Source organism: Amycolatopsis saalfeldensis (assembly GCF_900110575.1).
GTDB classification, from domain to species: Bacteria; Actinomycetota; Actinomycetes; order Mycobacteriales; family Pseudonocardiaceae; genus Amycolatopsis; species Amycolatopsis saalfeldensis.
Window position 1 is genome coordinate 1 of record NZ_FOEF01000011.1, and the last position, 223,874, is coordinate 223,874.

The following is a 223,874-nucleotide window of genomic DNA, read 5'->3' on the forward strand; positions in this document are numbered from 1 at the left end:
CCTCGCCGTCATCGAATGGCAAGCCGAACGCATCCTCACCTTCCACCGCAGTAAGCGGTTCACCCACTTCGACAACCTCGACACCCTTCGGGACTGGGCAGACTTCTACATCGCCTACGACCGCGCCTGCCAAGAAGGCTGCACCCTCGGCTCACTCGCCAGCGAAATCATCAAAACCGACCTCAACGTCCGCACACAACTCACCACCGCGTTCACACAATGGCGAGACATCTTCCGCGACGGACTCGAACGAATGCAGAACCTCGGCCACATCAACACCCAAGCGGAACCCACCCAACTCGCCCACCTCCTGCTCGCCGCCTTCCAAGGCGGCATGCTCCTCGCCCAAGTCACCCACAACATCACCCCACTGCGAGACGCCCTCCACACAGCCATCGACCACGTCGAGACCTTCGCGCTGCCGAACGGCCAAGCTGCGACGAGCCGGTAACGTTCACCGATCTCGGCGATATATCCCGTTATGTGACGACTAAGGGTAATTTCAGAACTCGCGGCCTCGTGGCCTCCTCCGTCGCCGTGCTCGCTGCGGTGACTGTGCTGACCGGGGTCCTCGGCCCGGCGGTGGCTAGTGCCGCGCCGGGCGAGAACCCGGCCGCTGTGGCGCAGACGCCGGATGAGCTGCGCACCAATGCCGCCGCTGTGGTCGGGCTCGCGATCACGCCGGAACTGCTGCGGCTGAGCGAAAACGCCTTCGTTTACGAGATCTACCAGGCCGCGGTGCGGCAGGGCGACGTGGCGCGGGAGGTCCAGTACGAGGCGAGTGACGCCTACCTCAACGGGAGGACGTCGTACTTCCTCGCGACCGGGATCTACGAGGCGCACCAGCGGGATCTGGACCGTGAAGCGCTGTACCAGGCCCGGCGTGCGGAGCGGCAGCCCGCCGCCACGCTGCTCGGTTTCGAGCTGACGTCGGTACTGCTCGGCCAGGAGGACAAGGACTTCGTCTTCTCGTTGTGGGAGCGGGCCGCCAAGGGGTCGTTCGTGAAGGCCGCCGCGGGCGCCGTTTACAGCGGAACGCCGGCGGAGCAGGAGGACTTCATCGTTCGCGGGATCTTCGTCGAGTACCAGCGCGACGTGGACGCGGCGAAGGAAGCGGCCGAGAAGGAAGCCGCGGAGAAGAAGCTTCGTGACGCGCGGGTGAAGGCGGGCGCCGTCGTCGGCATGGACCCGGCATTGGCCGCGCAGCTGACGGACAAGGACTTCGTGGAGGCCATCTGGTTCCGCGACCTGGCCCCTCGCGATTCCGAGGTGTACTACCAGGCGTACGCGAGCCGGACGCCGGAGCAGCAGCGAGCGTTCATCGACACCGGCATCTTCGAGGCCGCGGCCAAGGACAAGGTCGACGCCATCAAGATCCGCGCCGCGGCCGTCGTCGGCATCGACGCCGGGTACGCCCGGTACCTCCAGGAAGGCCCGCTGGTCCGCGAAATCTGGACCAGGTCGACGGCCGGCACCCAGGTCCAGGCCGCCGCCTATCGCGCCATGCAGAGCGAATCCCCCGCCGAGTGGCGGGCCTTCCTGGAGACCGGCATCTTCACCGCGGCGGCCGCGGACCAGCACTGAGGCAGCCGGGCTGCTACCGCAGCACCTCGTTCACCCGGGCGAGGTCGGCGCCGGTGAGACCGAGCAACGGCCGCGGGAGATTCGGCGCGGACACCAGGCCCTCGCGTTCGGCGATCGCGGCGACCACGCGCAAGCTGCCGTAACGGGCGAACAACGTCCAGACCGCGGCCAGCTCGTCGGAAAGGCGGCGGGCTTCGTCGGCGTCGCCCCGTTTCGCGGCGCGCGCCAGGGCGAGGCACGGTTCGGGCCACACCCCGGCGAGCACGCTGTACCAGAGGTCGGCGCCGGCGAGCAGCCCGCCGGCCGCGGCGGCGTCCCCGCTGACCCCGATCGCGACCGTGTCCGGGATGAGCCGGCGCAGGCGGTCCACGCGCTCGCGCGCCGCGGCCGGGTCCGCGGGGGTCGGCGGGATCTTGATCGAGGCCACGTTCGGGAGCGCGGCGATCCGGCCGTGGAGTTCGTCGCTGAACGAGAAGTGCGTGGTGCCGGGATTGTCGTAAACGCAGAGTGGGACCGAGAGCTCCGCGGTCACGTCGGCGTAGAGCTGGTGCACCTCGTCGTCGGTGAGCGGTTGGTACGACATGGGCGGGAGGAGTACCGCGCTCGCGCCGGCGTTTTGGGCGTTCTCGGCGTGGCGTAACACTTCCACGGTGCGCAGCGCGCCGATGCCGATGATCACCGGGGTGCCGTCGGCGGCCTGGACCGCCAGCTCCGCGACCCGCCGGCGTTCGGCGGTGGTGAGATACGCGTAGCTGCCGGTTGACCCGAGTGCGCCGATCGAGTCCACATCGGACTGATGCAGCCGCGCGACGAGTCCCGTGAAAGCAGCCTCGTCGATCCGCTGCTCGGTCATCGGGGTGAGCGGGAAGGCGCTGAGCCCGGTGAACAGGCCGGTCATCCGTGGTCCAGCCCGAGGGCGACCATGCGGGCCGCGGTCTCCCGCTCCGGGCCGGTGCCCTGCGCCAGCCCGCGGATGACCCCGGAGCGGTCGGCGTCGCTGCGGTTCTGGTTCAGCTTCGCCTTCGCCACCACGCGGGTGATCGACAGCTGGATCCCGACGATCCCCTTGAGCTGCGACGCGATGAACCGGTCCGGGGCGTGGGAGACCTGCCACGGGGCCGGACGGCCGCTCTCGTGGTTGTCGGTCAGCCGGGTGACGTGCTCGCGCAGCCAGTCGCGGTCGTCGTGCGCGTGCAGCCGGCCGTGGACGTAGAGGGCTTCGTAGTTCCAGGTCGGGACGGCCTTCTGGGTCTCCTGTTTGCTCGGGTAGTAGGACGGTGTCACGTACGCGTCCACGCCCGGGATGATCACCACCGAGTCGGCCTCGGCGGTATAGCGCCACTGCGGATTCGGCCGCGCCAGATGGCCGACGAGTGAGTGGCTCTCGGCGTCGTAGAGCAGCGGCATCGAGGTCACCTCCAGCGAGCCGTCCGGGGCGGGGGTGACCAGGTGGCCGAATCCGCCCTTGCTCAGCAGGGCCGCGGTGTCCTCTTCGGACACCTCGAACTGCTTGGGCAGGTGCATGGCTTCTCCCTCGGATTTTTGTCACGTGACAAACACCGTACGCGCCGAAGCCGGTTCTGTCACGTGCCATACTGGGCCGGTGACGAACCAGGCCGCGGAGCGCGCACCGATCAGCGGGACCACGGCGGGAGAGATCTCCGAGAGCGTGCGCAACCTGGTCGGCACCGGCCGGCTGCGGCCGGGTGACGCGGTCCCGCCGATCCGCGAGCTGGCCACGGAACTCGGAGTGCACCGCAACACCGTGGCCGCGGCCTACCGGATGCTCGTCGCCGCCGGCGTGGCCGAAACCCGGGGCCGCCGCGGCACGGTCGTCGCCTCACTCCCCCGGCTGGACGGCGAGGCGGCCGCGAACACCGAGCTGGTCGACCTCTCCAGCGGCAACCCCGACCCGGCGCTGCTGCCGGACATCGCGGCCGCGCTGGCCAAGCTCGACTACCACCCGCAGATGTACGGGAGCCTGGCCGTCGAGCCCCGCCTGGCCGCGTGGGCCCGCACGACGTTCACGCCGGAGGTCGACGCGCCGTTCGAGGTGTCCGTGACCCACGGCGCGGTCGATGCCGTCGAACGGCTGCTCGTCGCGCACCTCACCCGGGGCGACCTCGTCGCGCTGGAGGACCCGTGTTTTTACGCCAGCTCGGGCACCGTGCGGCTCAACGGTTTCCGCGCCGCGCCCGTGCCGGTGGACGCCGAGGGTCTGGACCCGCGCACCCTGCGGTCCACATTGGACGCCGGAGCCCGCGCCGTGGTCATCACGCCGCGGGTGCACAGCCCCACCGGCGTCAGCCTCACCGCCGAGCGCGCGCGGGAGATCCGTTCGGTGCTGGCGAAATACCCGCACGTGCTGGTGATCGAGGACGACCACTTCTCCGCGATCTCCCGTCACCCCTACCACCGGGCGACGCCGGACGCGGCGGGACGGTGGGCGCTGGTGCGGTCGGTGGCCAAGTTCCTCGGCCCGGACCTGCGCGTCGCCGTCGTGGCGTCCGATCAGGACACGAGCGAGCGGCTCGGGACCCGGCTGCGCCCCGGCGCGACCTGGGTGAGCCGGCTGCTGCAACAGCTCGTCGTCGAGCTGCTCGAATCCGACGCGGCGGCCGAGCAGTTCGACCGGGCCCGCCGTGCGTACGCCGAGCGCGTGGACACACTCCGCGACGAGCTGGCGGCGGAAGGCGTGGAAACCCCTTTTCCCACCGACGGCTTCAACGTCTGGGTCCCGACGCCGCGGGGTTCGGCCGCCCCGGTGGCCGCGCTGCGCGAGGCCGGCTGGTCGGTTCGGGACGGTGGCATGTTCCTGGCCCCGGCGAGCACGGCGTCGCCGGGAATTCGCATCACCGCGGCGAGACTGGCCCGGCCGCAGGCGCGCGAATTCGCTCAACGGCTGGGCGCGGTGCTGCGCTCGACGTCCGGCTGAGCCCGGGCTTTGCCGTCAAGGTAACGAAATCGCCCCGGTGACGCGCGCCGGTTCGGTACGCTGCCCGCATGCCTGCTTACACCTACCTCATTCAGGTGCTCCCCCGGGGAGGCGGCAGCTGGGCCACGCTGCGGGAGCCCCGCACCGGCGCGCCGCTGAGTGGCACCTTCGGCGTGCTGGAGGCGGCCGAAGACGGCCTTCCGGAGGCGGCGATGGCCGCCATGGCGGGCTTCCGGAGCATGGGCCTCAAACTCAGGATCGCTTTCTGGGCGGGTAGCAGGATAAACGAACGCCTCTACAGCAACGAAATCTCGTGCATGGTGCACAGCGACGGCTCCGTCGTGACCGCGGAGGAGATCCAGCAAGAGGCACGGAATCAAGCCGAAGGAAAACCCCGGGTCCGGCCGGATTGCCCGCATGCGCCACACGACGCCGCGTGCGGGCATGCCGGATCGTGTGGGCAGGCGCATCGGGGCGCTGAATGCGAAGCAGTCCGACCGGCCTGCCCGGCTTGTTTCCAGGAAGTGCGCCCGACGGCGATTCCCGCTCTCGTCGAGGAGATCCGTCGCACCGGAGACCTGGTCCTGCGGTGCTCGTCGTGTGAAGCGCTGGCCTTCGAATTCGACACCGATCTGGTGTGCGGCACCTGTCACTGGCTGGTGCCGGGCGTCAACGAGGAGCTGGAAGACCAGTACTTCGCCAACGGCGGGGAGTTCGAACCGCCGCCTGGTTCCTGCCCCGGTTGCAGCGGGCAGATGCCCGGCCTCGATCGGGCGTTCTCCCTCGATTGCCCCAAATGCGGATGCAATGTGTTCCTGACGCTGGACAAAGCCACTCCCGGCGGCACGATCACCACGATGTGCCCCGACTCCGCCTGCGGCGAGTTCATCAGCCTGCCGGCGACCATCTGGTGCCAGGAATGCGGGCAGAACCTGCGTTCACCGGAGGTGGTCAGGAAACTGACGCTGGCGGCGAACGCACTGCGGTTGCCCGATTCGGTCGATTCCCGTGAAAGCGAGGACGTCCGGCTCGCCCGACGGCTGGCCAACGCGGCGGAATCGCTGAACCGGCGTTATTCGCACCTCACCCAGGAGCAGAAGAACCTCCTGCTGGACAGGGGTTTCCTGGACTCCCTGATCTCCTCGCCCAGCCCGCTGGCGGACTGGGTTCGGGACGCCGTCGAAATGCGGGCGATCGGCCACGAGCGCTACCGCGAGGGCGGCATGCGCGCACTGCGGGAAACGCATCAGCGGATCATGGAACTGGGGCTGGACCACCGGGTCGCGGCCCGGACGGTCGAACAGTACTGGGGCGGCATCGGCGACTGGATGAGCTGACCGGCTCAGCCGGGGAAGTCCTTTTTCCGCAGTTGAGCGGAGATCTCTTCGCCGATCCTCGTCGTCAGACGGTCCGGGCACGGCACCTTCAGCTGCTCGGCCAGCGCCGGGCCGTACAGGTCGCAGGCCGACTCCACCAGTTCGCACAGGTTCGCGGTCGCCTGCCGGGCCCTCAGGACGCCGATCGCCGCGAGGCAGAGCGCGATGAGCAGCGCCGGGCCCCAGAAAAGCCCGGCTAAACCGTAGAGAATCGCCCAGGCGACCGTGACACTCGATTTCTGGTAGGCGGTCTGCGCGACGGCGAAATCGTTTCTCGCCGATTCCGGCGCGACCAGCCACAGCCTCGGCCAGACGACGGTCAGATCCAGGCCGTACGCCCGGTGGATCCGGAGCCCGGCGGCGAACCAGCGATCCGCGATCCAGGTCGGCCGCTCCGGCGGCTCGAGGCCGATCGAGTCTCGCCGGGCCATCGCGTCGCGGTACTCCGGCCCGGCCGTAGTGGCCGAATCCTCGACCGAGTTCAGCACGTCGATCCGGTGTCGCACGGCCTTGCGGTCGGCTGCGTTCCACCTGCGGGCGCGCCACTGCCGAAGCCAGTTGACCGGAACCCGCTTGCCCGGCCACGACCAGACGCGCCGCACCGCGGTCGCCAAGCCGACGGCGGTCAGCGCGGCGACCGCGCTACCGAAGAGGGCCCCCGCCACCAGCAGCAGGGCCTGCCCGGCCGAACGCGGGCCGGCCAGCTCCCGCACCAGGGACTCCGCCGCCCCGAGGTCAAGCGCGTGCGCCCAGCCCAGCCGAACGGCCAGCACCGCGCAGCACAGCCACAGCAGACCGGGGACCAGCAGGTTCGCCAGCCACCGGTCGACGATCTTGACGCTGAGCTGCTCGAGGAAGCCGGTCACCGGCTGTCCACCGAAATCCAGGTCAGCGCGTCGCCGGTGACCGCGCACCGGGGGGAGCCGGCCAGCTCCACGCGCCCGCAGCGGTGTGGCAGCGGGCAGCGCCAGCCGGTGACCGCCCGGACTACCGGCGCCGAGCCGTTCGGCAGCGGCCGGAACTCGCGCGTCGGGTCCGTGACCCCGTCCAGATCGGCTTCTCCGGCGGCTTCTTCGATCGCGTCGAGCAGCGTCGTCAGCTCGCGCGGTGAACCGGCGCGGATCGCGTCGGCCAATTCCGCCCAGCCGCGGCCGGGGAATCCCCCGCGTTCGATTTCGGCTCGCAGTTCGTCATCCGACTCGAGGCTCGCGCAAAGCCGGCCGACACGGCGCAGCTGGGGCGTAAGATCCGGCATGCCGTGATCCTCGCACGATTCTGGGACTGATGGACGAAACCGAAGAGACGCTGCGGACGCGCGTCATGTACCTCCGGTGGCAGCTCGAGGGCATGGCCCAGGCCCATCCGGATCGGGCGGAACGGCTGGCCGAGCTGGCCACGGCGTTGCTGCGGTTGTTCACGCGGACAGGGGAAATCACGGCGTTGCGCGAAGCCGTCGCGACCTGCCGGGCCGCGATCGCGCTCACTGCCGAGGATCACGGCCGTTACGTGGGGGAACTCCGGCTGCTCCTGCAGCGGCTGTTCGAGACGACCACGGATCTCGACCCGCGAAGTCTCGAGCAGGCGCTGCGCTGGTCGCGTCCCCTGCCGGGCGAGCCGGCCGCCGGCGAGGACGCTGCTGCCGGGCTGGCCGAATTGGCGGCCGCCCTGCGAAGGGAATTCGAACAAACAGACGACCTGCCCACGTTGCGCGACGCGGTCGCCACCGCCCGGCGAGTCGTCGCGGCGGTCCGGCCGGACGATCCACGCCGCGATTCGTACCGGGCCGATCTCGCGTCGCTCCTGTGGCTTCTGTCCGGGCGTGACGGTGAGCCGGCGGCGCTGGACGAAGCCGTGGGCATCATGCGGGAGCCGGCGGAGGAGCGAGACGATCGGCTGCATCTGCTGTCCCTTGTCCTGAAACGGAAATACGAGCTGACGGGGGATGTTCGGGCGCTGCGGGAGGCGGTCGAAGTCGCTCGTTCCGCCGTCGCGTCAGGCGCGCGGGACAAGGCGAACTTGGCCGACGCGCTGAGGATGCTGTCGGAAAGGACGAGCGATCTGGCGATGGCGCGTGAGGCAGTGAGCCTCGCGCGGGCGGCCGTGGAAGAGGTTCGGGACACCGATCCGGAATGGGCGGAGATCCAGTCCGTGCTGGCCGGCTCGATGACGAATCTGGCCGGGCGGACCGGCGATGACCGGACGATCGGCGAGGCCGTCCGAGAGGCGGGGAGAGCGGTGACCGCGACCTCGGCGTTCCATCCGGACTACCTCGCGCGGCTGAACGTCCTGCACCGCGCGTTGACCGTTCAGTACGAGAAGTCGGCGGAGCCCGCGCTGCTGGACCGGATCGTGGCGGTCGCCCGCGATCTGGCCGGGACCGCGCCCGCGGACCACCCGGACCGGGGCCGGTACCTGTCGTATCTGAGCGGTGCCTTGCGCGAGGTCTTCCTGAGCGAGCGCGAAAACAGAGTCGAAGACCTGCGGGAGTCGGTCGAGTTCGCGAGACAGGCCGTGGCGAGCACCCCGCCGAATCACCCCGACCGCGCCGTCATCCTGTTCGGCTTCGGCGACGTGCTCAGCCTGTTTTACGCTCGGACCCGGGACAACGCCGCGCTGCGCGATTACACCCGGGTGAATTCCGCGCTGGCGAAGATGGCCGGCACGTCCGCGGGCCGGCGCATCGCGGCGGCCCAGCGAGCCGCGAGTGCGGATCTTCGGCTCGGCCGGGTCCGGCACGCGGTGGAGATGGTCGGGCTCGCCACGGAATTGCTGCCACAGCTGGGTTTCCGGGACGTGGACCGCGCCGATCGGGAGCACCGGGTCAGTGCCGCGCACCGGCTGCCCGCGACCGCCGCCGCGGTCGCCATCGCGGCCGGCCGTCCGGGATACGCGGTCGAACTGCTCGAGCAGACGCGCGGGATCGTGTTCTCCGGGACCTTGGACACGCGCGAGGACGCTGCCGAACTGAAGCGCGTCGCGCCCGGCCTCCTGCGTGAGTTCGAGGAACTGCGCGACCGGATCAACGACGCCGATCACGAGATCGCGGCGGCCTCGTTCGGCGAGCATTCGCGCGAACTCGCCACGCGACGCGAGGCACTCAGCCGGCAGTGGGACGGGCTTCTGGAACGGATCCGTCAGCACCGCAGCCTGGCCGGTTTCCAGCGGCCGACGCCGATCACCGAGCTCTGCCGGCACGCAAGCAGCGGCCCCATCGTCTCGGTGGTGGCCGACGAGTCACGCGCGTTCGCCTTGATCGTCCGGGACGATCCCGCGGACCCGGTTCACGTCGAGAAGCTTCCCGAAGCGGTCACGAGGGATTCCGTCCTCGAACAGGCGGAAGCCTTTCGCCGGGCGCGTTGTGTCGCGCTCGATCTGGACCAGCCCTCGCGCGCGCGGCGCGAAGCTCAACCGAGAATGCTCGAAGTCCTCGCCTGGATCTGGGAAAACATCACCGAGCCCGTGCTGCGGCGTCTCGGCCGCACCGAACCGCCGGCCCCGGGCGAGCCCTGGCCCCGGGTGTGGTGGTGCCCGGTCGGCGTGGTCACCCTGCTCCCCCTCCACGCCGCGGGCCGCCACGGTTCGGCCGAGCGCGCCGCTTCGCTGCTCGATCGGGTCGTGAGTTCCTATACGCCCAGCATTCGCGCGCTGGCCTACGCCCGCCGGGCCGGCCCGGAAGCGACCTCCGCGCTGGTCGTCAGCGTGCCGGAGGCGCCGAAGAGCCCGCCGCTCGCCGGGGCGGCCGAGGAAGTCGATCTCGTCCGCGAGTTCATCCCCACGGCGACGATCCGGCCGGCCGCCGACGCTCCGGTGCGCCGCGACACCGTGGTCGAGTTGTTGCGCGAGCACGGGATCGTCCATTTCGCCTGTCACGGCTACGCCGACCTGAACAACCCGTCCGCCAGCCGGCTGCTGCTGCCGGACCACACCACCGACCCGTTGACACTGCACGCCATCACCCGCCTGAAGCTGGACGGTGCCCGATTGGCGTATCTGTCCGCCTGCAGCACAACCGAGACGAACCAGGAACAAGCGGACGAGGCCACGCATCTGACCGCGGCCTTCCAGCTGGCCGGCTATCGCAACGTCGTCGGCACGCTCTGGCCCATCAACGATCAGGCGGCGCTGAAAGCGGCCCGGGCGTTCTACGAGGCGCTGACCTCAGCCGGCGCCGGGCCACCCGATCCGGACCGCGCGGCGCTGGCGTTGCACCACGCGGTGCGCACGATGCGAGCCTGGAAACCCGCGCTGCCCAGCCGTTGGGCGGCCTATCTCCATTCGGGCGCCTGAGCGGTACCGCCTTTCGGGTTGTGCTCACGGAATCGTTCGGTGGCGTGGTCGTGCCCACGAACGGTATCCTCCGGCGATGGGCTTTTTCAGGCGGACCGCGCGGAATACCCCAGTCGCCAAGCAAACCGCGGCGCCGGTGAAACCGCCCAGCCCGGCGACTCCCGCCACGCCGAGGCCGACGCCGGACGGGCGCTCGGTCACCTTCTCCGACAACGCGGCGATGGAGTCCTGGAAGCAGAAAGTGGCCGAGTTCGGGCTCACGGTCGGTGGGGTGGAATTCAACGGGCAGGCCAGCTACCTGACGCTGAACGGGCCCGATGCCGAGCGCGCGAAGGAATTCCTGCAGGGCGAATTCGTCGACCGCGAGCTGTACTACGTCGTGGTGGAAACCCCGGACGGGGTTTGGGGCGTCGACATCGAGGGGCTTTATCTGGAAAACCTGCGTCCCTGGCAGCTGGAGACCGATTCCGCGGATTGCGGGGTGCCCGCGGGCTCCATCGCCGGCCCGACGAGCGCGGTCCAGTCGGCCATGCGGGGCAGCCACAACAACTTCCTGGTCTGGGTGGGCTGCGGACGCTGCGAGCACCGGTGGATCGACGGAGTGCGCTACCAGGACAAGACCCTGGCCCGCTGCCCGAAATGCCGGGCGCGGAATCTGGTCGATTCTTCGAATATCACCATGTACGTGGTCGAGGATTCACCCCAGGCCACCAGTCCACTGTCCACCAGCGGCAGCGGCAGCGGCAGCGAGGACCATTCGGCGGATGAAGAGCGGCGGGCAGAGGTCTCGGCTCGCTTCGCCTCGCTGATGGACGCCAACCAGCGGCACTTCGGCGGCCTCACCGACGAGCAGAAGGCGCTGGCGACCGACTGGCGGCAACTCGACGCGATCATCGCCGGCGCGGTGACCGGCTGGGAATCCCCGCCGGACTGGCTCGCCCGCGTCCTCGAAATCCGGAAGATCGGCCATCAGCTCAATCGCGAGGGCGGCGTCCGGCTGATGACGGAAACGATCGCGCAGGCCGAGCGGGTGAGCGAGTTCCGGTTGATCGAGGCCACCATCCCCCTGTTCTGGCAGGGCATCGGCGACTGGAAGGGCTGAGGTCCGCGGTTTGGCCCGCTTCCCGCACCCCACCTCCGTGGTCCGGCTGGCGGGCGCCAGCACCGAGGAGGTGCTCGGCGCGCTGAACGGGCATGCGGTTCAGCTGACGGCCCGCGACGCGACCGACGACGAGATCGCCTCCCTGCGGGAATGCGCCGAAAAGCTGGCGGTGATCGACAACACCGACCGCACGATCGAGGATCTCAGAACGTTCATGCGGCGGGTCGTCGGAGGCCTGCACGCGGAGCGGCTCGCCGTCGTCGAAGGCATCGAAAGTCGCTCGGCGGAGCGAGCGGCCGAGGCTGTCGACGCGCTCTCCGCGCGTACAGCCGAACTGGTCCGGTCGACGTCGCGAGCGAAGACGCTTCTGCGTTCGGACCCCGGCTACGCGCATCTGCTGATCGAAATGCTCAACGCCCGGCTCGGCTCGGTCGCGGGCTGAACGCAAGGGAGGACAAACGTGACCCGGGTTCAGCTCGAACAAGGCGTCCTCGAAGGCAATCAGGAAGACGGTGTGTTCCGTTTCGCCGGCCTGCCTTATGCCGCGCCGCCCGTCGGCGACCTGAGGTGGGCCGCGCCTCGGCCGCCGGCTGCCTGGGCCGGCGTCCGCGACGCTACGAACTTCGGCAACGCGGCGATCCAGACCGCGAACGATCCCCGCGCGGAACTCGGGGCGCCGCAGAGCGAAGACTGTCTCTACCTCAACGTCTGGTCCACGAGCCTGGATCCGAGGGCCCGCCGGCCGGTCATGGTGTGGATCCACGGCGGTGGCTTCCTCGGCGGGGCCGGGTCCATGATGGACTACCACGGCGCGGCCCTTGCCCGGCGCGGCGTCACCTCGGTGTCGTTCAACTACCGGCTCGGCGCGTTCGGCTTCCTGGACCATCCGCGAGCGGGCGGGAACTTCGCCGTCCAGGACTGGGTCGCGGCACTGAACTGGGTGGCTCGCAACATCCTCGCGTTCGGCGGGGACCCGGACAACGTCACGGTCTTCGGTCAGTCCGCGGGCGCGACCGCGGGCCGGACCCTGCTCGCCACCCCCTCCGCGCAAGGGCTGTTCCACCGCGTCATCCTGCAAAGCGCGGGCTTCGAACCGGCAGCGGCCCTGCCGGACACCGCCCGTGAACGGCTCACCGAGGCCAGCGCCCGGTTGTCCGAGCTGCTGGGCGGCGGCGACCTCGAGCGCCTCCGGCAGGCGCCGGTGGAGCAGGTTCGCCAGGCGTCGTTCCAGCTGTCGGGCACGATTCCCTCGCCTGGTCAGGTGCACACGCCGGCGAACCTGGTCTGGTGCCCGGCCGAGGACGGCGCCGTCGTGGGCACGGACCTCTCCTGCTGGCCGGCGGACATCCCGGTGCTGTTCGGCCACACCGCGGACGAGGCCCGCTACTTCATCACGCCCACCGGCCCCTTCGGCGCGCCACCGGGAACGGTGGACCCGGCCCAGCTCTACACACCCGCGACGCTGGCCAGGATGGCCACTGTCCTAAGTGGACAGAGCGCCGAGCGGATCGTGGGCTCACTGACCGGCAGCCCGTATGAGCAGCTGGCGGAACTGTTCACCACCGCCATCTGGACCGAACCGGCGCTGGCCTCCTACCGGCGGTTCGCCGAGCTGGGCCGCCGCGCCTACGCCTACCGTTTCCGGCGCGTCTCCCCCGGCAACCGCCGGACGGGCAAGCTCGCGTTCCACTGCTCGGAGATCCCCTACGTGTTCGGCCGGCTCGCCCCGGCCGAGGCCTACGACGAGGTGGATGCCCAGGTGAGCGACACCGTCGCCCACGCTTGGACGGAGTTCGCCCGCACCGGCGTGCCGAGCAGCCCCGACGGTGCCCGGTGGCCGGCCGCCACCACGGCAGCACCCCAGGTGACGGTTGTCGACGACCGGGCCCGGACCGGTCCGCTGGACGTCAGCCCGGTGACCGAACTGATCAACTCCCTCCGGTGACCGGGCGCTCGACGGTGGCGCCCGCCGAGCACCGTTCCCTGGCGGAATGAACAAGATGGTCGGCCACGACCAAAAGCGCACCGAGGCCGAGCAGCGCCTGCTGGTCGGCGTCCTGCTCGACGCGCAGCCCCGCGGCTGAGCAACCGCCGGTCCTCAGCCGCCCAGCGGACCCGTGAACTGCGTGTCCGAGGTGACCTGGAGAGTGCAGACAGCGGCGGCTTTCCCGGCGGCCCAGGCCGCCGAGTCCGGGTAGAACACGGCGAGCTCGGCCGCGACCGGCGGGGTGTAATTCGCCCCGAACCTGGCCGCGCGCTTCGCCTCGCACCCGCTCTTCGCCTGCGGTTCGAGGGTGTCCTCACCCGGGTACTCGCCCTTGAGGTAGCCCTTCAGCGGCACGGTGTCGAAGACCTCGCCGTCGTGCGGGGCGGTGCAGGCGACCTTCGTCGCGTCCTCGCCGTAGCCCGGGGGCGTGTTGTAACACTCTCCGACCTTGAGTCCCACGATCGTGGGAGTCGTCCCGGTCGTCTTGGCCTTGTCGGCGATGTAGATGACGCCGATGGCCAGCCCGCCCGCCCACACCAGGCTGAGCACGATGCCGGTGATGGCCAGGCCGCGTCCCGACTGCCCGGTCCGGCCGATCTGGACCAGCGCGACGATCCCCAGGATCAGGCCGAGGATCAGCGAGAAGCCGCAGATCCCGAGAATGCCGAGGATCAGCGACGCGACCGCGAGCCCGTTCCGGCCGGTCGGCTGGACCGGGGCCTGAGCGCCGGGCATCCACTGCGGCGGGTTCGGCGGGTGCGGGTTGGACACGGTTCCCCCTGCGAGTCGGCGTCGAGCGGTCGCCATTATGGACAAGTCAGGGGGAAAGTGTCACATCCGGTCGGGTCATAAGGCACAATGAGGCACCATTACGGCAGGTTGAGCACCGGAGGGGCCGTGCAGGGGCAGAACGTGGTGTTGGCCGGGCGGACGACCGAGATGTGGGAGCGGCTCTTCCAGCCGGTCGAGCGGTGGGGCTGGGAGTTCGTCAAGCCCGTGCCGGCGACGGTCAGCCCGGAGGCGAACAACCCGCCCATCGCGGAGCAGGTGTACGCGCCGCGGGACTACCAGCTGCGGGAGAAGCGCAGCAAACGGGCCTGGATCGGGCTGATCGGCTATCTCGTGCTGGCCTTCGTGGTCGCCGTGATGGTCGCCGGGATGGCGGAGTCGGTCGCCAAGCAGGTCCCCATGGCCGTGGAGCTGTCCGGCGACATCATCCTGGGCCTCGGCGTGGTGCTGGCGATCTGGAACCTCGTCCGCACGCGGCGCCGGTTCAGCGTGATGAAACGCGACTACACCGCCCGGTACAACACCGCCGTCGAACGCTACAACCAGGCGTACACGTCGTGGCAGCAGCGCGTCGCCGAGCACGACCGGCGTGAGGCGCAGCGGGTGGCCGAGGCGATGCGCTGGTACCCGGTGCAGCTCACCACGCGCCCGGCCCGGGTCGACGTCTTCGGCGGCACCGAGGACGGCTGGGCGAGCTTGATCGTGACCATCGGCTCGCCGCTGCTCGCCGCCGGCTCCTCGGTGTTCCTGCTGGACTTCACCGACCTCGCGGTGGGCGACAACCTCGCCGTCGCGGCCGCGGCCAAGGGCCACGGCGTCGCCGTCCAGGAGCTGCCCCGCGACCTCGCGGAGCTCGGCATCATCGCCGACCTCGACGCGACGGAGCTGGCCGAGGTGGTCGCCGAGACCATGCACACGATGAACCGCACGCAGTTCGGCGCCGACCTGCGCGGCCTGCACACCGACCTGCTCACCGCCGTCGGCGAGCGGCTGAGCGGCCCGCCCACCTTCGCCAAGCTCGTCGCCGGGCTGCAGGTGTTCCGCCGGGTCTACGACGCGGCCTCGGACGAGACCCTCTCGGCCGAGGAGGTGCGCAAGCTCAACTCCTATGTGGACACCGTCGGCAGCACGGACCAGACGCAAAACGAGCTTCAGGCGCTCGAAGGCGAGCTGCGCGGCCTGGCCAGGGCGGAGCGCTCGTCGGAGAAGCAGACGACGGCGGGCTTCCGGGCGTTGTGGCCCGTGCGCGGGTTCTCCGTGGTCGCGACCCGGGCCAGGACCGGCCGGCACCGCCGGTTCGTCGAGCACCTCGTCTTCCACCGCACGCTGCAGGAGCTGCACACCCGCGAAGCGACCGGCCGCGAGACGCTGATCATCGCCGGCGCCGATCAGATCGGGCTGGAATCGCTCGAAGCCATGGCACGCCAGGCGCGCCGGGCGGGGGTCCGGCTCGTCTACCTGGTCCAGCACCTGCGTGATGACATGCAGAAGCTGCTCGGCGCCGCGGGCACCGTCACGCTGCTGATGCAGATCGGCAACGGCGACGAGGCCGCGAACGCCGCGGAGTTCATCGGCCGCGGGTACAAGTTCGAGCTGTCGCAGCTCACCCTCCAGGTCGGGCGGACGCTGACCCACGGCACGTCGTCGAGCGAGGGCGGGTCCGCGGGCTTCCAGCAGTCCCGTGGCTACACCTACGGCGGCTCGTCCGGGAGCTCGACGGGGCCCAACGGCGGGAGTTCGAACTCGGGCAGCTCGTGGAGCACCACCAACACCACGACCCAGAGCCGGGAGCGGAACTGGTCGAACACGGTCTCCGAATCCGAGGCCGACTCCCAGAACCGCGGCATGACCGCGGCCCGGGTGTACGAGTTCGAGATCGAGCCGACCGCCTTGCAGGGGCTCGCGCCCACGGCGTTCGTCATGGTCGAGAACGGGCTTTCGGGCCGGCGAGTGGTGACCGGCGACTGCAATCCGGGCACCGTGCTGCTCGACCGGGTCGCCGAACGCCCGCGCCTCGGCTGAGGCGCCCGCCGTGCTGGAGGGGTTCGCGTTCCACGACCTGCTGGCCGTCCCGCGCGGCGACGACCTCGCGGCCGGCGCCGACCGGCCCGACGAAACCGGCGGGCGCTCGCCGGCCCAGCTGTTCGCCGCGCTCACCGCCGCGCACGCCGACCTGCGGTTCCGCGGTCCGGACGCGGCGTTCGCCGTGGCCTGGGAGCGCCCGGCCGGCCGCCGCTCGCTGCGGGTCCTGGTCGGTGGCCGGCCACACTCGCCGGTCGCGCGCGCGACCTCGGACGGGATGGTCCCGGTGCTGTACCCGCCGGGCGGGCTCGGCCGGGCGGCGGACACCGCGGAGATCGCGGCCCGGTGGGCGGCGCTGCCGTCCTGGACGCGCTGCACCGGCGGCTCTGATCCACTGTGGACACCGCAGTCGGCCGAGGAGGCACCGGGCCGGGGCGGGTTCGACGACTACGTCGCCCACATGCCCGGCGCGTTCGCCTGGCTGGTCGTGGCCGAGCCCGTGGCCGGCGACGCGATCGACCGCGAGCTGCTCGGGCTGGAAACCACGATGCCCCGGCTGCGTCAGCGGGAGAACTCGGAGCCGGACCGGATCGCCTTGCTGCGCGCGGAAGGCCGTTACCGGGAGCTGTCACGCGCGCAGCCGGCCGGCTTGTGGACGGTGCACGTCCTGGTCGGCGGCCCGGACGAGGCTGCGACGCGCGCGGCGGCGGCGTTGCTGTGCAGCGCCAGCGATCTCGACGCCCTGCCGTACGTGCTGACACCGGGCGCCGACTGCGCCGGGTTCGCCGCCGTGTGGGACAAGCCCGTCGAGAACGGTGCGCTGAGTTCGCCGTTCCGGGCGACCGGCGAACTGGTCGCGGCCATCGCCCGGCCGCCGCGCCGGGAGCTGCCGGGGATCCGGATGACCGAGCCGCCGCTGTTCGACGTCACGCCGGAATTCGACGGCGACATCCCCCTGGGCACGGTGCTCGACGACGCCGATCAGCCGGTCGGGGAGTTCGGCGTCGCGCTGGACACGCTCAACCGGCACACCTTCGTCGCCGGGGCCACCGGCTCGGGCAAGTCCCAGACCGTGCGGCACCTCCTGGAAGGACTGCACCACGCCGGGGTGCCGTGGCTGGTGATCGAACCGGCGAAGGCCGAGTACGCCGCGATGGCCGGGCGGCTCGGCCCGGACGGCCCGGTGACCGTGATCCGGCCGGGCGACCCCACGGCGTACCCCGCGGGGCTGAACCCGCTGGAGCCCGCCGCCGGTTTCCCGTTGCAGACGCATCTGGATCTCGTCCGCGCGCTGTTCCTGGCCGCCTTTGACGCCGACGAGCCGTTTCCGCAGGTCCTGGCCCAGGCGTTGACCCGCTGCTACACCGAGCAGGGCTGGGACCCGGTGACCGGGCAGGTGCGCGGGCGGGCCGGCCCGGTGAAGTACCCGAGTCTCGGCGACCTCCAGGCGAGCGCGATCGAGGTGGTGAAGGGCATCGGCTACGGCAAGGAGGTCTCCGACAACGTCCGCGGTTTCGTCGACGTCCGGATCGGCTCGCTGCGGCTCGGCACCCCCGGCCGGTTCTTCGAGGGCGGGCACCCGCTGGACGTCGCGGAGCTGTTGCGCGGCAACGTCGTGCTGGAGATCGAGGACATCGGGTCCGACGCCGACAAGGCGTTTTTCATCGGCGCGGTGCTGATCCGGCTGTTCGAGCACCTGCGCGTCCACCATCAGCCCGGCTCGCGCGGGCTGAAGCACGTGCTGGTGCTGGAGGAGGCGCACCGGCTCCTGAAGCGCGCCGAGCCGGGCAGCCCGGCCGAGCACGCGGTGGAGCTGTTCACGTCGATGCTGGCGGAGATCCGCGCGTACGGCGAGGGAATCATTGTCGCCGAACAGATTCCCGGCAAAATCGTGCCGGACGTCATCAAGAACACCGCGTGCAAGATCCTGCACCGGCTGCCCGCCGAAGACGACCGGCTCGCCGTCGGCGCCACGATGAACCTGAGCGAGGCGCAGTCGCGACACGTCGTGACGCTGCCGCCGGGCCGGGCCGCGGTGTTCACCGATGGCATGGACCGGCCGTTGCGGCTCCTGATGCCGTTGAACGAAGGTGCCGAGGATGCTGCCTCGGTCTCGAAGGCGCCGGCCGTGGTGGCGCGGCGAAGTGTCGCTTGTGGACCGTTGTGCGGCGCTTCGCCCTGCACGCTGGGGCAGCTGAGTGAGGCCGTCCACCGTGCCGATGAGAACCCTCGGCTGGTGCTGTGGCTGGAATTGCTGACGGTCGCCCACATCACCGGCCGCCGGGCGCCCGATCCGGACCCGGCGTGGATCTCCTCGCTTCGTCGTGCTTTTGAAGACCAGACGTTGGAATGTGCGGTGGCGCACCGTATCCAGGCGGCTGTTGACGCACGGTACGCGGGCATCGCCGAGTACAACGCGCCTGGGGAGTTCATCGCGCATCTGGCCGCGAGCGCGTGGCGGACGCTCCGAGGGGAACCGCATGGTTGTGACGTCCCCGAAGTCCGTTGGCAGGCAGGCACTTACCGCTGGTTCGACGTCAAACGCGCGTTGAAGACCCCCGGCGACGGACCGCATCCCGACACCGCCGCGTGGGCCGAGCGCGGGTTGATCCTGGACGGGCACACGCGGGCCGAGCAGCTGGTCGAGCTGGCCGACCGTCCGGACTACTGGCGCGACGACAACGCGACGGTGCTGGGCACGGCTCGTCCGGCGTTGATCGAGGTCGCCGTCCGGAAGCTCAGTGGGACAAGGGATCCCGGCACGCAGCTGCCGCGCGATCCCGGCGCCCGTCTGATGCACGCCGCCCGTTTCCTCAACCTGCCGAACAAGTGGGCGGTCGCGGTCCTGAAAGTGGGGAAATCGTGAACGAAACCGGCGATCTCGAATCCCCGGCCGGTGACGGCTCCTCGGACGAGGTCGACCACGCCCCGGGCCCGCAGGAAGCCGAGGACGAGCCCGCCTCGGGTGAGGAACATGCGGCCCGGCAGGAAGTCCGGGCTGGGCTGATCGGCGAGACAGCGAGCACCGTCGGGGGCGACGTGGTCGGCGCCGTCATGCCGGCCGTGCTGGATGCCTACAAGAACCGGGAGCACCTCAAGATCCAGGGCGAGGCCCTGTTCGAGAGGGTGAAGCGGAAGCTGGGCGGGAAGAGCGGCGAATGAGCGAGACGAACGACGGACCGACGGAAAGCGACGAGCCGGAAACCCCCGAGGACGACAGCCGGAGCGACGAGCCGGAGCCTTCGGATGGCGACGGCCCCCAGGAAGCGGACGACGAAGACGACTCCCCGGACGACGGCGATGCTCCGCCGGCGTCGGATCAGCCGTCGGACGAGGCCCCACCCGGCGACGGCCCCCAGGAGGCGGACGACGAGTCCGGAGATCAAGGTGACGATCGGCCGGATGACGAGGCTTCGGCCGAGGGCCCGCGCGAAGCGGACGACAAGCCCCCGGACGAGGACCGGCCCGAGGCCGACGATTCCGCGGAGGACACTGAGGACACTGGGGACCGCGCCGAGGCTGACGATCGAGCCGACGACGCCGATGCTCCCGCCGACGAAGGCGAGGCCGCCGACGATCGGGCCGACGAAGAGGATCGTGCGGATACCGAGACCGACGACAATGATCGCGCCGAGGCTGACGATCAGCCCGACGAAGAGGACGCAGCGCAAGACGAAGCCGACACCGAAGCCGAGGACGCCGACCGACAGGCCGACGAGGACGACCGCGCCGACGCCGAAGCCGAGGACGCTGATCGAGCCGAGGCCGAGGACCGCGAGACCGACGACGCACAGGACGACGCCGACCGCCGCTCCGACGACGAGCAAGCCGACGACGCTGAGCGAGCCGAAGACGCCGAAGCTGACGACGCCGACGAACGAGCCAACGACGCCGAGCGAACTGACGACGCCGACGATGCTGAGGCTGACGACGCCGACGAACGAGGCGAGGAGAACGCGGATCCGGACGACCCGAACAACCCGCCGCCCCCGGACAACCCACCGCCACCAGACGATCCGCCGCCGCCAGAGGACCCACCGCCACCGGATGACACGGAGAGCGATCGGAAACCGCCCGAGGATGAGGGGCTTGAGCGGGAGTTGAGGCCGCGGGGCCGGATGTGGGAGGGCTCCTGGAACTCCGCGGAGGCGCAGCCCCGCATTGAGCAGCTCGCCGCGCAGCAGGAAGCCATCGTCATCGTGTCGACGGCCGGGGGGACCGAGTCGGCGGTGCGGACGCAACCGGCCGAGCAGCTGCGGGCCGGGTCCGGAGGCACCCAGTCAGCCGAGCATCAACGAACCAGCACCGACCAAGCCCGGCCCGAGCAAACCCAACCAGCCGAACAACAGCGAACCAGCACCGAGCAAACCCAGCCCGAGCAACGCCAACCGGCCGAACAACAGCGGACCCGGCTCGAGCAGACCCAACCGGCCGATCAGCAGGGGGCCAGGCCCGAACGCACCCAACCGGCCGATCAGCAGCGGGCCAGGCCGGAACAGACCCAGCCGGCCGAGCAGCGGCAGGCCCAAGCGGTGGCCGAGCGGCGACCCGGCAACGAAGGCGCCGGGCGGCAGCCGACCGAAACGGTCGCCCAAGGCAGGCAACCCGACGAAGCCGGGCAGCGGGAGGCCCCCGGTCCGTTTGACGGGGGGTTCAGCTCCAGGACCGGGGAACTCAGCCTGGACCGGGACGCGCCGAACGAGAGCAACGTGCCACAACGTGAACACGACGCCGGGGACGTGACCGTCGGGCCCTGGAACACCGACATGGACGCATACCAGGACTACGCCAAGAACGAGAAGACCGGCGACTGGGAACCCGCCCGGCCGGAGACCGACCTGGAGAGCGAGAAACGCAACGAGAAGGCGCTCGAAACGTTCAAGGGTGAGGAGACCGGCGGGGAGATCCTCGCCAAGGATGGTCAGGATCTCGTCGAGGCCGGGATGAAGCACGTTGAGGCCGCGGAGGCCAGAAACGAGCACAAGGAACAGCAGCAGCACCCGACCGAGCAGACGAAGACCAGTCAGGAACAGCCACGCTACGAGCCGGCCGACTCCCAGCTGCCGTCCACTCCGGAGATGGTGGGCTCCCTGGCCATGACCGTGGTGGCGGTGGCGGCCTTGGTGAGGCAGTGGATCGCCGAGCGGCGCGGGTGATCGGGGCCGGCGCGGCGGGGAAGCCGCCGGCAGCACGAGAGAAGCTCTGCGGATGAGCGGATCGGCTTGATGGCCGCGTCGGCGGTCCGTGCGTTCGCGAGATAATCACGGCCATGGTGACGACATGCTGCCAGGCTCGGCCCGGTCCAGCAGGGCGCGCGAGGCCCGGTCCGGCGCGGCGCAGCGCGCAAGGCCGGGGCCGGCGCGGCGCGCGAGGCCGACTCCGGCACAGCGCGCAAGGCTGGATCCGAGGCGGCGCGCAAGGCCCGGTCCGGCACAGCGCGCGAGGCCGACTCCGGCACAGCGCGCAAGGCTGGATCCGAGGCGGCGCGCAAGGCCCGGTCCGGCACAGCGCGCGAGGCCGACTCCGGCACAGCGCGCAAGGCTGGATCCGAGGCGGCGCGCAAGGCCCGGTCCGGCACAGCGCGCGAGGCCGACTCCGGCACAGCGCGCAAGGCTGGATCCGAGGCGGCGCGCGAGGCCCGGTCCGGCACAGCGCGCGAGGCCGACTCCGGCACAGCGCGCAAGGCTGGATCCGAGGCGGCGCGCGAGGCCCGGTCCGGCGCAGCGAGCGAGGCCCGGCGCGGCTCGGCGCGAGAGGCCGGCTCCGGCGCGGCGCGCGAGCGGTCGCGGGTGGTGTCTCGGCGGTGCTGGGCTTGTGCCTGCTGGCCGGCTGCTCGGACAGCCCACCGGATCCGCCGACAGCGCCGACAGCGCCGACAGCGCAACCGACCAGCACCGGTCCGGTGTTCACGCCACCGGACGAGGCTTGCCGCGGTGGCAAGCCGTTCGAGTCGGCCAGCCCGGCCTACGCGGGGGCGGGCCCGCACAAGCTCATCGGGTTCCAGGCGCGTGATTACGATCAGGCCGTCCGGTATTTTCCGCCGGACGAGCCGGCGCTCCCGGCCGAGTGGGCGGGTTCGCCAGGGGCGTCCCCGGACACCGGGGTGTTCCTCCCGCTGAAAACCGGTGAGGCGTACTCGCAGGCCCAGCTGGCATTGTGCATGTCCGACCCGCACATCACCGGACGGCCGGTCGGCGTCTGCTCCTACACCGGCGAGGACACGCCGAACCAGCCCGGCTCGCCGACCGAGGTGATCTCGGCCTATTACGACTTCGTCGTGTACGAGCTGAAAACCGGGCGGCGCGTGACTTCGTTCCGCATCGACGGTCAAGGCGCGGACCACTGCCCGAAGCAGATCAGCGGTGGCATCCAGCACGTCGCCCAGGGCTTCGACGACGCCGCCCTGGCCGATCGGCTGCGTGGTCTGGTGGAAGGACCGGCCCCCACCCGATAGGGGACGGCCGCCGCTCAGCTCGGCGAGTCAGCGTCACCGACTCCGACCACCGCCACGGCCGCCTGCCGCCGCTCGACCAGGGAACGCAGAACGGCCATGGTAGTTCCGGTGGTGACGTCGACGGCGGTCGTCAGGCCCAGCACCACGGTCCGCGTCCGATCGACGAGTCCGCCGTCGTCGGAAGGGATCCACCAGCGAGCGAGCGGGGCGCCGCCGGCCTCGTAGGAGACGGTCAGCGTTCCCTGGCCGAGCACCGCGGTGAAACCCGAGGGCATGGGGAGCGGATCGAGGCTGCCGGTCCGCATCCCCGCCCGCAGGAACACGTCCAGGCTCCCCAGCCGCCAGCCGGTCCCGGTCGCGGCCAGCAAGGCCGCCTCGCAGGTCGGGTTGACCAGGAAGACCAGCGCTCCGGTGCCGGGGACCGCGAAACCGCCGGACCGCCAGCTCGGCGAGCCGGCGAACCGCGGCAACTGCTCCACTGCCTCCCAGCGAGAATCCTGGCACCCGGCGTGGTGCAGCGTGGCTTCGGCGACCCCGGCGCACTCGGCGATCACCAGCGCCGGGCGCCGCGGGCCCAGCGCTCGGCCGCAGGTCTGGCAGTCGACAATCCACAGGTTCGCCGTCAGCTCGGCCAGAAACTCGTCGTCCAGCCGCGCACGGATCACTTTGTCGATCTTCAGCCGCTGCGCCCGGCGAAGCCCTCGAGCCACTGTGCACCACCTCCGCGGCTATCGAACCACAGCTCCCGGGTCTCGCCGCGCCGTCAGGCAGCCGAACGCGAGGACGGCGGCCACGGTGCGCACCGCGTGGGCGAGTTGCCAGCGGTCGCGGATGGCCGCCCAGTCCGGCGGTGGCGTCGCCCAGCTGTGCTGCGCGGCGTTGATCGGCAGGTTGACGGCGAAGGTCAGGACGAACACCGACACCAGCAGCAGCAAGGCGAACACCGGCAGCCAGCGGGCGGCGCCGCCGAGCGGGAACCTCGCTGCCGCCACGATCGCGGTGGCGACGGCGGCGGGGATCAGCAGGACGGTGGCCAGAACGTCCAACCCGATCAGCTCGACGTGCCGCACCTCGGTGTACACGGCCCCGTCGGCCGTGCGCATCGAAAGCTCCAGCACCAGCACGGTGACGAGGAACCCGGCGAAGAGACCGGCGAACGTCAGGCTCACGAAGCGGGCCACCGCGAGCAACACCCCTCCGCGCGACCGTGGCCGGGGCTGGGACTGGGCGACGGCCGGCGCGTCGATGCGTGCGGTCACGCGGGATCAACGCGGAACACCGCGATCCGCTGGGCCGCGGCGGCGACACCGTCCGGCGTGGGCTCCTCGGCCAGCCCGGTCGTCACGAAGCGGTTGCCGACGCTGGCCGGGCTGCCGGTCACGAGTTCGCGCAGCAACGGGCCGCGCTCGTCGACCGGCACCTCGGTCAGCCGGGCCGTCGAAGCCTTCCGGCCGCGGGTCAGCGTGACGGTGTCCGCCGCCCGGGCGTTGGCGACCCACGCGGCCTTCGGGAACGCCTGGAAGATGTACCGGCCGCCGTGCAGCTTGTTCACCGCGATGGGGAAGGTGAGCATCCTCCCGCTGCGGCGCCCCTTCACGGTCAGCAGCTGCATCGGGCCGAAGGCGATGCCGACCCGTTGCAGGCCGACGACGACCTTGTTGAAGGTGTTGGTCCGGTTCCGGTAGGTGTTCTCGTCCACGAGCTTTCTCCCGTCCTCGAAGCCGGGCGGCCTCTCACGGGATCAATGTTATATGACTTTCATAGTTTCTGTAAGTCATACTATGTGAGCCGCGTCGCTCCGCTGATCCAGCGATCCACGTTGGCCTCGACCGCGGTCAACGGCAGCGCGCCGGCGCCGAGCACGAGTTCGTGGAAGTCTCGGACGTCGAAGGCGGCACCCAGCGCGCGCTCGGCCCGCTCGCGCAGCAACCACAGCTTGCGCCAGCCGAGCCGGTAGCCGAGGGCCTGGCCGGGCAGATCGGTCGAATAACGCAGGATCTCGGTGCGGACCTGCCGCGGGGACTCCATGGTCGCGCCGGTCATGTACTCGGCGGCCCGCTCCAACGACCAGCCGTACAGGTTCAGCCCGGTGTCCACCACCAGCCGCTGGGCGACCATCCGCTGGTGCTGATACGCCCCGTAACGGTCCCAAGGGTCGGCGTACACCCCCATCTCGAAGCCGAGCGACGCCGCGTATTCGCCCCAGCCTTCGGTGTAAGCCCCGAGGGCCATCGGCGCGACCTGACCGCGGAGCGGGTGCAGGCTGGTGTCCTCGGCCTGGCGGGCGAGGTGGAAATGGTGTCCTGGCACGAGTTCGTGCAGGATCAGGGCCGCGGCGTTGATCTGCGAACGGGTGTCCAAACCGGACCCGTTGTACCGGTACCGGCCGACCGGCGTCTGCTGGTTCGGCGGTTCGTAGTAGCCGAAGGACATCCCGGCTTCGAGGGCCGGATCGAGCCGTTCGACCTCGTACGGCGCCTTCGGCAGCACGCGGAACCACTGGTCGACAACCGGTTCCACCACCCGGAGATGCCGCCGGTAGGTGGCTTCGACGTCGCCGGGTGCCGCGGCGTGGAAGCGGGCGTCCGCTTCGAGGACACGCCGGTACGCAAGCTCGTCACCGTCGAATCCCGCTTCCGCGCGTACCTCGGCCATCTGCTCGCCGAGCTGTGCCACCTGTTCGAGCCCGAGCTGGTGTACTTCCTCAGGCGTGATGGCGAACGTCGCGTTGCTGGCGACCAGGTGCCGGTAGGCCTCCTCCCCACCGGGGTACTGGGCCAGGCCGGTTCGGCCGGTCGTCTCCAAGGGCCCGCTCAAGTAGCCGAGGAGCGCGTCGAACTCGGGGAGGATCTCGCCGGCGAGGATCTTTTCGGCCCCGTCGGCCAGCTTTCCCCGATCGGCCGGGCCGAGCCGGCGCGGATCCGGCCGGAGCCAGGACCCGGCGCTGTCCCGATGCCCGCGTACGGTGGCGATGAAGCCGTCGAGAGCCGCGTGCGGAATACCCCAGCCGCGCTTGCCTTGCGCGGCAAGCTTTTCCCGCGCGACGCGGGCCCAGGCGGCGATGTCGGAAGCCAGCGAGAGATAGCGGTCGACGTCGGCCGGGCCGGCCGGGGAGAAGGACTGCAGCACCTGATTTCCGTACAGCGCCAGCTCGTACGACTGGTAGGGCGCCACCGGGAACCGCCACCACCAGCTCTCCTCGGCCATGCTCCAATCCCCGCTGAGATGCTCCAGCAGCGCGAAGGTGTTCCGGTCGTCCGCGGTCAACCCGGCCGGGTCGACGGCGTCCAGCCGCGCCCGGATCGACCGTCCCACGGCCGCGTCCCGTTGCGCCTCCTCGATCGACCCGTGCGGCAGCCGCTCGACCGGAAGCCCGCTGCGAAACGTGTAGTACGGCTGGGTCGCCACCACATGGGCCCAGGCTTCGTCCGCGGCGAGCACCAATGCGGTCATCGGATTCCCTCCTGAAGGTGCGCGCGGAAGAAACCCGCGACTTTGCGCCAGAAATAGGCGTCGTGGACCTCGTCGTAACCATGCATCTGCTCCGGCAGCACCACGAACTCGTGGTCCTTCCCGGCCCGGATCAACGCCTCGGACATCTTCATCGCGTCGGTCCAGGTGGCGTGGTCGATGCTCCCGCAGACGAGCATGAATTCCGCCTTCAGTTGTGCCGCGAGGGGATAGACCTCGGCCTTCCGATACGCAGCACGGTCGGTCTGCGGGAAGCCGAGATAACATTCGTAGAGCACCGATGAATAGGGGTCGAATCCCGGCGCGGAGGACACCGCGGCGGTGTACACGTCGGGGCGTTCGGCGGCCAGCCGGAACGCGGAGTACCCACCCCAGCTGTGCCCGACGACCCCGACCTTCGCCGCCGAAAGAAACGGGTGGCGTTCCTTCAGCTGTTGCACGACAGCGGCGTGGTCCGGCACCAGACCACGGGCCCAATCGTGGTATACGACGTCGTGGAAGGCCTTCGATCGTTCCGGCGTACCCCGGCCGTCGACCACAAAAGTGACGTAGCCGAGCTGCGCCAGCGCGTGGGCCGGGTTGCCGAAATGGCCGCCGAAAGCATGGGGTGCCACCGCGATCTGCGGGCCGCCGTAAACGTACTCGATCAACGGGTACTGCTTCGTCTCGTCGAAATCCGCCGGGAAGAACAGTACGCCCCACAGCTCGGTTTCACCGTCGACGGCAGTGGCCGTGAACTGTCGTGGCGGCGTCCATTCCAGTTCCGAGGTGTCCGCGGCCGAAAGCTCGCAGATCACCGTGCCGCCCGCCCGCCGTAATACGCTGCGCGGCGCTTCGGCGGGCGTCGACCACGTGTCGATCAACGATTCGCCGTTCGCCGCGAACATCACTCCGTGCACGCCGGGTTGTTCCGACAGGAACTCGACCGCGCCACCGGCGAGCGGCACCCGCGCCAGGTGCAGGTCATAGGGCCGGTCCTGGTCGGAATGCGCGGTGAAATAGGCATAATCGTCGTCGACGCGCTGCACGTAGTCGACCGGCCACTCCCCTTCGGTCAGCTGCCGGAGGAGATTGCCTTCGAGGTCGTAGAGGTACAGGTGCTTCCAGCCGGAGCGCTCGGACAGCCAGATCAGCCGGGTGCCGTCGGGGGTGAGGAAGAGGCCGATCTTCTTGCCGTAGTACACATCGTGGTGAATCCGCAGGAAGGTTTCGCTCTCCTCGCCGAACAACGTCCGGGTCTGCCCCGTCGTCGCGTCGGCCAGCAGCACCTCGGCCCGGCGGCAGTCGCGGCTCAGCACGAAGACCACCAGAGACGCGCCGTCAGGCAGCCACGCCGCGTGCACCGGGTAGGTGTCGGCAGGGTCGCCGAGGTCGAGCCGCACCGGCGCCCGGCCGTGGACGTCGAGCACGTGCAGTGTGGTGCGTTCGAGCGGTCGGCCGGCTTGGGCGAAGTACCGATGGACCACCTCGTCCTCCCGCTTGAGGTGGTGGACCTGGGGGATCTCGTACACCCCGCGGTTGTCCGCCCGGTACACGGCCAGCCGCGAGCCGTCCGGGGACCAGTTGCACACGTCGAACGCCATCCCCAACACGGCCAGCTGCGGGTCGACCAGGTCGAAGCGGTAGTCCTGCTCGGGACAGCCGTCGTCGGTCAGCGGCACCGTCCGGCCGTCGGCCACCGAGCGCAGTACGACGTTGCCCCCGGCGATGGAGACGAACGCGTCGCCGTCCGGCGAGGCGAGTTCGCGCGCCTTCTGCGGATCGATCAAAGGCGTGCTGCGCAAGAACTCCCGCGGTGTCCGGCGAACGCTGCCGGCGATTCCGAGGTGGACGTCCAGCGCACGTTCTTCGGGCACCTTGCCGACCGCGCCGCTGTCGAGGTCGACGGTCACCTGGGCCGAGCCGACCACCGCGGCCAGCGACCGCGGACCGGTGAAGCCGACGTGGTCGAACGGCAGCCCCCGCCCCGCCGGGGTCCGGCCGGTGGCCGTCCGGACCGCTTCCCGCAGGGCCGCGACGTCGGCGACCAGCGGGCGGCTCTCCCCGGACTCCAGGTCGATCAGCCGGCCGCCGCGCTCTTCCGGTGTGCCGTCCAGGAAAGCCAATGACTTGCCGTCCGGGGACCAGGCGGGAATGATCGCGCCGCCGGTGACGAAGGCGCCGAGGCCGTTGATGAACCGGTCGAATCCGGCGTGGCCAGTAGTCATCGAACTGTTCTCCTCCATAGTGAGTCCATAGTGGATACGGGCTTCAGCGAAGCAGGTTCGCGCCTCTTGTCTCGGGAATCCGCAGCAGCAGCGGCAACGCGAGCACGGCCACCACACCGGCGTAGACCGCCGGGGACAGCAGGCTTCCGGTCCCGTCGACCAGCGCCTGGCTGACCAACGGGGCGGTGCCGCCGAAGATCGCGTACGCGAAGTTGTACGGCAGGGCCATTCCGCTGAACCGGACGTTGGTCGGATACAGCTCCAGCACCGAAATCGCGCCCGCGCTCAGCAGGCTGACCGCCAGCAGGAGCACCAGCAGGGCGAGCACCACCGCGGCGATGTTGCCGGTCCCGATGAGCAGGTAGGCCGGGACCACGAGCACGATGGCCGCGACCGCGCCGAGGCGCAGCTGGATCCGGCGCCCGTGCCGGTCGGCCAGCACCGCCAGCGCCAGTCCGACCGGGATGGTCAGGATGTTCGCTGCCGTCACCAGCCACAGCACCGTGGACGCGGAGAAGCCGGCGGCCTCCGCGAGGTACGTCGGCATGTAGCCGAGGAAGCTGTGCGTGAACAGGCCGAGCACCGCGAAGTAGGCGAACAGGATCAGCAACGTCCGCCAGTGGCCCCGCACCAGGTCGCGGAACGGCCGGGCCGGCGGGCCGTCCGGCCGGTCGGCCTGCATCGCCTTGAACACCGGGGTTTCGTCCACCCGCAACCGCAGGACCAGGCCGATCACCGCGATCACGCCGCCGATCAGGAACGGGCCCCGCCAGCCGCCGTTGACGAAGCCGTCGCCGGTGATCGATTGGAACAGCAGCACAACGCCGGTCGCGCCGATCGCGCCCAGCCAAGTCGACGAGCCGACCAGCGCCAGGTACCAGGCCCGCCGGTCGTCCGGCGCGTGCTCGATGCTGAACGCCATCGCGCCGGTGTACTCGCCACCGGCCGAAAACCCTTGCAGCAGACGGCAGATCAGCAGCAGGATCGGCGCGGCCACGCCGAGCTGCGACCAGCCGGGCAGCAGTCCGATCGCGGCGGTCGCCGCCCCCATCAGGACGATCGAGACGCCCAGCGAGGTGCGCCGCCCCCGCCGGTCCCCGATCCGCCCGAACACGAAGGCGCCCAGCGGCCGGGCCACGAACGCGACGCCGTACACCGCGAACGCGCCGACCAGCCCGCTGATCTTGTTGCCGGTGGGGAAAAACGCCGCGGCGATCGCCGTGGCGGTGTAGCCGTACAGGGTGAAGTCGAACCATTCGACGAAGTTTCCGACCGAGGAAGCGAGCACTACGGTCCGGCGCGACGTTCTCGCCGCCGTGACCGTGGCCGTCGGTAGTGGTGCGGGCTGGTTCATGACACCTCCGCGACATCGTGGATCGTTCGATTCTGGGCACCCGGCCCGCGGGGATCCACCGTTGGATGTCGCGCTTGCCCGGCCGCGGCCGCGACATGTGTCACCCGGTACGGGTCAGGCGCCGAACTGGTCGCGGTACGCGGTGGTGATGGTGCGGAGTTTGAGGCCGAGGTGCAGCATCAGCCGGTCGTCGCCGTTGTCGAAGCTGCAGCCGGTGATCTGCTCGACGCGTTTGAGCCGCTGGTACAGCGTGGCGCGGTGGATGCGCAGGGAGTCCGCGGTGCGCTGGATGTTGCCGCCGTGGTCGAAGAAGTCGGTGAGGGTGTCGAGCAGGACGTGGTGGTTGTCCTCCTGCTCCAGCGCCACCAGCGCGGGCACCGGGGAGGTGTCGAGCAGGTCGTCCAGCGGGAGCTTCAACAGCAGTTCGTACGGGCCCAGCTCACCCCAGCGGGCGAGCTCCCCGATGCTGGGCAGCAGCAGCGCGGCGCGGGCGGCCAGCCCGGCCTGCTGGTAGGAGGTGACGACGGCGTCCAGCCGGGTGACCGTGCCGCCGAGCCCGAACACGAGCCGCGCGCTGTCGTCGGTGAGGCCGCGGAACCGGGCGGTGATCCGCTCGGCCACGCACTCGACGAGCGCCCTCGACGGCGGCTGGTGCTGGACCAGCAGGAGCCAGGCGCGCGACCGGTTCGCCACCATCAGCGCGACATCGTCGGCGACCGCGCGGACGCCGTCCTCGATCGCGGCCTCGAAGGCGACCTGGTGCGGGGCCGAGGTCGGGTGGGTGGTCCGGCAGTGCGCGGCGAGCACGGTGAACTGGGTGCAGTCGTCGCCGAAGAGCTGCTCGGCCAGCAGATCCTCGATCGCCTGCGTGCGCACGGCGGTGTCGGGCGAGACCAGTTCGCGCAGGATGCCTTCCTGCCGGGCCTTCGACCGCTCGTGGAGCAACAGCCGCCGGTACAGCATGGTGCCCGCCGCGGCGGCCGCTTCCCCGGCGGCGGCCATCTCGGCCTCGGTGAACGCGCCGTCCTTGTCGATCAGCCACAGGTAGCCCAGCAGCATGCCGTTGCAGCGGATCGGCGCGCACAGCCGCGGCCGCGCCCCCTCGACGTCGACGACGCCGGGCGCGGTCCACCGGGCGATGCCCAGCGCGAAGATCCGGTCGGTGACCGCGGACTCGACCGCCCGGTTGATCACCGAGCTGACCCGCAGCGCGTCCTCGTCGCCGAAGTGCCGGCTGGCCGCGAGCAGCCGGATCGACGGGTCGTCGATCGCGACCGAACGCCGCAGGCGCTCCGCGAGTTCATCCACTATGGACTGGAGATCGCCGTCGGACATGGCACCCCTTCCCGCTCGGCCACCGCCTGCGGTCCACGGTAGACCGCTCAGCCCATCACCGTGCCGGAGCTGCCGGCGTTGCGCTCGCGCTTGCGGGAGAAGGCGCCGAGGTCGACGGCCAAGCCGGTGTGGACACCCTTGTACTGAACGGGCTCGGCGTCGTGGTCGGCGCCCGCCTCGACCTGGTCGATCAGGGCCGCCATCAGCCGCCCGACCACGGGGGCGTTCTTGAACTGGTTGCCGCTGGTGCCCATCGCGACGTAGAAGCCCGCCAGCGCGGTGCGGTCGTAGATCGGGGTCCAGTCGTCGGCGGCGTCGTAAACGCCCACCACGCCCCGGGCGCGGTTCGGCACCCGCAGCCCGGGCAGCCGCCGCGCCGCCCGCGTCACCTGCGCTTCGAACACCGCCATGGTGGGGTTGGGGTTCGCGTCGTCGGGGTCGTCGAGCCACTGCAGCGGGTCGCACTCCGGCTCGGTGCCGCCGATCAGCAGCCCGCCGCCGACCTCGCCGCGGAAGTACGTGCCCAGGTCGACGTCGGCGACCGAGGGCCCGACTCCGCCGGCCGGGTGGTAACCCTCCGGCGCGAGCACGTGCGCGACCTCCTGCCGCAGCGGCCGTACCCCGACGGTGAAGTCCGAGCCGACCCCGGCCAGCGCGTTCAGCTTGCCCGACCACGGGCCCGCGGCGTTCACCACCACCGGCGCGGAGATCCTCGAACCGTCGGCGAGCACGACCGTGCCGACTCGGCCGCCGGTGGACTCAATCGCCGTCACCGTGCTGCGGAACCGGAACTCCGCGCCCTCCGCATCCGCGGCGGCGGCCAGGTTCTGCGCCGCCAGCTGCGGATCGGTGACGTAACCGGCATCGGGGGTGTAGACCCCGCCGAGTGTGCCGGGCGCATCCGCCCAGAACCGGTCGTCGTCGATCCGGCGAGGCGGCCAGTAGCGGCCCGGGTCCAGGCCCGGCACCCGCTCGACGAGCGTCGCGCTGTCCCATTCCTCGTACGGCACGCCGACCTGGTCGAACAGCGGCAGCCAGCCGGTCCGCGGGGCCGCGTCGACGTCGAGCATGACCAGGCCGCTGCGTTCGAACCGGGCCAGGTCGCCGACGTCGTGGCCGAGGTGCTCGCGCCACGAAGCCCAGCAGAAGTGCGCCTCCCACGCGGCCGTCACCCCGGCGAGCGTGGAGAAGTTGTACCGCACCACGGCACTGGACGCGCTCGTCGAACCCAGCCCCGCCCCGCCCGCGCGGTCCAGCACGACCACCCGCCGGCCGGCCCTGGCCAGTTCCAGCGCGATCGCCGAACCGATCACCCCCGCGCCCACCACCACGGCATCCGCGCTCATGGCCACCGTCCTCCCTGCGATCCCCGTGTGCTCACGGACCGCTCCAGTGTCGTTCGGCGACGCCGGGGGAACAGCCTGCAACCGTCAAATCCGCGACCGGCCGGACGCGACATCTGTAGCCGGTTCAGCGTTCGAGGACGTCGTGGATCGCCTGCAGCACGGCGTCCGGCCGGACCCAGGCCAGGCCGGAGTGCCCGGCATCGGTGATCCGGCGGTTTTCGCCCTGTGGCAAGGCGGCGACGAAATCGTCGTACAGGCGGTTCTTGCGCTCGTTCCGCTCGGCCATCCCCGGCGGCGTCAGCTCCTCGGCGAACGCGTCGACACCCATCGCGGTCAGGACGATCAGCGGCACGTCGGGATCCGGCCCGGCTTCGCGGACCTCGGCGAACAGCGCCCAGAGATTCGACGCTTCCAGCAGCCCGCGGCGGAAGCCGTCCGGGCTCAGGTTCCGGTCCAGCAGCGCGTCGCGGAGCCCGGCCGGCCAGCCGGCGAACGCGCGCCCGAAGGCCTTCCGGTACAGCTCCCGCATCGCGTCGACCCGGTCGGCCGGGAACAGGTCGGCGGGGTTCTGCTCCTCGAGCCGCCGGGCCTCTTCCTCGGGCAGGTAGGCGGGCAGGTTCTCGTGGGTGGGGTCGAGCAGCACCAGACCGGCCACCGCCTCGGGAAACCGTTTGGCGTAATGGCGCGCGTACAGCCCGCCCAGCGAGTGCCCGACCAGGACGAAGGGGCCGTTCACGTCGGCGGCCCGCAGCAGTTCCCGCAGGTCGTCGGTGACCTGGGTGCCGGTGCGCGGCAGCGGCACCGGGTCGCTCCAGCCGGTGCCGAGCCGGTCGTACCGCACACTCGTGGTGAATTCGGCGACCCGCTCGTGCAAGCTCCAGTAGTGCAGGCCGTACATGCCGCCGCCGGCCAGGAACACCACCGCCGGGCCGCCCGCGCCGGCGCGGTGCAGCACCAGCTGCCCGTCCGGCACCGGATAACGGTCCCCCTCGAACACGGTCACTCCTCTCGTCGGGAGCCTCAGTCTTGACGATCGTCGATACGGCCGCAGTCAATTCGCGACAGTCACCCACAGACCGCGGCCCCGGCCGGGCGAAGACTGGAGGCCGTCCGTCATTCGCCGCACCGAGGAGGAACATGACCGGCACCACTGCATCCCGCCCGGGCCGGGTCGGGCCGAAGGAAACCGTGACCGGCAAGCGGGCCGTGGCCTCCAGCCAGCACCGGATCGTCACCGACACCATGCTGGACACGATGCGCGCGGGCGGTAACGCGGTCGACGCGGCCATCGCCGGCTGTCTCGTCCAGGCGGTCGTCCAGCAGGACATGACCAACCACACCGGCACCGTCACCGCGCTCGTGCACGACGCGAAGACCGGGGAAGTCGCCGAGCTGAACAGCATGGGCCGGATCGTGCCCGGGCTCGCGCCGTTCGCGCCGGTCCCGGCCGGCAAGGGGCTGTACGCGGCCGTGCCCGGCAGCCCGCGCGCGGTCACGCCCGGGTTCATGCCCGGGATGAAAGCCCTCTACGAGCGGTACGCCACGCTGCCGTGGGCGCGGCTGTGCGAACCGGCCGTGCACTGGGCCGAGGAGGGGCACGAGGTCACCTCGTTCGAGCACCTCGTGCTGGCGCAGACCGTGGACTTCTTCCTCTACACCGAATCCGGCCGCAAGCACTTCACCCCGGGCGGGCACCTGCCGCAGGCCGGCGACCGCTGGGCGCAGCCGGAACTGGCCGAAACCATGCGGAACCTCGCCGCCGACGGGCCCGACTACTTCCTCACCGGGAAGTGGGCCCAGGACTTCGTCGCCCGCGGCAACGAACTCGGCTGGCCGGTGAAGCCGGAGCACCTGACCGCGATCCCGCCGCGGTGGACCTCCGGACATCGCTGGGAGCACAAGGGCGCGACGATCGTGCAGCAGGCCGCGCCGGAACGCCAGGGCATCTACTGCCAGATCGTGCTGGGCATCCTCGACGAGCTCGGCATCACCTCGATCGGGCACTGGTCGGAGAACGCGGAGGCGCTGTACTACCTCGCGCACGCCCTGCGCCGCGCCGCCCACGAGACCGGGCTGCTCAACGATCCCGACCTCTTCGGCGACACGACCGGCCCACTCACCTCGCCCGCGTTGATCAAGGGCTTCGCGGACATTCTGCGCAACGCGCGCGCCCGCGTCGACCTCACCGAGCACGTCAAGCTGACCCGCGGCGTCCCGGCGATGGCCGCGACGGGCGCGTCGAAGCAGCCGGCCGGCAGCTGCGAGCTGGCGATCGTCGACGAGCAGGGCAACTGGGTGCAGATGATGAACACCCTGCAGAGCGGCGGCATCCCCGGCGAGGTCGTCGGCGGCGTGCCGATGGTCGGCAGCCACTGGATGAACAGCCTCGCCTCGCCGATCGAGGGCTGGGTGGCCGGCGGCGGGCGGATGCGCTCCATCCTGTCCAACACGATGGTCCTGCGGGACGGCAAACCGTGGCTTTCGCTGGGCTCGCCGGGCAACGTGCACTGCACCGTGCCGCAGGTGCTGTCGAACATCCTCGACTTCGGCATGGACCCGTACTCGGCCGACGACGCCCCGCGCTGCCTGCCGTACGAGGACGACCACACGATCTCCGTCGAATCCCGGGTCGCCGCCGAGGTGCCGGCGGACCTGGCCAAGCTGGGCGTGCTCACCAACCCGCTGCCCGAGTACGACTACCACATGGGCACCTACCAGATGGCCTGGCGAGCCGAGGACGGCAGCCTCAGCACCTGCACCGGGCCACGCCGGGAAGGCGTCGCCGACGGGCTCTGAACGGGACGGCCGGCCGCGGGGAACCTTCGCAGCCGGCCGCTCTCCCTTATCCGGCAAGCCCTTATCCGGCAAGAAGATACCTGTCGAACCACTGGAGCACCCGCGTGAGGAAGTCGATCTGTGCGGGAAACGCGCGCACGCCGTGGCCTTCCTCCGGGTAGATCACCAGCGCCGAGGGCACGCCGTGGGCGAGCAGGGCCCGGTGGAATTCCCGGGCCTGGCCCGGCGGCGTGCAGCGGTCGAGCGCGCCCGCCACGTTCAGGCAAGGGGTGCGGGCCTTGCTCGCGTGCAGTACCGGGCTGCGGGTGTGCGCCCGGCTGCCCGTGGCTTCCGGATCGGCGTCGAGGAAACGGTTGCCCCAGGCCGAAATGTTGCTCGTGAAGCTCTGGCTGTACCAGTCGGTGACCGGCGAGATCGGGACCGCGGCGGCGAACCGGGAATCCTGCGTGACCAGCCAGGACGACATGAACCCGCCGTAACTGCCGCCGATCAGCCCGACCCGCGCGCCGTCCACGACACCGCGCTCGACCAGCGCGTCGATGCCGGAGAGGTAGTCGTGGGTGTCGGCGCCGCCCATGTCGCCGACGACGAGGCCGGCGAACTCCTGGCCGCGGCCGCTGCTGCCGCGGGGATTGGGGCTCAGCACGGCGTAACCCTGCGCGACCAGCAGCGGCACCCAGGCGTAGCGCATCGACCAGGAGTTCTGGAACGACCAGATCGGCCCGCCGTGGATGTTGACCACCAGCGGGAACGGCCCGTCGCCGGCCGGGCGGCACAGGATGCCGTCGATCTCCAGCCCGTCCGGCGCGGTCCAGGTGACCGCCCCGGCCGTGCCGGCGACCGAAGTCAGGTAGTCGGTGCCCGGATTGGCCACCGACGCGAGCACCTCGCGACTTTCGCCGTCGAGCACCAGCTGCGGCGGCAGTTCGTAGGAATCCTGCACGGTGAGCACCCGGCCGTCCGAAGTGAACGCACCGTGCGCGCAGAAGCCGCCGCCGCTGCAGGACCGTTCGGTGGTGAACACCTCGCGGGCCTTGCCGTCCGCCTCGACGATCCCGGCGACCGAGTCCAGCCGCCGCTGCCCGAGGTAGCCGAGCCGATCCGCGTCGAGCCATTCGACCTGGGTGACGTCGGTGCCGGCGGTGTCGAGCCGCTGCACCGCGCCGGTGGCCGGGTCGATCAGCAGCAGGTCGCCGGCCACCAGCCAGCGGTCACTGCACACCGCTTCCACCACCGCCACCTGGGCGCCGTCCGGCGAGCCCGCCGGCAGGCCCAGCTGAACCGGGCTGCCCAGCAGCTCGCGCACCCCGCCGTCGAAACCGATCAGGCGCAGGCTCGCGGTGTACCAGGCGTCCTCCCCCGGCTCATCGGACGAGATCGCGACGACCTGCTCCGGCCCGCACCAGCCGGCCTCCCAGCAGTTCAGGCCCGCCGGCGAAAGGCGGGCCAGCGCGTCGGTGGCCGGCGTGTAAACCCAGAGGCTGCGCCAGGCCCCGTCGTCGGTGCCGTTCTCGACTTCCGGGAACCACGAAGGCTTTTCCGGCTTCTGCCTGGTGTTCGTGCCCGAGCCCTGGCCGCCCGACAGCTCGGCGCCGAGCCCGGCGACGCCCAGCAGGATCGCGGCGCCGTCCGGCGACCAGTGCGCGTACTCGACGGTCCCGGGCACCTCGGGCGCGGGCCGCGCCTCGCCGAGCCCGCCGTCCGCGAGCAGGTGCAGCTGGAACACACCGGCCTCGCGGCGGTCGGAGAGGAACGCGAGCCGGCTGCCGTCCGGGGAGAACCGGGCCCCTCGTGCCGATCCGCGTCCGGCGGACACCGCACGGAGTTCGCCGTCCACCGCGGTGTACAGCACCGTTCTGGGCAGTCCGGTCAATTCGTCAAGCACCGCGCCGGTGACCACCACGCGCTCGCCGTCGCGGGTCACGTGCGGCTCCCGCAACGCGTGCGGCCGGCCGAACGCCGGCTCGTGCAACGCCCGCAGGTGGGCCGTGACCTTCTGGTATGCCGCCGTTTCTTCCACGCTGTCCTCTTTCCGCCGGGGCCGGTCAGACGGGGAAGGTGGCGGGGGTGGTCGCCACCTTCCGGGCGACGGCGAACTGTTCGCCCACCGCCGCCATGAAGAATTCGAAGTCGCCCTCGGGGGTCAGCACGTTGTCGTCGCTGTCGCTCTCTTCACGGCCGCGGCTTTCGGCCATGGACGTCAACGCGGCGCGCCAGTCACCGCGGAGCCGCAGATCCGCGTGCGGGGCGGGGGTGAGCGCGAACTCCGTGCCTCCGGGGCCGAGCCGCAGCTGCCAGTACACGGTCGCGCCGTCCACCGGGCCGTCGGTCAGCTCGTACGCGAGCACGTACTCGCGCGGCAATTCCTTCGCCGCGGCGGCCACCTCCTCGGAACCGGCCAGCAACCCGTTCATCGCGGCGACGTGCTCCTCGGACATGAACTCCACCGTTACCTCCGGATTTGCCTGGGGACACCGGAATTCTCGCCGTCGGCGCGGCCCGGCACAGCCGACGATTGCCGACTGTGCGACCGCGGCGGGGCGACAACTGTCGTCCGGCCGTGCTGTTCAGCCTTCGGCGTCGATCGCGCGGATCACCCGGTGCCCGATGGCGGCGAGCTGCTGCACCTGGGTCTTGGAGAGCGGGTCGAAGATCAGCCGCCGCACCTCCTCGACGTGGCCGGGGGCCGTGGCCACGACCTTCTCGAGGCCTTCTTCGGTGAGGTTCGCGAAGGTGTAGCGGCCGTCGGCGGGATCGGGCGCGCGCCGCACCCAGTTCCTTTTCTCCAGGCGGGCGACGGCCTGCGACAGGCGCGGGAGGGAGCCGTGCGCGAGCACGGCCAGCTCACTCATCCGCAGCTTGTGCCCGGACGCCTCGGACAAGGACGCGAGCACCGTGTACTCGAAGTGGCCGATGCCGGCGTCGCGGCGCAGCTGGGTGTCGAGGGCCACGTCCAGCTTCATCACCAGGCTGCTCAGGGCCAGCCAGGCGCCCCGTTCCTCGGCGCTGAGCCACCGCGGCTCCTCGATGCTCGTCATCACCGGACGGTACCACGGTCGATGACTTGCACCATTAAGTCATACCGGGGTAGGTTGAGTTAAACAGTTAAGTCATAACCGAGGAGCTCCCATGCCCAACGATCGCCTGACCGTGGTCTTCAACGATCTGCAGCAAGCCGTCGCCGACGTGGTCACCAAACACGCGGTGACCCCCGCCGAGTTCGACGCGGCCGTCGAATGGATCGAGGAATCCGTGCGGGCCAAGGAGTTCTCGCTCGCGGCCCTGCTGCTGTTCAGCTTCCCGGTGCAGAACGCCACCTTCGGGCAGGCCTACGCGAACCCCGAGAAGGACGGCGCCACCGCCTGGGTGATGCCCGGCCCGGCCTACGTCCCCGGCGCCCCGCCGCTGCCGAACCCGGCCGTCCTGCCGATGCGGCCCGACGAGCCCGGCGAGCCGCTGGTCGTCTCGGGGACCGTCCGGTCGACCTCCGGCGAGCCCGTGGCGGGGGCGCTGCTGGACGTCTGGCAGGCCACCGCAGAGGGCAGCTACTCCGATCTGACGCCGGAAATGGTGGCACCGCTGGAACTTCCCGACTGGAACCTGCCCGAGCACCTGCTCCGCGGCAAGATCCGCGCCGACGAGCAGGGCCGCTACGAGTACCGCACGATCGTGCCGGGCCTGGAGCGGGTGGCCGCCCCCGGCAGCAGGCTCGCCGACCTGCTGGCGACGCTCGACCGCGCCGACGAGCGCCCGCTGCACATCCACGCGATCGTCAGCGGCGACGGCTTCCACACCCTCACCCACCAGGTCCACTTCGCGGGTGACCCGCGGATCGCCCGGGTCACCGAGGGCGCGGTCCCGGCGGACTCGGTGCACCGCATCAACCACGACGGCGACCTCAGGACGCTGAACTGCGACTACGTGCTGCGGCCCGTCGCGTAAGCAGGGCCCGCGGATGGCCGTCAGCACGGAGAACCACGAATTCCGCCTCACCGCGGGTGTTCAGCCCTCGAAGTAGCGGACGATCGCCGGGTCGGGCGGCGGCACCTCGATCGCGCCGCCGCCCGAGCGCAGTGACGTCGTGGCGGCGACTCCGGCGGCGACCGCTTCCCGGGCCGCGACCGGTGACGTCTCGATCGAACCGCCCTCGGCCACGAACCTCAGGAACTCCGTGACCAGCGCCGCGTCCGCGCCGCCGTGGAGGCCGCCCGGCTCGGGCGGGACCGCGATGTTCAGGTCGCCTTCGGCCCGGTAGCCCGATCTTCCGCGGTTCCAGACCCGGATCACCGCGTCGTCGCCGGAGATTCCGTCGCCGAAGTTCTCCATTCGGCCCGCGTCGCCGATCACGGTGTAGTTGCGCCAGTAATCGGGGGTGTAGTGGCACTGCTGGTAGCCGGCGAGCACACCGTTGTCCATTTCGGACAGCATCAGGCTCAGGTCTTCCACGTCGATCACGGGATTGAGGTCACGCAGCTCGGACGGCGGCCAGACGCCCGCGTCGAACCAGTCCTTCATCCGCTGCCCGGCCGTGCCGCCGGGCCGGCGCGGGTTCGAACCGTAGACGGTGAGCGCGCCCATCGCCGTGACCCGGCGGGAGAAACCGCCGGCCAGCCAATGCATCACGTCGAGGTCGTGCGCGCCCTTCTGCAGCAGCAGACCGGTGGTGCCGGCCCGTTCGGCGTGCCAGTCCTTGAAGTAGTAATCGCCGCCGTGCCCGACGAAATGCCGGCACCACACCGATTTGACCGCGCCGATCGCACCCTGGTCGATCAGGGCGCGCATCCGGCGCAGCACCGGCAGGTGCCGCAGATTGTGGCCGACGAACAGCCGCGTCCCGGTCTTCGCCGCGGCCGCCAGTATCGCGTCGCAGTCCTCGATCCGGATCGCGAGCGGCTTCTCGGCGAACACGGCGATCCCGGCTTCCAGGAACGTCAGCACGGGCTCGGTGTGCACGTAATCGGGAGTCAGCACGAACACCGCGTCGAGCCGGTCCTCGAGCATCGCCTCGTAACGATCACGGATCGCGACCTCGGCACCGAACCGGTTCCGGGCATCGGCCCGGCCCCGCGGATCCGCGTCCGCGCACGACACCACCCTCGCCGTGCCCGGCCGGTTCGCCAGCTCGGCCACGCCCGCGCGTTGCCCGACGCCGACGACTCCGATCCGCAGTTCAGTCATGGGCTCGATTCTGCTTGATCCACCGGGTTCCGGCACCCAGCCGTGCCGCCGGGCGCCGGCGGCACGACTCCCCCGTGAGGTCAGGGCTGGATGTTCTCCAGGTCCTCCAGCAGGCTGGGGTGCTTCGGCTCCCAGCCGAGCGCCTGCCGGGTGTGGGCGCTGGACGCGGGCTGGTCGGCCGAGAAGATCGCGCCGAGCGGGCCGTAGGTCTCCGCCGGCACCGGCTTGACCGGCAGGCCCAGCCGCCGGCCGATGACCGTCGCGATGTCCAGCACCCGGTCCCCCTCGTCGGCCACGGCCTGCCAGGCGGTGCCGGCCTCCGCCTTTTCCAGCGCGTGCCGGAAGAGGACGGCCGCGTCACGCGCGTGCACGGCCGGCCAGCGCTGCGTGCCGTCGCCCGGGTAGCCGGAAACCCCGCTCTGGCGGGCGATGGTGGTCAGCATCCCGGCGAACCCGCCCGTGCCCTCGTTGTGCACCGTGCGCGGCAGGCGGACGGCCGAGGCCCGGACCCCGCGCGAGGCCAGGCCGAGCGCCGCGGTGACCGTGCGCCCACGGCCGCCGACCGGCCCGTCGGTCGAGGCCGGGTCGGCCTCGGTGGAAGCGCGGCCCGGCACCCAGGGCGTGCCCGAGACGACGACGAACGGGCGGTCGCTGCCGACGAGTTCCTCGCCGAGCGCCGTGATGGCGGCCGTTTCCTCGGCGACCGACTTGGCCACGGCGCCGGGGCTGCTGAAGTCGTTGCCGAAGGCCAGGTGGATCACGCCTTCGGCCTGGGCCGCGCCGGTACGCAGGACGTCCAGCTCACCGAGCGCACCCCGCAACGGCTCCGCGCCGGCCGCCTCGACGGCCTGCGCCGAGGCGTCGGAACGGGCGAGGACAACGGCAGTGTGACCGTTGCCGAGCAGTTCGGCGACGACGGTGGACCCGACCACGCCGGTGCCGCCAGTGACGAAAACACGCATGGAACTCTCCCGCAAGTGATGGGACTCTTGTCCCGTCACACGCTACCAGAGTCACGGGACAAGAGTCCCGTCACGTAGAGTGGAATCATGAGCCGGTGGGAACCAGGGGCGCGCGAACGCCTTGTCGTGGCGGCCGTCGACCTGTTCACCGAGCAGGGCTACGACGCCACCACGGTCGCGCAGATCGCCGAGCGCGCCGGCGTCACCAAAAGCACCTTCTTCCGGCATTTCCCGGACAAGCGCGAGCTGCTGGTGGCCGGGCAGGAGACGTTGAGCCAACTGCTGAGCGAGGGCATCACCGAGGCGCCCGGTGACGCCAGCCCGCTCGAAGCCGTCGCCGCCGGTCTCGAGCGCGCCTCGTCCGCGATGGGCCCGATGAACCGCGAGATCGCCCCGCGGCTGAAGGCGGCCGTCGCGGCCAGCGCCGAGCTTCAGGAGCGCGACGCCCTCAAGTCCGTCAGCCTCGCCGCCGCCATGACCGCCGCACTGGTCGCCCGCGGCGTGCCCGATCCGACCGCGGCCCTCGCGAGCGAACTGGGCGTGCTCGCGTTCAAACGCGGGTTCGCCGAATGGTCCGAGGGCGAACGCGACGCCGAGGACAAACTCGCCCGTTACACCCTCGCCGCCCTGGACGAGCTGCGGGCGGCGAGCGCGACCCTGGGCTGACGGGTTTCGCGCCCCGAGCCGGCGGCGCTTCCGAATGCCCGCAGTGGTTTAGACCAACAGGCTTCACGAGCTTGACAAGCCTGTGGTCCAGTCCAATTGTGGGTGAATCCGACCGGTCCCCACCGTTGCCGCTGGAGTGATCATGCGTCTCAGACCCGCCTTGACCTTCCTGTCCCTCACCGCGACGGCCGTCGCCGCCGCCGGGCTCGTCGTCGCCGGCGCCGGTACCGCCCAGGCCGCGACCGCGCTCCCGGCCCATGTTTTCGCCCCCTATTTCGAGGCTTACAACGGCGACGACCCCGCCGCCCTCGCCCAGCAGTCGGGCGCGAAGTACCTGACGATGGCGTTTGTCCAGGCCGCCGCGAAGGGCTCGTGCACCGTCTACTGGGACGGTGACACGAGCACGCCGATCTCGCAGTCCACCTACGGCAGCTCGTTCGCGACCATCCGCGCCAACGGCGGCGACGTCATCCCGTCCTTCGGCGGGTATGCCGCGGACAACGGCGGCACGGAGATCGCCGACAGCTGCACGGACGTCAACCAGATCGCGGCCGCCTACGAAAACATGATCACCACTTACGACGTCAGCCGGCTCGATTTCGACGTCGAGGACAACTCCCTCACCAACACCGCGGGCATCGACCGCCGCAACAAGGCCATGAAACAGGTCGAGGACTGGGCCGCGGCCAACGGCCGGACCGTCCAGTTCTCCTACACCCTGCCGACCACTACCGGCGGGCTCGCCGACAGCGGCATGGCGGTGCTGCGCAACGCGGTCAGCAACGGCGCCCGGGTCGACGTCGTGAACATGATGACCTTCGACTACTACGACGGCGCGAGCCACGAGATGGCCAACGACACCGAGTCCTCGGCGAACGGCCTGATCAGCGAGCTGGCCGGGCTGTATCCGGGCAAGACCCAAGCCCAGCTGTGGGCGATGGTCGGCATCACCGAGATGGTGGGCGTCGACGACTACGGCCCCGCGGAGACCTTCACCACCGCGGACGCCACCACCGTCTACAACTGGGCGGTGTCGAAGGGCATCAACACCCTTTCGTTCTGGGCGCTGCAACGCGACAACGGCAGCTGCCCCGGCAGCGCCGCGTCCGACACCTGCTCGGGGATCTCGCAGAGCACCTGGCAGTTCAGCCACACCTTCGCGCCGTTCAGCAGCGGTGGCAGCACACCGGCCAACGACTTCTCGGTCTCGCTGAGCCCGGCGTCGGGCTCGGTCAACGCCGGGGCTTCGCTCACCTCCAGCGTGCACACTGCGGTCACGGCCGGCTCGGCGCAGAGCGTGAGCCTGTCGGTCTCCGGCGCTCCGGCCGGCGTGACCGCGTCGGTGAGCCCGGCGTCCGTCACGGCGGGCGGCAACGCGACGCTCACCGTGTCGGCCGCCTCGTCCGCGGTCTCCGGCAGCTACCCGCTGACTGTCACGGGCACCGGCGCTTCGGGCAGCCACAGCGCGACGTACACGGTGACCGTGAACGGCACGGCGCCTTCCACCGGCATCACCAACGGCGACTTCGAGACCGGCGCGCTCACCCCGTGGACCGGCGATTCCGGTGACGCGGTGGTGTCAAGCCCGGCCCACGGCGGTTCGCACGCACTGAAGGTGAACGCGACGAGCAGCCAGACCGGTCAGGCATCGCAGACCATTACGCTTTCGCCGAACCACGCGTACACCCTCAAGGCGTGGGTGCAGGGCAACTTCGCGTACATCGGCGTGACCGGCGGCGCGAGCGCGACCACGTGGACGTCTTCGAGCGGGTGGACGCAGCAGTCCCTGCCGTTCACCACCGGATCCTCGGGCACGGTGACCGTGTCGGTGCACGGCTGGTACGCGCAGGGAACCGTTTACGCGGACGACTTTTCGATCTCCTGAGCACGATCACGCCGGCCGCGTAGCCGGCGCGGGCCCGGCCGAGAAGACTCGGCCGGGCCCTTCGTGTACCGGTGGCCTCAGTCGAGGGAGTCCGGGTCGATCGCGCGCATGATGCGGCCGCCGATCTCACGCAGCTGCCGGGCCTGGGTTCTGGTCAGCGGGTCGAAGACCAGGCGGCGGACCTCCTCGACATGGCCGGGCGCGGCCTCGGCCCCCTTGGCCCGGCCCGCGTCGGTGAGCGTCGCCAGGGTGGCGCGGCCGTCGTCCGGATCGGGAGTGCGCTGCACCCAGCCGCGCTGCTCGAGCCGGGCGACCACCTGGGACAGGCGCGGCAGCGAGCCCTCGGTCAGCGTCGCCAGCACGCTCATGCGCAAGGTGCCGTCCGGGACCTGGGACAGCTTGGCCAGCACCTGGTACTCGAAGTGGCTGATCCCGGCGTCGCGGCGCAGTTGCGCGTCGAGCGCGGCCGGCAGCCTGATCAGCGTGCCGGCCAGGGCGATCCAGGCCTGCTCTTCCTCGGCGTCGAGCCAGCGCGGCTCCGGTGGCACGTCCATGTGTCCAAGATAGCTTAAAAGCTGAACCAAATCATCAGCTCGATTTACTTGCACCTTGAAGCAACTTCGGGTTATGGTCTGTTAAGGCTTTAACCAATGCACTGTCCATTCAGGACCCATCGACAGGAGAGGCACCGCACATGGACCAGCAAGGTATGTCGCGGCGGACAATGCTCCGCACCGGAGCCGTGGCCGGGGCGGTCACAGTGGCGGCTCTCGGCGCCACCGGAATGTTCACCGCCGGAACAGCGCGGGCGGCCACCACCACCGGCGGGACGCTCCCGTACCCATCCGGTGTCACGGACACCTCGCACTGCACGCCCGAAGTCGCCGCGATCTTCCGTGACGTCTTCAGCGCCAAGAGCCGGCACGACGCCGCTGGCTTCCTTTCGCACTTCTCCACGGCGAAGACCGTCTACATCGACGCCAGCCTGGGCGTCGCCATGTCCAGCTGGCAGGACCTGAGCACCTTCTTCACTCCCTTCTTCGCGACCCTGCCCGCCGCCGCGCTCTCCTACCCGCTGCGCATCGTCGGCGACGCGTGCAGCGCCGCGATCGAGTTCATGGACACGCCCGAGTTCTTCCAGCAGGAGATCCGCGCCCTGTCCACCGTCACCTTCGACCGTGACCACAAAATCGTCCGCTGGGTCGACTTCTGGGACGGCCGCGGCTCGCTCAAGCCGAACACCATCGGCAGCGCTTATCCCCCCGACTTCAGCGATTCGGTCACCAACGCGAGCCCCGCCGTCGTCAAGGCCGCCCGGGCGCTCCAGGCCGCGTTCGCGGCAGGCAACGCCGCCGCGGCCGTCTCCCTCATGTCCGACGAGGTGGTCCACGAGGACCTGGCCACGCACACCCGTCTCCGCGGCAAACCCCAGGCCCAGCGCTACTACACGCGGGCGCTCGGCAAGCTCCCGTACGGCCCGGGTGCCGCGGTGGTCCACGTCGTGGGCAGCGGCCAGGGCGGCGGTTACGAGTGGTCGGCGGCGCCCGTCGCCGCCCCGATGCGCCGCGGCCACACCGCCATCGAACTCGACCAAGCCGGAAAGATCAGCCGCCTTTCCGCCATCTACGACGCGAGCCTCTTCAGCGACGCCGCCTACCAGTCGCTCGTCGGCCTCGCCGCCGAAGCACCCCTGACCACCGCCTGACCGAGAACGGGAAACGAACGATGACCGAGCACTTCGCCCTGGACAAGACCGCGCAGGATCTCCTGTTCCGCGACGCCCGCACCTCGAACGCCTTCACCGACGAGCCGGTGAGCGACGAGCAAGTGAGCGCGATCTACGACCTGATCAAGTACGCCCCGACCGCGTTCAACTCCCAGCCGCTGCGCATACTGCTGGTGCGTTCGCCCGAGGCCCGCGCGCGCTTGGTCAAGCATCTGTGGGACGGCAACAAGGAGAAGACCGCCAGTGCTCCGCTGGTCGCGGTGCTCGCCTACGACCCGGAGTTCCACGAGCACCTGCCCGCCCAGCTGCCGCACTTCCCCGGCGCGCAGGATCTGTTCAAGGGCAAGGAAAGCCGCTTCGCCGAAGCATCCATCAGCGCCGGCCTGCAGATCGGCTACTTCATCCTCGGCGTGCGCGCCGCCGGCCTGGCCGCCGGGCCGATGACCGGTTTGCTGGCCGAGGCCGTCGACCAGGAGTTCTTCGCGGAGAGCGGTTACCAGACGCTCGTGGTGGTCAACATCGGCAAACCCGGTGCGGACGCCTGGTTCCCGCGCGGCCCGCGCCTCGAGCAGGACCTCGTCGTCGCCACGGTCTGATCAAGGGCGTCAGAAGCGCACAGCCAAGCTGTCCAGGTGGTGGCCGAGCGGCATGACCGGGCGCCAGTCCGGCGTCTCGTAATCGGCCCGGAGGTCGGGGTGGCGCTCCAGCACCGTGCGAAGGCATTCGTCGGTCTCCACGCGGGCCAGCGCCGCGCCGAGGCAGTACGTCGCGCCCATGCTGAAACCCATGTGGTGATTGGGTTTGCGGGTGATGTCGAACCGGTCCGGCTCGGCGAACACCTCGGGGTCGCGGTTGCTCGCGCTCAACCCGAGGTAGAAGCGATCCCCGGCCGGGAAGGTGTGCCCGGCGATCTCCACCGGCTCCGCGCTGACGCGGGAGATCACGCCGGCCGGGCCGTCGCAGCGCATCATCTCCTCGACGGCCGACGGCATCAGCTCGGGGCGGGACTTCAGCAGCGCCAGCTGATCCGGGTTCTCGAACAGCAGCACCAGGCCGTTGGCGATCAGGTTCGCCGTGGTCTCGTGCCCGGCGAACAGCAGCAGCAGGCAGTTCGCGACGATCTCGTCCTCGGTGACCTTGCCGTCCCGCTCGGCCTCGACGAACATCGTCAGCAGGTCGTCGCGGGGCTCCGCGCGCCGATCGGCCACCAGCACCCGCAGGTAGTCCTGCATCTCCAGCACACTGCGCTGGCTCGCCCGGAGCTTGTCGGCGTCCGCGATGAGGAAGATCGACAGGATGTCCCGCGACCAGGCCTGCAACCGCTCGCGGTCGGTGATGGGCATGCCGAGCATCTCGGCGATGATGTTGGCGGGCAACGGATAGGCCAGGTCTTCGACCACGTCCATCTTCCCGGCGGCCGCCACGTTGTCGAGCAGCTCGTCGGTGAACTCGCGCACGCGCGGGCGCAGGCCGTTCACCATCGCCGGGGTGAAGTACCGCTTCAGCAGGTGCTGGAACCGGACGTGGTCCGCTTCGTTGGTGTGGCCCATCCAGAGCTCGACCGATTTGCGCATCGGCATCAGCTCCGCCTGCTCGGCCGGGGTCAGCTGGTCGAGGCCCTGCGTCAGGTTGCCGGAGACGAGCCGCGGGTCCCGCAGCGCCGCGACGACGTCGGCGTGCCGGGTGAGGAGGTACGCGCCGAGTTCCGGGACCCAGCAAACCGGGCTCTCCGCCCGGATCCGGTGCAGCAACGGCGTCGGATCGCTCTGCGCCTCCGCGCTGAACAGGTCATAGGACGGGAGCGTCACGGCCGGCGTCGTCATATCCCCGAGTCTGCCAGAAAACCAAGGCGAGGCTACGGGGCCGGACTCGGCACCAGTTCGAGCTCCCCGTCCTCGGACATCCGCCAAGTCATCTTGACCGGCTCTGCCTTCTTTTCGTCTTCCGGTTCCCTTTCTTCCCGCTGTGGCAAGGCCGCCGGCTTCGGTTCGACCGGCGCCGGACGGCGAGGCGGCACGATCTCGTCGACGTCGTCCTCGGGGTCCAGTGGCGTGTCGATCACCGCGGGCAGCACCGGTTCGTCGGGATCGAACAGGCCCTCCGTCCCTCGCAACCAGGCCGGGCTCGTGTGTTCCTTGTCTTCGGCTCGCTTACCGCCGGCGCCCAGCTGGCCGCCGATCATCCCGCCGCCGGTCGCCCCGCTCGCGGACGTCTTGGCCGCGCTGGTGCCGCCCGTCGAACGGCCGCTGTTGCCGGGCAGGCCGACGATCGGACCACGGCCGGTGATGCCGGAAGGCGTTTGGTCACCGGCGAGGGACGGCACCAGCCCGCTCGACTTCGGGACGGCCACGGGCGCCGAAGAGACGGAAGTGCTGCCCGGGCTTGCTGTGACCGGGAAACTGGCTGGGGAACTGGAAGTGCCGACGCCCAGCCCGGTCCCTGCGGACGTGTGGGCCGCCGACCCGGTGGACCCGCTCTTCGTGGCCTGGCCGGCCGCTGTCTGGTCGGATGCTGTCTGGTCACCCGTGGTCTGGCCGGACGAGGTCTGGTCGGCCGAAGTCTGCGCCGAAGTGCTCGCCGTGGCATCGGCCGAGCCGGTTCCGGAGGACCCGCCGGTGCCCGGATCGGAGGTCTGCTGCTTGCCGTCCGGGGCGGGCCCGTCGGCCCGGGAGCGCAGGGCCCGCTCGACCGCCTCGATCGCCGACACCACCTTGTCGACGAGCCCCTTGAGGTTCTGCCCGCTGGACAGCAGCGCCCGCATCCGCGCGAGGATCCGCTGCGCGTACGACTCGGCGATCCGCACGCACTGGGGGATCGCCGCCGCCATGCTGGCGCCGTGGGTCGCTCCGGCCTGTGCCCGGGCCGTGGTCAGGATCGGCAGCATTTCCGCGACCGCGTCGGTGATGTCCTGGCGAACCCCGCGCGCCGTTCGCGCCACTGCTCCGCCCGCACCGGAAATCGCGCTGCCCACTGCGGCGGCCGCCTGGCCGATGGCCGCGATCCCGTCCGCGTAGTCCGCGCCGGCCGTCCGGTACGCGTCGGCGGCGTCACCGGACCAGTCGGTGGTCTCCCCGCGGACGGCCGCCCGGTACGACCCGGCCAGCGTCGCCAGTTCGTCCCCGGTCCCGCTCGAGTCCCGCGCCGCCGAGGTCACCGAACCCGAGTTGCCGGCCAGCTGGTTCAGCGGATCCTCGAGGAACGACACCAGCTGCCGGACGGCGCCGAAGCCGGCGGCGGAGAGAGCGGACAGCGGGCTGTCCGTCGCGTCGAGCCGGCCCAGATCACCGCTCCAGGACCCCAGGTCGCCCACGGCCCAGCCCGGTCCCCGTGCCGCGGCGCCGATCGACGTCAGCTCGGCGAGCAGTCCCCCGGCCGCACTGTCCGAGGTCGTTTCCGCGGCGGTCATCGCACGTCCTCCCGTCAGCCCTTGCCGGGTATCGGGCTCGTCGGAGTCCAGAACTCCGAGGAGCCCATCTTCGAACCGGGCGCGGCGATGGCCGAGAACAACGCGGCCTGGCCGATGAAACTCATGGCGCTCTGCTTGTACTGCCCGTACTGGGCGACCGATTGGCTGATCAGCGTCTCGACCCCGCTGACGAAGCTGTTGAGCGCGTTCCACAACTCGTCGACCACGGCGACGTCCAGCACCTCACCCACGACGGGAATCCAGCTGAGACCCGCGCCGGCGGCGGCTTTCACCAATGCGTTCGCGCAGTCCTTCATGTCGTTGATCGCGTTCGCGTAGGTCGTGTAGACCTGCCCGGCGCAGGTCGCGAGCGCGACGCCCATCTGCGTCATCACGCCCTGGTCTTTTCCCAGCACCGTGAGCACATTGCCGTTGAACGTGTCGAACTGGGTTTTCGCGTCTCCGGTCCAGTCGCCGGACAGGTTGTTCGTGGCTTCCTGGATGGTGTAGATCTCGTTGCCCAGCGTCGTGTACGCCGACCAGGTCTTCCCCAGTGCCCACACCTTGTCGGCGTCGCCGAACAACTGGTTCTTGATCAGGTTGAGGGTGTCGATCGCATTCTGGTCACCGATCAGCGGAAGCCCGGCCCAGTCCCGGATCGTCTTGTCGTTCTCATCGGGATAAGCCGGTTTTCCCGGCGGTGCGCCGACAGGGGATGTCATCGGGGAATTTCCTCGCAGTCGAACGGGAATCGGGTCAGTGGGCCATCTTGTTCAGGCCGTCGGTCGAAGCGTCTTCGATGCTCTGGTAATGCTCGGCCGCGGCGTCCAGCCCCTTGCTGGCTGCCTGCAGATTCGTCACGCTGGTCTGCACCTTGCCGATGATGGTCTGCACCGCGGTGTTGTAATCGCCGATCACGTTGGCCTGCCTGCCGATGACCCCGAGATCGCCGTTGCCGAGGTGCCAGCCCTCCAGGTCCTTCAGCAGCCGGACCCACTGGTCCGAGGCGTCCTGGTAGGCCTTCGCGACCTTCCCCAGCGCCTGCACGTCGACCGAAAATCCGTTGGTCATCGAGTACTCCCGTTCCCGGCGGCCGACGCGAGCCGGCTCGCTCTGGCTTGCTGTTCGGCCTGCCGGATGGCCCGGGTGATCTCGGCGGCCAGCTTCTCGGCGCCGACCATCCAAGGGGCCTTCGCGCTGACGTCCACGGACACCAGCGCGCCGGCCCCGGTCACCGTCACGGTGCCGAGGCCGGTGCCGATCGGCACCGTCAACCGCGCTTGGATCGCTTCCCTGACGGCGGCCTTCGTGCGGTGCAGGTCCGCCTCGATCTCCTGGACGTGGGCGTACAACTGGTCATTGGCCTTCACCGCCCGCCTCCCGCGGTCTCCGGGTCGCTCAGCTCGGCCATCCGCTCCGCCGCCGCGGTGCTCGCCTTGGCCCGCGCGGCGGCCAGCGCCGTGACGATGCCCGGCCCGATCCGCTCGGGGTGGGCGCCGCGCAGCGCCGCGTCCTCGATGCGCACCTCGATCAGCCGGCCTTTGCCGTCCACCACGGCGGACACGCTGCTTTCGGCCGGCCGCTCGGTGAACCGGGCGGCGATCAGTTCGGTCTCCAGCTCGGCCAGCCGCTGCCGCACTTCGGCCCGCTCGGGGGTCAGCGCCATCCCTCAGCCTCCTGTTCTCGGCTGATTCCTACGGGACGCCCATGAAATCCCGATGAAACACCAGGCTTCACGATCGACGAAGCCCCGCCGGCGGACGTCGGGTCCACCGGCGGGGCCGGGTCGTTCAGGGGTCGGCTCAGAGGTACCGGGCGGAGTTCTTCTCCAGCTTCGTCAGGCCCGGGTTCTTCGGCTGCGGCTTGACGAAGTCCGACGTGCCGCCGATGCCGGAGTCGAACGCCGCGGTGATGATCCGGTCCCGCTCCTGGGCCGAGATCACCCCGTTGTCGACCAGTTCCTGTGCCACCGCACGGACATAAGCGACGAACTGGCTGTTCGACGCGTATTCCGACTCGTCGTCGATGGTGTCGTTGATCGTGCACCCGGTGCCGACGTCGCGGTTCTCGACCTGGCTGTCGGCCGCCCCGAGGACCACGGTGTCCCGCACGTCCGAGTCGGGACACAGGTCCGGCCCCGGCGGGGCGGCGGCGATGAGGAACGACCCGCCCTTCTCCCCCGAGACGTTGCCCGCCTTGTCGGAGGCCCGGTACCACACCGAATGCGCGCCGAGCCCGGTCACCTCGAACGGCTCGGTGTAGGTGGTCCACGCCCCGTCGTCGAGCTTGTACTCGATCTTGTCCACCCCGGACCCGCCGGCGTTGTCCTCCGCGGTCAGGGTGACGGTCGCGGTCTCGATGTAGCGCCAGTCGGCATCAAGGTTGCCGCTGACCACAATGGACGTTGCCGGCGAGACGGTGTCGCCGCCCGCGACGATCGTGAACGACGAGGTGGCCTCGGCCGAGGCGTTCCCCGCCTTGTCGGTCGCCCGGTAAGCCACGGTGTGCGCGCCGACCGCCGTGATCGCGACGGGTTCGGTGTACCCGAGCCAATCGCCACCGTCCAGTTTGTACTCGACCTTGTCCACACCGGAGCCGGCGTCGGCAGCCGCCAGGGTGACGGTCGCCTTGCCGACGTAGTTGCCGTCCGCGTCCTTGGTGCCCGCGACAGTCGCGGTCACCGTCGGCGCGGTGGTGTCGCTGCTGACGACCGTCAGGTGCTCCATGCCCTCCGCCGAGGAGTTTCCCGCCTTGTCGGAAGCGCGGTAGTGGAACATGTGCATCCCCGGCGCGGTCACCGGAACCGGTGCGGTGTAGGCGATCCAGGCACCTTCGTCGAGTTTGTACTCGACCTTGTCGATGCCGGAGCCACCGTCGTTGTCCGCCGCGGTCAGCGTCACCGTGGCGGTGTCGAGGTAGTTGCCCGCCGCGTCCTTGTCGCCCGCGACGGAGGCGGTGACCGTCGGCGGTGTCGTGTCACCCGGTTTGGGGTTGACGACGGCGAACGACGCCATTTCTTCCGGCGAGACGTTCCCGGCCGTGTCGGTCGCCTTGTAGTGGACCATGTGCGAGCCGACGGCATTGACCACCACAGGCGCTGTGTACGTCGTCCACGCGCCGCCGTCCAGCTGGTACTCGATCTTGTCCACTTCGGACTGCGTGTCCGTGGCGGTGAGGTTCACCGTCGCGGAGCCGACGTAGTTGCCCGCCGTGTCCTTGTTCCCGGTGACATTCGCGACCACCGTCGGCGGCGTGGTGTCGACCGGCGGCTCACCGGTGACGACCAGCTCGCCGACCATCTTCTCGTGGCCCTGCACCACGCAGTGGAACCGGTACTTGCCGGGCGTGAGCGTGATGGTCGCCTGGTGCTCGCCGTTCTGGTCGTCGTAGGGGTTGGCGGAGATGCTGAGGTCGACGTCGTGGTTGTAGCCCGGGGTCGTCGTGTCGAACGTCAGGGTGTGCGTCATCGTCGAGCCGAGGGCTTCGGTGTTCTTGAACAGGACCAGCGTCTCCCCGGCCACGGCGGTGGCCGGCGCGCTGAGGTAGTGGTCGGTGCTGTTGCCCGCCGTCCAGGTCAGGGTCTGGACCGGGGCGGCCGGCGCGGGCACGGCCGAGGACGGCCAGGCCAGCCCCAGCAGGGCGAGCGCCGCGACCAGCACGGTCACCACGAGTTTTCTTGGGGACATCGCGGGAGAACCTTCCTTACAGGGAACCGGCCGGGCGCGGGAGATGACCGCGCCCGGCCGGCTCCGCGTTACAGCTGCCGCACCCGGATGTTGCGGAACTCCATCAGGTCGTTGTCACTGTGGTTCTGCAGGCCGATGAACCCGTTGACGAACTGCCGCAGATCCGTCGGCGGATCGCCCTCACGGGAGGAGACCTGGCCGGGGGTGTTGTCGAACTCGTTGATCACCGCGCCGTTGCGGATGATCGTGTAGTGCTGCCCGACGACCTTGATCTCGTAATCGTTCCAGGTTCCCTTCGGGGTCACGCCGGCGTGGTCGATCGTCTGCGGGTCGAAGTTGTACACCGACCCGGTCTTCTGCGGCTCGCCGGTGGCGCCGTCGTAGATCTGGATCTCGTGTCCACAGTAGATCGCCACCCAGGCCTGCGAGGTCCGGGCCGAGCCGGTGGTGCCGCAGCTGCCCGGCGGGCGTTGCTCCAGCGGGGTCCGCGGATCCGGGAACCGGACGAAGACGCCGCTGTTCGCGCTGCCCGTGGGCGCGACGTCCTTGAACTGGAGCTTCACCGAGAAGTTCCCGTACTGCTTCGCCGAGTACCACAGCATGCCCAGCCCGCCCGAGGGTTTCAGCGAGCCGTCCGGCTGAATCGTGAACTCACCCGAAGGGGCCTGTGACCAATTCCGGAACGATTCGGCCGTGCCGTCGTAAATCGCGTCGTAACCGGTGACGCCCTTGTTGCCGATCGGCGAGGCGGCGGCCACGGCCTTGATCTTGTCCGCCTCGGCATCGTTCACCACCCCCCGGTCCGCCAGCGCGTCGACGGCCTGCTGCACGTGGTTCACGAAACCGGCGTGACTGGTCCACGTGCTCTCGTCGTCGATCAGGTCGTCGGCCGTGCAGCCACCGCCCGCGTTGCGGTTGGGGACCGCCGTGTCCGTGTCGCCGATCGTCACCGTCGGACTCGGATCAGCCAGGAAACAGCCGACGTTCACCGGTGTTTTGGTGGTCGCCGTCTCGCCGTTGGCGTACGTCGTGGTCAGCTTCGCGGTGAAGAGACCGGTCGTCGGGTACGTGTGCCGCGGGTTGGCCTGAGTGGACACCGCACCGTCGCCGAACTCCCACTTGTAGGAGACGCCGCCGGACTTCGACCCGGTGAACGCGGTCGTGAGCGGCTTGTTCTGCACCTGGGTCGACGAAGCGGCCACGGCGGGCGTGGCGTCGCCGCCGATGTAGCTGATCTTCAGCAGCTTCTGGTTGTTGTCCAGGGTGAAGAAGCCGCTGCCGTAGTCGAGCATGTACAGCGCGCCGTCCGGGCCGAACTTGGCGTCCATCCAGCTCTGCAGCTTCTGGTCCCCGCCACCCGAGGGCAGGATCTGCCGCAGCGTTTCGGCGAACAGAGGCGGGTCCTGCTTGGGCACCCCGTTCGGGTCGACGGTGACCGCGATCCGGTTCTGCCCGTTGCTCTCGTCGCCGATGAACCACTTGTCGTTCCAGTACGCCGGCCACGCCGAACCGCTGTTGGTGTTGACCAGGTCGCGGTGGTAGGTCGGCCCGTCCATCACGGCCTGGCCGCCGCCCTTGAGGTAGGGCTCGGTGTAGGTCGCGTCGGCCGCGTTGTACGTCGGGATGGCGCTGTTCGGCCGGTTCGGGAACACCGGGCCGCCGCCGTCCGGCGCGTACCAGATCATGTTCTTGTTGACCGGCGGCAGGTTCACCAGGCCGGTGTTGCGCGGCGAGGTGTTGACCGGGTTGTCGCAGTCGTACCAGCCGGTCAGCTCCGCGGCGTTGGTGCTGCTGCGGTCGCGGTAGGGCTGCTTGTTGCCCATGCAGTACGGCCAGCCCTGGTTGCCCGCCTGGGAGATGATCGTGGCGGTCTCGTACTTGGCCGGGCCGAGCTCCGGGCTCGGCGAGGACGCGTCCGGGCCCACCCACGCCGCGTGCAGCAGGTTGGTCTTCTTGTCGATGTGCAGCCGGGAGATGTTGCGCACGCCCATCACGTAGATCTCCGGGCGCGTCTTGTCGGCAGGGTACTGGCCCACCGGGAACAGGTTGCCCGCCGGGATCGTGTACGTGCCGTCGGGCTCCGGGTGGATCCGCAGGATCTTGCCGCCCAGGTTGTTGGTGTTGCCCGCGGTGCGGCGCGCGTCCTGGAACGAAAGGCCCTGGTACTCCTCGGTCCAGTTGTTGCCCGAGTAGCCGTTGGAGCCCTGTGACGAGTTGTTGTCACCGGAGCCGATGTAGAGGTTGCCGTCCTTGTCGAAGTCCATGCCACCGCCGGCGTGGCAGCAGCTGTGGATCTGGACCTCCCAGGACAGCAGGTCCTTGCGGGTGGCCTGGTCCAGCGTCTGGTTCTTCAGGTCGTAGGTGAACCGCGAGATGGTGCGCTTGCCGACCTGCTTGACCCGGTCGATCGAGTCGTGCGGCATCCAGTACGCGTACATGAAGCCGTTCTCGCTGAACTTCGGGTCCAGCGTGAGGCCGACCAGGCCCTCCTCGTTCTTGACCAGCTCGTCACCGGAGCCGCGGTTGCCCATCACCGCCAGCGTGGTGAGCAGCTTCGGCTTCTTGGTGACCGGGTCCCACTGGTGGATCGTGCCGCAGCCGAGGCCGACGTTCGGGTCGTCCCAGCTGACCACCGGGCCGGTCGGGCAGGCCGCCTTGCCGATGTAGAAGACCTTGCCGTCGGGCGCGATGGTGAGCCCGTGCGGCTCGCCGATCTGGTCCAGCTGGCCGGGCTGGTTCTTCGCGGTCAGGCGTTCGACCTTGTAGTTCGCCGCGATGCCGGCCTTGCAGTCCCCGCGGACCATGCCGGTGGTCCACTTCAGCGCGCCGAGCAGGTGCGCGCGGAACTCGGCCTCGCCGTAACTGGCCTCGGTCCGGCCCATGCCGGTGTAGAAGGAGCGGCCGCCGTCGTAGTCACGGCACCAGGAGATCGGGTGGAACGGGCCGTTCGCGCCCGGGCCGGGGGTGTAGCCCGCCTCCTCGACCTGCGCGACCGTGTGCACGGTGCCCACCGGGTTGACCTCCCAGTTGGGCCACCGGTCGGTGCGCTCCCACTTCTGTGGCAGGTCGGCGGTCGCCGGGTTCAGCTTGTCGAGCACGTCGACGGTGGCCTTCGCCGGAGCGGGGTCCGGGGGCGGCGGGGTCGACGGGTCGGCGGCCAGCTTGAAGTCGGCCAGCTGGACGAGCGGCTCGCCGCCGTTCGCGGTGATGTTCAGCCGGTAGTTCGAGTAGGCCGTGGTGTTGGTGAAGGTGAACGTGCGGCTCTGGAGGCGCTCGGTGAACTTCTCGTTCGTCCGGGTGTCCAGATCCGTCCACGTCTTCCCGTCGTTGGAGCCCTGCAGGGTCCAGTTCTTCGGGTCGCGGCCCTCGAAGTCGTTGGCCGACACCAGGTCGTAGCTGCTGACCGCGGTCGGGGCGGTCAGCTGGTAGGCGACCCAGCCGGTCGGGGTGAACGCCAGCCACTTGGTGTCGGGGTTGTTGTCGGCCAGGTTCTCCTTGCCCTCGCCCGGCGGGTTCTCACCGCTCGCGGTGACCGTCACCGTGGCCCGCGAGCCGGCCGGGCGCGCGCCGATCAGCCCGGAGAACCACTGTGAGCCGTCCTGCGCGCGAGCCGCGTCGGACAGGCCGAGGAAACCGCCGCCGGCCTTCATGTAGTCCTGCAGCGAGGCTTCCTGGTCGTGGTTGAGCGTGACGCCTTGGGCGGACAGGAAAACGACACCGCGGTACTTCGCCAGGCCCGCCGGGCTGAACACCGCCGGGTCCGAAGTGGACGACACGGTGATCCCGTTCGCCTGGCCGAGGCTGGTGATCGCGTCCGTGGCGCGCAGGACCGGGTCCTTCTGGTCCGCGGCGGCGCCGTGGAACACCAGGACGTCGATCGGCACGTTCGTCGCGGCCTGGGCCACGGGCGTGATCGTCAACGGCAGCCCCGCCGCGACGACCGCCCCGACCGCCAATGCGGCCAACGGCCGTCTGCGGAACCAGCGTTGCGAGACGTTTCGTCTCATTCTCTCGCTCCTTTCGTGATGGTCGGGGAACTAGTGCTGGTGCCCGGTCATGTCCATGTCGGACATGTCCATGCCCGGCATGTCGGCCATGCCCGGCATCGAGGCCTTGGCCGTTTTGGCCGAAGCGTCGGTGGCCACCGTGGGCGGCGGTCCGGTGGGCGGCTCGGCCGCCGCGGTCCCGTGGTGGTGCCCCTTGAACCGGTCGATCGCGTCCTGCGCGCCGGCGGGCATGCCCCCGTCGGCGCCCCGCACCAGGAACACCCCGGACATGCCGTCGTCCGAATGCTGCTGGACGTGGCAGTGGTACATCCACGCGCCCGGGCCGACGACGTCGCCGGCGATCACCTGGAACCCGAACGAACAGCCGGGGTCCAGGGTCTTGTTGTCGATCACCGGCGCGTTGTCGGTGGCGCTGGTGAGCATGCCGGTGCGGGTGTCCGCCCAGCGGTGCGCGTGCAGGTGGAACGTGTGCATCAGGCTGCCGTGCCCGATGCAGAGGAACTCCACGCGCTGGCCCAGGTTCGCCTCGAAGATCGGGGTGTCCGGGGCGGTCTGGTGGTTGATCCACATCTCGGTGAACACCACGGTGAACGTCTTGCTCGGCAGCAGGTCCCCGCGTTTGCGCACGATCAGGCCGCCGTAGAGGCCCTTCAGCAGGCCGACGGTGCCGTGGTCGCCGCCGAACGCGTGGTCGTGGTAGTGCCAGTAGCCCGCGCTGCCGGGCATCCACAGCCCGTTCGCCGCCTGGTACGCGGCGCGGGTCTTCCAGGTGTAGGTCTTGGTCTCCCCCGGGTTGTTGAAGGAGTTGTTGAACGGCGACCCGTCGGACTCGGTGTCGTAGAGCACGCCGTGCGGATGGATCGACAGGCGCTGGTCGGTGTTGTTGACCAGCTCGATCTCGAAGGTGTCGCCCTCGTACATTTCCAGCAGCGGCCCGGGAATCGTCGGCTTGCCGGGCTCGAGCCCGTAGCCGACCCGGGTGGTGCCGGGCACGTAGTCGGCGTAGAGCGTGAGCTGCCGGGTGAGCCCGGCCGCGGCGGCCAGCGAAGACCCGGCGGCGCTGGCGACGGCGACCGGCGCCACCACGCCGGCCGCGGCCCCCGCCAGCACCGCTCTGCGGGACAGCCCGCCCTTGGCTTTCTTGTCCATAGTGGATTCCCCAGTCAGAAGCGGAGGTGGCGGAGGTACTCGAAGCCGTTCCGCGCGGTGCTCAGCGGGTCGGCTGGCTGGTCGTGCTCGACGATGTACTCGGCCAGGTTCGGCCGGGTGGCCCGGAAGATGCGCGGGAAGTCGATGACCCCCTGGCCCGGGTCGACCATCTGGCCGTCGGCGGTCCGGTCCTTCACGTGGTACTGCGTGGTCCTCGGGAAGTTCTTGCGGTACACCTCGATCGGGTCCGCCCCGCCGTCCACCGCCCAGAACAGGTCGATCTCCAGGTGCACGAGCCGCTTGTTGGTGTTCGCCCGCAGCACGTCGTAGGGCAGCACGCCGTCGATCGCGGCGAATTCGTGGGCGTGGTTGTGGTAGCCGAGCGGGATCCCGGCCTTGAGGAACGCCCGCGCGGCCGCGTCCATCCGGCCGCCGAAGTCCTTCCAGCCCTGGATCGTGTCGAAGGCCGCGAACGGCACGTTCGCCCGGGTGTTCCCGAGCACCTTGGCGTCCGCGATGGTCTGGTCGAGGTCGCCGTCGATGCCGACGTGCGTGGACGAGGCCTGGATGTGGTTCTTGTCCAGCAGCCCGCGGAACTCCTGGGCGCTACGGCCGTAGGTCCCGGCCAGCTCGACCTTCCGGTAGCCGATGTCCGCCAGCGCGGACAGCGTGCCCTCGAGGTCGGCTTCCAGCGCGGTGCGCAGGGAGTAGAGCTGGATGCTGATCTTGTCGACCGGGATCCGGTGCCGCCCGTGGCCGGAGCTTTCGGACTCCTGGGCGCTCTGGGCACTCGCCGCGCCCGCGACACCGGGCAACGCGACCGCGGCGCCGACCGCGACCGCCGCCGTCGCCGCGCCACGCAGCACCGAGCGCCGGGAGTGGAACTTTTCGGCTTCTTCACCGCACATGGGGACCGCCCTCACTTCTGGTTGCTGAAAGCCGCGTCGAAGGCCGCCGACGGCTTGTCGAACAGGAGATTCCGCAGGTAGGTCACGGCTTCCGCCGCTCCCCGCAGCCGGTCCATGCCGGCGTCTTCCCACTCCACCGAGATCGGACCGGTGTAGCCGATCGAATTCAGCGCGCGGAAGCAGTCCTCCCACGGCACGTCGCCGTGGCCGGTCGAAACGAAGTCCCAGCCCCGCCGGGGATCGCCCCACGGCAGGTGCGAGCCGAGCCTGCCGTTGCGGCCGTCGAACCGCCTCCTGGTGTCCTTGCAGTCCACGTGGTAGATCCGGTCGGCGAAGTCGAGGATGAACCCGACCGGGTCGAGGTCCTGCCAGATGAAGTGCGAGGGATCCCAATTGAGCCCGAACGCCGGCCGGTTGCCGACGGCTTCGAGCGCGCGCCTGGTGGTCCAGTAGTCGTAGGCGATTTCCGACGGGTGCACCTCGTGCGCGAACCGGACGCCGACCTCGTCGAAGACGTCGAGGATCGGGTTCCACCGGTCCGCGAAGTCCTGGTAGCCCTCGTCGATCACGGCTTGCGAGACCGGCGGGAACATCGCCACGTACTTCCAGGTCTTCGAGCCGGTGAAGCCGATCACCGTGTCCACGCCGAGTTTCGCCGCCGCGCGGGCGGTGTCGGCCATCTCCTTCGCCGCCCGTTGGCGAACGCCTTCAGGTTCACCGTCACCCCACACCCTCGACGGGATGATGGCCTGGTGGCGCTCGTCGATCGGATCGTCACAGATCGCTTGTCCGACAAGGTGATTCGAGATGGCCCAGACCTTGAGGCCGTGCTCGGCGAGCAGGCGCAGGCGTCCGGGCACATAGTCCTCTTCGGACAGTGCGCGGTCGACCTCGAAGTGGTCGCCGGAGCAGGCGATCTCGAGGCCGTCGTAGCCCCATTCGCCGGCGAGCTTGCACACCTCGGTGAACGGCAGGTCCGCCCACTGGCCGGTGAACAGGGTGGTCGGACGGCTCATGAGGTCTCCTCGAAGGTGATCGCGTCCAGGTCGTACAGTCCGCCGGAATCGGTGCCGCGGAACACGAGGAACAGCGGGCCGGTGCCACCGGGGTCGGTGATCGCCGTGGGCGGGAGGTCGGCGTAGGTGTCCCAGCCGCCGGTGTTCGCGACGGTGACGGTCTGCACCAGCGGGCCGTCGACCGCGCCCGAGTGGACTTCGATCGTGCCGCCGGCGCCGCCGGACGAAACCCGGTAGCCGATGCCGCTGACACCGACGAGGTTCACCGGGTCGAACTCGATCCAGTCGCCGTTCTCGATGTGGCCGACGCGCTTGCCACCGCTCGCGGCCTCGTTCGCGACGACCTCGATCCCGCTGGACCGGTTGTAGAACTCCGCCTGCTTGAGCTTGGGCTGCAACACCGATTCCGCCTCACCGGACAGCGCGGGGACGCCGCTCGCGCCCTCGTCGGTGTAAGTCGCGTTGATGACGCCGAACACGTTGGCGTCCAGGCCGTGCCCCTCGTCGGCCGGAGTGGCGATCGTGCCCTCACAGCCGGTGGCGCGGCTCAGCGGATGGCCGTGGCCCTCGTGCCCGAGGATGTACTCGACCGTCACCTTGGCGCAGTCGATCGGGTTGTCCTCCGCGTCGGTCACCTCGACCTTGAACGGCACCGTGTCGCCGAAGCTGAACACGCTCCCGTTGACCGGGGTCTTGAGCGTGACCACCGGCGCGGTGTTGCCGACGGTGACGACCACGCTCGCCGCGCCGGTCAGCCCGGTGGCGTCGGTGACCGAGAGCTTCGCCGTGTACTGGCCGTTTGCCGCGTAGGTGTGGGAAACCGGGTTCTGCTCGGTGGAGTCGGTAGTCCCGTCACCGTCGAAGTCCCAGGCGTAGGTGAGGGCGTCCTGATCGGGGTCCTGGGTCCCGGCCGGGTCGAACTTCACGGTCAACGGCGCCTGGCCGGACGTCCGGTCCGCGGCCACCTTGACCTCCGGCGTGCGCCGGCCCTTGGTGTAGTCGATGCGGTAGACCGCGGATTCCGCGGAGCCGCCGAAGTAGCCGGTGCCGTAGTCGAGGATGTACAGCGCGCCGTCCGGGCCGAACTCGATGTTCATCGGGCGGGTCAGCGTCATCGAGTCGAAGAACGGCTTGATGGCGCCGCGCTCGCCGTTCGCGCCGACGGCGATCTCCTTGATCCAGCCGCGTTCCCACTCGTAGGCGAAGGTCTTGGCATCGAAGTACTCGGGGAACTTCGTGGTGGACGGGTTCGCCGCGTCGTAGTGGTAGACCGGGCCGCCCATCGGCGATTCGGAGCCGTTGCCGAACTCCGGCACCGAGCCGCCGTCGTACGGGATCCAGGCCTTTTCGACCGGCGGCAGATCCGTCAGGCCGGTGTTGTGCGGGCTGGTGTTCTTCGGGGCGGCGCAGTCGAAGGCCGCGCCGGACTGGCCGGTGGCGAAGTCGTAGTCGACAAACGGCTGGTTGTCGCCGATGCAGTACGGCCAGCCGTAGTTGCCCGGCTTCTTGACCAGGTTGAACTCGACGGTGCCGCCCGGGCCCCGGGCCGGGTTGGCCGCGCCGGCGTCGGGACCGTAGTCGCCGAGGTGGAGCCAGCCGGTCTTGCGGTCGACCGCGAACCGGAACGGGTTGCGGAAGCCCATCGCGTAGATCTCCGGCCGAGTCTTGTCGGTGCCCGCCGCGAAGAGGTTGCCGTCGGGCACGGTGTACGCGCCGTCCTCGCCGACCTTGATCCGCAGCACCTTGCCCCGCAGGTCGTTGGTGTTGCCCGCACTGCGCTGGGCGTCGAACACCGGGTTGCGGTCGGCCCGCTCGTCGATCGGGGTGAAGCCGTCGGAGGCGAACGGGTTGGAGTCGTCCCCTGTGGACAGATAGAGATTGCCCTGCGCGTCGAAGTCGATCTCACCGCCGGCGTGACAGCAGATGCCGCGCTCGGTGTTGACCTGCAAGACCTTCTGCTCGCTGGTCAGGTCGAGGGTGTTGTCCTCGGCCAGCTTGAACCGGGAAAGCTGGTTGTAACCCTTGAACGGCTCGAAGTCCGCCGGCGTGCCGGTCTCCGGCGCGTCACCGGCCGGGGTGTTCAGCTTCGGCGCGTAGTACAGGTAGACCCAGCGGTTGTTCGCGAAGTCCGGGTCGATGGCGACGCCCTGGAGGCCGTCTTCGTCGTGGTTGTAGACGGGGATCTGCCCGGCCAGCTTGGTGGTCGCGCTGGAGCTGGTGTACCAGACGCGGCCGTCACGCGAGGTGTGCAGCACGTCGCGGTTGGGCAGCACCGAGAGCGCGATCGGCTCGCCGAGGTTCTCCTCGCCCTTGGCCAGGGTGATCTGGTCGAAGTCCGCGTCGACCGGGTCCGCCTCGGTCGGTTTGCCGCAACCGGCCTCACTCAGCTTGGTGGCGTAGCGAATTCCGCCCGCGAGGTGGGCGCGGAAGGCCGGGTCGGCGTAGGACTCCTTGGTGTGGCCGCCGCCGGTGTACCAGGACCGGCCGCCGGAGTTCTCGTGGCACCAGGCGATCGGGTGATCGCCCATCGCGTCCGCGCCGGGCTGGTAGCTCTTCTCGTCCAGGCTGGCCAGCACATGGACGTTACTGCGCGGATTGTCGCGGTAGTTGTACCACTCGTCGGTGCGTGGCCAGGTCTCCGGAAGATCCTTTGTGGACACGTGGCCGCGGTCCTCGACCTTGACGTCCGCCTGCTGGATGGCCGGATGCGATTTGAAGTACGCCCCGACCAGTTCGCCGTACCAGGGCCAGTCGTATTCGGTGTCGGAGGCGGCGTGCACGCCCACGTACCCGCCGCCGGCCTTCACGTATCGCTCGAACGCAGCCTGCTGGTCTGCGTCCAGGACGTCACCAGTAGTGGAAAGCCAGACGACCGCGCTGAACCGCTGGAGGTTCGCGTCGGTGAATGCCGCCGCGTCCTCGGTGGCCTCCACGCCGAAATGGTTTTCCGCACCCAGTTCCTGGATCGCCTTGATCCCGTCCGGAATCGAATCGTGGCGGAAACCCGCGGTTTTGGAGAAGACGAGCACCGTCGCCTCTTCGTGCTCCGGTTCGGCCTCCACCGGTAGCGCGATGCCGGTCAGGGCCGTGATCATGGACGCGACGAGCACGCCGAGCCGTCGTTTCAGAGACATAGCTGTAGCGATCCTTCCAATGAGCGGCAGCGATCAATGAACCGGATTGCGGTGGAGCTTCTTCTCCTATTTCAAGCCTTGTAGGGACAACAACAATGGGTGAACGCCGGTGGCGCCGATGCGGCCGGATGGCTGAAAGGCGGGATCCGAACACAGCAGCAGCGGACCGTCTTCGGCGGAATCCGGAAGCCGCCCGTGTGAACCGCGCACCCAGCGCGGATCGGTCGGGACGACGTCCATCGCGTACCGCAGCCCGGCGAACTTCTTCGCCAGGTTCAGCCCGGCCCGCGCCTTCGCGAACTTGTCCTCGGGGTCGAAGAACAGCTCGGCCGGGTCGTACCCGGGTTTGCGGTGGATCTCGACGCCACGCGCGAAATCGGGTTTGCGGGCGTCATCGAGCCAGTAGTAGTAGGTGAACCACGAGTCCGGCTCAGCCACCGCGACCAGCTCGCCCGCGCGTTCGTGGTCGATGCCGTACTTCGCCTGCGCCTCCCGGTCGAGGACCTCGTCGACCCCGGCCAGCTCCCCGACGATCGACCGGACGCGGTCCACATCGGACTCATCGCGGACGTACACGTGCGCGACCTGGTGATCGGCGACGGCGAACGCCCGTGAGGCCCAGGGGTCGAGGTATTCCATGCCCGCCTGGGTGTAGACCTCCAGCAACCCTTCGCGACGCAGCGCGCGGTTGATGTCGACCGGCCGGTTCGTCGGAGTGATCCCGTACTCGCTCAAAGCGACCACGGTCGCCCCGGCATTGCGGGCGTCATCGAGCAGCGGGGCCAGCGCGTTGTCCAGCTCCCTAGCCGCGTTGGCCGCTTCGGGTCCGTCAGGGCCGAAGCGCTGGAGGTCGTAGTCCAGGTGCGGGACGTAGGCCAGCAGCAGGTCCGGCCGCCGCTCGCGCAGGATCTGCCGCGTCGCGCCGATCACCCACTGGCTCGACTTGAGCGACGCCGTCGGGCCCCAGTACTGGAACAGCGGGAATTCGCCCAGCTCACTCGTCAGCCGGTCGTGCAGCTCGGGCGGGCGCACGTACGCGTCCGGCGACTTGCGGCCGTCGGCGTGGTAGATCGGCCGCGGGGTCACGGTGACGTCGGTGGACATCCCCATCGCGTACCACCAGCAGACGTTCGCCGAGGTGTACCCGGGATGCGCCGCCCGCGCGGTCTCCCACAGCTTCTCCCCGCCGACGAGCCGGTTGTGCTGGCGCCACAGGAAGATCTCGCCCAGCTCGCGGAAGTACCAGCCGTTGCCGACGATCCCGTGCTGGGCCGGCATCAGCCCGGTCAGGAAGGTCGACTGCGCACTACAGGTGACTGCCGGCAGCACCGTGCCCAGCTCCGCCTGCCAGCCCTCGCGCGCCACCGCGGACAGCTTCGGCATGTCCCGCAACACCTTCGGGGTCAGCCCGACGACGTCGATCACCACCAGCGGCTTCATGCGGAAACCCCTTCCCGGACGAGGTTGTCCCGAGCCCATTCGAGTTCGGCCGCGATCCCGCCGACCAGGTCCCCGGCGTCCGGCAGCACGCTCCAGGTGTAGGTCTCCACCTCGACGTGCGGCTCACCGGGCAGGCCGGCGGCCACCGCGCTCAGCACGTCCGTCGTCGTGCTGAGCGGCGCCGCCGGTTCCTGGTGCAGCGGCATGTGGAAGTGCACCCGCCACGGCCCCTCCCCCGGCAGGTCCGCCCACGCCTCCGGCAGGTCGTCGGACTGGTGCACCACCCCGTCGGCGCCGAGTTCGCGCACCTGGTGCAGGTACCGGGGTTCGGCGAAAGCGGCCAGCGCCTCACGTGCCTCGGCCGGCTTCTCCACGTGCAGCGCCGCGGAGGCCTGCACCTTGACGACGTCCACTCCGGACTTCGCGATCGCCGCCAGGGTTTCCGCCGGATCGGCGAACGAAACCGCCAGGTGACAGGTGTCCAGGCACAGCCCGACGTACTCCGGGTCGACGCGGCCCGCCAGCCAGCCCAGCGCGTCCGCCACCGTGTCCAGCACACAGCCCGGCTCGGGCTCGACGGCCAGCCGGATCGGCCGTTCGCCGGTGCTCCGGATCGCCTGCACGACCTGGTCGAACGCCTCGGCCGCCCGGCGGTCGTCGTGTTCGGTCCACGGCTCACGCCAAGCGAGCGGGAGCGTGGAGATGCTGCCGTACGACGCGTCGGCGGCAAGCAGGTCCGCGAGCACGGTCACGCAGTCGATCGTGTAAGCCGCCCGCTCCTTGCTGGTCCACGTTGGACGGTAGACGGCCTGCTTGACCACCTCGTCGTGGAAACCGCCGTACGGGAAGGCATTGAGCGTGTACACGGCCAGCCCGCGGGCGTCCAGCTCCGCGCGGAAGCGCTTACGTGCGGTGGCGTCGTCGGCGAGCCCGCGCGCGACCGGAGCGGACAGCCAGAGCCCGACGCCGAGCCGGTCGGCGCCCAGCCGCTCGCGGACGGGCAGCGCGTACCGCTCCAGTTGCGCGACGATGCCGTCGACGTCCTCGGCGGGGTGCACGTTGGTGCAGTAGGAGATCATTTGCGCGCACCCCGCAGCACCGAGTTGCCCGCGAACTCACTCGCCTCGCCGGTGAAGCCGGGCAGCGGGTCGAGGGTGAGCCGGCCGCTCTGGCCGTAGAAGGCGACCGGGTTTTCCCACAGCACCCGGTCCACGTCCGCCTCGGTGAACCCGGCTTCGAGCATCGCCTCACCGGTCTTCGCGGTCTTCAGCGGATCGGAGCGACCCCAATCGGCGGCCGAGTTGACGATCATCTTCTCCAGCCCGTACCGGCGCAGGATCTCGACCATCCGGTGTTCGTCCATTTTGGTGTCCGGGTAGATGGAGAACCCCATCCAGGCGCCGGAATCCTTGACCAGCTCGACCGTGACCTCGTTGAGGTGATCGACCACCACCCGCTCGGGCGCGAGCCCGGACTCGCCGACCACGTCGAGCGTGCGCTTGGTCCCTTCCAGCTTGTCGCGATGCGGGGTGTGCACCAGTACCGGGAGTTCGTGCTCGACGGCGAGCTGCAGCTGGCGCGCGAAGACCTCGTCCTCCTCCTTGGTCATCGAGTCGTAGCCGACCTCGCCGACCGCGACCACCCCGTCCTTGGCCAGGTAACGCGGCAGCACGTCGAGCACCTCGACGCACCGGGGATCGTTGACCTCCTTGGGGTTCAGCGCGATCGTGCAGTGGTGCCGGATGCCGAACTGGGCCGCGCGGAAGCGCTCCCAGCCGATGAGCGCGTCGAAGTAGTCGGTGAAGGAGCCGACGCTGGTGCGCGGCTGGCCGAGCCAGAACGCCGGCTCGACGAGCGCGCGGACGCCGGCCGCGTACATCGCCTCGTAGTCGTTGGTGGTCCGGGAGGTCATGTGGATGTGGGGATCGAAGATGCGCACGGGCTATCGACCTTCCTCGAGCAGCTTCAGGGCGTCGGTGGGCACGTCGCGTCCGGCCGCCCGGCGTTCGTCGGCGAAGTCGGCGAGCATCCTTCGCAGCTCCTCGTCGGCGCGCGTTTCGAGACTCGCGACAGCGGCGAGCGGCACACCCACGAAGACGCACTTCAGCACCCCGTGCCGCCACGCGTGCGGCTCCAGGTGACGCGCCGCGAAGGCGCCCATGGCCGCGGCGACCAGCCGAGTATCGTTGGCGCGCAACGCCTCCTCGACGATCCGTTGCCCGGCAGCGCTGAGCTTTCCTTCGATCACCCCGTCCTCGACGAGCTGGTTCAGCCCGCGCAGGACCCCGCGCCGCTCAGCGTCGTCGCCGTACCGGTACAGCTCGCCCAGCTCCGCCGCCAGCTCGTCGGCCGACACCTGACGCGCCAGCACGGTGATCAGCCGGGAGCGGGCCCGATCGTCGACGGTGCCGTCGACCAGCCCTTGCGGATCGGTCTCGGGATGCAACGGCGCGCGGCCGACCTCACGTCCGACGGCCGGGAACAGCGAGCCGATCACCGACGGCCGCTCCTGGATCTGCAGTTCGGCTTGACCCAGCCAGGTGTCGGGCGGGGTTTCGACCGGCCGCGCCGCCCGCAGTGCCTCGATCGACCGCCGCGCGACATCCGGCGCGGCATGGCTGTGGCGGGGCAGCTCGACCGCGGCCAGCCCGGTGTAACCGATCTCGTCGAGCGCGGCGAGGGTCGCGGGCAGGTCCAGCTGCCCGTCGCCGAACTCCAGGTGCTCGTGGACGTCCGGGACCATGTCGTCGAGCTGCACGTTCCACAGCAGCGGCCCGGCGAGGCGGATGCAGTCGGCCGCGTCGGCCGGTTCCACGGCCACACAGTGCCCGACGTCGAGCGTGACGCCGAACAGCTCCGGCTCGCCGAGTTCCGCACGCAGGTCCAGCACCTGGCTCAAGTGCTGCACCAGGTGGCCGGGCTCGGGCTCCATGGCCAGCCGGACGTTCAGCCGTTCCGCGTGCTCCAGCACCGCGGCGAGCCCGGCCCGCAGCCGCACCCAGGCGACATCGACGTCCACTGTGGACACCCCGGACCAGAACGAGACGCAGTCCGCGCCGAGGTCCGCCGCGATCCGCAGGGCGCGCGCCAGGAAGTCGATCCGCGGCTCGGGTGCGTGCGAGAGCAGCGTCGGCGAGTGCTTGTGCCACGGGTCGAGCAGGTACCGCGCGCCGGTTTCGATCACCACGCGGTTCAGGCCGAGGGCCGAAAGCCGGGCGGCGACGTGGTCGACCCGCTGGGCCAGATCGTCGGCGAACGGGTCGAGGTGGTCGTGGTCCAGCGTCAGCGCCACACCGGTGTAACCGAGGTCGGCGATCACCGCGAGCGCGTCGTCGAGCCGGTGGTTGGCGAAGCCGTTGGTGCCGTAGCCGAGGTGGAAGGTCATGTCGGGCTCACCTTCCGCGACAGTCTGCGCGCGATCGGCAGGGCGGCCGCGACCAGCGCCGCGCCGAGTACCGAGCGCTTGGCCGCGAGCGAGGCCTGCAACGGGACCATGCCGTGGATGCCGGTTTTGGTGGCGTGGCGGACCGCCTTGGCCGAGGGGGCGCGGACGGCGTCCGCCTGCGCCCGGCCGACGAAGCCCGCGTAACCCGAGCCCGCGGCCACCGACACGAGCCGGTTCCACCGGGTGCAAGCCGGACCCGAAGCTGCCAACGTTGTCGCCACGCTGGTGGTGACGAGCGCGGCACGGGCGGTATTCGGGTTCGCGCCGTGCACCTCGCCGGTCGACAACGCGGTGACGCCGAGCGTGTGCACGCCCACCGCCGCCGCGGCCGTCGCCGCCCGCCGGGTTTCTCCGCCCGCGCCCAGCAGAACGTCGAGGGTGCGGCAGACCGCCATCGCGAACGGGCCGGCCGGGGTCGGCTTGAACACGGTGTCGTAGGCCCACACCGAAGCCGCGAGCGGGACCGCCACTGTCATCGCCCGGCGGCCGCCGCCTAGCGCGGCCAGGCCCAGCCCGGCCGCGGTCAGCGCGGCCCCGGTGCCGAGCGCCGCTCCGGAGCTGACCCGCCCGGACGGGATCGGCCGCTCGGGCCGTTCCACGGCGTCGAGCTTCCGGTCCGCCCAGTCGTTGAGCGCCATCCCGGCCCAGTAGAAAGCGACCGACGAGAACGGGAGCAGCAACCGCCGCCCGGTCATCCGCAGTCCCGCGGCAGCGGACCCGGCGACGGTGTCACCGAGGACGGTCAGCGCGGCCGGGGCGCGGACCAGCTGCACGTAATCCTTGAGCGCAGGACCTTTCACCGCTGGAACCGGCACGGGGACCTCAAGAGTCTTCACAGGGTCGCCGCCCAGTCCGTCAGCCGACGGGTCTGTTCGGCGAACCGGTGCTCGTCGCTGCCCAGCGGGTCCTTGAAGAAGAACCCGAGTTCGGTCAGCGCCCCGGTCTGCCCGGCCGCGTGCGCCGCGCCCACCAGCCGGGCGAGATCGAGGACCAACGGCGCCGCGAGCGCCGAGTCGTAACCGGTCCAGGTGAACTGCAAGCTCATCCGCGCGCCGAGGAAACCCTCGAAAGACACGTGATCCCAGGCCGTTTTGACCTCGCCGAGGTCCGGCACGTTGTCGATGTGCAGCGGCGCGGTGACCTCGTCGCCGAGCAGCGCCGCCAGCCCGCGGGCCTTGGATTCGAGCTTGCTGCCGACGGTCACCGGGTCGGCCAGCGTCTCGCCGTCACCGCCGCCCAGCAGGTTGGTGCCGGACCACGAGCGGACCTTCAGCGCCCGGGCGGAGAACATCGGCGCGAGAACGGTGCGCAGCAAGGTCTCGCCGGTCTTGCCGTCACAACCCGCGTACGGAAGTCCCTCTCGCGCCGCGAGTTGCTGCAACGCCGGCAGGGTGATCCCGGCGGATGGCGTGAATCCGACGTACGGGCTGCCCGCCTTCAGCGCCGCGTACGCCGAAAGCGAGCTGGGCGGAAGCACGGCGCGGGCCGGGTCGGCCAGCGCCTGTTCGAGCGCGCCGAGGTCGTCGTGCTCAGGCAGGTGCGGACACGGGGCCTCGGTGGAGGAAATGTCGATCACCACGACCCGGGCGAGGTCGTGCCGGACGGCGAAGTCCCGGATGTCGGCGGAAAGCCGTTCGGCCGCGTCGGCCTGCGCGCCCGTGTGCGTCGCCGGGTGATAACCGTCGCGAATCTCGGCGTCCACCTCGGCCAGCCCGGCGCGGACCGCCGCGAACACCGCGTGGCCGAGCACCCCGGCGCCGGCCAGCTGCTCGGCGCGCTTCTCCAGCGGGGTGGCCACGATGTCGTGGCCGCCGATGACCAGGTCGTCCCAGCCGGGCAACGGCACGCCGGCGAACGCGGGCAGCTCGGTGACACAGCCGGTCGGCCCGGCCACCCGCGCGCGCAGGGCGAGCAGCCCGGCGGTCGCGGTCGTGGCGACCGAGCCCCTCGCTCCTACCAGCCAAAGGCCGGTGCGCTCCTGAGCAGGCATAACCTCCACCTTTCCCCCAGCCGCCGCCCGACCTTCGGTGATCGGGCGCTTCGGCTCGAACCAGTCGTTGTGCTGTCTCCACTACGACTTCGGCTGGATCGACTTGTCAGTTACTCCCTTGTGCGGATTTGTGCGGCCACGGCGGTCCATCGCGCCTCTTCGGCCGCACTTCGCTCGACCGCGTCGAGCACCCGCTGGACTCCCAGCCCGTCCTCGAACGACGGCTCCGGGTCCGTGCCTTCGCCGATCGCGGTGAGCAGATCGGCGACCTCGTTGGTGAACGTGTGCTCGTACCCGAGGAGGTGGCCCGGCGGCCACCACACCCCGACGTACGGGTGCTCGGGCTCGGTGACCAGGATCCGGCGGAACCCGGCCTCGGTCGACGGCCCGGTGCCGTCGTACCAGGACAGCTCGTTCATCGATTCGAAGTCGAACGCGAGGCTCGCCTTCGACCCGTTGACCTCCAGGCGCATCGCGTTCTTGCGGCCCAGCGCGTACCGGGTCACCTCGAAGCCCGCCACCGCCCCGCCGGACAGCCGCCCGAAGAACAGCGCGGTGTCGTCGACCGTGACCTGCCCTCGGCCGCCGTCGCCGTCGGGCCGTTCCGGCACGAAGGTGTTCGTCAACGCGGAGACCCCGGTGATCCGCTCGCCGGTGACGAACTGGGCGGCGTCGACGATGTGCGCGCCGAGGTCGCCCAACGCCCCCGAACCCGCCTTTTCCTTACGCAGCCGCCAAGTCATCGGCGACTGCGGATCGGACAGCCAGTCCTGCAGGTACACCGACCGCACGTGGCGGATCTCGCCGAGCGCCCCGCCGGCGACCAGCTGACGGGCGTGCGCGAGCGCCGGCACCCGGCGGTAGTTGAAGGCGACCATCGACCGGACGCCGCGCTCGCGGGCCTTCGCCGCCGCTTCGGCCATCGCCTCGGCCTCGGCCAGGGTGTTGGCCAGCGGCTTCTCGCACAGCACGTGTTTTCCCGCTTCGAGCGCGGCGATCGCGATCTCGGCGTGGCTGTCGCCGGGGGTGCAGATGTCGACCAGGTCGACGTCGTCGCGGGTGATCAGCGCCCGCCAGTCCGTCTCGACGTCCGCCCAGCCGAACTTCGCCGCGGCGGCCTTCGCCCGGCCTTCGTCGCGGCCGCCGAGCACGGCGAGTCTCGGGATCAGCGGCGTTTCGAAGAACCGGTGGACGTTGCGCCAGGCGTGCGAGTGCACCGCGCCCATGAACGCGTGGCCCACCACGCCGATCCCGATCGTTTCCCTGGCCGTGCTCATGCCCCTCCTCAAATCCGCTGGCCTGCCTGCGATTCCCGCCTCAGGAGTCGAAACCGACGTCCAGGTACTGGTCGACGTTCTCCTTGGTGACCACCGCGGAGTACGTGGTGATCTCGGACGGGATCTCGTGCTCGGCGAAGTCGCCGACCCCCTTGTTCTGGCCGAGCAGCCGCGCCAGCACGATCGCCGACGAGGCCATCGACGGGCTGTAGAGCACCGTCGCCTTCAGCGGCCCGGAGTCGGCCTTGATCAGGTTCATCGCGTTTTTCGAGCCGGCGCCGCCGACCATGATGAACTCGCTGCGGTTGGCGTTGCTGAGCGCCGCGACCACGCCGACGCCCTGGTCGTCGTCGTGGTTCCACAGCGCGTCCAGCTTGGGCGCCGACTGGAGCAGGTTCGACGTCTGCTGCTCGCCCGACTCCGGCGTGAACTGCGCGGAGACCCGCGGCCCGACCTTGAAACCCTGACGCGCCAAGGCATCCTTGAAGCCCCGGCTGCGGTCCTGGGTCAACGGCAGCGAGTCGATGCCCGCGACCTCGCCGATGATCGGGTTCGTGATGTTCTTCGCCTTCATCTGCTGGGCGACGTAACTCCCGGCGTTGACGCCCATCCGGTAGTTGTCGCCGCCGATCCAGGTGCGGTAGGCGAGCGGGGTGTCGAACACGCGATCCAGGTTGATCACCGGGATGCCGGCGTCCATCGCCTGCTGGCCGGCGGCGGTGAGCGCCTTGCCGTCGAACGGCAGGATCACCAGGACGTTGACCTTCGCGTTGATCAGCGTCTCCACCTGGGAGATCTGCTGGTTGACGTCGTTGGTGCCCTCGGTCGCGTTGAGCGTGACCTCGCTGAACTTCCCGGCCTGCGCGCGGGCGTTCTTGGTCATCGCCGCCATCCAGCCGTGGTCGGCGGCGGGCGCGGAGAACCCGATGGTGACCGGGGTGCCCGGCTTGCTGTTGTCACCGGCGTTCGCGACGTTGGCGCCGGCGTTCTCCTGCGCCGGTGCCTGGTTCGAGGTGCAGGCCGTGAGCAGCGCGCCGGCTCCGACGGCCGCACCACCGAGCAGGAATCTGCGGCGGTGCAAGGATTGTTCGGTCATGACGGCTCTCCATCCACGGTGACTACGGGCTCGTCTTGTTCTTACGAGAACGGAACTGCAGCAGCGCGGCCAGGACGATGATCACGCCCTTGGCGATGTTCTGGATGTCGGTGTCCAGGTTGTTGAGGGTGAAGATGTTGGACAGCACGGTGAAGATCAGCACGCCGATCAGGGTGCCGATGAGCGAGCCGCGGCCGCCGGTCAGCAGCGTGCCGCCGATGACCACCGCGGCGATCGCGTCGAGCTCGTAGAGCATGCCGTTGGTGGAGGCGCCCGCGGTGGTGCGAGCGACGACCATCAGCGCCGCGATGCCGCAGCACAGCCCGGCCACGCCGTACACGAGCGCGGTGTGCCGCTTGACGTTGATGCCGGCCAGCCGCGACGCCTCCGCGTTGCCGCCGACCGCGTACGTGCGGCGGCCGAAGGTGGTGCGGTTCAGCACGACCCAGCCGACGGCGAACACCAGCGCGAACATCCAGATCAGCACCGGGATGCCGAGCAGGCTGCCGCGGAAGAAGTCGAGGAAGCCGGCGTCCGCGACCACCTGCGTCCGGCGGCCGCTGATGCGCTCGGCCAGCCCGCGGGCCGCGACGTACATCGCCAGCGTCGCGATGAACGGCACGATCTTCCCGTAGGACACCAGAATCCCGTTGACCAGCCCGCAGCCGAGCCCGACCAGAACGCCGCACAGGATCATCACGCCCGGGCCGTAGGACTGGGTGGCCAGTGTGGTCAGCCAGACGCTGGAGAGCGCGACGATGGACCCGACGGACAGGTCGATCCCGCCGCTGATGATCACGAACGTCATCCCGACGCTGACCACGCCGATGGCCGCGGCCAGCCGCAGGATCGTCGAGATGTTGCCGTCGGTGAAGAACTGGTCGGGCCGGGTCAGCTGGCCGACCAGGCACAGCACCACCAGTACCCCGGTGAGCCCGAGCAGCCGGGGATCGGCCCGCCAGGCGAAGCGCTTCCGCTTGGGGGACAAGGGCTTCCCCGGGTCGGTGACCCGGACCGACTCGGCTTGATCCGTCATGCCGCACTCCCCTCGAGAATCACGTCGAGCACGTCCGCCTCGGTCAGCTCCGCGGACGGCCTCGTCGCCAGGACACGTCCTTCACGCAGCACCAGCACCCGGTCGGACAGTCCGAGTACCTCGGGGATCTCGCTGGAGACCAGCACGATCGCCACGCCCGTCGCGGCCAGCTCGCTGATCAGCCGGTACAGCTCGGCCCGCGCGCCGACATCGACGCCGCGGGTCGGCTCGTCCAGCAGCAGCACCCGGCAGCCGCGGACCAGCCACCGCGCGAGCACCGCCTTCTGCTGGTTGCCGCCCGAGAGCGTGCGGATGATCCGCTTCGGGTCGGCGGGCCGGAGGTCGAGGCGCCGCAGGCTTTCCCCGGCGTCGTCGAGTTCCCTGGACCGGTCGGTGAACCCGAGCTTCGCGTACCGGCTGAGGCTCGCGAGCGTGACGTTGTACACGACGGGCAGGTCCAGCAGCAGGCCCTGGCTCTTGCGTTCCTCGGGCGCCAGGCCGATCCCGGCCTTGACGGCGGCGGAGACGCTGCCCGGCCGGACCGTTTTCCCGTCCACGGTCACGGATCCCGCGTCCGGCTTGCGCGCGCCGAAGATCGTCTCGAGCAGCTCACTGCGGCCGGAGCCGACCAGTCCGGCGATGCCGACGACCTCACCCGCGTGGACGGTCAGGCCGATGTCCTCGAACTCGCCCTTGATGGTCAGGTGCTCGACTTTCAGGACTTCGGTGTCCCGGTCGATGTGGGCTTCGTGGCGCGGACCGAACACGGTCTCGACCTTGTGCCCCGCCATCAGCCGGACGAGCTCGGAAGTCGGCGTCTGCTTCGCGTCGAGGTCGGTGGCCACGGTCTTGCCGTCCTTGAGCACGGTGACCCGGTGCCCGATCCGCCGCAGCTCCTCGAGCCGGTGGGAGATGTAGACGATCGCGACGCCCTCCGCGGTCAGCTCCCCGACGATGCGGAACAGGTTGTCGACCTCTTCGCCCGCCAGCGCCGCGGTGGGCTCGTCCATCACCAGCAGCTTGGCGTCGTAGGCCAGCGCACGGGCCATCGAGACCAGCTGCTGGCCGGCGGCGGACAGCGTGCCCACCTCGGTCGACGGGGTGATCTCCGGGTGCCCGAGCCGGGCGAGCAGTTTCGCGGCCAGGCCACGGGACTCGCTGATCTTGGTGAAGCCGAAGCTGGCGCGTTCGCGGCCGAGGAAGATGTTGTCGGCCACGGAAAGCCCGGGCACCAGGTCGAGTTCCTGGTACATCGTGGCGATGCCGATCTTCAGCGCGGCGACCGGCGAGGCCAGCGCGACGGGCTCGCCGCGCCAGGTGATCTCACCCTCGTCCGGGGTGTGCGCCCCGGCCAGCACCTTGATCAGCGTCGACTTGCCCGCGCCGTTCTGGCCCAGCAGGCAGTGCACCTCGCCGGGTTCGACGTCGAAGTCGACCCCGTCGAGCGCGCGTACCCCCGGGAAGGTCTTCACGATCCCCCGGACGGATAGCAACGTCATGCCGGCGCCTCCTCGGTGCTGCTGGTGGGCGAAGAACCCGGGGCGAAGCCGACCAGCGTCGGGTCGGCGAAAAGCCGTTCCGTGGCCAGGTGCGCGGCGCCCCGCAGTGCGGCGCTGGTGCCGAGCGGGGACGGCTCGACCCGGCAGGACGGCTCGTGGCCGAGCGGGCGCGCGGACAGTTCCCGGCGCACCGGCTCGACCAGCCATCGGCCCAGCGCGGCGAAGTAACCGCCGAGCACCACCACGTCGGGATCGAGCACGTCGACCACCGTGACGACGGCAACCCCAAGCGCCACACCGAGTTCCGACACCGCGGCGACCGCGCGCTGGTCACCGTGCTGCACCCGGTGCTTGAGCAGCCCGACCCGGCCGTCCACGCCCAAAGCGGGATCGTGCAGCGGATCCCCGGGCGCGGCCGCGGCCCGCAGCACGGCGTTCAGCCCGGCCTTGGTCTCGAGGCAGCCGACGCGGCCGCACGGGCACTGCTCACCGGACGGGTCCACGGTGATGTGCCCGACCTCGCCGGCGAAACCCCTTGCCCCGCGCAGGATCGAGCCGCCGGACACGAGCCCGCCGCCGACCCCCATCCCGCCGCTGAGGTAAAAGAGTTCGGCCACGCCGGCGCCGACACCCGCGACCGCTTCGCCGACCGCGCCGAGGTTCGCTTCGTTGTCCACCACGATGGCGTCGGCGGTCAGGCCGAGCCGGGCGGCCATCAGATCGGCGATTTCGGCGTCGCGCCACCGCAAAGTGGGCGCGAACCGCAGCACGGCCGCGGCCGAATCGACCAGCCCCGGCACCGAGACGGTGACCCCGACCGGCTGTTCGCCGGCCAGCACCTCGCCGGCGAGGAAGGCGAGTTCGTCCATGCTGCGGTGGAGGCCGAGCGCGGCGACGTCGGCGGTCTCGGTGCGCTCCGCGATGACGCGGCCTTCGAGGTTCGTGACGACCGCGGAGAACCGATCGGCCTCGACACTCAGCGCCAGCCCGTACGCGCTTTCGGCGTTCAGCTCGACCAGCTGGCTCGGCCGGCCGTTGCCTCCGGCGAGCAGCCCCGCCGCGCGGACCAGCCCGCGTCCGGACAGCTCGGTGACCAGCCCCGAGACCGCGGCCTTGGTGATCCCGCACCGGGCGGCGAGCTGGGTGCGGGACAGCGGGCCCGCGCGCAGCGCCCGCAGCAGCGCCGCCAGGTTCGCCGTGCGTGGGCTGACCGGCGCGTCCTGCTGCCCGGGATCGGTCGCGGCCACACTGCCCTCACTTACGACTCAGCCGTAACAAACTTTGTTACTTAGCAAGCGAAAGTAGGGTGAGCGCTGTCACCCGTCAAGGTGACAACAGGACAGAAACCACCCCATTCACCCGAATAGCCGTCCGATTTGTGGCGAACTTTCGGCCCTGGAGTGCAAAAGTGTGTACGAAGTTGACGTTACTGACAGGATTCAGATCGCTGCTCAGGGTGCCGCAGACGGCCCCTAACTACTGAGCGTGAAGGCTCGATCGGTAGCGGACCAGGCCGCCCCGATGACGCCGGCGGTGTCGCCGAGTTCGGACAGCACGATCGGCAGGTTGCCGGTCGCCAGCGGCAGTGAGCGCCGGTAGACCGAGCTGCGGATCTCGGCCAGCAACTGGTGCCCGAGCTGCGCCACCCCGCCGCCGATCACGACCATGCCCGGGTTCACGAAGCTCACCAGCGACGCCACCACCTGGCCCAGCCGCCGCCCGCCGTCGCGGATCAGGTTGACCGCGCCGAAGTCCCCCGCGGCGGCCGCGAGCCCGACGTCCCGCGCGGTCACCACACCACGGTCTGCGACCACGTCGGCGAGATAGGCCGAACGGCCGCTGCGGGCGAGCGTCAGCCCGTCGCGGGCCAGCGCGGCGCCGCCGAAGAACGCTTCGAGACAGCCGACCTCGCCGCACGCGCAGGTCGGCCCATAGTCGTCGAGCCGGATGTGCCCGATGTCCCCGGCGGTGCCCGCGACCCCGCGGTACACCTTGCCTTCCAGCACGATCCCGCAGCCGATCCCGGTGCCGATCTTGACGAACACCAGATCGTCGATCGACCGCGCGACCCCGGCGTGCCGCTCCCCGAGCGCCATCGAGTTGACGTCGTTGTCCACCGCGACCGGGCAGCCCAGCAGGCCGCCGAGGTGATCGCGCACGGAAAACCGGTCCCAGCCCGGCATTATCGGCGGGGCGACGGCCATGCCCTCGGCGAAGCTCACCGGCCCCGGCAGCCCGATCCCCGCGGCGATCAGCTTGCCCGGCGTGTCCTCGCGGATCTTCGCCGCCAGCTCGCCCACGCGCTGGAGCACCACGTGCGGCCCCTGCCGGACGTCGCAGTCCTCGACGGTGTGCGCCAGCACTTCACACGACGCGTCGGTCATCGCGACCCCGACCGAGGTGGCGCCGACGTCCACCGCGAGCACCCGCAGCTCCCCGGCCAGCCGCACCAGCGTCGAGCGGCGCCCGCCCCGGCTCGCCGACGGCCCGGCCGTCTCGACGAGCCCGACCTCACCCAGCCGCGTGACCTCGGCCCCCACCCGCGCCCGCGGCAGCTCCAGCCGCTCCCCCAGCTCGACGCGGGACATCGGCCCCTCGTCGCGCAACAGGGTGAGCAGCTGGGTCTGGTGCCGGGTTTCGACCATCGGATGCTCCGTGGTGGATGCCGTGCTCATTCAGCCGAGCCTACGGCGTTCCCGGGCGGGCAGCCGTGGCGAGTGCTGGGCCCGCCGGCGAGGGCGAGGCCAAGGTGGGAGTGGCAGGGCTACCCGGTTCCCGGTGATCCTGCCTGCCGTGAAGGCGTGGGAGGTGAAGTGATGACGGACCGGAGTCCGGCGCCCCGGCTCGGGGAGTTCCTGCGGGCCCGGCGGGCGCTGGTCCGGCCCGAGGACCACGGGCTGACCGCGGGGACCCGCCGCACCCCCGGCCTTCGGCGGGAAGAAGTCGCGATGCTGGACGCCTGGCCCCATACCCCGGCCCTGCCTTACGGGCGGTACATGGACCTGCTCGCGGCCAACCCGCTGGGCGAGGCGCGCGCCTTCTACCGGGACTGGGCCATGATCGGCGAGGGGTGCATCGCGGCGCTGCGGCGGCTGGTCGAGCTGAACCATCCGATGGTGGGCGAGCTGGCGCTGCGCTTCGAAAACCTGTCCGTCACCAGCGCTCTCCGGCCGGATCGACGTGCTGGTCAACAACGCGGGTTACGGGTTGTTCGCCGGGGTCGAGGAGATCTCCGACGCCGAGGCGCGAAAGTTGTTCGACACCAACGTGTTCGGCCTGCTGAACGTGACCAGGACGGCCCTCCCGACGCTGCGTGCCCAAGGCGCGGGCCGGGGCCTCTACGGCGCGTCCAAGTTCGCCGTCGAGGCGATCACCGAGGCACTGCACGCCGAAGTGGCTCCGCTCGGCATCCACGCCACTGTGGTGGAGCCCGGTTCATTCCGCACCGAGTTCCTCAGTGCGGAAAGCAGACGGCGGCCGGTGGCGTGAGCTGGCGCTGTCCACCGACTTCGCGGCGGTGACCCGGTAAGGTCGCCTCACCGCAGGTGAGACCGGCCGGAAGGAGAACCGCGATGGCGTCGGGCAGCACGTCGTTCCCCGCCCGGCGGGCGGCGGCCGAGCGCAACCGCGACAAGATCCTCGACGCCGCCCGGGACGCCTTCGCCGACCCCGGCGCGGAGATCTCGATGGCCGAGATCGCGCGGCGCGCCGACGTCGGCATGGCCACCCTCTACCGCAACTTCCCCGGGCGTCAGGAACTGCTCGAAGCGCTCTACGTCAACGAGGTCGACGCGCTCTGCGAAGCGGCGGGCGAGGACGCGTCGAGCCCGGGCGCAGCGCTCGTCAACTGGTTGCGCCGGCTCTTCGCGTTCGTGCCCGGCAAACGCCTGATCGTCTCGGAGCTGCTGGAGCACACCGATCCCGGCAGCCCGGTCATCCACGGCAACCGCGCCCGCGCGCTCGCCGCCGGCCGCCCGCTGCTGACCGCGGCGCAGGACGCCCACGAGGTCCGCGGCGACCTGACCCTCGAGCAGGTCTTCGACCTGATCGCCGCCATCGCCAAGATCCACGGCGGCCCGGACTACCTCGAGCCGATCTTCCAGACCATGCTCGACGGGCTCCGGCTTCGCTGACCGAGCCGGCACCGGCGTATCAGAGCCGTATCAGCCGGCTGTCAGGCCCCTCGGTGATGGTGGTCGCAGCACACCACCACGAGAGGAACACCGATGAGTCAGCCGGTTCGCATCCCGCAGGGCCTCCCGATGGAGCGCGACGCGGGCCCGTTCGACCCGCCCCGCGAGATCACCGGGCTGCGCGCGGCCCGCCCGGTCTCCCCCATGGCTTTCCCCGACGGTCACCAAGGCTGGCTCGTCACCGGCTACGACGCGGTCCGGCAGCTGCTGGCCGACACCCGGTTCAGCTCCCGCCAGGACCTCGGCATCATCCACGTGCCCTTCGAAACGCCCGGCATGCCCGCCCAGACCGAGCCGTCCCCGCAGACGCCGGGCCTGTTCATCAGCATGGACCCGCCCGACCACGGCCGGCTGCGGCGCAAGCTCACCGGCGCGTTCACGGTCAAGCGCATGAAGCAGCTCGAAGACCAGATCATCGAGATCGTCGAGCGGCAGCTGGCGGAGATGACCGAGCTGGCGCCGCCGGTCGACCTGGTCAAGGAGTTCGCGCTGCCGGTGCCCTCGCTGGTGATCTGCGCGCTGCTCGGCGTCCCGTACGCCGACCGCGGGAACTTCCAGGCCAACTCCACCAAGTTCCTGGAGAAGGACGTGACGCTCGAGGACAAGATGGCCGCGTACGGCGCGATGACGACGTACCTGGCCGAGCTGGTCACGAGCAAGCGCGCCGAGCCCGGCGAGGACCTGCTGTCCGATCTGGCCCGCGATGCGGACCTCAGCATCGAGGAACTGGTCGGCATGGCCTTCCTGCTGCTGCTGGCGGGCCACGAAACCACCGCGAACATGCTGTCGCTGGGCACTTTCGCGTTGCTGGAGCACCCGGAGCAGCTGGCCGAGCTGCGGGCGGACCGGGAGCTGTTCCCCGACGCCGTCGAGGAGCTGATGCGCTATCTGTCCGTTGTGGACGTCAACTACCGCTACGCCACCGAAGACCTCGAACTCGGCGGCGAAACCATCCCCCAGGGCTCCACTGTGGTCGTCTCGATGCTGGCCGCCGACCACGACCCCGAGCGCTTCGACAACGCCGACACCCTCGACATCCACCGCAAGGCCCGCGGCCACCTGGCTTTCGGCCACGGCGTCCACCAATGCCTGGGCCAGCAGCTGGCCCGCATCGAAATGCGCGCCGGCTTCGAAGGCCTGCTACGCCGCTTCCCGACCCTCGCGCTCGCCGTCCCCGCCGTCGACGTGCGGCTCAAGACCGACATGAACATCTACGGGGTGCACGAGCTGCCGGTCACCTGGACGGAAACGGCCGAGTAGGACCGGCGCCCGATCAGCTCCCCAGCCGGGCGACGCGATGGTCCGGCGGTACACCGGGACGGCGGCGGTCGGCCTGCGGGTGAGCGAAGGATCGGTCCGGGCGTCCACTGTGTACAGACCGAAGCGCGGTCGGTAGCTGCCCCACTCGTAGTTGTCCGTGATGCTCCAGTAGTTGTAGCCGATCACGTCCATCCCGTCGGCTTTGGCGCGCTGGAGCCAGAAAACCGAGTCCTGCAACGCGGCTTCGCGGGTGTAGCCGTCCGCGCGCGGCTTGCCGTCGTCGGTGGGCATCCCGTTTTCCACCACGTACAGCGGCAGGTTCGGGTACCGGCCGGCGTAGTACCGCAGCGCGTCGTAGATGCCCTCGGGCTGCATCTTGACGCTCCAGACGGCCCCGGAGGCGGCGGTGCGCCTGCACGACGTCGTTGATCCAGACGGGTGCGAGCAGCGGGCTGAGCGCGCCGATCTTGATCTCCTGACTGAGGAAGGTGACCGGCTCGTTGAAGGTCACCCACAGCACGCCGAGGTCGCGGTAGCGCGGCACGATCTTGCCGACGAAATCGGTGAAGTCGCCGATCACGCGCGCCTCGGCGAACCCGCCGCGGTCGGCGACCCAGCCCGGGTAGACCCAATGGCCGAGCGTGATCATCGGCGTCATGCCCGCGGCCCGCACGAGCCGGACGACGTCGTCGTAATAGGCCAGTCCCGTTCGTCCCACTCCCCCGGCCGCGGCTCGACGCGCGCCCATTCGACGCTGAACCGGAACGTGTTCACCCCGAGCCCGGCGGCGAGCCGGATGTCTTCGGGATAGCGGTGGCGGAAGTCGTCGGCGTTGCCGTACGGATCAACGCCGCCGGACGCCGCGACGTACCGCGACCAGTTGCTGTCGGGCGCGCCGCCCTCCGACTGGAACCCGGCGGTGGCCACCCCGTTCTTGGTGACGGCGGGTCAATGCTCGACCTCGGCGCGACACTTAGCCCTTGCGCTAAGTGTTGTCCGGCGTTAATACTTAGCCTCATGGCTCAGTATTCAGCGGTCCTCGACGGGGTCTTCGTCGCGCTCGCCGACCCGACGCGGCGCGCGGTCCTCCGGCGGCTCGGCCGCGGGCCGGCGAGCGTCGGCGACCTGGCCGGGGAAGCCCCGATGACGTTGCCCTCGTTCATGAAGCACGTCCGGGTGCTCGAGTCGAACGGCCTGATCCGCACGGCGAAATCCGGCCGTGTGCGCACCTGCGAGCTGAACCGCGAGCGGTTCGCGCTCGTCGAAGACTGGCTGGCCGAGCAGCGGGCCATCTGGGCCGGCCGCACCGACCGCCTGGAGCGGTTCGTCACCACCACCCCCGAGGAGAAGCAGTGAACCCCGACCTCGATCTCGGCCTCGACCGGATCATCCGCGCACCCCGCAAGCAGGTCTGGAACGCCTGGACCGAGCCGGCCAACCTGGCGCAGTGGTGGATTCCGGCGCCGATGCAGTGCCGCGTCGAGCGGCTCGAAGTCCGGCCCGGCGGCGCGTTCGTCACGCTGATGAGCGACGACGGCAGCACGTTCGTCCCCCACCTCGACGCCTGTTTCCTCGTGGTGGACGAATACGAGCGGATCGTGTTCACCAACGCGATCACCAGCGACTGGCGGCCGGCGAGCCCGGCCCCGGTCCCGATGACCGCCGAGATCGTCCTGCTCGATCACCCGGACGGCACCGACTACCGGGTCACCGTCCGCCACGGCGACCCCGCCGCCCGCGAGCGGCACGCCGACCTGGGCTTCGCCGACGGCTGGGGCACCACCACCGGCCAGCTCGCCCGGCTGGCCCAAGGACTCGTGAGTGTTCAGAACGGTTAGAACCGTCCGGAACACTCACGAGCGCGCCCTACGCAGCTGGAGTCCGGGATGGACACCCGGCAGCAGTTCGGCGTGCACGGCGACCCGGTGCAGCATCCCGATGAGCTGTCGCCGTTCCGGCTCGCTCAGCGGCGCGAGAACGCTGTCCTCCAGAGCGTCCGCGGAGGCTTCGGCCTCGCGCAGGACGGCGCGGGCCCGCCCGGTCAGCCGCACGGCGTAAGCGCGGCGGTCGTCCGGATGGCGGGTGCGGCGGACCAGCTCGTGCGCTTCGAGCCCGAAATGCGCCGGCTGGAGCCCCAGCGGCATGAGGCTCGCGGCCATCCGCTCCGCGACGTGGCGACCGAGCTGCGACAACAGGAACACGCCGCGTTCATCAAGCGGCACCGCCGCCGGCGTAAGCACGCCGGTCACCCTGATCAACGCCTTCCCGGTGCCGACGACCCAGCAGCACCGCTTCCTCAGCCGATGGAAGGACAACGCCCGCCTGATGGCGTCCGCCCCCGGCTTCATCCAGGCGCGCATGCTCCGCGCGATGAGCGACCAGGCCGAGCTGACCTTCATCAACGTCGCCGAATGGGAATCGGGCGCCGCCGTCGACGAGGCCCGGCGCAACCCGGAGTGGCCGGCCTCGATCCAGCGGCTGGTCAACGACCCCGAACTCGACGCCAAGGCCCGCCCGATGGTCTACCAGTCCGTCATCGACGTGACTCCCGGCGACCAGTTGCCGTGAACCTCACCGGTCGCGGCCCGTGAACCGGGGCCGCGACCGGCGGTGGTCACGGGTCGCAGCCGGGCGCAGGGCCCTGGTAGCCCTGCTCGGAGGACTTGTCGATGCCGACCTCGCACTTGATGGACGGGTCGAGCTTGTTGTCCTTGACGTGCGCGTCGGTCGAGTGGTTCTGCAGGCCGATGGCGTGGTCCGGGCCCGCCACCCAGGTGTTGCCGGTGACGGTGAGGTGCTGGACGTCGTCGACCATCAGCGTCTGGGACGCTTGACGGGTCTGGCAGTAGTTGTTGCTGAACGTCCAGTCCTCCGAAACGCCCTTGCCGCTGCCGTCGCCGGCCTCGGAGTTCGGGCCCTCCGCCATCAGGCACATGTTGTCGACCTGCTCGCACCGGTTGCTGTCGATGACCAGGTGGCTGCTGGCCACGTCGTCCTCGTCGGTGGCGAAGGTCTGCATGCAGTCGGCGTGGGCGCCGGTGCTGTTGTCGGTCTTGCTGACGGTGTTGTGCCGGATGGCGATGTTGTCGCCGAAGAAGCGCAACCCGTCCCCGTCGCCGCCCTTCGGCGCGGTGACCGTGTTGTTCTGCACCGTCACACCGTTTCCGTGGACCTCGATGCCGGGCGCCGACGGCTGGTCCATTGTGTACCCGTCGACCACGACGTAGTCGGCGTCGACGTCGATCCCGCCGACTTGCTGGCCCGCGCCGGAATAGGTGACGGGCGCCTGGGCCGTGCCGCCCTTGGTGATCTTCAGCCGTTGGGTCTTGGCCGTGCTGTCGAAGCAGACGACGTCGCCGGGACGCACGGTGTCGGCGGCCCCGGTGTCGGCGAGGTGCCGGGTGCAGGCCGGCCCGGCGCCGGCGTATGCCCCGGCCGCGCTGCTCGCGGGAGCGGCCGCGGCCGTCCCGGCGAACGGCAACACCAACGCGGCGCAGGTCGCAACGATTCTCATAGTGGACAACGTTTTCACCCTCCGGTATTCCCTCACTGGTCCTGGTGGGCGACGGTCAGCCCGTACACCACCGTCTCGCCGTAGTTCTCCGTGCTGCACGGCGAAGATTTGTCGCAGTTGGCCTGGGTGTAGACCCCCGCCTTGAAGTAGTCGCCCGAGGAATCCGCGGCGAAGTCGGCGACCTTGGTCCCGTTGTAGAAGGCCGAAATCCGGCCGCCCCCGGCCACGAACTTGACGGTGAACCTGGTGCCGAGCCGGTAGTTGCCGTCGGCGAGCTGGTAGTGCGTGTCGTTGCCCTTGGTGACGTAGAGCTTGCTGCCCTCGAGCCGGAAGACGGTCACGTCGTCCTCGCTGTCATGAATCTGGGCGACGACGACCTGGGGCTTGTCCGCGGGCAGATGGGTGACCGAGGTGTCGACCGTCAGCGTGCTGGTGCCCTGGGTGGTGGACCAGCTCGCCGCGTCACCGCCGGCCATCTCGCGCAGCTCCGACCGCGGGTAGCCGCTGCCGCTGGTGGTCACCCCGTTCACCGCCGCCCGGAACTGGACCCCGGTGCACCCCGCGGCAGTGGTGAACCACGGATCGGCGCTGAAGGTCTTCAGCTCCGGCTGGGTGACCTCGGTCGGTTTGCCCGCCGAGCCGGTGGGGAGGGTTTCCTTCCAGTTCGCCAGGTCCAGCACGTCTGCCGGATGACTGCAGGCCGGTGTCGCCGCCGTTGCCGCCGCAGTCGCGGTCGCGGTCGCGGTCGCCGAAATCGCCACCGCCGTCGTCGCCATTGCCACGAGAAGGATCCGCTGGGTCCGTTTCATGATCAGCAAGCTAGCCACACCCGCCGGGACCGGTCCCCGATCCCCCGGGGTCTTTGCGTAACCGATCGGTCACAGTATTGTACTCATCGGGCACGTTCCGTTATCTCGACGGAACTTGGAGTAGGGGGAAAGAATGGTGAACACTGTGATGCGGTCATGACCGGGCCCCGCCGTGGTGACCGGTCAGGGAAAGCTAGTGGACCTGCGGATCGAGGATCGTGCACTGCATGGTCCAGCCGGGCAGAAGCTGGGGCTCGTGATCGTCCAGACGATCAAAAACACCCGCGACACCACACGAGCGTCCTCGCTGCTGAAACTGAACGCGCTGTTCGGCAAGGAGCCGCTGCGGGCAGAACCCCAGCCGGAGTGGGCGCCGACGCCCACCAGGTCGCCGCCCCGGCCGGACGAACCGGACACCGGACGGGGGCACTGGTGAACACCGAGGAAGAGCTGTACAACCTCGCCAAGGAGATCGACGCCCGCGTCGCCGCGGTGGAGCAAGCCGCGGCTGACGGGGAAGCCCTGCCGCTGGTCCTGGACATCGGCGCGAACCTGGGCCAGCTCATCGTGGACGGCTCAGGTGCCTTGATCTCGGTCGAGCTGGACCAGGAAGCCGTCGCCGTCCAAACAGGCGCCAGCCTGGCAGGCCACGTCCTACGCGCGGTGAACAACGCGGAATCCGCGGCCACGACCCGTCGCAAGCTGATGGTCGACGAAGCCGCCCGAGAGGCAGGACCCCGATGAGCGGCCTAGACCCCATGACCAACGACTCGTCCGGCGCCGGCTTCGAGGTCTACCCCCAAGCCCTACGACAGGCGACAGAACACATCTTCGCCGCCCGCGACAAGGTGATGAAATTCGCCAACGACGATCTGTCTTCGATGGTCCTCCACGACGAAGACGTCGGTTTGCTCGGCGTTCAATCGCACATCGTGGAAGTCTTCAACAACGTGATCGCCAGCATGCAGAACAAGAGCAGACGCGGTGCCGAAAAGCTGGACAGTTTCGCCGCGGCGGTCGACAAAGCCGCGGACTACTACGAAACCCAGGACGAAGAGGACTATCGACGCCTGCGGGACAAGGAAAAGGGGATGAACTGACCATGACCGGCACGCCAGTTCACATACCGGACCCAACGGCACCCCCAGGGCCTTATCCCGACGAGACCGACGCAAGGATTCGCCAGGTGGCGAACATCTTCGGCCGTGACGACATCATTCGCCTCCTCGACAACATCCGGCACAAGTTGCTGGGCGACTCCCTCGCAGTGCAGAAGATGGCCCTCGCCTTCGCCGAAAACGACATTCTGGGCGCGACGAACGCGAACGACATCAGCGCGGCAACCAACGTGGTGAGCGGTACCTGGACAGGCCGCGCGGCCGACCAGTTCAACGCCTATGCCGGCCGCGTCGGCAACGCTCTCAATAGCCCGCAAGGCGCTGTCGCCAGCATGTCCGTGATCCTCGTCGAGATCGCCAACTGCGTGATCAACACCTACAAGAGTGCCATCGAGTTTGTCGGCGCCTGCGGGACCGAGCTGAGCAAAATCGGCATCAAAGGAGTACTCGCGGCGCTGACCGTGGAAGTGCCCATCGTAGACCTCTTCACAGCCAAAGACGTAATCGACACAGTGATCGACGCGTTCAGCACACTAATAGACAAGGTCGCCGTACTGTTCGGTGAATCACTCACAGACCTGGGTAAATTCGCGGGTGGTGCAATCAGCTTGCAGCAGGCTGATACCAATTTTCCGGAGATACCGGAGATGGCGGGGAACTCCGGCATTAACAACGAGAAGCAATGGCGCGTCAATCCGACGGCTTTTCCAGAATGAGCCCGATGACCTCGACGAAACCTGCGGTCGCCCTATACACCCTGGTGACCTGTGCCGCTTTGCTCACCGCTTGCGGCCCGAAGCAGCCCACACCGACCTTGGACCAGCCGCCCACCCCAGTAAAGCCAGGTGTCGCCATACCGTTCACTCCAGTCAAGCAGCCGCTGAACCTCACGCCGTTCGAGAAGGCGCCCTGCGAGATTCTCACCAAAGAACAAGTCGCCGCCGTAGTGGCAGATCCGCCCAGTGACGTCCAGCCGTCCGCGAGTAACGACTCCGCATTGTTCCGCTGCATCTGGACCTCGCCACGTGGACCGCTCGTCACCATCCTGGAACCTCTGGTGAAGCCACAGAACCTCAACGAGCTCGCCGCCTCTCGATCGTCTGCGGCGCATAGCCTCGATCCCTGGTCTGAAGTTTCCCTCGACGGCTACCCAGCCGTCATCTACCACGAACTCAGCGGGACCAATGACTGTGACGTCGCAGTCGGGATAAGCGACACCAGGATGCTGCACTTCAGCTACCGAGGACAGATCTCACCGTCACAGTATTGGGCCAAAGACCATTGCGGCGGCGTACTCAAAACCGCCGAATTCGTCCTCGACAACCTCCGCCACACCTGAGCACAATGACCTCCACGAAGCTCTTAGCCGCCCTGTGCACAGCCATCCTCGCTACCGCGGCCCTCACCGCGTGCGACCCCAAAGAGCCCGCACCAGTCCTCGACCAGCCACCCACTCCGGTACAGCCCGGACCCATCCTCCCCTTCACCCCGGTAAAGCAGCCACTGGATCTCACACCGTTCGAGAGCGCTCCCTGTCAGATTCTCACCAAGGACCAGGTCGCCGCCGTGGTGGACGACCCACCAGACGGCGTCCGTCCGACTGCGAGTAAAGACCCCGCAACGTTTCGCTGTACCTGGGTCACGACGCACGGACTGCTCGTCACCATTTCGGAACCACAAGTGAAACCGGTGAACCTCACCGAACTCGCCGCAACTCGGGCGAGCCGGGCGCGTGGTCTCGAACCCTGGTCCGAGATCTCCCTCGACGGCTACCCGGCCGCCATCTTCCACGAAACGCCCGGACCAGATGACTGCGACGTCGCCGTCGGAGTGAACGACACCAAAATGCTGCACTTCAGCTACGGCGGAGAAGGCTCTCCCTCACGTTATTGGGACAAAAACCGCTGCGGCGGCGTACTCAAAACCGCCGAATTCGTCCTCGACAATCTCCGCCACACCTGAGCCCGATGACCTCGACCAAGTACGCAGCCCTCCTGTGCGCGGCGATCATCACCACGGCAGCGCTCACCGCCTGCGGGCCGAAACAGCCCACACCGACGCTGACCCAACCACCCACCCCAGTACAACCCGGCGCCGCCATCCCGTTCACCCCGGTAAAGCAGCCACTGGATCTCACATCGTTCGAAAAGGCCCCCTGCCAAATTCTCACCAAGGAACAAGTCGCCGCCGTGGTGGCCGATCCACCCAGTGATGTCCGGCCAACTCTGGGGGACAACAGTGCTGCGGTAGGTTGCAATTGGATCTCACGAAGTGGACCGCTCGTCATAATTTCAGAACCGCTGGCGGGACCGGTCAACCTCGCCGAACTCGCAGCTTCTCGGCCGACATCCACACACAATCTGGAGCCCTGGTCCGAAGTTTCCCTCGACGGCTATCCCACCGTTGTCTATCACCAAGGGAGCGGGCCAGACGACTGTGACGTCGCGGTCGGGGTGAGTGACACCAAGATGCTGCACGTCAGCTACGGCGGAGACGGTACCCCCTCACGTTATTGGGACAAAAACCGCTGCGGCGGAGTACTCAAAACCGCCGACTTCGTCCTCAACAACCTCCGCCACCACTGAACCCCTCAAGCCCGATGCCGCAAAGACGCTCCCGCCGGCACCTCGAGCACCCGTCCCACGATCCACGCCAGACTGTCCGCCGTTCGGGCCGGGGTGTCGGAAGGCTGCATGACGTGGCTCAGGACGGTGCGGACGATCAGGTCGATCACCGCCGCGAGCTGGTCGGGGTCCAGCGGCGGACGGTAGGACTCGACGCGCCGGATAAGCATCGTCCGGGCCTCGGTGAGCAGGGAGCCCGCCTGGGTGGTCAGCAGGGGCAGCAGTTCGGTGTCGGCGCCGTGCGTGGCTGAGGCGATGGCGCGGAGCAGGGTGTTGTCGTCGGCCAGTTCGAGGACCGCGCGGACCGCGTCGTAAACCGCCTCGACCAGGTCGTCCGGGCGGCGGTCGAAGGCGGCGCGGACGACGGAGAGGAAGCGGTCCAGCTCGTGCGCGACCATCGCCTCCGCCAGCGCCGGCTTGGAGCCGATCTCGTTGTACACGGTCTGACGGCTGACGCCCACGATCTCGGCCAGCCGGACCATCGTGACCGCCGACCAGCCCGACCGCGCGGTCAGCTCGATCGCCGCGACGACGATCGGCTGCCGATACTGGCCGCCCCCGGGCGGCGCGGCCGGAGGTGACCCGCTCATGATCGTCATTCTAAGCCGCCCCGGGAGCCGTCAGTCCCGCAGCTTCAAGGCCAGCACCGGACAGGAGACGACGGCCGCCTCGAGGTCCTGTCGATGCTCCTCGCCCGGCTGCTCCTCGAGCACCAGCACGGTGCCTTCCTCGTCCACCTCGAAGAAGTCCGGCGCCATGGCCTCGCACATGCCCAGCCCGGCGCACTTGTCGCGGTCCGCTTCGATCCGCATCACGCACCCACCCGTCCCGGCGCGACGAAGTCGACCTTCTCGCGCACGCCGCAGTCCGGGCAGCACCAGCCGTCCGGGATCGCCGACCACGGCGTGCCCGCCGGGAAGCCCTCGCGCGGGTCGCCGAGCTTCTCGTCGTACACGTAGCCACAGCCCGGGCACATGCCGCCCTCGGACGCGTCGCCGTGGGTGTCCGAAACGGTCACGGACGGGGCCGAACCGGAAATTCCGTACCGGGCAAGGATCTTGGCCCGCTTGCTCGGCTGGAGGTTGGCCCGGCTGAGGTCGCCGTCGAAGTGCGCGAGCACGCGCGGGTCCATCACCCGGCGCCACACCGGAGGCACCAGCGCGAGCACGATCATCCCGGCGTACCCCGTCGGCAGCACCGGGGATTCGGCGAAATCACGCAACGTCTGGTAGCGCCGGGTCGGGTTGGCGTGGTGATCGCTGTGCCGCTGCAGGTGGTACAGGAGGACGTTGGTGGCGATGTTGTTGGAGTTCCAGCTGTGGCTGGGGTCCACGCGTTCGTACCGCCGCCGCCCCGGCGCGCCCACCCGCTGCCGCCGCATGCCGTAGTGCTCCATGTAGTTGACGACCTCCAGCAGCGAGAAGCCGATCACGGCCTGGATCACCAGGTACGGCAGCACGCCGACGCCCAGCCACACGATCATCGCCGCCCACAGCACCGCCGACATCAGCCAGGCGTTGAGCACGTCGTTGCCGATGCGGTACGGGTGCCGGTCGCGCCGCGCGTAACGCTTGCGCTCCAGCCGCCACGCGGACTTCAGCGAGCCGAACACCGTCCGCGGCCAGAACCGGTAGAAGCTCTCGCCGACGCGGCTGCTCGCCGGGTCCTCCGGCGTCGCCACGCGCACGTGGTGGCCGCGGTTGTGCTCGATGTAGAAGTGACCGTAGAAGCTCTGCGCCAGCGCGATCTTCGACAGCCAGCGCTCGTGGCTCTCCTTCTTGTGCCCCAGCTCGTGCGCGGTGTTGATGCCGATCCCGCCGATGCAGCCGATCGAGACGGCCAGGCCGATCTTGTCCACAATGGACAGGTCGCCGCGGGCGATCAGCCAGAACGCCACCACGAAACCGAGGTACTGGACGGGCAGGAAGATGAACGTGATCCACCGGTAGTAGCGGTCGTTCTCCAGTCGTTCGATCACGTCGTCCGGCGGGTTGCCGCGGTCCAGCCCTGCGAGCAGGTCGATCAGCGGCACGACCACGAGGATCACGATCGGCCCGATCCAGAACCACACGCCCCACCCGGTCGCCGCGTGCAGCCCGATCGCGAGGAAGGCCAGCGAGGGCACGACAAGCCCGATCAGCCACAGGTATCGCTTGCGGTCGCGCCACTGCTCGGTCGAACCGGCCGGCACGGTCCCGATCGTCTCGCTCATCAGATCCCTCCTCCGTTGGCTGGATTTACACAAATGTAGCTGATGTACATCGCGCTTTACAAGTACTCGATTCATGTACATCCAGCCGTCGTCTGCCGGATGGCGGGTGATCCCCGCCATCCGGCAGGCCGATCGCGCCTAGCCTGGCGGTCCGATCTCGTTGCCGAGACGAAAAGGACGGTCGACGATGAAGTTCGAAGTCACCTCGGACGTGCGGGTGCCGATGCGGGACGGGACCACGCTGTCGACCAGCATCTGGCGGCCGGACACCGACGAGCCGGTGCCGGCCCTGCTCATGCGCACGCCCTACGGCAAGGAGATGCTCGGGGCGCTGGGGGCCAGCTCGCCGAATTTCTTCAAGCTGCTGCGCCACGGATACGCCGTGGTGTTCCAGGACTGCCGAGGGACTTTCGACTCCGCCGGGGTGTTCGAGCCGCACGCGGCCGACCGCGACGATGGGGCCGACACCGTTTCCTGGCTGGCCGAACAGCACTGGTGCAGCGGCAGCGTGGGCATGTGGGGACCTTCGTATCTCGGCATGGTGCAGTGGCGGGCCGCCGCCTCCGCGACGCCGGCGCTCAAGGCGATCGCCCCGGGTGTCGGATCGGCCGACCTCTACCGGGCGCCTTGGCACTCCCCCGGCGGCGCCCTGTCCCTGGACTGCTCACTCGGCTGGGCGACGATGATGTCGCTGAACGAGGCGCTTCGAGCCCGTGACCAGGGTGCCGACGTCGCGGAAGACCTCCCGGAGCTGATGGCGCGGCTCGCCGACCGCAGGCTGCTGAACGAGGTCACCCCGGTCGCCGACCAGCCGCTGATCGCCAAGTACCTGCCCTGGATGGTCGACGTCGCGATCGGGCACCCGGACCGGGACGAGTACTGGCAGGAGCTGGCCGCGGTCGACCAGGCGCCGTCGATCACCACGCCGGCCTTGCACATCGGCGGCTGGTACGACCTGTTCATCGGCGAGACCCTGCACGCGTACAACGAGATGAAGGCACGGGCGGGCTCGGCCGAGGCCCGGCAGGGCCAGCGGCTGATCATCGGCCCGTGGAGCCACAACCCCACCGGATTCCTCGGGTACTACCCCGACCGCTCGTTCGGGGCGGCGGCGAGTATGGACGCCGCGATGCTCACCGAACCCCAGATCGCGTTCTTCGACCGCTGGCTGAAGGGGCAGGAAGACGCGCTGGACGGCCGGGCGCCGGTCCGGCTGTTCGTGATGGGCATCGACCGGTGGCGCGACGAGCCGGATTGGCCGTTGCCCGGCACCCGGTACAAGCCCTACTACCTGGACGGCGACGGCCCGGCGAACACCGCGGCCGGCTCGGGGCGGCTCTCGGCCGGCGAGCCGACCGGCGAGTTCACCGACACCTACCTCTACGACCCGCGCCGCCCGGTGCCCTCGCTCGGCGGCACGATGATGAACATGGGCGGGTACGACGGCGCCGCGGATCAGCGCCCCGTGCACGGCCGCGACGACGTGCTGGTCTTCGTGACGGACGTGCTGGACGAGCCGGTCGAGGTGACCGGTCCGGTCTCGGCGACGCTGTTCGTCAGCTCGTCCGTTGTGGACACGGACTTCACCGCGAAGCTGGTGGACGTCCACCCCGACGGCCGGGCGATCATCCTGTGCGCCGGCATCCAGCGGATGCGCTACCGGAACTCACTGTCCACTCCGGAGCCGATGACCCCCGGCGAGGTGTACGAGATCGAGATCGACCTGATCGCCACGGCCGACGTTTTCCTGCCAGGGCACCGGATCATGGTGGAGATCTCCAGTAGCAACTTCCCCCGTTACGACCGCAACTCCAACACCGGCGGCGTCATCGCCCGCGAGCACCTGGCCGACATGGCGACCGCGGTCAACCACCTCCACCGCGGCGCCGAATACCCCAGCCGCGTCGTGCTGCCCGTCGTCCGCCGCTAATCGGCGGCGGCCGGGTGCAGCAGCAGTCGCCGAAGGGCGAGCGCCAGCTGCGCCCGCAGCCGCCCCGGGGGATCGCCCACCGTGAAGCCGAGGTCGTGCTCGATGGCGGTGATCCGGTCCTTGAGCGTCGAGTGGTGGAGGTACAGGGCGGCGGCCGCGAGGCGGAGGCTGGCGTGCGAGGTGAACTCGACCAGCGTTCGCAGCACCCAGGGACCGGAACGGGCCGCCTTCTCGAGCGCTCGGACGTCGGCCGGCGGGCCGGCCGGGTCGAGGGCGTCGGCGAGCAGCATCAGCGAACCCAGCTCGTCGGCGAACACGACGGACGGGCCCGGGTCGTCGTCGGTTCCGGCAGCGGCGAAGCGCAGCGCGGTGCGCGCCTGCGACCAGGATTTCGGCAGGTCCAGCACGGGCACGGCGGGGCCGACGCCGATCCGACCCGCCCCGTCCCAGCGATCCGCGAGGGTCCGGCCGACCACGATCTGCCTGGCGCCGTCCGCCGTGGCCACGGCCCGCACGTCGGCCTGCTCGGGCAGGTGCAGCAATCGCGCGGCGAACAGCCGGTCGGCTTCGTCGGCGCCGCCGTCGAGCAGGACCTCGACCGCGGCCGGGTCGTTCGCCGGCGAGCCGGGGCCGGTCCGGGTGGAGCTTCGAGTCCGGTGCAGCACCTCGCGGGCGGCGAAGGCGGCGCGGTCCAGGACCATCGCGTCGACCAGGGTGTGCCCGCCGAGGCGTTCCAGCCAGAAGGCCGGTCGACCGCCTGGTTCGAGCGGGCCGTGGGGCCACCGCGGATCGGCGGGACCGGTGTTGCGCCGGACCTGTCCCCCGACGTCGGCGCGCAGGTCGATGGCGAACCGGGCGTCGACGAGCCGCGCGGGCGAGCCGGTCAGCACGGCGACCGCGGCGAGGATGGGCTCGAGGCCGGCGCGGCCCTCGAGGAGCTCGTCGAATCGCCTGATGACCCGGACGGCGGCGCCCGCCTCGGGATCGAGGGCGTCCAGTCTGGCCACTACCTGGTGCATGACGACATCCTTCCAACGCGTCGCGCGCAGTGCCACCCACCGGACAACGCCGGTCAGACTTGGGATTCCCCGCCGTCGACGAACAATTCGGTGCCGGTGATGAACTTCGCCTGCGGCGAGGCCAGGAAAAGCACCGCGTCGGCGATCTCGGCGGGCTGCCCGAGCCGGCCGAGCGGGACGCGGCGGGCTTCCGCGTCCAGCAACGCCCGGGCCTCGACCGGATCGGCCGCCAGACCGGCGAGTCCGGGGGTCTCGGTCGGCCCTGGCGTGATCGTGTTGACCCGGACACCGCGCTCGGCGAGCTCGATCGCCCAGACCCGGCTGAACTGGCGGAGCGCCGCCTTGCTCGCCGAGTAGACGCCGAACGCCGCGGTCGCCCTCGAGGCCGAGGTCGATCCCGTGATCACCACCGACGCGTCGGGATTGAGCAGGGGCAACGCTTTCTGCACCGTGAAGACGGTTCCGCGGACGTTGGTCCCGAAGGTGTGGTCGAAGTCCCCGGGTTTGAGCTCCGCCAGCTTCGCGAACGTGCCGCCGCCGGCATTCGCCACCACGATGTCGAGACCGGCGCCGCGTTCGCCGATCGCGGCGTAGACCCGGTCGAGGTCGTCGAGGTCCGAGACGTCGCCGCGGATGCCGGTGACCTTGTCGCCGAGTTCGTCGACGAGCGCCTCGAGCTGAGGTCGTTGACGCCCGGTCACGAAGACATGCGCGCCCTCGCCCGCCAGCCGGGTGGCGATCGCGCGCCCGATCCCGGACGTTCCGCCGGTGACGAGGGCGGTCTTGGAGTCCAGCTGTGCCATTTCGGCTCCTAGGTTTTTGACTACATGGTCCACAATACGGTTATGGACGAGAAAGTCAAAAACGATGTAGGGTCCTTGCCATGGCCAGACCGAGGAAGTTCGCCGAGGACGCGGTCGTCGCCTCGGCCGGCGAAACCTTCGCGCGCAACGGCTACGGCGGGACCACGATCGACGACTTGACGAAGGCGACCGGGCTCGGCAAGCAGAGCCTGTACAACGCTTTCGGCGGCAAGCGCGGACTGTTCATGAAGGCGCTGCTGGCGAGCACCGCCGACGCCATCGAGGCAGTCGACGAAGCGTTGTCCGGCCCCGATTCCACGCCGCTGGAGCGGATCAAGGCGCAGATGCTGAAGGTCGCCATCGTGCTGGGCGACGACGACCGGCAGGGCTCGCTGTTCACCAAGGCCACCGTCGAGCTGGGGCACCGGGACACCGACGTCGCCGCGTCCGCGCTCGACGGATTCACCCGGCTCGAAGGGATTTACCGCCACTGCATCATCGACGCCCAGCGCAGCGGCGAGATCGCCTCCGACGCCGACCCGCGCGCGCTCGCGGCGTACTTCGTCGCCGTCACCCGCGGGATGGAGGTGGTCGCCACCGCGGGCGTCGGCCGCGCCGAGCTGACCGCGATCGCCACGACCTCGCTGGCGGCGCTCCCCCTTGCCGATCGCACCGGATCGACGTGATCAGAAGCGACGTACTCGGCGGCAAAGGTGCCGGGCCACCCGAGCCGGTCGGCGACCCGCCAGGCGGCGGCCTGAAGAACGCGGTCTCCGAGCGGCCGAATCCGCCGCCTGCGCAGGTAGCCGAGCCGCCGCTCGACATCCGGGTCAGTTCACCGCGGTGTACTGGTCACGGGAACCCCGATCAGGCCGGGCCCGCCGCCGCGGCGAGCAGGCGGGCGAGTTCGGCCGGTTTGGTGTGCATGGGCCAGTGGCCGGAGTCGATGTCGATGAAGTCGAGGTGCTCGGCCTTGGCGAGCTCGGGGATGTCGCCGGCGTCGACCCAGGTTTTGGCCTCGGCCGCGGTGAACTCGGGGCAGACGAGGGCGACCGGGACCTCGAAGCGCCGCTCGTCGGTCAGCCGCACGATGCCGGTGGACACGCCCTGGGGAACGGGGATCGCGGCGGCGGTGAAGGCGCGCTTGGCTTCCTCGTCCAGGTCGGCCGAGTCCGGTCCTTCGAACGGGTCCCAGCCGGGGAACGGCATGAAGCCGTCCCGCGCCTCGAAGAAATCGGCGTAAGGCTTCCCGTCGGAAGCCGGGAAGCCGCCGACGAGGACCACCTTGGCCACCTTGTCCGGACGCGCGTCCGCAGCCAGCCAGGCCAGGGTGCAGGCAGCCGAGTGCCCGACCACCACGGGCTTGCCGGAGGCGGCGTCCACGGCGGCGAGCACGGCCGCCACCTGGTCGTCGAATGTGGCGGAGGCCGATCCGTCACCCTGGCCGGGCAGGGTCAGCGGCACGGGGCGGTGGCCGAGCGACCGGAGCGAGGACGCGACGTCGGCCCAGGCGGATCCGTCGAGCCACAGGCCGGCGATGAGCAGGACGTCCATGATCAATTCTCCCTTTTTTCCGCGCGGCCAGATCACCGCGGTGCGTCATCACGTCACGCTAGAGGCAATTCCGGACAATCGGCTTCCGGTTCAACGGGCGATCGCCTAGCCTGCCCGGGTGCCGAGTGATCTCAGCCCCACCGCCCGGGCACTGCGCGCCCTGGAGATCCTCCAGGCGCGCCCCGGCGCGACGGCCGACCAGCTCGCCGAGAGACTGGGTGTCACGGAGCGTGCCGCCCGCCGCTACATCGGGATCCTCCGCGAGGCCGGCATCCAGGTCGAGTCGAACCGGGGCCCGCACGGCGGGTACCGGCTCCGGCGCGGGACGAGGCTGCCGCCGATCGTGTTCACCCAGGCCGAGGCGCTGGGCCTGGTCATGGCGGTGCTCGACGGCCAGCCGGCCGCCACCGAAGCCGACGACCCGGTCGGCGCGGCCCTCGGCAAGGTCGTCCAGGCGCTGCCCGAGAACGTCGGCCGGCAGGCGGCCGCCCTGCGCGAGCACGCCAAGGCCACGCCCGACCGGCACTCGGCCCGCCCGGATCCCGCCACCACCAGCGCACTCGTCGCCGCCGTCGCGGCCAGGCATCGGGTGCTGATCGAGTACCGGAGCGAGGCCGGCAACGCGTGGACGGCCGAAGTGGACCCGTGGGCGGTCGTGGTCCGCCACGGGCGCTGGTACCTGCTGTGTCATTCCCATCGGGCGGACGCGATCCGCACCTACCGGGTCGACCGGATCCACTCGGTCGGGCAAACCGCGCATGAGTTCGAGCCGCCCGGCGACCTCGACCCGGTCGCGGCGCTGGAGGAGAACCTGGGCACGGGCTGGGAGTTCCCCACCCGCGTCGTGTTCGATGCCCCGCCGGCCGAGGTGGCGCCGTGGATCCGGCCTCCCATGGGACGGCTTCAGCCATCGGGGGACGGGTGCGTGCTCGTCGGCAGCACCGGCAATCCGGCGATGTACGCGCAGGAGTGGCTGGCAGCCGTGCCGTTCGACTTCCGCGTCGAAGGCGGAGACGAGCTGCGGGCCGCGGTCGCGGCGGTCGCGACGCGCTTTGCCGCGGCCTTGGCGCCGCGGGACGGGTAGTTGCGAGCAGGCCGGCCACGTCACGCGCGAAGCAGGCGAACCGGTCAGACCGCCCGGAGGTCAGCCAGCGGTTCCTGCAGTTCGGTGACCCAGTGGGCGGGGTCCGCCGGACAGTCCAGGTAGAGCTCACGGGCCGGTCCGGTCGAGTGGCGGCCGTGGGCGTCGGCCCAGTGCGCCAGCGCTTGCCAGGCGGGCAGCACGGCGTCCATCGGGCCGCGGTGGACGAGGGTGGCGTGGTCGCCGGCGGGCAGGTCGATGATCGACAGGCCGTTGCGCGCGGGGCCGTGTTCGGTGGCGACGGGGACCGCGGCGTGCACGGTCACCGCGCCACCGCCGTCTTCGACGTAGTAGCAGGTGAGCCGGCCGACGGGGGTGACCTCGGCCGTGGCCAGCCGGCGGCCGAGTTCGGCGCAGAGCGGGTGGACCACCGGGCCGATGTCGTCCGGGTGGAAGCTGCCCGCGCTCGTCGACAGCTCCGCCAGCCGGACCGCGGGCAGGTGCTTGACCACCACTTCGTGGTCGGGCAGCCGGCCGTCGAGTTCGATCGCCTGGAGCCTGGCCTCGACCTGGGCCAGCCGCTGCGCGGTCGCGGCGACGGCGGCTTCGAGGTCGGCGCGGCGCAGGGCGAGCAGGTCCCGCACCTGCTCGACACCGACCTGCTCGGCGAGCATGGCCCGCACCTGCTCGAGGGTGAAGCCGAGATCCTTGAGCGCGACGATCCGGTTGAGCTCGGTCAGCTGCGCGGCCTGGTAGGAGCGGTAACCGGTGGCCGGGTCGACGTGGGCGGGCCTCAGCAGTCCGATGGCGTCGTAGTGACGCAGCATGCGCACCGACACCCGGCCATGCCGGGCGAACTCACCGATGGCGAACATGGCTCATCCTGACACGGGCGGCGCGGTGAACCCGCCGACGACCTCGGCGGCCAGCTCGGCGAAGGTGATCACGGTGTCGTCCTCGTGCCGGGGGCCGACGATCTGCACGCCGACCGGCAGCCCGCCCGGGGTGCGCCCGGCCGGGGCGCTGAGCGCCGGCAGACCGGCCAGGGAAGCGGGCGCGATCCAGAACCCCAGCTCGTGGTACGGCCGCTCGTCGTCCGGACCGAGGTGGGGCAACGCCGCGGTGCAGGTGGCCGGGCAGAGCAGCACGTCGACCTCCGAGAAGTACCGGTCCCAGGCCGTGCGGGCCGCCATCCGGAGCCGGTGCTGCTCGACCATCGCCGCCGCGGTGGCGAAGTCCGGGTCACCACCGTGGAAGGCGAGGAACTGCCGCACCTGGAACCCGAACGAGTCCGCCTGCCGGACCGGATCGACGCCGTCCGGCCAGCCCGTCACGATCTTCGCCCCCGCCGCGTCCAAGGCGTCCACGGCGTTCGACAACGCGGCACCGACCTCGGCGGTGACAGCGGCGGCCGGGTGGTCCAGCACCACGCCGACCCGGAAGTCCGCCAGCCGCGTCCGCCGTGACGGCGCCAGCTGCCAGCGGTACGCCTTGGCGTCCTGGCCATCGGGGCCGGCGGTGACGCTCAGCGCGGTGCGCAGGTCGGCGGCCGAGCGGGCCAACGGGCCGACCGCGGACAAGTAGGCCAGGTCGCTCGGACCGGCGGGCGGGCCGGGTGGCTGGAATCCGCCCAACGGGACCGTGCCCGCAGTGGGTTTGAGGCCGTACACCCCGCAGAAGGCGGCCGGGATCCGGATCGAGCCCGCCAGATCGGAGCCGTACTCCAGGAAGGTCAGCCCGGCGGCCAGCGCTGCGGCGCCGCCTCCGGTCGAGCCACCGGGCGAGCGCGTGCTGTCCCACGGGTTGACGGTCCGGCCGTACAACGGGTTGGCGCACTCCACGACGTCGGCGAGCATCTGCGCGACGTTGGTCGTGCCGAACAGCACGGCCCCCGCCGAGCGCAGCCGCGAAACGACCACCGCGTCGCGGTCGGCGACAAACCCGGAGAACTCGGGATCACCCCAGGTGGAGTGCATCCCCGACGCCTGGAAGCTCTCTTTGATGGTCATGGGCACGCCGTGCAACGGCCCCACGCGCTCGCACCGGGCCAGCGCCACGTCGGCATCGTCGGCGGCCCGGAGTGCGGCTTCGCGGTGGATCTCCACCACGGCGTTCAGCGCCGGGTTGACCGCGTCGACGCGGTCGAGCACCAGCCCCGCCAGCTCACGCGCGGACAGCCGGCCCGCGCGCAGCAGCGCCGCGATTTCGGTAGCGGATTCGAACAGTGTCTCGGTCATGGCTCCGGTCTACGGCCTGACACGGTGTCAGGGTCAACACACCCGTCGGGGCGGGCCGATTCGCTACAGCCAGCCCCGCTCGTCCGCCGTCCGCAGGGCCTCCATCCGGTTGCGGGTCCCCGTTTTCGCGATGGCCGCCGACAGGTAGTTGCGGACCGTGCCCTCCGACAGGTAGAGGTTCGCCGCGATCTCGGCGACCGAGACGCCGGAGCGGGCGGCGATGAGCACGTCGCGTTCACGGGCGGTCAGCGGGGATTCCCCGGCGGCCAGGGTGGCGACGGCCAGCGCCGGGTCGACCACGCGCTCGCCCTTCATCACCCGGCGGATGGCGTCGGCGAGCACCTCGGCCGGCGCGTCCTTCACGACGAAGCCCACGGCGCCCGCGTCCATCGCGCGGCGCAGGTAGCCCGCGCGGCCGAACGTGGTGAGCATGACCACGCGGCAGCCGGGCACCTGCGCGGCGAGCACCGCGGCGGCCGCGAGCCCGTCGAGGCCGGGCATCTCGATGTCCAGCAGGGCGACGTCGGGCCGTCCCGCGAGCGCGGCGTCGGCCACCAGGTCGCCGCGGCCGACGGAGCCGACGACCTCGAAGTCGTCCTCCAGCTCCAGCAACGCGCACAGGGCCTGGCGGACCAGCTCCTGGTCGTCGGCGAGCAGCAGTCGGATCGTCATGCGGGCGCTCCCATCACCACGGCCAGCCGCCAGCCCTTCGGGTCCAGCGGCCCGGCCTCCATTCGGCCGCCGGCCTCGGCGACGCGCTCGCGCAGCCCGGTCAGGCCGTTGCCCGCGGACGTCCGCGCGCCCACGCCGTCGTCGAGAACTTCCAGCGCTGAAGCGGAAAGGACGACTGTGCACCGGGTCGCGCGGGCGTGCCGGGCGACGTTGGTGAGCCCCTCGCGCACGACCCAGCCGAACAGCTCCTGGTGCGCGCCGTCGACGACGTCCGCGGCCGTGGGCAGGTCGGCGATGACCCCGGACGCGCGCAGCAGCTCCCGGCCCCGCGCCAGCTCGCCCGCGAGGGTGACGTCGCGATATCCCGAAACGGCGGCGCGCACGTCGGCGAGTGCCTGCCGGGAGAGCGTTTCGACCTCGGTGATCTCGTCCACCGACCGCTCGACCCCGTTGGCCGCGAGCCGCCGGGCGAGGTTGCTCTTGACCGTGATGGCGGTGAGCGAATGGCCGAGCAGGTCGTGCAGGTCCCGCGCGATCCGGGCCCGCTCGGCCTCCGACGCGAGCCGCACGACCTCGGCGCGCGCCTCCACCAGCGCGTGGTTGGCGCGGATCGCCTCCGCGAACGCGTAGACCATCAGCACCGTGAACACCAGCGCCACGGTCTGCGTCCAGCCCGGCCCGCTCTGCCACGGCCGGACCGCCCACGGCACCAGCAGCGCGGCGAGCGCCGACCCGGCCACGAGCGGAATGGCGAAGCGAGGCAGCCGCGGCGCGGCGAGCGAGACGATCACCGTCGCCAGGAAGAACGCGTTGGCGCGCGCGAACGGCAGCGCGGCAAGGAAAAGCAGGGTGAGGACCCCGACCAGCGCCCAGAACCAGCGTGACCGCGACCGCGCCGCCAGCCAGGCGGACAGCGCGTAGACGGCGCAGAACGCCACCACGATCACCCAGCCGGCGAACAGGCCCGCGCCGCTGGCGTACTGCGCCATCCCGGCCCCGGCCACCAGTGGGTAGACGAGCAGCCCGGCGTCCAGGAGAAAACGCCGCCAGCCCAGCAGCCACCGGTCCGCCCCCACGCTGCTCTGGTCCATTTCTCGCACGCTACCGCCTCGCGCCCGCTCAGTTCCGGGCGAAAAGCGACCGCAGGTGCCGACCGTTGACGATCAGGACGACCCCCAGCAGCGCGAGGCCGCAGACGCCCTGCTCGATCCGCAGCCACACCGGAAACGCCCCCGGCAACGCGACGATCACCACGATCGCGACCAGCATCACCCCGGAAACGATCCGCAACCGCAGAAACGCCCGCTGAGACCCACGCGACGCGCGGACGGTGAGCGAAAGCGTCAGCAACGCGCTGGCCACCACGATGGTCGCCCGCACCCAGACGGAGTCGGTGACCATTGTCTTGTTGTCCCGCAAGAGGAAGATCGCCACGAGCGTGAGCACGCTGAGGCCGAGGTACCCACTGACGAGCCCCCGCACGGTACGGAAGGCCGACCGGCTGCGCGGGTGCTGCAGTTCCTGAGCGGGGATCGTGGTCATGACTGTCCTTTCCGGACGTGGAGGGTTCTGGTCACCTCTTCATGCTGGTTGGTGGGGGCGGCGCGGTGTAGTGAGGCTGCGCATGGGTCGGGCGTGACATTTGTCAGTGGTCCGAGCGGCGGGTATCACCCGTTCGGGAGGATCGTTACTGGCCGCGTGACCGTCGCGCAAGTCCTGCTGTGCTAGGGCGGCGAAGGGCGCTGGATCCGGCATATCCACGCCAGAGCCGGCTGACGAGCGATGTTCCCGCCCTGCCGAGCCAGTCTTCCCCGGCCGGTCCGGCTTGGCACTACTCGATCGAGGCCAGTAATCAGGCGGAGTTTCACCGATATCAGGCACGTCTAAAACGTAGAACTCGGCGCTCGTTCCGGTGATTTCAATCGAGGAGCATCGCCCCCTTCGGCAATGGGATCGACTCCCCATTAGGCCCTGACACTGAGCCGATCGAGCAGGTGGTGTTATGAACTGAGAGACACCGGTAACCCCATTGCGTTCGGCGGTGGGCTGGCCGTCGTGGCGTTCCCGCTGGTCTTGCTCGATGTCAGGGCGGCGTGGGGACGTGTCTGTCCCGGGTCGGGGTCGGTGGTGGTCGTCGCCGCTGGCTGCGTGCTGAACCTGCCGGGTACGGGTCCCGGCAGTGTGGTAGCTCCAGGACGTCCGGTACGGCGCGGAGCCGCCGAGCGCGGCGGCGTTCGGGGCGACGCCGCAATCGGCTTTGCCGGGTCGGCGTCGGGGCCCTAGGGCCTGCGCCTGGGGGGTTGTCATCCGTTTCGGACACGAGTTTCCCTTGGCACGCCACCCTTCTGCGGGCTCGTGGTCGTGGCGACCGCACCGGTCGACGAGTCGTACTCGGTGCTGACGAGACCGGTCTCGAACGCCGGGATGGTGTAGCTGGTTCCGGTGGCGTGACCGGCAACTGCGGTGGCGTAGGCGCGTCCGTCTACGTGGTGAGTCGAGCCGGAGGGCTGACCGGGCATGACAGAGTCGTAGGTCCACTCGGTCGGTGCTGGTGGCGAGCCGATCGGCGTCGTCGTAGGCGTAGCTGGTGGTCCAGGTGTTCTTGCCGGTCGCATCGGTCCCTCGGCACTGCCCCGACCACCCGCCGGTACGATCGCGCAGCGGTCGCAGGCCGCGTGACGAAGCAGCCTGACCTGGCCGGCGAGGGAGATTCGATGAGCACCGTGGCGAGTGAGACGCTGCCCGCGAGACCCGGGGCCGACCTGCCGCGACCCGGGTGGACGCGGGCGCGGGCGTGGAACTGGGCGGTGCTCGGGCTGACCGTCGCCGGGTTCGCGGTGCTGGCGTGGAACCGCCGGTGGATGAGCGACGACGGCATGATCGTGCTGCGGACCGTCCGCCAGATCCTGGCCGGCAACGGGCCGGTGTTCAACGCGGGCGAACGCGTCGAGTCCAACACCAGCACCCTGTGGACGTTCCTGCTCCTGGCGTTCGCCTGGATCCCCGGGCTGCGGCTGGAGTGGCTGGCCGTGGTGACCGGCCTCCTCTGCTCCGTTGGCGGGCTGCTGCTCGCGCTCGACGGCGCGCGCCGGCTGGCCGGGGCCACCCGCTCGGTGTTCGTGGTGCCACTGGGGGCGCTGGTCGTGGTGGCGCTGCCGCCGTTCCGGGACTTCGCGACGTCCGGGCTCGAGACCGGCCTGATCACGTTGTGGCTGGGCGGCACCTGGTGGCTGCTGGTTCGCCGCGCGCGGCACCAGAGCGCCGGGCCCGTGTGGCTGACGGCGGTGGTGATCGGCCTCGGTTACCTCGTGCGGCCGGACCTGGCGCTGTTCAGCGCCGTCGCGGGGGTGGGGCTGCTGGTGCTCGCGTGGCGCGGCTGGCGCGCGGGGCTGCTGTGGATCGTCGCCGCGGCCGCGCTGCCGGCCGCGTACCAGGTGTTCCGCATGGGTTACTACGGGCTGCTCACGCCGAACACCGCACTCGTCAAGGAAGCGTCGAACGCCTTGTGGCACAAGGGGTTCGGTTACCTCGCCGACTTCGCGGGGCCGTACTGGCTCTGGGTTCCGGTGCTGCTGTGCGCGCTGATCGCCGTGGCGCTGCTGTGGGGCAAGCGCGTGAACCGCGAGATCGCGGTCGTGGTGGCCGTGCCGGTGCTCGCCGCGCTCGGGCTGGCGCTGTACGTGATCCGCGTCGGCGGTGACTTCATGCACGCGCGGATGCTGCTGCCCGCTCTCTTCTGCCTGCTGCTGCCCGTGATGGCGATCCGGCTGACCCGGCTGACGGTGGTCCCGGCGATCGCGCTGGGCGCGTGGGCATTGCTGGCCGTCGGCTGGCTGCGCACCCCGTACACACACCTGCCGCACCCGATCGACGAGGCGCGCGGGATCGCCGACGAGCGCGCCAACTATGTCGCCGACAGCCACCACGAGCACCCGATCCTGGCCGAGGACTTCGACGAGTTCACCGCGATCGCGACCCCGATCCGCACCCTGCTCGACACCGAACCCGAGCCGGTCGTCCTGGTCCAGACGCCGCAGGGCCAATGGCACGCCTACCCGACCGCGTCGGGCCACGACACCATCACGTTCTTCAACATCGGCGGCCCCGGCCTGCTGCTGCCGCTGGACACCTGGGTGCACGACCCGATCGGGCTGTCGAACCCGATCGCCGCGCACACCACGCCGTACCCCGACCGCCGGACCGGCCACAACAAGTACGCCGGCATCGACTGGGACCTCGCCGACGGCGGCCGCGGCACCACGGCCGAACTCGCCGCCCAGGGCGACTTCACCGCCGCCCGGCTGGACGACATCCGCCGCACCCTGGCCTGCCCGCACAACCGGGAGATGCTCGACTCCGTCCGGGCCCCGCTGACCTTCGGCCGGTTCTGGGACAACCTGGTGCACGCCGTCGGCCGGACTTCCCTGCGCTACGACCACGATCCGGCGAAGAACCAGACCTGCGGCTAGGCGGACGGCCCGGGCCAGCGCGAAGCGCCCAGCTCACGCGAGATCGTCCGGGCCGTCTCCGCGACGGCCACCCGCACGGCATCGGCCACCGGCCAGTCCGCGAGGGGGACCACCACGCCGATCGCGCCCGCGACGGCGTCGGCGGCGTCGAATACCGGCGACGCCAGGCCGCACTCCCCCAGCACGGCCTCCTCCTGCTCCACGGCGACGGCGTCGCGTCGGACGTCGTCGAGTTCGGCCCGCAGCAGGGCCGGATCCGTCACCGTCTCGCCGGTCATGCTGCGCAGCTCACCCGGGTCGGCGCCGGGCGCGAAGGCGAGCACGGCCTTGCCGAGCGCCGTCGCGTGCGCGGGCACGACCAGGCCGACCTCCGACATCTGCCGTGACCCGTCCGGGCGCGGTTCGTGGTGCACGATCATCACCTCGCCGGGCAGCGGGACGCCGGCGCGCACCGCGTAACCCGTGCGTTTGGCCAGCTCCGCGGACCAGGCGAACGCCCGCGAGCGCAGTTCCAGGCTGCCCAGGTAGGCGTTGCCGAGCCGCAGCACCACCGGGCCGAGCCGGTACCGCGTGGACCCCGCCTCCTGCACGACCATTCCGTTGGCCTGCAACGTTTTGACGATCCCGTGCACTGTGGACGGTGCGAGGCCGAGCCGCGCGGCGATGTCGGAGAGCGGCACGCTGCGCGCGCCCTGCAGGACCCCGAGGACGCGAACGGCCCGGTCGACGGCCTGGATCATCGCGGCACCTCTTCTGCGGGGACGCGGTGCACTTTACAACAGCGGACCGGCCTCGTATGGTTGCTCGAACATTCGACTATGTCGAATACAAGTCGACGATGACGAACAACTGGGGTGAGCACAATGGCCGTGCGACAGCTGGTGAACGATCCCGACGACCTGGTGGCCGAGGCCTTACGCGGCTTGGAGCAGGCGCACCCGGACCTCGTCCGCTGTCACGCGGACCCGGCGTACGTGGTCCGCGCGGAAGCTGCCTGGCCGAAGGTCGCGCTGGTCTCCGGCGGCGGCTCCGGCCACGAGCCCCTGCACACCGGCTTCGTCGGCCCGGGCATGCTCGACGCCGCGGTGCCCGGCGCGGTGTTCGCGAGCCCGACCGCGTTCCAAGTCCGCGCCGCCGTTGTGGCCGCCGACCACGGGCGCGGAGTGCTGCTGATCATCAAGAACTACACCGGCGACGTCCTGAACTTCACCATCGCCGCGGAGCTGGCGGCCGAGGACGGCGTCGAGGTCCGCACCGTGCTGGTGGACGACGATCTGGCCACCGAAAGCACCGAGGGCCCCGGCCGCCGCGGGACGGCCGCGGTCGTCGCCGTCGAGAAGATCTGCGGTGCGGCAGCCGAGCGCGGCGCCTCACTGGACGAGCTGGCGGCGCTGGCCGAGCGCGTCACCTCGTCCGCCCGGACGCTGGCGCTCGCCCTCTCCTCGTGCACGCACCCCGGTGAGTCGCGGCCGTCGTTCGAGCTGGCCGACGACGAGATCGAGTTCGGCGTCGGCATCCACGGCGAGCACGGCATCGAGCGCCGCCCGTTCGCGCCGGCGCGGAAGCTGGTCGCGGACCTGGCCGACCCGATCGTCACGGCGCTCGGGCTCACGCCGGGCGAGCAGGTGATCGCCATCGTCAACGGCCTCGGCGCCACCCACGGACTGGAGCTTTCGGCCGCGCACCAAGACTTGCGCGCCCACCTGTCGGGCCTCGGCATCGAGGCGGCGCGGTCGCTGGTCGGCTCGTACGTGACCGCGCTCGACATGCGCGGCTGCTCGATCACTCTGCTGCGCGCCGACGCCGAACTGCTGGAGCTGTGGGACGCCCCCGTCCGCACCCCGGCCCTGACCTGGTGAGGAGAAACCCATGGAGACCATCAACGCCCGGAGCTGGGTCGAGCGGTTCATCAAGACGGTCGTCGACCAGGCCGGTGAGCTGACCGAGCTGGACCGCCGCGCCGGCGACGGCGACTACGGCACGAACCTGCGCTCGGCCCTGCGCCGCGTGGAGGCCAACCTGGCCGGCGTCGCCTCCGACGCGCCGGACGCCGTGTTCACCGCCGTCTCCGACGGATTCCTGAACACCGGCGGCACCAGCGGCCCCCTGTTCGGCATGTGGTTCCGCGAGTTCACGCGCTCGCCGGAGCTGACCACGGCGGCGCTGGCCGAGGCGGCGGCCGGCGGCGTGGCCGTGGTCCAGCGCCTCGGCAAGGCGGAGGTGGGCCACAAGACGATGGTCGACGCCATGGTCCCCGCCGCCGAGGCCCTCACCGCGGCCGCCGGGCGTGACGAGCCGCTGGCCGAAGCCGTGCGCGCGGCGGCATCCGCGGCCCACACCGGCGCCGCGTCGACGGAAAGCCTGCTGGCGAAGCGCGGCCGGGCCAGCTACGTCGGGGAAAACGCCCGCGGCGTGGTGGATCCGGGCGCGCTGACCGTGGCGCTGTTCTTCGACGCCGCTTCCTGACGATCCCCTATCAAAGTGTAGTCAATACACTTTGATAGTCAGACAACCAATGGAGTACGCTGGCCTGGTGAGTGAGACGACGCAACCCCTCGGCCGGCGCGAACGGAAGAAGGCCGCGACCCGGCAATCGCTGGCCGACGCGGCGTTGGCGCTGTTCCTGCAGCACGGCTACGACCAGGTCAGCATCAAGGACGTGGCCGAGGCCGCCGACGTTTCCACCACCACGGTCTTCAAGCACTTCCCCGGCAAGGAAGCGCTGGTCTTCGACGAGGAAGACGAACACGAGGCGATGCTGGTCGCGGTGGTGCGGGATCGCCCCGAGGGCCAGAGCGTGGTCACGGCATTGCGTGAGCACGTACTGCGCTCGTACTTCAGGACGTCGGACAACGCGGGCTTCGCGGCGTTCCGCAAGCTGATCGCGGAGACGCCGGCCCTGCGCGACTACTCGCACCGCATGTGGATGCGGCACGAAACCGCGGTGGCGCAAGCCATCGCGGAGGAGGCCGGGCTGCCGGGGGACGACCTCTCGGCCGCCGCGCTCGCCCACTTCGCCCTCGAATCCACGGCGCTCACCCACAACCGCGAAGACCCGCGCGCGGCCGTCGAAGCCGCCTTCGACCTGCTCGAAAACGGCTGGGTTCCGATCCCCGGTCAGTCTCGCCCGGAGAAGGCGCCCGGCGCGTAACCGGTGGGCAGGAAGTCGTCGGTCTCCGCGAGCTCGGCCTCGGCGACCAGCTCGTTGCGGCAGCCGGCCAGTCCGAACACGTGCGGAGTGCGGCGCTCGCCCCCGTATTCCGCGCAGCTGCAGAATCCCCGCAGCGCACCGGTGGGCGGGTCGTATGGGCTGGCCAACTGCTGCCTCCTGACGGTTCGGGCGGACCTGGTTGACGGAACTGGTTCCCACGGTGCCGGGTGCCGGCCGGAGGGTCCAGACCCCAGGAGGCCAACAGTCGGTGCCGGGAGCCGAACGGCTCCGCGTACTTCGCCGGGCCTGAAGTCCGGCCGTCCGGTCAGTGGGGCATCTCGGTTCCCTTGCGCGGGCCGATCGCGGCCCCTGCAACCACCAGGAGCGCGCCGCCGACCAGCAGATACGGCCCCAGCCCCAGCAGCGAGAAGTTGCGCGCGAAGATCAACACGACCCCGCCGGCGTGCAGGAGCAGCATCAACGTCGCCCGGCCCGCGAAAACCGTGCGGTACCACCAGAAGTTGGTGTGCGTCAGCGGCTTGCGCCGGATGCTGCTGAGCAGGAACGCCGAACGCTTGGTGCGCAACGCGCCCAGCGTCCACGGCAGCACGGCCGCCATCGTCAGCGCGGTGAGCAGGAAGCCGAACCACTGCACGTACGACGTGGCCAGGTCGGACGAGAACTTCACCCGGTCCGACTGCTGCAGCAGATCCAGGAAGGTGAACGAAACCGACAGCGTCCCCGAGCTGAACGTCACCCACGGCACGGCGAACAGCGCCACCAGTTCCAGCACGATCCCGAGCCCGGCCGGGATCACGCCGAGCCCCACCGTCGTGAGTGGCCCGGGCCGTTGTGGCTGCCCCTGGCCCCAGGCCCCTTGCGGCTGCGGGGCCCACTGTTGCGGATACGGGTTTCCCGGCTGCGCCCACTGCTGTTGCCCGGGCGGCTGCGGCTGTCCGGGCTGAGGCGGCCCGGACCACGGCTGTCCAGGCTGCTGTGGCACAGGCTGTTGTTGCGGCACAGGCTGTTGTTGCGGCACAGGCTGTTGTTGCGGCACAGGCTGTTGCGACGGCCACGGCTGCTGTTGCCCCGGCCACGGCTGCTGTCCCGGCGGACCCCCTGGGTGGCTCATGACCGGAGAGCCTAGCCGTCCGAGGGCGTCCGCACGGGGATCTCGCTATCCCAGCGGCTTGTCCAGCACGGCCTTGAGGTTGCTGAACGTGTCGATGGAGTATTTCCCGTGGTAGCGCCCCATTCCGCTCTCCCCGACGCCGCCGAACGGCAGATCGGAGGCGGTGAGATGCGCCACCGGCAGGCCGAATCCCACGGCGCCCGAGGAGGTTTCGTCGAGAATGCGCTGTTTCGTCTCCGGCGAGCCGACGAACGCGTACAGCGCCAGCGGCTTGTCCCGCCCGGTGATGAAGGTGATCGCCTCGTCGAGCGACGCCACCGTGAGCACCGGCAGGATCGGCCCGAAGATCTCCTCGCCCATCACCGGCGAGTCCGGGGCGACGTCGGCGAGCACGGTCGGCGCGATGAACTTGCGGTCCCGGTCCGTCCGGCCGCCGGTGACCACGCGGCCGCTGCCGAGCAGCTTCGACAGCCGGTCGAAGTGCCGGGTGTTCACGATCCGGCCGTAGTCGGGGCTGGCGGCCGGGTCGTCACCGAACTTGGCGCGCAGCACCTCAGCGAGCAGCGGCTCCAGCTTCTCCGCGGTGTCGCCGATCGCGAGCACGTAGTCCGGCGCCACACAGGTCTGGCCCGCGTTCATGAACTTGCCGTAGACGATCCGCTCGGCGGCCAGCCGCAGGTCGACGTCGGTGTCGACGATGACCGGGCTCTTGCCGCCCAGCTCCAGCGCGACCGGCGTGAGGTGCTTGGCCGCGGCGGTCATCACGATCCGGCCCACGACGCCGTTGCCGGTGTAGAAGATGTGGTCGAAGTGCTGCTCCAGCAGCTCCGTCGTCTCCGGGATCGCGCCCTCGACCACGGCGACGGCCTCGGGGTCGAGGTACGCCGGCACGTGCCGGGCGATCGCGGCGGACACCGTCGGCGAGAGTTCGCTGGGCTTCACCACCGCCGCGTTGCCCGCGGCCAGCACGCCGACCAGCGGCGCCAGCACGAGGTGCAGCGGGTAGTTCCACGGCCCGATGATCAGCCCGACCCCGAGCGGCTCGCGCACGACCGTGCCACGGCCGGGCAGCAGCCGCTCCGGCAGCGGCGCGGCCTCCGGCGCCACCCACGCGTCGAGGTGCTCCAGCGTGTGGTCGACCTCGTTGGCCACGAACGTGATCTCGGCGCTGCGGGCCTCGGCCGCGTTCTTCCCGAGGTCGGCGTGCAGGGCGGCGAAGAAGTCGTCCGCCTGCTCCAGCAGCATGGCCTTCAAGGCGGTCAGCTGCGCCTTCCGCCATTCGAGCGGCTTGGTCCGACCGGCCTGGAACGCGGCACGCAGACGGGACACGACTTCGGGGATCTCGCTCATGATCAAACCCTAACGTGGGAGCCACTCGGCGCGACCCGAACCGCGGGGCACCAGGATCGTCGAGAATTCGCCCGGTGTCCCGGACATCCGGACCTGGTCGGTGACGCCCTGGTAGTGCCCGAGCGGCGTCTCGGCGGTGAACGTGTCCGGGTCGAGGTAGGCGTGCCGCTCGCCGGTGCCCGCGATCGCGTGCGCGTAGTTCTTGTCGAACACGCCGAGGCTGATGATCCACAGCGCGATGCGCGTGAGCGAGATGTGCACGCGGTAGCTGCCGCCCTCGGTGGCGCGGCGCATCAGCGCGGCACAGATGCCGGTGGTGGCCAGCCACGGGACCAGGTAATCGTTGACGACAGTGATGTGCGGCAGCTTCGGCTGGTCCGGCGTGCCCTCGAGGGTCATCATGCCGGTGACGCAGCCGGCGGTCTGGTCGAAGCCGACCCGCCCGGCCCACGGCCCGCGTTCGCCGTGCAGCGAGACGGTGGTGTGGATGATGCCCGGCCGGATCTCCGCGGCGCACTCGGCCGAGAGCCCGAGGCCGGACACCAGCCCGGGGCGGCGGTTGGCGTAGAACACGTCGGCGCCGCGCAACAGCTCGTGCACGCGGGCCATGGCCGCGGGGTCCCGTGCGAAGTCCACAGTGGACGATCGGACGCCGACGTTCGCGGTCAGGTAGACCACGTCGTTCTCCCACTCGGTGGGGCGCCAGAGGTTCAGGGCGTCGGCGCCGTGCTGCGCCAGCGCGCGGCCGATGCCCGCGCCCGCGATCACGTGGCCCATGCCCAGCGCGCGGATGCCGTCGAGCGGCTGCTTCGCGCCCTCAGGCAGCGGCTCCGGGGCCGAGTCGCCGATCTTCTCGATCTCGATCAACGGCAGGTCGGCGAGCACGTCCTGGTACTGCCGGGTGGCCAGGAACTCCTCGGTGCTGCGGACCATCGGCATCACCAGGCCCGCGTCCGAGCCCGCCTCTTCCAGCTCGGCGGCGCTCCAGCGCGCGACGGCGTTCGCGATCGCCGTGCTGTCGTCGTACGTGCGCAACAGCTTGAGGGTCTTGGACTTCAGCTTCGGGTAGATGTTGAGCGGCATCACCCAGCGACCGTCGCCCGCGCGGTAGAAGCTGAGCGAAAGCGGGCTGCCCGGGTCGCCGGTGTTGGTCGGCGGCAGGCCGTTCAGCAGCTCCCACTTCTTGTCGTAGAACGGGCACAGCCGATGCGGGGCCTGGCGCAGGTCCATGCTGATGTCCTGGCCGGGACCGCCGCGGTGACGCCACAGCGCGGCCAGCGCGACCGACTTCGCGACGAGCCCGATCGCGGGCGCCGCACCGAGCCGTACCGCGCTCGGCACGACCGGGTCGGCGCCGACGAACTCGACCTTCCCGCCACTGTCCTTTTCGGACATCCCGGCGGCCGCGAGGACCTCCGCGAGCGCGGCGTGGATGTCGAACTCGTCCTCGGCCTCGGAGCGGATCGGGTTCGCCAGTGCGGCCTCGATCTTTTCGGTGACCGACATCAGGACTCCTGTCCGGGAGTGGTGCCCAGCGCCTTCATCACGGCGATCTGCGCGGTGTCACGGGCCTTCGCCAGCTCGTCGACCGTCCCGCCGAACCCGGCCGCCTGCTCGCTCAGCAGCGCGACGGTGGGCTCGTCGAGATCCGGGGTGCCGAGCTGGCCCCAGCGTTTGCGCAGGCCCGGGCCGAGGTGTTCGAGGAAGTGCGGCAGCCCGCCCGCGCCGCCGCCGAGGTGGAAGCTCAGGAACGGCCCGCTCACCGCCCACCGCTGCCCCAGCGAGGACGTGACGACGTCGTCCAGCTGCTGCTCGGTCACCACCCCGTCGGCGACCAGGTGCACGCACTCGCGGAAGATCGCGGCCTGCAGCCGGTTCGCGACGAACCCCGGCACCTCCTTGCCCAGCACGATCGGCTTCTTGCCCAGGCTCCGGTAGAACTCGACGGCCCGTTCGACGGTCTCCGCCGACGTCCGCTCCCCCGGCACCACCTCGACCAGCGGGATCAGGTGCGGCGGGTTGAACGGGTGACCGACGATCAGCCGCTCCGGCCGCTGGAGCGCGGTGGCGATCTCGGTGGCGGGGATGCCCGAGGTCGAGGTCAGAAAGAGCGCGTGCGCCGGCGCGGCCGCCTCGATCGTCGACCAGATCTTGTGCTTGAGGTCGAGCCGCTCGGGCCCGTTCTCCTGCACGACATCGGTGTCCGCGACGGCGGTGGCGAGGTCGGCCTCGAAGCTCAGCCGCGCGTCGAGGCCTTCGGCGGGCAGGCCCAGCTCACGCAGCGCCGGGACCAGCTCGGCGAGACCCGCGCGCACCTGCGCCTCGATGTCCGGCGCCGGGTCGCTGACCGTCACCTCGAGCCCGCGCGAGGCCATCAGCCCGGCCCACGAGACGCCGATGACCCCGGCTCCGACGATGGTGGCCTTCATGTGGTTGCTCCTCAGGCGAGGTAGTCGTGCACCGCGGCCGCACGGCCCAGTGTCAGATCGGTGAGCAGGTGGCTCGCGGCGACGACCTCCAGCACCGGCAGGTCGGCCAGCGGCGCGAGCGCGTGCGCGACCAGGTGCAGCCGGGCGGGGCCGGTCCAGGCGCCCTTGACCGTCAGGTCGCTGATCTGGCTGCGCGCCAGCTCGCAGATCCGCGGTTTCCCGTCGTAGCCCGGCACGATCTTGAGCATGTACGTCGGCGCGGTCAGCTCTTGCCGGGCAACGTCTTCGTCCAGCTTGCGGTGCTTGTAGCCCATGGTGGCGAGCGCGACGCGGATCGAGCCGTAGTCGAGCGTGCCCACGAGCGTGTCGGAGTCGACAAAGAGCTTCGGCGCGCCGAGTTTCTTCGGATACGCAGCCACCTCGCGCCCGCTCGCGATGGCGGGCAGGCTGTCGACGTACATGCCGAGGGTGAACTCGCCGGGCTCCCCGTCGTAGGTGACCATCGCGACCTGCCCGGACTCGGTGTAGTCGCCCAGCCCGGTCACGTCGGGCATCCGCATCACCTCGAACCGCACCAGCGGCTCGGCGACCCGCAACGGCTCGGGCACCAGCGCCCGCAACGCGTCCGGATCCGTCCGGTAGGTGATGTTCAGGTACTCCCGGTCGGTGAACCGGTACGGCCCCCGCGGAAACGCCGGCGCGGCCAGCGGCGTGGTGAGCTGGGCGCGGACCTCGTCCTCACGCATGGACTGCCTCCGTCAAGGTCACGACCGCGAATCTACCTGCGGTTATAGCGGATCGCATCTCGCGCCGGAGCCGGGTCGACCAAGGCCGACCACCACCCGGCGGCTAAAGTTTGCCGACCGGTCGGGGACCGCAGCTGGAGCGAGGAAACGCGCATGACCGTCACCGAGGCGGAGACCCTTCAAGAGGACAGTCCGACGAGCCGCCGGACACGGCGCACGCCTGTTGTCGTCGTCGGTGCGGTGCTGCTCGTGGTATTCCTCGCCGGCTCGTGGGCCGCCTGGTTCTTCACGATCGACGACGCCTTCATCAGCTTCCGGTATGCCGCCAACCTCGCTGCCGGGCACGGGCCCGTCTGGAACGTGACCGGACCTCGAGTGGAGGGCTTCACCGACTTCGGCTGGGTGATGTGGGCCGGCCTCGGCGCGTGGCTGGGGGTCGCGCTGCCGCTGTTCATGAAGCTCACCTCGCTGGTGTTCGGTCTGCTCACCCTCCTGATGCTGGTCAACACGGCCCACCGGCGCGGCGGCATCGGCGGCGCGCTCGTGGCCGGCGGCGCGTACGTGGTGTTCCTGCCGACGTACTTCCACATCACCAGCGGACTGGAGACGGCCGCCTTCGCCGCCGTGCTCCTGCGAATCGTGCTGCTCGGCCTGCGAGTGCTCGACGGTGAACGGGTGCGCGCATACGAACCTCCCGCCCTGCTCCTCGTGCTCGGCATGCTCAGGCCCGAAGGCGTGCTCGCGGCCCTGCCGACGGTCGCGGTCTGGCTCTGGCGGGAACGGCGCAGCCGGGCGGCTTGGAGCTGGACGGCGGGGGCGGTCCTGGTCGGCGGCGGCTACTTCGTGTGGCGCTGGCACTACTACGGCCAGCTGCTGCCGAACACCTTCTACGTCAAGTTCGGCAACCTGGCCTCCGGTCGCATGTGGACAGAGCACACCACCTGGCTGCTGCTCCCGCTGCTCCTGCTCACCTTCTCGCTCGTGATCCGCCGGGCGACTCGGCGAGCCGGGGCGCTGCTGGTCGTCACGGTGCTGCTCACCTATGTGACGTATGCCGTCTCCGGTCCGTCGATGGACTACCTCGACCGGTTCGCCGACCACGCCGTTCCCGTGCTGTGCCTGGGCACCGGCCTCGCCGCCGCCACGCTCGGCGGCCGCTGGGCGGCGACGCTGACCGGGCTGGTCGCGATCGTCTGGTCGGCCGTCGTCGGCGCCACCGCGCCGGACCTGGGCACAATCGCGAACTACGGCCCGGACCTGCAACGCGCACACGTCGCGATCGGCAAGGGGCTCGCGGCGGCAGACGTACCGGAGCAAGCCCGCACGCTCGCGGTCAGCGACGCCGGCGCCATGCCGTACTACAGCGGCTGGCACTCCATCGACTTCATCGGCCTCAACGACCCCCGGATCTCCAGGGGCGCAGACCCGACACAGGTCGTCGTCCAGGCCCGCCCGACGGTCATCGTGCTGACCGCGGGCAGCCCCACCCCGGGCTCGACCAGCTACGGCCTGGACGTCGCCAAGGCCACGGCCGGCTACCAAGAGGTAGCAGCTGTCCAGATGCGCGATGCCTACTACCAAACGGTGTGGGCACTCCCGGAGTGGGCGGGCACCGTCCGCGAGCACGTGCAGACCGCCGTCGCCACGGCCGCGCCGCTCAACGACCCGGGCCGGTACGACGAAACTGTCGGCCGCTGGCTCGACCGGTTGAAGCGCCAGCTGCCGGGCTTCTGACCCGGAGACCGCCACGCCCGGACGCCGCGCTCGGCGCGTCAACCCCGGAGATCGGCGACAACGGCGTCGAAACGGTCGGTCTCGCCCGCCGCGACTGGGCGGGACGGGTCCGGCAGCACCGCGGTCAGGCCCCAGGCCCGGCCGCGCGCCCAGGTGGCGTCGTCGACCGCGAGGGCTTCGCGGAGGACTCCGCGGGCGTCTTCGTCCAGGAGGGACCACGCGACGATGAGATCGCAGGCCGGGTCGCCGACGGCGAGGGTGCCGAAGTCGATCACCGCCGACAAGCGGCCGTTGCGGGACAAGAGGTTGCCCGGCGCCGGGTCTCCGTGCACCCAGAGTGGCGGGCGGTCCCAGGCCGGTGCCGCCAGCGCCGTCTCGAACACCTCCGTGGCCGCGTCGGTGTTGATGCGCCCCTCCAGCGCGGCGATCCAGCCGCGCAGCCGCGATTCCACCACCGCCGAATCGCGCGGATCCCCCATCGGGACGCCGCGGAAACCGTTGCTCCACTCCGGCGGCGGCCCGTCGGTGGTGTCGATCCCTTGCAGCGCAAGGAAGAAGTCGGCCAGATCGAGGGCTGCGCGCCGCAGGTCCGTGAGCCGCTCCGGCTCGGCCCGCTCGCCTTCGAGCCACCGGTAGACCGACCACGGGAACGGGTACTCGGCCGTCGGCGCGCCCACCGCGAGCGGAACCGGCACGGCCAGCGGCAGGTGCGGCGCGAGGCGTGGCAGCCAACGCTGCTCCCGCGTCACCTGCCCCTCCCACCGCGAGAACCGCGGCAGCCGCACCGACATCGTTTCGCCGAGCCAGTAGGTGGCGTTGTCCACCCCCGGCGCGGGCACCGGCACCACCGGCAGCCCGACCCACTCCGGGAACTGCCCGGCCACGAGCCGCCGCACCACAGCCACGGTGATGGTCACCTCGTCGGACGACATGTCCCCAGTGGACACTCGGCCTCCCCCGCCTCGAACGTCTCCCGATCACACCGGCTCCCCTGGGCGCTGTCCACTCATTTCCGCTGCGCCGCGGTGACGAGCGGGACGAAGCGGGTGCCCAGGTTGCGTACCGTCATGCCGGCCCGGGTGGCGGGGATGAGCAGAGCCGCCGCGACGGGCACGTTGCGCTGCTTCGGCCCCGTCAGCTTCCGGTGCGTGGCCTCGTATCGGCGGAACGCGGTGGCGTGGTCTCCGGGCGACTCGGCCAGCGCGGTGGCGAGCGTGTGCGCGCCGGCCATCGCCAGGGTCGAGCCGTCGCCGAACAACGAGACACACGAGGCCGCGTCACCGGCCAGCGCGATCCGGCCCGCGGACCAGGCCGGCAACCGGACCCGGCTGACGGAGTCGAGGTACAGGTCGTCGGCCTGCCGGACCTGCTCTAGCAGCTCCGGCACCCGCCAGCCGGCCCCGGTGTAGGCGGCGGCCAGCATGCGGCGGTGCTGCGCGGTGTCGCGGTGGTCGAAATCGGGCACGGCCTTACCGCGGTACATGAACGCCGCGATGCCCCGCCCATGCCCCGGGTGCACGGCGACCGCCCGGCCCGGCGAGTTGTACATGACCACCTCGTGGGGGTCCGCCACCGGACCGTCGAGCGGCAGGGTCGCCACGTACACGCCCATGTGTTTCACGAACGCCGCCTCCGCGCCGAACGCCAGCTCGCGCACGGCCGAGTGCAGCCCGTCGGCGCCGACGACGAGGTCGAACCGACGGGGAGCGCCTTTCTCGAACGTCACCTCGACGCCGCCCTCGTCCTGCTCCAGCGTCTTGACCGAGTCGTGGAAGGCGAACTCGGCCTCGTCCCGGCTCGCCTCGTAAAGAATGCGCGCCAGCTCGGTGCGGCTCAGCTCGACGTCTTCTCCCCCGGCGCTGCCCAGCTTCACACGGCCGACGCGTTTTCCCCTGTCGTTCACGAACTTCAGCCCTGTGACGCCGGTGGCCGCCGCCCGCAGCCGCGGCAGCAGGCCCATCTTCCGCGCCACCTCGGCGGCGGGTCCGCGCACGTCCACCGGGCTCCCGCTCGACCGCAGCCCGGCCGCCCGCTCCACAACGGTGGGCCGGAAACCGGCGCGGGCCAGCCAGTAGGCGAGCGTCGGCCCGGCGACCCCCGCGCCGGAGATCAGCACTGTCTTCGCCTTCATGTCCTCGTCCCCCCGGAGATCCCTGCCGAACGGCCTCCTGACCGTTGGTCAGGAACCACGTTACGCTCCTGACCCCCGGTCAGGCAAGTGGTCTATGCTCGGGTCGTGAGTGAAGAGGTTCCCCCGGGCACCCGGGCCCGCATCCTGCGCGCCGCCATGGACGAGTTCTCCGCGCGCGGGTACCACGCGACGTCGGTGCGGGAGATCGCCGAGCGCGTCGGCGTCACCAAAACCGCTGTGCTGTACCACTTCCCCGGTAAGGCGGACATCATCACGGCACTGGCCGAGCCGCTGCTGGAAGACCTCGAGCAGTGCCTCAAGGTCGCCGAACTGGTTGGCCCGGACGACGCCCGGTGGATCGTCTTCGAAGGGCTCCTCGACGTCTGGCTCAAGCACCGCTACCTGCTGCGGCTCAACCTGCGCGACCTCGGACTGGCCGCGTCACCGGCGGCGTTCGACCGGTTCCGCGACGGCATGTTGCAGGCAAACGCGCTGGTCGCGGGCCCGGACGCGGACTTCGCGCACCAAGTGCGCGCCGCGCAGGCCATCGCCATGCTGAGCGACCCTGTGGTCCTTTTCGCGGACAGCCCGCTGCCCGAGCTCCGAGACGCCGTCCTCGACGGGGTGCACAGCCTGTTCGCCGGACCGAAGAGTCCTCGCCCCACCCGCGGCCGGCCCCCCAAGATGACGGACCAGGTGTTCCTCACGTGCCAGCAACTCCACGATCGGGGGTTTTCGGCCAGCGAAATCGCTGCGACAGTGGGAGTTTCCCGCGCGACGGTCTACCGGCACCTGGCGGCCTTGCATTAATGAGACGGTTTATGATACTTTTGAGACGGAGAGAGGAGGGGTGAAGACGGACGAAGGTCAGGGCAGCAGGGAGCGCACCGATTCCTCATCGCGCGCAACGAGGGTGGTGCCGTCGTCGGCGGTGATGATCGGGCGCTGGATCAGCACGGGATTGGCGGCGAGGGCGTCGATCCAGCGGGTTCGCGCGTCGGGAGTCCGGGGCCAGGACTTCAGGCCCAGTTCGGCCGCCGCCTTCTCGCCGGTACGGGTGATGTCCCACGGATCCAGGCCGAGGCGTTTCAAGACGGCGTCGAGTTCGGCGGGCGTCGGCGGCTCGTCGAGGTAACGGCGCACGGTGTAGGCGACGCCGGCCTCGTCGAGCAGCGAGACGGCGGAGCGGCACTTCGAACAACGCGGGTTGACCCAGATCTCCACGCGCCAGAGGCTACTTCGAGAACGCCCGCATCCGACAGTGGCCGGTGGGCTGTCGTTCGCCCGTTTCGGCTTCGCGTTCACGGCGCCGCCCGAGCGGGTGGGCACTGTGCCAACGGCGCCGCCCGAGCAAGTCGACACCGTGCCAACGGCGCCGCCCGAGCAAGTCGACACCGTGCCAACGGCGCCGCCCGAGCAAGTCGACACCCACCGTGCCAACGGCGCCGCGACAACGGCGAGGGTGCCGCTCGTCACCTGCCGCTGGGGTACTGGTCCGGCGTACCGTTCAAGCATGGAAATGCCCTTGGCCACCGACCGTCTCGTGATCCGTGACTGGTCGGCCGAAGACGCCGAAGCCGCGTACGAGGTTTACGGCACGGCGCAGGTCACCCATTGGCTGACGCCGGCGATGGACCGGGTCACCGACGTCGCCGCGATGCGCTCGGTTCTGCAGGCGTGGCTCGAGGCGCAGCCGAACATGATCCCGCCGCGCGGGCGGTGGGCCATCGAGCGGAAGTCGGACGGTGCCGTGGTCGGCGGGCTCGGGATCCGCCTGCTGCCACCGTTCCGCGAGGACCTGGAGCTGAGCTGGCAGCTGCACCCGGACGCCTGGGGCCAGGGCTACGCGACGGAGGCCTCGCGCGCGCTGATCGACTGGGCGTTCACCCAGGACACCGACGAACTGTTCGCCGTCGCGCGGCCGAACAACACCCGCGCGGTTGCCACGGCGAAGCGGCTGGGCATGGAGTGGGTCGGCGAGACGACCAAGTACTACGACCTCAGCCTGCAGGTCTACCGGATCCGGCACAGCGACATCGCCGAGCAGCGCTGAGGCCCGGCGCTCACGGGCTCTGGTAACGAAGCCCGTCGACGAGCAGGTTCAAGAGCCGGCTCGCCAAGGCCTCCTGGCCGGGTTCGCCGGCGATGAGGGTGACGCCGCCGAGTCCCATGAGGACGTCGTTCGCGTCGACGTCGCGGCGCAGGACGCCCTTGGCAATGCCGGCCGACAGCAGCGTTTCCAGCGCGTCGGTGAGCAGGTCGCGGGTGCGCATGCGGAGGTCACCGTCGGCGGTCAAGACGGCTTTGAGCGTGTCGGCCATTCCGTGTTTGGCCGCCATGAACGCGACGAAGCGGTCCATCCAGATCCGCAGGGCGTCGGCGGGGTCCGTGGTCTCCAGCAGGTCCGGGACGGAGCCGCAGAGGCGCGCGACCTCGTTGCGATAGGTGGCCTCGACCAGCGTCTCCCGGGTCGGGAATCGCCGGTACAACGTGCCGATCCCGACGCCGGCGTCCTTGGCCACCGCTTTCAGCGACGCGCCGACGCCCTCCCGCGCGAACGCCCTAGCGGCCGCCTCCAGCAACCGGTCCTGGTTGAGCCGTGCGTCCGCCCGCAGCGGTTTCCCCTCTTCGGCCACGACCACCTCACCCCGGCTGAACGGACCCGACTCCGGTCGGCCAGTGTACGAGGGCGCGGCATCAGCTGCGGTGATGGCCGCGGCAGCCCGCCACCGAACGTCCACTGTGGAGCAGGCGGGGCACCGCGGCGCCTCCCCCGGCCGCGATGCCCCTGGCTGCGTCGGCGTGGCCTCAGGCGTTGGCCGGAACCCAGAGCGCGTCGATCTCGCGCTCGGCCGCGGCGAGGCTTTCGGCGGCGAGGCCGCGCAGGTCGGCCATCTCCGGGTTGGACTCGGCGAGGGTCAGCTCGGCCGCGATGAAGCGCGGCTCGAGGCCGGTCAGGGTGAGGGCGTGGGGCAGCCAGGCGGTGGCGTGGTCCCAGCCGGCGCGGGGCGTGCCCTCGCCGTACCCGCCGCCGCGGCTGGCCAGCACCAGCAGCTCACGGCCCTCGAGCAGGCCCGCGCGGGTGGCCGGGTCGAAGGACAGCCCGGGCGCGATCAGGTGGTCGACCCAGGACTTGATGACGCTCGGCGGGCCGAAGTTGTACAGCGGCAGGCCGAGCAGGACCGTCGTCGCCTCGCGCAGTTCCCCGACCAGTTCCTCGGTCAGCTGCCAGGACGCTTCCTGCGCGGGCGTGCGCTGTCCGGCGGGAATCATGCGGGCCAGGCCGTTTTCGGCATCCAGGTGCGGCAGCGGGTGCTGCCCCAGGTCGCGGTAGGTGACGGTGCCTTCGGGGTGCGCGGCACGCCACGCGGCGGCGGCGCGGGCGGTGAGCTTGCGGCTGACCGAGCGGTCGCCATTGATGCTCGAGTCGATGTGCAGCAGGTGAGCCATCTCGTTAGCCATCCGTAGATCGTTGGTGTTAGGCAAACCATTTATAGCATGCCTACGATCGCCGTTGTCTCGTATGCTGGGCACATGACCTCGCTCCCGGTCGTCAACCAGCCGCCGCACCGCTGCGGCGCGCTGCTCGACCACCTCTCGCGCCGGATGCGGCTGCGGGCGGAGTCCGTGCTGGCCCCCCTCGGGCTGCGGCCGCGGCATCTGCTCGCGCTCACCGTGCTGCGCGACCAGGGCGGCAGCACCCAGCGGGCGCTGGCGAGCACGCTGGACATGGACGGCACCACCATCGTCGGCCTGCTGAACGACCTGGAAGCCGACAACCTCGCCGAGCGCCGCCGCTCCCCCGAAGACCGCCGCCGGCACGTCGTCGAGCTGACCGACGTCGGCGCGAAGAAGCTGGCCAAGGCGGAATTCGCGCTGGCCGCCGTCGAGGACGAGGTACTGGCCGGCCTCGACCACGACGAGCGCGAACAGCTCTACGGCCTGCTCCAACAGGCGACCACGACCACGGAGATCGCCGCGTGCGCGGGCGCGGCCGACGAGTCGCCGGAACCGCCCGCCTGCTGAACGCGGCCGCGGCCGAGCTGCCTGCCCCGCTGACCACGGGCGCTGCTGGCAGGGCCTGACCAAGCCACCTGCCGAGCGCGGACGCTCCCTGGCAGAACCGCCTCCCGCTGACCACGAACGCAGCCGCCCAGGCCTGGCAAAACAGCCCGCCGAGCGTGGACGCGGACCGGCCCCGGCAGAACCCATCCCGCTATACGCAGGCTCGGCTGGCCGGCCGAGCTGCCTGCCGACCGCGGGCATCGCCGACCGCCGAGGGGAGGTGGACCAGTCCCCGACCGAACCGCCTCCTGCTGAACGCGGCCGCGGCCGACCGGCCGATCCGCCGCCCGCCGAGGCGGAGATGCGGACCTGACCGAGCCACCGACCGGGGGCGAAGACGAGGCCGAAACCGGTCCGTTGTCCTACCCTGGGCCGAGGAGGGCGGGGAACCATGGATGAGGCGGCCGAGCGGCTCGCGAAGTACCGCGCGATGCGGAATTTCGAGCGCACGGCCGAGCCCGCGGGTGGGGAGGCCGCGCCCGGCAACCGGTTTGTCGTGCAGCGGCATCGGGCGCGCAGGCGTCATTACGACCTGCGGCTGGAGCTGGGCGGGGTGCTGGTCAGCTGGGCCGTGCCGAAAGGGCCGACGCTGGATCCCAAGGCACGGCGGATGGCCGTGCACGTCGAGGATCATCCGCTGGAGTACGCCGACTTCGAGGGGGTGATCCCGCACGGCGAGTACGGCGGCGGGGACGTGATCGTGTGGGATCGCGGGACCTGGGAGGCCGTCGACACCGATGACGCGGAGCAGGCGCTCGCCGACGGGAACCTGCACTTCGACCTGTTCGGCGACAAGCTGGCCGGACGGTTCGTGCTCATCCACCCGAAACGCGACGGCGACGGCAAGCAGTGGCTGCTGCTGCACAAACAGGACGACCACGCCTCAGCCGGCTGGGACGCCGAGGACCATCCGAAGTCCGTCAAGAGCGGGCTGACCAACGACGAGGTCGCGGCGGCCCCCGCGGCGCTGTGGCACGGCGACCGGCCCGCGGCCGAGGCGGAGGAGCCCGTTTTCGTCGGTCCCACCGACGAAGAGCTGGCCACCTTGGACTCGCTCGGCGCCCGCGGCAGCTGGAGCGTCGGCGGCCGGAAGCTGGTCCTCACCAACCTCGACAAGGTGCTGATCCCCGGCCGCGACGGCGAGCCCCCGATCACCAAACGCGAGCTGATCCGGTACTACGCCTCGATCGCGCCGACGATGCTGCCCTACCTCGCCGGGCGGCCGCTCAACACCCAGCGGTTCCCCGGCGGCATCGGGAAACCCGGGTTCTGGCACAAGGAAGTGCCCGACCACGCGCCGGAATGGCTGCACCGCTGGCACAACGAGGCCGCCGCGGCCGACGAGGTGCAGCAGTACCTCGTGCCCGGCGCGGCCGCGGATCTGGCGTGGCTGGCCAACTTCGGCTCGCTCGAGTTGCACGCGTGGACGTCACGGATCCCCGACGTCGGGCGTCCGACGTGGACACTCTTCGACATCGACCCCGGCCCGGAGACGTCGTTCGAAGACGTGCTGGTCCTCGCTCGCCTGCACCGCACGGCGCTGGCGCACCTCGGCCTCGCCGGACGGCCGAAAGTGACCGGGCAGCGTGGAATCCAGGTGTGGGTGCCCGTCGAACCGCGCTACACCTTCGCCGAGACGCGTGCATGGGCCGAGACCGTGTCGAAGATGATCGGGAAAACCGTGCCGGAGCTGGTGAGCTGGGCGTGGCACAAGGACCGCCGCGGCGGGCGCGCGCGGCTGGACTACACGCAGAACGTGCACAACAAAACCCTGGTGGCGCCCTACAGCGTGCGGCCGCGGCCCGGCGCGCCGGTGTCGGTTCCGCTGGAGTGGGACGAACTCGACGACCCGGACCTGACACCGGAGCGCTGGACCGTGCGGACCGTGCTGGACCGCGTCAAGACCACCGGTGACCCGTTCGCCGCGTTGCTCGGAGTCGACCAGCGGCTGCCGAAACTGTGAGTTCGACGGGTTCGCGCCGCAGGTGGAGCGACTCCAGGCTTAGGGTCGGGGCCATGCGATTCGGACTCTTCGTGCCACAGGGCTGGCGCCACGACCTCGTCGGCATCGACCCCGCGGACCACTGGACCACCATGCTCGACCTCGCCCGCTACGCCGACGCCGGGCCGTACGAGTCGATCTGGGTCTACGACCACTTCCACACCGTTCCCGTCCCCAGCGACGAAGCCACGCACGAGGCGTGGAGCCTGATGGCGGCGTACGGCGCCGCGACGACCCGCGTGCGCCTCGGCCAGATGTGCAGCTGCATGGGCTACCGCAACCCCGCGTACCTCGCGAAGGTCGCCGCCACCATCGACGTGATCTCCGGCGGGCGCGTGGAGATGGGCATCGGCGGCGGCTGGTACGAGCACGAGTGGCGCGCCTACGGTTACGGCTTCCCCAGCGCGGGCGAGCGGCTCGGCCAGCTCGACGAGGGCGTGCAGATCATGCGCCGGCTCTGGACCGAGGGCAAGGCCACCTTCGCCGGCAAGCACTACCAGGTGGACGGCGCGATCTCCCGTCCGCTTCCGCTGCAGGACGGCGGCATCCCGCTGTGGATCGCCGGCGGCGGCGAGAAGAAAACCCTGCGCACGGCGGCGAAGTACGCGTCGTACACGAACTTCGTCGGCGACACCGAGGGGTTCCGGCACAAGTCCTCCGTGCTGGAAGCGCACTGCAAGGACGTCGGCACGGACTACGGCAAGATCGTGCGCTCGGCCAACTACAACGTCGTCATCGGCGAGACCGAGAAGGACGTGCAGGACCGCCTGGCGTGGATCCGTTCGCACTACGAGCCGCTGCTGCCGGCCGACGTGCTGGAGGGCGCCTACCAGAACTTCGCCTCGGGCCCGCTGGTCGGCACGCCGGAGCAGATCATCCCGAAGCTGAAGGAACTCGAAGGCCTCGGCATGACGTACGCGATCACGTACTTCGCCGAAGCGGCCTACGACCGTTCGGGCATCGAGCTGTTCACCTCGAAGGTCGTGCCGGAGCTTTCCTGACTCAGCGCTTGGTGAGCACGACCAGATAGCGGCAGGGCTCGGCCGTCGGGTTCGCGTACGCGCAGGGCTGCGGACGGCCGAGCTGCAGGCAGTCGCCCGCGTCGAGTTCGTGGACGGCCGAGCCCTCGTGGAAGCGCAAATGCCCGTCCAGTACCCAAATCTGATGATCGGCGAACGCGTAGGAGTCGGCCGGGAAGGCGACCCGTGCGCCCGCCGGCAGGGTGACCTCGACGAGTTCCGTCGCGCCGCGGCCCGGGGGCGAGACGGACCGGCGGAGGTAACCGGTCACGGGATCGGTCCACCTCGGCTGGTCCGCGACGCGCGCGACCTGGCGGTCGTGGTCCTCCGCGTGGGCCACCAGTTCCGACAGGCTCATGCCGAGGGCGGACGCCAGCCGGCTCAGCAGCACCGCCGTCGGCTGGGCTTCACCACGCTCGATTTTGCCGACCATGGCCCGGGAAACGCCCGCGCGCTCGGCGAGGGCGCCGGCCGAGATGTCGTGGGCCTGGCGCGCCGCGCGCAGTGTCGCGGCGATCGACTCGGAGAGGGGATCCGTCACAGCTGTCGACTATAGCAGCGGCTCATGTCTACTATAGTGGCCATGTTGATTCGAGACGCCTCGGCGAGCGACGCCGAAGCCTGCGCGGCGATCTACGCGCCGTACGTCACGGACACCGCGATCACGTTCGAGATCGAGCCGCCCACCGTCGAGGAAATGACGGACCGCATCACGAAAGCCCTGAAGACCCACGCATGGCTCGTCATCGAGGACGAAGGCCGCGTTGTCGGCTACGCGTACGGCGGCCCGTACAAGGAGCGCGCGGCGTACCGGTTCTCGTGCGAAGTGAGCGTGTACCTGGAGCTTGGCCGACGGCGTACGGGCAGCGGCCGCGCGCTGTACGAAGCGCTCTTCGCCCGGCTCGCCGAGCGCGGCTTCCGTACGGCCGTCGCGGGCATGACTCTGCCGAACGACGCGAGCGCCGGCTTGCACCGCGCGCTCGGCTTCGAGCCCATCGGGACCTACCGCCACATCGGCTGGAAGCTCGGCGCCTGGCGTGACGTCGCCTGGGCGCAGCGTGATCTGCACTGAGGATTCAGACGCCGCTGTCGTCCAGGTCTTCGATGTCCTGTTCCAGCCGGGCGCGCCAGGACCACTGCGGCTGCGTCCAATCCGTGTCGGCTGCCGGGGGCTCGCCCAGTGGCAGGGCCTGATCGGTGACACCGTGCGTCACGCGGTAGGCCAGCACCGACGAAGCCGCGCGGATCCACCGGTCGCTCGCCGCGCCCGAGGGCGGGGCGACCCCGAAGGCGTGCGTGAACCACACCGGCAGTAGCGCACTCGACCCGAGCGCGCCGGTGATCCGCTCGCGCAGGCGGGCGTGCAGTTCTTCCCAGTCACGCTCGGCTTTCTCGATCTGTGGGAGGACGCGGGTGCGCGTCCGGTCGTCGGCGTCCAGCGCCTGCTGGGCCGCTTCGGCGTCCTTCACCGCGGCGGGGAGCTGACGGTCCAGCACCCCTCGACGGCGGGCGGCCACTTCGGACAGCCGAGCCTCGGCGTCGCCGCGACGCTCGTCCGTGCGCTGGGTCGTCGCCAGCACCCCGAGCACCGCGATCAACGACTTTTCGCTGTCCGCCAACGCTTCCCACGCCTTCGGCAGCAGCGCGATGTCCTCTTCGTAGGGCTGGCGCTGGTTCGCGGTCATGAGCTGCGCGGTGAGCGCGTGCCGCCGCTCGGCTTCGGCCGCGAGCCGGCGCAGCTCCGGGCCGACGTCGTCGAGGTTGACCACCGGCACCTTCTCCGACACCCGGACGGCGCGTTCCAGCACCAGCAGCCGCTGCTTGAGCCGTTCCAGCTGCCGGGTCGCGAGGTCCAGCCGGGACTCGTGGCGCTCCTGCGCTTCGCGGTAGGAGTCCACGGACTCACGCAGGTCGGTCAGCTCCCGCCCAGTGCGCGACTCGAGGTCGTCGACGGTCTCCTGCATGCCGTCGACCGTGTCGGACAGGACGGCGAACTCGTCCTCACGCTCGGCGTCCGGCTCGTCGAACGGTTCGGCGTCCGGGTAGTACCCGGTGTCGGCGTAGTACTCGGAGTGGGTCACCGGACCTCCTGCACCAGGAACAGCACCGTGGCCACGGCGGCGAGCGCGGCCAGCGGGATCAGCACCGCCCCGGCGACGCCGGACAAGTCGAGCAGCGCCGCCGCCGTCAACACGCCGGCCGCCGCGCCCGTGTACGCCGCGCGCAGCCGGCGGTCGACCATCAGCGGGGTCGGGCCCACCGGACCCAGCGCGATGCGCAGCCCGGCGACGAGCAACGGCAGGACCAGCAGCACCCACACCGCGCTGATCCCGCCGAACAGCATCAGCGCGCCGGCCACCAGCCCCACCCCGACCGGCAGCGTCGCGAGGTACAGCGCCATTCGCTGCGTGCCCACGCGCCGGGCTTCCAACCGGGCCAGACGAACCTGCTCGGCGGCGGCCTCGACCTCGCGTTCGGTGGTCAGCAGATCGCCGGCCTGGTCGACCAGCCGGTCCAAGGCCGCGGTGCGCTCCTGGTCATCCGCGAGCGCGGGCAGGCCGGCCAGCCCCGCGCGCAGGCCCTCCTGGAGCCGGGCGACGCGCGCGGTCGCCTGGTCGCGCTTGTGCTGTGCGGGCGTAGTCACCCGGCCACTGTAGGTACGAAGCGCGCCGGAAGACGGGAACGACGCGACTTCGGGTCACCGTCTCTTCCCTGGCGACGCGCTCGTCGTCGTCCGGCCCGGCGGGCACCTGGCAGCGGAACGGCCGCCGCCGCGACGGCATCGGGCCGCTCCCCCGCGACGACGTGCCGGCCGATCTCGGCGTACACCAGGTTGTGCACCCATCCGATCCGGGCGGCGACCAGCCCGGGCACGCGGTCGTCCGGGCCGAACCCCTCGGTCAGGCCGACCGTGCGCCGCGGAGACCCCCAGCCCCCGCGCCCGCACCATCTCCGCGAGCCGCCCCGCCGAAGCCTCTTCCGGCGGCAGGACCAGGTCGTCCTTTATCGGAGCCGGCCTCAGCGGACGGCGACCGCCCGGATCTCCAGGCGCAGGTTCAGGTACCGCGCGGCCATCCCGCGCATGGTGGTCACGCCGAACGCGTAACGGTCGACGCGGGCCGTAGCCACCGCGAGGAAACCGCCGGCGGACGGGGCGCACGCGGTGACGGCGAGCGTGACCGGCTCGCGGTGGCCGCGAATGGTGAGGACACCGGCCACCGACCACCCCTCGCCCGCGGGCTCGATGCCCGTGGAGGCGAACACGAACTCCGGGTGGTGCTCGGCGTCCAGGTACTGCTTCGACCGGACGGCGGTGTCCCGCACCGGATTCCGGGTGTCCACACTGGACGCTTCGATCACCGCCCTGACCGCCGAGGACGGCAGTGGGTCGGCGACGTCCACGTGTCCCGAGCGGAGCCGGAAGAAGCCCCGCACCGGGGCTAGGCCGAAGAGGTGGCGGGTGCTGAACGTGACGGCGGTGCGGTCCGGGTCCAGGCGGTAGGCGCCGGGCGCGGGCAGCTGAAGGGTTTCGGTGACGGTCATGGCGCCAGCGTCGGGCACCGCGGCCGGGGCCCGCATCGGTCACCCGACCAGCGTGAGGTCGACTTTGGTCGCTGTGGGCGGAGGGGGCGCGGTCGTACGCTCAGGACGTGCCCATCTTCTACGACCGACGCATCGCGTTCGTCCTCGCCGTGGTCGCCGTGTGCGTGGCCGCGACGGCGTGGGGCGAGTACGCGTCCGGCACGCTCGTGGTCACCGACCTCGTGCTCGGCGCCGTCGGCTGCGCGCTGCTGCCGCTGTTGCGGACGCGACCGGTCGCGGCGGCGTACGTGCTCGCCGCGCTGGCGCTGTTCGCTCCGACGGCGACGCCGCCGCTGAGCGTCGGCCTGATGACGGTGGCGAACCGGCGGCCGCTGGTCGTCACCGCGGGGGTCGCCGCGGCCGGGCTCGCCGCGCACACGCTGCGCTGGCTGTGGCGGCCGATGCCCGGGCTGAACTTCGCCTGGTGGGTGGTGCTGGTGGTGCTCGGCCATGCCGTGCTCGTGGCGTCGGGCCAGCTCGCGCGGGCCCGGCGCCAGCTGATCTGCTCGCTCCAGGAGCGGGCGGAACGCGCCGAGGCCGAGCAAGGCCGCCGGGTCGCCGAGGCACGGGCTGCGGAGCGGACGAACATCGCCCGCGAGATGCACGACGTCCTCGCCCACCGGCTCTCGCTGCTGGCCACGTACGCGGGCGCGCTGGAGTACCGGCCGGACGCCGCGCCGGAGCGGCTTTCCCAGGCCGCGGGCGTCATCCGGGACACCACCCACCAGGCGCTGAACGAGCTGCGTGACGTGATCACCCTGCTTCGCGACGACGAGCCGGACCACCCCGTCCCGTCGCTCGCGGACCTGACGGCGCTCGTCGAGGAGTCCCGCGCCACCGGCACCCCGGTCGAGGTCACCGACACCCGCGCGGACCCCGGCACGCTGCCCGGCAGCACCGGCCGCACGGTCTACCGCGTGGTCCAGGAGGCGCTCACCAACGCCCGCAAACACGCGCCCGGCCGTCCGGTCCGCATCGCGCTCGAGGGCTCGCCCGGCACCCGGCTCGAGATCGAGGTCCGCAACCCGCTCGCCGACGCCGGCGCGCCGCCGGTGCCCGGCTCCGGCACCGGGCTGGTCGGGCTGACCGAGCGCGTCCGGCTGGCCGGCGGGCAGCTCGACCACCGGGCCACGGCGAGCGAGTTCCGCCTGCACGCGAAGCTGCCGTGGCCGGCATGACCGTGCGAGTGGTCGTGGTGGACGACGACGCGCTCGTCCGCGCCGGGCTCGCCCTGATGCTCGACGGCGCGGAAGACCTCGCGGTAGTCGGCGAAGCGGGCGACGGCGATCAGGTGCCCGCGCTGCTCGACGCGCACGCGGCCGACGTCGTCCTGATGGACGTCCGGATGCCGCGGGTCAACGGCATCGCCGCCACCGCCCGGGTCCGCGCCCGGCTGCGGCCGCCGGAGGTGATCGTGCTGACCACGTTCGACACCGACGAGAACGTGCTCCGAGCCCTTCGCGCGGGCGCCAGCGGCTTCCTGCTGAAGGACTCGCCGCCCGAGCGGATCGTCGACGCCGTCCGCCGCGTCGCGGCCGGTGACCCGATCCTGTCCCCGTCCATCACGCGCCGGCTGATGGACCGCGCGGCCACCGACGCGAGCGCGTACGACACCGCGCGCCGGGCCCTCGCGGCGCTGAGCCCGCGTGAGCACGAGGTCGCCACCGCCGTCGGCGAGGGCCGCACGAACGCCGAGATCGCGGCGTCGCTGCACGTTTCCGTGGCGACGGTGAAGGCGAACGTCACGCGCATCCTGGCCAAGCTCGACGTGGGCAACCGCACCCAGGTCGCCTTGCTGATGCACGACGCCGGGCTCTGCTGACGACGCTGACGACGCCGACGACGCCGAAATCCGGGCGATCCCCGAGGTATCGGCGGCCCCGGCAGGGCAGAATCGAGCGGTGCGGATCAGTTTGCTGGGGCCCTTGGACGTCCGGACCGAAGACGGCGCCGCCGTCGAGGTGGCGGGCGCCCGTCTGCGCGCGCTGTTGACCGCGCTGGCGCTGGAACCGGGCCGGGTCGTCGCGTCGGCGCGGCTGGTGGACGCCGTCTGGGGCGAGCACCCGCCGGGCACGGCGAACGCGCTGCAGGCGCTGGTCTCCCGGCTGCGGAAGGCGGGCATCGCGCCGGATTCGACGCCCACCGGCTACCGGCTGGCGGCCGAGACCGACGTGGCCCGGTTCGAAGAACTCCTCACCGGGGCCCGCGGGAGCAGCGACGCCGACACCGCCCGGCTGCTGCGCGAGGCGCTGAACTTGTGGCGCGGCCCGGTGCCCGCGGACGGCGAGTACTTCCAGGCCCCGCTCGCGCGGCTGGCGGAGCTGCGGCTGACCGCCGTCGAGGAGCACGCCGAGGCGTCGCTGCGGCTGGGTGCCGGGGCCGCGCTGACCGGTGAGCTGGCCGAGCTGCTGGCCGAACACCCGTTACGCGAACGGCTGGCCTCGGCGCTGATGCGCGCGCTGTGCGCGGCCGCCCGCCCGGCGGAGGCGCTGACCGTTTACGAGCGGACCCGCCGGGTGCTGGCCGAAGAGCTGGGCGCCGATCCGTCCGGTGAGCTGGCGGAGCTGCACGCGTCCATCCTGCGTGGCTCCACCGCGTTTAGTTCGGCCGCGTTTGATTCCGCCGCGTTTGATTCCACAGTGGACGAATCGCGGACGAACCTGCGTGCCGGGCTGACCAGTTTCGTCGGCCGGGACGCCGACGTCACCGTGGTCGCGAAGCTGGTCGGCGAGTACCGGCTCACGACGTTGATCGGGCCGGGCGGCGCCGGGAAGACCCGGCTGGCCACCGAGACCGCCCGCACGCTGCTGGACGAGGCGGACGGCGTCTGGCTGGTCGAGCTGGCGCCGGTCACCGACGGCGCGGACGTCGCGCAAGCCGTGCTGACCGCGCTCGGCCTGCGTGGCCAGGGCTACCTCGGGCCGGCGGCCGGGACGCCGCGGGACCGGGCGGTCGCGGCGCTGCGCACCCGGAATGCCGTGCTGGTACTGGACAACTGCGAGCACGTGATCGACGCCGCGGCGGAGCTGGCGGACGCGTTGCTCGGCGAATGCCCGCGGCTGCGGATCCTCGCGACGAGCCGGGAAGCGCTCGCCGTCACGGGCGAAGCGCTGTGGCCGGTGGAGCCGCTCGCGCTGCCGTCGGAGGACAGCGGCGTCACGGAGGCGATGTCGTGCGCGTCAGTCCGGCTGTTCGCCGACCGCGCGGCGGCGGTGCGCCCCGGGTTCACCGTGGACGCCACGACGGTCGGCGCCGTCGCCGGAGTCTGCCGCGCGCTGGACGGGATGCCGCTCGCCGTCGAGCTGGCGGCGGCCCGGCTGCGCGCGCTCACCGCCGACCAGCTGGCCGCCCGCCTCGACGACCGGTTCCGGCTCTTCACCGGCGGCAGCCGCACCGCGCTGCCGCGGCACCGCACCCTGCGCGCGGTCGTCGACTGGAGCTGGGAACTGCTTTCGGACGCCGAACGCACGCTGCTGCGCCGTCTCGCGGTGTTCTCCGGCGGCGCGACGGCCGAGGCGGCCGCCGCGGTCTGCGGCGACCCGGACGCGTTCGAACTGCTCACCGCGCTGACCGACAAGTCGCTGCTGGTGGTCGCGCCGGACGAGGGCGAGCCGCGGTACCGGATGCTCGAGACGATCAAGGCGTACGGGCTGGAGCGGCTGGACGAGGCCGGCGAGCGCGAGCAGACGCGCCGGGCGCACGCGGACTGGTTCGCCCGGCTCGCCGAGACGGCCGACCCGCACCTGCGCCGCGCCGAGCAGCTCGAGTGGCTGGCGCTGCTGGCCGCGGACCACGACAACCTCACGTCCGCGGTGCGCGGCGCCATCGCTGCCGGCGACGCCGCCTTGTGCGTGCGGCTGGTCGTCGCGGCCGGCTGGTACTGGCTGCTGGGCGGGCACCGGAGCGAAGGGCTGAACCTGATCACGCAGGTACTGGCTGTGCCCGGCGAGGTCGACGAGGCGCGAGCGACGGCGTACGCGCTGTACGCCATGTTCGTCACGGCGGGCATCGGCGACGACCGCGAGATCGATTCGTGGGTGAAGACCGCGCTGGAGTTCGCCCACCGGGAGACTTCCGCGCACCCGATGCTGCGGTTCCTCATCCCGTTGCAGGAGCTGATGGGCGGCCTGCGCGACGGCGCGGAGCCTCGACTGGACACTTTGGACGGTCTGCTCACCGACGAGGACCCCTGGCTGCGCGGCCACGCCCGGCTGACCCGGGTGCGGATGCTGGTGAGCTTCGGCGATCGGCTCGACGAAGCGGAGGCCGACGCCCGGCAGTCGCTGCGGGACCTCCGGGCGTCCGGGGAGCGGTGGGGACTCTCGCTCGCGCTGGGCACCCTGGCGGAGCTGGAGAGCCGCCGCGGCGACCTGGCGGCCGCGGTCGGCCACAACGAGGAGGCGATCGCCGTCGTCTCCGAAATGGGCACCCTGGAAGACGTCCTGCACCTGCGCAGCCGCCAGGCCCAGCTGCTCTGGCTGCTCGGCGACAGCGAAGCCGCCGCCACCACGCTGGCCGCGGCCGACCACGACGCGCGGACCGTCGTGTTTCCCGACGCCCTCGCCGGGCTGGCCCAGGCGAAGGCGGAGCTGGCGCGCTGGCGCGGCGACCCGGCCACAGCCCGCGCGGAACTGGGCCACGCCGAAGCGCTGATGGGGTCCTCGCCGGTGCACCCGGTGTTCCGCGCCATGCTGCTGTACACCCAGGCCTTTCTCGACGCCGACGCCGGCGACCTGCCGGCGGCCGCGGCTTCCCGTCGTGAGGCCTTCGGCCTGGCCCGGAATTCCGGCGACGCGCTGTACCTGGCCCAGATGCTGGTCGGCGTCGCGGACCAGGCGCTGCGCCAGGGCCGCCCCGCCGACGCGGCCCGGACGCTGGCCGTCGCCGCCACCGTGCGCGGCGGCCGCGACCTGACCCAGCCGGACTCCGCCCGGATCGAGGAGGCTGCCCGCGCAGTGCTCGGCGAGGCCGCGTACGAGGAGGCCTTCCAGGACGGCGAGAACGTGACCACCGCGGAGGTTCCCGCGCTGGTCACGTCCATTGTGGACTAACGGACCAGGTTCCGGTTGTACAGCCGCAGCGCCCACCCGTAGCCGCCGACGGTGATCAGCAGGCACCAGCCCACGGCCAGCAGCGCGGTGCCGCCCACCGGCGTGCCGTGCAGCAGGCCGCGGACCGTCTCCATCACCGGGGTGAACGGCTGGTACTCGGCGAACCAGCGCACGCCGGCGGGCATCGAGTCCGTCGGGACGAAACCGCTGCCCAGGAACGGCAGCAGGACCAACGGCATCGGCAGGTTGCTGGCGGTCTCCACGCTTTTGCTCACCAGCCCGAGCGCCACCGTCAGCCAGGTCAGCGCGAAGGACAGCAGCACCAGCATCCCGAGCGCGCCGAGCCACTGCAGCGGGCCCGCGTCCGGGCGGAACCCGATGGCCAGCGCGAGGCCGATGATCACCGCGACGCTGAGCATCGCCTGGATCACGCTGCCCAGCACGTGCCCGGTCAGCACCGAGGCGCGGCTGATCGCCATGGTGCGGAACCGCGCGATGATGCCCTGGGTCATGTCCATCGACACGGCCACCGCGGTGCCCTGGACGGCGCCGGCGATCGCCATCAGGATGATGCCCGGCGTCACGTAGTCGACGTACGCGCCGCGCCCGCCGCCGAGGCCGGCCCCGAGCGTGCCGCCGAGGACGTAGACGAACAGCAGCAGGAAGATCACCGGCATGCCGACCAGCAGCACCGTCATCGACGGGTACCGGATCATGTGCTTGATGTTGCGCCGCACCATGGTCGAGGAGTCTCGCAAGGCGTAGCCGCTCATCGGGCCGAGGTCCTTTCCGTCAGTGCGAGGAAAACGTCGTCGAGGTCGGGCAGGTGCACGGACAGCTCGCCGACCTCCACCGACGCCGCGTCCAGCCGGTCGAGCAGGGCGCGCAGCGAGTGGACGCCGCCGTCGCTGGGGACCTGCAAGGACAGCGCGTCGTCGTCGCGGGTGGAGCCGTCGAAGAGGCGCTCGGCGGCGGCCAGCGAGGCGACGTCGGCGAAGCGCAGCTGGATGTGACCACCGGGCACCAGCCGTTTCAGCTCCTCGGCGGAGCCCTGCGCGACGAGCCGGCCGTGGTCGAGCACCGCGATCCGGTCGGCGAGCTGGTCGGCCTCTTCGAGGTATTGCGTGGTGAGGAAAACGGTGACGCCGCCCGCGACCAGCTCGCGGATGATGCCCCACATCGTGCGGCGGCTGCGCGGGTCGAGGCCCGTGGTCGGCTCGTCGAGGAAGATGATCCGCGGCACGCCGACCAGGCTCATCGCCAGGTCGAGGCGCCGGCGCATGCCGCCGGAGTACGTCGAGGCGAGCTTGCCCGCGGCGTCGGAGAGGTCGAACCGGCCGAGCAGGTCGGCCACCCGGTGCCGGCCCTCGGCGCGGCCGAGGTGGTGCAGATCGGCCATCAGCTGCATGTTCTCGGCGCCGGTGAGCAGGTCGTCGACGGCCGAGAACTGGCCGGTGACCCCGATCGCGCCGCGCACCGCGTCCGGCTCGCGCACCAGGTCGTGGTCCGCGACGCGCACCTCGCCGCCGTCGGCCTCCAGCAGGGTCGAAAGGATCTGGACGGTGGTGGTCTTGCCGGCGCCGTTGGGGCCGAGCAACGCGAAGATCGAGCCCTCGGCGACGTTCAGGTCGATGCCGTCGAGCACCGTGTGGTCCCCGTAGGCCTTCCGCAGCCCGGTCGCGGTGATCGCGGTGGTGGTCCTAGTGGTGGTCAAGGCTCCCCCTTTCTCCGTGGTCGGCCCAGCGTGCGCCGGGGCGCTGACACGGCGTGGCGATGGCGCTGACACCGCGCTGACACCACGGCCGGACGCTCGTTTGTGGCAACATGCGCGGGTGAGCGTTGAGTGGAGCAACCCCCGCTCGGTGAGCGAGGAGTTCTTCACCGACCACGAGTCGTGGACCGCGCGCGCCGCGCTGGCGGTGCTGGTCGACGACGCGCTCGAGGACTACGAAATCTCGAAGGCCCTGCGTGCGGAGGAGCTGCGCGCCGCGGACGCGCGAACCGCGTTGCTCGGCGACGAAGCGCTGCTCGCGAAGATCCGGATGATCCAGGACCGAGCGGAGGCTGCTGGACCGACGCGGCGGCCCCGGATTGTGGAAGCGCCGGAAGTCGCCTGGCTGGTGTTCGCGGTGCTGCTCGGCGTCGGCTACCTCGCCCTGTTCCGCGCTGCCTGGCCGAGCCTGCCGGTGTTCCTCCGGATCTTCACCACGGCCGGGCTGTTGTGCGTGCTGGTGCTGTCCGCCTGGCTGGTGATCCGGCGGGCTCCCGTGCTGCTGGCCGGTTCCGAGCCCGGCAAGTTCGGTGAGGCCCGGTTCGGCGTCGAGATGCTCCGGTTGGGGGACCGGTGGGATTTCGCGCTCCGCGAAGTCGTGCTGCCGGAGCTGCGGGCCTACCTCACCGCGCATCGGAAGTGTTGCTACGGAACAAAACTCGCCTTCGACGATCAGCAGGGCCTCTACGACGAAGAGGACCTGCTGATCGTCCCCACGGCTTCGGCCAAGCGGCTGCGGCGGATCATCGAGCGGGCGGACACCGGGGCGGTCGCGCTCGGGGGGCAGCGCGGAGTCGGCAAGACGACCGCGATCCAGTCCATGCGGCGGGGGCTCATCCACGGCAGCGAGGCGCCCGCGCCACTGGTTGTCGTCGCGTCCGCGCCGGCCAACTACGACGCGCGGGACTTCGTTCTGCACCTGCACGCGTTGCTGTGCAAGGCCGTGCTCGATCTGGTCAGCGAAGAGGTCGGCGAACCCACGCGAAGCCGGCGGGCCGCGGTTCGCACCGGGCTTCGCGGGCTGGCCAACGTGGTCATCTCGGTCGCGATCGGCTGGGGTGCCGGAGGCTGGCTGTGGGGCGGCTCGCTGCTCGCGTTCCCCGGTGAGCTGTGGCAGCTGCTCACGCGCGATTGGCGAACACCGTTACTGCTGTGGACGAGCCAGCCGACCGATCGCCGCATCGCGCTGATCATCGTGGGGCTCCTCGCGCTGTGGCTGGTGGCCGACGCGCTCACCGTGGCCGGGCGCTGGCTGGCGCGGGCGTACGGCCGGGGACGCCACGCCGAGCTGCGGGAGCTGCTCGCCGAGTCGCGGGAGCCGCTCGACCGGATCCGGTTCCTGCAAACGCACACCAGCGGCTGGTCGGGCAAGCTCACCCTGCCGGCCGGCGGCGACCTCGGCCGCACCCGCAGCACCCAGCGGGCCGAGCAGCAGCTGACGCACCCCGAGGTGGTGGCGAGCTTCCGGGAGTTCGCCCGGCGCAGCGCGGCGACGATGCGGGACACGGGCGTCACCGATCGGCTCGTGGTCGCCATCGACGAACTGGACAAGATCGGCGAGCAGGAGAAGGCGCACCAGCTCGTGAACGACGTCAAGGGCATCTTCGGCGTGCCGGGCTGCCTGTTCTTCGTCGCGGTGTCCGACGACGCGGTGGTCAGCTTCGAAAAGCGCGGGCTGGCCGTGCGCGACGCGTTCGACAGCGCGTTCTCCGAGCTGGTCCGCCTCGAGCCGTTCACGATGGACGAGAGCCGGCTGTGGATCGCGAAGCGGCTGCCGGGGATCCAGGAGCAGTTCTCCTGCCTGTGCCACTGCCTGTCCGGCGGCCTCCCCCGCGACCTGCGGCGCACCACGATCGACATGGTGGACGTGACCACCGAGCGGTACCAGCCGGCGCTTTCGGTCGTCGCGGGCATCCTGGTGCGCACCGAGCTGGCCGCCAAGTCCGGCGCGTTCACCGGCCAGGCGCGCGGCCTGGAACACAGCGACGCGCTGGCCGAGCTGTGGTCGAAACTGTTGCGTATCCCCGAATCCGGCAACGCCGTCGAGCTGGCCGCCCTCGCCGCCGAGCTGAACCAGGGCGCCACCCAGGACATCACCGACGAGGTCAACCGGCTTCGCTGGCACAGCAGCGCGTTCGTGCTCTTCAGCGCGACGCTGCTGGAGGTCTTCACCGAAGCGCTCACCGAGGCGCGGCTCACCGATGACCTCCACCAGTTGGCCGTCGCGCGGCGTCACCTCGCCCTGGACCCGCACCTGGCCTGGCTGACCCTGGTGGACTTCCGCAAGGCCCGCGATCTGGCGCTCCCCGGCACGGATTGAGTTTTTTCGGTCACGTCACCTGGCGGCAAACCCGGCGTGCTCTCTACCGCTTCACGCCGCACGCCGAGCCTGGTGGACACGCTGGTGCACCTCCACACATAATCGTGGAAGGAGAGAGAGAGGGCCCTGCGACTTGAACGTAAGTGAAGATTTCAGAGAGAAACTGCTTGAGAGCGTTGGCACTGAAAAGAGCCTTCGCGAGATCAGGCCACTACTCCTCAAACAGCTGGAATTGGGCGTTTCACGAAGTGATCTGTATCGAGAACTACTGGATGTAATCCTCTTCCTTCGTTCGCAAGAAATGACGGAAGAGGAGGACAGGGTGGCTGACATTGCCGACCTCTTGACAGACTCTGTTATTCCAGAACTGCGGGTTTGATCGAGCTCCGGCAGATGCGGCGCATCACCGGACCGCGGGGCCCGGTGATGCGCGCGGGGGTCAGGCGGCGTCGAGGGCGGCGACCTCGGCCGCGGTCAGTGTCAGGTCGACGGCCAGGGCCGAGTCGCGGATGGTCTCCGGGCGGGACGAGCCCGGGATCGGGATCACGACGGGGGCCTTCGCGAGCATCCACGCCAGCGTCACCTGCTGCGGGCTGACGCCGTGGGCCTTCGCCACGTCCGCGAACGGCGCGAAGCGCGAGCCCAGCTCGCTCGCCTTGGTGATGCCGCCCAGCGGGCTCCACGGCAGGAACGCGATGCCGAGTTCCGCGCACAGCTCCAGTTCGGGCTCACTGGAGCGGAACGCCGGCGAGAACTGGTTCTGCACGCTCACCAAGCGGCCGCCGAGGATGTCGTTGGCCTGCTTGATCTGCTCCGGGTCGGCGTTCGAGATGCCGGCGAAGCGGATCTTGCCCTCGTCGAGCAGGTCGCGGATCGCGCCGACCGATTCGCCGTACGGCACCTTCGGGTCCGGCCGGTGGAACTGGTACAGCCCGATCGCCTCGACACCGAGGCGCTTGAGCGAGGCCTCGGCCGCCTGCTTGAGGTACTCGGGCGAGCCGTTGAGCGTCCACGAGCCGTCGCCGGGACGCAGGTGGCCGCCCTTGGTCGCGACGAGCACGCCCGAGGTGTCGCCGCCGTAGCTCGCGATCGCGCGGGCGATCAGGGACTCGTTGTGGCCGACCTCACCGGCGTCGCGGTGATAGGCGTCCGCGGTGTCGAAGAAGGTGATGCCCGCTTCGAGCGCGGCGTGGATGGTGGCCACCGAACGCGCTTCGTCCGGCCGGCCTTCGATGGACATCGGCATGCCGCCGAGCCCGATGGAGCTGACATCAACATCGCCGAGGCGGCGCGTCTGCATGGACTTCCTCCTGGTGGTAACCGTTTACTCCACCACTGTCCGCCGGTGGCATTAAGCTGTCCAACAGAAGAAACCGATCCGGTTGAGCAGTCAGGGTGATGAATCGTGGAGCTTCGGCAGCTCGAGTACTTCGTCGCGGTCGCCGAGGAGTCGCACTTCACCCGCGCGGCGTCGCGGATGCACGTCGCGCAGTCCGGTTTGTCGGCGTCGATCCGGGCACTGGAGAAGGAACTGGGCGCGGTGCTGTTCCGGCGCAGCACCCGCCAGGTCCAGCTGACCGCCGAGGGCGAGGCCTTCCTCGGCGAGGCTCGGCGGGCGCTCTCGGCCACCAGTGCGGGCCGCGACGCCGTGGCCGCGGTGCAGGGGCTGATGCGCGGGAGCCTCGCGATCGGGTCGTTGCAGTGCCTGTACTCGCTGCACCTGCCCGCGGCGCTGAGCGGGTTCCTGGCCGTCCACCCCGGACTGGACGTGCGGCTCCAGCACGGCGGCTCCACCGAGCTGGTGGAGCAGGTGCGGGCCGGGCGCCTCGACGTCGCGTTCGTCTCGCGGCCCGCGCGCTTCCCGGACGACGTGAACGTCGCGCCGCTGGGCAGCGAAGCGCTGGTCCTGGCGTGCTCGCTCGAACACCCCTTCGCCGCGCGACGCTCCGTCAAGCCACTGGAGCTCGCCGACGAGCGCTTCGTCGACTTCCAGGCGGGCTGGGGCACCCGCGACCTGGCCGACGCCGTCCTCGCCGAGGCCGGAGCGCAGCGCAAGGTGGCGCTGGAGATCACCGACGTGCACTCCCTGCTCGACCTGGTCGTCGCCGGGCTTGGCGTGGCGCTCGTCCCGGAAACCTTCTACCACAAGACAAATCGCGCCGCCTTCGTGCCGCTGGACGGCCACGTGCCCGCCTGGGAGACGGTGTCGGTCACCACGAACCCGACGAGCGCGGCGGCCACGGCGTTCCTGGAACACGTGCGGCGCCCGCCGAAATAGTCGTACCCCCGTGCTGGGATGGGGGCATGGAGTTGAGGGAGATGCGGGCCTTCGTCGCGGTTGTCGAGGAGGGCGGGCTGTCGGCGGCGGCCCGGCGGCTGCACGTGAGCCAACCGGCCGTGTCGCAGACCATGCAGGCGCTGGAGCGGCAGCTGGGCGTGCAGCTGGTGGTCCGCAGCAGTGCCGGGGTACGGCCGACCGAAGCCGGGGCGACGCTGCTCACCGAGGCCCGCGCGGTGCTGGCACGTTGCTAATCCGACCGGAAGTAGGCGGACACGGGCTGCAGCCGATCTGCTCACAGGAACCCGTTTCCGCCGTGGCTGTAGTCGGATTAGCAACGAACGGCACAGTACGACCAGGCGCTGGCCGCCGTGGCGCGGCACACCACCGCGGGCGGGAGCCTGCTGCGCGTCGGGCTGCCGCTGGAGCTGCCGCCCGAGCTGATCTCCCGCGCCGTCGCGGACCTCGCCCGCACCTGCCCGGACACCCGGGTGCAGGTGGTGCACGCCTCCACCGCGGGGCAGGCCGCCCTGCTGCGCCGGGGCGAGCTGGACGTCGGGCTGTTGCGCGAGCACCCCGTCGGCCCGGAGCTGGACGCGGTGCCGGTGCTCGCGGAGAACCTCGGGGTGCTGCTCTCGAAGGAGCACGCCGAGAAGATCGGCGGCCCGGACGGCGTCCGGCTCGACGCGCTCGCCGGGCTGGACTGGATCGGTTTCCCCCGCGAAGGCAGTCCCGCCTGGTACGACGAGATCACCGCTGTCTTCCGCACCCACGGGCTGGAAATCGGCCCGGCCGCGGCCGGTTCCCTTCTGCCGGAGCTGAAGTTCGCCGCCGTCAGCGCGGGTGGCGCGTTCGCGCTGGCGCCGCCGGACTGGGGGCAGCCGGTGCCGGAGAACCTGGCCTGGTGCGCGCTCAAGGGAAACCCGCTGGTGCGCCGCACCTGGGCGGCCTGGCCGGCGTCCTCCCACCGCCGCGACCTCGGCCACCTGGTCGCGGCGCTGGAGGCCGGGTGAAGGGCTTATGGCAGCCATAAGACGCCGGTATCGGCGCCCCGGAAGGCTTCGCCGGCCCGGCGTGCTTGAACGAGACGACCGCGGGGACACCGCGGACGGACTCGGAAGAAGTGATCATGACGAACGAACTGTCCGGAACCACCGCACTGGTCACCGGCGCCACCAGCGGCATCGGCCGGGCCACGGCGGTGAAGCTGGCGAAGCTGGGCGCGCACGTGCTGGTCGGCGGCCGTGACGCGGACCGCGGGGACCAGGTGGTCAAGGAGATCCGGGCCGACGGCGGTCAGGCCGACTTCCTGGCCGCCGACCTCGCCGACGAGGCGAGCGCCCGTGACCTGGCCGCCCGCGCGGAGGCGATCACCGGCCACGTCGACGTGCTGGTGAACAGTGCCGGCGTATTCCCGTTCGGGCCCACCGAAACGACGACGGAGCAGGACTTCGACGGGGTGTTCGCGCTGAACGTCAAGGCGCCGTTTTTCCTCGTCGCCGCGCTCGCGCCGAAGATGGCGGACCGGGGTTCGGGCGCGATCGTGAACGTGTCCACCATGGTCGCCGGGTTCGGCGCGGCCGGGATGGCCCTGTACGGGGCCAGCAAGGCCGCGGTGGAGCTGCTGACCAAGGCGTGGGCCGCGGAGTTCGGCCCGCGCGGCGTGCGGGTGAACACCGTGAGCCCCGGCCCCACCCGCACCGAGGGCACCGCGGTGATGGGCGAGAGCCTCGACCAGCTGGCCTCGCTCGCCCCCGCCGGCCGCCCCGCGGACGCGGACGAGATCGCCGCGGCCATCGTCTTCCTGGCCACCGGCGGAGCCGCCTTCGTGCACGGCGCCATCCTGCCCGTCGACGGCGGACGCGCTGCGGTGTAAGGGTTTCCTCCCGGCTACCCCGCCAGGCTCGGCACCCGCTCCCCCGCGGGCGGCGGGCCGGGCGGGGTGCCGTCGCCGAACGGGCGGCCGCCCAGTTCCTCGCGGCCGTGCGCGGTGAGCCAGCCCGACGGGTCGGGGCCGAGCGGCACGATCCCGGTCGGGTTCAGCGAGCGGTGCACCACGTAGTAGTGCTCCTTGATCTGGCCGAAGTCGATCGTGTCGCCGAAGCCGGGCGTCTGGAACAGGTCCCGCGCGTACGCCCAGAGCACCGGCAGCTCGGTCAGCTTCTGCCGGTTGCACTTGAAGTGGCCGTGGTACACGGAATCGAACCGCACCAGCGTGGTGAACAGGCGGACGTCGGCCTCGGTGATCGTGTCGCCCACCAGGTACCGCTGCGTCGCGAGCCGCTCGGAAAGCCAGTCCAGCCGGGCGAAGAGCGCGCGATAGGCCTCCTCGTAGGCCTCCTGCGTCGTGGCGAAGCCGGCCTTGTAGACGCCGTTGTTGACGTCGCGGAACACCTTCTCCGCGACGTCGTCGATCTCGTCGCGCAAGGGCTCCGGGTACAGCTCGGGCGCGCCTTCGCGGTGGAACTTCCGCCACTCGCCGGAGAAGTCGAGCGTCATCTGCTTGAAGTCGTTGGTCACCACCTGGCCGGTGGGCACGTCCACGATCGCGGGCACGGTGATGCCGCGCGGGTATTCGGGATCGCGCCGGAAAAACGCCTCCTGCAGCCGTTCGATGCCCAGCACCGGGTCGCGGCCGCCGGGGTCGAGGTCGAAGGTCCAGCTCCGCTCGTCGTGCGTCGGGCCGCAGAGCCCGAGCGAAAGCGCGTCTTCCAGGCCCAGCAGGCGGCGGACGATGGCCGCGCGGTTGGCCCACGGACAGGCGCGCGCGATCACCAGCCGGTAGCGGCCCGCCGCCACGGGCCAGCCGTCGCGGCCGTCCGCGGTGATGCGGTCGGGCAGGTAGTTCTGGTCACGCTTGAACTCGCCGGTCATGACTCAGCTTTCGTCGATGCTTTCGTCGATTCTTCGGTCGGTTCCGGTGGGACGGGGGCCATCCGTTCGGCCCCGTTCGGCTCCGGGGGCTCGAGCGCCGCGGCGAGCCGCGCGAGGATCGGGCCCGCAGCGGCGACCTCGCCGGGGGTCAGGTGGTCGAACAGGTACGCCCGCACCCGCGCGAGATGGCCCGGATACGCCGCGACCAGCTTGCGGTGGCCCAGCTCGGTGAGGGTGGCGTTGGCGGCCCGGCGGTCGCTCGGGCACCGGGACTTCCCGACCAGCCCGCGCTTGACCAGGCCGTCGACCACCCGGCTGATCCGGCTCAGCGACAGGGCCGTGACCTTCGCCAGGTCGGTGAGGCGCAGCCAGCCGCCGGGGGCTTCGGACAGCGAGACGAGCACGGTGTAGTCGGTCATCGACACCCCGGTGTCGTTCACGAACTGGTCATCCAGCGCCCGCGGCAGCACGGTGATGATCCGGGTCAGCGGCCGCCACACCGCCTGTTCCTCGCTGGTCAGAGGGTCGACGTCCACCATCCGGGCAGTTTACCCGATGCTTGCTCGCGCAATCAGTTATTGTGGGCTACAGTACTTGTTGAGCCCTCAACCACCTGGGGGCCGATCCCCGGAGGAAGAAGAAGTTCATGACCAGCGCGACCACCTTCACCCAGCACACCGGCGAGTACACGATCGACGGCGCCCACTCCCGCATCGGCTTCGTCGCGCGCCACGCGATGGTGACGAAGGTGCGCGGCTCGTTCAACGAGTTCAACGGCTCCTTCACCGTCGACGGTGACGAGCCGTCGAAGTCGACCGCGCAGATCACCATCGAGACCAAGAGCATCGACACCCGCAACGCCGACCGCGACGGCCACCTGCGCACCAACGACTTCCTCGCGATCGAGCAGTACCCGCAAATCACCTTCACCTCCACCGAGATCGCCCACACCGGCGACTCCGGCTTCGACGTGACCGGCGACCTGACCATCAAGGACGTGACCAAGTCCGTCACCATCCCGTTCGAGTTCGAGGGCTCCGCCAAGGACCCGTACGGCAACGAGCGCGTCGGCTTCGAGGGCTCGACCTCGATCCAGCGCAGCGACTACGGCATCAGCTTCAACGCCGCGCTCGAGACCGGCGGCGTGCTGGTCTCCGACAAGATCACCCTCGAGTTCGAGATCTCGGCGATCAAGAACGCCTGAGTCTCGCCTTCAGACCCCGGGTGACCGGGTCGCGCAGGGCCGGCTCGCCGCCTTCGGACGGTGGGCCGGCCCGTCGCGTTTCGTGAGCCCTTACCCCCGCAGGTTTTCGATCCCCACGTCGAGCGCCGCTTCCAGGTAGCCGGGGTCGCCCGTCGACAGCAGCATCAGGACCCCGCCCTGCAGCCCGGCCAGCAGCGCCGTCGCGGCCCGCGACGGATCCTTCGACGACGGGATCTCACCGGCCGACTGCAAGTGCCGGATACCCGCGGTCAGCTCCGCCTGCCACCGGTCCATCAGCTGGGTCACCACGGCCTGCGCGCCCGGGGTGTTGCGGCCGATCTGCGACATCACCACGTTCAGCGGGCAGTGCTGCCCCCGTTCCGTGTAGTGCCTGAGCACGGTGTCGCGCCAAGCCTGCCAGTCGGCCCAGGTGTGCAGCCGGCCCAGCTGCGGCTGCTGCGCGGTGATCACCCGTTCGGCCTCGAAGCGGGCGACGGCGAGCAGCAGCTGCTCCTTGCCGTCCGGGAAGTAGTGGAACAGCTGGCTCTTGCTGGTGCCGGTGTGCTCACGCACGTCGTCCAGCGTCGTGGCGAGCACCCCGCGCTGCTGGATCACCGCGGCGGCGCCCTCGACGATGCGCTGCCGCGTCGCGGCGCCCTTGCGGGTGAGCGTGCCGGTCATCGGGGCCTCCTCCAGGCTTGGACCTGCTGGTCCATTTTACGCGCCCCGGAGATCAGTACGCCGTGCCGCCGTCCGACCAGTTCGTGTCGCCGAAGTCCTCCTCGTCCACGGCCTCGCGGCGCGGACGAGGTTTCGCGACCGGCTCGACGTCCACGACCACCGGCGGCTCAGGCTCAAGCGCAGGCGCGGGCGGCTCCCCGTCCGGCCAGACGCACGGCGAGGTCGCCCCGAGGTAGAGCTTGCCGAGGTCGTTCGCCTGGATCGACAGGTCGAAGCCGTCGGAATCGTTGCGCGCGAACACATACTGGTCCGCGGGCCGCTTGTCGGCGAGCACGGTGAAGCCGTGTCCCTGCCACCACGCGACGACGGCGTCGAAACACTCGCCGAAGACCGCCGGGTCCAGCCCGGTCACCTCGTAGGTCGCCGAGATCTCGTAGCGCCCGGCCGGGCCGTCGTCGGTCGGGTCGGCGCATTCGGACCGGTTGCGCGAGAACAGCTTCCGCCCGGCCGTGGCCGGAAGGGCCGCGAAAGCCCGGTCGAGGTGCGCCTCGACCAGGTCCTGGGCCTGGTGTTCGGTGATCGTGGGGTTCATGGCTCCACCTCCGGGGAGCGGGCCGCCGCTCACGCCGGCTTCCCCGCGATGATGCGGCCGAAGCTGCGTAACGAAGGATTGTTGTCCTCCCAGTATTGACTGTGCGCGGCGCCGCTCAGCCCGCCCTCGTACCAGGGCCCCTTCGTGCCGGGCGCCGAAGCGAACACCTGCCCGCCGAAATCGGCATCGGCCGGCGACGGGCCGAGTGCGACGTCGTGGCCAGGGATGCCGATGTTGGTCAGCTTGATCATGTCGTGCTCGGCGACGGTGGAGTGCACGTGCTGCCCGACGTCGGCCTGGCTGATGCCGTCGAGGTGCAGCTGGTTCGCGTGGTCGACGCCGACGCCGGGGCTGGCGACGAAGATGAGGTCGTCCGCGTTCAGCCCGCCGTCGCGCGCGGCGTGGCCGACCACCGTGGTCCCGTAGCTGTGGCCCACCACGGTGTTGTGCGAAGGCGGCCCGTCGTGCGAGGCGCGCAGGCCGTCTTCGAACCCGGACAACGCCGCCTTCCCGTCGTCCGCGTACTTCTCGCTGGCCGCGTCCCACAGCTCGTTCGGCGCGTCGTAGCCGACCCAGGTGATCACCGAGGTCGACGGCGAGCCCGCCGTGGTCGCCGACTGCCACATCTTGTCCGAGCGGTCGAGGTCGCCGCCGATCTTGGCCAGCTCGCTGCCGGTGCCGGGCACCGAGGTGGCGACGTTGACCGAGGTGTCCGGGTTGCCGGCCGCGACGATCGCCTTGCCGTCGCCGCTGGTGTCGAGGCCGACGAGGTAGGCCTGCGGATGTCCGGGCCCCGTCCCGTCGAGCCGGGTCCGGATGGCCTCGAGGCCACGCAGCTTCGCCTTCGCGTCCTCACTCGGATCACCCTGTAGCCGGGCCATTTCCCGTTGCAGGACACCACGATTCGCCGCGTCACGGTCGGTCACCGGGATGCCGTCGAGGTTGCGCACGAGGTCCGGGTCGTCCCGCAGGATCGTGGCCTGCGTGGTGTCCGGCAGGCTGTCCCACCACGCGCGGTTGTCACCCGGTGTGCCGCCCGGCGGCGGTCCCTGCGTCGAAAGCCCGCTCTGCGCCGAACCCGCGTCCGCGGCCTGCGCGAGCGAAGTCGCGCCCTGGTCGGTGATCTCCCCGTTCGCGGCGCGGGTGAGGATCGCCGCGAAATCCGCGTCGACGTCCGTGGCCTGGCGCAGGATCTGCTCGACCCGGTCGGTCAGCTCGGTCTGCGCGCGCTGCCGGGCCGCGGCGGCGTCGGACGGCACCGGCGGACCGGGCACGGCGGTGAGCCGGCCGCCGTCGTCGAGGGTGAAACCGTTGTGGGCGGCCAGGTCGTCGGTGTCCCGGACGTACACGCTGAGCCGCTCGACCGCCGCCTGCACCTCGTGCGCGCCGCGCCGCACAGCCGAAGCCTCGGCGACCCGCTGCTCCAGCGCCGTGGTCAGTGCCGTGCCGCGCGCGGTGGCCGCCGTGGCGGCGTCGCCCGTCCAGCCGTCGAACTCGGCCATGCCCTCGACGTCGTCGTTGACCGCGACGAGGCGGGCGCACCGATCGTTCAGCGCGTCCGCCACTCCGCCGAGCGCGGCGGCGTCCCAGCGCCGCACGTCTCCCCAGGTGATCATCGGGCCGCGGCCTTGACGTCGGCGCCGGCGCGGTCTTCGGCACCGCGGTAGCCGCGGGCGGCGTCGTCGAGTTGGCTCCCGTACGCCTCGGCGTCCGAAGCCCACTTCGGCACGGCCTCGCCCCAGACGTCGGACAACCGCGCCGCCGCCGCGACGCTCGTGCCCCCGGACAGCCCCGCGGCCACCTCGGCCAGCGCCCCCGCGAGGTCCACCGGCCGCACCGCCGCGGCGGCCCGGTGCGCCCGGCCCGCCGACTCGCCCACCGAAGCGGGAACCACCTCGAAACCGGCGCTCATGACGCTCCTCCCCCAGCCAGACCGCAAGACGCCCGTACGACGGCGGCACAGCAATCGCGGTTCCCGGAAAGCCGGATTGTCCGTTAACCACCGCTGACCTGGGAAATCTCGCCGTTACCTCATACACATATGTGAACGATAGTCACGTGACTGAATAGTTATCAGCCGGTGTATTGCCCGCCGGTAGGCCGCGTGTGACTGTGTACGGCGAAGTTCGTCGGATCGCGCCGACGGGTACGCGGCTGCACAGCCCGTGACGAGGAAAGGCGTTACGGGCGGGGGAAACAGCCGTCTCGCAGCCCTGCGCTGCGGGTGCCCCGGCACGCGCCGGCGCCCGGAACACCGGCCATCAGTCCCACCCGCCCGATCCCGCTCCGCTGGCCGCCTCCAGCCGAACCGGACCGGCCGGCCAGCCCCAGAAAAGAGACGGCTCGGTTATGACACAGACAGCCGCGGCGCGGCGGCCCATCAACAGGACCACGTTGTACTTCTTCGGTGCCCTCGGCGGCATCCTGTTCGGCTACGACCTCGGGGTCATTTCGGGGGTGCTGCCGTTCATCGGCAAGGCCTGGAGCCTGACCGGGTGGGACAAGGGCGTGATCACCGCCAGCCTGTCGGTCGGCGCGATCGTCGGCGCGCTCTTCTCCTCGCGGTTGAACGAGAAGCTCGGCCGCCGCCGCACGATCATGGTGGCCGCGGTCATCGTCATCGTCGGCACGGTGGCCGCGAGCGTTTCGCCGACCTTCGCCCTGCTCATCATTTCCCGGCTGGTGATCGGCGTCGGCATCGGATTCTCCTCGTCCACCGTGCCGACCTACCTGTCGGAGCTGGCGCCGGCCCGCCTGCGCGGCGCGATGGGCGCGCTGAACCAGATCTTCATCGTGCTCGGCATCCTGATCGCGTTCCTGGTCAGCTACGGCCTCGGCCCGTCCGGCAACTGGCGGCTGATGTTCGCCGGCGCCGTCGTGCCCGCCGTGATCCTGCTGGTGGGTTTGATCTTCCTGCCCGAGACGCCGCGCTGGCTGCTCGCCAAGGGCCAGGAGGACGCGGCCCGGTCCGTGCTGATCAGCTCCCACGGCAGCTCGGTGAACGTGGACGAGGAGATCGGCACCATCCGCGAGGTCATCCGGCTCGACACGGAGAGCGCGAAGACCCGGTTCCGCGACCTGGTCACGCCGATGGTCCGGCCGATGCTCGTGGTCGGCCTGCTGCTCGCCATCGGCCAGCAGTTCAGCGGCGTCAACGCGGTGAACGCGTACTTCCCGACCATGCTGATCGGCCTCGGCTTCGCCACGCAGGCGGCGCTGCTGTCCGGCGTGCTGCTGGGCGTGACCAAGTTCCTGTTCACCGCGTGGGTGGTCTTCGTCGTCGACCGCTGGGGCCGCAAGCCCCTGCTGCTGATCGGCAACGTCATCATGGTGATCACGCTGATCGCGGCCGGGCTGGTCGTCTACCTGGTCCACGACACCAGCACGAAGGGCATCCTGATGCTCGTCGCGATGGTGCTCTACCTGGTGGGCTACGAGCTGGGCTGGGGCGCCGTGGTCTGGGTGATGATGGCCGAGGTGTTCCCGCTCAAGGTCCGCGCCGCGGGCATGGGCATCAGCAGCGTGGTGCTGTGGGCCGCGACCGGCATCATCAGCGCGATCTTCCCGATCATCGCCGACCCGGGCGCGCTCGGCATCGGCGGCTCGATGTTCCTCTTCGCGGGCATCAACGTCGTGCTGTTCGGCCTCACCAAGTGGCTGGTCCCGGAGACCAAGGGCCGCACGCTGGAGCAGATCGAGCTGGACCTGCGCGGCGGCCACAAGGGGGCCGTGAAAACCGCCTGACCGCTTCGACTTGACGCCGACCACACGCGGCCGGGCACGGACGGGACTCTTCCCGTTCGTCCCGGCCGCGGGTGTTTTCGGGTCCACTTCGGACAGATTTCGCGATCGTGCTTGGCACGGGCGCGAGCGCGGTGCTGTACTGCCTGCCTGAGCCCGAGGAGGTGGCGCCGTGACCGAGGTCCCCGGCCGTTCGCCGTCGGGCCGGCACCGGCTGCCCGACCGCGGCGAAGCGCCGTCGGTGCGCCCCTATGCGCGCGACCGCATCCCGCCGCGGACCGCGCACCAGCTCCCGCTGGAGACATTGGTCTCGACCACTGAGCTCGGCCGCCGGCTGCGGCGGCTGCTGTGGGAGCAGTACGCGCGGGTGTGCGAGCTGTGCGCGTCCACGACGTCGGTGGTGGAGCTGTCCGCCCATCTGGGCCTGCCGCTCGGCACCACCCGCAGGCTGGTCGAGGACCTGCTGGCGGAGGGGCTGCTGCGCGCGCACCAGCCGGTCGCCGCGTACGACTCGGAAGCCCGCACGGAGGTACTGGACCGCGTGCTCGACGGGCTGGACCGGCTGTAGGACTCGGTTAAAGTCGGCCGGGTGACGGCAGTGACAGCGGTGGACCGGCTCGACCGGTGGATCAGGACCGAATTCGTCGAGTACAACACCGCGCTCGAGGAGGCGTACTTCGCCGAACGGCGGGAGATCGTCTGCGATCGGCCCGAATTGGAGAAAATCAAACAGGCCGTGGTGATCGAGGGCGGCCGTCTGATCGGCGCGGTTTCGGGGCCGTTGCCGATTTCGCCTCGGGAAAAATACCAGCTGCTGGGCATGGTGGGCTTTTACCTGGCAGCCTGCCGCCGGCACGAGTCCGCGGAGCCGGTCGATCCGTCCGCCTGGTCGCTGGCCCAGCAGCTGGGCTCGGCACTCGGTGTGGCGCCGCGATTCGTTTTCGCGCACCAGGCGCTGTACAACCCGGCCGTGCGGGACCGTTACCAGACTTTCACCTCATTGGCGGACGAGGCCGTTTTCCTGACCGGCAACGGACTCGCCGTGCTCGCCTACCAACGGGCCGCCGACGCGCTGCGCCGCGTTCCGCCCATGGGCGTCTCCAACCCCTTGACCACCTATCTGCTGGAAACCGCGCTTTCCGCGTTGGACGACGTGCTGCGGTTCAACCGGGACCTCGGCAAGACGCTGGACGTCGACCGGTTCTTCTTCAACATCCGGCCGTACTTCAAATCGCACCGCGTCGGCGCGGTCGAGTACCGCGGCGCCAACGCCGGCGACTTCTCCGCGATCAACGAGATCGACCTGCTGCTCGGCCTCTGCGACGCGCGGGATCCCTTCTACCAGAACGTGATCGCGGAGAAGTACGCCTACGTCGCGCCCGAAGACCAGGTGCTGCTGCGCGCCGTCGTCGACGAGGAGCCGCTGCTGGCCAAGTTCCTGCGCGAAGCCGAATCGGGGGCCGGCCCGCGGTTGCGGCAGAACGCCGAGCTGTTCCTCGCCGTCTGCCGCGCGCACGGTGCCGCCTACACCTATCACCACCACCGGCTCGTCAAGCCGTTCCTCGTGGCCCCGGCGGAAAAAGCGCCCGCGGACCGGCTGACCGGGATCACCGCGAGCGGGCCGCCGCTGGACGTGGTCGTCGCCGGGCTTTCGCGGCTGAGCGACCTCCGCTCGGCGCGGGACCGGCCGGGGGTGCCGACCGCCCGTCCATCGCTGGATCGCTTGCGGTCACTGGTTTCCACTACCTCGGCGCAGTAGCCTCAGCAGTGCAGCAGCAGGCTGGTGATGGCACTGCAGGAGCGCGAAGCCTTGTCGTTGACGGCGTTCGAGTCGGCCGGTGAGCTCTGCTGGCGCTGGGCCGTGGTGGTGAAGGTCCCGATGGTGAGCAGCCCGGCGGTGACGGTGAAGCTCGCATTGGCCGAGGACCCGGACGGGATCGAGGCGACGGCACAGGTCACCGTGCGCCCGGAAGCCGTACAGGACGAGGATTTCGAGAACACCAGGCCCGAGGGCAGGTTCGCCTGGAGCTTGACGCCGGTCGCCGCGTCCGGGCCGTGGTTGGCGGCGGTGATCGTGTAGGTGATCTGCGAGGTCAGCACCCCGGCCGGCGAGGCGGCGAGCGCCACGCTGACGTCGGCCGAGCCGGCCGCCTGTCCGATGGTGAGCGCGGCGCCGTCGAGGATGTCGAACGCGTAGTTGTCGCCGACGAATTGGTCCTGCAGCGTCAAAGTACCGAGCGGCGCGGTGTCCTTGACCTTGAGCGTGAAGGTGACGGTGGCGCTCTGCAGCGGGGCGAGGTCCCCGACCACGGCGCGGTAACTGCTGCCCAGCGCGCCGCAGGCGACGGTGCAGGAGACGATGTCGGCGACGTCGGTGATCGCCGCTTCCTTGCCGTAGAGCGCGGGCTTGGCGCCGGTGACGGTGAAGTTCTCGGGGTTGTAGATCGTCTCGGTGACGGTGAAGGTCGCACCACGCTGCAGCGCCGTCTGGCTCACGGTGATCGCGCTGGTCGGCGTGTCGGCCAGCGCCGCACCGGGCGTCACGAGCACCATCGCGACGGCGGCCGCCACCATGGACACAATGGCGATACTTCGCCGGCGTCTTCGCAGGTTCATGTCTTCCCTATTTCTTCCGGGGGATACCGCTCTGACATTTCGGAAGGCAGGTGGAAAAGGACAACTGCCCATCCGTCGTCGGAGATCGCCGGTTCGTTACAGCGTGTTCCGACGGTGTCACCCGGACCACGGCGGCGCGGCCCGGTGTGGGTCCGGCCGAGCCCCCAGACCCGGCCGGACCCCGGCCGTGCGCCCGGCTCACCAGCCGGACCGTTTCCCCCGCGGATTGTCACCATTTCTTGCCGGCGCCCCGAATCGGGAATCGCCGAGCGCGACCCCTCGCCGCCACCGTCCGAAGAAGGGCTCCCCCTCCGCGACCGGGCCCGGACCACCGCACTCCCGACTGGCAGCACCTCGACTGCCAAGATCGCCATCCCGTTCCGCCGAGTGTGGACAGCCCGCTGCCTGCTTCAGACAGCCCGGCCTCGAGACTCGGCTCGACCCCCAGCCCCAGAGCGGGCAGCAAGCGCTCAACCCGGCCGCCGACCGGTAGCAAGCCCCAGCCCAGCCCCGTGCCTCAGCCCGGCCGCAACGCACTCGGCCCGGCGCCAAGCCCCAACCCGGCAGCAAGCGCTCAGCCCAGCCCGATGCCCCAACCCGGCAGCAAGCGCTCAGCCCGGGCCGGTGCCTCAGCCCGGCAGCAAAGCGCTCAGCCCAGCCCCAAGCCCCAACCCGGCAGCAAAGCGCGGCCCGATTCCTCAGCCCGGCAGCAAAGCGCGGCCCGGCTCGATGACTCAGCCCGGCAGCAAGCGCTCAGCCCGGCCCGATTCCGCAGCCCAGCAGCAAAGCGCTCAGCCCAGCCCGATGACCCAACCAGGCAGCAGAAGCACCAGCCCGGCACCGAACTCAGTCCGGCAACAACGGCACCTCCATCCCCGCCTCGGCTCCCAGCAGCGCCGCACGGGTGACCGCTCCGGCGCCGAAGCGGTTCCGCACGCCGTCCAAGGTGAGGTCGAGGGCGTCACTGTCGGCGGCTTCGAATGGCAGCACCAGCTGGACCGCGCCGTCACCGTCCAAATTGGACAACGAGACCCCGATCAGCGTCAGCCCCCGGTCGTACACCAGTGACTGTGACTCGGTCAGCAGGCGGCGGACCGCGGCCAGGATCGTCTCCGTGTGGTCCGTCGCCTCCGTCAACGTCCGCGAACGGGTGGCGCGGCCGAAGTCCGTGAAGCGCATGCGCAGGACCACCGTGCGGCAGACGCGCTTCGCCGCGCGCAGGCGGCGGGCGAGGCGATCCACGATGCCCACCAGGATCTCGTCCAGCTCCGCCATGGTGCGGCGACGGCGGCCGAGCGCGCGCTGGGAGCCCATCGAACGACGGCGCCGGCCCGGCTGGACCGGGCGGGGATCGCGGTTGTGGGCCAGCGCGTGCAGGTGCAGGCCCGGTCCCCGGCCCAGCAACGACACCAGGTCCACCTCCGGCATCGCCGCCACCTGCCGCACCGTCTGGATGCCCCGGTCCCGCAGCTTCGCCGACGTCACCTTCCCCACGCCCCACAACCGCTCCACCGGCAGCGGGTGCAGGAACTCCAGCTCACGGTCGTGCGGCACCACCAGCAGCCCGTCCGGCTTCGCGACGCCGCTCGCGACCTTCGCCAGGAACTTCGTCCGCGCGACACCCACCGTGATCGGCAGGCCGACCGCGCCGAGCACCTCCGCGCGCAGCCGCGCCGCGATGCGCGACGGAGTGCCCGAGATCCGCAGCAGCCCGCCGACATCAAGGAACGCCTCGTCGATCGACAACCCCTCCACCATCGGCGTGGTGTCCCGGAAGACCTCGAACACCGCCTTGCTCGCCGCGCTGTACACCGACATCCGCGGCGGCACCACCACGGCCTGCGGGCACAGCCGACGGGCCAGCGCGCCGCCCATCGCGGTGCGCACGCCGCAAGCTTTCGCCTCATAACTCGCCGCCAGCACCACGCCGCCGCCGACGATCACCGGGCGGCCGCGGAGCCGGGGATCGTCGCGCTGCTCCACCGACGCGTAGAACGCGTCGAGGTCGGCGTGGAGGATGGGGCCTTCGCTCGTCATGAACATATGTTCGCATCGAACCCCGACAAAAACCGGGATCCCGTCACCCCAATGGAGCAATCGATGCCGAAATCGCGGACGTCCCCCTGCGCCGGCCGGGTCGTTCCCCGCTGGTCAGCGTGCAGGTCAGGCGCGGGGCGGCCTAGGGTTCTCACGTGCGGCTGGTGCTGTTCGACCTCGACAACACCCTCGTCGACCGGGCTGAGGGCGTTCGCCGGTGGGCTTGGGAGTTCTGCGCGGAACACCGGCTCGGCGAGGAGGACGCCGACTGGCTGGTAGCCGCCGACCGCGACGGCCTCGAGCCACGGGAAGCGTTCTTCACGGCGGTCCGCGAACGGTTCGCGCTGCACGAAACCGTGCCGCAGCTCCTCGAAGACTTCCACGAACGGCATCCCGCGCTGATCCCTGTGGCGCCAGGAGTGCGCGGCGGCCTGCCCCGGCTGCGCGCCGCGGGCTGGCGGATCGGCATCGTCACCAACGGCGACGCCGAGCAACAGCTCGCCACCCTCGTGTGCACGGGTCTCGCGGGACTGGTCGACGGCTGGGCGATCTCCGCGCACGAAGGCGTCGGCAAGCCCGACCGGCGGCTGTTCGAGATCGCGGCCGGCCGCTGCGAGGCCCCGCTCAAGGGCGGGTGGATGGTCGACTCCGCCGCGGCGGACATCACCGGCGGCCGCGCCGCGGGCCTGCACACGGTGTGGGTCGACCGAGGCCGCCGCTGGCCCGAGGACGACGGCGCCCCGGACCACGTCGTCGGCGACGCGGCCGGGGCGATCGAACTGCTGCTGCGCTGAGGCTCAGGACTCGGTGTCGATCTTCCAGACGCCGTTCTCCTGCACCATCCGGTAGCTGTGGTGGTTGGTCACGCTGCTGCCGCCGGGCTTGACGTAGGTGACGTCCGCGGTCAGCGTGTCGGGCCCGGTCGTCTTCACGTTCGCCACCGAGACGTCGCTGTATCCCTTCCAGTAGTTCGTGTAACTCTGCAAGGTCTGCTTCCGTTTGGCGAGGAAAGCCTTTGACAGCAACGCGAACCCGGCGTCGGTGTTTCCCGGGAGCAGGCCGAAGTAGTTCTCCAGTGCCTGCGCGGTGGTCTGCGCCGGAGCCACGCTGGACGAGGCCGGCGCGCTGGAGGACGTCGGGGGCGCCGAAGGCGAGCTGGGCGACGCGGGGGCGCTCGGCGAAGGGGAAGGAGCAAGCGACGGGGAGCTTGACGGCGAGCCGCCGGCGGTGTTTCCGGTGGTGCTGTTGCGGTTGACGAGCACGATCACCACGACCAGGACCACCACGAGCAGCGCGCCGATCCCGGCGAGGAGCATCGAGCGCCGTCTTCGGTCCACCGCCGGATCCTCCGGTGGCGCCGGCGCGGCCGAAGCCGAGGAAGCCGAAGCGGCCGCAGCAACAGGCGCGGCGGCCGGAACCTCGACGGGCTTGGTCCGGGGCAGCGTCAACGGCTCGGGAATCGTCGCGACCGGGGTAACGCCGCCGTCGAGGCTGCGCAGCTCGACGAGCACCTCCGCCATCGTCGGCCGGTCCTCCGGCTTGAGCTCCAGCAGCTTCAGCAGCAGCGGCTCGAGCCGTCCGGCCTGCTTCGGCGGGTCGATCTCGCCGCTGGACACGCGGTACAGCAACGCGATCGCGTTGTCGGCCGTGCCGAACGGCGGCACGCCCTCCACCGCCATGTACAGCGTGGCGCCGAGCGCGAAGACGTCGGAGGGGAACGTGGCCTCTTCGCCGCGCGCCGCCTCGGGCGCGAGGAACGCGGGCGTGCCGGAGATCTCGCCGGTGGCCGTCAGCGTCACGTCGCCGACCGCGCGGGAGATGCCGAAGTCGGTGACCTTCACCGTGCCGTCTTCGCCGAGCAAGATGTTGCCGGGCTTGACGTCGCGGTGCACGATGCCCGCCCGGTGCGCGGCGGCCAGCACGCCGGCCAGCTGCACGGCGACCGGGATGACCTCGTCGACGGTCATCGAGCCGTCTTCGTGCAGCTTCGCCGAAAGGCTGCGTGAAGGCAGGTATTCCATGATCAGCCACGGCCGGTCCTCGTGTTCGACCACGTTGAACACGGAAATGGCGTTCGGGTGCTGCAGCCGGGCGGCGATCCGGGCCTCGCGCATCGCGCGGTTCTTGGCCTCCTCGACCTTCTCCTCGCCCTGGTTCACGGGCATGAGGAGTTCCTTCACCGCGACCACGCGGCCGAGGATCTTGTCCTCCCCGCGCCAGACCATGCCCATGGCGCCGCTGCCGATGAGCTCGACGAGCTGGTAGCGACCGGCGACTTGCCGGCTCTCCTCGGTCAACGGACTAACCCCTCGGTGCGGCGTTCACGGACGGCGACCACCAAGTTTTTCACGCCCCGGAAGAGGCGGTCCAGACGACCCACCCGAGCTGCCGGGGGTTGCTCCACGTGGCCGAACCAGGACACTCTGATCATATGAGCCCGGCTGCCCCCACGTTCCGGAATGTGTTCGGTGTGACCGAATTCCGGGCGCTGTGGCTGGCCCACGTGCTGTCCGTCGCGGGTGACCAGCTGGCCCGCGTGGCGCTGACGGTGCTCGTGTTCGACCGTACGGCATCGGCGGGCTGGGCCGCGCTGACGTACGCGCTCACCTATCTGCCGGATCTGCTCGGCGGCGCGCTCGGCGGGCTCGCCGACCGTTACCCGCGACGGTCGGTGATGGTGGTGGCGGACGTGCTGCGGGCCGCGCTCGTCGCGGTGATGGCGATCCCCGGGCTGCCGTGGCCGTTCGCCGCGGCGCTGCTCGTGGTGGTCCAGCTGGCGGCGGGCCCGTTCCAGGCGGCGCGCCAGGCCGTGCTGCCGGACCTGCTGGGCGAGGACCGGCTGCCGGTCGGCCAGGCGATCCTGTCCTCGACCTACCAGGCCGCGCTCGTGATCGGCTTCGGCGCGGGCGCGGCGGTGGTCGCTTGGCTCGGGGTGGCGGGCGCGCTGTGGGTGGACGCGCTGACGTTCGCCGTCTCGGCGCTCGCGCTGCGCTGGGGGCTGCGGCCCCACCCGGTCGAACGGGTGATTTCGCCCACGCCGCAACGATTGTCCCAGTGGGCGGCACTCGTCGCCGGCTGCCGGCGGGTGGCGCGGGACCGGAAACTGCGGTCGCTGCTGGCGATCGCCTGCTGCTGCGGGTTCTACGTGATCCCGGAGGGGCTGGCGGTGCCGATCTCCGCCCAGCTCGGCGGGACGGCGGTGCTGGGCTGGCTGCTCGTCGCGAACCCCGTCGGCACGGTGCTGGGCGCGTTGCTGATCAGCCGGCTCCCGCGGGCGCGGCAGGTGCGGCTGCTGGGCCCGCTCGCGGTGCTGACCAGCCTCCTGCTGCTGCCGACGGGCTGGTCGCCGGGGCTCGTCCCGATCGTCGTGCTGTGGACGCTGTCGGGCATGTGCTCCTCGCACGACCTCATCACGCAGGTGCAGTACAGCCTCGCCGCGCCGGCGGAGCAGCGCGGCCAGGTGATCGGCGTGGCGATCGCCGCGCTGCGGGCCTCGCAGGGAGTGGGCATCGCCGCCGCGGGCGCGCTCACGCAGGTCCTCGCGCCGACCGCCGTGGTCGGCGTGGCGGCGGCCGCCGGGGCGACGGCCGCCGCGCTCGCCGCCACGGCCTGGGCACGCGCGGTGCGGTCCCGCCGAAGTCCCGTCGGCGGAACCACACCACCCGCGGCCGGTTGACCGGTCCGCGCGCCCGGGTGTCGTCTCGTTCACCTCCCCGGACCGGATCGGGTGCTCGGCTGATGGCTCGTCCTCATCGGGTCCAGTTGTTGTCACGCCGGGTCCAGTTGTTGTCACGCACGCCTTTCACCTCCTCGCCACGGTTTCCTGCGCCGGATGGCGGGCTTCAGCGGGTCCAGTTGTTGTCACGGCGGGTCCAGTTGTTGTCGCGCACGGGCTTGCCTCCTCTCGATTCGTGCCATCACGGCCGGTAGCGGCGATTACGTCCAGTTGTTGTCGCGCATGATCGGCACCTCCTTTCCCACTCAGTGGATGCCCAGGTCGACCGGGGGTTTACCACCGATCGTCGTCACGCACAGTCGTCACCTCCCCTTCGCGACGCCCGGGCGCTGGGCTGTCCGGGCGAAATTGCCCGGGCTGCTCCCATAGTCCGGGCCACGAGCGTCACATGAAGCCCCTCGTCGTTTACGGTAGAAAGCCAACCGGGTGAGGTGAAGAGTGCGCCGAGGAACAGACCGGCCGGACAGCTGGTTCACGGGCTGGCGGCTTTGGCGGTTGCCTCACCGCGTACGCGCGTACGTACTGACGGTGAACGTCGTCGCGGTGGCCGTGTCGGTGGGCACCGCGTGGCTCGCGCCGGTGCGCCACCAGGATCTCGTCCGGTTCGGCGTGCTCGCCGTGTGCGCGGTCGCCGCGATCGAGGCGACCCGGCGCATCGAGCGCCAGCGCGAGTACAACCGGGCGCCCACGGTCGCGTACGTCGACACCAAGGCCGTGTGGAGCATCGCGGCCGTCATCGCGCTGCCCGCCGTGCTCGCGTCGGCGATGGTCGTGCTGACGTACGCGGTGGCGTGGTGGCGGATCTGGCCGCGCGAACGGCCCGTGCTCCCCCACCGCTGGATCTTCTCCGCCGCGACCGTGCTGTGCGGCACGCAGGCCGCCGTGCTCGTGCTCAGCCTGGGCCTGCACCACTACCCCGGCATCCCGGCCTCCGGTTTCGGGCCCGGCCTCGGCGACCTCGCCGTGATCGCGCTGGCCGCCGTGCTGCGCTGGGCGATCAACACGGTGCTGGTGATGGTCGCGATCGGGCTGTCGAGCAGCCCGCGGTCGATCAGCGAGCTGTTCTCCGGCTTCGGCGACCAGATCCTGGAGGCGGGCGCGATCGGCCTCGGCCTGGTCACCGCCACACTGCTGGTGCTGGCCAACCCGCTGGTGCTGGTGGGTGTGGTCGTCGCGCTCGTGGCGCTGCACCGCGGCCTGCTGCTCACCCAGTTCCAGCGCGACGCGCGCACCGACGTCACCACTGGCCTGGCCACCAAGCGCTGGTGGCGCACCATCGCCGAGCAGTACCTCGAGCGCGCCCGGGCGGGCCACGGCACCGTCGGCGTGCTGCTGCTCGACCTCGACCACTTCAAGGCGATCAACGACACGTACGGCCATCCGACCGGCGACCTGGTGCTGCGCGAGATCGCCATCGCGCTGCGCGACGAGGTGCGCGAGCAGGACGTGTGCGGCCGGTGGGGTGGCGAGGAGTTCGCCATCGTGGTGCCGAACGTGCCCAGCATGGAGCACCTCGGACTGCTCGCGGACCGCATCCGCCGCCGGGTCCCGCGGGTCGCGGTGGTCCTGCCCGACCGCGACACGGTGATCAGCGAGGTCACCGTGTCCATCGGCTGTGCCGTCTACCCCGCAGAGCACCTCACCGGCGTCGACGACGTGCTGGTGGCCACCGACACCGCGCTCTACCGGGCCAAGCAGGCCGGCCGCAACCGCGTGGAGCTAGCCACGGGCTGACGGGCCGAGCCAGGTCTCCAGCGCCTCGGCCAGGCCGTCGCCGGGCCCGGCCCAGGCGACGTACCCGTCGGGCCGCACGAAGGCCGAAAGCACCACGTCCGCGAAGGCCGCCGCACGAGCCTCGATCACCGTCAGCCGGTCCGCCCACCGCGCGGCCACCTCGCCGCCGAAGCCGCCGTCGAGGAACACCGCCCGGCCGGACGCGAAGTGGGAAGCGAGGGTGCTGCCGTCGGTCAGCGGCAGGTCCGGCACGCGGTGGCCGACCAGCGGGTGCCCGCCCGGCAGGTCGTAGTGCTGCCAGACTCCGGCGATCCGCTTGACCACGAACGTCGCCCCGTCACGGGTGTCCAACAGCTGGCCGACGACGGTGCGCAGGGCGTCCGCGCGCGGACCCCGCTCCAGGCTGAGCGCGGTCTGCGCCATGCTCCACTCCTGCACCCACCGGCCGATCGGGTGCCGCTCGGCGACGTAGCTGTCGAGCAGGTCCGCCGGCGCGTCGCCGCGGACCACGGCGGCCAGCCGCCAGCCGAGCCCGAACGCGTCGCCGAGGCCCAGGTTCAGCCCCTGCCCGCCCGCGGGCGAGTGGACGTGCGCGGCATCGCCGGCCAGCAGCACGCGCCCGCGCCGGTAGGTCTCCGCCTGGCGCGTCACGTCGGTGTAGCGGGTGGCCGTGTGGACGGCCGTGACGGTCACGTCGAGTCCGCTGACCCGCCGCAGGCTCGCCTCGATCTCCTCGGCCGTCACGTCGCCGTCCGGGACCGGGCTGATGGGCTCAACGGTGTGCACTCGGGTGTCGCCGCCACCCCAGCCGCCGACGATGTACGAGCCGCCGGGTCCGTGCCGCCAGTCGTCGGCCTCGCCGAGGCCTTGAACGTCCACAGTGGCCTGTCGACCGAGGAAAACCGCTTCCACGCCAGGGAATCCGATGCCGGCGATCTTGCGAACGGTACTGCGTCCACCGTCGCAGCCGACCAGCCAGCCGGCGCGCACCGAGGTCCCGGACTCCACCGTCACGCCGGTTTCGTCCGCCTCGAAACCTGTGACGGCGGCCCCGCGCCGGATCTCCGCGCCCAGCTCCTCCGCGCGTGCGGCGAGGACGTCCTCCAAGTCCTGCTGGGCAATGACACCGGCGCCGTACAGCTCGGCCGTCATCTCCGGGTCCTCGAAGTCGAGCCGGTCGGCCCGCACCCCGATGCCCGCGAAGTGCCCGGCGAACGCGGGTCCGAACGGCGTCGGCGAGCCGTCGCGCGGCGGGGCCTCCGGCCGGATCTCCTTGGGGTCGAACCAGGACAGCGCCGCCGCGCTCACGGCGGGCAGCAGCCCACGCAGGTGCAGGGCCGCGGCCGTCGGCGTGTTCACCGACCGCGCCCCCATCGACCCGACCCGCCAGGGCCGCACCACCTCGGCGTCGCGCTCCAGCACCAGCACACGGGCCCCGCCCAGCCGCAGTTCCGCGGCCAGCAGCAGCCCGGCCGGACCCGCGCCGGCCACCACCACGTCGTAGGCCACGACCCCACCCCCAGGAAACAAGGAACACCGTTCGCAGTAACTTCGACATTACCCGATGCGGGAGAATCGCTGCCATGGATCAGCCCGCCCCCGTGATCTGGATGAGGCCCGAGCAGGGCGCCCGCGGCCCGAAGGCGACCTACCGCCGCGACGACGTCGCCGCGGTGGCCGTGCGGGTTGCCGACGCCGAAGGCATCGACGCCGTCTCGATGCGGCGGATCGCCACGGAGCTGGGCGTCGGCGTCGCGTCGCTGTACCGCTACGTGCTGCGCAAGGACGAGGTCCACGAGCTGATGACCGACGCCGTGATGGCCGAGCTGGCCGGCGCCCGCACCACCGGCGACTGGCGCGCCGACCTGCGCCGCTTCGCCCACCTCCTGCGCGAGGTCTCGCTGCGCCACCCCTGGCTGCCCGCGCTGGCGGCGGGCCGGCTGACCCACGGCCCGTACAGCCTGCGCTGGACGGAGCTGACCCTGGCCGCGTTCGACGGCACCGGCCTCGGCACCGACGACATGCTGCTGGCGCTCGGCACGCTGTTCTCATTCGTCCGCGGGCACGTGCAGGCGGAGCTGGCCGAGCAGGAGGCGATCCGCCGCTCCGGGCTCAGCAACGACGAGTGGCTGACGCAGCAGGGCGAGTACGGCCCGGCGATCATGAACAACGGCGCGTACCCGCGATTCACCCGCGTGATGATCGAAGCCGAGACGCCGCACGCGGCCGACCGGCTGCAGCAGGCCTTCGAATCCGGCCTCGATCGTGTCCTCACTGGACTGTCGGCCACGATTCCGGAGGATGTTCCGGACAAAAAGCCCTGATCGCCGCTTCCCGGCGCCGACCGGCGCCCCGGTCGTGCCACGATGGTCGGTGAGGGCCCGCCGCCACGGGCCGCGAGGAGGTCCGAGTGCCCGACTGGGATGGCCGTGGGCTGCCGCCGGTCGCGCAAGCGCGCGTCGACCGGTTCGCCTCCTCGGGCCTGCACACTTCGCTGCTGAGCGTGCCGGCCGCGGTCGGCGCCGAGGTCGCGGGCTTCACCGCCGTCGGCGAGGTGATGGGCTGCATCGTCGAACGGCTCGGCTGGACCCCGGTGTACGGCATGACCCCGAACCAGCAGATCGGCCTGTACGCCGACGCGCTGCGGCAGGGCTACGGCGTCGCTCTCGACCGGCTCCGGCTGGAGGCGCAGGCGATCGGCGCGGACGGCGTGCTCGGCATCAACCTCTCCGTGACCCCGCTCGACGAGACCATGCAGGAGTTCGTCGCGCTCGGCACGGCCGTGCGCGCGGACTCGAAGCAGCGTCCGGGCCGGGTGTTCACCACCGAGCTGCCGGGGCAGGACGTCGGCAAGCTGATGCAGGCCGGCTGGGTGCCCGCGGACATCGTGACCGGCATCGCCGCGCACACCACGTTCGACTACAACATGCAGTACCAGACCACGATGTGGGCCGGGAACACGGAAGTCGACGCGCACACCCGGCTCGTCACGCACGTGCGGTCCGACGCCAGGAGCCAGTTCCGCCGCGCCGTGCAGGCCACCGGCGCCGACGGCGCGATCGTCTCGCGGATGACGCTCAACACCTGGCAGCTGGGCGAGATCGGCGTCGCCGGGGTGTCGAGCGTTTTCGGCACCGCGATCGGCCGCTTCCACCAGGGGGCCGCCGCGCCGACGTCCGCGCTCACCATGCTGCCGCTGAACCGAGCCTGACAAGGAGGCCCTGTGACCACTGTGGACCCCGCCGCGCAGCACATCCCCGAGGATGCGATGCGCCGGCTCGCCGAGATGCGGCCGGGACAGGCGACCAGCCTGTTCACTTCGGACCTGAGCGTGAACGAGTTCCTGCTCGTGCGCGAGGCCGGGTTCCGCCCGCTCGGGCTGGTGCTGGGCTCGAGCATCTACCACGTCGGCTTCCAGATGGGCCGGTGGAGCAAGAACCAGGAGATGGACCGGCTTTCCGCCGCCATGTACCACGCGCGCGAGCTGGCGATGTCGCGCATGGAGGCCGAGGCGGACCTGCTCGGCGCCGACGGGATCGTGGCCGTGCGGCTGGAGATCGAGTTCAAGGAGTTCGGCAACGACCTGGCCGAGTTCGTCGCCGTCGGCACCGCGGTGAAGGCCGACGAGCCCGGGGAATGGCGCAACAACACCGGAAAGCCGTTCACCTCCGACCTGTCCGGCCAGGATTTCTGGACGCTCGTGCAGGCCGGTTACGCGCCGCTCGGCATGGTGATGGGCTCGTGCGTCTACCACATCGCGCACCAGCGGTTCCGCCAGGCGATGGGCAACATCGGGCAGAACGTCGAGATCCCGCAGTACACCGAGGCGCTTTACGACGCCCGTGAGCTGGCGATGTCGCGCATGCAGGCGGAGGCCGAGCAGCTGCGCGCCGAGGGCATCGTGGGCGTCCAGCTGCTCTCGCTGCCGCACCGCTGGGGCGGGCACACCACGGAGTTCTTCGCGATCGGCACCGCGGTGAAACCGCTGCGTGCCGATCACCACATCACCAAGCCGCAGCTCGTGCTGCCCCTGACCGACTGATGGCCGGTTCGGAGCTGGACTTCCACCTGCTGGTCGCGACCCTGCGCACCGACCGCGCCGACGTCGAGTCCTACAGCCGCGTGCTGTCCGACACCCTCGGCGCGGCCCTCCCGCCGGGCATGGTGGAGGTAGACCGCCGCCGCACGTTCGCCGACCGAGTCGCCGGCCGCGCCGGCCAGCCGGTGGAAGTGCGCGTGACCACGCCGGACCAGCTGCTGGTACTCACCGCCGGCCGTAGCGGCGGCATCGCAGCCGAGGTCCGCCAAGTGGTCCGCGGCGTGGTGATCAGCCGGCGGGACACCGAGCTGGACGAGTGGCTGACCGTGCTCGCTTCGGAACTGCAAGCCTTGGCTTCACGGGACGAACGGGCTCGTACGGCGCTGGCCCGGCTGCTGGGGGGCTGACCGGGGTCCAGTGTCCTATGTGGACTGTTCGGGCGCCGGGACCGGCCCCTGCCGCGCTCTGTGCGGCGGAGGAGGCCTTCACGGCCGTGGCAGGCCCATCGGGTTCGGCACCGGCACCACGCCGGTGTCGACGACCACGCGGCTCAACGTCGTGGCCAGTTCGATCACGCGCTCGGCGTCCGCCGTGCCGAGCGCCTCCAGCGGTGCGGCGGCGAGGCGGTCGGTGGTGGCCTCGACCTCGTGGCGGACGGCGGCGCCGGTCTCGGTCAGCCGGCCGGAGCCGTCGAGCAGGCCGCGCCCCAGCAGGCGCGAGCGCGACTCCTCCCACTCGTCGTCGGTCCAGCCGCGGGCGCGTTGCAGCAGCTCACGGGTCGTCGCGCCGGTCGCGATGTGGGTCAGGCCCGCTTCGAGCCCACTCAGCCCGGCGGCCACGGACGCGAGCACGTGCCCGTCACCGCGATGTTCACGGAGCACGCAGGTCGCCAGCCACAACCGCGCGAGCAACCGCGGCGGCCGCGGAACGGCAGCCCACGCCGCAGCCAGCGGACGGCCGTCGAACCGGCAACCCGCGACCGCCCGTTCCAGCAGACCGGTCAGTTCGGCCAATCCCGCCTCGGGCAGCACCCGCGCAAGCACGGCCTCCACCGCTTCCACCCGGGTGCGCAGCACGTCCTGCGGGCTCGCGAACTTCCACGCGTCCGGCAGCGCGCGGGCCACCATCCCGGGCGCGAAGCCGAAGAACATCGACGTCACCGGGGCCGGTCCGATCGGGCCCAGCGGCGCCGCGCGGCCGGCGAAGTAGCCCATCCACCAGCCTCGCAGCCCGACGTCCTTCGCGGCCGCCGCGGGCTCAGGTGCGAAGTAGACGACGGCGTGCAACGGCTCCAGCGCCACCCAGAACCGCCTGGCCAGGCTCGAATTCGACTCCATGAGCAGCCAGCGTAATAGCCCGAAACGCGAGGAAGCCCCCTCCACCAGGCGGTGGAGGGGGCCTTCTCGGAACAGCTTTACCGGAGGATCAGGCCAGTGCGAGGCCGTAGGACTGAAGCTCCAGGGTCAGCGGGTAGAAGTAGCTGGTCACGGTGTCGCCGCCGGACAGGGTGCCCAGGCCCTTCGAACCGTCGTACGCCGGGCCGCCCGAGTCGCCGTGGTCGGTGTGGGCCGTGGTGCCGAACTCGTGATTGAGGACACCGACGTCGAAGTTGACCGACTCGTCGACCGAGGTGACCTGGCCACTGCCGCCACCGGTGGTCGAGCCCTGCTTCTCCATCTGCTCGCCGACGGTCGGCGAGCCCGCGCTGGTGATGGCCTGGCCGGTGTTGATCTCGCCGGGGCCGGAGCCGTTCGGGCGGGTCAGCAGGCCGGAGTCCGCCCCGGGGCAGTCGCTCTCGACGACCGTGGCGCCGGAGACGTCGCCGCCGGACCAGGTGCCGCCGAGGTTGGTGCAGTGGCCCGCGGTGAGCAGGAACGGCGAGCCGCCCCGGGTCACGTTGAAGCCGAGCGAGCAGCGGCCCTGGTCGTTCTGGATCGCGTCGCCGTCGGAGATGTAGAGCGACAGCTTGCCGGTCAGGTGCTCGATGCGGGCCGAGTCGCCCAGCTGGGCGGCGGCCGCGGTCACCTTGTCCGCGGTGGCCTTCGAGGCCGAGTCGTAGATCTTGACGACGACCTGGTTGTTCTTCGTGTCGATGCCCCAGGCGGTCTGCGGCACGTTCTTGACCGCGTCGAGGGAGTTCTTCGCCGACGTCAACGCCGCGAAGCTGTGCTTGACCATCTTCGTGGCGAAGCCGGCGGCTTTGGCCTTCTCCTGCGAAGCGGCATCGGTGACGTTGACGACGGCCTTGCCGTTGTCAAGGAAGATGCCGCCGCTCGCCGCGCCGAGGCTGTCGGCGACCTGCGTGGCCTGGCTGATGGCCTGCGCCTGCATCTGCGCGAAGGCCACCGGGCTCGCCGACGCGGCCGACGAGCAGATGCCCGCCGTCAGCGCCGCGGCCGAAAACAGGGTGAAGCTCGCGACGACCGTTTTCCGGGAAGTCATGGAATCTTCCTCCAGTTGTGCTGCTGGACGGATCCTGCGTGAGCGAGTCACGCACCACGGGGGGACGCTGCACACTTTTGTTGCCCAGAAACCGATGCACCACCGACGAAGGTTGGTTATTAACCAAGGTATCGGACAAAACGGACCTGGAGCCGCCGTTCGGCGCAGTTCAGCACGACCGAACGGCCCTGCCCAGAACGGGGCTATCCGGTCATGCGGGCAGCTTCGGTGAAAAGCCCGCGCGCCGGCCTGCCCCGAACGGCCCAACCGCCCGCGCGGCCGAAACCGGGCTCCTGGCTACGCCCAGGTGTGCCCGACGCCGAACTTCGCCACAGATTCACCGTGGCGGCCGTCCCCGCCGCCATTTCAGCGCACCTGGGCTGCGCTTCGCCGCATCCTCACCGGACGGCTCGAGAGTCAGTCCACAGAGGACCAATCATTCGGCAGGAGTGCCCTCCGGCCAACGGACATGGTCGCCGTAGCCGGGATTCTTCCGGAGGTACCCGGCGATGAACGGGCACACCGGCACGATCACGCGGCCGCGCTCCACCACGTCGTCCAGCGCCGCCTTCGCGAGCACCTTGCCGAGGCCGCGCCCGCCGAACGCGTCGTCGATCTCGGTGTGGGTGAACACCGTCAGCGTCCCGCGGTCGGTGTACGCGGCGAAGCCGGCCAGCTTGCCGTCGGCGAACACCTCGTAGCGGCTCTCGTCTTCATTGCGGACCACACCGGTCTCGTCGCTCATCGTCACTCCTCGCAGTCGGGGCATCCGGGTGAACACCGCAGGCCCCTCAACACTTCCCGATCCGGACCGGGCGGCAGCTCGGCCGCCGCACGGCGCGAGCGGCCCTCTCGCGCGCAGCAGTGCCGATGATCTTCACCTTAGAGCGACGAAACAGCACCCGGAACCGACCGCGCGGTGATCCGCGCTGGGCTGCCCGGGCGACGGCGCCTGCCCATTCGTGTGGTCGCGCACCGCGGGGCTTCCTGGGCGCGGGCGGTTTTGGTTGCCTCACGGGGTCCGGACCCAGCGACAGGGAAGGCCAGGGAAGCCGAAGTGCAGCCGTTTGCTCTGCCCGAGTTCTACATGCCGTATCCGGCCCGGCTGAACCCGAACCTGGAGGGGGCGCGGGCGCACAGCAAGGGCTGGGCGCACACGATGGACATGATCGACGTGCCCCAGCACGGCACGGTGATCTGGGACGAGGGCGACTTCGACTCCCACGACTACGCGCTGCTCTGCGCGTACACCCACCCGGACGCCGGCGCACCCGAGCTGGACCTGGTCACCGACTGGTACGTCTGGGTCTTCTACTTCGACGACCACTTCCTCGAGCTGTTCAAGCGCACCGGCGACATCGACAGCGCCCGCGCGTACCTGGACCGGGTGGCGCTGTTCATGCCGGTGACCGGCGAGATCACCGAGACCCCGGAGAACCCGGTCGAACGCGGGCTCGAAGACCTGTGGAACCGCACCGTGCCGCTCCGGTCGGCGGGCTGGCGGCGGCGATTCGTGGAGAGCACCCGCAATCTGCTCGACGAGTCGCTGTGGGAGCTGGCGAACATCAACGAGGGCCGCGTTTCCAACCCGGTCGAGTACATCGAGATGCGCCGCAAGGTCGGCGGCGCGCCGTGGTCGGCGAACCTCATCGAGCACTCCGTGCACGCGGAGGTGCCGGACTCGATCGCCGCGAAGCGCCCGATGGAGGTGCTGCGCGACTGTTTCGCCGACGCCGTCCACCTGCGCAACGACCTGTTCTCCTACCAGCGCGAGGTGGAGGACGAGGGCGAGCTGTCCAACGGCGTGCTGGTGTTCGAGAAGTTCCTCGGCTGCTCCACGCAGGAGGCCGCGGACGCCGTCAACGACCTGCTCACCTCACGGCTGCACCAGTTCGAGCACACCGCGTTCACCGAGGTGCCGGGGCTGTTCGAGGAGCACGGCGTGGATCCGGCCGGGCGGGCCGGGACTTTCGCCTACGTCAAGGGTTTGCAGGACTGGCAGGCCGGTGGGCACGAGTGGCACCTGCGCTCCAGCCGGTACATGAACGAGGGCGCGCTGGAGCGGCGCGACGGGCCGGAGCCGCTGGGCGGGCCGTCGGGCCTCGGCACGTCCGCGGCGCGGATCTTCTCCTCGCTGGCCGCCACGGCGCCGCAACGGATGCGCAGCTTCCGGCACCAGCCGTTCGAACCGGTCGGGCCGATCGAGCGGCCCGGATTCACCCTGCCGTTCCCGCTCACGCTGAGCCCGCACCTGGACCAGGCGCGCGAGAACCTCGTCGGCTGGTCGCGGGCCATGGGCATCCTCGACGGCGTGGTGTGGGACGAGCACAAGCTGCGCGCCACCGACGTCTCGCTCTGCGCTGCGGGCATCCACCCGGACGCGACGCCGGAGCAGCTGGACCTCACCAACGGCTGGCTGGCCTGGGGCACGTACGCGGATGACTACTACTCCGACGTCTTCGGCCTGACCGGCAACGTCGCGGGTGCGAAGGCGACGACGGAGCGGTTCAAGCTCTTCCTGCCGGTCGACGACGAGCCCATGCCGCCCCCGGTGAACGCGCTCGAAACGGCGCTGGCCGACCTCTGGTCCCGCACCACCGCGCCGATGGCCCGGGATTTCCGGCAGGGCTTCCGCAAGACGATCGTGGACATGACCGAAAGCTGGGTCTGGGAACTGGCCAACCGGGTCCAGAACCGCATCCCGGACCCGATCGACTACGTCGAGATGCGCCGCAAGACCTTCGGCTCGGAGCTGACCATGAGCCTGTGCCGCATCGGCCACGGCCGCACCGTGCCGCCCGGGATCTACCGCACCCGGGCGATCCAGGCGGTCGAGCGTTCGGCGATGGACTACGCCTGCCTGCTCAACGACGTTTTCTCCTACCGCAAGGAGATCCAGTACGAGGGGGACCTGCACAACGCCGTGCTGGTGGTCCGGAACTTCCTGGACGTCGGCGAACAAGAGGCCTTCGAAGTCGTCGCCGACCTCATGGCCGCGCGCCTGCAGGAATTCCAGCACGCCGTCGACGTCGGCCTCCCGACGCTCTTCACCGACTACAACCTCGACGACGCCGCGCGCAAGACCCTGCTCGCCTACGCCGGCGAGCTGAAGAACTGGCTCGCCGGCATCCTCAACTGGCACGAAGGCTGTCACCGCTACACCGAGCCGGAACTCGGCTACCGGCCCGCCGCCGCGGCCGCCCCGGTCACCCACCCGTTCACCGGGCCGACCGGACTCGGCACCAGCTCGCTCAGGATCTCCGCCCTCCTGCCCACTCACTGAAGCCCGGGCCCGGCGGGGAACCCGACAAGGTGCGACCGACCACTCCGCCGGGCAATTCCGTCCCAACCAGGTGATACTCGAAACCGTGACCGGCCTCAACCTGCACTTCCTCGGCCACGCGACCACGCGGGTCGAACTCGGCGGGCGCGTGGTCCTCACCGATCCCGTGCTCACCTCCCGGGTCGGCCCGCTCACCCGCGTGGCCCCGCTGCCCGACGCGTCCGCGTGGTCCGACGTGGACCTGGTGCTGATCTCGCACCTGCACGGCGATCACCTCCACCTGCCGTCGCTGCGGCTGGTGGGCCGCCGGACGCGGATCGTGGTCCCGCGGGGCGCCGGGCACTGGCTCGCGAAGCGGGGTTTCCCGAACGTCGAGGAGCTGTCCCCCGGCGAGAGGCTCACCGACGGCGACCTCCGGGTCACCGCGACCGAGGCAGTGCACTCCGGTCACCGGTGGGGACCGCGGCTCACGCACGGGCCGCAGAGCCCGGCGCTGGGGCACCTGCTCGAAGCCGAGGGCGTGCGCGTCTATTCGGCCGGCGACACCGACCTGTTCGACGGCATGGCGGAGTTCGCGCCGCTCGACGTGGCGTTGCTGCCGGTCTGGGGCTGGGGCCCGAACCTCGGCCCGGGACACCTGACCCCCGAGCGCGCGGCGGAAGCGGCCAAGCTGCTTCGGGCCGAAGTGGTCATCCCGGTGCACTGGGGCACGCTGGCCGTGCCCGGCATCCACCGGACCACGCGGATGCGCAAGCTGCTCGTGGAGCCGCCGCGCACGTTCGCGGCGGAGGTCTTCAAGGCGGGCCTGCCCACCGAGGTGCTGCTGACCCGGCCCGGCGCCGAGGTCGCGCTCCCGGCACCCGGGGACAAGGTGTGAACTGGTCCGACCCGTCGGCGATCGGCTACCCGGCGCTGTTCGGCGGGGTCCTGCTGGGCTCGGTGATCCCGATCGTGCCGACGGGCGCGGTCGTCGGCGCCGCCGCCGCGGTCGCCACCACCACCGACCACCTCTCGCTGCCGCTGGTGATCGTGCTCGCGGTGCTCGGCGCGTACCTCGGTGACGTGCTGACGTTCGCGGTCCCCCGGTTCGGCAGCGAGGCGCTGCTGCGCTGGGTCGAACGCCGTCAGCAGGCCGACCGGCTGGCCAAGGGCCGCGAGCAGTTCGCCCGCCGCGGCTGGCAGCTCGTGGTGATCGGCCGGCTGGTGCCCGCCGGGCGCATCCCGGTGCTGCTGGCTGCCGGCACGCTGAGCTACCCGTGGCGACGGTTCCTGCCCGCGGGCCTGGTGGCTTGCGTGCTGTGGGCCGTCGCCTATTCGCTGCTCGGCATCATCAGCGGCGGGATCTTCGACTCGCCGCTCATCGCCACGTTGCTCGCCACTGTGCTGGTGCTGCTCGTCACCGTCGCCATGACCTTGATCAGCAAGCTGCGCCGGAAGCCGGAGCGGACCGGAGGAGGACCTCGGTGACCAATCCCGAACCCGGCAAGGGGCGGCTGCTGCAGGGCGGCCGCGTCGTCGCCCGCGTGATCCTGGTCTGGGCCGCGGTCACCGGCGCGCTGCGCCTGCTCGACCTGTGGCTGGACGGGTTCTCGATGCAGTCCTGGTGGCAGCCCACGGTGTGCGCGCTCATCCTCGGCCTGCTGACGTCCGTGGTCTGGCCGCTGGTGGTCCGGATCGCCTGGCCGATCGCCTACTTCACCCTCGGCGTCGGCACTTTCCTGCTGCTGAGCGTGGCGACACTGGCGATCCTGCAGGCCGTGCCCGGCGTCGAGCTGCACAGCTTCAGCGCGGCGGTGATCGTCACGGTCGCGATGTCGGCCGTCGGCGCGGTGATCTCCAGCCTGCTCGCGGTCGACGAGGACGAGATCTTCTTCCGCCGCGCGGCCCGCCGCCGTCGACGGCACAACCCGGAGGCCGGCCTCGCCGAGCAGCCGCCAGGCGTGATCTTCCTGCAGATCGACGGCCTCGGTTACGACACCGTGCGCCGCGCCGTGCGCGACGGCGACATGCCGACGTTCGCGGCCTGGCTGGGCGAAGGCACCCACTCACTCACGCGCTGGCACACCGACTGGAGTTCGCAGACCGGCGCCAGCGTGTGCGGCATCCTGCACGGCTCGAACCACGACATCCTCGGCTTCCGTTGGTACGAAAAGGATCGCGACCACGTGATGGCGTGCGCGCACCCGACCGACGCGGCCGAGATCGAACGCCGCCACACCGACGGCCGCGGCCTGCTCTCGGGTGACGGCGCGAGCCACGGCAACCTGTTCTCCGGCGACGCCGAGCACGTCAGCCTCACCATGAGCTCGATCCCGGTGCTGGTGCCGCGCACCCTGCGCGGCCGCAAGCGCGACCGGGTCGGCGCCGGCTACCGCGCCTACTTCGCGAATCCGGTGAACGTGCTGCGGACGTTCGGCGTGGCACTGGTCGACGTCTTCCGGGAGCTGTCCGCGGCCGCCAAGCAGCGCCGCGCCGGCGTGATGCCGAGGATCCCGCGCGGCGGCTTCTACCCGCTCGCGCGGCCCGGCACCACGGTGATCGCGCGCGACGTCGTGGTGTCCGCGATCATCGGCGACATGCTGGCCGGACGGCCCGTGGTGTACGCCGATTTCCTGGGCTACGACGAGGTCGCGCACCACTCCGGCATCGAGCGCTTCGACACCCTGGAGGTGCTGCGCTCGATCGACCAGCAGTTCGCGCGGCTGCAGCGGGCGAGCCGGATCGCGCCGCGGCGCTACCACATCGTCGGGCTTTCGGACCACGGCCAGACCCAGGGCCAGGCGTTTGTCGACCGGTTCGGCGAGACGATGGAGGCACTGGTCGGACGCCTGTGCGGCGGCGAGCCCGTGGCCGAGGCGGGCAAGCGGCGGCAGGCCGAAAGCTGGCAGGTGAACGCGGCGCTGGCCGAGGCCACCACCACCGGCGGCCTGATCGCGCGCCGGCTGCGCGGCCGCGTCGAGAAGGCCGAAGGCGCCGAAAACCGGCCGCGCACCACCAGCGGCTCCCCCGGCGCGGTCACCCGCGTGGCGCCCGGGGTGGTCGCCGTCGTGTCCGGGCACCTGGCGATGGTGTCGTTCACCGAGCACGAGGGCCGGGTCGAGCTGGAGACCATCGAGCGCGAGTACCCGGACCTGCTGCCCACGCTGGTCGACCACGACGGCGTCGGCTTCATACTGGTGCGCAGCTCGGAGTTCGGGCCCGTGGTGCTGGGCCGCGACGGGCTCAAGCGGCTCGCCACCGGCGTCGTGATCGGCGAGGACCCGCTGGCCGACTACGGCCCGTACGCCGACGAGCTGGTCAAGCGCGTCGACACCTTCCCGCACTGCGCGGACATCATGATCAACAGCCGGTACGACCCGGAGTCCGACCAGTCCTCGCCGTTCGAGCGGCACGTCGGCTCCCACGGCGCGCTCGGCGGCCCGCAGCAGCGCGGGTTCATCGTGCACCCGAAGGAGTTCCCGCCGCCGGGCGAGCCGGTGGGCGCCGAGGCCGTGCACCACGTGTTCCGCGACTGGCTGACGTTTCTCGGGCACCCGGAACCCGTTGCTGCGAAAGAGAAATCCACTCCCATCCCCTCGGAGGTCGTGTCATGAAGCCGGTGGTCTACGGCGCGAGCTGGTGCCCGGACGTCAAGCGCAGCCGCGCGCTGCTCGACGCGGAAGGCGTTGAGTACGACTACGTCGACGTCGAGGCGGACACCGCGGCCGAAGCACTGGTCCGCGAACTGCAGGGCGGTCCGCGCCGCATCCCGACCATCGTCTTCGGCGACGGCACCCACCTCGTCGAGCCGAGCGACGACGAGCTGGCCGCGCGCCTTTCGCGATGACCCTGCTGACGGAACTGCCGCTCGGCACCCGCGTCGTCGTGCGCTATCGCATCGAGGGCGGCTTCACCGACGCACTCGGTCCGCTGCGCGAGCGCGACGCCGAAACCTGCACGGTCGAAACGAAACGCGGCCTCGTGGTCGTCCCGCTGGACGCCGTCGTCGCCGCGAAACCCGTGCCGCCACAACCGGTGCGGCGCCGCTGAAAACCGGTTGGCGACGGCCGGCTCCCGCTGTGACGATCAACCCATGACACGCACGTTCGAGGAGCTGGTGACCGAGGCCGAGGCCGTTTCCGTGGCGGGCTGGGACTTCTCCTGGCTCGACGGGCGGGCCACCGAGCAACGGCCGTCGTGGGGCTACCAAAGGCAGATCGGCGAACGGCTCGCGCGCGTCGAGTCCGCTTTGGACATTCAGACCGGCGGCGGCGAGGTGCTGGCCGGGGTGCCGGTGCTGCCGCCGCTGACCGTCGCGACCGAATCGTGGCCGCCGAACCTCGCGAAGGCCGCCGCGCTGCTGGAGCCGCGCGGCGGGGTGGTCGTCGCGGACACCGACGAGCCGCCGCTGCCGTTCCGGGCCGGCGCGTTCGAGCTGGTGGTCAGCCGTCATCCGGTGACGGTGTGGTGGGACGAGATCGCGCGGGTCCTGCGCCCGGGCGGGACCTACCTGTCCCAGCAGGTCGGCCCGGCCAGTGTGTTCGAGCTGGTCGAGTACTTCCTCGGTCCCCAACCGCCAGAGGTGCGCCGGGGCCGTCATCCCGAAGACGCCCGGGCGGCCGCCGAGCGCGCCGGGCTCGAGGTCGTCGACCTGCGGTTCGAACGGCTGCGCACCGAATTCTTCGACATCGGCGCGGTGATCTACTTCCTGCGCAAGGTGATCTGGATGGTGCCGGGCTTCACCGTCGAGGCTTACCGGCCCCGGCTGCGCGAGCTGCACGAGCGGTTGCGCGAAGGGCCGTTCACCGCCACCACCACCCGATTCCTCATCGAGGCGCGGAAGCGGACGTGAGGATCAGGTCGAGGCCGAAGGCGAACCGGTCGTCGAACCGGTCGTTGGCCTCGCTCAGCAGCACCCGCCGCAGATGCGGGTACGGCTCCAGCGTCGACGGCGAGGCCAGGTGCAGCTTGGGCGTCTCCGCGCTGCCCTGCTCCTCCACGACCAGTCCGATCGCGAAGTAGACGATCGTCCAGCAGGTCCAGTCGGCCTGGCGGTCGTCGAGGCCGAGCCCGGTCAGCGCGCCGATCAACGCGTTCGCGGTGCCGAGCGTGCCCGGCCCGGCGGTGAACGTGCCCGCGACCACCCGCCCGCCGTCGCGGTGGGCCAGCAACGCCGCGCGGTAACGGTGGGCCAGCTCGACCACGCGCGCGCGGGGATCCTCGGGGAGGCCGTCGAGGACGATGCCGTCCAAGATCGTGTCGGCCATCAGCTCGCGCAGCCGCGCTTTCGTTTTCACGTGCCACAGCACGGTGTTCATCCGCACGCCCAGCTTGCCCGCGACCGCGCGCAGGCTCGTGGCCTCCAGCCCGGACTCTTCGAGCACGTCGAGCGCCACCCGCACGATGTCGGTCTGGCGGTCCGAGGCCGCGGAGGTGGTCACCCGGCTGATCGTAGGTGGTCGGGGCCACCTTGCCAGCCCCTTGGTCAGTGACCTAGATTGGTCAGTGACCAAGGAGGTGCGTATGGAACTCCCGGTGATCGTCCGGCAGCTGCGCTGGGAAGCGGCCGGCGTGGTGTCCGTCGAGCTGACCCGCGAGGACGGCGGGGCGATGCCCGCGTGGCAGCCCGGCGCGCACGTCGAACTCGTGCTGCCGAACGGGATCAGCCGGCAGTACTCCCTGTGCGGCTCGCCGGAAGACCGGTCGAGCTACCGCATCGGCGTGCGGCGCGATCCGCGCAGCCGCGGCGGTTCGGAATACGTGCACGCGTTCCTGCGGCCTGGCCAGACGGTGCGGATCCGGGGCCCGCGTGACAACTTCAGGTTTACCCGCGCCGGGGAGTACCTGTTCATCGCGGGCGGCATCGGGATCACGCCGATCCTGCCGATGGCGCGCCAGGCCGCTGAGTGGGGAGTGCCGTGGCAGTTGGCGTACGGCGGGCACACGGCGGACTCGATGGCCTTCCGCGCGGAGCTGGAAGCCTTGGGCCCCTTCGGTTTCCACGCTTCAGACCGGACCGGGCGGCTGCCGTTGACCGAGCTGCTGGAGAAACCGCGCGGCGCGGTCTACGTGTGCGGTCCGGAGCCGCTGCTCGAAGCCGTCGAAAAGGGGGCGGCGCACTGGCCGGCCGGCTCGCTGCACCTGGAGCGGTTCAAACCGCGGCCCCGCCCGCCCCGGCCCGACACCCCGGTCGAGGTCGTGTGCGCGCGATCCGCGCGGACGGTGCAGGTGCCCGCCGACCGGAGTGTCCTGCGCGCGCTGGAAGACGCCGGGCTGCCGGTCGAGGGCTCGTGCCGCGAAGGCGTGTGCGGGACCTGCCGGACGAAGGTGCTCGAAGGCGTTCCCGACCACCGCGACGACATCCTGTCCGAAGACGAGCAGGCCCGCGGCGACGTGCTGTTCCCGTGCGTTTCCCGCGCGCTGACGAGCAAGCTGGTGCTTGATGTCTGAGATCCCCGCCCACACCGCCGCCGACGACTACGCGGGCATCGACCACGCCCGGCTGCGGGAGATCATCGGCGAGCCGATGCGGTTCATCGCCGAAAAAAAGTCACTGGCCCTGGGTGAGTTCCTGGTGCGGTTCATCGCGCACAGCACGTTCTTCTGCCTCGCCACCACCGACGCGGAGTCCAATTTGGACATCAGCCCGAAGGGCGACCCGCCGGGCTCGGTGAAGGTGCTGGACCCGTGGACGCTCGCCCTGCCCGAGCGGCCGGGCAACCGGCTGGCGGACTCGTTCGAGAACATCCTGCGCAACCCGGCCGTCGCGCTGCTGTTCTTCGTGCCGGGCATGCGGGAAACCCTGCGGGTCAACGGCCGCGCCACTGTTTCCGACGACCCTGCCCTGCTGCGGCAGCTGAGCGCCGGCGGCAAACCGGCGCTGCTGGCCACCGTCGTGCGCGTCGAGGAGGCCTTCACCCAGTGCGGCAAGGCGCTGATCCGCGCCCACCTCTGGGAAGGCGACGACCGCAACCTCACCGAAGCCCTCACCCTCGGCGGCGGCTTCTACAACCTGATGATCGCCCAGGAAGCCGCCAAGATGGCCGACGCGCTCGGCGGCTCGGTGGGCTCCATCCGGGAGATCGCGGAGGCGGACTACCGCGCCAACCTGGTCTGATCGATGGCCGTCTCGATGCCGTCCAGCAGGAGTTCCACGCCGGCGTCGAGGCTGAGCCAGGCCTCGCGTTCCAGATAGGACCGGGTGTCGGACGGGGCGGGTGACGGGGTCTGGCCCTCGCCGAGGCGCGCGACCAGCGGGTACCGCTCGGCGAAGTCCGGGACCAGCTCGCCCAGCAGCGCCGAGCGCGAGTACCACCAATCCTCTTCCGACAAGCCGGTCTCACGCGCGGCCTGGCGGGATTCGGCGGCGACCTGGACCGAGCCGCGCACGACGTTGAGCAGCGCGCCGACGATCCAGCGCACCCGGGCGACCGGCAGCCCCGTCGCCAGCAGCACCCGCAGCACGAGCTGCTGCATCCGGAACTCCCCCGGCCCCAGCACCGGCCGCGCGTACGAAACCTGCAGGAGCCACGGGTGCCGCAGGTGGAACTCCCCCAGCTCGCGCGCCAGCTCGAGCACGGCGGGCCGCCAGCCGGACGACAGGTCGTGGTCCTCGCGCAGCTCGCCGAGCACGTGGTCGTACATCAGGTCGATCAGCTCGCTTTTGCCGGGCACGTACGTGTACAGCGCCATCGCGGTGCGCCCCAGCCGATCACCGACCGCGCGCATGGACAGCGCGGCCATGCCGTCTGCGTCGGCGATATCGATGGCGGCGGACACGATGAGGGCAACGCTCAGCCCCGGCTTCGGCCCGGGCGCCGTCTTGGCCGCGGCACCCGTGCGCCACAACAGCTCCATCGAACGGCGAGCGTCACCCTGCCCGGCGAACACGACCACGGACGGCTCCTCACCCCTCGAACGGCTCCTCACACGATAAGGGGCCCCGCGTTCAGAGGCCCAGCGTGGCGGCCGTCAGCACGTACTTGCCCTGCAGCAGCTCGCCGCGCATCTCCGGGGTGACCGACTCGGTGACGCTGGTGAAGGTGGCCGGGGCGGCGGTCTGCAGGGCGGAGGCGAAGGTGCTCACGCTGGGATCCACGACCAGGCTGATGGTCGGCGTCTGGGTGGGCGCGAAGCGGTTGACCGCGCCGACGTAACCGAAGATCGAGCCGACGACCTCGCCCGCGGCGGCCGCGTCCGCCGGGCAGGTGGCGCCGGGAGCGGCCGGAAGCGAGAGGGTGGCCTTCTGGAACGCCTTCGAGGCCGGGGCGGCGGTCGCGTTCGGGTTGGCGCCCATCTCGTCGACGATGGTGTCCACATCGGAACGCAGCTGCTCCGTCACCGGGCCGACGGCGGCGCAGCGCGAGGGCGACGGCGGCATCGGCGCGATGGACGCCCCGGCCGTCCCGGTGGCGGCCGCCAGCAGCGCCGGCCCGAGGAAAAGCACTGTCACACAACGACGAAACGACACGGCGGGAGTTCCCTTCCCCGGGTAACAGGACGAGTCACCCTAGCCAGCGCGGGCCCGGCCACGACATTCCCCGGACGAGCGTCACCCCACCGGGAGAATCCGCGGCCCGGGGTAACGGACCGGCACCAACCACAATGGACGGACGGCCGTGGTGGCCGCCCGTCCACCGGGAACCGCTGCCGCTCAGTCGGCCAGCTCGATGGCCAGCGCCGGGCAGATCTGGGCCGCCTCGCGGACCTGCGTGTGCAGTTCCTCGGGCGGATTCTCCTGCAGCAGCACGACGATGCCGTCTTCCTCGCGCTGGTCGAACACCTCCGGCGCGGCCAGGACGCACTGTCCCGCCCCGACGCACCGGTCCTGGTCGATGACCACCTTCATGGCTTTCCTCCCGAACGAATCACCAGGTCACGGGGAGCTCGTGCACCCCGTAGACGACCATGTCGTGCTTGAACTTCAGGTCCTCGACCGGCGCGTCGAGCTTCAGCGTCGGAATCCGGCGGTACAGCGTGCTGTACACGACTTGCAGCTCGACCCGGGCCAGCGGCTGGCCGAGGCACTGGTGCACGCCGTAACCGAACGCCACGTGGTGGCGGGCCTTGCGGGTGACGTCGAGCTGGTCCGGCTCCGGGAACGCGCCCGCGTCGCGGTTCGCGATGTCCGAGGCAGCGATCAGGCCCTCGCCCTTGCGGACCGGCTGCCCGCCGACCTCCATGTCCTCCAGCGCCACGCGCCGCCGTCCCGTGTGGACGATGGTGAGGTAGCGCAGCAGCTCCTCCACGGCGTTGGCGATGAGCGCGGGGTCGCCGTCGCGGACGAGGTCCAGCTGGTCCGGGTGCTCCAGCAGCGCCGCGGTGCCGAGCGTGATCATGTTGGCCGTGGTCTCGTGGCCCGCGACGAGGAGCAGCTGCCCCATCGCCGCGACGTCCTCGACGGTCATCGCGCCGGTCGCGACCTGCTCCGTCGCGAGCCGGCTCAGCACGTCGTCCCCCGGGTCGGTCAGCTTCTGCTTGACCAGCCCGCCGAGATACGCGAGCAGTTCCTCCAGCGCCGCCAGCGATTCCGCCGGCGTCGAGTTCTTGGCGATCAGGACCTTGCTGACCCGGTGGAAAAACGCGCGGTCCGCATACGGCACGCCGAGCAGCTCGCAAATCACCAGCGACGGCACCGGGAGCGCGAAGGCCTGCACCAGGTCCGTGGGGTTCGGGCCGGCCAGCATGTCGTCGATCAGCTCGTCGACGATCTTCTGGATCCGCGGCCGCAGCCGCTCCACCTTCTTCACCATGAAGTCGCCGGTCAGCAGGCGCCGCTGGGAAGCGTGGTCCGGATCGTCCATGCTGATGAATGCCTTGGCCCGCTTGCGCCGCGCCGCGATGCCGGGCGACTGCGCCGGATAGCCGGGCAGCTCGGAGTCGGCGCTGACCCGCGCGTCGGCGAGCATCGCCCGGACGTCTTCGTAGCGAGTGAACAGCCACGGCTCGCTGCCGTCCCAGATCTTCACGCGGGACACCGGTTCGTCGTGCAACCGGCGGTCGAGCTCCGGCGGCGGGTCGAACGGGCTGCGCCCTCGCGCCATCGGGAACTCGGGCGCGTCGGACAGGGCCTCCGACATTTATGCCTCCTACACAGAGTCACCAAACGATTGTTCGGACACTTACTGAACACATGTTAGGCAATCTGGTGAAGAGTTCGCCACCCTCGCGGCGTAGATCACCATTACGGCCGAGAACAGGTGGGGTGAAACCGGAGAAAACGCCCTGGCTCAGGCAAAAACCAGCGAGACGAGCTCATCCACGAACGGCAGCACCGTGTCCGCGCTGGCGCGCCGCGGCGAGTTGTGGAACAGCGCGACGCGGCCGTGCGCGCCGACGAACGCGATCACTCCGGCGCGGTCGGCCGGCACCCGCAGCGGGTGCCCGGCGGCATCGCAGCGCGCGAACCCGGCGGAAAGCAGGTCGACGACCTCCAGCAGCGGGCGCCTCGGCCGCGCGTCGGGCCCGGGCTGGGTGGCGCCGTTCGCCGTCATCAGCCGGTAGTGGCCGGGGTTGTCCATGGCGAACTGGCAGTAGGCGTGGACCAAGGCGCGAACCCGGCCGACGGCGTCGGCCGGGTCCTCGCTCGCCTCGGCGGCCGCCATCGCGGCGCGCATCCGGGCGAACTCGTACTCCAGCAGTCCCTCGACCAGCGCGGAACGGTCGGTGAAGTGCTGGTAGATGCTCGCGGGGGCGATGCCGACGGCGCGCGCGACGCCGCGGATGGTCAGGCCGTCTTCGCCGCCGAGCTCGGAGAGCAGGCGGCTGGCCGCGTCGAGGATTTCCCCGCGCAGCCGGTCGCCCTCGCCCCACCGGTTGCGCGTGCGCGGGGCGCTGACCTCGACCTCTTCCGACACGCCCCCATTCTTACCGCTTGCCCGGCCACGGCGCGGGCCAGGCCCGCCGGGTGCGGCGAACCGTTACGACACCAGCTGCGGGTACTGCCCGGCGATGCCGCCCGACAGCCCGGCGCGCACGCGTCGGCTGACCTCGTCGGCGACGACCTCGAACTCGCCCTTCTCGACGGCGTCCAGTGCCTGGGCGGCGACCTCGGCCGGATCGGCCTTCGGGCCGTCGACGTGGGCGGCCATGTCGGTGTCCATGTAGCCGACGTGCAGGGCCGTCACCTGGGTGCCCTGGTCCTTGAGCTCGATGCGCAGGCCGTTGGTGAGCTGGAGCCCCGCGGCCTTCGCGGCGGAGTACGCGGCCACGTGCGGCGCGGTGAACCACGAAAGGACCGACAGCACGTTCAGGATCGCGCCGCCGCCGTTGCGCTCGAGCACCGGCGCGAACTCGCGCGCCATCACCAGCGTGCCGAAGTAGTGGGTGTCCATCTCGAGGCGGGCGTCCTCGATCGAACCGCCGAGGAACGAAGCGCCGGTGGACGAGCCCGCGTTGTTGACCAGCAGCGTCACGTCGCCGGCCAGCTCGGCCGCGGCGCGCACCGACGCCGGGTCGGTGATGTCGAGCTTGATCGGCACGACGCCCGGCAGGTCGATGGACTCCACGTTGCGCGCGGCGGCGTACACCTTCGCGGCGCCCCGTTCCAGCAGCTGCGCGGCGAACCGGCGGCCCAGACCGCGATTGGCTCCGGTGACCAGCGCGACCGATCCCTTGATCTGCATGATGAACTCCTCTGACTTTCGAATAGCAAGCTAGCCAACGCCGACGGTACGACGTAAGCTTGCTTAAAGCAAGGCAGCTGGCGGAAGGAGAATCCGATGGGTCGTCGAAGCGACTGGACCGGCACGTCCTGCCCCACCGCCCGCGGCGCCGACGTGCTCGGCGAGCCGTGGACGCTCCTGCTCCTGCGCGACGCGCACGCGGGCGTCACGCGATTCGAGCAGTTCCGCGAGCATCTGGGGATCGCGGACAACGTGCTCTCCGCACGGCTGGCCCGGATGGTCGAAACCGGCCTGTTCACCCGCGTGCCGTACCGCGACGGCGGCCGGACCCGCGCCGAATACCGGCTCACCCCGGCCGGCGCCGACACCCTGCCGATCCTGCACGCGATCGCAGCGTGGGGCGACGCGCACACCTCGTCGCCCGCCGCCTCGGAGCCGATGCGGCTGGTGCACACGGCGTGCGGGCACTCGACGCGCCCCGGCGAGTCCTGCGACCACTGCGGCGCCGAGATCGAGCGGTCCGGCCTGCGCCTGGTCGAGTCCTGGCTGCACCACTTCGACCTGCCGCTGGCCGAGCCCGTCGGCTGATCCAGGCACGAGTGAGCATGTCAACCCGGGGAAGGTGTTGGTAAATCACCAGTTGCCGGACGGTACGAAAGTCGGGTCACAAAAGGGCGGAAACTGCCTAGATTTGCCACAGCGCGCGCAAATCAGGCAAATCTCCCACATCCCCTGAGGAGCTTTCCGATGTCGAGGAAGTTTCTGCTGTCCGGCGCGATCGCACTGGCCTTCGCCGCCACCCCGCTGATCTCCGGCACGGCCACCGCCGCACCGGCCACGGGCCAGCAGGCCGCCGCGGTCACCACGGTGTACTACAGCACCTCCGGTGCCCCGACCTTCCGCTCCGCCATCAACGCGGGCGCGGCCAACTGGAACAACTCCGTGACGAACGTGAAGCTGGTCGAGCGGTCTTCGGGCGCGTCGCTGCGCTACACCGAGGGCAACGACCCGCGGGGCTCCTACGCCCAGACCGACGGCCACGGCAGCGGCACCATCTTCATCGACTACGCCCAGGCGCAGCAGTACGACAACACCCGCATCACCGCGCACGAGACCGGCCACGTGCTCGGGCTGCCCGACCACTACTCGGGCCCGTGCTCGGAGCTGATGTCGGGCGGCGGCCCCGGCCCGTCCTGCACCAACGCGCTGCCGAACTCGCAGGAGCGCTCACGCGTGAACTCCCTGTGGGCCAACGGTTTGCGCGTCAACACGGCGGCGCCGCAGCAGCGCATCTACGAGGAGCTGCCGGTACTGGCCCACCGAACACGATGACGTGAAGCGGGGCCGGCTCGCTAGAGCCGGCCCCGCCTTTTCGACGCGCTACACCGTGATCTGGTCGACGTCGAACGAGCTTTCGCTGGGGTTGCCGAAGATGACCTGGTTGTTGCCGGCCATCAGGTACACCGGCACCGTGATGGTCCGGGCGGTGCTCCAGTCGCTGTCGTTCGTGCCGGGCACCGGCAGCTTGAACGAGCTGCCGTTCACCGTGACCACGGCCGAGCGGCTGGTGTCGCCGTCGACGTAGCCCAGCCGTACCAGGTAGGTGCCTTCCTTGTCCGCCTTGATGTTGTTCACCGTCAGCAGTCCGCTGCCGCCGATGTTTCCGACCTTCTTGCCGCCGGAGCAGGTGCAGTCGGAGACGTTCGCGCCACCGCCAGGGCTGCCCGCTTCCGCCTCGTAGACCACCGGCCCGCCCGCCGCCGGCGTCACGTACGACACCGCTGCGCTCGGCGCCGAGCCGCGGCCGAACCGGTCACGGGCCACCACCGTGAAGCCGTACGAGGTCGACGGTTTGAGGCCGTTCACCGTGACGCTCGTGCCGGCGGTCGAGGCGACCTTCCGGCCGCCGGAGAACACGTCGTAACCCGTGGCCCGGCTCCCCGAACCGTCCCAGTCCAGCGAGATGCTGGACGGCGTCGAAGCGGTGCCGTGGACGACGCCGGGCGCCGGGATCTGCGTCGGGTTCACCGGTGTGAGACGCAGCAGCTTCGAGCCGTGCACCGGCAGGGTGGCGCTGAAGGAACCGTTCTGCGGCCCCAATTCCTGGTGGCTCCACAGGTCACGCGCCCTCGCCGTGCCGGTGAGCCCGAAGTCGCCGAAGTCCGCGGTCACCTTCGCCGGCGCCGAACCGAGGTTGAACAGCGCCACGGTGTAGCTGCCGTCGGCGTTGCGGGCGTACCAGACCTGCTGGTCGCTCGTCTGGCTCACCGGCTTGGCCGGCACCCCGGCCTGGTCGACGGCGATGACCTCGTCGTTGGTGAGCAGTTTGACGCCGTAGTCGTCGAGCCGGGTCAGGTCGTCACCCAGGTACAGCGGCGCGGATTCGATGGCCCACAACGTCATGTAGCTCTGGCGCTCGGCCTCGGTGATGCCGTCCATCTTGCCGCTGCCGACGTCGAGGGAGTCGAGGTTGTTCCAGTTGCCGGGGCCGGCGTCGGGTATGTACTGGACGACGTCGTTCCACCGGCCCTTCACCGAGTTGTTCCAGGTGACCAGGGTGTCGCAGTAGCACTCGACGTCGGTGTCGATGCGCCAGCCGTCGGCGTTCGGCTTCCACACGTCCATCCGCTGGTGGCTCAGCGACCAGGACAGGATGAACTCGATCGGCCGTCCGGTCTTCTTCAGCGCCGCGGACCACGCTTGCACGTCCGCGGTGTTGTCGTACTGCGCGCCGCCGCGGAACGAGCCGGGGCCGACGCCGTCCAGCTTCAGGAAGTCCACGCCCCAGCTCGCGAGCAGGTCCGCCTCGGACTGGATGTAGGCCTGGGCGCACGGGGTGGCGAAGTTGATCTGGTACGACTGGTCGTCCCAGCCGCTGGTCTGGCGCAGGTCGGGGTAGACGAGGTCGCGGGTGTGGCAGGCGGTGGTGCCGAAGATCGGGGAGTTGCCGCCGTTATAGGCCTTGATGTCGAGGCCGACCGCGAGGTACGAGCCGAGTTTCAGGCCCTTCCCGTGCACGTAGTCGGCGATGTACTTCATGCCGTGCGGGAACTTCGCGGCGTCGACGACCGGGCGGGCGTACTGGTCGAAGGAGCCGAGCCAGCCCGCGTCGAGGTTCACGTGGTCGTAGCCGTGCTGCTTGAACTTCGCGGCCAGGATGTCGGCCTGCTGCACCACGTTCTTCTCGGTCAGCCACGCTTCCCCGGACGGGCTGACGTCCGGGTGCTTGGTGGACTCGAGACTCCAGCTGCTCCAACCCATGTACGGCTTCTGGGCCGGCTGCGCCGGGGCGGCCGGGACTGGGGCGGGGTCCGCCGAGGCGGCCGGGACCTGGCTCGCGGACAGCATCACCGGCAGCATCAGCGCCGAGGCGGCGAGGACGCCGAACGTCCGCCTCCCGGCTCTGCCCGATCTTGGCCTGGTCACCATGGCCGCTCCTTTGCGCCTCGGACTACGTCGTGCACAAAGATCCGATGAATCGCCCGCCGAGTCCACCGGCCGCGAACACGGACAGAATTATTTCCCGCGACCGACGGTGAGATGCCGAGGTGAAGCGGTATGCGCCGGCCGCGAAGGTAGTCACGATCGTTATCGGCCTCCGACGAATCCGATCTCGTCGGCGGGTCCCGCCAACGTCGAGCCGGTGCTGGCCGATGCCGCGCGAAACGGGGCGGTCGCCGCGCTCGCGCGGGAAGGCGGGCTGCCCTCGACGCTGGGGGCCGCCCCGAGTCAGTGGGCCAGGCTGTGTGGACCTGGGCATGCCGACTCCGTTGGACAGCCTGTTCGACCTCGACCCGGAGTTCAAGCGCGAGTGCCGGTGGAGCGGCCCGCCGCGCTGCTCGCCGACCGGGCGGGCCCGGTGGTCCGCACCCGTGACGGGACCGGCGCCTGGTCCGGCGAAAGCCACCGGATCGGGCTGACCGGCAGCATGCTGAGCGAGTTCGCCGATCCGCGGGCCGCGCCGGAGCTGCTGATGCTGCGTGAGCGGATCCGTTCGTGGCGCTGCTACGACGCTGCAGACGATCCTCGATGTCGGTGGCCGGGCCGGCTGGACCGACCTTCCTGGCACTGGCCGAAACGCTGAAGGAACATATCGCGGGCGTATCGGAAACTGGATACGCGCCGGCAACGTGAGGCTGCGTTGACTGCCGGGCATGAGGTACAGCGAAGCGGTGCGAGCGGGGGCGTCCGCCGCGCGAGTGCCGGCGGCCGGGGTCACGGTGTACGGCTGCGAGGCGGACGAGGCCGCGTTGTTCCGGGAAGTGGCGGCACGCTGGGGGGTGCCGCTGGTGATCACGGCGGAGACGCTGGGGAAGGCCAACGTCGACCTGGTCGCCGGCAACCGATGCGTCAGCGTCGGGCATAAAACGCGGATCGCGAATTCCGCGCTGCTCGCACTCAGCCGGGCCGGCGTGCGGTACGTCTCGACGCGGAGTGTCGGCTACGACCACATCGACGGGGAATACGCGCGCAGCGTCGGCATATCCGTTGAAGGCGTCGCGTATTCCCCGGACAGCGTGGCCGATTACACGGTGCTGCTCATGTTGATGTCGGTGCGAAACACCAAAGCCACCCTCCGGCGCGCCGAACTGCACGACTACCGGCTGGCCGCGGCACGGGGGAAAGAACTGCGCGACCTGACCGTCGGGGTGATCGGGACGGGCCGGATCGGCGCGGCGGTGATCGACCGGCTGCGGGGGTTCGGGTGCGGCGTGCTGGCCTACGACCGGCGTCCGCGGAGTTCGGCCGACTACGTGCCACTCGACGAATTGTTGCAGTTGAGCGACATTGTCACGCTGCACACGCCGCTCGACGAGCGCACCCACCATCTGCTGGACCGGTCGCGCATCGCGCAGCTGAAGGACGGCGCGGTGGTCGTCAACACCGGGCGGGGCGCGCTGATCGAAACCGGGGCACTGCTCGCCGCGCTGGAAAGCGGCCGGCTGGGCGGCGCGGCGTTGGACGTCCTCGAAGGCGAGGAAGGCGACTTCTACGCCGATTGCCGGGGCAAGATCGGCAAAAACGAGACGCTGGCGCGATTGCAGCGAATGTCCAACGTGCTGATCAGCCCGCACACCGCCTATTACACGGACCACGCGCTGCGCGACATCGTCGAGAACAGCCTGATCAATTGCCTGAAATTCGAAAGCGGGGACAAGGCATGAACAAGGTGAAGATCGGAATCATCTTCGGGGGCACGTCCGAAGAACACCCGGTGTCGGTCAAGTCCGCGCAGGAGGTGGCCAGGAATCTCGACGCCGGGAAGTACGAGCCGTTCTGGATCGGGATCACCCAGGACGGCGCTTGGCGGCTGTGCGCCGGCCCCGGCGAGGGCTGGGAAACGGGCGAGCACCGTCCCGTCACGTTGTCGCCGGATCGGAGCGCACCCGGGCTGCACGTGCTGGCGGAAGGCCGCCGCGAGGTGATCGAACTGGACGTCGTGCTGCCCGTTCTGCATGGCCGGCACGGAGAAGACGGTGCGATGCAGGGGTTGCTGGAGCTGTCCGGCCTCCCGTACGTCGGCTGCGACGTGCCCAGTTCCGCGCTGTGCATCGACAAATCCCTGGCCTACACCGTCGTCGCGAACGCGGGGATCGCGACGCCGGTCTGCCGGGTGGTCGCGGCGGACGAGACGCCGGACGCCGACCGCCTGGACTATCCCGTGTTCGTGAAGCCGGCCCGGTCGGGGTCCTCGTTCGGCGTCAGCAAGGTGTCCGGCGCCGAAGAGCTGGCGAGCGCGGTGGCAGCCGCGCGGAAGTACGACTCGAAGGTGCTGGTCGAAGACGCTGTTGTCGGCAGCGAGGTCGGGTGCGCGGTGCTGGGGAACGAGCTGGACCTGATCGTCGGCGAAGTGGACCAGATCACGCTTTCGCACGGGTTTTTCCGGATCCACCAGGAAATCGACCCGGAAAGCGGCTCCGAGAACTCGACGGTGACCGTGCCCGCCGCCATCCCGGCGGAGACGCGCGTGCGGGTGCAGGAGACGGCGAAGAAGATCTACCGCGCGCTGGGCTGCCGCGGGCTGGCCCGGGTGGACATGTTCCTGAAAGAAGACGGCACCGTGCTTCTCAACGAGGTCAACACTTTTCCCGGCCTGACCCGCTACAGCCGTTACCCGAGGATGATGGCGGCCGCCGGGTTCTCGTTCGCCGACGTGCTCGACCGGGCCGTGTCACTGGCGTTGACGGGGAAGGTCCAGTGAAAACCGGCTTCCGCTTCGTCGACGAGGTGGCTCCCGGAATTCGCTGGGACGCCAAATACGCCACCTGGGACAATTTCACCGGCAAACCCGTGGACGGATACCTGGCCAATCGCATCCTCGGCACAACGGCCTTGTGCGCGGCCTTGGAAAGCGCGCACGAGAAGGCCGCCTCGCTCGGCTTCGGCTTGCTCCTGTGGGACGGCTACCGGCCGCAACGCGCCGTGGACCGGTTCGTGCGCTGGTCGAAGGAACCCGAGGACGGCCGGACGAAACCGCGCCATTACCCCAACATCAACCGGGCCGACATGTTCGAGCTGGGCTACGTGGCGGTCAGGTCGGGGCACAGCCGGGGCAGCACGGTCGACCTGACGCTTTATCACCTGGGCTCCGGCGAGCTCGCGGCCATGGGCGGCGACCACGACCTGATGGATTCGGTCTCCCACCACGGCGCGCCGGGCCTCGCGGAGGCCGAAACCGGGAACCGGCACCACCTCCGGTCCATCATGGAGGCCTGCGGTTTCGCCGCGTACGAGAACGAGTGGTGGCATTACACGCTCGAGGACGAGCCGTACCCGGACACCTACTTCGACTTCCCCATCACCGTGGCCGGGCGGGCAGCTGCACCGTGACGCGAAGGCCGCCGGCCGCCAGCGGGGCGAGGCCGAAGATCCCGTCGTGGGCGCGGGTGATGCTCCGGACGATGGCCAGGCCGAGGCCGACTCCCGGGTGCTCACCGCGGACGCGGTCGGTGCCGCGCCGGAACGGCTCGGTGAGGGTCCAGACCTGCTGGGGGCTGAGCCGGTCGCCGGTGTTCTCGACGGTCAGCAGGACGAACCCGGAGCGCGCCGCGGTTTCGATCCGCACGCTGCCGTGCTCGGGGAGATTGTGGACGATGGCGTTGTGCAGGAGGTTCGTCGTCAGCTGGAGCAGCAGGGCGGGCGAGCCTTCGGTGAGGGCGAGATCGCCGGAAGTCTCGACGGTGACGCCGTGCTTCTCCGCGAACGGGAAGAGCGTTTCGGCCGCTTCTTCCGCGACGAGCGACAGGTCGACGGGTTCGCGCGTGAAGGATCGCTGATCGGAGCGGCCGAGCAGGAGCAGCGCTTCGGTCAGCTCGATCGCCCGGGCGTTGACGGCGTGCAGGCGGTCGACCAGCTCACCGGAGTCGTGGCCGGGATCGCTGCGGGCGACCTCGAGCATGGCCTGCGAGATCGCGAGCGGGGTGCGCAGCTCGTGCGAGGCGTTGGCCGCGAACCGCCGCTGCTCGACGACGTGCGCTTCGAGGCGTTCGAGCATGGCGTCGAAGGCGTCGGCGAGTTCGCGGAACTCGTCCTGGCGGCCCGGCAGCCGGATCCGGTGGGACAGCGAGCCGTCCGCGGCCAGCCGGGCGGCGTCGGCGATGCGGGTCAGCGGCTTGAGCATGCGCCCGGCCAGGATCCAGCCGCCGACCAGGCCGAAGACCAGCAGGAACAGCAGGACGACGGCGGCCGCCTGTACGAAGACGGCCGGGCCGAAGTTGTGCGGGTCGAAGGCGCGCAGCAGGTTGCCGAAGTTGGGCACGAACACGCTGGCGGGAAAACCTCGCAGCAGGAACACCCACACGGCGGTCAGCAGCACGAACCCGGCGATCATCAGGAATCCGGCGTAGCTGAGGGTGAGTTTGAGGCGCACGCTCAAACCGGAACGCCTATCCATGGTCTCCGCCTCCGATGTCGATGCGGTAGCCGACGCCGGGCACCGTCGCGATGAGCCAGGGCTCGCCGAGCCGTTTGCGCAGCGCCGAAACCGTGATGCGCACGGCGTTGGTGAACGGGTCCGCGTTCTCGTCCCAAGCCCGTTCCAGCAGCTCTTCGGCGCTGACGACCCCGCCTTCGTCCGCGACGAGGACTTCGAGCACCGCGAACTGCTTGCGGGTGAGCGCGACGTAACGGCCGTCGCGGTAGACCTCGCGGCGGAACGGGTCCAGCCGCAGTCCGGCGATCTCCAGCACGGGCGGCCGGGTGTGGCCGCGCCTGCGGTCGAGCGCCCTGAGCCGCAGCACGAGTTCCCGGAGTTCGAACGGCTTGGTGAGGTAGTCGTCGGCGCCGAGTTCGAAGCCGGAGGCCTTGTCGTCGAGCCGGTCGGCGGCGGTGAGCATGATGATCGGCAGGCCGCTGCCGGACGCGACGATGCCGCGGGCGATCTCGTCGCCGGACGGCCCGGGGATGTCGCGGTCGAGGACGGCGATGTCGTAGGCGTTGACACTCAGCAGCTCCTGCGCGGCGTGCCCGTCGCCGGCCACGTCGGCGGCGATCGCCTCCAGCCGCAACCCGTCGCGGATGGCGTCTGCCAGGTAGGGCTCGTCCTCGACCACCAGCACACGCATGCTCCGATGCTACGAGCCCGCGCATATCGGCGGCATATCCAAAACCGGCTACGCGCCGGCAACACCGCGCCGCCTTCACTGGCGGCATGACCGACCTCCAACCAGCACGAACCCGGCCGCCGCGGTCCCACGGCGCCGTCCCCAAGCCCGTTTCGCCCTTCGACGACGAAGCCGCGGCCGTGGCCAACCTCGACCCCGCGCTGCTCGCTGCCCTCCGCCGCGCCGCCACCGCCGCCGCGGCCGACGGCGTCGAGATCCGCGTCAACGGCGGCTGGCGCTCCCCGGAATACCAGGACTGGTTGTTCACCGAGGCGATCTCGACCTACGGCTCCGAGGCCGAAGCCTCCCGCTGGGTGGCCACCCCGGACACCTCCGCCCACGTGGCCGGCCAGGCCGTCGACCTCGGTCCCCCGGCCGCCACCCCGTGGCTGTCCGAGCACGGCGCGGCGTACGGGCTGTGCCAGATCTACCGGAACGAACCGTGGCACTACGAGCTGCGACCGGAAGCGGTCGAACACGGCTGCCCGCCGATGTACGCGGACCCGACCGAAGACCCGAGGATGCGGCGATGAGCCGTTACCGCGAACCGGCCGTGCGGCGGAACTCGCTGGGATTCACGCCCCGGACCCGTTTGAACGCCGCGCTGAACCCGAACGCGTCGGAGTAGCCCACGGTGCGGGCGACATCCGCGACGGTGCCCGACCGGTCGGCCAGCAGGTCCGCCGCGAGCGTCATGCGCCAGCGGGTGAGGTAGGTCAGCGGCGGTTCGCCCATCAGGTCGGCGAACCGTTTGGCCAGTGTCGAACGCGAAACCCCGGTGCGGACGGCCAGCGCGGCGACCGTCCACGGGGCGGACGGGTCGGCGTGCAGCAGGCGCAGCGCGTCGCCAACCACCGGGTCGCGCTGGGCGGCCCACCAGGCCGGGGGTTCGCCGCCGGGGCGGTCGAACCATTCGCGCAGGGTGCAGACCAGCATCCAGTCCAGCAGCCGGTCGAGCACCACCTGCTGGCCCGGGGTGTCGGCGGCGGCCTCGGCGGCGAGGTGGTCCAGCACGGCGTCCGCGGTGCCCCCGTCGTCCGCGCGCAGCAGCACGGGCAGCGCGTCCAGCAGACGGCGGCTGATCTCGCCGCGCACCGGGTACGCGCCGACGATCAACGTCGTCGCGCCACCGTCGACCGGATCGGCCCAGCCGAGCCGGTGCCGGGTGCCGCCCTGCTCGGGGGTCGCGCAGAACTCTCCACACGCGACCGGTTCGGCCCCGGTGCCGATCTCGTCGACGAAGCTGAACGTCGACGGGCCGCGCACGATGATCGTCTCGCGGGCCCGAAGCGGCTCGGGCCGCCCGCGCTCCGGCACGATCCAGCCCGCGCCGGTGACGACGGTGCACAGGGTCAGCGGCGCGCCGTCCACGAAGTGCAGCGCCCACGGCGGCGACAGCGTCGAGCTGCCGAACAACGAGCCGTGCGCCCGCACCCCGCGGATCAGGTCACTGAACACGTCCACCCCGGCGAGGTTAGACGAATGGACAGGCGATCCGGCTTTTCGCCTATGGGATTGTCCGAGCGGGCCGGGTTGAATCGGGGTCATGAGCACCGACGCGCTGACCGCCGAAGACCTCGAGTTCCTGCGCCGCCCCCTGCACGGGTTCCTGACCGTGGCCGCCGGCCCACTGCCGCCGCAGCCCCGCCCGGTGTGGTTCGAGGCCACCGAAGCAGGCACGATCCAGCTGTTCACCGAGCCGGACGCGCTCAAGGTCCGACGCCTGGCCCGCGACCCGCGCGCCTCGATCGTCGTCTCCGCTCAGGTGGACGAACGCGAGCGCTGGGTTTCGGTCGCCGGCCGCACCACGGTGGAACCCGGCGGCGCCCACGATCTGGCCGCCCGCCTCGCCGCCCGCTACTGGGACCTCGACGACCCGGCGCGCGCCGCCGACCTCGCCGAGATCCTGGCCGGCGAACAGGTCCGCCTGGTCATCCACCCGGAAACCGTGCGCCGCTTCGTGTATTGACCTCACTGGTGGACGCCAGGGGCGGGCAGGCGTAAGCGTTTGTCTGCACTCCGGATGACCTGGCTGAGAGTTGCGGGGCCCGGTGGCCCGGGACGTGCAGATCGGCCAGAGGGCTTTGCGCCACAGGCGGGTGTGCGACCGCTGGATCAAGGAAGCGCCGCCGGCCCATCCCGACGGCCCCGTCTTCCCGTCCCTGCCCCGGGCAGGAATCGTGCGTGCGGCAATCCCGCCGGCCGAGACCGGAGACTGCCGAGCCAGGTTCCCGGCCCCGCAGCACAACAATCTCCGCGCCGCACTCATCGACTGGGCACAAGACACCCCGCGCCCGCGACCGCGGTTGCCGACACCCCCACATCGCACGAAATCCTCGCCCCGGCCTGGACCAGAATCCTCTGGCGCTGCTGGCACGACCACCAGCCCTGCAACCCCGACCTCCACGGAGAGCTCACCAACCTCCTCCACGAAGCCACTTGACGTAGGGCTGACCTCAGCCGGCTCGGACACCCACCGTGCTTTCCCTGACCTCCAAGGAAAACGGCGGCTGGACCTCGCGCGGGTCCCCCTCCGCGCCGGTGGTCAGCCTGCCGTGGACCAGCTCGATGGCCGCCTCCGCGATGGCCGCCTTGTCGGGCGCGATCGTGGTCAGCGAGGGCAGGCTGAACGCGCTTTCCTCGGTGTTGTCGAACCCGACGATCGCGATGTCCCCCGGCACGCTCAGCCCGCGTTCGGCGGCCGCGCGCAGGGCGCCGACGGCCAGCAGGTCGTTGAAGCAGAACACCGCGTCCGGCGGCTCCTTCAGCGCCAGCAGGTCTTTCATCGCCGCAGCGCCGACCGCGCGGTGGTACTTCGCCGCCGGGGCGAGCAAAGAGTCCACAACGGACAGTCCGGCGTCGGCCAGCGCCGCCCGGTAGCCCTCCAGCCGCAGCGAGGCGGTGCCTCTGGCCGGGTTGACGCCGATCGCGGCGATCCGGCGGCGGCCCAGCGAAAGCAGGTGCGAGACGGCGGTGCGCGCGGCCACCACGTTGTCGATCGCCACCCGGTCGAGCGGCACGTCCACCGCGTGCTCGCCGAGCATCACCATCGGGATCCCGTTGGCCAGGTCCGGGAAATCGCCCGCCTCCAGCGCTTCCGGGTGCACCAGCGCGCCGTCCACCAGGTGCGGGCCCAGTGAGTCCAAAGTGGCCCGTTCCCGCGCGCGGGTGCCCTGCGTCTGCTCGATCAGCACGCTCCAGCCGCGCCGCTGCGCCGCCGTGATCACCAGTCCGGCCAGCTCGCCGAAGTACGGGATGCTCAGCTCCGGCACCATCAGCGCGAGGAAGCCGGTGCGGCCGCGGCGCAGGTTGCGGGCACCGACGTTGGGCCGGTAGCCCGTGACCGCCAGCGCCTCCTCGACGCGGCGCCGGTTGTCGGGCTTCACGAACGCGTACCCGTTGACTACGTTGGACACGGTCTTCACCGACACTCCCGCGAGTGTGGCGACGTCCTTGAGCGTCACGGCCAACGCCGACTCCCCTCTGCTCGGGAGCCGGGGACCATGACCCCGGCGACCACGAAGCATAGCGACTATTTGCCTGTTTACAACGTTGTTCCAACGATGTAAAAAAGGTACCAGGCTCCCGCGGTGACGACGATCACCCGGTGAGCGGGTCATCGTCGTAGCTGTCCCGAGGAGTCCACCGTGTCCGCCGTGTCTTTCTCCGTCCCCGCCCGCCGCACCCGGCTGGTCCTCGTGACCGGTGCCGCCGCGGCCCTCGTCCTCACCGGCTGCACCAGCCGCGAGGCAACCCCGTCCGCGCCCTCCAACGGTGCCGGCCCGGCCGCTTCGGCCGCGTCGACGGCCCCGACCGCCGACGGCTGCACGCTGGCCAAGACCGGGTACCCCAAGATCGATCCGAAGACCGCGATCGTCGGCTTCTCCCAGTCGGAGAAGGAGGCCAACCCGTTCCGGATCGCCGAGACGCAGTCCATCCGCGACGAGGCGACCAAGCTCGGCATCCCGGCCGACCACCTGCTCACCACCAACGCGCAGAGCGACCTCAACAAGCAGATCAGCGACATCAAGTCGCTGCTCGACCGCGGCGCGCAGCTGCTCATCGTGGCCCCGCTGAACTCCGACGGCCTGGCGCCGGCGCTCGACGCGGCGAAGGCCAAGAAGGTCCCCGTGGTCACCATCGACCGCCAGGTGACCTCGAAGCCGTGCACCGACTACCTGACGTTCATCGGCTCCAACTTCGTGGAGCAGGGCCACCGCGCCGCCGCCGCGCTGGTGAAGTCGACCGGCGGCTCCGGCAAGGTCGCGATCCTGCTCGGCTCGTCGGGCAACGACGTGACGACCGGCCGCACCAAGGGCTTCAAGGACGAGCTGGCCAAGACCCCCGGCCTGTCCGTGGTGGCCGAGCAGACCGGTGACTTCGACCGGTCGAAGGGCCAGGCGGTGATGGAGCAGCTGATCCAGAGCCACCCCGACCTCACCGCCGTGTACGCGGAGAACGACGAGATGGGCATCGGCGCCGTCAACGCGCTGAAGACCGCGGGCAAGGCGCCGGGCAAGGACGTCAAGATCGTTTCGGTCGACGGCACGCGCAACGCCGTGCAGCTGATCGCCGACGGCAGCTACAACGCCGTGATCGAGTCGAACCCGCGGTTCGGCCCGCTCGCCTTCCAGACGCTGCAGCAGTTCGAGGGCGGGCAGCCGATCGCGCCGAGCATCGTGATCTCCGATGGCGCCTACGACGAGTCGAACGCGGCCCAGAAGGTCGGGAACGCGTTCTGATGACGAGCACGGCCGACGAGGACGTGGTGACCACGTCCGCACCGGTGCTCGAGGTGGCCGGGGTGACCAAGCGGTTCCCCGGCACGGTGGCCCTCGACGACGTCTCGTTCTCCCTGCGCCGGGGCGAGGTCCACGCCCTGGTCGGGGAGAACGGCGCCGGCAAGTCCACCCTGATCAAGGTCCTCACCGGCGTGTACCGGCCGGACGAGGGCGAGATCCGCCACCTCGGTGCGCCGGTCGGGTTCCGCCGGCCGATCGACGCGCAGCGCGCCGGCATCTCCACGATCTACCAGGAGGTCAACCTCGTCCCCCTGATGAGCATCGCGAGCAATGTTTTCCTCGGCCGCGAGCCGCGCACCCGCGCGGGCCTGGTGGACTGGGCGAAGCTGAACGCGGACGCGCGCGAGCTGCTCAAGGGCTACGGGATCGAAGCCGACGTGCGGCGCCCGCTGCACACGCTCGGCGTCGGCGCGCAGCAGATGGTCGCGCTGGCGCGGGCGGTGTCCACGGACGCCGGCGTGGTGGTGATGGACGAGCCGACGTCCTCGCTCGAGCCGCGCGAGGTGGACACGCTGTTCGAGGTGCTGGCCCGGCTGCACGCCGAGGGCATCGCGGTGATCTACGTGAGCCACCGGCTCGACGAGCTGTACCGGGTCTGCGACAGCGTCACGGTGCTGCGCGACGGCAAGGTCGTCCACAGTGGACCGTTGAAGCCGCTGCCGCGGATCGAGCTGGTGTCGATGATGCTGGGCCGGGAGATCCGGCAGATCCGCGCCGAGGGGGTCACCGCGTTCGGCGAGGAGCACCATGCCGAGCGGGAGCCGTTGCTGCGCGCGGAAAACCTCTCCGGCGGGCACAAGCTGCACGACGTCTCGGTCAGCGTGCGGCCCGGTGAGGTCGTCGGGCTGGCCGGGCTGCTCGGGTCCGGGCGCAGTGAGACGGCGCGGGCGCTGGTCGGCGCGTTCCCGCTCGACGGCGGCACCGTGCTGGTCGCCGGGAAGCCGCTGAAACGCGGCCGGATCGCGGCCGCCATGCGCGCCGGGATCGCCCTGCTCGCCGAGGACCGCAAGGCCGACGGCATCATCCCGAACCTGTCCGTGCGCGAGAACATCGTGCTGGCCGCGCTGCCTTCGCTGTCCACCTTGGGTTTTGTCAACCGGGCCAAGCAGGACCGCGTGGTGAAGACGTTCATGGACCGGCTGCGGATCAAGGCGGCGAGCCCGGAGCAGAAGGTCTCCGAGCTGTCCGGCGGCAACCAGCAGAAGGTGCTGCTGGCCCGCTGGCTCGCCACCGGGCCGAAGATCCTGCTGCTCGACGAGCCCACGCGCGGCATCGACGTCGGGGCGAAGGCCGAGGTCCAGGCCCTGATCGACGAGCTGGCGCGGGAAGGCCTGGCCGTGCTGCTGATCTCCTCGGAGCTGGAAGAGCTGCTCGACGGCGCCGACCGCGTGGTGGTGCTGCGCGACGGCTCCGTCGCCGGCGAGCTGACCGGCGAAGCCATCACCGAGGACAACGTGCTGGCCGCGATCGCGGCGGGGGGCGACGATGGTCACTGAAGAACTCGTGAGTGTTCAGAGCGGTTCTCACCGGCACAAACAAGCCTTGACCGGCTGGCTGCAGAACTACGGCGTGTACCTGGCCGTGGTCGTGCTGCTGCTGTTCAACGTGGTCTTCACGGAGAACTTCCTGTCCGCGGCCAACTTCCGCACGCAGCTGGTGCAGGCCGCGCCGGTGTGCATCGTCGCGCTCGGCATGGCGCTGGTGATCGGCACCGAGGGCATCGACCTGTCGGTCGGCTCGGTGATGTCGGTGGCCGCGGCGCTGGTGCCGCTGTACCTCGGCGCCGGGCCGGTCACAGCGGTCATCGTCGCGGTGCTCGCGGGGGTTGTTTCCGGGCTGTTCAGCGGTTTCCTGGTGGCGCGCCTGGGCATCCAGCCGATCATCGCGACGCTGGCGTTGCTCGTCGGCGGACGCGGGCTGGCGCTGGTGATCGCGCATGGCCAGCTCGTCGAGCTGCACAACCAGGACTTCCTCGCGCTGGGCACGGGCGAGGTGGTGGGCATCCCGGTGATGGTGCTCGTCGCCGCGGTGCTCGCCGTGCTGGCGGGGCTGCTGGTGCGGCGCACCACCTTCGGCCGTCACCTGGTGGCGGTCGGCGGCAACCGGCCGGCCGCGACGCTGGCCGGGCTGCCGGTGAAACGCGTGCTCATGGGCGTTTACGTGATCTCCGGCGCGCTGGCGGCCATCGCCGGCGTGCTGTCCACGGCGCGGCTCGGCGCGAGCGACCCCAACGACCTGGGCCTGCTGATGGAGCTGTCCGCGATCACCGCCGTGGTGGTCGGCGGCACGCCGCTGACCGGCGGCCGGGTGCGGGTGCTCGGCACGGTGTTCGGTGCGCTGCTGATGCAGCTGGTGCACGCGACCCTGATCAAGCACAACCTGCCGGACTCGGCCGCGCAGATGGTCCAGGCGGCCATCATCGTCGCGGCCGTCTACGTCGCCCGTGAGCGGAGCAGCCGATGACCGCCGTCACCGAAACCGACACCGCGGGCTCCTCCCGCGGTGCCCAGTTCGCCGGGGTGATCCAGCGGCAGGGCGCCGCGGTGGTGCTCGTGCTCGGGGTCATCGCCGCGTGGTTCGCGTTCCCGCGCTTCGGCTCCGCCGACAACCTGCGTGACCTGGCGTTGCAGGGCTCGTTCCTGGCCGTGATCGCGCTGGGGATGACGTTCGTGATCATCTCCGGCGGCATCGACCTGTCGGTCGGCTCGGTGTACGCGCTCGGCGGCGTGCTGGCCGCGTACGGCTCGCAGTACGGGCTGGCCGTCGCGATCGTGCTGCCGCTGGTGGTCTGCGCGCTGATCGGGCTGGTGAACGGGCTGCTGATCGCCCGGACGAAAATGGCGCCGTTCATCGTCACGCTGGCCTCGCTGCTGTTCGCGCGCGGTCTGCTGCTCGCGCTGACGAACGAAGGCGCCACCACGTACAAGGTGCCCGTCGGCTCCGCGTTCCTGTGGCTGGGCCAGGGCACGATCTTCGGCATCGGCGTGCCCGTGTACCTCGCGCTGATCCTCTTCGCCATCGGCGGAGTGGTGCTGCGGCGGACGCGGTTCGGGCAGTCGGTGTTCGCGCTCGGCGGCGCCGAGCAGTCCGCGTTGCTGATGGGGCTTCCCGTGGTGCGCACCAAAATCACGCTGTACACGCTCAGCGGCACTCTCGCCGGGCTGGCCGGCGTGCTCACCGCGGCGTACCTCCAGTCCGGCGTCACGGTGCTCGGCGTCGGCACGGAACTGGACGCCATCTCGGTGGTGGTCATCGGCGGCACCCTGCTCACGGGCGGCGCCGGGACGATCATCGGCACGCTCGTGGGCGTGCTGCTGCGCATCCTGATCCAGAACGTGATCAACCAGGTCGGCACCCTCGACTCCAACTACCAGACGGTGGTCAGCGGCGCGTTCCTGCTGATCGTCGTCGTGATCCAACGGCTATTGGCTCGTTCTCGCCGGTCCTGACCCGTCACACACAGGAGGTTCGACGATGTTCCGTCCTGCCCGCAGACCAGGCCGATGGGCCACGGCGGCGGCCGCGCTCGCCGTGGTGCTGTCCGGTCTCTCGAGTGCCCCGGCCACGGCCGCGGCTTCTCCACAGTGGCAACGGTTGACGCCACCGTTGACCACCCCGTGGACGAACCAGGTTTCGCCCACCAACGCGCTGCCGGACTACCCGCGCCCGCAGCAGACCCGCGACAAGTGGCAGAACCTCAACGGCGTCTGGGAGTTCGCGAAGGCCCAGCCCGGTGAGGCGCCGCCGATCGGCCGCTCGCTGGGCGAGCGGATCCTGGTGCCCTACCCGGTGGAGTCCGCGCTGTCCGGGATCATGCGCCACGAAACGCAGATGTGGTACCGGCGCACGTTCCAGGTGCCGAACAACTGGCAGGTCGGCGGCCGCGGCCAGCGGCTGCTGCTGCACTTCCAGGCCGTGGACTGGGACGCCACGGTGTACGTCAACGGCCGCGAGGTCACCCACCACACCGGCGGGTACGACGCGTTCTCCGTGGACGTCACCGACGCGCTGACCACGGCCAAGAACCAGGAGATCGTGGTCGGCGTCGCCGACCCGAACGACGCCGGCGGCCAGCCGCTGGGCAAGCAGCGCCAGCCCGGCGACGGGATCTTCTACACCCCGTCGTCCGGCATCTGGCAGACCGTGTGGCTGGAGCCGGTCACGCCGGCGCACATCGACCGCGTCGACACCACACCGGACGTCGCGAACGGCTCGGTGTCGGTGACCGCCCAGGTCGGCGGCCCGGTGCGGCAACGCGTCGAAGCCATCGCCTACGACCACGGCCGCGTCGTAGGCCGGGCCACCGGTGAAGCCAACAAACCGTTGCAGCTCAAGGTGGACAAGCCGCACCTGTGGACGCCGGACGACCCGTTCCTGTACGACCTGCGGGTGTCACTGTCCTCAGGGGACAGTGTCGGCTCGTACTTCGGGCTGCGCTCGATCTCGGTCGGCAAGACCGCGGACGGCAAGCAGCACATGCTGCTCAACGGCAAGTTCGTCATGCAGCTGGGCCCGCTCGACCAGGGCTTCTGGCCGGACGGCATCTACACCGCGCCGACCGACGCCGCGCTGAAGTTCGACCTGCAGCAGGAGAAGGCGCTCGGCTTCAACATGGTGCGCAAGCACATCAAGGTCGAGCCGGACCGCTGGTACTACTACGCCGACAAGCTCGGGCTGATGGTGTGGCAGGACATGCCGGCGATGAAGGACGACGTCGAAGCGACCCCGGCCGCCCAGGTGAACTTCGAGTCCGAAATGCACCGGATGATCGACCAGCACCGCAGCTTCCCGTCGATCGTCACCTGGGTGCCGTTCAACGAGGGCTGGGGCGACTACCAGGTCGGCCGGATCGCCGACGAGGTCAAGTCCTGGGACCCGACCCGGCTGGTGGACGCGGAGTCCGGGGTGAACTGCTGCCGGTCCGAACCGGACAGCGGCCGCGGGAACATCTACGACGACCACACCTACACCGGTCCGGGCACCCCGACACCGGACGCGACGAGAGCCGCCGTCGACGGTGAGTACGGCGGGCTCGGGCTCAAGGTCGACGGTCACCAATTCGACCCGGCCGGCAGCTTCGCGTACGAAATGGAGCCGGACAGCGCGACTCTTACGAAGCGTTACGGCGAGCTGCAGCAACGGCTTCTGCTCGCGGCCCAGCAATGCGGCGTCTCGGCCGGCGTCTACACGCAGACCACGGACGTCGAGAAGGAGGTCAACGGCTTCCTCACCTACGACCGTCAGGTGAAGAAGATGGACTTCGCGGCGGTCCGCGCGGCGAACCAGGCGGTGATCAAGGGCGCGACCGGCGCGCCGGTCAAGGGCCCGGTGGCCTCGCAGGGCACCCCGGGCATCGACGGCATCGCCGCCTACCCGTTCGACGAGAACACCGGCACCACGGCGGCCGACACGGTCGGCGGCCACAACGCCACCCTCGTCGGCGGCGCCGGCTGGACGGCAGGCCACAGCGGCTCGGCGCTGGCGGTGAACGGCTCCGGCCAGTACGCCGACACCGGCGCGCCGCTGGTCAAGACCGACGGCAGCTACAGCGTCGCGGCGTGGGTGAAGTTCACCGCGCTGGGCGACGGCTTCCAGACCGTGGTGAGCCAGGACGGCGGTGACCACAGCGCGTTCTTCCTGCAGTACTCCGGCGCGGACCACAAGCTGGCGTTCAGCTTCGTCGGCGTGCGGGCCCTCGCGCCGATGACGCCGGAAGCCGGCCGCTGGTACCACCTGGTCGGTGTCCGTGACGCCGCCACGGGGCAGCTCGCGCTGTACGTGGACGGCAAGCAGGCCGTGAGCCGCAACGTCTGCCTCGGCGAGGCGTCGACCGGCCACACCGTGATCGGGCGCGGCCAGTTCGGCGGCAACCCGGTCGACTACCTCAACGGCGCCGTCGACCAGGTCCACGTGTACGACCGCGCGCTGACCGAGCAGGAGGTGGCGACGCTTTACAGCTCCGGTGTGTGAGTGAGCCAGGAAGGCCGTCACGGGATCTCCCCCGTGGCGGCCTTCTTCGTGTTCTCCTGGTAGGAACAGGGCATGACCGAAGAAGAGCGGTACCAACTCGGGGTCGAGACCATGAACGCCGTGGGCGACGGCAGTGCCCAGCGGGTGATCGAAAGCCTCGGGGACATCGCGCCGGACATGGCCCGGCAGATCGTCTCCTGGGGATTCGGGGAGGTCTACTCGCGGCCCGCGCTCGTGCCGCGGGACCGGCAGCTGCTGACGCTCGGCATGCTGACCGCGCTCGGCGGGTGCGAGCCGCAGCTGGAGGTGCACATCGGCACCGCGCTGAACGTCGGGCTGACGCCGGCGGAGATCGTCGAGGCGCTGTTGCAGGCGGCGGCCTACTGCGGGTTCCCGAAGGCGCTGAACGCCACGTTCGTCGCCAAGAAGGTGTTCGGCGAACGCGGGCTGCTGCCGGTGACCGGGGCATGAAGGTGCTCCTGTTCGGCGCGACCGGCATGGTCGGGCAGGGCGTGCTGCGGGAATGCCTGCTCGACGACCGCGTCGAGCAGGTCCTCACGGTCGGGCGGACGGCCACCGGCACCGTGCACCCGAAACTGGCCGAGCTGGTCCCCGAAGACCTCGCGGACCTCAGCGGGCACACCGCCGAACTCTCCCGTTACGACACGTGTTTCTTCTGCCTCGGCGTCTCCTCCGCTGGTATGCCGGCCGAGGAGTACGAGCGGATCACTTACCAGCTCACGCTTTCCGTCGCCCGGACGCTGGTGGACGCGCGGCCGCACAGCACGTTCATCTACGTGTCGGGCGCTGGCACCGACAGCAGCGAGCGCGGGCGCATCCGCTGGGCGCGGGTCAAGGGCGCCACGGAAAACGCGCTGAAGCGCTTGCCACTCACCACGTACTTCTTCCGGCCCGGCGCGGTCCAGCCGATGCACGGGATCACCTCGAAAACCCCGCTGTACCGGGTGATCTACCGATTCACCGGGCCGCTGTTCGCCGTGCTGCGCCGGGTGGCGCCCGCGACCGTCACCACCACGGAGGAACTGGGCCGCGCGATGGTGTCGGTGACCGCCGACGGCTACCCGCGGCAGATCCTCGAGCCGCGCGACATCACCGCTGCCGGGCGACGAGACCGACCAGCAGGTTGACCAGGCCCTCGGTGAGGCCGTCCGCGAACATCCGCGACGCGGGCGGCGCGCCGAGTTCGGCCGCCGCCGTCGCGACCGCCTCGGTCGGATTGGCGAACGGCCACAATCCCGCCACCACAACAAAAACGGCGCCCGCGAAGTGGTTCGCGCCCTCGTCCGACAGCTCCGGCACCCGGGCCCGGACCAGCCCGGCGAGGCGGCCGGTGTTGGCGGCCGCGCGCGCTTTGAAGCCGCGCGCGAACTCGATGGAGATGTTGCGCTCCAGCACCGAAGCCATGGCGCTGATGAGTTCGCACAGCAGCCGGTCCCCCCGCAGCGAACGCGCGATCGTCGCGGCGACCCGCTCCTCGCGCGCGTACCCCGGCCCCTCCTCGACCGGCTCGGCCAGCTCCCGCTCGACGCCGTCCAGCCACGCCCGCCACACCCCGTCCAGCACCTCGAGGAAAATCGCCTCGCGGCTGTCGAAGTAGCGCAGCACATTGGACTTCGCCAGCCCCACGCGGTCACTCAGCTCACGCAGGCTGATCTCGGCGACCGGCCGCTCGCGCAGCATCGCGGTCGCCGTCTCGAGGATCGTGACGCGCCGGGCCTCGATCTGCTCGGGCCGCCGCGCGCGCTGGAAACCGGCGCTCACCGGGCCGAGAATAGCAGCCCGGCAGTCTTTTAACGGCCGTCTCAGGGTCCATTGGGTGACTTCCCCGATGTCCCGCCGAACGACCGGCAACACACTGAAGTCATGCGCAAAACGGCTGTGTTCACCGTCGTGTTCACCTTCGTCGCCCTGATGGTGAGCGGGTGTGGTTCGGCTTCGGCACCAGCCGCCGCGCCGGACAACGGCAACGTGAATCTCACGGACTACAGCGACAACGACGGGACCAAGGCGAAGGTCGTGCTCACCGGCGCGATCGGTGACTACGGCGACGCGGTGAGCCTCACCTCGAACGGCGACGCGCACGGCCGGCGCACCGACATCGACCTGACCGTCAACGTCAACGAGGTCGACGTCAAGGACCACTGCGGCCCGGGAGCCAAGTTCCTCAGCCAGACGATCGTCATCACCGGGCCGGGGACGGTCGGCTAGGCCTCCGGCGCCGGGTCCGGCTCCGCGCGACGGGCCTGCACCCGGCGGTAGCTCCAGATCAGCAGCGTGAAGAGGATCAGCCCGGACAGGATCAGGCTCGAGCCCGCGCTCCAGCCGCCGAACGGCAGCGACTTCACCAGCCCCCACACCACCCCGGCGGCCATCAGGCCCAGACCGGCGAGCACCGAACCCGCGATCCGCAGCGGTGACGCGACGCTGTCCTCCGCCGCCTTCATCGCGCGCCGGCGCACGGGGTCGACGAACTTCTGCAGCGCCGGGAACTCCGAGGCCAGCACGATCAGGCCCGCGAGCACCAGCAGCAGCCCGGGGCCGGGCAGCACCAGCAGCACCACGCCGACGGCCACCAGCACCCCGCCGGCCACCGCGGCCGCCACCCGTTTCACCGGTTTGCCGACTCCCATGCGCTTTCCCCTCCCGTGTCCGGTTCCGCCAGTCTGCCCGCTCCGGGCGCGGACTACCCGGCCACGTGGGCGCCCAGCTGGTCAAGCCAGTCACCGGTGCCCTGCACGCGCCAGGACGGGTCCTCGTGCCCGTCGAGGAACGTGCCCTGCTCGGTGAGGACCAGATGCGTGCCGTCGCCGTCGGACTCCAGTTCGATGGTGGTCACGGAAATCGTGGTGATGATCCCGGCGGGCGAGCGCATGGTGCCCGAGTAGACGATCCGCTCCCCCGGCACGATGTCGTGGTATTCGGCGGTGAACACCAGCCCGCGCGCGGCGTTCACCTCCTGCCCGCCGACGCGGAAGTCCAGGGAGTGCTCGCCGCCGGGCGTGGCGAACCAGGCGGCCTTGGCCGCGGGGTCGGACCAGGCGGCGAACACCTTCGCGGGCGGTGCCGGGTAACGGCGTTCCAGCGTGAACGTGGTGTGTTTGGTGAAAACGTCGGTCATCACTTGCTCCCCGGGTTGGGTCCTTCGTCGGTTTCCGGTGGTTCATCAGTGAGGAAGTCGCCGAGGCTGTCCAGCCGGCGCTCCCAGTCGGTGCGCTGCGCGCCCAGCCACTCCTGGGCCAGCCGCAGCCCCGCCGGCTCGAGCCGGCAGGTGCGGACCCGGCCGTTCTTCTCCGAGCGCACCAGCCCGCAGTCCTGGAGCACCTGGAGGTGCTGCATCACCGCGGGCAGCGACATGGCGAACGGCCGGGCCAGCTCACTCACCGCGGCGGGCCCGCGGACCAGCCGCTCGACGAGCCGGCGCCGGGTGGAGTCGGCCAAGGCCTGGAACACCCGGTCGAGCCAGTCCGAATCGTTAACCATGTCCTTGACTATCCGCCCGCACCCGCCGATAGTCAAGTAAATACTTAAGTTTCAAGAAAGCTCGCTCCCGGCTGTCGATTCCGGTGGGTCCCGATAGTCGGGGTGGTAACGAACCGGGAAAGGAGACCGTCGTGAACCAGCCCGACCCCCGCCGCTGGGCGGCGCTCGCAGTGCTCTGCACGGCCAACTTCATGGTCATCCTCGACTCGCAGATCGTGCTGCTCGCGCTGCCCTCGATCGACCGCGCCCTGGGCTTCGCCGCCGGGAACGCGCAGTGGGTGCTCACCGCGTACCTGCTCAGCTTCGGCGGCCTGCTGCTGCTCGGCGGCCGCGTCGCGGACCTCGCCGGACGGCGCCGGGTCTTCCTCGGCGGGACGGCTTTGTTCCTCGTCTCGTCGCTGCTGTGCGGACTGGCCTGGACACCCGCGATCCTGATCGGCGCGCGTGTGCTGCAAGGCGTTTCGGCCGCGCTGATGGCACCGAGCGCGCTTTCGCTGGTGCTGACCACGTTCCCGGGCGGCGCCGAGCGCAACCGGGCCATCGCGGCGTGGTCCTCGGTCGGCGGGATCGGCGCGACGGCCGCGCTCATCGTCGGCGGCGCGCTGACCCGCGCACTGGGCTGGCCCTGGGTGTTCTTCCTCAACGTGCCCGTGGCCGCCGGGCTGCTGCTGGCGGGCGCGAGCCTGCTGCGGGAGAGCCGGGAACGCACCGCGCGGGGCTTCGACGTGACGGGCGCGGTGACCGTCACCGCCGCGCTGGCCTGCGGCCTCCTCGCGCTGACCCGCGCGCCGGAGGGCGGCTGGACCAGCCCGTGGACGCTGGTGCTGCTGGCCGTTTCGGCCGGGCTGTTCCTGGCGTTCGCCGCGACCGAACGACGCTCGGCGGCGCCGCTGGTCCCCTGGGGACTGTTCCGTTCCCGCCTGGTCACCGGCGGGAACCTGGTGACGCTGGCGGGCGCGATGGCGGTTTTCGGCACCTCCCTCACCGTCTCCGAATACGCGCAGCGGGAACTCGGCCTGTCCCCGCTGATGTTCGGGCTCGCCGCCACCGCGCTGCCCGTGCTCGCGATCGTCGGCGCGTCCGCCGGGCAGGCCGCGGTGACGCGGTTCGGCTACCGCCCCGTCGCCGTCGCCGGTCTGGCCTCGGTGGCCGCCGGCTGCCTGACGCTGACCACGGTGTCGCCGGACGGCCCGTACCTGCTGAGCCTGCTGCCCGGGCTGGCGCTGGTCGGTTTCGGGCTGGGCGGCGGCGGGCTCGCCGGGTCCACCGCGGCGCTGGCCGGCGCCGCCGAACCGGACGCCGGGGTCGCTTCGGGCGTCAACACCGCGGCGTTCCAGGTCGGCGGCGCGATCGGCGTCGCCGCACTGTCCACAGTGGCCACATCGACGGCCGACGGCCCGGCGTTCGCCTTCGCGGCGGTGCTCGCCGGGCTCGGCGTCCTGGCCGGCGCGACCATCCTGCGGCCCCGCCGGCTCGACCTCGCGCCCGAAGCGCGGTAGGAACCACCCGAGAGAAGGAGCGATCCGATGCGTTACATGTTGCTGATCTGCGGCCAGAGCAACGAGGGCAGCAAGCCGCCCGAGGACGGCCCCGCCGACCCGGCCACCGAATCGTGGATGGCGGAGATGGACGGCCGCGGCGTGCGCCTGATCGGCGACCGGCTCCGGCCCGCGAGCATGGCGACCACCGTGCGGGTGAAGGACGGCGAGGTGCTGCTGTCGGACGGGCCCTTCGCCGAGACGAAGGAGCAGATCCTCGGCTTCGACCTGCTGGAGTGCGCGGACCTGGACGAGGCGATCGAGGTCGCGTCGAAGCACCCGGCCGCGTCGTGGGGGACCATCGAAGTCCGTCCGCTGTGGCCTTTTGAAGCACCGGAGCAGGCCTGAACACCGAGGCCGCGGTAACGGCCGCCTTCCGCGAGGAGGGCGGCCGGGTGATCGCCACGCTGATCCGGCTGACCGGCGATTGGGACCTGGCCGAGGAGTCCGCGCAGGAGGCGTTGGCCCGCGCGCTCGAACGCTGGCCCCGCGACGGCATCCCCCAACGGCCGGGCGCCTGGCTCACGACCACCGCACGCAACCACGCCCTGACGCGTCTCAAGCGAAGCGCCACCGAAGCAGCGAAGCTCCGCGATGTCGCGACGCTCGCTTCGCACGACGAGCCGGACGCCGACCCCAGCGGCGTCCAGGACGACCGGCTGCGGCTGATGTTCACCTGCTGTCACCCGGCGTTGCCGCTGGAGGGCCGCGTCGCGCTGACGCTGCGCACGCTCGGCGGGCTGAGCACGGCGGAGATCGCGCGGGCGTTCCTGGTCACCGAGTCCACGATGGCGCAGCGGCTGGTGCGGACGAAACGCAAGATCCGCGAAGCCGGCATCCCCTACCGCGTGCCGCCCGCGCACCTGCTGCCGGAGCGGACGACGGCGGTGCTGGGTGTGGTGTACCTGCTGTTCAACGAGGGTTACGGGCCCGCCCGCCCCGATCTGTGCGCGGAGGCCATCCGGCTCGCCCGGATCCTGGCGGAGCTGATGCCCGCCGAGCCGGAGATCGAGGGACTGCTGGCGTTGATGCTGCTGCAATCCTCACGCCGTAAAGCGCGCCTCGACGACGAAGGCGAGCTCGTCACGCTCGAGGACCAGGACCGTTCCCGCTGGGACGCGGGCGCGATCGAGGAAGGGCTGGCGCTGGTGGAAAAGGCACTGACCGAGACGGCCCGGCGCCGCGCCTCGGCCGGGCCGTACCAGTTGCAGGCGGCGATCGCGGCGTGCCACGCGAGCGCGCCCACCGCCGGGGCGACCGACTGGCCGCAGATCGCGGCGCTGTACGGCGAGTTGCTGAAACGCCTGCCGTCGCCGGTCGTGGAGCTGAACCGCGCGGTCGCCGTCGCCATGGCGGACGGCCCCGAGGCGGGGCTCGCGCTGGTGACGGCCATGCGGGAGGACCCGCGGCTGGCGCACTACCACCTGCTGCCCGCCACCCGCGGCGATCTGCTGCGCCGGCTCGGCCGTCGCCCGGAGGCCATCGAGGCCTACCAGCAGGCGCTGGAACTGGCCACCGACGAGGCGGACCGCCGCTTCCTGGCCCGCCGCATCAGCAACCTCCTGGACTAAACCCCTTACACCCCACCGGAAAGCAGCTGCTCGAACGGAACCGACGCGAACTCCGGCTCACCCACGGCCTCGGGCGCCGCCGAGACCAGCGCCGCCAGCTCTCCCGCCGCGCGCTCGACACGCTGCTGCAACGCACCCGTCGCGGCGACGCTGCCCCAGTCCGACGAAGCCGCGTACACACCCGTCGCCACCGGCGTGGCGCGAAGGTACGCGAAGAGCGGGCGCAGCGCGAAGTCCAGCACGAGTGAGTGCCGTTCCGTGCCGCCCGTCGCGGCGAGCAGCGCGGGCTTACCGTCGAGCGCTTCTTTGTCCAGCACGTCGAAGAAGGACTTGAACAGCCCGCTGTACGACGCGGTGAAGACCGGCGTGACGGCGATCAGCGCGTCGGCCCGCGTCACGGTGTCGATCGCCTTGCGCAGCCGCGGGCTGGGAAAACCGGTGAGCAGGTTGTTGGTGACGTCCACGGCCACCTCGCGCAGCTCGATCACCTCGACCGTGGTCTCGGGGCCCAGTGCGGCGCGGGTGGCCTCCGCCAGCCGGTCGGCCAGCAGCCGCGTCGACGACGGCTGGCTCAGCCCGGCGGTGACCACGGCGATGGTGCGTGCGGTCATTTTCTCTTCTCCAGACTCGGTAAAGACTCAGACGAGGGCGTTTTCGCTGTCACGCGCGGCCTTCAGCGACTCGTGCGTGGGAGCGTCCGGAACGTGCGCCGGGCGCTTCGCCTCGAGCTCCTTGCGCAGCACCGGAACGACCTCCTCGCCGAGCAGGTCGAGCTGCTCCAGCACGGTCTTCAGCGGCAGGCCGGCGTGGTCCATCAGGAACAGCTGGCGCTGGTAGTCGCCGAAGTGCTCGCGGAAGGTCAGCGTCTTGTCGATGACCTCCTGCGGGCTGCCGACCGTCAGCGGCGTCTGCTCGGTGAAGTCCTCCAGCGACGGCCCGTTCCCGTACACCGGCGCCTGGTCGAAGTACGGCCGGAACTCGTTCCACGCGTCCTGCGACTTCGGCCGGATGAACGCCTGCCCGCCGAGGCCGACGATGGCCTGGTCGGCCTGGCCGTGGCCGTAGTGCTCGTAACGCTGGCGGTAGAAGGCGATCAGCTGCTGGTAGTGCTGGGTCGGCCAGAAGATGTGGTTGGCGAAGAAGCCGTCGCCGTAGAACGCGGCCTGCTCGGCGATCTCCGGGCTGCGGATCGAGCCGTGCCAGACGAACGGCGGCACGTCGTCGAGCGGGCGCGGGGTGGAGGTGAAGCCCTGCAACGGAGTGCGGAACTTGCCTTCCCAGTCCACCACTTCCTCGCGCCAGAGCCGCCGCAGCAGCGCGTAGTTCTCGATCGCGAGCGGGATGCCCTGGCGGATGTCCTGGCCGAACCAGGGGTAGACCGGCCCGGTGTTGCCGCGGCCCATCATCAGGTCCACGCGGCCTTCGGCGAGGTGCTGCAGCATCGCGAAGTCCTCGGCGATCTTCACCGGGTCGTTCGTGGTGATCAGCGTGGTCGACGTCGAGAGCACCAGCTTCTCCGTCTGCGCCGCGATGAAGCCGAGCATGGTGGTCGGCGACGACGGCACGAACGGCGGGTTGTGGTGCTCCCCCGTGGCGAACACGTCCAGGCCGACCTCCTCGGCCTTGCGGGCGATCCGGACCATCGCCTTGATGCGCTCGTGCTCCGACGGCGCCGTGCCCGTGGTGGGGTCCGTCGTGACGTCGCCCACCGTGAAGATTCCGAACTGCATGACCGCTCCTCGACGCTGGTTCCTGCGTGGCTCTGCGCTCAACCACTCGCGCGGAAGATGTATTCCTTCTTGACCATACCGGTGACCTGGGACACGCTGTGCCGCCACACCCGGACCCGAGGGCGCGGAAGCTGTCGGTGGGTGCGGATATCCTGCAGTACGGTGTCAGCCCGGGAGCACAGCTCCGGCGTGCGCACCGAACCCTGTCCACCGCCAGCTGCCTTGATCCGGGAGAGCGACCTCGTGACTGCTGAAACTCTGTACGGGGCCGACGACCTGACCCATCTCGAAGGCCTGGAAGCGGTCCGCAAACGGCCCGGGATGTACATCGGCTCCACCGACAGCCGGGGCATCAACCACCTCTTCTCCGAGGTCGTGGACAACTCGACCGACGAGGGCGTGGCCGGCCACGCGACCCGCGTCGTGGTCACCCTGCACGCGGACGGCAGCGTGCAGGTCGACGACGACGGGCGCGGCATCCCCACCGGAACCCACGCCAAATCCGGCCTTTCCGGCGTCGAACTGGTGCTCACGCGGCTGCACGCGGGCGGCAAGTTCGGCGGCTCCGGTTACAAGACCTCAGGCGGGCTGCACGGCGTCGGCGCGTCGGCGGTGAACGCGCTGTCGCACCGCTTCGACGTCACGGTGAAGCAAAACGGCCAGGTGCACCAGATGTCGTTCGCGCACGGGGTGCCCGGCACGTTCGACGGCCCCGGCCCGAAGGCCAAGTTCACCCGCCGCTCCGGCCTCACCCTGGCCGGCAAGATGAAGCGCGGCGAGCGCAGCGGCACGTCGATCCGCTACTGGTACGACACGCGGTACTTCGAAACCGGTTCTTCACTCGACGTCGAGGGCGTGCGCGCGAAGCTGCGCAACACCGCGTTCCTCGTCCCCGGCGTCACGTACGTGCTGCGCACCGCCATCGAGGACACGATCAACGAGGAGACCTTCCACTTCCCGCACGGGCTGGTGGACATGGTCGACTTCCTCACCCCGGACGGCGAGAAGCCGGTCTGCGGCACCCTGGTCATCAACGGCGAGGGCACGTACAAGGAGAACGCGGCCGACGCCAGCGGCGTGATGCAGTCCAATGTGGAGCGTCGCGCCGAGGTCGAGGTGGCGCTGCGCTGGGGCACCGGCTACGAGCGCACCGTCGAGTGCTTCACCAACACGATCCGCAACGTGCACGGCGGCACCCACCGGCGCGGCTTCGACCGCGCCGTCACCAAATCGCTGCAGGAGGCGATCGGCAAGACCCGCGGGCTGCTCAAGCCCAAGGAGGACCCGCCGACGCTGGAGGACGCGCTCGAGGGCATGACCGCCGTGATCCACGTGCGCATCCCGGAGCCGCAGTTCACCTCGCAGACCAAGGACGAGCTGTCCACCGCCGGCATCACCCGCGTGATCCAGAGCGTCGTCGACAAGCACGTCAAGGCCTGGGTCGAGGACCGCAAGACCAAGTCCGAGGCGAAGGTCGTGCTGCAGAAGGTGGTCGACGCCGCGCGCGTTCGTCTCACCCAGAAGCAGCAGAAGGACGCCGCCCGGCGCAAGACCGCCCTGGAGGGCGCGGCGATGCCGCCGAAGCTCGTCGACTGCCGCACCACCGGCGTCGCCCGCAGCGAACTGTTCCTGGTCGAAGGCGACAGCGCCCTAGGGTGTTTTACTGGAGACACAAGGGTGGCGCTGGCTTCCGGGAAGAGCCGTTCGTTCGCCGATCTCACCGCCGACTGGGAGAAGGGCGTCACCCATTTCGGCTATGCGACCAACAAGGCGGGCCGGGTCGTGGTCGTGCCGCTGGTGGAGCCGCGGCTGACGAAACGCGCCGCGCCCCTCGTGCGCGTCACCTTGGACAACGGCGAATCGGTCCGGTGCACACCGGACCACCTCTTCCGGCTTCGCGACGGCTCGTACCGACGTGCGGACGCGCTCACCCCGGGTGATTCGCTGATGCCGCTGTACCGGTCGGTCTCGCGCAAGGCCGAAGGCGACAAGCTGGACGGCTACGAACGCGTCTGGATGAACGACCGGGACGAGTGGGTCTACACGCACTACCTCGCGGACAGCTACAACTTGAGGCACGAGTTGGACAGCGCCGGCAACGGCACTGTCCGCCATCACGTCGACATGGACAAGCGGAACAACGACCCGCGCAACATCCGGCGGATGACGTGGGAGGACCACGCCGCCCTGCACGCGTCGATGATGGGCGAACACGTGCACGCGGGCTACCGTGCCTGGCTCACCAACGGTGGCCTGGAGTTCAAGTCAGCCATGCTGTCGGCACAGTGGCAGGATCCCGCCTTCCGCGAGGCGTGCCTGGCCCGGCTCGCGGCGCGCAACGAAGACCCGGAGTTCCGCGAGCGGATCGAACAAGGCTTCCAGGACTGGTACGCGTCGCTCAGTGACAGTGAGAAGGCGGCTTACGCCGAGCGGATGCGGCAGCGGCAGGCCGAGTACTGGGCATCTCCGGAGCACCGTGCGAACGCCGCGGAACGGGTTCGCCTCTTCTTCGCGGCGCCCGGCCGGCGTGCGGAATGGCGCGAGCGTTCCCAGGCCCAGTGGCAAGACGAGGAACTGCTCTCGTGGCGTTCGCAGGCCACCACGGAACAGTTCTCGGATCCCGCCGAGCGGGAGCGGCAGCGGGCTGCCGTCGTGGCCTGGCACGACCAGCACCCGGAGTTCGGGGAACGCCACTCGATCCGGATGAAGATACGGATGAGCGATCCCGCCACTGGCCATCTGTCGAAGGTCCAAGCCGGCCGCGCCCATTACGTGGCCTCGGTACCCCGCGCCGAGCGGGTGGAGAAGCAGAATGACGGGCGCCGCATCGCCGCGCTGAAGCGCCTGTCCGGGTTGCTGTCGCTGCCGGACGCGGAACTCGCCGACGCCTACGAGGCGTTGCGCCTGGAGCAGGCTCGCACCGGCCCGCGCTTCGCCAAGCTGCTGGCTCATTTCGACGGCGATCAGGCCCGGCTGCGCGAAGCCGCGTCGCAGGTGAACCACACGGTCGCGACCGTGGAACCGCTGGGCGAGACGGCCGATGTCTACGATCTGACGGTCGAGGGCTACCACAACTTCGCGCTGGAAGCCGGCGTCTTCGTCCACAACAGCGCGCGAATGGCGCGGGTCTCGGAGTACCAGGCGCTGCTGCCGTTGCGCGGCAAGATCCTGAACGTGCAGAAGGCCTCGCTCGGCGACACGCTGAAGAACGCCGAGATCGCGTCGATCGTGCAGGTGCTCGGCGCGGGCACCGGGCGCACGTTCGACCTGACCACGATGCGCTACGGCCGGGTGATCCTGATGGCCGACGCGGACGTCGACGGCTCGCACATCCGCACCCTGCTGATCACGCTGTTCGCCAAGTACATGCGGCCGGTGATCGAGGACGGCCGGCTGTACGCGGCCATGCCGCCGCTGCACAAGCTGGTCACCAAGGGCCGCAGCCCGGAGACGCACTTCACCTTCACCCAGCGCGAGATGGAGACGAGGTTCGCCGAACTGGAGGGGTCGGGCAAGCAGATCGTCACCCCCGTGCAGCGGTTCAAGGGCCTCGGCGAGATGGACGCCGACGAGCTGTGGGAGACCACGATGAACCCGGCCACCCGCGCCGTGCGGCGGATCAGCTTCGACGACGTGGAAGCCGCCGAGAACGCGCTGGAGCTGCTGATGGGCGAGAAGGTCGAGCCCCGGCGCAACTGGCTCGTCGAATCCTCCGACCGCGTCGACCGCGAAGCCATCGACGTCTGATTTTCCTTCGTTCCCAAGGAGTTGTGAGCCATGGCTCGCCGTAGCAAGACCCCGGTGACGCGGGTGGACGCGAGCGCGTTCGACCAGCCGGGCGCGCAGGTCTTCGACAACCCGCTGCAGACCGAGATGGAGGACTCCTACCTGGAGTACGCCTACTCGGTCATCCACTCCCGCGCCCTGCCCGACGCGCGCGACGGCCTCAAGCCGGTCCACCGCCGCATCATGTACTCGATGAACGAGAACGGCTACCGCCCGACCCACGCGTACGTGAAGTCGTCCCGCGTGGTCGGCGACGTGATGGGCAAGTACCACCCACACGGCGACGTGGCGATCTACGACGCCATGGTCCGGCTGGCCCAGGACTTCTCGATGAACGCCCCGCTCATCGACGGGCACGGAAACTTCGGCAGCCCAGACGATGGACCGGCCGCCTCGCGTTATACCGAGGCCCGCATGTCGCCCGAGGCGATGCTGCTCGTCGGCGAGCTCGGGGAGGAGACCGTCGACTTCCGGGCGAACTACGACGGGTCGCTGCAGGAGCCCTCGGTGCTGCCCGCGGCGTTCCCGAACCTGCTGGTGAACGGCACGTCCGGGATCGCGGTCGGGATGGCGACCAACATGATCCCGCACAACATGGGCGAGGTCATCAACGCGGCGCGGTGGCTGATCAATCACCCGAACGCCACGCTCGACAAGCTGATGGAGTTCGTCCCCGGCCCCGATCTGCCGACCGGCGGCGCGCTGCTGGGCCTCGACGCGGTGCGCCAGGCCTACGAGACCGGCCGCGGCGTGGTGCGGATGCGCGCGAACGTCGAAACCGGGCCGCTGGAGGGCAGCCGCGGGCGGCAGGCCATCACGGTCAACGAGCTGCCGTACGGCGTGGGGCCGGAGAAGGTGATCGAGAAGATCACCGACGAGGTCAACAAGTCCAAGCGGCTCACCGGCATCGCCGACGTCAAGGACCTGACCGACCGCGAGAACGGCACCCGCCTGGTCATCGAGTGCAAGGTGGGCGTGAACCCGCAGGCACTGCTGGCCGACCTGTACCGGCTGACGCCGCTGGAGCAGTCCTTCGGCATCAACAACCTGGTGCTGGTCGAGGGCCAGCCGCGCACGCTCGGGCTCAAGGCGCTGCTGGAGGTTTTCCTCAAGCACCGCTACGAGGTCGTCACGCGGCGCACGCGCTACCGCCGCCGCAAGCGCGAAGAGCGGCTGCACCTCGTCGAGGGTCTGCTGACCGCGCTGCTGAACATCGACAAGGTCATCAAGCTGATCCGCGAAAGCGAAAACGCGCAGGCGGCCAAGGACGGCCTGATGCAGCGCTTCAAGCTCTCCGAGATCCAGGCCGCCTACATCCTCGACACCCCGCTGCGCCGGCTGACCAAGTACGACCGCTTGGAGCTGGAGTCCGAACAGGACAAACTGCGCGAGGAGATCGCGGAGCTGAGCACGATCCTCGACGACGAGACGGTGCTGAAGAAGCTCGTCTCGTCGGAGCTGGCGAAGATCGCGAAGGACTTCCCCACCGAGCGGCGCACCCGGCTGATCGACGGTGACCTCAAGGAGGTGCTGGCGGCCTCGAAGCCGTCCGGCCCGCTGGAGATCACGGACGACCCGTGCCAGGTGATCCTCTCGGCCACCGGCCTGGTCGCGCGAACGGCCGCCGAGTCGGAAGAGGCGTCCGAGGTGCGGCGCCGAAACGGCCGAGTGAAGCACGACGCCGTCTCGGCCGTCGTGCACACCACCGCGCGTGGCCAGGTGCTGCTGGTGACCAGCCGGGGCCGGGCGTTCAAGACGGACGTGCTGCCCCTGCCGGTCCTGCCGGAGCAGGCCGGCACGGTGTCACTGCGTGGCGGTATGGCCGCCAAAGAGCTGGTACCGCTGGAAAAGGGCGAGACCGTGGTCGGCATCGCCCCGCTGGGCGAGCAGGCCGCCGACTCGCCGGGCCTGGCCCTCGGCACCCGCGGCGGCGTGGTGAAGGTGTGCGCCCCCGAGTGGCCGGTCCGCTCGGACGAGTTCGAGGTGATCTCCCTGAAGCCCGGCGACGAGGTGGTCGGCGCCACCTGGCTGACCGACGGCAGCGAAACGTTGGCCTTCATGTCCTCCGAGGCCTCGCTGCTGCGCTTCGCCGCTTCGCTGGTCCGCCCGCAGGGCCTGAAGAGCGGCGGCATGGCGGGCATCAACCTCCCCACCGGCGGCAGCGCGGTCTTCTTCGGCGCGGTCCGCACCGACGACGAGGAACACGGCGAGCCCATGGTCGTGACGGCGACCGGCCAAAGCGTGAAGGTGACCCCGTTCAGCGAGTACCCGGCCAAGGGCCGGGCAACCGCCGGCGTCCGAGCCCACCGCTTCCTGAAGGGCGAAACCAGCGTGGCAGTGGCCTGGATCGGCCCACGCCCAGCCGGCGCGGCCCGCAACGGCGATCCCGTGGAACTCCCGGAAGTGGACTTGCGCCGCGACGGCTCCGGCCACGCCCACCCCGGCCCGGACGTCGTGGGGCACGCCATCGAGCGGGACTGAGAGGCACTGGCAGCGGCCCCCCCTTGCCGGGCACTTCGGCAAGGGGGCGCCGCCTCTGTTCTGGCTGCGGATCACGGTGCATCGGACCGCCTCAAGGCAGCCGAGCAGCGATGTCCTCGATCCGCCAAGGCCCTTCCGTCTCCACCACCCGGACGTCGTGCCACCCGGCCAGCTCCGAGATGGCTTCCCCCTGCACCGCGAAGACTTTGCCGGTGATCGGGCACTTCTCCGTGGCCAGGTAGGCGACCAGAGGCGAGATGTTGGCCGGAGAGAAGGCATCGAACTCACCCTCCGCCACTTCCTGGGCGAAGATCGCCCCCATGCCGGGAGTGGCCAGGGTCAGCCGGGTCCGCGCGATGGGCGCGATGGCGTTGACGCGGACGCCGTAGCGCTCCAGTTCCTGCGCGGCCACCAAGGTCATCGCGGCGATACCGGCCTTGGCGGCGCCGTAGTTCACCTGCCCCGGGTTCGGCATGGTCGTGCCGGAAGCCGAAGCGGTGTTGATGACCGACGCGGCCACTCGGGAACCCGACTTGGCGCGGGATTTCCAATACGCCGCAGCATGGTGCAGGACCGCGACATGGCCCTTCAGGTGCACGGCGATCACCGCGTCCCACTGCTCTTCGGTCATCCCCGCCACAAACGCGTCACGGAGGATGCCCGCGTTGTTGACGACCACGTCCAGGCGGCCGAACTCCGACACCGCCTGGTCGATCAGGCTCGCGGCGTCGGCCCAGGAGGTCACGTTCGCGGAGTTCGCCACGGCCTGGCCGCCGGACGCGCGGATTTCGTCGGCCACTTCCTGGGCGGGTGTGGTGTCGGCGCCGGTGCCGTCGTTGGCTCCGCCCAGGTCGTTGACCACGACGGCGGCGCCCTCGGCCGCGAAGAGCAGCGCGTGCTCCCGGCCGATGCCGCGGCCCGCGCCGGTGATGACGGCGACGCGGCCGTCCAATGCTCCCATGCGATTTACTCCTGCTCGGCAAACTCGGCGAGGCCGTCCTTCAGGACAACGGTGTCGCCGACAGTGGTTTCGAATGCGTACCTCAGCGCGCCCGCGCGCCAGATCGTCGTGTCGAGGTCCTCTCCCGGCAGGACCGGCTTCGCGAACCGCACCGCCAAGCGCCGCAGACGGCGACGCTCCCCCACCGAGGTCAGCAGCGCCCACGACGCGAAAGCCATGGTGCACAAGCCATGCGCGATGATGCCCGGCAGACCCGCGGCGCGGGCCACCTCGGCGTCCAGGTGGATCGGCATCGGGTCGCCGGCGGCGGGGCCGTAGCGGAACGTCTGGTCGTCGTCGACGTGCTGCGCCACCTTCGCGGCGGGCGCGCCCGAACGCGCCGAACGGTGGTCCGGGCCCAGGGTGCCGCGCGTCTCGCCGGTGTCGAAGCCGCGGACGAACAGCGTCACGTACTGCTCGTTCACCGGCTCCCCCGCCTCGTCGCGGGTTTCGAGGTACACCGTGCCGCGCGTGCCGTTCGGCAGGCCCTCGTAGCCGGTCATCTTCGCGCGCGAAACGAGTTTGTCCCCGGGCCGGATCGGGCGGTGGAAGCGGAAATCCTGCTCCCCGTGCACGACCCGCCCGAACAGCCCCGCCGGCACCACTTCCAGCGCCGGCTCCAGCAGCGACTGGAACACGGGCACGATCGCGAACACCGGGCTCGCGACGTCACCCGCACGGTGGGCCGGGATCGGGTCGTTGGTCGCCGCCGCGTACTCGACGAGGCGGGCGCGCGTGACCTCGAACCGGCTTTCGTCGGTCCACCGGTCCAGTCCCGCCGGGTCGAAGCCCTCCGTCATGAGGCCCCGACCAGCTGCTTGAAGTTCTCCAGCGAGGAGTCCAGGTTCTTCTTGCCGTCCTTCTCCACGGCCTTGCCGAGCGCGCCGACGATCATCTGCCCGGAGAACTCGGCGTCGATCGCCGCGATCGCCCCGGCGCCGCCGGCCTGCACCGACAGCGCGAAGCTGACCTTCACCCCGGCCATCCCGGTGCCGGAGATGACGAGCTTCGACGGCTCCGCGTACTCGTCGACGGTCCAGGTGATCGTGTTCGGCATGCCGAGCATCGTGACCACTTCGGACACCTGCGCGCCCAGCTCGAACCGCGCCGGCACGTCGCCCTTCCACTTGGTGTGGATGGTCAGCCACTTCTCGAAGTTGTTCGGGTCCGCGAACTCCGCCCACACCTTCTCCGGCGTGGCGGGCAGTTCGACGGACGCGCTGATCCGGCCCATAGTGCTCCTTTTCCTAACGAACGGCTCGCTGATACGCGGTGACCACGGCGGCGCCGCCGAGCCCGATGTTGTGCTGCAGCGCGGCTCCGACCGCGCCGGCCTGACGCTTGCCCGCGTCGCCGCGCAGCTGCCAGGTCAGCTCGGCGCACTGCGCCAGCCCGGTCGCGCCGAGCGGGTGGCCCTTGGAGATCAGGCCGCCGGACGGGTTCACCACCCACTTGCCGCCGTACGTCGTTTCGCCGGAGTCGACGAGCTCGCCGCCGTCGCCCTCCGCGCAGAGGCCGAGTGCCTCGTAGGTGAGCAGTTCGTTGGCGGAGAAGCAGTCGTGCAGCTCGATCACCTGGAAGTCCCCGGGGCCGAGCCCGGACTGCGCGTACACGCGCACCGCGGCCTGCTTGGTCATGTCGTAGCCGACGATGTTCTTCGCGCTGCCGTCGAACGTGCTCGCGAAGTCGGTGGTCATGGCCTGGCCGACGATCTCGACGGCGCGGCCCGCCAGCCCATGGGCGTCCACATAGGACTCGCTCGCCAGTATCGCGGCGCCCGAGCCGTCGGACGTCGGCGAGCACTGCAGCTTGGTGAGCGGGTCGTAGATCATCCGCGAGCCGAGGACGTCTTCGAGCGTGTACGCGTCCTGGAACTGCGCGTACGGATTGTTCACCGAGTGCCGGTGGTTCTTCTCGCCGATCTTCGCGAACTGCTCGGCCGTGGTGCCGTGGGCCTTCATGTGCTCACGCCCGGCGGCGCCGAACATCCACGGCGCGGGCGGGAACAGCACCTCGGAGATCTCCGCGAGGGCCTGCATGTGGTTGCCCATGGGCTGCTCGCGGTCGTCGAAGGTCGAGCCGAGCGAGCCGGGTTTCATCTTCTCGAAGCCCAGCGCCAGCACGCAGTCCGCGCGGCCGCCGCGGATCGCCTCCGCCGCCAGGTACAGCGCGGTCGAGCCGGTGGCGCAGTTGTTGTTGACGTTCACCACCGGGATGCCGGTCAGGCCCAGCTCGTAGACGGCGCGCTGGCCCGAGGTCGACTCCCCGTAGACGTACCCGACGTAGGCCTGCTGCACCTGGTCGTACTCGATCCCGGCGTCGGCCAGTGCGTTGCTGCCGGACTCCCTGGCCATCTGCGGGTAGTCCCAGCCCTCGCGGCGGCCGGGCTTCTCGAACTTCGTCATCCCGACACCGACGACGTACACCTTGTTCGCCACCGCGGCACTCCCTCGTGTAGGCGTTGGCAACAAAGATACAGACCTGAATGTATTTTACAAGACCGGGAAAGGTGCGTGGATCACAGGGGCTTTACCTCGCCGTGAAGGCAAGGCTAACCTCACCTCCGAGCAAGATCGAGGGGGCGACCATCAGCACCGAAGAACTGGCCCGCACGGAACCAGTCCGCGCGGCCCGCAAGGGGAGCTTCCGGCGGTGGCTGCGCCGCAAGCCCGTCCGCCGGGCATTGGTGCTGACGCACCGGTGGACTTCGTTGGTACTCGGCCTTTTCCTGGTGCTCGAGACGACGTCCGGCGCCGTGCTGCTGTTCCACCCGGAGTACTACCGGGCCACGCACGGCGGCTTCTACCGGCACACCGGCAGCGCGCACCCCATCGGCTTCCAGCAGGCGCGCGACATCGTCGCCGCGGCCCACCCCGAGTTCTCCCCCGCCTGGGTCAGCGCCGACGGCGGGATCCTCGCGGTCGGCGACGCGGACTACGCGCAGGCGTACGCCGTCGACCCCGGCACCGGGCGGATCAACGGCCAAGCCCCGGTCGAGGACGGGGTGATGGGCTTTCTGGTCAACCTGCACGATTGCGGGCTCACCTGCGCGAACGACCCGGGTTACGTCTCGTGGCTGGCCGCGCCGGTGCCGTCGGTCGGGTTCGACTGGCCGCCGGGCACGAGCTGGGGGCAGCTGATCCTGGTGGTGCTCGGCCTGCTGATGGTGCTGCTGGCGGTGACCGGGGTCGTCGTGTGGTGGCCGGGGTTCCGGCGGTTCTCGCACAGCTTCCGCGTGCGCACGGGCAAGGGCCGGTTCGCCCGCGACTACGACCTGCACAACGTGATCGGCATCGTGACGGTGCCGTTCGTGCTGATGTGGGGCGTCACCGGCGCCGCGTTCTACCTGCCGCAGGCGAAGGACGCGTGGCTCGCCATCACTGGCGGCGCGCCTGCGGATCCGGCCAAGTACTCGTTCACCGCGAACCCCGCGGCGCCCGGTACCCCCGAGATCGGGATCGACCGGGCGGCCGCCGCGGCGCTGGCCGTCACGCCCGGCGAAGTGCGTTACCTGATCACGTCGAAGAACGGGTACTACCAAGTCTCGGTCGCCAGCCCCGGCTACCAGCCGTACGGCGCGCGTGCCTTCTTCGGCGGCGACCACACGGTGTACGTCGACAGCCACGACGCGACGCATGTGTCCGATGTGGACGCCAAACCGCAGCCGGGCGCGAACACGTTCTACGAGAACGTCTTCGAGCCCGCCCACTTCGGCTGGCTGGTCGGGCCGTGGTGGCGGATCGTGTGGTTCGTGCTCGGCCTCGCGCCGCTGGCGCTGATGCTGACCGGGCTGTCCACCTGGCTGTTCCGCTCCGGTTCGAAACGCCGCCGCCGCAAGGCGAAAGCGTGATCGAATCCCTCGCCTTCACCACCACGGTGGTGTGCGTGGCCGGCGGGCTCGTGGTGCTCGGCACCGGGCTCGCCGGCCGCTACCGCCGTCGCCGGGTGCTGCCGGCGCTGGCCGTGATCGAGCTGGCCCTGCTCGTCCAGGCGGTGGCCGACGTGGCGGGCCTGCTCGGCGGCGACCACCCCGGCGAGCCCGGCACGCACCTGGCCTATCTGGTGACCTCGCTGGTGATCCTGCCCGCCGCCTTGGGCACGGCCCCCGACGACGGCCGGTGGGCCGCGGTGTTGATCGCCATCGCCTTGCTGGTGCTGGCCGTGCTGGTGGTCCGGATGCAGACGACCTGGCGGCCGGCCTGATCGCTCAGACCGCGCCGCGCTCGCCGAGCGGGCGGCGGCGCAGACCGGCGTGCTGGAGGGACGGCGGCAGGTAGGCCTGGTCGAGCGTGCCGACGTCGGTGCCGGGCGGGACGATCTCGTCGATCCGGTCGAGGACCTCGTCGGTCAGCACGACGTCGAGGCCGGTGAGCAGGTCGTCGAGGTGGGCCATCGTGCGCGGGCCGATGATCGCGCTGGTCACGCCGGGGTGGGCGATCGCGAACGCCATCGCGAGGTGGGTCAGCGGCAGGCCCGCCGCCTCGGCGACCGGGATGAGCTGCTCGACGACGTCGAGCCGGCGCTCGTCGGTGAGGTGCTTGGCCAGGCCCGCCCGGCGCAGGTCGTTGTGCTCGCCCTTGCGGACGCGGCCGGTGAGCAGCCCCTGCCCGAGCGGGCCCCACACCAGCGTGCCCATCCCGTGGCGCAGCACCACCGGCAGCACCTCGCGTTCGATGCCGCGGTTGAGCAGCGAGTACGGCGGCTGCTCGGTGTGGAGCCGTTCCAGGCCCCGCCGCTCGGCGATCCAGTGGCTCTCGACGAGGTCGGACACGGGCAGCGCGGATGTCCCGATCGCCCGGACCTTCCCGCCGCGGATCAGGTCGGACAGCGCGGAAAGCGTTTCCCCGAGGTCCGTGGCCGGGTCCGGCCGGTGGAGCTGGTACAGGTCGATGTAGTCGGTTTGCAGGCAGCGCAACGAGTTCTCGACCGCGGTAGTGATCCAGCGACGCGAGGCGCCCTGGCGATTGAGATCGTCCCCGATCGGGCGGCCGAACTTGGTGGCGAGGACCACGCTGTCACGACGGCCTTTGAGCGCTTTGCCGACGATCTCTTCGCTGTCGCCGTAGGCATCGGCCGTGTCGACGAAGTTGATCCCGGCGTCCAGGGCCTTGTGGATGACGCGGATCGAGTCCTCGTGGTCGGGGTTGCCGATGGACGTGGCGAACATCAGCGTGCCGAGCGCGTAGGGGCTGACCTTGATGCCGGTCCGGCCGAGAGTGCGGTACTGCATGCGATGGCTCCTGGGATCACGGCCGGCGCCCGGCGGATGCCGTACCCTCGACCTAAGCGGAAAGCTCTTCCACAACCATACGGAAAGGCTTTCCGGTTACGCAAGCGGAGGAGGATCGTGGCCGATCACCCAGAGCCGGCCCAAGCCGGGAAGACGAGCGCGCAGCCACCGCGCCGGCTGCGCGCCGACGCACAACGCAACGTCGAATCCCTGCTCGAAGCCGCGAAGGCCGTGTTCGACACGTCGGGCGTGGACGCGCCCGCGAAGGAGATCGCCGACCTGGCCGGCGTCGGCGTCGGCACGCTGTACCGGCACTTCCCTCAGCGCTCGGACCTGGTCGCGGCCGTGGTGCAGAGCGGGATCGACGCCTGCGCCGAGGCGGGGCCGACCTTGAGCGCCAAGCACGAACCGAGAGCCGCGCTCGCGAAGTGGATCCACCGGTACACCGAGCTGCTCGGGACCAAACGCGGGCTCGCCGCGGCCATGCATTCGGGCAATCCGGCCTTCGACGCCCTGCCCGGCTACTTCATGCAGCGACTCGAACCCACCCTCGGAGCACTGCTCGCAGCCGCCGCCGAGACCGGCGAAATCCGGGCCGACGCCAGCGCGAAAGACCTGCTCAACGCCATCGCGCTGCTGTGCCAGCCCATCCGCGGCGAGGAGTTCACCTACAACCAGCGCATGGTCACCCTCCTCGTCGACGGGCTGCGCCGCCCGTCCTGACTACTTGCCTCATCGGAAAGAAGTGAGTACTTTCCAGATAGGCAAGTAGTCAAACGGGAGGACGTCATGAACCAGCAGGACGAGCAGCAGCAGGCAGCGGAGGCGTTGGCGTCGGTCGGCGCGCACCAGGAGCGGACCCGGCGGGCGGCGCGGCTGCCGTGGTGGGTCTACGCGGGGATGTTCGTGGTGGGCGCCGCGGGCTCGGCGGCCAACGACTTCATCAGCCTCAGCGGCGCGAAACTGGTCGCGGTACTGGTCATCGTCGCGCTGGTGGTGGTGTTCGTGGCCAGCCGGTACGAGCGGTCGTCGCTGCTCGGCCGGATGCGCGGGGTGCAGCAGCGGCAGCCGTTCGTCCCGTGGGTCTTCGGGGTCGTGCTGGCCCTCGGGGTGCTCGGCGCGTGGCTGATCGCCCAGTACGGCACCGGTTTCGCCGGCAGCCTGGCCGGCACGGTCGGGCTGCGCGACTACCCGAACACCGTGGTCGGCGTGGTCTACGGCGCCGCGTTCACCGCGCTGTTCGCGCTGGGGCAGGCGCTGGTCGCGGGTTCCCAGCGGCGCACGAACGCATGACCGGAGGACCGGAACTGGACCGCCTGCTGTCGGACCCGACGCGGCTGGCGATCATGTCGGTGCTCAACGCCGCCGAATGGTGCGACTTCGCCTTCCTGCGCGACGGAGTGTCCCTTTCGGACTCCGCACTGTCCAAACAGCTGGCGACCCTGAAAAAAGCGGAGTACATCGAACAGCGCCGAACCTACCTCGGCCGGGTGCCCAAGACCTCGGTGCAGGCCACCGGCGAAGGACGGGCACGATTCCTGGAGCACGTCGAGGCGCTGCGGTTGATCGTCGAGCGAGCCCCGAACCGTTGAAACGTGAGTGCTGAAGCCAGCGATAACCGGCTTCAGCACTCACGCATGTCACGCCACGTGGAACGACTGCGCCGCCCCGCCGGTGCAGGCCGACTGGACCAACTGGACGCTGTCCGCGGTCGAGCCGCCGGGCACGGTCAAGCACTTTCCGCTGTTACGGGCGACGAAGTGGTAGTACCCGCCGCCTTCCGAAACCGGCTGCCACTGCTGGTTCGCCCCGCCGCTGTAGGCCCACAGCTGGAGTCCGGCGTTGTCCGTGGTGGCCACATTGGACACATCGATCACCTGGGCCGGGTCGGTCCGGTTGTTCACCCGCACGTACCCGCCGCTGGTCGGCTGGAACTGGAACTGCTGGGCGTTCGTGGCGTTGCAGGCGTACTGCTGGATCACGGTGCCGTTCGCCGAGGCGGCGGAACGCGCGTCGACGCACTTGCCGTTGGCCTTGTTCACCACCGGGTACCAGGCGGTCGGCGAGATCCCGCCGGACGGCGGGGTGCCGCCGTCACTCGAAGCGCCGCCCAGCCAGCGCAGTCCGTCGAGGACGAACTTGTTCTGGTCGGCGCTCTCGAAAGTCGAGGAGAGCGCGGTGTTGGTGTCGTAGTTCATCTTGTTGTGGCCGAAGTTCGCGTACAGCATCTTGTAGTTCTTGTTGGTCCACATGATCGGGTAGTAGCCGCTGTACCAGGTCTGGTTCGGGTCGTCGCCCACCGGGAAGGTCGACGGGTCGAGCGAGGCCAGGATCGAGATGTTCGGGTTCTGCCGCAGGTCGTTCTGCCAGGAGTACCACTCGCTCACCGAGGACTGGATGGTCGCGGGCAGATTCACCGTGGACGGGTGCGTGCGGTTCTCGATCTTCAGCGTTTCGGCGGTCGGGCCCCAGCTGTTGGAGACGAACCGGCCGGTGCCGAGGAAATCGTTGTGGAACCAGTTCGCATACGTTGGCGTGGAATCGTCGTTGTACGCCGACACGTGGAACCCGAAAAACGCGCCGCCGGCGTTCATGTATCGCTGGAAGCCCTCGAACTGCGCCTGCGACTGCGGCTGGTCGTCGAAGAACATCACCACCTGGGCCTGATCGGGCGTGATGCTGGTGAGCTGGTCCCAGTTGTTGGTGGAGGAATAGCTGAACCCGTTGGCCGCCGCCTGCTGGGGGAACCAGACGTTGGCCTCCTTTTCGAAGCTGATGTGCGCGGCGTCGTAGGTGCCGCTGTAGAACGCGAGCACCTTGAACGGTGTCGCCGCGGCGGCATGCGAGGAGAGAGCCGGCGAGCCGAACGCGAGGCCGAGGCAGGCGGCGAAAAACGCCAATGCCTTGCCCACGAGCCCGAACGGGCGTCGTTTGACGGACATGAAGGAACCTTCCGGTGGGGGCGGGGGTACACCGTCACGGGAAGCGGCGGGAATACCGCCTCCCGCAGCCGAAGTGGACCCGCGCGGGCCGCTGGACGTCACCGCGCATTCGAGTTCTCTTCGGCGGGAAAACAAAACTTCACGTCTTGAATTAACGCACAGTTCAGCGCGGTGGTCCAGACCTCACCGGCACCGGGTACCGGTCAGCGGGAAAGCCGGTGTCACCGCCCGGGCACCAGGTGCAGGACGGCGCTGATCCGGTCCATCGTCGTCACCCGGATGTCGTAAGCCAGCGGCGTGACCCAGTTGTACTCCTCCACCGTGACCGTTTTCCCTTGCACAGCACTGATGTACGCCACGTGCCCGCTCTCCCACTGCGCCACGGCGCCGGGCACCGGCACCCGGTCGACGCGGTAGCCGAGCTTGCGCGCGTTGTCGTCCCAGTCGACGGCGTTGCCCCAGTGGCCGGGAATCCCGTTGTGCCACTGGAAGTTGTGGAAGTACCCGAGCGTCTGCTCCAGCCGCCAGGCGACGAACGAGGTGCACTGGCCGCGGTAGAACGCCCACCTGTCAACGTTGTCGGTGCGGTCCGTCCGATACGGGTAGTCGTCGCCGGCGGGGTACGCGCCGGTCCCGTCGCACTCGGGCACGCCGGTCGCCGCCCCGAACTGCGCGGCCGGGGCCCACCCACCGGTGCTCAGCCTCGCCCAGCTGTCGTTGCCGTCGACCGGTTCGGCGCGCACGGTGCAGACGACCGTGGTCCGGCCCTCGAATTCCGCGGCCGAAGCGGGGAACACGGTGCCGGGACCGGTCCGCGCGGTCACGGTGGCGGCGGTGACCGAAGTGGGCGCGCAGAAACCGGCCACGAGGAGCAGGGCGGTGACGATCTTCGTTCGCATACCCCGGATTTTCGGGCGCCCGGCCCCGGATCCGCCTCCGCGGCCAGCCGTTCGGGTTCGCCCGAAGCGGTTTCCCTCAGCGGTCCGGGCGGTCGAACGTGGACCAGTCGTCCTCGTCAGCGGCCGGACCGGCCGGTCCGCTCCGCGCCGCTGCCGTCATCGCGGCGGAGGAGGTCTGGACGATCAGCGCCGAAGGGTCGGCGTTGGCCACCGACGGCGCCAGCCACAGCCGGTGCAGCGAGCCGAACGCGTCGACGGTCACCTCGACCGCGCCGTCGGAGGCGTGCGCGGTGCCCGGGCTGTCGTCGTAGTAGTCGGGGTCGTCCTCGGCCAGCGGCTCGTAGCCCAGCGACGTGAGCTGCGCGGGCTCCAGCACCGGCACGAGCGCCTGGTACCTCCGGTCGCCCGCCCGGCGTTGCGCGCAGTGGGCCA

218 protein-coding genes and 1 pseudogene are annotated in these 223,874 nt (G+C 70.5%); 100 read left to right on the forward strand and 119 right to left on the reverse strand.

Going from position 1 to position 223,874, the window contains the following annotated elements:
* On the forward strand, positions 1–451 hold a 451-nt coding region (locus tag BMY97_RS23770), incomplete at its 5' end, for an LmrA/YxaF family transcription factor (protein ID WP_143086270.1).
* A 68-nt stretch (positions 452–519) separates the two neighbouring features.
* The gene (locus BMY97_RS23775) at positions 520–1,584 is read left to right on the forward strand and encodes an ALF repeat-containing protein (RefSeq protein ID WP_091619882.1); all 1,065 of its coding nucleotides are present in this window, start codon (positions 520–522) and stop codon (positions 1,582–1,584) included.
* A gap of 13 nt (positions 1,585–1,597) precedes the next feature.
* On the opposite strand, the gene BMY97_RS23780 is transcribed toward BMY97_RS23775, so the two are convergent.
* Together BMY97_RS23780 and BMY97_RS23785 are read right to left on the reverse strand one after the other, a co-directional pair.
* On the reverse strand, positions 1,598–2,482 hold the full coding sequence (locus BMY97_RS23780) for a dihydrodipicolinate synthase family protein (RefSeq protein WP_245787460.1): 885 nt from the start codon (positions 2,480–2,482) through the stop codon (positions 1,598–1,600).
* Positions 2,479–3,108 carry an FMN-binding negative transcriptional regulator gene (locus BMY97_RS23785; RefSeq protein ID WP_091619885.1) on the reverse strand — a complete coding sequence of 210 codons (630 nt, stop codon included), beginning with the start codon at positions 3,106–3,108 and terminating at the stop codon, positions 2,479–2,481. The genes BMY97_RS23780 and BMY97_RS23785 overlap by 4 nt, the downstream gene beginning before the upstream one ends.
* 79 nt (positions 3,109–3,187) lie before the next feature.
* On the opposite strand from BMY97_RS23785, the gene BMY97_RS23790 reads away from it, so the two are divergent.
* Positions 3,188–4,519: an aminotransferase class I/II-fold pyridoxal phosphate-dependent enzyme gene (locus BMY97_RS23790; protein WP_091619887.1), complete on the forward strand. Its 1,332-nt coding sequence runs from the start codon at positions 3,188–3,190 to the stop codon at positions 4,517–4,519.
* Positions 4,520–4,587: 68 nt separating this feature from the next.
* Positions 4,588–5,856, forward strand: coding sequence for a hypothetical protein (locus tag BMY97_RS46115; protein WP_143086271.1), 1,269 nt, complete (start codon positions 4,588–4,590; stop codon positions 5,854–5,856).
* Positions 5,857–5,861: 5 nt separating this feature from the next.
* On the opposite strand, the gene BMY97_RS23800 is transcribed toward BMY97_RS46115, so the two are convergent.
* Together BMY97_RS23800 and BMY97_RS23805 are read right to left on the reverse strand one after the other, a co-directional pair.
* Entirely contained in the window at positions 5,862–6,761 is a 900-nt protein-coding gene (locus BMY97_RS23800) for a hypothetical protein (RefSeq protein ID WP_091619892.1), read from the reverse strand.
* The gene (locus tag BMY97_RS23805; RefSeq protein WP_091619895.1) at positions 6,758–7,150 is read right to left on the reverse strand and encodes a hypothetical protein; all 393 of its coding nucleotides are present in this window, start codon (positions 7,148–7,150) and stop codon (positions 6,758–6,760) included. Before BMY97_RS23805 ends, BMY97_RS23800 begins: the two co-directional genes overlap by 4 nt.
* A gap of 29 nt (positions 7,151–7,179) precedes the next feature.
* Between BMY97_RS23805 and BMY97_RS23810 the strand changes: the two genes are divergently transcribed.
* The 4 genes from BMY97_RS23810 to BMY97_RS23825 all read left to right on the forward strand — a co-directional run bounded on the left by BMY97_RS23810 (position 7,180) and on the right by BMY97_RS23825 (position 13,229).
* On the forward strand, positions 7,180–10,182 hold the full coding sequence (locus tag BMY97_RS23810; RefSeq protein ID WP_091619898.1) for a CHAT domain-containing protein: 3,003 nt from the start codon (positions 7,180–7,182) through the stop codon (positions 10,180–10,182).
* A 241-nt stretch (positions 10,183–10,423) separates the two neighbouring features.
* Complete coding sequence (locus BMY97_RS23815) at positions 10,424–11,284, forward strand: hypothetical protein (RefSeq protein WP_143086272.1); 861 nt, start codon at positions 10,424–10,426, stop codon at positions 11,282–11,284.
* Positions 11,285–11,294: 10 nt separating this feature from the next.
* Entirely contained in the window at positions 11,295–11,726 is a 432-nt protein-coding gene (locus BMY97_RS23820; protein WP_091619905.1) for a hypothetical protein, read from the forward strand.
* Positions 11,727–11,744: 18 nt separating this feature from the next.
* Positions 11,745–13,229, forward strand: a complete 1,485-nt coding sequence (locus BMY97_RS23825) for a carboxylesterase/lipase family protein (protein WP_091619907.1) — start codon at positions 11,745–11,747, stop codon at positions 13,227–13,229.
* Positions 13,230–13,382: 153 nt separating this feature from the next.
* Here BMY97_RS23825 and BMY97_RS23830 read toward each other — a convergent pair whose 3' ends face one another.
* A complete protein-coding gene (locus BMY97_RS23830; protein WP_177231521.1) occupies positions 13,383–14,042 on the reverse strand; it encodes a DUF4190 domain-containing protein in 660 nt (219 codons plus the stop codon).
* Between the two features lie 108 nt (positions 14,043–14,150).
* Between BMY97_RS23830 and BMY97_RS23835 the strand changes: the two genes are divergently transcribed.
* The 5 genes from BMY97_RS23835 to BMY97_RS47195 all read left to right on the forward strand — a co-directional run bounded on the left by BMY97_RS23835 (position 14,151) and on the right by BMY97_RS47195 (position 22,536).
* Complete coding sequence (locus BMY97_RS23835) at positions 14,151–16,082, forward strand: hypothetical protein (RefSeq protein WP_143086273.1); 1,932 nt, start codon at positions 14,151–14,153, stop codon at positions 16,080–16,082.
* Positions 16,083–16,092: 10 nt separating this feature from the next.
* Positions 16,093–18,948 carry an ATP-binding protein gene (locus tag BMY97_RS23840; protein WP_091619915.1) on the forward strand — a complete coding sequence of 952 codons (2,856 nt, stop codon included), beginning with the start codon at positions 16,093–16,095 and terminating at the stop codon, positions 18,946–18,948.
* Complete coding sequence (locus tag BMY97_RS23845) at positions 18,945–19,244, forward strand: hypothetical protein (protein WP_091619918.1); 300 nt, start codon at positions 18,945–18,947, stop codon at positions 19,242–19,244. The genes BMY97_RS23840 and BMY97_RS23845 overlap by 4 nt, the downstream gene beginning before the upstream one ends.
* Positions 19,241–21,238 carry a hypothetical protein gene (locus BMY97_RS46120; RefSeq protein ID WP_143086274.1) on the forward strand — a complete coding sequence of 666 codons (1,998 nt, stop codon included), beginning with the start codon at positions 19,241–19,243 and terminating at the stop codon, positions 21,236–21,238. Before BMY97_RS23845 ends, BMY97_RS46120 begins: the two co-directional genes overlap by 4 nt.
* Positions 21,239–21,984: 746 nt before the next feature.
* A complete protein-coding gene (locus BMY97_RS47195) occupies positions 21,985–22,536 on the forward strand; it encodes a hypothetical protein (protein ID WP_177231523.1) in 552 nt (183 codons plus the stop codon).
* 14 nt (positions 22,537–22,550) lie between these two features.
* Here the strand turns inward: BMY97_RS47195 and BMY97_RS23855 are convergent, their stop codons facing one another.
* From BMY97_RS23855 to BMY97_RS23895, 9 genes are all read right to left on the reverse strand, one after another.
* Positions 22,551–23,246, reverse strand: coding sequence for a hypothetical protein (locus BMY97_RS23855; RefSeq protein ID WP_091619923.1), 696 nt, complete (start codon positions 23,244–23,246; stop codon positions 22,551–22,553).
* An 18-nt stretch (positions 23,247–23,264) separates the two neighbouring features.
* Positions 23,265–23,795, reverse strand: coding sequence for an anthrone oxygenase family protein (locus tag BMY97_RS23860; protein WP_218156850.1), 531 nt, complete (start codon positions 23,793–23,795; stop codon positions 23,265–23,267).
* The gene (locus tag BMY97_RS23865) at positions 23,792–24,235 is read right to left on the reverse strand and encodes a nitroreductase/quinone reductase family protein (protein WP_245787461.1); all 444 of its coding nucleotides are present in this window, start codon (positions 24,233–24,235) and stop codon (positions 23,792–23,794) included. Before BMY97_RS23865 ends, BMY97_RS23860 begins: the two co-directional genes overlap by 4 nt.
* Before the next feature lie 80 nt (positions 24,236–24,315).
* Positions 24,316–25,989 carry a DUF885 domain-containing protein gene (locus BMY97_RS23870; RefSeq protein ID WP_091619925.1) on the reverse strand — a complete coding sequence of 558 codons (1,674 nt, stop codon included), beginning with the start codon at positions 25,987–25,989 and terminating at the stop codon, positions 24,316–24,318.
* Entirely contained in the window at positions 25,986–28,214 is a 2,229-nt protein-coding gene (locus BMY97_RS23875; protein WP_091620549.1) for a S9 family peptidase, read from the reverse strand. Before BMY97_RS23875 ends, BMY97_RS23870 begins: the two co-directional genes overlap by 4 nt.
* Positions 28,215–28,257: 43 nt before the next feature.
* The gene (locus BMY97_RS23880; RefSeq protein ID WP_091619928.1) at positions 28,258–29,568 is read right to left on the reverse strand and encodes an MFS transporter; all 1,311 of its coding nucleotides are present in this window, start codon (positions 29,566–29,568) and stop codon (positions 28,258–28,260) included.
* Positions 29,569–29,682: 114 nt separating this feature from the next.
* The gene (locus BMY97_RS23885; RefSeq protein ID WP_091619931.1) at positions 29,683–30,903 is read right to left on the reverse strand and encodes a PucR family transcriptional regulator; all 1,221 of its coding nucleotides are present in this window, start codon (positions 30,901–30,903) and stop codon (positions 29,683–29,685) included.
* A 47-nt stretch (positions 30,904–30,950) separates the two neighbouring features.
* Complete coding sequence (locus tag BMY97_RS23890; RefSeq protein ID WP_091619933.1) at positions 30,951–32,249, reverse strand: NAD(P)/FAD-dependent oxidoreductase; 1,299 nt, start codon at positions 32,247–32,249, stop codon at positions 30,951–30,953.
* Between the two features lie 124 nt (positions 32,250–32,373).
* Complete coding sequence (locus tag BMY97_RS23895) at positions 32,374–33,246, reverse strand: alpha/beta fold hydrolase (RefSeq protein ID WP_218156851.1); 873 nt, start codon at positions 33,244–33,246, stop codon at positions 32,374–32,376.
* Positions 33,247–33,386: 140 nt separating this feature from the next.
* Between BMY97_RS23895 and BMY97_RS23900 the strand changes: the two genes are divergently transcribed.
* Complete coding sequence (locus tag BMY97_RS23900) at positions 33,387–35,045, forward strand: gamma-glutamyltransferase (RefSeq protein WP_245787462.1); 1,659 nt, start codon at positions 33,387–33,389, stop codon at positions 35,043–35,045.
* Positions 35,046–35,106: 61 nt separating this feature from the next.
* Here the strand turns inward: BMY97_RS23900 and BMY97_RS23905 are convergent, their stop codons facing one another.
* The 3 genes from BMY97_RS23905 to BMY97_RS23915 form a co-directional block, all read right to left on the reverse strand.
* Positions 35,107–37,065, reverse strand: a complete 1,959-nt coding sequence (locus tag BMY97_RS23905) for a S9 family peptidase (RefSeq protein ID WP_218156852.1) — start codon at positions 37,063–37,065, stop codon at positions 35,107–35,109.
* Between the two features lie 25 nt (positions 37,066–37,090).
* Positions 37,091–37,483 (reverse strand): hypothetical protein, encoded by a 393-nt coding sequence (locus tag BMY97_RS23910; protein ID WP_245787463.1) that lies wholly within the window; start codon positions 37,481–37,483, stop codon positions 37,091–37,093.
* Between the two features lie 129 nt (positions 37,484–37,612).
* The gene (locus tag BMY97_RS23915; protein WP_091619940.1) at positions 37,613–38,083 is read right to left on the reverse strand and encodes a MarR family winged helix-turn-helix transcriptional regulator; all 471 of its coding nucleotides are present in this window, start codon (positions 38,081–38,083) and stop codon (positions 37,613–37,615) included.
* Positions 38,084–38,174: 91 nt separating this feature from the next.
* Between BMY97_RS23915 and BMY97_RS23920 the strand changes: the two genes are divergently transcribed.
* On the forward strand, positions 38,175–38,987 hold the full coding sequence (locus BMY97_RS23920) for a dioxygenase family protein (RefSeq protein ID WP_091619943.1): 813 nt from the start codon (positions 38,175–38,177) through the stop codon (positions 38,985–38,987).
* Positions 38,988–39,047: 60 nt separating this feature from the next.
* Here BMY97_RS23920 and BMY97_RS23925 read toward each other — a convergent pair whose 3' ends face one another.
* Together BMY97_RS23925 and BMY97_RS23930 are read right to left on the reverse strand one after the other, a co-directional pair.
* Positions 39,048–40,223, reverse strand: a complete 1,176-nt coding sequence (locus BMY97_RS23925) for a Gfo/Idh/MocA family protein (RefSeq protein ID WP_091619947.1) — start codon at positions 40,221–40,223, stop codon at positions 39,048–39,050.
* Positions 40,224–40,303: 80 nt separating this feature from the next.
* Positions 40,304–41,185, reverse strand: a complete 882-nt coding sequence (locus BMY97_RS23930; RefSeq protein ID WP_091619950.1) for an SDR family oxidoreductase — start codon at positions 41,183–41,185, stop codon at positions 40,304–40,306.
* Positions 41,186–41,272: 87 nt separating this feature from the next.
* On the opposite strand from BMY97_RS23930, the gene BMY97_RS23935 reads away from it, so the two are divergent.
* Together BMY97_RS23935 and BMY97_RS23940 are read left to right on the forward strand one after the other, a co-directional pair.
* Positions 41,273–41,851: a TetR/AcrR family transcriptional regulator gene (locus BMY97_RS23935; RefSeq protein WP_091619953.1), complete on the forward strand. Its 579-nt coding sequence runs from the start codon at positions 41,273–41,275 to the stop codon at positions 41,849–41,851.
* A gap of 142 nt (positions 41,852–41,993) precedes the next feature.
* Positions 41,994–43,736 carry a glycosyl hydrolase family 18 protein gene (locus tag BMY97_RS23940; protein ID WP_091620560.1) on the forward strand — a complete coding sequence of 581 codons (1,743 nt, stop codon included), beginning with the start codon at positions 41,994–41,996 and terminating at the stop codon, positions 43,734–43,736.
* Positions 43,737–43,813: 77 nt separating this feature from the next.
* On the opposite strand, the gene BMY97_RS23945 is transcribed toward BMY97_RS23940, so the two are convergent.
* Complete coding sequence (locus tag BMY97_RS23945; RefSeq protein WP_091619956.1) at positions 43,814–44,290, reverse strand: MarR family winged helix-turn-helix transcriptional regulator; 477 nt, start codon at positions 44,288–44,290, stop codon at positions 43,814–43,816.
* A gap of 140 nt (positions 44,291–44,430) precedes the next feature.
* Here BMY97_RS23945 and BMY97_RS23950 point away from each other — a divergent pair, with 140 nt between their 5' ends.
* Together BMY97_RS23950 and BMY97_RS23955 are read left to right on the forward strand one after the other, a co-directional pair.
* Positions 44,431–45,441, forward strand: a complete 1,011-nt coding sequence (locus tag BMY97_RS23950) for a hypothetical protein (protein WP_143086275.1) — start codon at positions 44,431–44,433, stop codon at positions 45,439–45,441.
* A 20-nt stretch (positions 45,442–45,461) separates the two neighbouring features.
* Positions 45,462–46,058, forward strand: coding sequence for a malonic semialdehyde reductase (locus tag BMY97_RS23955; RefSeq protein WP_091619961.1), 597 nt, complete (start codon positions 45,462–45,464; stop codon positions 46,056–46,058).
* A gap of 9 nt (positions 46,059–46,067) precedes the next feature.
* Here the strand turns inward: BMY97_RS23955 and BMY97_RS23960 are convergent, their stop codons facing one another.
* The 24 genes from BMY97_RS23960 to BMY97_RS24075 form a co-directional block, all read right to left on the reverse strand.
* Positions 46,068–47,285, reverse strand: a complete 1,218-nt coding sequence (locus BMY97_RS23960; protein WP_091619964.1) for a cytochrome P450 — start codon at positions 47,283–47,285, stop codon at positions 46,068–46,070.
* Positions 47,286–47,317: 32 nt separating this feature from the next.
* Positions 47,318–48,868 carry a hypothetical protein gene (locus BMY97_RS23965; protein WP_091619967.1) on the reverse strand — a complete coding sequence of 517 codons (1,551 nt, stop codon included), beginning with the start codon at positions 48,866–48,868 and terminating at the stop codon, positions 47,318–47,320.
* A gap of 14 nt (positions 48,869–48,882) precedes the next feature.
* Positions 48,883–49,590, reverse strand: coding sequence for a hypothetical protein (locus BMY97_RS23970; protein ID WP_091619969.1), 708 nt, complete (start codon positions 49,588–49,590; stop codon positions 48,883–48,885).
* A 34-nt stretch (positions 49,591–49,624) separates the two neighbouring features.
* Positions 49,625–49,939 (reverse strand): hypothetical protein, encoded by a 315-nt coding sequence (locus BMY97_RS23975; RefSeq protein ID WP_091619972.1) that lies wholly within the window; start codon positions 49,937–49,939, stop codon positions 49,625–49,627.
* Positions 49,936–50,238, reverse strand: a complete 303-nt coding sequence (locus tag BMY97_RS23980) for a hypothetical protein (protein WP_091619975.1) — start codon at positions 50,236–50,238, stop codon at positions 49,936–49,938. Before BMY97_RS23980 ends, BMY97_RS23975 begins: the two co-directional genes overlap by 4 nt.
* Entirely contained in the window at positions 50,235–50,534 is a 300-nt protein-coding gene (locus BMY97_RS23985) for a YbaB/EbfC family nucleoid-associated protein (protein ID WP_091619978.1), read from the reverse strand. Before BMY97_RS23985 ends, BMY97_RS23980 begins: the two co-directional genes overlap by 4 nt.
* Before the next feature lie 136 nt (positions 50,535–50,670).
* Positions 50,671–52,554, reverse strand: coding sequence for an OmpL47-type beta-barrel domain-containing protein (locus tag BMY97_RS23990; RefSeq protein WP_091619981.1), 1,884 nt, complete (start codon positions 52,552–52,554; stop codon positions 50,671–50,673).
* 68 nt (positions 52,555–52,622) lie between these two features.
* Entirely contained in the window at positions 52,623–56,561 is a 3,939-nt protein-coding gene (locus BMY97_RS23995; RefSeq protein WP_091619984.1) for a ThuA domain-containing protein, read from the reverse strand.
* Between the two features lie 30 nt (positions 56,562–56,591).
* Positions 56,592–57,710 carry a multicopper oxidase domain-containing protein gene (locus tag BMY97_RS24000; RefSeq protein WP_091619987.1) on the reverse strand — a complete coding sequence of 373 codons (1,119 nt, stop codon included), beginning with the start codon at positions 57,708–57,710 and terminating at the stop codon, positions 56,592–56,594.
* Positions 57,711–57,724: 14 nt separating this feature from the next.
* Positions 57,725–58,618 carry a sugar phosphate isomerase/epimerase family protein gene (locus BMY97_RS24005; RefSeq protein ID WP_091619990.1) on the reverse strand — a complete coding sequence of 298 codons (894 nt, stop codon included), beginning with the start codon at positions 58,616–58,618 and terminating at the stop codon, positions 57,725–57,727.
* An 11-nt stretch (positions 58,619–58,629) separates the two neighbouring features.
* Positions 58,630–59,634 carry a sugar phosphate isomerase/epimerase family protein gene (locus BMY97_RS24010; RefSeq protein WP_091619993.1) on the reverse strand — a complete coding sequence of 335 codons (1,005 nt, stop codon included), beginning with the start codon at positions 59,632–59,634 and terminating at the stop codon, positions 58,630–58,632.
* Positions 59,631–62,729: a ThuA domain-containing protein gene (locus BMY97_RS24015; protein WP_091620563.1), complete on the reverse strand. Its 3,099-nt coding sequence runs from the start codon at positions 62,727–62,729 to the stop codon at positions 59,631–59,633. Before BMY97_RS24015 ends, BMY97_RS24010 begins: the two co-directional genes overlap by 4 nt.
* A 105-nt stretch (positions 62,730–62,834) precedes the next feature.
* Positions 62,835–64,208, reverse strand: coding sequence for an alkaline phosphatase family protein (locus BMY97_RS24020; protein WP_091619996.1), 1,374 nt, complete (start codon positions 64,206–64,208; stop codon positions 62,835–62,837).
* On the reverse strand, positions 64,205–65,287 hold the full coding sequence (eboE, locus tag BMY97_RS24025) for a metabolite traffic protein EboE (RefSeq protein ID WP_091619999.1): 1,083 nt from the start codon (positions 65,285–65,287) through the stop codon (positions 64,205–64,207). The genes BMY97_RS24020 and eboE overlap by 4 nt, the downstream gene beginning before the upstream one ends.
* The gene (locus tag BMY97_RS24030; RefSeq protein ID WP_091620003.1) at positions 65,284–66,147 is read right to left on the reverse strand and encodes a TatD family hydrolase; all 864 of its coding nucleotides are present in this window, start codon (positions 66,145–66,147) and stop codon (positions 65,284–65,286) included. The genes eboE and BMY97_RS24030 overlap by 4 nt, the downstream gene beginning before the upstream one ends.
* 3 nt (positions 66,148–66,150) lie before the next feature.
* Complete coding sequence (locus tag BMY97_RS24035) at positions 66,151–67,593, reverse strand: EboA domain-containing protein (RefSeq protein ID WP_091620005.1); 1,443 nt, start codon at positions 67,591–67,593, stop codon at positions 66,151–66,153.
* Complete coding sequence (locus BMY97_RS24040; protein WP_091620008.1) at positions 67,590–68,453, reverse strand: SCO3242 family prenyltransferase; 864 nt, start codon at positions 68,451–68,453, stop codon at positions 67,590–67,592. Before BMY97_RS24040 ends, BMY97_RS24035 begins: the two co-directional genes overlap by 4 nt.
* A gap of 32 nt (positions 68,454–68,485) precedes the next feature.
* Positions 68,486–69,643, reverse strand: a complete 1,158-nt coding sequence (locus BMY97_RS24045; protein WP_091620012.1) for an inositol-3-phosphate synthase — start codon at positions 69,641–69,643, stop codon at positions 68,486–68,488.
* Positions 69,644–69,753: 110 nt separating this feature from the next.
* A complete protein-coding gene (locus BMY97_RS24050) occupies positions 69,754–70,920 on the reverse strand; it encodes a Gfo/Idh/MocA family protein (protein WP_091620015.1) in 1,167 nt (388 codons plus the stop codon).
* Positions 70,921–70,960: 40 nt separating this feature from the next.
* Positions 70,961–72,016 carry a substrate-binding domain-containing protein gene (locus tag BMY97_RS24055; RefSeq protein WP_091620018.1) on the reverse strand — a complete coding sequence of 352 codons (1,056 nt, stop codon included), beginning with the start codon at positions 72,014–72,016 and terminating at the stop codon, positions 70,961–70,963.
* Between the two features lie 22 nt (positions 72,017–72,038).
* Positions 72,039–73,052, reverse strand: a complete 1,014-nt coding sequence (locus BMY97_RS24060) for an ABC transporter permease (protein WP_091620020.1) — start codon at positions 73,050–73,052, stop codon at positions 72,039–72,041.
* Complete coding sequence (locus BMY97_RS24065; protein WP_091620023.1) at positions 73,049–74,551, reverse strand: sugar ABC transporter ATP-binding protein; 1,503 nt, start codon at positions 74,549–74,551, stop codon at positions 73,049–73,051. The genes BMY97_RS24060 and BMY97_RS24065 overlap by 4 nt, the downstream gene beginning before the upstream one ends.
* The gene (locus BMY97_RS24070; protein WP_091620026.1) at positions 74,548–75,798 is read right to left on the reverse strand and encodes an ROK family transcriptional regulator; all 1,251 of its coding nucleotides are present in this window, start codon (positions 75,796–75,798) and stop codon (positions 74,548–74,550) included. Before BMY97_RS24070 ends, BMY97_RS24065 begins: the two co-directional genes overlap by 4 nt.
* A 225-nt stretch (positions 75,799–76,023) precedes the next feature.
* Positions 76,024–77,226, reverse strand: a complete 1,203-nt coding sequence (locus BMY97_RS24075) for an ROK family transcriptional regulator (RefSeq protein ID WP_091620029.1) — start codon at positions 77,224–77,226, stop codon at positions 76,024–76,026.
* Between the two features lie 505 nt (positions 77,227–77,731).
* Between BMY97_RS24075 and BMY97_RS24080 the strand changes: the two genes are divergently transcribed.
* From BMY97_RS24080 to BMY97_RS24090, 3 genes are all read left to right on the forward strand, one after another.
* Positions 77,732–78,040: an SDR family NAD(P)-dependent oxidoreductase gene (locus BMY97_RS24080; protein WP_425425323.1), complete on the forward strand. Its 309-nt coding sequence runs from the start codon at positions 77,732–77,734 to the stop codon at positions 78,038–78,040.
* A gap of 83 nt (positions 78,041–78,123) precedes the next feature.
* Positions 78,124–78,684, forward strand: a complete 561-nt coding sequence (locus tag BMY97_RS24085) for a TetR/AcrR family transcriptional regulator (protein WP_091620031.1) — start codon at positions 78,124–78,126, stop codon at positions 78,682–78,684.
* Between the two features lie 93 nt (positions 78,685–78,777).
* Positions 78,778–80,004: a cytochrome P450 gene (locus tag BMY97_RS24090; protein WP_091620034.1), complete on the forward strand. Its 1,227-nt coding sequence runs from the start codon at positions 78,778–78,780 to the stop codon at positions 80,002–80,004.
* Here BMY97_RS24090 and BMY97_RS49375 read toward each other — a convergent pair.
* From BMY97_RS49375 to BMY97_RS49775, 3 genes and pseudogenes are all read right to left on the reverse strand, one after another.
* Positions 79,885–80,379, reverse strand: a complete 495-nt coding sequence (locus BMY97_RS49375; RefSeq protein ID WP_425425325.1) for a family 1 glycosylhydrolase — start codon at positions 80,377–80,379, stop codon at positions 79,885–79,887. The two genes, BMY97_RS24090 and BMY97_RS49375, sit on opposite strands and share 120 nt — an antisense overlap.
* Before the next feature lie 130 nt (positions 80,380–80,509).
* Positions 80,510–80,752, reverse strand: a pseudogene (locus BMY97_RS49770) (family 1 glycosylhydrolase); the annotation flags it as partial.
* Entirely contained in the window at positions 80,659–80,931 is a 273-nt protein-coding gene (locus tag BMY97_RS49775) for a family 1 glycosylhydrolase (RefSeq protein WP_483860482.1), read from the reverse strand. The gene BMY97_RS49775 and the pseudogene BMY97_RS49770, both read right to left, overlap by 94 nt.
* Before the next feature lie 90 nt (positions 80,932–81,021).
* Between BMY97_RS49775 and BMY97_RS24100 the strand changes: the two genes are divergently transcribed.
* Positions 81,022–81,360 (forward strand): ArsR/SmtB family transcription factor, encoded by a 339-nt coding sequence (locus tag BMY97_RS24100; RefSeq protein ID WP_091620038.1) that lies wholly within the window; start codon positions 81,022–81,024, stop codon positions 81,358–81,360.
* Positions 81,357–81,842, forward strand: coding sequence for an SRPBCC domain-containing protein (locus BMY97_RS24105; RefSeq protein ID WP_091620041.1), 486 nt, complete (start codon positions 81,357–81,359; stop codon positions 81,840–81,842). The genes BMY97_RS24100 and BMY97_RS24105 overlap by 4 nt, the downstream gene beginning before the upstream one ends.
* A 15-nt stretch (positions 81,843–81,857) precedes the next feature.
* Here BMY97_RS24105 and BMY97_RS24110 read toward each other — a convergent pair whose 3' ends face one another.
* A complete protein-coding gene (locus BMY97_RS24110; RefSeq protein WP_091620566.1) occupies positions 81,858–82,244 on the reverse strand; it encodes a MarR family winged helix-turn-helix transcriptional regulator in 387 nt (128 codons plus the stop codon).
* Here BMY97_RS24110 and BMY97_RS24115 point away from each other — a divergent pair.
* Entirely contained in the window at positions 82,147–82,572 is a 426-nt protein-coding gene (locus tag BMY97_RS24115) for an antibiotic biosynthesis monooxygenase family protein (protein ID WP_091620043.1), read from the forward strand. The two genes, BMY97_RS24110 and BMY97_RS24115, sit on opposite strands and share 98 nt — an antisense overlap.
* Before the next feature lie 46 nt (positions 82,573–82,618).
* On the opposite strand, the gene BMY97_RS24120 is transcribed toward BMY97_RS24115, so the two are convergent.
* Entirely contained in the window at positions 82,619–83,518 is a 900-nt protein-coding gene (locus BMY97_RS24120; RefSeq protein WP_091620046.1) for a right-handed parallel beta-helix repeat-containing protein, read from the reverse strand.
* A 32-nt stretch (positions 83,519–83,550) separates the two neighbouring features.
* A complete protein-coding gene (locus BMY97_RS24125; protein WP_091620568.1) occupies positions 83,551–84,327 on the reverse strand; it encodes a polysaccharide lyase family 7 protein in 777 nt (258 codons plus the stop codon).
* Positions 84,328–84,523: 196 nt separating this feature from the next.
* Between BMY97_RS24125 and BMY97_RS24130 the strand changes: the two genes are divergently transcribed.
* The 7 genes from BMY97_RS24130 (at position 84,524) to BMY97_RS24160 (ending at position 88,030) form a co-directional block, all read left to right on the forward strand.
* Positions 84,524–84,763, forward strand: coding sequence for a hypothetical protein (locus tag BMY97_RS24130; RefSeq protein ID WP_091620049.1), 240 nt, complete (start codon positions 84,524–84,526; stop codon positions 84,761–84,763).
* Complete coding sequence (locus tag BMY97_RS24135; protein ID WP_091620051.1) at positions 84,760–85,071, forward strand: hypothetical protein; 312 nt, start codon at positions 84,760–84,762, stop codon at positions 85,069–85,071. The genes BMY97_RS24130 and BMY97_RS24135 overlap by 4 nt, the downstream gene beginning before the upstream one ends.
* A 14-nt stretch (positions 85,072–85,085) precedes the next feature.
* Positions 85,086–85,427 (forward strand): hypothetical protein, encoded by a 342-nt coding sequence (locus BMY97_RS24140; RefSeq protein WP_091620054.1) that lies wholly within the window; start codon positions 85,086–85,088, stop codon positions 85,425–85,427.
* An 86-nt stretch (positions 85,428–85,513) separates the two neighbouring features.
* Positions 85,514–86,161 (forward strand): hypothetical protein, encoded by a 648-nt coding sequence (locus tag BMY97_RS24145; protein ID WP_091620057.1) that lies wholly within the window; start codon positions 85,514–85,516, stop codon positions 86,159–86,161.
* Between the two features lie 5 nt (positions 86,162–86,166).
* Positions 86,167–86,784, forward strand: a complete 618-nt coding sequence (locus BMY97_RS24150; protein WP_177231525.1) for a DUF3558 domain-containing protein — start codon at positions 86,167–86,169, stop codon at positions 86,782–86,784.
* A 5-nt stretch (positions 86,785–86,789) separates the two neighbouring features.
* Positions 86,790–87,407, forward strand: a complete 618-nt coding sequence (locus BMY97_RS24155; protein WP_091620062.1) for a DUF3558 domain-containing protein — start codon at positions 86,790–86,792, stop codon at positions 87,405–87,407.
* 5 nt (positions 87,408–87,412) lie between these two features.
* Complete coding sequence (locus BMY97_RS24160) at positions 87,413–88,030, forward strand: DUF3558 domain-containing protein (RefSeq protein ID WP_091620065.1); 618 nt, start codon at positions 87,413–87,415, stop codon at positions 88,028–88,030.
* Positions 88,031–88,035: 5 nt separating this feature from the next.
* Here the strand turns inward: BMY97_RS24160 and BMY97_RS24165 are convergent, their stop codons facing one another.
* The 3 genes from BMY97_RS24165 to BMY97_RS24175 are packed head-to-tail and all read right to left on the reverse strand — an operon-like array spanning position 88,036 to position 90,281.
* Positions 88,036–88,668 carry a TetR/AcrR family transcriptional regulator gene (locus tag BMY97_RS24165; protein ID WP_091620068.1) on the reverse strand — a complete coding sequence of 211 codons (633 nt, stop codon included), beginning with the start codon at positions 88,666–88,668 and terminating at the stop codon, positions 88,036–88,038.
* A 21-nt stretch (positions 88,669–88,689) separates the two neighbouring features.
* The gene (locus BMY97_RS24170) at positions 88,690–88,881 is read right to left on the reverse strand and encodes a ferredoxin (protein WP_091620071.1); all 192 of its coding nucleotides are present in this window, start codon (positions 88,879–88,881) and stop codon (positions 88,690–88,692) included.
* A complete protein-coding gene (locus BMY97_RS24175; protein WP_091620074.1) occupies positions 88,881–90,281 on the reverse strand; it encodes a fatty acid desaturase in 1,401 nt (466 codons plus the stop codon). The genes BMY97_RS24170 and BMY97_RS24175 overlap by 1 nt, the downstream gene beginning before the upstream one ends.
* Positions 90,282–90,468: 187 nt before the next feature.
* Here BMY97_RS24175 and BMY97_RS24180 point away from each other — a divergent pair, with 187 nt between their 5' ends.
* Positions 90,469–92,211 carry a CocE/NonD family hydrolase gene (locus tag BMY97_RS24180; RefSeq protein WP_091620077.1) on the forward strand — a complete coding sequence of 581 codons (1,743 nt, stop codon included), beginning with the start codon at positions 90,469–90,471 and terminating at the stop codon, positions 92,209–92,211.
* Here the strand turns inward: BMY97_RS24180 and BMY97_RS24185 are convergent.
* Entirely contained in the window at positions 92,208–93,230 is a 1,023-nt protein-coding gene (locus BMY97_RS24185; RefSeq protein ID WP_091620080.1) for a helix-turn-helix domain-containing protein, read from the reverse strand. The two genes, BMY97_RS24180 and BMY97_RS24185, sit on opposite strands and share 4 nt — an antisense overlap.
* Positions 93,231–93,283: 53 nt before the next feature.
* Positions 93,284–94,033, reverse strand: coding sequence for an SDR family NAD(P)-dependent oxidoreductase (locus BMY97_RS24190; RefSeq protein ID WP_091620083.1), 750 nt, complete (start codon positions 94,031–94,033; stop codon positions 93,284–93,286).
* Positions 94,034–94,113: 80 nt separating this feature from the next.
* Between BMY97_RS24190 and BMY97_RS24195 the strand changes: the two genes are divergently transcribed.
* Positions 94,114–94,719 (forward strand): TetR/AcrR family transcriptional regulator, encoded by a 606-nt coding sequence (locus tag BMY97_RS24195; RefSeq protein WP_091620085.1) that lies wholly within the window; start codon positions 94,114–94,116, stop codon positions 94,717–94,719.
* A 181-nt stretch (positions 94,720–94,900) separates the two neighbouring features.
* Here BMY97_RS24195 and BMY97_RS24200 read toward each other — a convergent pair whose 3' ends face one another.
* Positions 94,901–95,587, reverse strand: a complete 687-nt coding sequence (locus BMY97_RS24200) for an alpha/beta fold hydrolase (RefSeq protein ID WP_091620087.1) — start codon at positions 95,585–95,587, stop codon at positions 94,901–94,903.
* 118 nt (positions 95,588–95,705) lie between these two features.
* Between BMY97_RS24200 and BMY97_RS24205 the strand changes: the two genes are divergently transcribed.
* On the forward strand, positions 95,706–96,671 hold the full coding sequence (locus tag BMY97_RS24205; protein WP_091620088.1) for a helix-turn-helix transcriptional regulator: 966 nt from the start codon (positions 95,706–95,708) through the stop codon (positions 96,669–96,671).
* 44 nt (positions 96,672–96,715) lie between these two features.
* Here the strand turns inward: BMY97_RS24205 and BMY97_RS24210 are convergent, their stop codons facing one another.
* The 5 genes from BMY97_RS24210 to BMY97_RS24230 form a co-directional block, all read right to left on the reverse strand.
* Positions 96,716–97,543, reverse strand: coding sequence for a MerR family transcriptional regulator (locus BMY97_RS24210; RefSeq protein ID WP_091620090.1), 828 nt, complete (start codon positions 97,541–97,543; stop codon positions 96,716–96,718).
* A gap of 3 nt (positions 97,544–97,546) precedes the next feature.
* The gene (locus BMY97_RS24215) at positions 97,547–98,905 is read right to left on the reverse strand and encodes an amidase family protein (RefSeq protein WP_091620093.1); all 1,359 of its coding nucleotides are present in this window, start codon (positions 98,903–98,905) and stop codon (positions 97,547–97,549) included.
* Positions 98,906–98,968: 63 nt separating this feature from the next.
* A complete protein-coding gene (locus BMY97_RS24220) occupies positions 98,969–99,577 on the reverse strand; it encodes a response regulator transcription factor (RefSeq protein WP_091620096.1) in 609 nt (202 codons plus the stop codon).
* On the reverse strand, positions 99,574–100,668 hold the full coding sequence (locus tag BMY97_RS24225) for a sensor histidine kinase (RefSeq protein ID WP_091620099.1): 1,095 nt from the start codon (positions 100,666–100,668) through the stop codon (positions 99,574–99,576). The genes BMY97_RS24220 and BMY97_RS24225 overlap by 4 nt, the downstream gene beginning before the upstream one ends.
* Positions 100,669–100,696: 28 nt before the next feature.
* Positions 100,697–101,119 (reverse strand): hypothetical protein, encoded by a 423-nt coding sequence (locus tag BMY97_RS24230; protein ID WP_091620102.1) that lies wholly within the window; start codon positions 101,117–101,119, stop codon positions 100,697–100,699.
* 1,172 nt (positions 101,120–102,291) lie between these two features.
* Here BMY97_RS24230 and BMY97_RS24235 point away from each other — a divergent pair.
* On the forward strand, positions 102,292–104,046 hold the full coding sequence (locus tag BMY97_RS24235) for an arabinofuranosyltransferase AftB family protein (protein ID WP_245787465.1): 1,755 nt from the start codon (positions 102,292–102,294) through the stop codon (positions 104,044–104,046).
* On the opposite strand, the gene BMY97_RS24240 is transcribed toward BMY97_RS24235, so the two are convergent.
* A complete protein-coding gene (locus BMY97_RS24240) occupies positions 104,043–104,786 on the reverse strand; it encodes an IclR family transcriptional regulator (protein WP_091620104.1) in 744 nt (247 codons plus the stop codon). The two genes, BMY97_RS24235 and BMY97_RS24240, sit on opposite strands and share 4 nt — an antisense overlap.
* 123 nt (positions 104,787–104,909) lie before the next feature.
* Here BMY97_RS24240 and dhaK point away from each other — a divergent pair, with 123 nt between their 5' ends.
* From dhaK to BMY97_RS24255, 3 genes are all read left to right on the forward strand, one after another.
* Complete coding sequence (gene dhaK, locus BMY97_RS24245) at positions 104,910–105,905, forward strand: dihydroxyacetone kinase subunit DhaK (protein ID WP_091620107.1); 996 nt, start codon at positions 104,910–104,912, stop codon at positions 105,903–105,905.
* Positions 105,906–105,915: 10 nt separating this feature from the next.
* Positions 105,916–106,512 (forward strand): dihydroxyacetone kinase subunit DhaL, encoded by a 597-nt coding sequence (gene dhaL, locus BMY97_RS24250; protein WP_091620109.1) that lies wholly within the window; start codon positions 105,916–105,918, stop codon positions 106,510–106,512.
* Positions 106,513–106,579: 67 nt separating this feature from the next.
* Entirely contained in the window at positions 106,580–107,197 is a 618-nt protein-coding gene (locus BMY97_RS24255) for a TetR/AcrR family transcriptional regulator (protein ID WP_245787466.1), read from the forward strand.
* On the opposite strand, the gene BMY97_RS46130 is transcribed toward BMY97_RS24255, so the two are convergent.
* From BMY97_RS46130 to BMY97_RS24280, 6 genes are all read right to left on the reverse strand, one after another.
* A complete protein-coding gene (locus tag BMY97_RS46130; protein ID WP_143086276.1) occupies positions 107,164–107,364 on the reverse strand; it encodes a hypothetical protein in 201 nt (66 codons plus the stop codon). The genes BMY97_RS24255 and BMY97_RS46130 overlap by 34 nt on opposite strands.
* Before the next feature lie 158 nt (positions 107,365–107,522).
* Positions 107,523–108,026 (reverse strand): hypothetical protein, encoded by a 504-nt coding sequence (locus BMY97_RS47200; protein ID WP_177231526.1) that lies wholly within the window; start codon positions 108,024–108,026, stop codon positions 107,523–107,525.
* A gap of 348 nt (positions 108,027–108,374) precedes the next feature.
* Positions 108,375–109,679, reverse strand: a complete 1,305-nt coding sequence (locus tag BMY97_RS24265; RefSeq protein WP_091620118.1) for an aldehyde dehydrogenase family protein — start codon at positions 109,677–109,679, stop codon at positions 108,375–108,377.
* A 9-nt stretch (positions 109,680–109,688) separates the two neighbouring features.
* A complete protein-coding gene (locus BMY97_RS24270; protein ID WP_091620121.1) occupies positions 109,689–111,185 on the reverse strand; it encodes a CoA transferase in 1,497 nt (498 codons plus the stop codon).
* On the reverse strand, positions 111,185–112,108 hold the full coding sequence (locus tag BMY97_RS24275) for a 3-hydroxyacyl-CoA dehydrogenase NAD-binding domain-containing protein (protein ID WP_091620124.1): 924 nt from the start codon (positions 112,106–112,108) through the stop codon (positions 111,185–111,187). The genes BMY97_RS24270 and BMY97_RS24275 overlap by 1 nt, the downstream gene beginning before the upstream one ends.
* Positions 112,109–112,119: 11 nt before the next feature.
* The gene (locus BMY97_RS24280; RefSeq protein WP_091620127.1) at positions 112,120–112,854 is read right to left on the reverse strand and encodes an acetoacetate decarboxylase; all 735 of its coding nucleotides are present in this window, start codon (positions 112,852–112,854) and stop codon (positions 112,120–112,122) included.
* Positions 112,855–113,007: 153 nt separating this feature from the next.
* On the opposite strand from BMY97_RS24280, the gene BMY97_RS24285 reads away from it, so the two are divergent.
* Entirely contained in the window at positions 113,008–114,588 is a 1,581-nt protein-coding gene (locus BMY97_RS24285) for a hypothetical protein (RefSeq protein WP_245787467.1), read from the forward strand.
* A 38-nt stretch (positions 114,589–114,626) separates the two neighbouring features.
* Here the strand turns inward: BMY97_RS24285 and BMY97_RS24290 are convergent, their stop codons facing one another.
* Positions 114,627–115,535 (reverse strand): aminoglycoside phosphotransferase family protein, encoded by a 909-nt coding sequence (locus BMY97_RS24290; RefSeq protein ID WP_218156854.1) that lies wholly within the window; start codon positions 115,533–115,535, stop codon positions 114,627–114,629.
* Between the two features lie 59 nt (positions 115,536–115,594).
* Positions 115,595–116,719 carry an FAD-dependent monooxygenase gene (locus BMY97_RS24295; RefSeq protein WP_091620132.1) on the reverse strand — a complete coding sequence of 375 codons (1,125 nt, stop codon included), beginning with the start codon at positions 116,717–116,719 and terminating at the stop codon, positions 115,595–115,597.
* Between the two features lie 105 nt (positions 116,720–116,824).
* On the opposite strand from BMY97_RS24295, the gene BMY97_RS24300 reads away from it, so the two are divergent.
* Complete coding sequence (locus BMY97_RS24300) at positions 116,825–117,529, forward strand: TetR family transcriptional regulator (RefSeq protein WP_245787468.1); 705 nt, start codon at positions 116,825–116,827, stop codon at positions 117,527–117,529.
* A gap of 57 nt (positions 117,530–117,586) precedes the next feature.
* On the opposite strand, the gene BMY97_RS24305 is transcribed toward BMY97_RS24300, so the two are convergent.
* Positions 117,587–117,943: an arsenate reductase family protein gene (locus BMY97_RS24305; RefSeq protein ID WP_091620134.1), complete on the reverse strand. Its 357-nt coding sequence runs from the start codon at positions 117,941–117,943 to the stop codon at positions 117,587–117,589.
* Between the two features lie 289 nt (positions 117,944–118,232).
* Here BMY97_RS24305 and BMY97_RS24310 point away from each other — a divergent pair, with 289 nt between their 5' ends.
* On the forward strand, positions 118,233–118,772 hold the full coding sequence (locus BMY97_RS24310; protein WP_091620137.1) for a GNAT family N-acetyltransferase: 540 nt from the start codon (positions 118,233–118,235) through the stop codon (positions 118,770–118,772).
* A gap of 10 nt (positions 118,773–118,782) precedes the next feature.
* Here the strand turns inward: BMY97_RS24310 and BMY97_RS24315 are convergent, their stop codons facing one another.
* Together BMY97_RS24315 and BMY97_RS24320 are read right to left on the reverse strand one after the other, a co-directional pair.
* Positions 118,783–119,355 carry a TetR/AcrR family transcriptional regulator gene (locus tag BMY97_RS24315; protein WP_091620579.1) on the reverse strand — a complete coding sequence of 191 codons (573 nt, stop codon included), beginning with the start codon at positions 119,353–119,355 and terminating at the stop codon, positions 118,783–118,785.
* A gap of 172 nt (positions 119,356–119,527) precedes the next feature.
* A complete protein-coding gene (locus tag BMY97_RS24320) occupies positions 119,528–120,169 on the reverse strand; it encodes an FMN-dependent NADH-azoreductase (RefSeq protein ID WP_091620141.1) in 642 nt (213 codons plus the stop codon).
* An 84-nt stretch (positions 120,170–120,253) separates the two neighbouring features.
* Between BMY97_RS24320 and BMY97_RS24325 the strand changes: the two genes are divergently transcribed.
* The 3 genes from BMY97_RS24325 (at position 120,254) to BMY97_RS24335 (ending at position 123,787) form a co-directional block, all read left to right on the forward strand.
* On the forward strand, positions 120,254–120,745 hold the full coding sequence (locus BMY97_RS24325; RefSeq protein ID WP_091620144.1) for a MarR family winged helix-turn-helix transcriptional regulator: 492 nt from the start codon (positions 120,254–120,256) through the stop codon (positions 120,743–120,745).
* Between the two features lie 430 nt (positions 120,746–121,175).
* Positions 121,176–122,747 (forward strand): non-homologous end-joining DNA ligase, encoded by a 1,572-nt coding sequence (gene ligD / locus BMY97_RS24330; RefSeq protein ID WP_091620147.1) that lies wholly within the window; start codon positions 121,176–121,178, stop codon positions 122,745–122,747.
* A 53-nt stretch (positions 122,748–122,800) separates the two neighbouring features.
* The gene (locus BMY97_RS24335; RefSeq protein WP_091620149.1) at positions 122,801–123,787 is read left to right on the forward strand and encodes an LLM class F420-dependent oxidoreductase; all 987 of its coding nucleotides are present in this window, start codon (positions 122,801–122,803) and stop codon (positions 123,785–123,787) included.
* 1 nt (position 123,788) lies between these two features.
* On the opposite strand, the gene BMY97_RS24340 is transcribed toward BMY97_RS24335, so the two are convergent.
* A complete protein-coding gene (locus BMY97_RS24340; RefSeq protein ID WP_091620152.1) occupies positions 123,789–124,346 on the reverse strand; it encodes a helix-turn-helix domain-containing protein in 558 nt (185 codons plus the stop codon).
* Between the two features lie 42 nt (positions 124,347–124,388).
* Between BMY97_RS24340 and BMY97_RS24345 the strand changes: the two genes are divergently transcribed.
* Positions 124,389–124,877 (forward strand): GNAT family N-acetyltransferase, encoded by a 489-nt coding sequence (locus BMY97_RS24345; protein ID WP_091620154.1) that lies wholly within the window; start codon positions 124,389–124,391, stop codon positions 124,875–124,877.
* A gap of 4 nt (positions 124,878–124,881) precedes the next feature.
* Here BMY97_RS24345 and BMY97_RS24350 read toward each other — a convergent pair whose 3' ends face one another.
* The 3 genes from BMY97_RS24350 to BMY97_RS24365 all read right to left on the reverse strand — a co-directional run bounded on the left by BMY97_RS24350 (position 124,882) and on the right by BMY97_RS24365 (position 127,348).
* On the reverse strand, positions 124,882–125,886 hold the full coding sequence (locus BMY97_RS24350) for a coiled-coil domain-containing protein (RefSeq protein WP_091620157.1): 1,005 nt from the start codon (positions 125,884–125,886) through the stop codon (positions 124,882–124,884).
* Entirely contained in the window at positions 125,883–126,449 is a 567-nt protein-coding gene (locus BMY97_RS24355; protein WP_091620160.1) for a hypothetical protein, read from the reverse strand. The genes BMY97_RS24350 and BMY97_RS24355 overlap by 4 nt, the downstream gene beginning before the upstream one ends.
* A 374-nt stretch (positions 126,450–126,823) precedes the next feature.
* Positions 126,824–127,348, reverse strand: a complete 525-nt coding sequence (locus tag BMY97_RS24365) for a YceI family protein (RefSeq protein WP_091620581.1) — start codon at positions 127,346–127,348, stop codon at positions 126,824–126,826.
* A gap of 107 nt (positions 127,349–127,455) precedes the next feature.
* Between BMY97_RS24365 and BMY97_RS24370 the strand changes: the two genes are divergently transcribed.
* From BMY97_RS24370 to BMY97_RS24380, 3 genes are all read left to right on the forward strand, one after another.
* Entirely contained in the window at positions 127,456–128,565 is a 1,110-nt protein-coding gene (locus tag BMY97_RS24370; RefSeq protein ID WP_091620163.1) for a sensor histidine kinase, read from the forward strand.
* Positions 128,553–129,209, forward strand: a complete 657-nt coding sequence (locus BMY97_RS24375; RefSeq protein ID WP_218156855.1) for a response regulator — start codon at positions 128,553–128,555, stop codon at positions 129,207–129,209. Before BMY97_RS24370 ends, BMY97_RS24375 begins: the two co-directional genes overlap by 13 nt.
* 79 nt (positions 129,210–129,288) lie before the next feature.
* The gene (locus BMY97_RS24380) at positions 129,289–132,438 is read left to right on the forward strand and encodes an AfsR/SARP family transcriptional regulator (protein WP_091620166.1); all 3,150 of its coding nucleotides are present in this window, start codon (positions 129,289–129,291) and stop codon (positions 132,436–132,438) included.
* Here the strand turns inward: BMY97_RS24380 and BMY97_RS24385 are convergent.
* Together BMY97_RS24385 and BMY97_RS24390 are read right to left on the reverse strand one after the other, a co-directional pair.
* A complete protein-coding gene (locus BMY97_RS24385; protein ID WP_091620169.1) occupies positions 132,435–133,211 on the reverse strand; it encodes an ABC transporter permease in 777 nt (258 codons plus the stop codon). The genes BMY97_RS24380 and BMY97_RS24385 overlap by 4 nt on opposite strands.
* Positions 133,208–134,152, reverse strand: a complete 945-nt coding sequence (locus tag BMY97_RS24390; protein WP_091620172.1) for an ATP-binding cassette domain-containing protein — start codon at positions 134,150–134,152, stop codon at positions 133,208–133,210. Before BMY97_RS24390 ends, BMY97_RS24385 begins: the two co-directional genes overlap by 4 nt.
* 118 nt (positions 134,153–134,270) lie before the next feature.
* Between BMY97_RS24390 and BMY97_RS24395 the strand changes: the two genes are divergently transcribed.
* Positions 134,271–136,529 carry a P-loop NTPase fold protein gene (locus BMY97_RS24395; RefSeq protein ID WP_143086277.1) on the forward strand — a complete coding sequence of 753 codons (2,259 nt, stop codon included), beginning with the start codon at positions 134,271–134,273 and terminating at the stop codon, positions 136,527–136,529.
* Between the two features lie 439 nt (positions 136,530–136,968).
* Here BMY97_RS24395 and BMY97_RS24405 read toward each other — a convergent pair whose 3' ends face one another.
* Positions 136,969–137,829: an aldo/keto reductase gene (locus BMY97_RS24405; RefSeq protein ID WP_091620180.1), complete on the reverse strand. Its 861-nt coding sequence runs from the start codon at positions 137,827–137,829 to the stop codon at positions 136,969–136,971.
* Between the two features lie 105 nt (positions 137,830–137,934).
* Here BMY97_RS24405 and BMY97_RS24410 point away from each other — a divergent pair, with 105 nt between their 5' ends.
* The 4 genes from BMY97_RS24410 (at position 137,935) to BMY97_RS24425 (ending at position 140,683) form a co-directional block, all read left to right on the forward strand.
* Positions 137,935–138,807, forward strand: a complete 873-nt coding sequence (locus BMY97_RS24410) for a LysR family transcriptional regulator (RefSeq protein WP_091620183.1) — start codon at positions 137,935–137,937, stop codon at positions 138,805–138,807.
* A gap of 26 nt (positions 138,808–138,833) precedes the next feature.
* The gene (locus BMY97_RS24415) at positions 138,834–139,061 is read left to right on the forward strand and encodes a LysR family transcriptional regulator (RefSeq protein WP_091620185.1); all 228 of its coding nucleotides are present in this window, start codon (positions 138,834–138,836) and stop codon (positions 139,059–139,061) included.
* Between the two features lie 117 nt (positions 139,062–139,178).
* The gene (locus tag BMY97_RS24420; protein ID WP_245787469.1) at positions 139,179–139,820 is read left to right on the forward strand and encodes a LysR family substrate-binding domain-containing protein; all 642 of its coding nucleotides are present in this window, start codon (positions 139,179–139,181) and stop codon (positions 139,818–139,820) included.
* 116 nt (positions 139,821–139,936) lie between these two features.
* The gene (locus BMY97_RS24425; protein ID WP_091620586.1) at positions 139,937–140,683 is read left to right on the forward strand and encodes an SDR family NAD(P)-dependent oxidoreductase; all 747 of its coding nucleotides are present in this window, start codon (positions 139,937–139,939) and stop codon (positions 140,681–140,683) included.
* A gap of 14 nt (positions 140,684–140,697) precedes the next feature.
* Here the strand turns inward: BMY97_RS24425 and BMY97_RS24430 are convergent, their stop codons facing one another.
* Both BMY97_RS24430 and BMY97_RS24435 read right to left on the reverse strand, forming a co-directional pair.
* On the reverse strand, positions 140,698–141,681 hold the full coding sequence (locus tag BMY97_RS24430) for a glutathione S-transferase family protein (protein WP_091620190.1): 984 nt from the start codon (positions 141,679–141,681) through the stop codon (positions 140,698–140,700).
* On the reverse strand, positions 141,678–142,220 hold the full coding sequence (locus tag BMY97_RS24435; RefSeq protein ID WP_091620193.1) for a MarR family winged helix-turn-helix transcriptional regulator: 543 nt from the start codon (positions 142,218–142,220) through the stop codon (positions 141,678–141,680). The genes BMY97_RS24430 and BMY97_RS24435 overlap by 4 nt, the downstream gene beginning before the upstream one ends.
* Positions 142,221–142,327: 107 nt before the next feature.
* Between BMY97_RS24435 and BMY97_RS24440 the strand changes: the two genes are divergently transcribed.
* Positions 142,328–142,885 carry a YceI family protein gene (locus BMY97_RS24440; protein WP_091620196.1) on the forward strand — a complete coding sequence of 186 codons (558 nt, stop codon included), beginning with the start codon at positions 142,328–142,330 and terminating at the stop codon, positions 142,883–142,885.
* A gap of 90 nt (positions 142,886–142,975) precedes the next feature.
* On the opposite strand, the gene BMY97_RS24445 is transcribed toward BMY97_RS24440, so the two are convergent.
* Genes BMY97_RS24445 through BMY97_RS24460 form a run of 4 tightly spaced genes read right to left on the reverse strand, consistent with a single transcriptional unit; the run spans position 142,976 to position 146,070 of the window.
* Entirely contained in the window at positions 142,976–143,566 is a 591-nt protein-coding gene (locus tag BMY97_RS24445) for a TetR/AcrR family transcriptional regulator (RefSeq protein ID WP_091620198.1), read from the reverse strand.
* Positions 143,567–143,618: 52 nt separating this feature from the next.
* Positions 143,619–144,158, reverse strand: a complete 540-nt coding sequence (locus BMY97_RS24450; RefSeq protein ID WP_091620201.1) for a hypothetical protein — start codon at positions 144,156–144,158, stop codon at positions 143,619–143,621.
* Between the two features lie 29 nt (positions 144,159–144,187).
* The gene (locus tag BMY97_RS24455; RefSeq protein WP_091620204.1) at positions 144,188–145,774 is read right to left on the reverse strand and encodes an alpha/beta hydrolase; all 1,587 of its coding nucleotides are present in this window, start codon (positions 145,772–145,774) and stop codon (positions 144,188–144,190) included.
* The gene (locus BMY97_RS24460) at positions 145,771–146,070 is read right to left on the reverse strand and encodes a hypothetical protein (RefSeq protein ID WP_091620207.1); all 300 of its coding nucleotides are present in this window, start codon (positions 146,068–146,070) and stop codon (positions 145,771–145,773) included. The genes BMY97_RS24455 and BMY97_RS24460 overlap by 4 nt, the downstream gene beginning before the upstream one ends.
* A gap of 437 nt (positions 146,071–146,507) precedes the next feature.
* Here BMY97_RS24460 and BMY97_RS24465 point away from each other — a divergent pair, with 437 nt between their 5' ends.
* The 3 genes from BMY97_RS24465 to BMY97_RS24475 all read left to right on the forward strand — a co-directional run bounded on the left by BMY97_RS24465 (position 146,508) and on the right by BMY97_RS24475 (position 149,658).
* A complete protein-coding gene (locus tag BMY97_RS24465) occupies positions 146,508–147,902 on the forward strand; it encodes a sugar porter family MFS transporter (RefSeq protein WP_091620209.1) in 1,395 nt (464 codons plus the stop codon).
* 169 nt (positions 147,903–148,071) lie between these two features.
* Positions 148,072–148,467 (forward strand): DUF742 domain-containing protein, encoded by a 396-nt coding sequence (locus tag BMY97_RS24470; protein ID WP_091620212.1) that lies wholly within the window; start codon positions 148,072–148,074, stop codon positions 148,465–148,467.
* 21 nt (positions 148,468–148,488) lie between these two features.
* Positions 148,489–149,658 carry a monodechloroaminopyrrolnitrin synthase PrnB family protein gene (locus BMY97_RS24475; RefSeq protein ID WP_091620215.1) on the forward strand — a complete coding sequence of 390 codons (1,170 nt, stop codon included), beginning with the start codon at positions 148,489–148,491 and terminating at the stop codon, positions 149,656–149,658.
* Positions 149,659–149,660: 2 nt separating this feature from the next.
* Here the strand turns inward: BMY97_RS24475 and BMY97_RS24480 are convergent, their stop codons facing one another.
* Positions 149,661–150,515 carry a hypothetical protein gene (locus tag BMY97_RS24480; protein ID WP_245787470.1) on the reverse strand — a complete coding sequence of 285 codons (855 nt, stop codon included), beginning with the start codon at positions 150,513–150,515 and terminating at the stop codon, positions 149,661–149,663.
* An 846-nt stretch (positions 150,516–151,361) separates the two neighbouring features.
* Positions 151,362–152,558: a DNA polymerase IV gene (gene dinB, locus BMY97_RS24485; RefSeq protein WP_091620218.1), complete on the reverse strand. Its 1,197-nt coding sequence runs from the start codon at positions 152,556–152,558 to the stop codon at positions 151,362–151,364.
* Positions 152,559–152,707: 149 nt separating this feature from the next.
* Here dinB and BMY97_RS24490 point away from each other — a divergent pair, with 149 nt between their 5' ends.
* Positions 152,708–153,346 (forward strand): HAD family hydrolase, encoded by a 639-nt coding sequence (locus BMY97_RS24490; protein WP_091620220.1) that lies wholly within the window; start codon positions 152,708–152,710, stop codon positions 153,344–153,346.
* Positions 153,347–153,349: 3 nt separating this feature from the next.
* Here the strand turns inward: BMY97_RS24490 and BMY97_RS24495 are convergent, their stop codons facing one another.
* A complete protein-coding gene (locus BMY97_RS24495) occupies positions 153,350–154,849 on the reverse strand; it encodes a serine/threonine-protein kinase (RefSeq protein ID WP_091620223.1) in 1,500 nt (499 codons plus the stop codon).
* 134 nt (positions 154,850–154,983) lie between these two features.
* On the opposite strand from BMY97_RS24495, the gene BMY97_RS24500 reads away from it, so the two are divergent.
* A complete protein-coding gene (locus BMY97_RS24500; protein WP_091620227.1) occupies positions 154,984–156,228 on the forward strand; it encodes an MFS transporter in 1,245 nt (414 codons plus the stop codon).
* Between the two features lie 582 nt (positions 156,229–156,810).
* A complete protein-coding gene (locus BMY97_RS24505) occupies positions 156,811–158,022 on the forward strand; it encodes a GGDEF domain-containing protein (protein ID WP_245787481.1) in 1,212 nt (403 codons plus the stop codon).
* Here the strand turns inward: BMY97_RS24505 and BMY97_RS24510 are convergent.
* A complete protein-coding gene (locus BMY97_RS24510) occupies positions 158,008–159,531 on the reverse strand; it encodes an FAD-dependent monooxygenase (protein ID WP_218156856.1) in 1,524 nt (507 codons plus the stop codon). The genes BMY97_RS24505 and BMY97_RS24510 overlap by 15 nt on opposite strands.
* A 74-nt stretch (positions 159,532–159,605) precedes the next feature.
* Between BMY97_RS24510 and BMY97_RS24515 the strand changes: the two genes are divergently transcribed.
* The 4 genes from BMY97_RS24515 to BMY97_RS24530 all read left to right on the forward strand — a co-directional run bounded on the left by BMY97_RS24515 (position 159,606) and on the right by BMY97_RS24530 (position 162,468).
* Positions 159,606–160,346 carry a TetR/AcrR family transcriptional regulator gene (locus tag BMY97_RS24515; protein WP_091620236.1) on the forward strand — a complete coding sequence of 247 codons (741 nt, stop codon included), beginning with the start codon at positions 159,606–159,608 and terminating at the stop codon, positions 160,344–160,346.
* Between the two features lie 86 nt (positions 160,347–160,432).
* Positions 160,433–161,233, forward strand: a complete 801-nt coding sequence (locus tag BMY97_RS24520; protein ID WP_091620238.1) for a heavy metal-binding domain-containing protein — start codon at positions 160,433–160,435, stop codon at positions 161,231–161,233.
* Positions 161,234–161,245: 12 nt separating this feature from the next.
* Positions 161,246–162,064, forward strand: coding sequence for a heavy metal-binding domain-containing protein (locus tag BMY97_RS24525; RefSeq protein WP_245787472.1), 819 nt, complete (start codon positions 161,246–161,248; stop codon positions 162,062–162,064).
* Positions 162,064–162,468, forward strand: a complete 405-nt coding sequence (locus BMY97_RS24530) for a hypothetical protein (protein WP_091620241.1) — start codon at positions 162,064–162,066, stop codon at positions 162,466–162,468. Before BMY97_RS24525 ends, BMY97_RS24530 begins: the two co-directional genes overlap by 1 nt.
* Before the next feature lie 78 nt (positions 162,469–162,546).
* On the opposite strand, the gene BMY97_RS24535 is transcribed toward BMY97_RS24530, so the two are convergent.
* The 3 genes from BMY97_RS24535 to BMY97_RS24545 all read right to left on the reverse strand — a co-directional run bounded on the left by BMY97_RS24535 (position 162,547) and on the right by BMY97_RS24545 (position 165,248).
* Positions 162,547–163,398: an SCO6745 family protein gene (locus BMY97_RS24535; protein ID WP_091620244.1), complete on the reverse strand. Its 852-nt coding sequence runs from the start codon at positions 163,396–163,398 to the stop codon at positions 162,547–162,549.
* A gap of 88 nt (positions 163,399–163,486) precedes the next feature.
* Positions 163,487–164,503, reverse strand: a complete 1,017-nt coding sequence (locus tag BMY97_RS24540) for a S1 family peptidase (RefSeq protein ID WP_091620247.1) — start codon at positions 164,501–164,503, stop codon at positions 163,487–163,489.
* A gap of 436 nt (positions 164,504–164,939) precedes the next feature.
* Positions 164,940–165,248, reverse strand: coding sequence for a GNAT family N-acetyltransferase (locus BMY97_RS24545; protein ID WP_091620250.1), 309 nt, complete (start codon positions 165,246–165,248; stop codon positions 164,940–164,942).
* A gap of 312 nt (positions 165,249–165,560) precedes the next feature.
* Between BMY97_RS24545 and BMY97_RS24550 the strand changes: the two genes are divergently transcribed.
* The 7 genes from BMY97_RS24550 (at position 165,561) to BMY97_RS24580 (ending at position 172,617) form a co-directional block, all read left to right on the forward strand.
* Positions 165,561–167,786 (forward strand): terpene synthase family protein, encoded by a 2,226-nt coding sequence (locus tag BMY97_RS24550; RefSeq protein ID WP_091620252.1) that lies wholly within the window; start codon positions 165,561–165,563, stop codon positions 167,784–167,786.
* 85 nt (positions 167,787–167,871) lie between these two features.
* Entirely contained in the window at positions 167,872–168,663 is a 792-nt protein-coding gene (locus BMY97_RS24555) for an MBL fold metallo-hydrolase (RefSeq protein WP_091620594.1), read from the forward strand.
* Positions 168,660–169,253, forward strand: coding sequence for a DedA family protein (locus BMY97_RS24560; protein ID WP_091620255.1), 594 nt, complete (start codon positions 168,660–168,662; stop codon positions 169,251–169,253). The genes BMY97_RS24555 and BMY97_RS24560 overlap by 4 nt, the downstream gene beginning before the upstream one ends.
* Positions 169,250–171,379 (forward strand): phage holin family protein, encoded by a 2,130-nt coding sequence (locus BMY97_RS24565; protein ID WP_091620258.1) that lies wholly within the window; start codon positions 169,250–169,252, stop codon positions 171,377–171,379. Before BMY97_RS24560 ends, BMY97_RS24565 begins: the two co-directional genes overlap by 4 nt.
* Positions 171,376–171,612, forward strand: coding sequence for a glutaredoxin family protein (locus tag BMY97_RS24570; protein WP_091620260.1), 237 nt, complete (start codon positions 171,376–171,378; stop codon positions 171,610–171,612). Before BMY97_RS24565 ends, BMY97_RS24570 begins: the two co-directional genes overlap by 4 nt.
* Complete coding sequence (locus tag BMY97_RS24575; protein ID WP_091620263.1) at positions 171,609–171,815, forward strand: putative acetyltransferase; 207 nt, start codon at positions 171,609–171,611, stop codon at positions 171,813–171,815. Before BMY97_RS24570 ends, BMY97_RS24575 begins: the two co-directional genes overlap by 4 nt.
* Positions 171,816–171,858: 43 nt before the next feature.
* Positions 171,859–172,617: a methyltransferase domain-containing protein gene (locus BMY97_RS24580; RefSeq protein WP_091620266.1), complete on the forward strand. Its 759-nt coding sequence runs from the start codon at positions 171,859–171,861 to the stop codon at positions 172,615–172,617.
* Here the strand turns inward: BMY97_RS24580 and BMY97_RS24585 are convergent.
* A complete protein-coding gene (locus BMY97_RS24585; protein ID WP_218156857.1) occupies positions 172,592–173,206 on the reverse strand; it encodes a TetR/AcrR family transcriptional regulator in 615 nt (204 codons plus the stop codon). The two genes, BMY97_RS24580 and BMY97_RS24585, sit on opposite strands and share 26 nt — an antisense overlap.
* An 82-nt stretch (positions 173,207–173,288) precedes the next feature.
* On the opposite strand from BMY97_RS24585, the gene BMY97_RS24590 reads away from it, so the two are divergent.
* Both BMY97_RS24590 and BMY97_RS24595 read left to right on the forward strand, forming a co-directional pair.
* Entirely contained in the window at positions 173,289–174,215 is a 927-nt protein-coding gene (locus BMY97_RS24590; RefSeq protein WP_091620268.1) for a PDR/VanB family oxidoreductase, read from the forward strand.
* Complete coding sequence (locus tag BMY97_RS24595; RefSeq protein WP_091620272.1) at positions 174,208–174,882, forward strand: MSMEG_1061 family FMN-dependent PPOX-type flavoprotein; 675 nt, start codon at positions 174,208–174,210, stop codon at positions 174,880–174,882. Before BMY97_RS24590 ends, BMY97_RS24595 begins: the two co-directional genes overlap by 8 nt.
* On the opposite strand, the gene BMY97_RS24600 is transcribed toward BMY97_RS24595, so the two are convergent.
* From BMY97_RS24600 to BMY97_RS24625, 6 genes are all read right to left on the reverse strand, one after another.
* Positions 174,861–175,661 (reverse strand): TetR/AcrR family transcriptional regulator, encoded by an 801-nt coding sequence (locus BMY97_RS24600; protein ID WP_091620275.1) that lies wholly within the window; start codon positions 175,659–175,661, stop codon positions 174,861–174,863. The two genes, BMY97_RS24595 and BMY97_RS24600, sit on opposite strands and share 22 nt — an antisense overlap.
* 52 nt (positions 175,662–175,713) lie before the next feature.
* Positions 175,714–176,217, reverse strand: a complete 504-nt coding sequence (locus BMY97_RS24605; protein ID WP_143086278.1) for a hypothetical protein — start codon at positions 176,215–176,217, stop codon at positions 175,714–175,716.
* 201 nt (positions 176,218–176,418) lie between these two features.
* Positions 176,419–176,613 carry a ferredoxin gene (locus tag BMY97_RS24610; RefSeq protein ID WP_091620281.1) on the reverse strand — a complete coding sequence of 65 codons (195 nt, stop codon included), beginning with the start codon at positions 176,611–176,613 and terminating at the stop codon, positions 176,419–176,421.
* A gap of 19 nt (positions 176,614–176,632) precedes the next feature.
* Positions 176,633–177,844 (reverse strand): cytochrome P450, encoded by a 1,212-nt coding sequence (locus BMY97_RS24615; protein ID WP_091620283.1) that lies wholly within the window; start codon positions 177,842–177,844, stop codon positions 176,633–176,635.
* A gap of 150 nt (positions 177,845–177,994) precedes the next feature.
* Entirely contained in the window at positions 177,995–178,621 is a 627-nt protein-coding gene (locus BMY97_RS24620; RefSeq protein WP_245787473.1) for a TetR/AcrR family transcriptional regulator, read from the reverse strand.
* A gap of 63 nt (positions 178,622–178,684) precedes the next feature.
* Entirely contained in the window at positions 178,685–179,389 is a 705-nt protein-coding gene (locus tag BMY97_RS24625; RefSeq protein ID WP_091620286.1) for an SDR family oxidoreductase, read from the reverse strand.
* Positions 179,390–179,485: 96 nt separating this feature from the next.
* On the opposite strand from BMY97_RS24625, the gene BMY97_RS24630 reads away from it, so the two are divergent.
* Together BMY97_RS24630 and BMY97_RS24635 are read left to right on the forward strand one after the other, a co-directional pair.
* On the forward strand, positions 179,486–179,977 hold the full coding sequence (locus tag BMY97_RS24630) for a winged helix-turn-helix transcriptional regulator (protein WP_091620289.1): 492 nt from the start codon (positions 179,486–179,488) through the stop codon (positions 179,975–179,977).
* A 159-nt stretch (positions 179,978–180,136) separates the two neighbouring features.
* Positions 180,137–180,721, forward strand: a complete 585-nt coding sequence (locus BMY97_RS24635; RefSeq protein WP_091620292.1) for a snapalysin family zinc-dependent metalloprotease — start codon at positions 180,137–180,139, stop codon at positions 180,719–180,721.
* 48 nt (positions 180,722–180,769) lie between these two features.
* Here the strand turns inward: BMY97_RS24635 and BMY97_RS24640 are convergent, their stop codons facing one another.
* The gene (locus BMY97_RS24640; RefSeq protein ID WP_218156858.1) at positions 180,770–182,815 is read right to left on the reverse strand and encodes a fibronectin type III domain-containing protein; all 2,046 of its coding nucleotides are present in this window, start codon (positions 182,813–182,815) and stop codon (positions 180,770–180,772) included.
* Positions 182,816–183,206: 391 nt separating this feature from the next.
* On the opposite strand from BMY97_RS24640, the gene BMY97_RS48545 reads away from it, so the two are divergent.
* The 4 genes from BMY97_RS48545 (at position 183,207) to vanX (ending at position 186,220) form a co-directional block, all read left to right on the forward strand.
* Positions 183,207–183,473 (forward strand): hypothetical protein, encoded by a 267-nt coding sequence (locus BMY97_RS48545; protein WP_245787474.1) that lies wholly within the window; start codon positions 183,207–183,209, stop codon positions 183,471–183,473.
* Between the two features lie 70 nt (positions 183,474–183,543).
* On the forward strand, positions 183,544–184,554 hold the full coding sequence (locus BMY97_RS24650) for a D-isomer specific 2-hydroxyacid dehydrogenase family protein (RefSeq protein WP_091620297.1): 1,011 nt from the start codon (positions 183,544–183,546) through the stop codon (positions 184,552–184,554).
* Positions 184,551–185,591, forward strand: a complete 1,041-nt coding sequence (gene vanA / locus BMY97_RS24655; protein WP_091620300.1) for a D-alanine--(R)-lactate ligase — start codon at positions 184,551–184,553, stop codon at positions 185,589–185,591. The genes BMY97_RS24650 and vanA overlap by 4 nt, the downstream gene beginning before the upstream one ends.
* A complete protein-coding gene (gene vanX / locus BMY97_RS24660) occupies positions 185,588–186,220 on the forward strand; it encodes a D-Ala-D-Ala dipeptidase VanX (protein ID WP_091620302.1) in 633 nt (210 codons plus the stop codon). The genes vanA and vanX overlap by 4 nt, the downstream gene beginning before the upstream one ends.
* On the opposite strand, the gene BMY97_RS24665 is transcribed toward vanX, so the two are convergent.
* Positions 186,189–187,283 carry a sensor histidine kinase gene (locus BMY97_RS24665; protein WP_091620305.1) on the reverse strand — a complete coding sequence of 365 codons (1,095 nt, stop codon included), beginning with the start codon at positions 187,281–187,283 and terminating at the stop codon, positions 186,189–186,191. The two genes, vanX and BMY97_RS24665, sit on opposite strands and share 32 nt — an antisense overlap.
* Positions 187,276–187,953, reverse strand: coding sequence for a response regulator transcription factor (locus BMY97_RS24670; protein WP_091620308.1), 678 nt, complete (start codon positions 187,951–187,953; stop codon positions 187,276–187,278). The genes BMY97_RS24665 and BMY97_RS24670 overlap by 8 nt, the downstream gene beginning before the upstream one ends.
* An 86-nt stretch (positions 187,954–188,039) precedes the next feature.
* On the opposite strand from BMY97_RS24670, the gene BMY97_RS24675 reads away from it, so the two are divergent.
* A complete protein-coding gene (locus tag BMY97_RS24675) occupies positions 188,040–188,525 on the forward strand; it encodes a M15 family metallopeptidase (RefSeq protein WP_091620311.1) in 486 nt (161 codons plus the stop codon).
* 4 nt (positions 188,526–188,529) lie between these two features.
* Here the strand turns inward: BMY97_RS24675 and BMY97_RS24680 are convergent, their stop codons facing one another.
* The gene (locus tag BMY97_RS24680) at positions 188,530–189,456 is read right to left on the reverse strand and encodes an AraC family transcriptional regulator (protein WP_091620314.1); all 927 of its coding nucleotides are present in this window, start codon (positions 189,454–189,456) and stop codon (positions 188,530–188,532) included.
* A gap of 82 nt (positions 189,457–189,538) precedes the next feature.
* Here BMY97_RS24680 and BMY97_RS24685 point away from each other — a divergent pair, with 82 nt between their 5' ends.
* Positions 189,539–189,961, forward strand: coding sequence for a pyridoxamine 5'-phosphate oxidase family protein (locus tag BMY97_RS24685; RefSeq protein ID WP_091620316.1), 423 nt, complete (start codon positions 189,539–189,541; stop codon positions 189,959–189,961).
* A gap of 487 nt (positions 189,962–190,448) precedes the next feature.
* On the opposite strand, the gene BMY97_RS24695 is transcribed toward BMY97_RS24685, so the two are convergent.
* A complete protein-coding gene (locus tag BMY97_RS24695) occupies positions 190,449–191,462 on the reverse strand; it encodes a LacI family DNA-binding transcriptional regulator (RefSeq protein ID WP_091620318.1) in 1,014 nt (337 codons plus the stop codon).
* 186 nt (positions 191,463–191,648) lie between these two features.
* Here BMY97_RS24695 and BMY97_RS24700 point away from each other — a divergent pair, with 186 nt between their 5' ends.
* From BMY97_RS24700 to BMY97_RS24730, 7 genes are all read left to right on the forward strand, one after another.
* Positions 191,649–192,734: an ABC transporter substrate-binding protein gene (locus BMY97_RS24700; protein WP_091620602.1), complete on the forward strand. Its 1,086-nt coding sequence runs from the start codon at positions 191,649–191,651 to the stop codon at positions 192,732–192,734.
* A complete protein-coding gene (locus BMY97_RS24705) occupies positions 192,734–194,290 on the forward strand; it encodes a sugar ABC transporter ATP-binding protein (RefSeq protein ID WP_091620321.1) in 1,557 nt (518 codons plus the stop codon). The genes BMY97_RS24700 and BMY97_RS24705 overlap by 1 nt, the downstream gene beginning before the upstream one ends.
* Positions 194,280–195,257: an ABC transporter permease gene (locus BMY97_RS24710; RefSeq protein ID WP_091620324.1), complete on the forward strand. Its 978-nt coding sequence runs from the start codon at positions 194,280–194,282 to the stop codon at positions 195,255–195,257. The genes BMY97_RS24705 and BMY97_RS24710 overlap by 11 nt, the downstream gene beginning before the upstream one ends.
* Complete coding sequence (locus BMY97_RS24715) at positions 195,254–196,243, forward strand: ABC transporter permease (protein ID WP_091620326.1); 990 nt, start codon at positions 195,254–195,256, stop codon at positions 196,241–196,243. The genes BMY97_RS24710 and BMY97_RS24715 overlap by 4 nt, the downstream gene beginning before the upstream one ends.
* A gap of 25 nt (positions 196,244–196,268) precedes the next feature.
* Positions 196,269–198,764, forward strand: coding sequence for a LamG-like jellyroll fold domain-containing protein (locus BMY97_RS24720; protein WP_091620329.1), 2,496 nt, complete (start codon positions 196,269–196,271; stop codon positions 198,762–198,764).
* A gap of 72 nt (positions 198,765–198,836) precedes the next feature.
* A complete protein-coding gene (locus BMY97_RS24725) occupies positions 198,837–199,235 on the forward strand; it encodes a carboxymuconolactone decarboxylase family protein (protein ID WP_091620332.1) in 399 nt (132 codons plus the stop codon).
* Positions 199,232–199,912 (forward strand): Rossmann-fold NAD(P)-binding domain-containing protein, encoded by a 681-nt coding sequence (locus tag BMY97_RS24730; protein ID WP_091620335.1) that lies wholly within the window; start codon positions 199,232–199,234, stop codon positions 199,910–199,912. Before BMY97_RS24725 ends, BMY97_RS24730 begins: the two co-directional genes overlap by 4 nt.
* Here BMY97_RS24730 and BMY97_RS24735 read toward each other — a convergent pair.
* Positions 199,875–200,546: a TetR/AcrR family transcriptional regulator gene (locus tag BMY97_RS24735; RefSeq protein ID WP_091620338.1), complete on the reverse strand. Its 672-nt coding sequence runs from the start codon at positions 200,544–200,546 to the stop codon at positions 199,875–199,877. The genes BMY97_RS24730 and BMY97_RS24735 overlap by 38 nt on opposite strands.
* A gap of 102 nt (positions 200,547–200,648) precedes the next feature.
* Here BMY97_RS24735 and BMY97_RS24740 point away from each other — a divergent pair, with 102 nt between their 5' ends.
* Positions 200,649–200,993, forward strand: coding sequence for a hypothetical protein (locus BMY97_RS24740; RefSeq protein WP_091620342.1), 345 nt, complete (start codon positions 200,649–200,651; stop codon positions 200,991–200,993).
* Here BMY97_RS24740 and BMY97_RS24745 read toward each other — a convergent pair.
* From BMY97_RS24745 to BMY97_RS24755, 3 genes are read right to left on the reverse strand one after another with little or no spacing between them, the layout of a single operon-like run.
* The gene (locus tag BMY97_RS24745) at positions 200,990–201,415 is read right to left on the reverse strand and encodes a PGPGW domain-containing protein (RefSeq protein ID WP_091620344.1); all 426 of its coding nucleotides are present in this window, start codon (positions 201,413–201,415) and stop codon (positions 200,990–200,992) included. The genes BMY97_RS24740 and BMY97_RS24745 overlap by 4 nt on opposite strands.
* Before the next feature lie 53 nt (positions 201,416–201,468).
* On the reverse strand, positions 201,469–201,903 hold the full coding sequence (locus tag BMY97_RS24750; protein ID WP_091620347.1) for an SRPBCC domain-containing protein: 435 nt from the start codon (positions 201,901–201,903) through the stop codon (positions 201,469–201,471).
* Positions 201,903–202,265 carry an ArsR/SmtB family transcription factor gene (locus BMY97_RS24755; RefSeq protein ID WP_091620350.1) on the reverse strand — a complete coding sequence of 121 codons (363 nt, stop codon included), beginning with the start codon at positions 202,263–202,265 and terminating at the stop codon, positions 201,903–201,905. Before BMY97_RS24755 ends, BMY97_RS24750 begins: the two co-directional genes overlap by 1 nt.
* A 131-nt stretch (positions 202,266–202,396) precedes the next feature.
* Between BMY97_RS24755 and BMY97_RS24760 the strand changes: the two genes are divergently transcribed.
* From BMY97_RS24760 to BMY97_RS24770, 3 genes are read left to right on the forward strand one after another with little or no spacing between them, the layout of a single operon-like run.
* The gene (locus BMY97_RS24760; RefSeq protein WP_218156859.1) at positions 202,397–203,764 is read left to right on the forward strand and encodes an MFS transporter; all 1,368 of its coding nucleotides are present in this window, start codon (positions 202,397–202,399) and stop codon (positions 203,762–203,764) included.
* Positions 203,765–203,791: 27 nt separating this feature from the next.
* A complete protein-coding gene (locus BMY97_RS24765; RefSeq protein ID WP_091620352.1) occupies positions 203,792–204,151 on the forward strand; it encodes a YciI family protein in 360 nt (119 codons plus the stop codon).
* Positions 204,148–205,374, forward strand: a complete 1,227-nt coding sequence (locus BMY97_RS24770; RefSeq protein ID WP_091620355.1) for an RNA polymerase sigma factor — start codon at positions 204,148–204,150, stop codon at positions 205,372–205,374. The genes BMY97_RS24765 and BMY97_RS24770 overlap by 4 nt, the downstream gene beginning before the upstream one ends.
* A gap of 5 nt (positions 205,375–205,379) precedes the next feature.
* Here BMY97_RS24770 and BMY97_RS24775 read toward each other — a convergent pair whose 3' ends face one another.
* Together BMY97_RS24775 and BMY97_RS24780 are read right to left on the reverse strand one after the other, a co-directional pair.
* Positions 205,380–205,985 carry an FMN reductase gene (locus tag BMY97_RS24775; RefSeq protein WP_091620358.1) on the reverse strand — a complete coding sequence of 202 codons (606 nt, stop codon included), beginning with the start codon at positions 205,983–205,985 and terminating at the stop codon, positions 205,380–205,382.
* 27 nt (positions 205,986–206,012) lie between these two features.
* Positions 206,013–207,104, reverse strand: a complete 1,092-nt coding sequence (locus BMY97_RS24780; protein ID WP_091620361.1) for an LLM class flavin-dependent oxidoreductase — start codon at positions 207,102–207,104, stop codon at positions 206,013–206,015.
* A gap of 243 nt (positions 207,105–207,347) precedes the next feature.
* Here BMY97_RS24780 and BMY97_RS24785 point away from each other — a divergent pair, with 243 nt between their 5' ends.
* On the forward strand, positions 207,348–210,851 hold the full coding sequence (locus BMY97_RS24785) for an ATP-binding protein (protein WP_091620607.1): 3,504 nt from the start codon (positions 207,348–207,350) through the stop codon (positions 210,849–210,851).
* A gap of 30 nt (positions 210,852–210,881) precedes the next feature.
* The gene (locus tag BMY97_RS24790) at positions 210,882–213,371 is read left to right on the forward strand and encodes a DNA gyrase/topoisomerase IV subunit A (RefSeq protein ID WP_091620363.1); all 2,490 of its coding nucleotides are present in this window, start codon (positions 210,882–210,884) and stop codon (positions 213,369–213,371) included.
* Between the two features lie 91 nt (positions 213,372–213,462).
* Here the strand turns inward: BMY97_RS24790 and BMY97_RS24795 are convergent, their stop codons facing one another.
* From BMY97_RS24795 to BMY97_RS24810, 4 genes are read right to left on the reverse strand one after another with little or no spacing between them, the layout of a single operon-like run.
* Positions 213,463–214,332 carry an SDR family oxidoreductase gene (locus tag BMY97_RS24795; protein WP_091620366.1) on the reverse strand — a complete coding sequence of 290 codons (870 nt, stop codon included), beginning with the start codon at positions 214,330–214,332 and terminating at the stop codon, positions 213,463–213,465.
* Positions 214,333–214,337: 5 nt separating this feature from the next.
* A complete protein-coding gene (locus BMY97_RS24800) occupies positions 214,338–215,171 on the reverse strand; it encodes a MaoC/PaaZ C-terminal domain-containing protein (protein ID WP_091620369.1) in 834 nt (277 codons plus the stop codon).
* Positions 215,168–215,605 (reverse strand): type II toxin-antitoxin system Rv0910 family toxin, encoded by a 438-nt coding sequence (locus tag BMY97_RS24805; RefSeq protein WP_091620372.1) that lies wholly within the window; start codon positions 215,603–215,605, stop codon positions 215,168–215,170. Before BMY97_RS24805 ends, BMY97_RS24800 begins: the two co-directional genes overlap by 4 nt.
* A gap of 13 nt (positions 215,606–215,618) precedes the next feature.
* Positions 215,619–216,809 (reverse strand): lipid-transfer protein, encoded by a 1,191-nt coding sequence (locus BMY97_RS24810; protein WP_091620374.1) that lies wholly within the window; start codon positions 216,807–216,809, stop codon positions 215,619–215,621.
* Positions 216,810–216,910: 101 nt separating this feature from the next.
* Between BMY97_RS24810 and BMY97_RS24815 the strand changes: the two genes are divergently transcribed.
* On the forward strand, positions 216,911–218,221 hold the full coding sequence (locus BMY97_RS24815) for a PepSY-associated TM helix domain-containing protein (RefSeq protein ID WP_177231529.1): 1,311 nt from the start codon (positions 216,911–216,913) through the stop codon (positions 218,219–218,221).
* The gene (locus tag BMY97_RS24820; protein ID WP_091620379.1) at positions 218,218–218,574 is read left to right on the forward strand and encodes a hypothetical protein; all 357 of its coding nucleotides are present in this window, start codon (positions 218,218–218,220) and stop codon (positions 218,572–218,574) included. The genes BMY97_RS24815 and BMY97_RS24820 overlap by 4 nt, the downstream gene beginning before the upstream one ends.
* A 4-nt stretch (positions 218,575–218,578) precedes the next feature.
* Here the strand turns inward: BMY97_RS24820 and BMY97_RS24825 are convergent, their stop codons facing one another.
* Positions 218,579–219,601, reverse strand: coding sequence for an aldo/keto reductase (locus BMY97_RS24825; protein ID WP_091620381.1), 1,023 nt, complete (start codon positions 219,599–219,601; stop codon positions 218,579–218,581).
* A gap of 117 nt (positions 219,602–219,718) precedes the next feature.
* Between BMY97_RS24825 and BMY97_RS24830 the strand changes: the two genes are divergently transcribed.
* The 3 genes from BMY97_RS24830 to BMY97_RS24840 all read left to right on the forward strand — a co-directional run bounded on the left by BMY97_RS24830 (position 219,719) and on the right by BMY97_RS24840 (position 221,193).
* Entirely contained in the window at positions 219,719–220,324 is a 606-nt protein-coding gene (locus tag BMY97_RS24830; RefSeq protein ID WP_245787476.1) for a TetR/AcrR family transcriptional regulator, read from the forward strand.
* 66 nt (positions 220,325–220,390) lie between these two features.
* Positions 220,391–220,894: a hypothetical protein gene (locus BMY97_RS24835; protein WP_091620384.1), complete on the forward strand. Its 504-nt coding sequence runs from the start codon at positions 220,391–220,393 to the stop codon at positions 220,892–220,894.
* Positions 220,891–221,193 (forward strand): winged helix-turn-helix domain-containing protein, encoded by a 303-nt coding sequence (locus BMY97_RS24840; RefSeq protein ID WP_091620387.1) that lies wholly within the window; start codon positions 220,891–220,893, stop codon positions 221,191–221,193. Before BMY97_RS24835 ends, BMY97_RS24840 begins: the two co-directional genes overlap by 4 nt.
* A gap of 48 nt (positions 221,194–221,241) precedes the next feature.
* Here the strand turns inward: BMY97_RS24840 and BMY97_RS24845 are convergent, their stop codons facing one another.
* The 3 genes from BMY97_RS24845 to BMY97_RS48550 form a co-directional block, all read right to left on the reverse strand.
* Entirely contained in the window at positions 221,242–222,543 is a 1,302-nt protein-coding gene (locus BMY97_RS24845) for an RICIN domain-containing protein (RefSeq protein WP_091620390.1), read from the reverse strand.
* 221 nt (positions 222,544–222,764) lie between these two features.
* Complete coding sequence (locus tag BMY97_RS24850) at positions 222,765–223,442, reverse strand: CHAP domain-containing protein (protein WP_091620393.1); 678 nt, start codon at positions 223,440–223,442, stop codon at positions 222,765–222,767.
* 76 nt (positions 223,443–223,518) lie between these two features.
* Positions 223,519–223,824: a hypothetical protein gene (locus BMY97_RS48550; RefSeq protein WP_091620395.1), complete on the reverse strand. Its 306-nt coding sequence runs from the start codon at positions 223,822–223,824 to the stop codon at positions 223,519–223,521.
* Positions 223,825–223,874 lie beyond the last annotated feature (50 nt).

Bases quoted from the DNA above. Each gene is read 5' to 3' on its own strand.
- BMY97_RS24590 (WP_091620268.1), top strand. From the start codon at position 173,289: ATGGAACTCCCGGTGATCGTCCGGCAGCTGCGCTGGGAAGCGGCCGGC.
- dhaL (WP_091620109.1), top strand. From the start codon at position 105,916: ATGGAGACCATCAACGCCCGGAGCTGGGTCGAGCGGTTCATCAAGACG.
- BMY97_RS24610 (WP_091620281.1), bottom strand. From the start codon at position 176,613: ATGAAGGTGGTCATCGACCAGGACCGGTGCGTCGGGGCGGGACAGTGC.
- BMY97_RS24175 (WP_091620074.1), bottom strand. From the start codon at position 90,281: ATGAGCGAGACGATCGGGACCGTGCCGGCCGGTTCGACCGAGCAGTGG.
- BMY97_RS23780 (WP_245787460.1), bottom strand. From the start codon at position 2,482: ATGACCGGCCTGTTCACCGGGCTCAGCGCCTTCCCGCTCACCCCGATG.
- BMY97_RS24665 (WP_091620305.1), bottom strand. From the start codon at position 187,283: ATGGATAGGCGTTCCGGTTTGAGCGTGCGCCTCAAACTCACCCTCAGC.
- BMY97_RS24195 (WP_091620085.1), top strand. From the start codon at position 94,114: ATGGCCAGACCGAGGAAGTTCGCCGAGGACGCGGTCGTCGCCTCGGCC.
- BMY97_RS24710 (WP_091620324.1), top strand. From the start codon at position 194,280: ATGGTCACTGAAGAACTCGTGAGTGTTCAGAGCGGTTCTCACCGGCAC.
- BMY97_RS24385 (WP_091620169.1), bottom strand. From the start codon at position 133,211: ATGAGCGGCTACGCCTTGCGAGACTCCTCGACCATGGTGCGGCGCAAC.
- BMY97_RS24285 (WP_245787467.1), top strand. From the start codon at position 113,008: ATGACCGTCACCGAGGCGGAGACCCTTCAAGAGGACAGTCCGACGAGC.
- BMY97_RS24275 (WP_091620124.1), bottom strand. From the start codon at position 112,108: ATGAAGGCCACCATCGTCGGAGCCGGGGTCATCGGCGTCTCGTGGGCC.
- BMY97_RS24730 (WP_091620335.1), top strand. From the start codon at position 199,232: ATGAAGGTGCTCCTGTTCGGCGCGACCGGCATGGTCGGGCAGGGCGTG.
- BMY97_RS24325 (WP_091620144.1), top strand. From the start codon at position 120,254: ATGACCTCGCTCCCGGTCGTCAACCAGCCGCCGCACCGCTGCGGCGCG.
- BMY97_RS24725 (WP_091620332.1), top strand. From the start codon at position 198,837: ATGACCGAAGAAGAGCGGTACCAACTCGGGGTCGAGACCATGAACGCC.
- BMY97_RS23890 (WP_091619933.1), bottom strand. From the start codon at position 32,249: ATGAGCGCGGATGCCGTGGTGGTGGGCGCGGGGGTGATCGGTTCGGCG.
- BMY97_RS23970 (WP_091619969.1), bottom strand. From the start codon at position 49,590: ATGACATCCCCTGTCGGCGCACCGCCGGGAAAACCGGCTTATCCCGAT.
- BMY97_RS24465 (WP_091620209.1), top strand. From the start codon at position 146,508: ATGACACAGACAGCCGCGGCGCGGCGGCCCATCAACAGGACCACGTTG.
- BMY97_RS24460 (WP_091620207.1), bottom strand. From the start codon at position 146,070: ATGAGCGCCGGTTTCGAGGTGGTTCCCGCTTCGGTGGGCGAGTCGGCG.
- BMY97_RS24240 (WP_091620104.1), bottom strand. From the start codon at position 104,786: ATGATCCAGGCCGTCGACCGGGCCGTTCGCGTCCTCGGGGTCCTGCAG.
- BMY97_RS23985 (WP_091619978.1), bottom strand. From the start codon at position 50,534: ATGGCGCTGACCCCCGAGCGGGCCGAAGTGCGGCAGCGGCTGGCCGAG.
- BMY97_RS24230 (WP_091620102.1), bottom strand. From the start codon at position 101,119: ATGACCACGATCCCCGCTCAGGAACTGCAGCACCCGCGCAGCCGGTCG.
- BMY97_RS24795 (WP_091620366.1), bottom strand. From the start codon at position 214,332: ATGGGAGCATTGGACGGCCGCGTCGCCGTCATCACCGGCGCGGGCCGC.
- BMY97_RS46115 (WP_143086271.1), top strand. From the start codon at position 4,588: ATGCCTGCTTACACCTACCTCATTCAGGTGCTCCCCCGGGGAGGCGGC.
- BMY97_RS23785 (WP_091619885.1), bottom strand. From the start codon at position 3,108: ATGCACCTGCCCAAGCAGTTCGAGGTGTCCGAAGAGGACACCGCGGCC.
- BMY97_RS23990 (WP_091619981.1), bottom strand. From the start codon at position 52,554: ATGTCCCCAAGAAAACTCGTGGTGACCGTGCTGGTCGCGGCGCTCGCC.
- BMY97_RS24570 (WP_091620260.1), top strand. From the start codon at position 171,376: ATGAAGCCGGTGGTCTACGGCGCGAGCTGGTGCCCGGACGTCAAGCGC.
- BMY97_RS23915 (WP_091619940.1), bottom strand. From the start codon at position 38,083: ATGACGAGCATCGAGGAGCCGCGGTGGCTCAGCGCCGAGGAACGGGGC.
- BMY97_RS24580 (WP_091620266.1), top strand. From the start codon at position 171,859: ATGACACGCACGTTCGAGGAGCTGGTGACCGAGGCCGAGGCCGTTTCC.
- BMY97_RS24345 (WP_091620154.1), top strand. From the start codon at position 124,389: ATGTTGATTCGAGACGCCTCGGCGAGCGACGCCGAAGCCTGCGCGGCG.
- BMY97_RS24480 (WP_245787470.1), bottom strand. From the start codon at position 150,515: ATGAACCTGCGAAGACGCCGGCGAAGTATCGCCATTGTGTCCATGGTG.
- BMY97_RS23995 (WP_091619984.1), bottom strand. From the start codon at position 56,561: ATGAGACGAAACGTCTCGCAACGCTGGTTCCGCAGACGGCCGTTGGCC.
- BMY97_RS24800 (WP_091620369.1), bottom strand. From the start codon at position 215,171: ATGACGGAGGGCTTCGACCCGGCGGGACTGGACCGGTGGACCGACGAA.
- BMY97_RS24440 (WP_091620196.1), top strand. From the start codon at position 142,328: ATGACCAGCGCGACCACCTTCACCCAGCACACCGGCGAGTACACGATC.
- BMY97_RS24515 (WP_091620236.1), top strand. From the start codon at position 159,606: ATGGATCAGCCCGCCCCCGTGATCTGGATGAGGCCCGAGCAGGGCGCC.
- BMY97_RS24365 (WP_091620581.1), bottom strand. From the start codon at position 127,348: ATGACCGTCACCGAAACCCTTCAGCTGCCCGCGCCCGGCGCCTACCGC.
- BMY97_RS23960 (WP_091619964.1), bottom strand. From the start codon at position 47,285: ATGACGACGCCGGCCGTGACGCTCCCGTCCTATGACCTGTTCAGCGCG.
- BMY97_RS24170 (WP_091620071.1), bottom strand. From the start codon at position 88,881: ATGCGGATCGAAGCGGACCGCGACAAGTGCGCCGGGCTGGGCATGTGC.
- BMY97_RS24415 (WP_091620185.1), top strand. From the start codon at position 138,834: ATGGAGTTGAGGGAGATGCGGGCCTTCGTCGCGGTTGTCGAGGAGGGC.
- BMY97_RS24535 (WP_091620244.1), bottom strand. From the start codon at position 163,398: ATGGAGTCGAATTCGAGCCTGGCCAGGCGGTTCTGGGTGGCGCTGGAG.
- BMY97_RS23955 (WP_091619961.1), top strand. From the start codon at position 45,462: ATGACCGAGCACTTCGCCCTGGACAAGACCGCGCAGGATCTCCTGTTC.
- BMY97_RS24630 (WP_091620289.1), top strand. From the start codon at position 179,486: ATGGGTCGTCGAAGCGACTGGACCGGCACGTCCTGCCCCACCGCCCGC.
- BMY97_RS23885 (WP_091619931.1), bottom strand. From the start codon at position 30,903: ATGTCCGACGGCGATCTCCAGTCCATAGTGGATGAACTCGCGGAGCGC.
- BMY97_RS24060 (WP_091620020.1), bottom strand. From the start codon at position 73,052: ATGACGGATCAAGCCGAGTCGGTCCGGGTCACCGACCCGGGGAAGCCC.
- BMY97_RS24765 (WP_091620352.1), top strand. From the start codon at position 203,792: ATGCGTTACATGTTGCTGATCTGCGGCCAGAGCAACGAGGGCAGCAAG.
- BMY97_RS24450 (WP_091620201.1), bottom strand. From the start codon at position 144,158: ATGAACCCCACGATCACCGAACACCAGGCCCAGGACCTGGTCGAGGCG.
- dhaK (WP_091620107.1), top strand. From the start codon at position 104,910: ATGGCCGTGCGACAGCTGGTGAACGATCCCGACGACCTGGTGGCCGAG.
- BMY97_RS24035 (WP_091620005.1), bottom strand. From the start codon at position 67,593: ATGACCTTCCACCTCGGCTACGGCACCAACGGCTTCGCCAACCACCGG.
- BMY97_RS24210 (WP_091620090.1), bottom strand. From the start codon at position 97,543: ATGTTCGCCATCGGTGAGTTCGCCCGGCATGGCCGGGTGTCGGTGCGC.
- BMY97_RS24405 (WP_091620180.1), bottom strand. From the start codon at position 137,829: ATGCAGACGCGCCGCCTCGGCGATGTTGATGTCAGCTCCATCGGGCTC.
- BMY97_RS24780 (WP_091620361.1), bottom strand. From the start codon at position 207,104: ATGCAGTTCGGAATCTTCACGGTGGGCGACGTCACGACGGACCCCACC.
- BMY97_RS24075 (WP_091620029.1), bottom strand. From the start codon at position 77,226: ATGAGCACGGCATCCACCACGGAGCATCCGATGGTCGAAACCCGGCAC.
- BMY97_RS24010 (WP_091619993.1), bottom strand. From the start codon at position 59,634: ATGAGCCGTCCGACCACCCTGTTCACCGGCCAGTGGGCGGACCTGCCG.
- BMY97_RS24335 (WP_091620149.1), top strand. From the start codon at position 122,801: ATGCGATTCGGACTCTTCGTGCCACAGGGCTGGCGCCACGACCTCGTC.
- eboE (WP_091619999.1), bottom strand. From the start codon at position 65,287: ATGATCTCCTACTGCACCAACGTGCACCCCGCCGAGGACGTCGACGGC.
- BMY97_RS23910 (WP_245787463.1), bottom strand. From the start codon at position 37,483: ATGTCCGAGGAGCACGTCGCCGCGATGAACGGGTTGCTGGCCGGTTCC.
- BMY97_RS24065 (WP_091620023.1), bottom strand. From the start codon at position 74,551: ATGACGTTGCTATCCGTCCGGGGGATCGTGAAGACCTTCCCGGGGGTA.
- BMY97_RS24685 (WP_091620316.1), top strand. From the start codon at position 189,539: ATGAGCACCGACGCGCTGACCGCCGAAGACCTCGAGTTCCTGCGCCGC.
- BMY97_RS24575 (WP_091620263.1), top strand. From the start codon at position 171,609: ATGACCCTGCTGACGGAACTGCCGCTCGGCACCCGCGTCGTCGTGCGC.
- BMY97_RS24215 (WP_091620093.1), bottom strand. From the start codon at position 98,905: ATGACCGAGACACTGTTCGAATCCGCTACCGAAATCGCGGCGCTGCTG.
- BMY97_RS23810 (WP_091619898.1), top strand. From the start codon at position 7,180: ATGGACGAAACCGAAGAGACGCTGCGGACGCGCGTCATGTACCTCCGG.
- BMY97_RS24435 (WP_091620193.1), bottom strand. From the start codon at position 142,220: ATGGTGGACGTCGACCCTCTGACCAGCGAGGAACAGGCGGTGTGGCGG.
- BMY97_RS24530 (WP_091620241.1), top strand. From the start codon at position 162,064: ATGGCCGGTTCGGAGCTGGACTTCCACCTGCTGGTCGCGACCCTGCGC.
- BMY97_RS23920 (WP_091619943.1), top strand. From the start codon at position 38,175: ATGCCCAACGATCGCCTGACCGTGGTCTTCAACGATCTGCAGCAAGCC.
- BMY97_RS24100 (WP_091620038.1), top strand. From the start codon at position 81,022: ATGGCTCAGTATTCAGCGGTCCTCGACGGGGTCTTCGTCGCGCTCGCC.
- BMY97_RS24005 (WP_091619990.1), bottom strand. From the start codon at position 58,618: ATGTGCGGTGAAGAAGCCGAAAAGTTCCACTCCCGGCGCTCGGTGCTG.
- BMY97_RS23875 (WP_091620549.1), bottom strand. From the start codon at position 28,214: ATGACTACTGGCCACGCCGGATTCGACCGGTTCATCAACGGCCTCGGC.
- BMY97_RS23930 (WP_091619950.1), bottom strand. From the start codon at position 41,185: ATGCGTGTTTTCGTCACTGGCGGCACCGGCGTGGTCGGGTCCACCGTC.
- ligD (WP_091620147.1), top strand. From the start codon at position 121,176: ATGGATGAGGCGGCCGAGCGGCTCGCGAAGTACCGCGCGATGCGGAAT.
- BMY97_RS24445 (WP_091620198.1), bottom strand. From the start codon at position 143,566: ATGACCGGCACGCTCACCCGCAAGGGCGCCGCGACGCGGCAGCGCATC.
- BMY97_RS24185 (WP_091620080.1), bottom strand. From the start codon at position 93,230: ATGCACCAGGTAGTGGCCAGACTGGACGCCCTCGATCCCGAGGCGGGC.
- BMY97_RS24155 (WP_091620062.1), top strand. From the start codon at position 86,790: ATGACCTCCACGAAGCTCTTAGCCGCCCTGTGCACAGCCATCCTCGCT.
- BMY97_RS24500 (WP_091620227.1), top strand. From the start codon at position 154,984: ATGAGCCCGGCTGCCCCCACGTTCCGGAATGTGTTCGGTGTGACCGAA.
- BMY97_RS24225 (WP_091620099.1), bottom strand. From the start codon at position 100,668: ATGGACCAGAGCAGCGTGGGGGCGGACCGGTGGCTGCTGGGCTGGCGG.
- BMY97_RS24805 (WP_091620372.1), bottom strand. From the start codon at position 215,605: ATGGGCCGGATCAGCGCGTCCGTCGAACTGCCCGCCACGCCGGAGAAG.
- vanA (WP_091620300.1), top strand. From the start codon at position 184,551: ATGAACAAGGTGAAGATCGGAATCATCTTCGGGGGCACGTCCGAAGAA.
- BMY97_RS24165 (WP_091620068.1), bottom strand. From the start codon at position 88,668: ATGACGATCATGAGCGGGTCACCTCCGGCCGCGCCGCCCGGGGGCGGC.
- BMY97_RS24670 (WP_091620308.1), bottom strand. From the start codon at position 187,953: ATGCGTGTGCTGGTGGTCGAGGACGAGCCCTACCTGGCAGACGCCATC.
- BMY97_RS24850 (WP_091620393.1), bottom strand. From the start codon at position 223,442: ATGCGAACGAAGATCGTCACCGCCCTGCTCCTCGTGGCCGGTTTCTGC.
- BMY97_RS24755 (WP_091620350.1), bottom strand. From the start codon at position 202,265: ATGGTTAACGATTCGGACTGGCTCGACCGGGTGTTCCAGGCCTTGGCC.
- BMY97_RS24845 (WP_091620390.1), bottom strand. From the start codon at position 222,543: ATGTCCGTCAAACGACGCCCGTTCGGGCTCGTGGGCAAGGCATTGGCG.
- BMY97_RS24775 (WP_091620358.1), bottom strand. From the start codon at position 205,985: ATGACCGCACGCACCATCGCCGTGGTCACCGCCGGGCTGAGCCAGCCG.
- BMY97_RS23935 (WP_091619953.1), top strand. From the start codon at position 41,273: ATGAGCCGGTGGGAACCAGGGGCGCGCGAACGCCTTGTCGTGGCGGCC.
- BMY97_RS23925 (WP_091619947.1), bottom strand. From the start codon at position 40,223: ATGACTGAACTGCGGATCGGAGTCGTCGGCGTCGGGCAACGCGCGGGC.
- BMY97_RS24020 (WP_091619996.1), bottom strand. From the start codon at position 64,208: ATGAAGCCGCTGGTGGTGATCGACGTCGTCGGGCTGACCCCGAAGGTG.
- BMY97_RS24280 (WP_091620127.1), bottom strand. From the start codon at position 112,854: ATGCGTGAGGACGAGGTCCGCGCCCAGCTCACCACGCCGCTGGCCGCG.
- BMY97_RS24835 (WP_091620384.1), top strand. From the start codon at position 220,391: ATGAACCAGCAGGACGAGCAGCAGCAGGCAGCGGAGGCGTTGGCGTCG.
- BMY97_RS24790 (WP_091620363.1), top strand. From the start codon at position 210,882: ATGGCTCGCCGTAGCAAGACCCCGGTGACGCGGGTGGACGCGAGCGCG.
- BMY97_RS23975 (WP_091619972.1), bottom strand. From the start codon at position 49,939: ATGACCAACGGATTTTCGGTCGACGTGCAGGCGCTGGGGAAGGTCGCG.
- BMY97_RS24050 (WP_091620015.1), bottom strand. From the start codon at position 70,920: ATGAGCACGGCCAGGGAAACGATCGGGATCGGCGTGGTGGGCCACGCG.
- BMY97_RS24295 (WP_091620132.1), bottom strand. From the start codon at position 116,719: ATGAAGGCGAAGACAGTGCTGATCTCCGGCGCGGGGGTCGCCGGGCCG.
- BMY97_RS24055 (WP_091620018.1), bottom strand. From the start codon at position 72,016: ATGACCGAACAATCCTTGCACCGCCGCAGATTCCTGCTCGGTGGTGCG.
- BMY97_RS24150 (WP_177231525.1), top strand. From the start codon at position 86,167: ATGACCTCGACGAAACCTGCGGTCGCCCTATACACCCTGGTGACCTGT.
- BMY97_RS24675 (WP_091620311.1), top strand. From the start codon at position 188,040: ATGACCGACCTCCAACCAGCACGAACCCGGCCGCCGCGGTCCCACGGC.
- BMY97_RS24705 (WP_091620321.1), top strand. From the start codon at position 192,734: ATGACGAGCACGGCCGACGAGGACGTGGTGACCACGTCCGCACCGGTG.
- BMY97_RS24200 (WP_091620087.1), bottom strand. From the start codon at position 95,587: ATGGACGTCCTGCTCATCGCCGGCCTGTGGCTCGACGGATCCGCCTGG.
- BMY97_RS24720 (WP_091620329.1), top strand. From the start codon at position 196,269: ATGTTCCGTCCTGCCCGCAGACCAGGCCGATGGGCCACGGCGGCGGCC.
- BMY97_RS23870 (WP_091619925.1), bottom strand. From the start codon at position 25,989: ATGACCGCATTGGTGCTCGCCGCGGACGAAGCCTGGGCCCATGTGGTG.
- BMY97_RS24120 (WP_091620046.1), bottom strand. From the start codon at position 83,518: ATGAGAATCGTTGCGACCTGCGCCGCGTTGGTGTTGCCGTTCGCCGGG.
- BMY97_RS23805 (WP_091619895.1), bottom strand. From the start codon at position 7,150: ATGCCGGATCTTACGCCCCAGCTGCGCCGTGTCGGCCGGCTTTGCGCG.
- BMY97_RS24650 (WP_091620297.1), top strand. From the start codon at position 183,544: ATGAGGTACAGCGAAGCGGTGCGAGCGGGGGCGTCCGCCGCGCGAGTG.
- BMY97_RS24270 (WP_091620121.1), bottom strand. From the start codon at position 111,185: ATGTCGGTCACCGAAAAGATCGAGGCCGCACTGGCGAACCCGATCCGC.
- BMY97_RS24750 (WP_091620347.1), bottom strand. From the start codon at position 201,903: ATGACCGACGTTTTCACCAAACACACCACGTTCACGCTGGAACGCCGT.
- BMY97_RS24425 (WP_091620586.1), top strand. From the start codon at position 139,937: ATGACGAACGAACTGTCCGGAACCACCGCACTGGTCACCGGCGCCACC.
- BMY97_RS24615 (WP_091620283.1), bottom strand. From the start codon at position 177,844: ATGTCGGAGGCCCTGTCCGACGCGCCCGAGTTCCCGATGGCGCGAGGG.
- BMY97_RS24740 (WP_091620342.1), top strand. From the start codon at position 200,649: ATGCGCAAAACGGCTGTGTTCACCGTCGTGTTCACCTTCGTCGCCCTG.
- BMY97_RS24825 (WP_091620381.1), bottom strand. From the start codon at position 219,601: ATGCAGTACCGCACTCTCGGCCGGACCGGCATCAAGGTCAGCCCCTAC.
- BMY97_RS24545 (WP_091620250.1), bottom strand. From the start codon at position 165,248: ATGAGCGACGAGACCGGTGTGGTCCGCAATGAAGACGAGAGCCGCTAC.
- BMY97_RS24015 (WP_091620563.1), bottom strand. From the start codon at position 62,729: ATGATCACGGCCCTGACCGGCATCGCGCTACCGGTGGAGGCCGAACCG.
- BMY97_RS24625 (WP_091620286.1), bottom strand. From the start codon at position 179,389: ATGCAGATCAAGGGATCGGTCGCGCTGGTCACCGGAGCCAATCGCGGT.
- BMY97_RS24180 (WP_091620077.1), top strand. From the start codon at position 90,469: ATGAAGTTCGAAGTCACCTCGGACGTGCGGGTGCCGATGCGGGACGGG.
- BMY97_RS24115 (WP_091620043.1), top strand. From the start codon at position 82,147: ATGAGGCTCGCGGCCATCCGCTCCGCGACGTGGCGACCGAGCTGCGAC.
- BMY97_RS46120 (WP_143086274.1), top strand. From the start codon at position 19,241: ATGAGCGAGACGAACGACGGACCGACGGAAAGCGACGAGCCGGAAACC.
- BMY97_RS24455 (WP_091620204.1), bottom strand. From the start codon at position 145,774: ATGATCACCTGGGGAGACGTGCGGCGCTGGGACGCCGCCGCGCTCGGC.
- BMY97_RS24840 (WP_091620387.1), top strand. From the start codon at position 220,891: ATGACCGGAGGACCGGAACTGGACCGCCTGCTGTCGGACCCGACGCGG.
- BMY97_RS23950 (WP_143086275.1), top strand. From the start codon at position 44,431: ATGGACCAGCAAGGTATGTCGCGGCGGACAATGCTCCGCACCGGAGCC.
- BMY97_RS23900 (WP_245787462.1), top strand. From the start codon at position 33,387: ATGACCGGCACCACTGCATCCCGCCCGGGCCGGGTCGGGCCGAAGGAA.
- BMY97_RS24190 (WP_091620083.1), bottom strand. From the start codon at position 94,033: ATGGCACAGCTGGACTCCAAGACCGCCCTCGTCACCGGCGGAACGTCC.
- BMY97_RS24595 (WP_091620272.1), top strand. From the start codon at position 174,208: ATGTCTGAGATCCCCGCCCACACCGCCGCCGACGACTACGCGGGCATC.
- BMY97_RS24320 (WP_091620141.1), bottom strand. From the start codon at position 120,169: ATGGCTCACCTGCTGCACATCGACTCGAGCATCAATGGCGACCGCTCG.
- BMY97_RS24715 (WP_091620326.1), top strand. From the start codon at position 195,254: ATGACCGCCGTCACCGAAACCGACACCGCGGGCTCCTCCCGCGGTGCC.
- BMY97_RS24745 (WP_091620344.1), bottom strand. From the start codon at position 201,415: ATGGGAGTCGGCAAACCGGTGAAACGGGTGGCGGCCGCGGTGGCCGGC.
- BMY97_RS24160 (WP_091620065.1), top strand. From the start codon at position 87,413: ATGACCTCGACCAAGTACGCAGCCCTCCTGTGCGCGGCGATCATCACC.
- BMY97_RS24635 (WP_091620292.1), top strand. From the start codon at position 180,137: ATGTCGAGGAAGTTTCTGCTGTCCGGCGCGATCGCACTGGCCTTCGCC.
- BMY97_RS23945 (WP_091619956.1), bottom strand. From the start codon at position 44,290: ATGGACGTGCCACCGGAGCCGCGCTGGCTCGACGCCGAGGAAGAGCAG.
- BMY97_RS24045 (WP_091620012.1), bottom strand. From the start codon at position 69,643: ATGCCTGCTCAGGAGCGCACCGGCCTTTGGCTGGTAGGAGCGAGGGGC.
- BMY97_RS24310 (WP_091620137.1), top strand. From the start codon at position 118,233: ATGGAAATGCCCTTGGCCACCGACCGTCTCGTGATCCGTGACTGGTCG.
- dinB (WP_091620218.1), bottom strand. From the start codon at position 152,558: ATGTTCATGACGAGCGAAGGCCCCATCCTCCACGCCGACCTCGACGCG.
- BMY97_RS24235 (WP_245787465.1), top strand. From the start codon at position 102,292: ATGAGCACCGTGGCGAGTGAGACGCTGCCCGCGAGACCCGGGGCCGAC.
- BMY97_RS24090 (WP_091620034.1), top strand. From the start codon at position 78,778: ATGAGTCAGCCGGTTCGCATCCCGCAGGGCCTCCCGATGGAGCGCGAC.
- BMY97_RS23965 (WP_091619967.1), bottom strand. From the start codon at position 48,868: ATGACCGCCGCGGAAACGACCTCGGACAGTGCGGCCGGGGGACTGCTC.
- BMY97_RS24265 (WP_091620118.1), bottom strand. From the start codon at position 109,679: ATGAGCGAGATCCCCGAAGTCGTGTCCCGTCTGCGTGCCGCGTTCCAG.
- BMY97_RS49375 (WP_425425325.1), bottom strand. From the start codon at position 80,379: ATGCAGCCCGAGGGCATCTACGACGCGCTGCGGTACTACGCCGGCCGG.
- BMY97_RS24430 (WP_091620190.1), bottom strand. From the start codon at position 141,681: ATGACCGGCGAGTTCAAGCGTGACCAGAACTACCTGCCCGACCGCATC.
- BMY97_RS23880 (WP_091619928.1), bottom strand. From the start codon at position 29,568: ATGAACCAGCCCGCACCACTACCGACGGCCACGGTCACGGCGGCGAGA.
- BMY97_RS24085 (WP_091620031.1), top strand. From the start codon at position 78,124: ATGGCGTCGGGCAGCACGTCGTTCCCCGCCCGGCGGGCGGCGGCCGAG.
- BMY97_RS24140 (WP_091620054.1), top strand. From the start codon at position 85,086: ATGACCAACGACTCGTCCGGCGCCGGCTTCGAGGTCTACCCCCAAGCC.
- BMY97_RS24125 (WP_091620568.1), bottom strand. From the start codon at position 84,327: ATGAAACGGACCCAGCGGATCCTTCTCGTGGCAATGGCGACGACGGCG.
- BMY97_RS24000 (WP_091619987.1), bottom strand. From the start codon at position 57,710: ATGGACAAGAAAGCCAAGGGCGGGCTGTCCCGCAGAGCGGTGCTGGCG.
- BMY97_RS24540 (WP_091620247.1), bottom strand. From the start codon at position 164,503: ATGACTTCCCGGAAAACGGTCGTCGCGAGCTTCACCCTGTTTTCGGCC.
- BMY97_RS23940 (WP_091620560.1), top strand. From the start codon at position 41,994: ATGCGTCTCAGACCCGCCTTGACCTTCCTGTCCCTCACCGCGACGGCC.
- BMY97_RS24220 (WP_091620096.1), bottom strand. From the start codon at position 99,577: ATGACGATCCGACTGCTGCTCGCCGACGACCAGGAGCTGGTCCGCCAG.